Raw genomic sequence first — 227,071 nt, 5'->3', positions numbered from 1 at the left:
GCGACGTGCTCATGGCGTTCCCGGGCCTGCTGCTCGCGATCGTGTTCGGCGCGATCTTCGGCGGCGGCACCGTCACGGCGATGATCGCCCTCGGCATCGGCTCGGCGCCGGCGTTCGCCCGCGTGGCCCGCGCCGGAACGATGCAGGTGATGTCGATGGACTACGTGTTCGCGGCGAAGGCCGCCAACCGCCCCGAGGTCGCCATCGCGGTGCGGCACGTGCTGCCGAACATCGGCGGGATGCTGATCGTGCAGTGCTCGGTCAACTTCGCCATCGCGGTGCTCGCCGAGGCGGGACTGTCGTTCCTGGGCCTCGGGACCATGCCGCCCACCCCGTCGTGGGGCCGCATGCTCCTGGATTCGCAGCAGTTCCTGGGCACGAGCGACTACCTCATCATCTTCCCGGGCCTGGCCATCGCCATCGCCGTGCTCGGGTTCAACCTCTTCGGCGACGGTCTGCGCGACCGGCTCGATCCCAAACTCAGGAGTCGATGATGTCCTCTCTTCTGCAGACCGGCCCCGTGGCCACCCCGCCCGTCCAGGGTCGCGCCGTCGAGGTGACCGACCTCACCATCCGCTCCGGCGACCGCACGCTCGTGTCGGAGCTGTCGTTCCACATCGAGCGCGGCGAACGCGTCGGCCTGATCGGCGAGTCCGGTTCGGGCAAGTCGCTCACCTCCCTCGCCGTGATGGGGCTGCTCCCCGCCAACCTCCGCGCGGAGGGCACCGTCCACGTCGGCAGCGACGAGCGCAACCTCGTCGACCTCGGGGAGCGCGAGCTCGCCGGCATCCGGGGCACGCGTTCGGCGATGGTGTTCCAGGAGCCGATGACCGCGCTCAACCCGCTCATGCAGGTGGGGCCGCAGATCGCCGAGGCGATGATCGTGCACGGCACCCAGCGCGACCGCCGCGCCGCGAACGCCCGTGCGCTGCAGCTGCTGCAGGACGTCGGCATCCCCTCTCCCGCTGAAGCGGCGCAGGCCTACCCGCACCAGCTTTCGGGTGGTCAGCGTCAGCGCGTGGTGCTCGCCATTGCGCTGGCGAACGACCCCGAGCTGCTCGTGTGCGACGAGCCCACGACTGCGCTCGACGTCACCGTGCAGAAGCAGGTGCTCGACCTCGTGCTCGCGACCGTGAAGCGCCGCGACACGGGGCTGCTCTTCATCACCCATGACCTCGCCGTCGTCGGCGAGACGTGCGAGCGGGTGCTCGTGATGAACAAGGGCGAGGTCGTCGAGCGCGGATCGATCGAGCAGATCTTCACCCGCCCGCAGCACCCGTACACGCGGGGGCTGCTCGCGGCATCCGATCTCTCCGCCACCGACGACCAGGGCAAGCTCTTCACGGTCGCGACCGCGGCGAACTACCGTCCCGGGCACGCGGTGTCGCGCATGACCGCCGCCGCGCCCGAGGTGTCGGGCGACGTGGTCCGGGTCGAGAATCTCACCCGCGTCTACAAGTCGCCCCGCACGTCGCTGTTCACCGCGCCGCGGGAGGTGAAGGCGCTCAACGGCGTCTCGTTCTCGATCGCCGCGGGCGACCGGTTCGGCATCGTCGGCGAGTCGGGTTCGGGCAAGTCGACGCTGCTGCGCCTGCTGTCGGGCCTCGATCAGCCCACCTCGGGCGAGCTCGAGGTCGTGGGCCGGAGCCTGGTGAAGGCCGGGGCGAAAGACCTCGCCGAGCTGCGCCGCAACCTGCAGATCGTGTTCCAAGACCCGATGGCCTCGCTCGACCCGCGCATGCGCATCCGCGACATCGTCGCCGAGCCCCTCCTGAACGCCGCGAACCTCGAGAACGGCACCGCGATGAGCGCCAAGGAGCGAGCGGATGCCGTGGCCGAGATGATCGAGGCGGTGGGCCTGCCGCGCGACGCGGTGGACCGCTTCCCGCACCAGTTCTCGGGCGGGCAGCGTCAGCGCATCTCGATCGCCCGCGCGCTCGTGTGCCGCCCGCGCATCCTCGTCGCCGACGAGCCGGTCAGCGCGCTCGACGTGTCGGTGCGCGCGCAGGTGCTCAACCTGCTCGCCGACCTCGTGGACGAGTACCGCCTCACCCTGATCTTCGTCTCGCACGACCTCCACGTCGTGCGGTACCTGTGCGATCGCGTCGCGGTCATGCGCAAGGGCGAGATCGTCGAGCAGGGTCCGACGGAGTCGGTCTACGCCTCCCCCCAGCAGGAGTACACGCGCGTGCTCATCGACGCGACTCCGACCATCAGCCACGTGCAGGAGACGCGATGACCGCGCAGCCCACCATCACCGCCCCGATCGAGATGACCGGCGCCGTCCTCACCGCCGGGTACGCGTCGGGGGACTTCACCCCGGTGGATGCCGCCGAGTCGGTGCTCGCCGACATCGCCGCCCGCAACCCCGAGATCAACGCCTTCACCGACCTCGACCCCGCTCAGGTGCTCCAGGATGCCGCGGACTCGGCCGCCCGGTGGGAGCGCGGCGAACAGCGGGGACCGCTCGACGGCGTGCCGGTCACGGTGAAGGAGAACTTCGTGCGTGCCGGCATCCCGGCGCACGCGGGTGTCGCCGGTACCGCCGGCGTGATTCCCGAGCGCGACTCGCCCGTCGTGGAGCGCCTGCTCGAGCAGGGCGCAGTCATCGTCGGCTCGACGACCATGCCCGACTGGGGCATGCTCTCGTCGGGCGTGTCGAGCCTGTCGGGCATCACCCGCAGTCCGTGGAACCCGGAGTGGACCGTCGGCGGGTCGAGCGCCGGAGCGGGAGCGGCCGCCGCGGCCGGCTTCGGTGCCGTCCACATGGGAACCGATATCGGCGGCTCGGTGCGCCTGCCCGCCGCGTGGACGGGGGTGGCGACCCTCAAGCCCAGCAACGGCCGCATCCCGCTCGACAACCCGTACTTCGGTCGCTCGGCGGGCCCGCTGGCCCGCACGGTCGCCGACGTGGCGCTCGGCATGCACGCCGTCGCCCGCCCCGACGAGCGCGACTACACCTCGCTTCCGGATGCCGACATCGACTGGTTCGACCTCGACACCGACGTGCGGGGTCGCCGCATCGCCGTGCACATCGACCCGGGCGCGGGCATGCCCGTCGATCCGGAGGTTCGCGCGGCCGTGCTGCGCGCCGCGGATCTCTTCTCGGATGCCGGAGCCGAGGTCGTGGAATTGCCGGCGTTCATCGACGACGGCATCCTGCGCGACATCGACGACTTCTGGCGCATCCGCTTCTGGCGCACCTACCTGGGCCTGTCGCACGAGGCGAAGATCGCCGTGCTGCCGTACATCGCCGACTGGGTGCACCCCGGTTCCGACATGACGGGTCGCCGCGCCCTCGAGGCGTACGAGACGTTCGGCGAGCTGCAGAAGCGCACGGTCGCGGCGACGTCGGCGTTCGACGGCGTGCTCGCGCCTGTCGCTCCGGTGGCGGCATTCCCGGCGGAGTGGCCGATGCCGTGGGGCTTCGACGCGAGCGAGGCCATGTCGCACATCGCGTTCACGCTGCCGTACAACATGTCGGGGCAGCCGGCGTCGTCGGTGAACTGCGGGTTCACCGCGGATGGGCGGCCGATCGGGTTGCAGATCTCGGGGCGGCGGTTCGCGGACCTTGAGACGCTGCAGCTGACGGCTTGGTACGAGGGGGCGCGGCCGGTGGATGCGAGGCCGGTGTTTCCGAGCTGAGCATTGGGGGCGGATGCCATGGGGGGCGCGTGGCCGGCGCGTCCGTGATTCTCGGGAGAATCTCACCTCGTCTCACCGCCTCGGGCTGAGGTGAGGAGGAGTGGGCCCTGAGCTGCTCGCCATTGAGCAGACTGGATGCCATGGCCAGGCACTTACGGCTGCTGCGGGCGGTCGCTTTGCTCGCAATAGGTCTCCTCTCGACCGCCTGCTCGTCTTCGAGCGACGATCCCGCCGCTGCCGGGCAGGCGGGAGCTCCGCAGACCGTGCGCCTGCCCGATGCGTCCGGCGGCTTCGACTACCAGCTCGGCGGCCCCTATCCGCCGCCGTCCGGGGTCACGATTGTGGAGCGCGATCGAACCGCCGATCCTTCCGGCGCGGGGTACGACATCTGTTACGTCAACGGCTTCCAGACCCAGCCCGACGAGTCGGGGGCCTTCGCCGCGGCCCACCCCGAGCTGGTCGTGCAGACCGGGGCCGGCCCGCTCGTCGACGAGGGGTGGCCCGACGAGTACCTCTTCGACACCTCGACCGCCGATAAGCGTGGCGCGCTCGCCGAGCTGGTGGGGGAGTGGATCGACGGATGCGCTACCGACGGCTTCGCCGCGGTGGAGATCGACAACCTCGACTCGTACACGCGGTCGGGGGAAGCCCTCACGGCCGACGACAACCTCGCACTCGCCGCGATCTATGCCGAGCGCGCTCACGCCGCCGGTCTCGCGATCGCGCAGAAGAACACGGCCGACCAGGTATCCGCGCTTCGCGCTCTGGGGTACGACTTCGCCGTGACCGAGTCGTGCTTCGAGTTCGAGGAGTGCGAGGCGTACACCGCGGAGTACCCCGTGGTGCTCGACATCGAGTACACCGACGAGCTCGGGGAAGACGGCTTCGCCCAAGCGTGCAGCGACCCGGATCGCCCGGCCGTCATGATCCTCCGCGATCACAGCCTGGTGACGCCCGACGACGCGGAGTACGTGTATCGGAGCTGCGAGTGACGTTCGCGGTGCACGTCGACGACACCTCCGAGGCCGGCGCTATAGGGTCTGCCGCATGACCGATCGCGCCGTTCCCAACCTGCCGTCCCGCGACTTCGGCGCCACCATCTTTTTCTACGGCCGGTTGGGCTTCACGCAGGAGTACCGCGACGAGGGCTGGCTGATCCTTCGGCGCGGCGACCTCACGCTGGAGTTCTTCCCCTTCGCCGACCTCGACCCCGCGAGGAGCTCATTCATGTGCAGCATCCGCGTGGACGACGTCGATGCGTTGTACCGGCGCATCACTTCTGCGGGCGTCGCTGAAGCGACGGTCGGATTCCCGCGCGTTCATCCGGTGGCGACGCAGCCATCGGGATTACGAATCGGGAACCTGATCGACCTCGACGGCACGCAGCTGAACCTGATCGAGAATCCCGCCCCGGCAGGCGCCGTGTGACGTTCCTCGGCTTTCGGGACGGTCGTGACGTATGCCGCGATCAGCGCGCGCGCCGGTGCGATGTGGGCTCGGTGACCGGCGATGCCGGCCTCACGGCTAGGTGGAGCCGCAGCGCTCAGGGCTGCCAGAACCCCAGCGTGCAGAGCAATCGCGTCTCGTCGTCGGCATCGGCCGGCGCCTCGATGGCCGGCGGGAAGACGCCCCACTGCCGCCACTCATCGGCGTGCGGGACGACGTGCTCGTTAAATCCGGCGACCAGCTCGGGGGAGAGGTGGAACGGGATGCCGAAGTGCTTCGCGATCGAGTACGCCTGGAACGCGCGATAGGTCGCCATGTGCGCGAAGCCCTCGCCCGCCGGGTAGTCGCCGTACGTGAAGCGGAACGTGTCGGCGATGTCGCCTGATCGCACGGCTGTCGTCGCCTTGTCGTTGAGCGCGTCGTAGGAGGCGACCGGATCGTCGCCGAGCAGATCGACGCTGGCGTAGGGATCGCCGTCCGCGGCCGCGCGGCCGGCGAGCACGTCGGGGATCCAGGCCTCGTCGTACGCGTGGCGCCCGAGGATGCCGAGCAGCGTGGGCGACTCGAGCTGACTCCACTCCTTCGGCACGGGGGCGGCGAAGTCGGCGGGATCGAGTTGGTCGATGATCTCGCGCAGCGCGGCGTCGGCTTGGAGGAAGAGGGTGGCAGGGGTCATGGCGGCGACGGTACTCCCGGGGTCGGACAGTGGCTAGACCCGGGTGGCTCATCAGGTCGCCGCGGACCACGCTTGCCGGCGCGTTTCCTTCACCCGGCACGCTTTCTGGACTCCCGAATCGCCGACGGTGATCTCGCACGGCATGATCGATTGCGAATGACCTTCGCCTCTGGGCGTACCGAAGTGGGGAAAGCATGGGTTGGTTCAGCCGATTTTTTGGTAGCGGCGCAGAGCGAGCAGTGGACGAGTCTTCTGCGACAAGGACACTCGCGACGTTTCCTCAGTTCGTTGTCATGGACGTCGAGACCACGGGGCTTTCTCCGAAAAAGGACAGAGTTCTGGAACTCGCACTGGTGCGCGTGGACCAGCAGGGCGAGGTCATTGATGAGTGGAGCACGAGGTTCAATCCCGAGGGACCCGTTGGCGCAACTCATATTCATGGGATCACACAGAGGGACGTAGAGCGAGCGCCACTATTTCGTGACCTTGCCACGATGATCGTGCCGCAGATTGCAGGGCTGCCGATTGCGGCCCACAATGCTCGATTCGATCTTTCTTTCCTCCGGGCAGAGTTCCGGCGAGCCGGATGGGATGTTCCTTGGTTGCCCGCGTATTGCACGCTCGAGGGCAGCCGCCATTACATGCCCCACCTTGATCGTCGTCGGTTGGTTGACTGCTGCTGGGATGCTCGTATACCCCTGAACGACGCTCATTCCGCGCTGGGCGATGCGCGTGCCACGGCTGGGCTGTTGCGGCATTATCTGAGGTCGCACCGACGGACCATTCCGCATGACGCGCTGATCTCCACGCAGCGTCAGGCGGCCACGGTTGTGTGGCCTTCCGCTGCAAGCCGGCCACCGCTGGAGGTGTTGCCGGAGGAGGCGCAGCCCATGAGGTCGTCCGCGCTGAGAAGACGGCCGGCGAAGCCGGCGCAGCCCGCTTTGATCACGCAACTCGCGGGGCTCAGCCTCGAGGATGTTCTGGATGAAGGAGCTCCTGAGGGTTCCCTCACCTACCTCGAAACCCTCCTGAACGCTTTGGAGGACGGCGCTATATCCGAGGCGGAGGCTGCGGCACTCGAAGACCTCATCGATGTCTTCGAGTTAACTGGAGCTGACGTCGCGACTGCTCATCGGAGTCTTGCGCTCGCCATTGCACATAAGGCTCTCGATGATGGTCACGTGTCGCGCGAGGAGCGAACCGAGCTCGAAGCTCTCGCCCTCTCTCTGGGACTCACGAGTGAGGTAGTTGCAGCCCTCATTGCCGAGGCCGACGCGGCGCGCGCAGCCCGCATCACCGAGAAATTGGAGCAATTGCCTGCGGGGTGGTCCCACGGGGAGCCGCTGCGCGTAGGAGACAAAGTGGCCTTCACCGGCTTCGACGGGCGAGAGCGCGAACGACTTGGTCTGGAGACAAGATCTCATCAGCTGGGCGTTCGGGTCATGGGCAACGTGTCGGGACGCACCTCTATGGTCGTCACCGATGGATCCTTCGCGGGTACCAAGCTCGCGCGGGCACACGAGTTAGGGACGCGAGTCGTCGACCCGGAACTCTATGCCCTGCTGCTGAAGCATCTCCAGCCCGCTCAGTCACCTGTGCCCCAAAAATCGCAGCGGGCGATGCCGATCTCGGCTGCTGGGACGCCTACAGCGGTTCGCAGCGCTGCGTCTCCCAGTGACATTCGAGCGTGGGGGGTGGCGAACGGCTTCGCGGTGAGCGTTCGCGGCAGGCTCTCGGCAGATCTCATCGGTGCCTACGAGCTCGCGTCTCGCGATCAACACGGGAGTGACACTAGCGGCTGAGTACGTTGTGGATAGCGTGTGAAAGCGAAGCCACTCAAAGTGACTCATCGCCCGCGGAACCGCCTACGACACCTGGCTTCACTATGACAACCACCGCCACCCTCACGCCGGCGTCGACGGTCAGGACCAGTCAGAACGCGTTCGCCACCTCTCGGGGAACTACAGCTAGGCCGCGCCGCCGTCCACCACGGAGGCGATGTATTCGCGCAGATGCGGGTCACAGACGTAGATAAAGGTGCCCAACACTCCGCGCGTGAGAAGGACGCCATAGATGTTCTGAATCAGCGCTAGGAGTTCCTCGTCGGTCGTCGTCTTCCCGAGCTTCGACAGATTCTCCTTGCCCTTCCTATCTCGGTAGGAAGGGCGGTCGAAGACGACCCGATGGGAAGCAGGGTCGTAGCGCAAGTCCGGTCCGATGATCACTCCCGCATAGTTCAGGTCGTAGCCTTGGACGGTGTGAATTGATCCGACCTCGTCGATCGAGCCGGGGGAGTTGATCCAGTCCTTGTCGGTGCGGTTCCAGGTGAACTCGGCGCCTTCTAACTCGAAGTCGAAGCCAGGCTGGTTATTACGGGTTCTCCAGTCCCAGGCGAAACCCGCCACCAAGCGTGACAGGCCCGTCACGAGCTCTCGGTCTCGGATCGCATCGCGCATCTCGAGAACGCTCGAGAAGAACCGCAGGTCGTACTTGCCGAGATCCGGCATACTCCCTGGAACGACCTCGCCGCGCAGCAACTCTCGGATGAACCCGACGTAGTCTGCATCGGCGCGAACGCGCATCTGTAGAGCGAGAGGAAAATGTCGATGGTTTCGCTCCGCACCTGAAATCTCTGAGAGCAGAACCTCTCGAGGGAGGTCTGCGGGTCGGACGGCCTGACGCTCGTCGATGAGCAAAACCTGATGAGTGCTCTGCGCGCGGATCCAGTCGAGCTGCGTCTTGCTGTAGTCGTCTGCCCCAAAGAGCGTGCGGTTGATTTCGGTGAAGTCGCGGTTGCGCATACCTGAAGACTGATTGGCGCGCTGATTAAGTCGGTGGGTTTCGTCCACAATAAGCAGGTCGAAGGGGGTCGAAGACTTGCCGACGTCGAAAGGGTTCAGCACCTGATCCGCGCTCACCCGCGGGGTCTTCTTGAACACCCGCTTTATCGACTCTCGAAGCGACTGCTGGGGTACGACGAGACCTATGCGCGCCGTCTTCAACAGTTCGCGATTCTCCGGAACGAAGAACTCTGAGAAGAGCGAATCTTGCTCGATCTCGTCGGTGTCTTGGTAGTCGCGGATGTCAGCCAGCAGCTTCACGAGGTAGATCGCGACAATGGTCTTGCCGGTGCCGGGATTCCCTTGGATGACACTGGTTGACGTGTTTCCCGTAGCCAGATCTTGCAGGAGCGACTCCACGATGTGCTCGACGGCAATTGCTTGCTCCCGCGTGAGCACCTTAAAGGGAGACAGCTTGAAGAGATCGCTGTTCTCGATCTCCGGAATGCTGCGCTGAAAGATACCTTCGGACCGAAGCTCCTCAAAGATCTCCCTGAAGTTCTTGCGGTACTGCTCGCGCGCGTAGTACCGAGCGTCGATGATGCCCTCGTTACCGTTCAAGACGATGAAATGGCCGTCGCCAGCGAGCCAGCGAATGAGATGGGACTCCAGGTCCAGGCACGCGGACTTGTTGAAGGTCTCGTCGATGACGACACGTACACGGCGGAAGCCGGACTTTGACGGGCTCTGGAGGTGCTGGCGCATCCGAGAGGCTGCGCTGACCGTCTCTCCGACATAAACCGAGGGCTGCCGCGAAGACCCTGCGCTATCGAGTACGTAGACGACCGGCCAATTTACTCGGCGTTCATCGCCTGCGGCCCATTGCGCGACTGCGTGCGTGCTGAAATCCAGTCGTTCGATCTCAAAGGGCGTCATATTTGGTGCTCCGCCCTCTCGCGACGTCGGCTGGGTACTTCGTGCGGGTCACGGCGAGCTTCTCGAGGACAATTTCATCGAGATCGAGCCGCAATCTCTCCGAGAGAAGAATGCAATAGGTGACGATGTCCGCGAGCTCCTCTCGGACGCGCGCTTCATCGGCCTTGTCGTTCCACTGGAAGCACTCAAGCAACTCGGCGGCCTCGATCGAGATGCTCTTCGCCAGGTTCTCCGGCGTGTGGAACTGCGCCCAATTCCGCTCGCGAACGAACTCGGACAACGCTTCTCGCACTCGTTCACTCGTCACCGTGCGACCGTAACGCACGATGCTCATTCGGGGCATATCACGCACCGCGCCCCGTTCCCGTCGGTGCTGGTTCCCCGATTCAGTCACCCCGTCGATCTGCGCGCGTCGGATGCGGTTGTGATCGGGGGCGCCGCAAGATTCACGATGCCGCTTTAGGCCGGGCTCCGATTCCGCCCAGAGCCCGGCCAACTGCCGACACTCGCTGAGGCGTTTAATCTTTGACGTTCAGCGCGGCGGGGCCCCGCGCGCAGTGGTGGCGCGAGGCCCTGATATCCCGGACTCAGGGCCGCAGGACTCGGCAGTGCGTCCCAATGACTTGCCTACCCGGGTTACTCCGCCGCGACCGAAACGCTCCACGTCACCCCGAACCGATCGGTGAGCATCCCGAACCCCGCGCTCCACGCGGACGCGGCAAGCGGCTCGACGATCGTGGCATCCACCGCCAGGGCATCCCAGTAGCCCTGCAGCTCATCGAGGGTGGGCGAATTGATCGAGACGAACAGCGCTTGGTCGGTGACCGTCGTGTTGTTCGCGCGGTGGGTGGAGCCGCCGCCGGCGATGCCGCCCTCGGTGCGGCCGGGGATGTCGTAGCCCATGATGCGGAAGCCGTTCTCGGCGGCGACGAGGCCGAAGACGACCTTGTCGGAGCCGGGGATCTCGGCCGGCATGCCGAAGTCGGCGTAGGTGTTGACGACGAGGTGGCCGCCGAAGACGGACTGGTAGAACTTGAGCGCCTGACGGGCATCGCCGCGGAAGTTCAGGTGGGTGGTGGTCTGCACGGGCATGTCTGCTCCTCGATGGATGGGCCGGGGTTGGCTTCGTCCATCACGGTGACAGCCGTATAGGTCGGTTTCTGTCCTAGACCGCGACTACGGTCGGATGCATGGCCACGACGTCGCGACTGCTGACGCTGCTGTCGCTTCTGCAGGCCCGGCGCGATTGGCCCGGGTCGGTGCTGGCATCGCGACTCGACGTCAGCGATCGCACCGTTCGGCGCGACATCGATCGTCTGCGCGAGATGGGGTATCGCATCGAGACGACGATGGGTCCCGATGGGGGATACCGCCTCGACGCGGGTGCGGAGATGCCGCCGCTGCTGTTCGACGATGACCAAGCGCTGGCGGTGGCGATCGCTCTGCGCGCGGCTCCGGCGCTGGGCGCCGACATCGGCGAGGCAGCGGTGCGGGCTCTCGCCACGATGCGGCAGGTGCTGCCATCACGGCTGCGGCATCGCTTCGATGCTGTGGAGGTGACGACCGTCCGCGCCGCCGGAGAGGCGTCGGCCGCGGCGGTGCCGCTCGACGTGCTGCTGACGCTCGCGCAGGCGGTGCGCGACCGGGTGACGGTGCGCTTCGACTATCTGCCGCGGAGCGAGGGCGACCTCCAGCCTCGGCGGGTCGAGCCGCATCACCTCGTGACCTCGCACGGTCGGTGGTACCTGCTGGGGTGGGATCTCGACCGGGACGACTGGCGGCTCTTCGCCGCTGACCGGGTGCGTCCTCGCGTGCCGCACGGTGCGCCCTTCGTGCCGCGGGTGGTGCCGGGCGGCGACGTCGACGCGTTCGTCTCGGCGCGGTTCAAGGGGTCGGACACGAACGAGTGGCCCTGCCGGGGCACCGTGCTGCTGCACGCGCCCGCCCGGGAGGTGCTGCCCTTCGTGGGTGACGGCACCGTCACCGCCGTCGACGAAGAACGGTGCACTCTCGAGGTCGGGTCGTGGTCGTGGGGCGCGCTCGCCGCGTCGTTCGGGCGGTTTGAGGTGGCGATGGAGGTCGTCGAGCCGCCGGAGCTGGCCGAGGCGTTTGCGGTTCAGGCGGCGCGGTTCGCGGCGGCGGGCCCTTCCGCGGAGGAGCCCCGGCGAGGAAGCTAGCGGCATGACCCAGCCCCTCCGCTACGCCATCAACGTCACCCTCGACGGCTGCTGCTCGCACGAGGCGGGCCTGCCGCCGGATGCCGAGTCCATGGCGTTCTGGACCGACGAGCTGCGCCGCTCCGACACGCTCCTCTACGGGCGCGTCACGTACGAGCTGATGGAGGGCGCGTGGCGCCGACCGGAGTCGGGGGAGTGGCCGGACTGCATGGATGCCAGTGAGGTCGCGTTCGCGGAGGTGATGGATCCGATGCGGAAGGTGGTGGCATCCGGAACCCTCGACGCAGTTGACTGGAACGCCGAACTCGTCCGGGGCGATGTCGTAGAGGCGGTTCGGCGGCTCAAGGAGCAACGGGGGAGAGGTATCTCGCTCGGTGGGGTGAAGCTTCCGGCGACGCTCGCGGCGCAGGGGCTCATCGATGAGTACACGTTCGTCGTGCACCCCGTGATCGCGGGGCGGGGGCCGCGGCTGCTCGACGGCGTCGACCTGAAGCTCGAGTTGATCGAGCGGCGGGAGTTCCGCTCGGGTGCCTTCGTGCAGCGCTACCGGTCCGCCGCATAGCGAAGGGCCCCGCGCGAACGAATCGCGCGAGGCCCTGGCATCCGGGATCTCAGTCCTGGAGGAACGGGTAGTCCGTGTATCCGCGCTCGTCGGGGCCGTAGACCGAGGCCTGGTCGACCACGTTCTCGTCGGCACCATGCTCCCAGCGAGCCATCAGGTCGTGGTTGGCGATCGCGAGGTGCCCGACAGCAAATGGGCCGCTGATTGCATGCGGGGAGAGGAACGCGCCCAGCAGGTAGCCGTTGGCGAAGTGCTACGGATGTCCGAGCCAGAAAGTCGAGGGGCGTTGGTGTCAGAAACATTGCACGCCATCGCGACCTCAACGTTACTGTCGACGGATGAAGAGTGGCATTCGCCGGCATCCGGTGATCTTATGGCTAGGGGGTATCGCTGCGGGGGTGACCGTGGCGGTGCTGGGCGTTGCGCTGACGCCTATTGGGGAGTGGGGTGCCTCACTTCTTTCGAAAGCGACGGGTCAGCGAAGTTTAGTTAGTTGGTCGGAAGCGCCGGTGCTCATGTGCTACCAGCCATTTTTCATACCCAACGACTCACCCGCGACGCACGTTCCGCCCATCGATCCGGACACGTTTCAGGCCGCTTATTCAGATGATTGTCGACAGCTTCTGGCTGAAGTTGGAGGCATAAGCTCCAGCATCTGGGTGGACGTTTCAATTGCTGCCGAAAGTGAAAAACCAATCACGTTGACCCAAGTCGAGGTTACGGACGTCAAGCAGTCACCGGTACCAAGCGGGACGTTTTACACGCCTGCGGAGATTGGGGGTGACTATCCCGCGAAGTACGTCGCGGTGGACCTTGACCAAACCCCAGTGAGGCCTGTGGATGTGGGTGACATGGCAGTCGGCGGAAGTGTGCTTGATAGATCTCCCGACGGCTTGAGGAGCGCCCCGCTGACAGAGGACCAGATGAGACTCCCATGGCTCGTGACACGGGACGAGCCTCTTCAACTCGCAATTCTGGGCTACGGGAGTAGCCATGACACCACGTTCTCTGTGCGGCTCACGTGGCAAGCCGGTGAAGACACCGGAACGATTGTGTTGGATAACAACGGTGAAGGCTATAGGGCGGTCGGCTATAAGTACGACCCGACCGCGCCCAACACGATGCACGGAGCTTGGGATGGGTCAAACACCTGGAAACGCTACGTTGACGAGCCGCCGCAATAGCGAGCACGTGTCCTAGACCGGAGCGCCGGGTTGCGGGGGGGGGGGGGGCTTCGCCAACGCGTGAACGAAAATGCGGTAACAGCGAGGGGGCCAAAGCTCGCGCTGCGACAGGCATCCCCCTCCGGGCGATTGCATCGCGGGCCAACCCCGCCGCGCTCGGTGGGCGGAGTCATCTCTCTTGAGCGTCATCAAGAGACGTACCGAAGGCAGGCTGCATCTCAGAATACGGTCGTGAAATGTCCCCACCACAGCACCTGCGATTAGTCAGGGAAAGGGCCCCGCGCGAGCGAATCGCGCGAGGCCCTGGCATCCGAAATTTCAGTCCTGGAGGAACGGGTAGTCCGTGTATCCGCGCTCGTCGGGGCCGTAGACCGAGGCCTGGTCGACCTCGTTCTCGTCGGCGCCCTTCTCCCAGCGGGTGACGAGGTCGGGGTTGGCGATGGCGGGGCGGCCGACAGCGATCAGGTCGGCGATTCCCTCGTCGACGGCCGTGACGGCCTCTTCGCGCGTGGTCATCTTCGAGAAGCCGGAGTTGACGATGAAGGTTCCGCCGAAGGCGCGGCGCAGGTCCTGGATGAGGTCGCTGGCGGGGTCGGCGTGCAGCACGCTGAGGTAGGCGAGGCCCAGCGGGGCAAGGCCGGCGATGAGGGCCTCGTAGGTGGCGCGGGTTTCGGCGTCGTCCTTCTCCCACACGTCCTGGATGTTGTGGGCGGGGGAGATGCGGATGCCGACGCGGTCGGCGCCGACCTCGGCGACGACGGCCTGGGCGACCTCGATGACGAAGCGGGCGCGGGCCTCGGGCGATCCGCCGTAGCCGTCGGTGCGCTGATTGGAGGCGGGGGAGAGGAACTCGTGCAGCAGGTAGCCGTTGGCGGAGTGCAGCTCGACGCCGTCGATGCCGGCATCCACTGCCCGACGGGCGGCCTTGACGAACTCGTCGCGGACGGTGGCGAGCTCCTCGGTCTCGAGGGCGTGGGGCACGGGGTAGGCGACCTTCGAGCCGTCGGCGAGGCGGGTGTCGCCCTCGATCGCGATCGCGGAGGGGGCGACGATGCGGTCGGTGCCGGTGATGTCGGTGTGGGTGACGCGTCCGCCGTTCATGAGCTGCATGAACACCACTCCGCCTTCGGCGTGCACGGCATCCGCGACCTTCGCCCAGCCGGCGGCCTGCTCGTCGGTGACGATTCCGGGCTGGCCGGGGTACGCCTTCGACTCGGCGCTCGGGAACACGCCCTCGGTGACGAGCAGGCCGATGCCGGCGCGCTGCTCGTAGTACTTCGCGACGATCGGTCCGGGAACGCCGTCGGCGCTCGCGCGCAGGCGGGTCATGGGGGCGAGCGACACGCGGTTGCGCACGCCGATGCTGCCGACGGTGGTGGGGCTGAACAGGCTCACGGGAGTCCTTTCGTGGGGGTCACAGGGCCACGCGAACGTAACGGAGCGCGGCGACGACCTATTCCACGTGGTGCACATGTGTGCGGCGGTGGGTTGACGCGGGCTGCCGCCAGGTGCTGGCATCCACCCGTGGGGCTGGATAGCGTGGCCTTTCGTCCATAGAGCAGCGCAGCGCGGGGGGAACGGATGCCGATGTTTATCGCGGTCGCACGGGTCGGAGTCGAACGGTGATGGCGCGCGCGCCGTGGAACCGTCCGGGGAAATCCGCCCAGATCCGCCGGCTGCGCATCGCCTGGTTCTGGACCACGGTCGTGCTCGTGGTGGTCTTCGTGGCGACCCTTGTGTACTTCTTCGAGCGGTCGGCCGAGATCGCCGGGCTCTGATCCCGACGGCCTCACACGGCCGCCTTTCGCGGAACGACTTGCGCAGGCGTCTGTACGCGAATCGTCCCGCGCGGCAGTCGGGCCGCAGCCGGATGCGGCGCGCATACGATGGTGCCCCCAGCGACGCTTCGGAGGACCGCGCGATGACCGAGAACCCCCTCGCCCACCGCCTCGACTACACGCTCGACGAGCTCGACGACGCCGCGCTGTCGGCATCCCCCCTCGATCTCTTCCAACGGTGGCTGACGGATGCCGCCGACCTACCCGAACCGAACGCGATGGTGGTGTCGACGGTGGATGCCGAGGCACGGCTGACCTCGCGAACGGTGCTGCTGCGCGGAGTCGACGACGACGGTGCGCTGTGGTTCTTCACGAACCGGGACTCGCGGAAGGGGCAGGCGCTGGCGGCGAATCCGGCGGTGTCGATCCTGTTCCCCTGGTACGTGCTGCAGCGGCAGGTGATCGTGCTCGGCACGGCCACGCCGCTTCCCGCAGAACGCGATGACGCCTACTTCGCGTCGCGTCCGCGCGGTTCACAGCTGTCGGCCTGGGCGAGCCATCAGTCGGAGCCCGTGGCATCCCGTGCCGCCCTCGAGGAGCAGATGGCGGAGGTGTCGGCCCGCTTCGGCGACGACCAGCCGGTGCCGCGTCCGCCGCACTGGGGCGGGTATCGGGTGGAGCCGCGCGAGATCGAGTTCTGGCAGGGGCGTCCCTCGCGGTTGCACGATCGGATCGTGTTCGTGCGGGATGGGGACACATGGGTGGGGATGCGGCGACAGCCGTGACGCGTTGTGCGCGCTCGCGCAAGGGTCACCGTCAGACGGCGCGCGAGCGAGCCTGAGCCGTAGATTCGACACAACCTCATCCGCGCCCTGCGTCGCGGCATCCTGAGGCCGACGTGCGGGGGAGGCGAGACCATGGCGAAGAAGAACACCGACGCGCGGCAGCTCGACGAGAAGGCCTTCGTCGAGGCGACGTCGGAGGCGAAGTCGCGCTACGGGCGGTTCAACCTCGCGATCGTCGGCGCCTCGGGCGTGGGGAAGTCGTCGCTCGTCAACGCCGTGTTCGGGCGCGACTGGGCGAAGGTCGGGCGCGGGCTGCCGGTCACGCGCGGCGTGCACTTCTACAGCGACGACTCGCTCGGCATCTGGGACGTCGAGGGGTTCGAGATCGGCTCGCCCGTTCCGCCCGATCAGCAGCTGCGCAACCACCTGGATGCCATCGCCGCCCACCCCGGCGATCACCAGATCTCGGTCGTCTGGTACTGCGTGCGGGCCGCTGACGACCGGCTCACTCCGGCCGACATCGCCATGATCCGCGAGCTCGACGCGCGGGGGCTGCCGGTGATCCTCGTGTTGACGAAGGTCGACTGGATCAAGAATCCGATCACGGGGCACCAGGGCGTCGCGAAAGACCTGGAGGCGTTCGTCGAGTGGCTCAACGACCCGGTCGATCCGAACACCGGGGAGCGGCTGCGCATCCCGTACCGGCAGGTCATCCTCACCTCGACCCGCGACAAGAACGGGAAGGGCAAGGGGCACGGCCTCGGTGACCTTGTCACGGAGACGCTGGAGCTCGCGCCCGAGCGCGACAAGGACGCCTTTCGCATCGCACAGCGCCTCAACCTCCCGTGGAAGCGCGAGATGGCGCGGCCGATCATCGCCGCGGCGTCTGCAGCGGCCGCGGGAGCGGCGACCGTTCCGCTTCCTGTCTCGGATGCTGTCACGCTGGCGCCGATCCAGCTGACGATGATGGGGCGCATCGCCGCCATCTACGACCTCGAAGTCAAGACGATGCTGTCGGCGGGAGCGCTCGCGCAGTTCGGCGTACAGGTCGCCGGCCGCGCGCTCGCGACGAGCTTCCTGAAGCTGATCCCTGGCGCGGGCATCGTCGTGAACGCGGCAGTCGCGGGTGCTCTCACGGCGGCGACGGGCGAGAGCTGGCTCAAGATCTGCGAGCTCCTGCACACCGGCAAGATCGACGTGCGCAAGCTCGACCAGGAGTGGGCGAAGTACGCGCCGAGCTTCATGGACGTGGCGCGGAAGCTGGTGGAGCGGCGGGTGGGGCGGAAGTAGGGCCCACGGAAGGCGGCGGCCCGCGGAGCAAGCGGCGGATGGATGCCGGTCGCGCGCCGTTCCGCACCTCCCGGCCGGTCTCGGCATCCGCCAAGTCGGCCCCCGCCGTCGCCCGGCGTGAAACCCTGGAACCACGATGACCGACACCCCCGCCTCCCGTCTGCGCGCCGCCCTCGCGCACTCCGACGCCTCCGCGCGGCTGCAGGCCGCGCTCGCCGCGGGAACCCGCCCCGACGACAGCTACATCGCCGAGCTCGTGGCCCGATGCGCCGTCGAGCCCGACTTCTTCGTGCGCGACATGCTCACGTGGGCGCTCACGCGGCACGACCCGGCGCGGGCGGTCGCGGAACTGCTGCCCGAGGTGGCCTCCGAGGTGCCCCAGGCGCGAAGCCAGGCCCTGCACACGCTGTCGAAGATCGGCGATCCCGCCGCGTTCGCCGTGATCACGCCGGCGGTGCTGCGCGATCGGCACCCCGAGGTGGCGCGGGCGGCGTGGCGCACGGCATCCGGACTCGTTCCCGACGACGCGCACGAGGCGCTCGCCGAAGAGCTCGCCACCCAGTTCGGCCGCGGCGACCACGACACCCAGCGCAGCCTGAGCCGGGCGTTCGCGGCGATCGGGTTCCGTGCCGAAGCGACTGTCGAGCGGGCGGCGGCCTCGCCCTACGACGTCGTGAGCGCGCACGCGCGGGCGACGGCGATCGTCATGGACGACCCCGACACCGAGTTCGCCGAAGCGGTGGTCCAAGCGCGGCGCGTGGTCGCGCAGCGGGCGCTGCCCCGGGAGGACTGACGCCGGGTCAGGCCCCGTGCATCTCGAGGGCCCCTCGCAGGGTGCAGACGGCCGGGAGGCCGGGCTCTGCACGACCCCGATCGAGGCGACCGGGTGAACTATCGGGCGCTGCATGCGGCCGCTCTCACGGAGGGAAATCGCCCCTCCTGCCGCGTCATTCCGCGGAAGATCGGTGCGCGCGACCTCGTCAAGCCCCCACCCCTCCCAGGGTTTTCCTCAACCAGTTCCCGTACCGTCTCTCCCGGTCTGCGCGACTCCACGTGCTCAGGTCGGCCCAACGACGTCGCCGACGAGCGCCCGCCTCGCGCGCCAGGCGAACGACGACGGGACGGAAGGCGACGGCATGACCACGATGACGACCTCTCGTGTCGACGCCCGGCCGGTGGCATCCGCCCGGCCCGTGGCAACCGCCCGACCGACGGCGGCGCGCCACCTGCCCTCGCTCACCGGCCTGCGCTGGGCGACCGCGATGCTCATCTTCGGCCACCACCTCATGGCGGTCGAGTACTTCGGCGGCACCGCCGGCGACGTGTGGGCGTTCGTCTTCGAGGCCGGGAAGACCGGCGTCACGCTCTTCTTCATCCTGTCGGGGTTCGTGCTGGCCTGGGGCTACAAGCCGCAGCAGAGTGCCGGATCGTTCTGGTGGCACCGCTTCGCCCGCATCTACCCCCTGCACCTCGTGGGCGTGGGGCTCGCCCTGGTCGCGGCTGCGACCCTCGTGCCTGAGATCCGCACCGACGGCGCGGTTCCGCTGGCCGCCAACGTGCTCCTCGTCAACGGGTGGGTACCCGACTGGTGGCAGGCGGGAAACCCCGCCAGCTGGTCGCTCGTGTGCGAGGCGTTCTTCTACCTCGGCTTCCCCTTCCTCATCCGCCCGCTCGTGCGCCTGTCGGCCCGGGCGCAGACGATCGTCGTCGGCATCTCGCTCGCGCTCGTCGCGCTGGCCCCGCAGATCGCCGCGCTCTCGCCCGTGCCGATGTCGGCGGCATCCACTCCCCTCCTGCGACTGCCGGAGTTCGTCGTCGGCGTGACCCTGGCGCTCCTGGTGAAGCGGGGAGCGTGGATGCCGCCGCGCCTGCGCTTCGTGCTCCCGCTCGCGGTCGTCGGCTACGCGCTGTCGGAGGCGCCGACCCTTCCCGGAACCGACGTGCACCCCGGTCTCGCCGTGACCGTCGGGGCGTTCGCGCTGCTCGTCTCGTCGCTGGCCTCGGCCGATGCGCATCGGTCGTCGACCTTCCTCGCGCGCCCGCTCTGGCAGGAGCTCGGGCGCGTGTCGTTCGCGTTCTACCTCGTGCACCTGCTGGTGATCGCGTCGGTGTCGTCGGCGTGGCCCGACGGGCATCCGCAGCTCCCGTGGCGCCGGGCCGTGCTGCTCGCGCTCGCCGCATTCGGGATCGCGCTCGCTCTGGCGTTCGTGATGCACAAGGTCGTCGAGGTTCCGGCCCAGCGCTGGCTGCTGCGGTACGACCGGGCACGGACGCAACGCGCAGCGACCGTGGCCGGGGTCGAGGCCGCTCGCTAGGCTCGCGGGATGTACGGTGCCCACTCCCTGATCCTTCTTCTCGTGTGGGGCGTCGGCCTCGCGGTCATCGGGGCGGCCCTGTACGTCGTGGTGCGCCTCGCCGTGCTGCACGCGTTGAAGGCGCACACGCGGTGGGTCGACGGCGGGAAGCAGTAGGCGCGGCCGGCCGCTGAGCCGCAGCGCGCTCGGCCGCGACACGCCCGGGCCCACCGGTCGTCCAGCAAGGCCTCGGTACACTGCCCCGTGCCCGAAACACTGCTGAGCCCCGACCGCGATGCCGCGCGGTCGACCACCATCGACCCGTCCGAGCTCGAGATCGCGCTGCGCGTCATCGACGCCGCCTCCTCGCTCGACCACGACGACCCCGCCTACATCGCCCTGCGCCGCCAGACCGGCAAGCTCTACAAGGACGTCAAGCGGCAGTCGCGCAAGGAGAAGCGCCAGCGCATCGCCGACGCCGACCGCGCGGTCGTCGCCGCCACCGCCACCGGCGCTCCCGACCGCATCGACGACGAGACCCGTGGCATCCCGCTGCAGGCGCGTACCGCCATGCCGTTCGCGGGCGAGCTGATCAAGGCCCGCGCCTGCTACATCTGCAAGCAGGACTACACCCTCGTCGACGCGTTCTATCACCAGCTCTGCCCCGACTGCGCGTCGATGAGCCACGAGAAGCGCGACGCCCGCACCGACCTCACCGGCCGACGCGCCCTGCTCACCGGCGGCCGCGCCAAGATCGGCATGTACATCGCCCTGCGACTGCTGCGCGACGGCGCGCACACCACGATCACCACGCGCTTCCCCCGCGACGCCGTGCGCCGTTTCTCGTCGCTCCCCGACAGCGCCGACTGGCTGCACCGCCTCAAGGTCGTGGGCATCGACCTGCGCGACCCGGCGCAGGTGATCGGTCTCGCCGAGTCGGTGGCATCCGATGGGCCCCTCGACATCCTCATCAACAACGCCGCCCAGACCGTGCGGCGGTCTCCTGGGGCCTACAAACCCCTGGTGGATGCCGAACTGGCACCGCTGCCCGACGGCCCGTTGCCCGAGCTCGTCACCTTCGGCCACACCAATGACGCGCACCCGCTCGCGCTCGCGCAGTCGGTGTCGGCGCACCCGATCCTCGCCTCGGCCGCCCGCACGGCCGACGAGCTGACCGCGGAGGCGATGGCGGCAGGATCCTCATCGCTCGAGCGACTGATGACAGGAACGGCGATCGACGCGGGCGGCCTCATCCCCGACGAGGACCGCATCAACAGCTGGACGCAGCACGTCGACCAGGTCGAGCCGCTCGAGATGCTCGAGGTGCAGCTGGCGAACATGACCGCGCCGTTCCTGCTCGTCAGTCGCCTGCGGCCCGCGATGGCGGCATCCACGTTCGACCGCAAGTACATCGTCAACGTCTCGGCGATGGAGGGCGTGTTCGGTCGCGGATACAAGGGACCCGGCCACCCGCACACCAACATGGCCAAGGCGGCGCTGAACATGCTCACGCGCACGAGCGCCCGCGAGATGTTCGAGGCGGACGGCATCCTCATGACCGCCGTCGACACCGGCTGGATCACCGACGAACGCCCGCACTTCACCAAGGTGCGCCTGGCCGAGGAGGGCTTCCACGCCCCGCTCGACCTCGTCGACGGAGCCGCGCGCGTGTACGACCCGATCGTGCGCGGCGAGGCCGGCGAAGACCTGTTCGGCATCTTCCTGAAGGACTACCGCAAGAGCTCGTGGTGAGTCGGCGCCTGATCCCCGCGGCGTGAGGTCGGCGAGTGGGGCGTGAGGTCCCTGAGCTTGTCGAAGGGGCCGGCGCGACCGCCGCGTCAGGCCGGCAGGAAGTATTCCCGCGCGAGCGGGGCGATCTCGATACCGGATGCCGTCGCGGCGGTGACCCAGCGGAGCTCGGCGATCTCGGCATCCGGGGTCGGCTGCTGCTCGCCGATGTCGACGCGGAACACGTCGGCGACCACCTCGAAGCCGGGCTCGTTGGCCGCGGAGGCGGTGAACTCTCCGAGGGGCTCCAGGGCGCCGGGGTCGACGTGCACGCCGATCTCCTCCGCGAGCTCGCGCGCGAGGGTCTCGGCCGGGTTCTCGCCCGCTTCGGGCTTGCCGCCGGGCTGCATGAACGCCGTGGTCCCGGCTTTGCGCACGACGAGCAGGCGCCCGTCGGCGTCGGTGATGACGGCGGCCGAGACGTGGATTCGGCGGGGGGTCGTGGCATCCGGAAGCACTCCCGCACGGTAGCAGCCGCGCCCCGGCCCTCTGTCCCCCGCGAAGCACCAACATCCCCGTTGAGTGTCCAGAACACGCCGTCGGCGACGTCGCCCGAACGGCATGTCTTGGACACTCGACGGAGCGGCGGGCGCGGAGCGCCGTGCGCAAGGCGCCGGGCGCCGGGCGGGGCGCGCGGCCCCGGGTCAGTGCGTCGTGCGGGGGACCGCCATCGACCGGATCTCGCCGTCGTCGGGGATGCCGTACGACGCGATCACTCGCTCGAGGTAGCGGGTGATGACCTCCTGCTCCTCGTCGCTGAACTCGTCGAGCACGGCGTCGACGCTCGCGATCATCGGCATGAGGTGCCCCATCGCGCGGGCCATCGACGTGTCGGTGGGCACCACGAGCACGCTGCGGCGGTCGGTGGGATGCGGGGTGCGCGTGACGTGTCCGAGGTCGACGAGGCGGTCGATCGCGGCGGTCGTGGCGGCGGTCGTGAGGTCGAGGCGGCGCGAGAGCTCACCCGGCGACAGGGGACCCGACATGACGAGGTGGCCCATGGCATCCAGCCCCGTCGGGTTGACGGCGAGTTCGCGCTGCAGGGCCTTCTCGAACACCGATCCGGCGGTGAAGAGGTCGCGCACGAGCGCGGTCGGACGCCGCGTGGGCGGCACGGCGACGCCGCCGACGACGGGGGGTGGGGAGGAAGGATTCGGCTCTTCCATGACTGGCACTCTACGCGTGATTGGGCTACCTTTCTCGTATCTCGATTATCGAGATACTCCAAAATCTAGCGAAGGCTCCCCATGACCGGCTTCCTCCGTTTCCTCACCTCGGCCCGCACGTCGTGGATCGTGCTCGTCGTGGCGTTCGCGGGCGTCGCGGCGCTGTTCGCTCTCGGCTCGGGCGCGACGAGCGACACGGCACCGGCCACCGGGCTGCCCGACAGCGCCGAGTCCGTGCAGGTGCAGAAGGTGCTCGACACCTTCCCCGACGCCGACACCACCTCGGCGCTGGTCGTCTTCGCCTCCGACGACGGAGCGGCGCTGTCCGCCGAGACGGTCGCCGCCATTCAGCAGAAGTCCTTCGGCGATCTCGTCGATCTCACCCCCGACGGGTTCATCCCGCCGGCGCAGGTCTCCGAAGACGGAACCGTCGCGCTGCTGATCGTGCCCCTCGCCCCCGAAGCGAACGTCGAAGTCCAAGCCGAGCGCGCCGCGGAGATCCGCACCCTCGCGGCCGACGGCCTCGACGGGGTGCGCACGTACCTCACCGGTCCCGAGGGCTTCGAGGTCGACATCGCCGCGGTCTTCGACGGCGCCGACTTCACCCTCCTGCTGACCACCGTCATCGTCGTCGCCGTGCTGCTGCTCATCACCTATCGCAGTCCGTGGCTCTGGCTCGTGCCGCTCATCGTCATCGGCACCGCCGATGCCTCGGCCGGTATCGTCGCGCGCCGCGTGGCCGCTGCGGTGGGAGTGCAGCTCGACGCGTCGATCACCGGCATCCTGTCGGTGCTCGTGTTCGGCGCGGGCACCAACTACGCCCTGCTGCTCATCGCGCGCTACCGCGACGAACTGCGCCTCGCCGAAGATCGTCGCGAGGCCATGCGCCGCGCCGTCCGCGGCGCCGGTCCCGCGATCATCGCCAGCGGTTCCACCGTGGCCCTGGCCCTGGCGACCCTGCTGCTCGGCGAGCTGTCGGGCAACCGTGCGCTCGGACTCGCCTGCGCGGTGGGCGTCGTCGTGGCGATGGCGTTCGCGCTGATCGTGCTCCCGGCCGCTCTCGTGCTGTTCGGCCGCTGGCTGTTCTGGCCCTACATCCCGCGCTTCGGGTCGCCCGATGCCATCTCGCGCAGCCCGTGGGGCAAGCTCGGCCGCGGGGTCTCGCGTCGTCCGGTCGTGGTCGCGCTGACCGGGGCGGTCGTGCTCGGAGCGCTCGCGAGCGGCCTGTTCTTCGTGCAGACGGGTCTGTCGCAGAACGATCGCTTCCTGCAGAAGCCCGACGCCGTGACGGGGCAGGAGGTGCTCGCAGAGGCCTTCTCGGCCGGCGCCACCTCCCCGTCGACGGTGGTCGCCCCGGTGGCCGACGCCGACGCGGTCGTCGCGGCCGCGAGCGGGATCGAGGGCGTCGACTCCGCCCGCCTGGTCGAGGAGAACGGCGACTGGGCCCGCGTTGACGTCACGCTGTCGTCTGCGGCCGAGACGCCCGAGGCCTTCGCGACGATCGAGCGGCTGCGCGCCGACCTCGACACCGTCGGCTCCGGCGACGCGCTCGTCGGCGGACTCGACGCCCAGGCCCTCGACGTCGCGGGCGCCCAGGAGCGCGATCAGTCGCTGATCATCCCGCTGATCCTCGTGCTGGTCTTCCTCGTGCTGGTGATCCTGCTGCGAGCCCTGTTGGCGCCGATCCTGCTGCTGCTGGCCGTCGTCGCGAGCTTCTTCTCGGCGGTGGGCGCCGCGTGGTGGCTGTTCCAGACGCCGCTGTTCGGCTTCCCCGCGATCGACACGAACGTGCTGCTGTTCAGCTTCCTGTTCCTGGTCGCGCTCGGCGTGGATTACAGCATCTTCCTCGTCACCCGCGCCCAGGAGGAGAGCCGCACGCTCGGCACCACGCAGGGCATGATCCGCGCGCTCGCCGCGACCGGCGCGGTGATCACGAGTGCCGGCATCCTGCTCGCCGCGGTGTTCGCGGTGCTGGGCGTGCTGCCGCTCATCACGCTCACGCAGATCGGCATCATCGTCTGCATCGGCGTGCTGATCGACACGCTGCTCGTGCGCACGGTCATCGTGCCGGCCATGGCGTTCATCGCCGGAGACCGGTTCTGGTGGCCCCGCAAGCCGAAGGTGACGGATGCCGATGCCGCAGAGGCGTCCGAGCAGGTCGAGGCACCGGCGACTCGCGCCGAACGCCGCAAGGGCGTCGGCGTCTGATGAGATCCGCGGGCCGGGAGGAGCCCCCAATAACCCTCCCGGTCCGCGGCCCCGCTCGCGTTCGCGGCGGGCGGGGGTCCACGGGCTCAGATCGTCTCGCGGCGGATGCCGTCGACGATCGGCCGAGTCGACGCCAGCGCCGCCCGCACCAGGGCGAAGCCGCCGACGAAGGTCGCGACGATGGTGAGCACCGACAGGGGCGCGACGACGAGGCTGATCCCCACGATCGGGAACGCCATCACCGCCCCCAGCGCGGCACCGCCTCCCGCCGCCCACCGCAACGGCACCATGACCGTGAGTCGACGTGCGCGCCGCAGTTCGGCATCCGGGATGCCGAGACGGTCGAGTCCGATGAGAAGCTCGCGATCCTCGAGCACCGACGCCGCCTGCGTCACCCCCACGGCGCAGGCGAGCAGGAGGAACGCGATACCGAGCGTCACGAGGACGCCCGTGCGGATGTCGCGCATCAGGAACGTCGGACCCGCGTCGCCGGCCGCGTCGACGATCGACAGTCCGCACCCGGCCACCACCGCGATGAAGGCGACGATCGCCATGCCCGACACGCGCCGCCAGGCGGGGCCCGCGTGCGCGGCGAGCTCGCGTCCCGCGATGAGCTCGGATGCCGTGCGCGCGCGGCGCGCCAGAGACCGGCCCCGCGCGGCGACGATCGGCGCCCCGATGAGGTTGAGCAGGGCGAGCGCGCCCGCGAACACGCCGAGCAGCAGGGCGATCCCCACTGCCGGGCCGAGCAGCTGCGCGACGACGGAGAAGTTCGACACTACCAGCACGACGACCACGATCAGCACCCCTCCGATCACGAGCGCGGCGGTGCGCGACGGGGGAGCGGCACTGCGGGTGCGCACCCCGAGCGGGGTGACGGCGACCCGCCGCAGGCTCGCGGCCGCGCTCGCCGCACCGATCACGACGACGCCGGCGAGCACGCCGAGTCCGAGCAGCGGGTCGATCGCGACGGCGGCGACGCCGACGGTCGCGCCGAAGAACGGCAGAAGCCCCACGAGCGGCAGGAGCGCCGCGTAGATCGCGACTCCCCCGACGGCGCCGACGGCGGCCACGGCCGTCGCCTCGAGCACGGTGAGCGCCCACAGTTCGCGCGTGCTCGCGCCCAGCAGCCGCAGGGTCGCGAGCCGGTCGTTGCGTCGTCGACTCGTGAGGCGCGCGGCGGCGGCGCCGAGCGTGACGAGCGGGACGGCGAGCAGCAGCAGTGCGAGCACCGCGAGGATGCCGTACAGGCCGCCGCCGTCGGCCGTGCGCGGGTCGACGAGGAACATCCGCGCCCCGCCGGCGACCACGAGCAGCAGCGCGGTGGTGACGGCGAACGCGACGATCGGCAGCACGACAGCGGCACGCCCCTGCCGCGCGGGTCGGCTCAACTGCCGCGCCAGGGGGAGGACGACACTCATCGCGCACCCCCGGTCGAGGCGGCCGCACCGGTGTCGCTCACCACGCGGCCGTCGCTCACCCGCACCGTGCGCGAGCACCGGCGGGCGACATCGGCGTCGTGGGTGACCACGACGAGCGTGCGCCCCTGGCCCGTCGTGGCGTGCAGCAGGGCGTCGAGCACCTCGGCCGAGGTCGCCGAGTCGAGAGCCCCGGTCGGCTCGTCGGCGAAGACCACCGGGGCGCCGGTCACCTGGGCGCGCGCGATCGCCACGCGCTGCGCCTGCCCGCCCGACAGCTGACCGATCCGACGCTCCTCGAGCCCGGCCAATCCGAGCGCCGCCAGCCACACGGCCGCGTGCCGCTCGGCATCCTGTCGTTTCGCCCCCGTCAGCAGTAGGGGCAGTGCCGCGTTCTCGACGGCCGTCAGCTCGGGCAGCAGCAGGTGCTGCTGGAACACGAAGCCCAGGGCCTCGCGGCGCGCGCGGGCGCGCTCGCTCTCCGAGAGCCCGACCAGCTCCCGCGGAGCGGCGCCGGGGGCCGACAGCACGATCGAGCCGGCATCGGGGGCGATGACCGCCGCGAGGCAGTGCAGCAGCGTGGTCTTGCCCGATCCCGAGGGCCCCATCACGGCGACCGACTCGCCGGCGCGGATGGTCAGCGAGACGTCGTCGAGGGCGCGCAGGTCTCCGTAGCTCTTGACGAGCCCGTGGGCGGTGAGCACAGCAGAAGAAGTCATGCCTCCATCCCAGCCGGAATGCCCTTCGAGGTCGTCCGCCACCGGATGTATCCGCGTCCCCCTCGGGACCGATCCGAGGGGGATCCGGCCGGCCGGGCGCCCCCCCTCGATCGCACCCGGCCGGCGCCGGTGTCAGGCCCGTTGCGCGGCGGCGGTCGCCGCTCGCGGCCGGGGGACCAGACGCTCCAGCTGCGTGACGTGGTCGGGGGTCAGCTCGGCGAGCGAGGTCACCTGCAGCAGCTGCATCGTGCGCACGACCTGGTCGGCGAGGATCTCGATCGCCCGGTCGACGCCCTGGCGCCCGCCGGCCATGAGGCCGTAGAGATACGCCCGCCCGATGAGCGTGAACTTCGCGCCGAGGGCGAGGGATGCCACGATGTCGGCGCCGTTCATGATCCCGGTGTCGATCGCGATCTCGGTGTCGGCGCCGACCTCGCGGACGACCTCGGGCAGCAGGTGGAACGGCACGGGTGCACGGTCGAGCTGGCGCCCACCGTGGTTGGACAGGACGATGCCGTCGACGCCGAGGTCGGCCAGTCGCCGGGAGTCCTCGACGTTCTGCACGCCCTTGATGACGAGCTTGCCGGGCCACAGGGCGCGGATCTCGGCGAGGTCGTCGAACGAGATCGACGGGTCCATCGCGGCGTTCAGCAGTTCGCCCACCGTGCCGCCGGTGGCGCTGAGCGAGGCGAACTCGAGCTTGGGCGTGGTGAGGAAGTCCCACCACCACCACGGACGCGGCAGGGCGTCGACGATCGTCGACACGCTGAGCTGCGGCGGAATCGAGAAGCCGTTGCGCTTGTCGCGCAGGCGAGCACCGGCGACCGGGGTGTCGACGGTGAAGAACAGCGTGTCGAAGCCCGCGGCGGCCGCGCGCTCGACGAGCGCGTAGGAGATCTCGCGCTGCTTCATCACGTACAGCTGGAACCAGTTGCGCCCGTTCGGATTGGCCTGCTGCACCGATTCGATCGAGCTCGTACCCAGGGTCGAGAGCGTGAACGGGATGCCGGCCGCCCCCGCGGCACCGGCTCCGGCGATCTCGCCCTCGGTCTGCATCAGGCGCGTGAAGCCCGTGGGCGCGATGCCGAAGGGCAGGGCCGACGGGCCGCCGAAGATCTCGCACGACGTGTCGACGTGCGAGACGTCGCGCAGGATCGACGGGCGGAACTCGACGTCGGCGAACGCCTGCCGGGCGCGGGCGAGGCCCTCTTCGCTGTCCGCAGCGCCGTCGGTGTAGTCGAAGGCGGCGGCCGGGGTGCGGCGCTTGGCGATGTCGCGCAGGTCGGCGATCGTCAGGGCGGCGTTCAGGCGCCGGCGACGGCCGTTGAAGTCGGGCCGCTTGAACTGCATGAGCTCGAGCAGTTCGACGGGGTTGGGGAACTGACGTGTCACAGCGGACATGGCGTGCCTTTCAGGGGGGAGAGGGTTACGGGAGCATCCAGGACAGGACCGACGACTGCAGTCCCACGAGCAGGCACATCACGACGAGCATGCCGAGGCTCCACCAGATGACCTTGCGGAGGATCGTCGCCTCCTGACCGACCAGACCCACCGCGGTGGCGGCGATCGCGAGGTTCTGGGGGCTGATCATCTTGCCGATGACCCCGCCCGAGGTGTTCGCGGCCACGAGCAGGGTCGGGTCGATACCGGCTTGCACGGCCGCACTCTGCTGGAGGGTCGCGAACAGGGCGTTCGCGCTGGTGTCGGAGCCGGTGACAGCCGTGCCGAACCAGCCCAGGATGGGCGAGAGGAAGGCGAACAGCGCGCCCGTCCCGGCGATCCACGCCCCGATGGTGAGGGTCATGCCCGACATGTTCATCACATAGGCGAGGGCCAGGACCGACCCCACCGTGAGCAGCGAGAAACGCAGCTTGAACAGGGTCTGTCCCCAGGTGCGCGCGGCTTCGCGCAACGGGAGCCGGTACACCAGAGCGACGACGATGCCGCAGATGACGAGCAGGCTTCCGGCCGACGAGAGCCAACCGAGCGTGTAGACGGTCGACCCGGCCGCCTTGCCGCTCGCGGTGAGGATGTTGCCGTCGAGGCCCGGCCACGGGATCTTCACGTCGGTGCCCGCCAGGAAGGTCTTCAGCGGCGGCCACAGCTTCGCCAACGAGAACACCACGATGACGAGCAGGTAGGGGAACAGGGCGAAGAACACCGTCCGCGGGGTCAGGTGCGGGCGAGCGGCCGAGACGTCGGCATCCGCCGAACCGGCGCCTCCACCCGAAGCGACCGTGCCGGCTCCGACGAGACTGACCGCGCGCTCCTTCAGCAGACGCTCACGGGCGGCGGCGGTGCCACGGGGCTGCCAGAAGCGCAGCAGGACGACCGCGGCGGCGATTCCGGCGAGGGATGCCACGATGTCGGTCAGCTCGACCGAGATCCAGGTGGCGCTGACCCACTGCGCGATCGAGAACACCACGCCGAAGGTGAGGGCGGCGGGCCAGGTCTCCTTCAGTCCGCGCCAGCCGTCGGCCAGCAGGACCAGGATGAAGGGCACGAACAGGGCGACCAGGGGCGTCTGGTGCCCGACGTAGGCGCCGATCTCGTGGTAGTCGATGCCGGTGAGGCTGCCCGCGGTGACGATGGGCGTGCCGACGGCGCCGAAGGCGACGGGGGCGGTGTTCGCGAGCAGCACGATGACGGCGGCGCGCATCGGCGTGAAGCCGACCGCCATCAGCATGACCCCCGTGATGGCGACCGGGGCGCCGAAGCCGGCGAGGGCCTCGAGCAGACCGCCGAAGCCGAACGCGATGATGATCGCCTGGATGCGGGGGTCGTCGCTGAGCGCGTTGATGACCAGGCGCAGATCCTCGAAGCGGCCGCTGCGCACGGTGAGCTCGTACAGCCAGATCGCGTTCAGCACGATCCACATGATCGGGAACAGGCCGAAGACGAAGCCCTGGGTCGCCGACAGGGCGGCGAGATCGACCGGCATGCGGTAGCCGAACACGGCGACGAGGAGCGCGACCCCGAGTCCGGAGAGACCGGCCCAGTGCGCCTTCCAGCGCAGGACGCCGAGGGCGAGGAACACGGTGAGGAACGGCAGGCTCGCCACGAGCGCCGAGATAACGATGCTGGCGCCGATCGGCGCGAGTTCGGGGGTGTACATCAGGCCTTCCTTCGAACGTCGTTGTTGCGAAGCGCCGACCATTGAGAGGTCAGACCGCTAACGCACGGTAACGGCCGGACCGATACGCTGTCAACACTCTCTTCCAAAGGCGGTCGACTCATGGCACCCCTCTCCTCGTCTGACGAGACCGACGGCGGCCTGTGGCTCCCCGTCAAACGCGCTCGAGCGCATGAGCTGGTGATCGAGGTCATCGAGGACCGCATCCTCTCGGGCGCCCTCCAGGTCGGCGACGCCCTCCCGCCCGAGCGCGAGCTCGCGTCGAGCCTCGAGGTGAGCCGCGCGGGCGTGCGCGAAGCGGTTCGCGTGCTCGAGAGCCAGGGGGTGCTCCGGTCGCAGCCCGGCGCCGGTGCGGCCGCCGGGACGTTCGTCGCGGCTCTGCCGCGTGAGGCCCTCAGCCGCTTCCTGCGTCTGCACGTCGCCCTGTCGAACTTCACGATCGAAGACGTCACCGAAGCCCGCATCGTGCTCGAGCGCGCGAGCGCGTCGTCGGCGGCGCGCGGCCTCGACGGCGCCGCGCGCGCCCGCGTCGCGGAGGCCTTGGCCGCGGGCGATGCGGCGCTCGGCGATCGTCACGCCTTCAACGAGGCCGACACGCGTTTCCACCTCGCCATCGCCGACGCGTCGGGGAGCAGCCTCTCCGCCGCCCTCACCGGCGCGATCCGCGAGGCCGTGCGCCTTCCGCTCCTGCACGCCATCGAGCGCAAAGCGGAATGGGGCGACCAGTCCGAGCTCCTGCAGAAGGAGCATCACGCGATCTTCGAGGCCATCACGGCGGGCGACGTCGACCGCGCGGCCGACGCGACCGAGGCGCACATCCGCCGCGCGTCAGCGGTGCTCTTCGCCGAGTAGCCGCCGCCCTCGGCGCGCGACCCGGCGGGGCCGACACGGGCCGGGACGCCCCCACGCGCCCCGGCCCGCCGCCGTCACAACCCCGACAGGTGCGCCCGCGCCAGGATCTCGGCCTTGGGCCGCTCGTCCGCCGCGAGGGCGAGCCAGGTCTCCACGACCGTGTCGGGGTTCAGCGACAGCGACTGGATGCCACGAGCCACGAGCCACTGCGCGAAGTCGGGGTGGTCGCTCGGTCCCTGTCCGCAGATGCCGACGTACTTGCCCTGTCGCCGGCACGCGTCGATCGCCATGCCGAGCAGGTGCAGCACCGCGGGATCGCGCTCGTCGAAGGCGGATGCCATGAGCGCGGAGTCGCGGTCGAGGCCCAGGGTCAGCTGAGTCATGTCGTTCGAGCCGATCGAGAAGCCGTCGAAGTGCTCGAGGAAGCGCTCCGCGAGGATCGCGTTGGCCGGCAGCTCGCACATCATGACGACCTTGAGTCCGTTCTCGCCGCGGCGCAGGCCGTTCTGCGCGAGCAGGTCGACGACGGCCTTCGCCTCGCCGACCGTGCGCACGAACGGCACCATGATCTGCACGTTCGTGAGCCCCATCTCGTCGCGGACGCGCCGCAGCGCTTCGCACTCCATGTCGAAGCACGCGCGGAACTCCGGCGAGACGTAGCGCGCCGCCCCGCGGTACCCGAGCATCGGGTTCTCCTCGTCGGGCTCGTACAGCGTGCCGCCGATGAGGTTCGCGTACTCGTTGGACTTGAAGTCCGACAGGCGCACGATCACGGGCTCCGGCGCGAACGCCGCCGCGATCATCGAGACGCCCTCGGCGACCCGCTGGATGAAGTACTCCTCGGGCGAGGGGTAGGCCGCGATGCGCGCGCGGATGTCGTCGGCCAGCGCCCCGTCGAGGCGGTCGAGCTCGAGCAGCGCCCGCGGGTGGATGCCGATCTGCCGGTTGATGATGAACTCCAGGCGAGCCAGCCCCACGCCCGCGTGCGGCAGCCGCGAGAACGCGAAGGCCTGGTCGGGCGTGCCGACGTTCATCATCATCTTCACGGGGGCGGCCGGCATCCGGTCGAGTTCGGTCTGCTCCTCGGCGAAGCTCAGGATGCCGTCGTACACGAGGCCGTCGTCGCCCTCGGCGCACGAGACGGTGACCTCCTGGCCGTCGGTCAGCGCGTGCGTGGCGACGCCGGTGCCGACGACCGCCGGGATGCCGAGCTCGCGCGCGATGATCGCCGCGTGGCAGGTGCGTCCGCCGCGGTCGGTGACGATCGCCGAGGCGCGCTTCATGATCGGCTCCCAGTCGGGATCGGTCATGTCGGCCACGAGCACGTCGCCGTGCGCGAAGTCGGCCATCTGGTCGATCGAGCGGAGCACGCGCACGCGCCCCGCGCCGATGCGCTGACCGATCGCGCGGCCCTCGACGAGCACCGCGCTGCGCTCGGCCAGGACGAAACGGCTCAGGACGTTCGCCGACCGCCGCGACACCACGGTCTCCGGTCGCGCCTGGAGCACGTACAGCTGTCCGTCGACGCCGTCCTTGCCCCACTCGATGTCCATCGGGCGGCCGTAGTGGCCCTCGATGACGAGCGCGATGCGGCCGAGCTCCTCGACCTCCGCGTCGGTGATCGAGAAGCGCGTGCGGTCGTCGGCATCCACTTCGACGAAGGCCGTGCTGCCGTCGACGTGCTGCCCGTCGGCGTACCGCATCGCGATGGCCTTCTCGCCCACGCTGCGCTTGAGGATCGCGGGACGGCCGGCGGCGAGGCCAGGCTTGTAGACGTAGAACTCGTCGGGGTTGACCGCACCCTGCACGACCGCTTCGCCGAGCCCGTACGAGCTGGTGACGAAGACCGCGTCGTCGAAGCCCGACTCGGTGTCGAGGGTGAACATCACTCCCGAGGCCCCGACGTCGGAGCGCACCATGCGCTGCACCCCGGCCGAGAGCGCGACCTCGTGGTGGTCGAAGCCGTGGTGCGCGCGGTACGCGATCGCGCGGTCGTTGTAGAGCGAGGCGAACACCCGACGGATCGCCTGCAGGATGTTGCCGATCCCGCCGATGTTGAGGAACGTCTCCTGCTGCCCCGCGAACGAGGCGTCGGGGAGATCCTCCGCGGTCGCGCTGGAGCGCACCGCCCAGGTCACGGCATCCGGATCCTGCTCGCCCGCGACGAGGGCTGCGTACGCGGTGCGGATGTCGGCGTCGAGGTCGTGGGGGAACGGCTGCTCCTCGATCCACGCGCGCACGCGGCCCCCGAGCTGGCTGAGGGCCGCGACGTCGTCGACGTCGATGCCTTCGACCGCGTCGCGGATGCGCGCGTCGAGGCCGTCGTGCGCGAGGAACCGCCCGAACGCGTCGGAGGTCGTCGCGAATCCCGGAGGGACGCGGATGCCGGCGGATGCCAGGTGCGACACCATCTCGCCGAGCGAGGCGTTCTTGCCGCCGACGCGGGCGAGGTCGCCCATGCCGATCTCGTCGAAGCGCAGGATGTTGGTCATGGGGTGGGCCTTTCTCGGGGTTGGTCCCGCAGGTTCATGGACTGCAGGATCACGGCGGACATCTCCTCGACGCTCCGGGTCGCGGAGCTGAGGAACGGGATGCGGGTGCGGCGGTAGAGGTCTTCGGCCCGGCGGATCTCGAGGGTGCACTGGGCGAGGCTGGCGTAGGTCGACTGCGGCCTGCGCTCGTGCCGCACCTGGCTGAGGCGCAGGGCGGTCGTGGTCAGTCCGAAGCAGCGGTCGGCGTGCGGCGCGACGATGCGCGGCAGGCCGTCGGTGGGGAAGTCGTCGTCGGTGAGCGGGTAGTTCGCCACCAGCAGCCCGTAGTGCAGGGCGAGGTACATCGTGGTGGGCGTCTTGCCGCATCGAGAGGGAGCGACGATGATCACGTCGGCACTGGCGAGATCGCGCCCGCTCTGACCGTCGTCGTGCTCGATCGCGAACTCCACCGCGCGCATGCGGCGGAAGTACTGCTCGAGGTCGCCCAGGCCGTGATACTGCCCCGCGCGGGTCTCGGCGGTCGCGCCGAGCTCCGCCTCGAGCTCGGTGAGGTGCCCGGCCAGCAGGTCGATGACCACCGCGCCCGCGTCGGCGAGACGACCCCGGATGCCGGCATCCTTCACCGTCGCGAAGACGATCGGCGCATCGCCGTCGGTCGCGGACCGCCGGAGGCGCGCGACGACCGCGTCGACGGAGGTGACGCTGCCGAGGAACGGGATGGTGTGCCTCTCGAAGCGGGCGCCCGGGAAGTTCGCGAGCAGGGCGCTGCCGAGCGTCTCGGCGGTGATGCCCGTGCTGTCCGACACGAAGAACACCGCGCGCATCTCGACGCCGAGGTCGGTCGCCGCGCGGTCGGCGGGTGAAGCCGGGAACGGCGCGAACGCGGCGGCGCGTGAAGCCGGGAGCGGTACGGCCGCGGCGGCGGGTGAAGCCGGCAACGGCGCGGACGCGGCGGCGGGCGCGACCGTCGGGTCGAAAGGTGGGGCCATGCGACGACGCTAGGGGCGAGTTCGTCGATCTTCGCGACCGTTATGAACGAAAGAAGACGCGTTCTTACTGATCCGCTAAGGGACCGGTTGTGGTCTGACCACTTTCCCGCTCGACTCCCTCTTCGCTCGGCGGTCCCCGGCCGGTCGGTCGGGAAGCCCGCGGCGGCCATGTCGCGACGCTACGGTGACGGACGGAAAGGACCCCATCATGGCCGTGACGTTCGCGATCGCGCTGGCCCTCGCGGCCGCCGGCGCTCCCACCCCCGACCCCGCCCCCTGGAAAGGGCTGCCGTCGGACTCCCAGGTCATCGTCGTCGAGGTCCCCGACGTCGAGGTCCCCGACGGCGTCCACCCGTCGCCGCCCGGCGGGTCGACCGCCGCGCCGGTCTCGCCGTCTCCCGTAACTCCCTCGACCGCAGCGACGCCCGCCGCGACGCCGGCCGCGACGCCCGCAGCGACGCCCGACGGGTCGCTCCCCGCGACCGGATGGGATGCCGCGGGTCTCGCGGCCGTCGCCGCTCTCGGCTCCGGGGCGCTCGCCGCCGGCATCGTGATCTCCCGCGCTCGTCGCCGCACCCGCTGAGGGCGGCGGTCTCGCCGTCGCGCGGGTCGACGCCCCCTCGCGACCCCGTTCCGCGCCGGCTCACCCCCTGCGTGCCCTTGGCGCGGGCGCGCCGTCACTGCATCCAGAGCACGATGCCGCGCTGGCCGGTGAGCACCGACGCCACCCCGGCGCGCACCGCCGCGGCCGCCCGCGCCGGGGTGAACGACGCCGGATCGTACGCCGCCGCCGCGCCCAGGCCCTCGCCGCGGTAGGCGGCGCCCGTCCAATCGACCGCCGTGACGTTCTCGGTGGGCTCGGCGAGTTCCGCGCCGACGATGAGGAACTGCCGGTCGAGGTGGTTCGCGGTCACGGTGGCCAGGGGGTCGACCAGGGCGTCGCCCGCGCTGATGATGAGGTCGGGATTCATCCGCATGGCGGCCACGGCCCCGTCGATCATGTCGTCGTCGGCGTGCACGACCTCCAGGTCGGCCCGGGTCTCGCCCGCCCACTCCTGCACCGCATCGACGAGCACGCCGGTGGGCGCGTCGTCGCCCACGGTCAGCAGCACTACGCGGTAGCCCTCCGGCGCGTGCACTCCGTCCCACGAACCGGGTGCGGGGGTGTGCGTGGACTCCGGCGCGGGAGGCGTGGGGGGCGAGAACCCCTCCGCGGGGGTGCCGATCGGGGCGGGGTGCGCCCGCATCTCGTTCCACCCGGGCTCCGAGCTGCAGCCGGTCAGCATCGCCAGCGTCACGAGCGCCGCCGCGACCGTCGTCCTTCGCTTCACGGTGTCACCCTGCGCGACGCGGGTGACCCGCGGGCGAACACCGGGCGCACGTTCCGTTTCCGTTCGCCCCGTCGCGTCCGACCGTTCACGACGGCGGACCACCCTGAGCGACGGAAAGGACCCCATGTCACACCTGTCTCGCCGCGCGCTTCGCCCCCTGTTCCGCTCCCTGTTCGTCGCAGTGGCCGCCGTCGCCCTCCTCGCCGTCGCCGCTCCCGCGTCGGCCCATGGCATCCGGTCGGTGGTCTACGCCGACCTCTCCAGCGGGGGACCGGGCGTCGTGCACGCGCAGCTGCAGCTCGAGTACGACCTCCTCGTCGTCTCCGCGGCCGACGCGGCGAAGGACGATGCGCTCTTCCGCGACGGGACGGAGGCCTTCGAGGTCCGAGACGCCGACGAACAGGCCGCCGCCCTCCGGGCGCATCGCGACGACGTGTCGGCGTACGTGGCCGAGAGGTTCCGTATCTCCGGGGCGGGGTCGTGCACCCCGACGCCGGCCGACGACATCACGATGACGCAGCAGGAGGGCGTGCCCTACGCCGTGCTCGATCTCGACTACGCGTGCCCGCCGTCGGAGAACGGTCATGAGGTCGTCTCGTCGCTCTTCCCCGACGATGAGGGCTACGTCACCGACACCAAGACGATCCTCACCTACGCGATCGACCTGCACGAGGGCAGCACGGTGCTGGATGCCGAGCACCCGTCGTTCACGACGGCGCAGTCGCCGCTCGAGCGCTTCTGGGAGTTCTTCCGCCTCGGCGCCGAGCACCTGCTCACCGGGATCGACCACATCCTGTTCCTGCTCGCGCTCATCGTCGGCTCGCGACGCCTGCGCGAGGTGGTCATCGCCGCGACCACCTTCACCGTGGCCCACTCGGTCACCTTCATCCTGGCCGCCACGGGCGTGGTGGCCGCCCCGCCCGAGATCGTCGAGCCGACCATCGCCCTGTCGATCGCCGTCGTCGGCGCCTGGTACCTCTGGCGTCTCTGGCGCGGGGGCAAGGTCGACCAGGACCTGTCGCACGCCCACGGCTTCCTGCGCCTCGATCGCGCGGGGTGGCTGCGCGTGGGGGTGGTGTTCCTGTTCGGGCTCGTGCACGGGCTCGGCTTCGCCTCGGCGCTCGGGATCGACGAGCCGTGGTCGTGGACGCTGCTGTGGTCGCTGCTGGTGTTCAACGTCGGCATCGAGGCCGTGCAGATCGGACTCATCATCATCGCCTTCCCGCTGCTCGTGCTGCTGCGGCGGAGGTTCCCCCGTATCGGAACGTGGGCGAGCGCGCTGCTCGCGGTGATCGTCACCGCGGCCGGGCTCGTGTGGTTCGTCCAACGCGTCCTCGGCGTCGAGTGATGGGCGTTGCGCGACTCGATGCCCGTGCTGCGTCCGCCATTCACTCACTCGTCACCGACCGGGCGGAGCGTGGGAGGACCCGCCCGATCGCGGGTCCCCACAGAGAGAAACGGATCATCATGCTCCTTTCCGCATCGACGTCGCACGGGACGCGCACGCGCCGCCGTGCCGCGTGGATCGCAACGGCCGCGCTCGGCGTCTCGCTCGTGCTCTCGGGCGCAGCGACCGCACCGGCCGCCTTGGCCGACACCTCGGCGACGCTCTCCGGCGTCATCCTCGGTGTCGGCGCCGACGAAGCCCAGCGCATCGTCACCTGGTACTCCTCGGCCGACACCACGCAGTCGGTGCAGGTCGCCCCGACCTCGGCACTGGTGAACGGCGAGTTCCCCGCGTCGGCCACCACCTTCTCGGCATCCGGCACGGCCAACATCGCCAGCAGCGGCGGCTACAACCGCCACGCGACGATCACGGGTCTCGCCGAGAACACCGCCTACTCGTACCGCGTCGGCTCGGACGGCAACTGGTCGCAGACCTCCGCGTTCTCGACGCAGTCGTTCGACGGCGACTACGACTTCCTGTTCTTCGGCGACCCGCAGATCGGTTCGTCGGGCGACGTCGCGAAGGACCAGGCCGGGTGGCAGGACACGATGAACGTCGCCGTGAACACCACCCCGAAGGCCGAGCTGCTCGTCTCGGGTGGCGACCAGGTCGACTCCGCCAACAAAGAGGACCAGTGGAGCGCGTTCCTCGCCCCCGACGCCCTGCGTCAGATCCCGTGGGTCGCGACGATCGGAAACCACGACGTGGGCGGCAAGGCCTACGAGCAGCACCTCTACACGCCCAACACCGACCGCACGGGTGCCTACTACCGCAAGGGCGACTCCAGCATCGGCACCGAGTCCGGCGGCGACTACTGGTTCATCTACAAGGACACGCTGTTCATCGACCTCAACAGCAACAGCTACGCCACCTCTCAGGGCGGCGGCGGTGACGACGCGCACGTGGCCTACGTCACCGACGTCGTGAACAAGCACGGCGCCGAGGCGAAGTACACCGTGCTCGTGTACCACCACGCGATCTACTCGCCGGCCGATCACGCCAAAGACGCCGACAACAAGGTGCGCCGCGTGGACTTCCCGACGACCTTCTCGAAGCTCGGCGTCGACCTCGTGCTCCAGGGCCACGACCACAGCTACTCGCGCTCGTACGAGATCAAGAACGGCGCCAAGGCCAACCCCGACGAGAAGCCCGGTCAGGACGAGGTGTTCGAGGGCCCCGGTGGCGTCGTGTACGTCACCGCCAACTCGGCATCCGGATCCAAGTACTACGACATCACCGCTCCCGACAACAGCGGCACGAGCGGAGCCGGGAACGGCGCCGACCCGCTGAACCCGGCGAACTACTGGTACAACTCCGTGCAGAACCAGGAGCACGTCCGCACGTACGTCAAGGTCCAGGTGAAGAAGGACCAGCTCGTCGTGCAGAACATCCGCTCCGGCGACTGCTCGGCCCCGAACGCCGCCGTGGAGCTCAACCGCGTCGTGTGGTGCGGTCCCGACAACGGTGCGAAGCCGGCCGAGGCCGTCGGGTCGATCCAGGACGAGGTGACCATCCACCCCAACCACGGTGACGGCCAGGACATCCAGGTCGACGTGCCCTCGGGCGCCCCCGGCGAGTTCGGCTGGACGATCAACGGGCACAACGGACTGGTCGACCTCGGCACCGCCGAGGAGAAGAACCTGCAGTACTTCGAGGCCACCGGTCAGATCAACCCGATCTCCGTGACCGACACCCGCGCGAGCAAGGCCGCCTGGTCGGTCTCGGCATCCGTGGGCGACTTCGTCGACGGCGACAAGACGTTCGAGGGCAAGTACCTCGGATGGACGCCGAAGGTCGTCACCCCGGGTGCCGGTGCGGTCGCGGGCGCGGCCGTCGGCTCGGGCTACGACGGAGGCGCCGGTCTGTCGACCTCGCAGTCGCTCAGCTCCGCGCCGATGGGCCACGACCGCGGCGCCGGCGTCGTGGGCGCCGACCTCGACCTGAAGATCCCCAACACCATCGACAAGGGAAGCTACCGCGCGACCCTGACCCTCACCGCGCTGGCCGGCTGACCAGCGATCCGGGCCGGCGGGGAGCACCCCTCCCCGCCGGCCTCTCCCGAAGGACCCCCATGAACCTCTCCCCCCGTCTCGTCGCCCTGACCCTCGCGCCGCTGGTGACCGCGGCTGCGCTCCTGGGCGCGTCCCCCGCCGCGGCCGCGACCGACGACGTCAGCTGGACCGTGCGCACCGCCTCGAACGCGCTGGGCGCCGACCGCACGAACTTCTCCTACGCCCTCAACCCCGGCGCTCACCTCGACGACGGGCTCGTCGTGGCGAACCGCGGCACCGAGGCGATCGAACTCGACGTCTACGCCGCCGACGGCTACACCACCTCGACGGGCGCGGTGGATCTGCGGCTCGCCGCGGAGCAGCCCACCGGCGTGGGCAAGTGGATCGCCGTGCCGCAGCGGCACGTCTCGGTGCCCGCCGGGCAGACCGTCGAGGTCCCGTTCACCGTCGACGTGCCGGCCGACGCGACACCCGGCGACTACGCCGGCGGCGTCGTGACCTCGCTCACCGTCGCCGACCAGTCCGCGAACGTCAACGTCGATCGACGTCTCGGCATCCGGGCCGGCATCCGGGTGGGCGGTGACCTCGTGCCCGCCCTCTCGGTCGACGACGTGCGGGTGGACTGGGACGGCGGCGTCGTCCCCTTCCTGTTCGGCGATGCCACGGTGCACTACGGCCTCCACAACACCGGCAACGTCTCGCTCACCGCCGACGACACCGACGCCGTCGCGGGACCCTTCGGTCTGGGCCGCGCCGAGGCGGCACCGGATGCCGCATCCCCGGTGCTGCTGCCCGGGGAGACGTGGCCGCGCGACGTGCGCGTGTCCGGCGTGGCGGCGATGGGCCTGCTGTGGGCGTCGGTCACGGCGACCCCGACGGTCACCGACGCGTCGGGCTCGATCACCGCCCTCGACCCCGTCGAGGCGTCCGCGGTGGGCGCGGCCGTGCCGTGGCCGCTGCTCGCCGTGCTGGTGCTCGCCGTGCTCGCGGCCGTCTTCGGACCGCGGTGGCTGCGCGCGCGTCGCCGCCGCCGCCAGGAGGCCGAGGACGCCCGTGTCGCCGAGGCCGTCGCGCGGTCGCTGGCCGAGAAGGACGACGCCCTGTCGCACGCGGGGTGAGCGGGGGATATCTCGACGTCGGCGCACACGGAGGCCGCTCAGCCCCCGAGGAATAGACTGGATACCAACGTCATTCGCCCGTCGGGAACCCTCCGTGACCACTCCTCCTGCTGAACGCGCCTTCGATCTGCGCCATCTGCAGCTCGCGCGCGCCCTCTTCGCCGCCCTCGCGGCCGCGATGATCACGTTCTCGCCGGACCACTCCGCCGTCCTCGGTCTGATCGTCTTCAGCGGCTTCGCGCTGGCGACCGGCCTCGCGTGGGCGGCGTCGGCGTGGATCGTGTTCTCCCGTGGTGAGCGCGCCGTCCCGGCGCTGATGGCGGCCGTGTCGCTCCTGGCGGGATTGATCGCCAGCGTCGGCCCGTGGCGCACCACCGGCATGTTCTTCGGGCTGGTCATCACGTGGGCCGTCGTCTCGGGCGTGATCGAGCTCGTCGGAGCGCTCCGCGACCGCAAGGCCGGCCGCACCGCGGGCGTGCGCGACGGCGTGCTCATCGGCATCCTGGGCATCGTCCTCGGGGTCGTCCTCCTGCTCACCCCGATGCAGTACGCGCTCGACTACAGCATCACCGGCGCGGGGTCGTTCACCCTCACCGGGATCACCATCGCCGTGGGCCTCTTCGGCGGATACGCGGCGGTCATCGCCGTGTTCCTCGCGATCGCGGGCTTCTCGCCCCGCCGCACCGAGCCCGTTCCGGCCGTACCCTCCGAGGAGGCCGCGTCATGACCGACAAGCCCACCACCCGCAAAGACCTCATGAAGCCCGTCCAGCTGCTCGGGCTGGCGTTCGTCGCCGCCCTCTTCGCCGGCTTCGTGACCCTCATGTCGATGGGGTTCTTCCAGACGCGCCCCGCCGACCAGATCCAGCGCGCCCTCATCGTCGCCCTCGTGGCGGCCGGGGCGACGTTCATCATCGTGCTCGTGAGCGTCGCGCTCATGCTGCTCGCCGTCGACCCCTCGAAGGTCACGGCCACGGTGGACCGTCCGCTGCTCCTCCCCAAGGACGCCCCGGACGCCACCCCCACCGCCTCGGCACAGCCCGAGGCCCCGCGCGCCGAGGCCCCGCGCACCGGGGGCACCGCGCCGGATGCCGCGCCGCGGTCGGAGGGTTCGGTCCCCCCGCGTTCCGGCGACGACGGCGCCGCTCCCCGCGCCTGACCCTCGCGCCTGACCTTCCCGCGCCTGGCGCCTGGCGCCTTGCCCGGCGCCTTGCTCTGCGCCCGGCGCCTGGCCCTGCGCCTAGCGCCTTGCCCGGCTCCTGGCTCTGGGCCCGGCGCCTGGCCCCGGCCTTGCCGGTGGCGCCTGGCGTCCGGCTCCTTCCCCTTCGCCTGGCCCCGCACCTGAGACTTCAGCGCCTGGCCACCACGCCGCGTCGCCGCGTTCGCTGGGCGTGCTCGGGCGGGCGTCGCTGCTGAGCGCTGTCGAGGCGGCATCCGTCCATCGCTTCGCTGCTTCGTCGATGCTCAGTCGCTGCTGCGCGGCACCGGCGCCGCGGCGGTACGCCCCTCCACCCTTGTCCCACTTCTGGCGGTGTGTGTCCCACTTCTGGTGGGTGTGAGGGGCGTTGACCGGCCATAAGTGGGACATGGATGCGAGGGTCTGGGTCTCGCGCGGTGCCGCCATTGCGTTCGCTCAGCGCCTCGTCGGTACAACTGGGCAGCCCTGTCCCACTTCTGGCGGTGTGTGTCCCACTTGTGGTGGGTGTGAGGGGCGTTGACCGGCCATAAGTGGGACATGGATGCGAGGGTCTGGGTCTCGCGCGGTGCCGCCATTGCGTTTGATCAGCGTGCACCGGTGCAGCTGGGCAGCCTTGTCCCACTTCTGGTGGTTTGTGTCCCACTTGTGGTGGGTGTGAGGGGCGTTGACCGGCCATAAGTGGGACATGGATGCCAGGGCGCCGCACCGCCCCGCGCGCGCCCGCCGCGCCGCGCTCGCCCGCACCGCCGCGTTCGCCCGCCGCGCCGCGCTCGCCTGCCGCGCCACCCGCGCGCTGCGCCGCGCGCTGCGCTCAGGCGCGCCGCGGGTCGATCATCGTCATGCCGGCCGGGGAGGCGGCATCCATCGCCGGAAGCAGGGTCGCGGCCTCGCCGAGACCGATCACGCGCTCGATGAGTTCCTGGGGGCGCAGGGCGCCGCTGTCGATGAGCGAGAGCATCTCGGGGTAGTCGACAGCGGCCATGCCGTGGCTGCCGAGCAGGTCGAGCTCCCAGGCGATCACGCGTGCCATCGGCATGGCGGTCAGGCCGTCGTCGGTGGGGAGCAGGCCGATCTGCACGTGCCGGCCGCGGCGGCGCAGGCTCAGCACCGCGTCGCGAGCGGTCTGGGCGCTTCCGACGGCGTCGACCGACACGTGGCTTCCACCGCCGGTGATCTCGTGCACCGCCGCGGCGATGTCGGTCTCGCCGGCGACGAGCGTGTGCTCCGCCCCGAGCCGGCGGGCCGCGTCGAGAGCCGCGGGGGTGCGATCGACGACGATCACCCGCGCGCCGAGGGCGACGCCGATCATCACGGCGCTCAAGCCCACCCCGCCGGCCCCGACGACCGTGACCCACTCGCCGGCCTGCACGCGGGCGCGGCCGGTGAGGGCGCGGTAGGCCGTGGCGAAGCGGCATCCGAGGGCCGCCGCCGCCTCGAACGAGACGCCGTCGGGGATGCGCACGACGTTCGTGTCGGCCGCACGCAGCACCACCCGCTCGGCGAAGCTGCCCCACTGGGTGAAGCCCGGCTGCTGCTGGTCGGGGCACACCTGCGCGTTTCCGCCCCGGCACCACTCGCACGCGCCGCAGCCCATGACGAAGGGCACGGTTACGCGGTCGCCCACGCTCCAGCGCTGCACACCCTCGCCGACCTCGACGATGATGCCGGCCAGCTCGTGACCGGGCACGTGGGGGAGGGCGACGTCGTCGTGACCGACCCACGCGTGCCAGTCGCTCTTGCAGAGTCCCGTCGCGTGCACCTCGACCACCACGCCTCCGGCCGGCGCCGACGGCGCGGGGACCTCGCGCACCGCGAGGGGCTCGGCCAGGGCGTCCATGATCATCGCGCGCATGGCATCCATCCTCTCAAGCGGTCGGGCGCCGCCCGCGGCGACTCCCGGACACGCGATCGCCCCGGACACGCGATCGCCCCGGGCACGCGGTCGCCCTGGACGCCCGGTCGTACCGGATGCCCGCTCGCCCCGGCGCCCGGCGCCCGGCGCCCGGCGCCCGGCGCCCGGTCGCCCTGGACGCCCGGTCGCTCCGGATGCCCGATCGCCCCGGACACGCGATCGCCCCTCACACGCGGTCGCCCCGGACACACGATCGCCCCGGAACCGTCGCAACGGTCCCGTGGCGATCGAGGGGCGTCAGGCGCGGCGGCGGCGGACGAGCACCAGCGCGGCACCCGCGATCACCGCGCCGAGGGCGATCACGGTGAGGGCGAGGGGCGGCTCGGTCCCGGTGAGTGCGAGGCCGCCGGGGGCGGAACCGGATGCCGCGCGGTCGCCGGCCGGTGCAGACCCCGCCCCGTTCCCGCCGGGCGTCGTGCCCGCGCCGTTCCCACCGGGCGTCGTGCCCGCCCCGCTTCCGCCGGGCGTCGTGCCGGGGTCGGTGCCGCCGGGCGTGGGTCCCGGGTCGGTGCCGCCCTGGGCCGTGACCGTCACCTCGGCGGTGCGGACCTGCTCGACGTTGCCCGCGACATCCGTCGATCGGAACGACACCTGGTACGTCCCCACCGTCGTGAGGGCGATCTCTGTCCCGGTCGTCCACGTCGAACCCGCGTCGAGCGAGTACTCCGTGGAGGCCACACCGGAGGTGGCATCCGTCGCCTCGAGCGTGACGACCTGACCGCGGGCGATGACCGGAGCCGCGACGTCGGGGAGGACCAGGGTGCGGGTCGCCGCGGCGGCATCCGCGACGCTCGCTCCGGTCACCGGTGCGGTCGCGTCGATGCGCACGGTCAGCGACCCCGAGACGCCCTCCTGCTCGACGTCGTCGAGCAGAGCGCGGTAGTCGACGAGGTGTGCGCCGTCTCCGGTGACCTCGAACGTCGTGCCGTCGACCCAGTCGCCGCCGTCGGTGCGGTGCTGCACGATGACCTGGTCGTTACCGTCGTGCGAGAGCTGCACCGCGACCGGTCCGCGGTACCAGCCGGTGGCCGGCGCTTCGGGGGAGAGCATCGGGGTGATCGCCGCGATCCCTCCGGCTTCGGGGACGACGATCTCCGGGATCTTCAGGTACGACCCGGGGGTCGCGAAGGTCAGGCGCAGGCCCGTGGCGAGCACCTTCGTGAACGACAGGGTCGTCTCGGTGCCGTTCACGACCACGGGAGCGTCGCCGGTCGGAGCGACCGGGGTCCACTCGCCTCCCGGAGTCCGATACTCGGCCGAGACGCCGGTGATCGAGCCCTCGATGTTGGTGAACGAGACGTGGTCGAGGCGGTGGATCTCCATCGTCTCGAGCGTGAAGGCCGCGGCATCCTGGAATCCCGCATCGGTCCAGGTCGACCACTGCGTGTTCTGCTTGCCGTCGCACGCGTTGGCGGCGGGCATCGTGGCCCACTTCGTCTGGTGGAAGGATGCCGAGACCGTGGCGTCGCCGCCGCGGCACACGTTCGGGATCGAGGCGTTGCCCCAGACGTCGACCTCCGCGATCGACTGCCAGGTGTTCGCCTCGCTCGTCAGCCGCAGACGCAGGGCGCTCGCCGCGGGCAGGGCGCGGGCGTCGATCACGGCCACGGGCGCCGCCTGCGTGGCATCCTGAGCCAGAGTCGCCCCCACCTCGGTGTCGACCCAGGCGCCCGAGGAGTCGCGGTACTGCGCCTGGATGCGCGAGGGCCACGTCGCCGTGGAGCCGTCCTTGTAGGTGTGCACGACGATCGAGTCGAACGTGCGGGTCACGCCCCAGTCGAACTGCAGCCAGCTGTCGCGCGGATAGCCGTTGCCGGTCCAGTCGTCCCAGCCCTTGCCGGTGGGGTTGCCGTCGACGATCGTGCCGACGAGGTCGTTGCGGCTGGATGCCGACACCGTCGCCTCGGAGGCGATGTCGGCGATGCCGGGCTCGGTGACGGTGATCGTGCGCTGGAAGCTGCGCCCCACGGTGAAGTCCGCGTCGGCGGCGAGCGTGCCGGTCACCGTCTGCGGGCCGAGAACGCTGGTGTCCACCTCCGACCACGTCACGGCGACGGCCGACACCGTTCCGTTCGAATCGACGTTCACCGTCGCGGGCAGGTTCGCGGTGGTTCCACGGCGCACGGTCTCGGGCACCGCGTTCGGGGTGAGCGACCAGGTGCCGTGGCCGAAGCCCTTGTCATCCCAGTACGAGGCGTCCCAGCCGTCGCCGTAGCGCGCGGGGTCTTCGGCGGCGGGGTTGTGCATCTCGAGGCGGCCGTTCTCGCCGACCGTGAGCGGCAGCCAGACGTAGGTCGAGTCCGACTGTCCCTCGTTCCAGCGGTCGCCCATGTAGACGAACTTGCCCGGCTCGAGCTCGAAGACATTGGTCGACTGCGAGCCGAACGTCGAACGGTTCGTGTCGCCGACCGAGAGAAGGCCGTCCGAACCGTCGGGCATGCTGGCGTACCAGGTGTTCTCGTTGGCATCGCCCGCCTGGACGCCGCGGATCCACGTGCCCATGAGGCTCTGAGCGGTGTAGTAGGTCTGCGGGTTCGGGGCCCACCCGGTCGCGCCGGAGGCGATCGCGGTGTAGGTCCCGTCGCGCTCGAAGATGGCGGGTGCCTCGAGGTAACCGCACTCCTTCACGATCTGGAAGTCCTCGCCGCGCACCGGAGCGTCGGCCGTGCCGTCGGCGAAGACGTAGGGGTAGCGGCCGTCCTCCGAGTACTGGTGCACGTCGAGGGTGTCCGAGTCGGTCGTCTTCACGACGTTGGTGTAGCTGTCGTCGAGCTCGGCGATGTAGAGCGAGGAGTTCTCCTCGGACGAGTACGAGATGTAGGCCTTGCCGTCGTCATCCTGGAAGACGGTCATGTCGCGCGCCTGGCCGGGAACGGCGTACTGCGAGCAGCCCTTGTAGTCGGTGCGGTTCGGCATGCGGTAGGCGCCCACCATGCGGAAGGGGCCGGTCGGCGAATCCGACACGGCGACCGCGGCCATCGAGCGGGCGTAGGTGCTGCCACCGGGCTCGGTGCGTCCGTCGGCGTGCCACCACATGACCCACTGACCGGTGGCGTCGTTGTGCAGCACCTTGGGGCGCTCGAAGATGGCGGTGTAGTCCGCCGAGCGCTGCGAATTCAGGTGGTAGGCGAGCGCGTCGATCTTCTCGTTTCGCGGCTGCCCGTTCTCGTCGACGGTGTCGTAGAGGTTCTCGAAGTACGGGGTGAGCAGGTCGTCGCGCGTCGTGATGCTGCGCAGGGCGTCGCCGAGGTTGGTCCAGTTCATGGCATCCGTCGAGCGGTAGACCGCGACGCCGGGGCTGTTCCAGTACCCGTTCGTGCGGTCTTCGCCGTACCAGTAGTAGACGGTCTGCCCGTTCTCCTGGGTCGTGACGACCTGCCCGCCGTGCGCCTGGATGTGCCGGCCGTCGGTGTCGTACCACTTCGGCTGGAAGTAGTCGCCGGAACCGCGGCCGGGATCGGCGAGCGGCTCGAACTTCGCGTACGTGACCGGCGGGTCGACGCGCGGCACACCGTCGTTCGGATCGGTGGGCACGCCCGTCGCCGCGGCGGCAGCGAGGGGGGATGCCAGCGCCCCGGCGAGAACGGCAGCGGTGGCGGCCGCGAGCAGGCGTCGGAGGGGGAGGGGGTGTCGATGCGTCATCGCGTCTGTTCCGTTCCGTGCCGCGACGATGCGACACACGTCGGCCGAAGCCAGGGGATGTTGACGTCAACACTACGGCCCGGCCGCGCGTGAAGTCCAGAACAGTTACGCGCCGAGGTGTCGGGCCGTCATGACCCGCGGAGGAGCGTGCACGACGGCGGGCCCGACGCCCGACACGCCGTGCGGCCGGCGCTGGACGCGGCGTGTCGGTGGCATCGCCTGCCGCTGTGTACGCCCCTTGACGGTTACAGCGAGTCGACCACCCGCGACGCGAGGCCCGCGTACGCCGCGGGGGTGAGCGCGAGAAGGCGGTCCTTCGCGGCGTCGCCGATGTCGAGTCCGCGCACGAAGTCCGCGAGCTCGGGGCCGCCGACGCGGCGTCCGCGCGTGAGGTCCTTCAGCAGGGCGTAGGGGTCGGTGATCTGCGAGCGCCCCGCGGCGATCTCGGCGCGCACGACGGTCTGGATCGCCTCGGCGAGGACTTCCCAGTTGGTGTCGAGATCGGCGAGCAGCACGTCTTCGGCGAGCGAGATCTCGGTGAGACCGCGCTGCAGGTTGTCGAGCGCGAGGAGCGAGTGACCGAAGGCGACGCCGATGTTGCGCTGCGTGGTGGAGTCGGTGAGATCGCGCTGCATGCGGCTCGTGACGAGCGTGGATGCCAGGGTGGCGAAGAGCCCCGCGGCGATCTCGAGGTTGGCCTCGGCGTTCTCGAAGCGGATCGGGTTGATCTTGTGCGGCATCGTCGACGACCCGGTCGCTCCCGCGACGGGGATCTGCGTGAAGTAGCCGAGCGAGATGTACGTCCAGATGTCGGTCGCGAGGTTGTGCAGGATGCCGCCGGCGTGACGCGCGCGGTCGTATAGCTCGACCTGCCAGTCGTGCGACTCGATCTGGGTGGTCACGGGGTTGAAGCCGAGCCCCAGCGACTCGATGAACGAGCGGGTCAGCTCGGGCCAGTCGACGTCGGGCTCGGCCGCGACGTGCGCCGACCACGTGCCGGTGGCGCCGGAGAACTTCGCGAGGTACTCCCCGGCATCCAGCTGACGGATGACGCGCTCGAGGCGCCACGCGAAGACGGCGATCTCCTTGCCCATCGTGGTGGGCGTCGCGGGCTGGCCGTGCGTGCGCGAGAGCATCGCGGCGTCGCGGTGCTGGACCGCGAGCTCGGTGAGGGCAGCGGTGACCGAGCGCAGCTTCGGCAGCCACACGCGCTCGACGGCCCGCTGCACGGTGAGGGCGTAGGCGGTGGAGTTGATGTCCTCGCTGGTGCACGCGAAGTGCGTGAGCTCGGCGAGGGCGGAGAGGCCGAGGCTGTCGAGGCGATCGCGCACGAGGTACTCGACGGCCTTCACGTCGTGGCGGGTGACCGCTTCCTTGTCCTTCAGCCACGCGATCTCGTCGGCGCCGAACTCCTCGTAGAGCGCGCGCAGCTTCGCGCGGTCGGCGTCGGACACCGGCGAGGTGCCGAAGAGCGACCGGTCGGTCAGGGCGAGCAGCCACTCGACCTCGACCTCGACGCGGGCGCGGTTCAGGCCCGCCTCCGACAGGTAATCGCCGAGTTCGGACACGGCACCGAAGTAACGGCCGTCGAGCGGGCTGAGGGGCTGCGGAGGCAGAGCGGACACGGGTCTCCCGGGGGTCGCGCGAAAAGGTCAGCCCGCGGAACGGATGGCGGGCTCGAGCTGCCGGAACAGGGCGCGGCTGGCGCGTTCGATCATACCGAGCACCTCGTCGAACATCGGCGGGCCCGCGTAGTACGGGTCGGGAACGTCGAGGGTCTCGGCATCCGGCAGGAACGACTGCAGCAGGGCGATCTTGTCGGCGTCGTCGTCGCTGCGCGCCCAGCCGCGCAGCACGCGCTCGTGGCTGCGGTCGAGGGCGACGACCAGGTCGTTGCGGTCGAAGTCGGCGAACTGGAACTGCCGCGCGCGGTGCGCGGACCCGTTGTATCCGAGGCGCTCGAGCGCGTGGAGCGTGCGGTGGTCGGCGCGTTCGCCGACGTGCCAGTCGCCCGTGCCGGCCGAACTCGACGAGATCCGGGCGCTGAGCCCCGACGTCTCGGCGATGCGCCGGAAGACCACATCGGCCATCGGCGACCGGCAGATGTTGCCGCTGCAGACGAACACGACGCGGAAGGGCGCGTCGGCACTCGCGGTCATCCCTCCATCATGGCGGGGAAGCGCTCCGCGCGCATCAGTGGGCTGCGCGCGGCGGCCGTCAGCGTCGCGCCCGGTCGTCGCGCCGCGGACGCAGGATGCCGCCGAGCACGGCGTTGATGATGCCGATGAGCAATGCGGCGACGACCGTCAGCCAGAACTCGCCCGTGCGCAGACCCCAGTCCCCGTTCTCGGTGATGACGCCCGTCAGCCACAGCAGGAAGCCGTTGATGACGAGCGAGATGAGCCCGAGGGTGAGGATGTACAGCGGGATCGCGACGATCTTCACGACCGTGCCGACGAGGGTGTTGACCAGGGCGAAGATGAGGCCGACGACCAGCACGGTGAGCGCCACCTGCAGCCCCTCCCCGGGGGCGAACGGGATCAGCGTCACCTGCAGCGCGGGCAGCAGGGTGACGATCCAGATGGCGAAGGCGTTGACGGCGACGCGGACGACGAAGCGCATGCCCTCATCGTGGCACGCGCAGTCCCTTCGCGGCAGGAATCCCTCCACCTGGGGAGGAGGGGGGTCTGACGCGCGGCGACGTCTCGCGGTTAGGCTCGCGATGTGAGCGAAGACCCGGTCCTGCCCCGCATCCGTCCCGAGATCGCTGCGCTGCCCGCGTATCGGCAGGGCAAGCAGGCGAGCCCCGACGCCTTCAAGCTGTCGAGCAACGAGAACCCCTTCGAACCCCTACCCGGGGTCCTCGACGCTGTCCGGGCCGCGGGGGCGTTCAACCGCTATCCGGATGCCACGGCCGCGCGCCTGCGCGAACGCCTCGCCGCGCGCTACGGCGTCTCGGCCGACGAGGTGCACGTCGCCGCCGGGAGCGTCTCGATCCTCGCCCAGCTGCTGTTGGCCACGTCGGGTCCGGGAGACGAGGTCGTGTACGCGTGGCGCTCGTTCGAGGCGTACCCGTCGCTGGTCGCCGTCGCGGGCGCGACGAGCGTGCAGGTGCCGCTGACCGCCGACTTCCGTCACGACCTGCCCGCGATGGCGGATGCCGTCACCGAGCGCACGCGCCTGGTGATCGTGTGCAGCCCCAACAACCCCACCGGCCCCACGGTCGGCTACGACGAGTTCGTCTCCTTCGTCGATCGGGTGCCGCGCGACGTGCTCATCGTGCTCGACGAGGCCTACGCCGAATTCGTCACCGACACCACCTCGGTCGAGGGCGGTCGCGTGCGCGCCGTGCTGGCGCGTCCGAACGTCGTCGTCCTCCGCACGTTCTCGAAGGCGTACGGCCTCGCGGGTCTGCGCGTCGGCTACGCCATCGGTCACACCGGCGTGCTCGACGCCGCGCGCAGCACCGCGATCCCGCTGTCGGTGACGGCGGCGGGCGAGGCGGCCGCGCTGGCGAGCCTCGACGCCGAGAGCGAGCTGCTCCATCGCGTCGCGGTCATCGCCGAGCGTCGCGACCGTCTCGTCGAGCGCCTGCGCGAGACCGGGTGGAACGTCCCCGACGCCCAGGGCAACTTCGTGTGGTTCGCGGCCGGAGACCGCACCGCCGAGGTCGCGGCCGCCTTCGAGGAGGCCGGGCTCATCGTGCGCCCGTTCCCCGGCGACGGCATCCGCGTGTCGATCGGCGAAGAGGAGTCGCTCGATCGCGTCGTCGAGGTCGCAGTGGCCACCTCCCCGACCGCTCGGGCATGACCGTGGAGCGTGGCGGCGGGCGCGACGCCGCCACGACCCCGATCATCCCGGGGTTCTCCCCCGACCCCTCGGTGTGCCGGGTGGGCGCGGACTACTACCTCGCCAACTCGTCGTTCGAGTACGCCCCCGGCATCCCGATCTGGCACAGCCGCGACCTGCGCACGTGGACGCAGCTGGGCAACGCCCTCGACCGGGAGAGCCAGTTCCCCGCGGGGGCCTCGGCCGCGAGTCGCGGGATCTACGCCCCGACGCTCCGCCACCGCGACGGCACCTTCTACCTGGTCACGACGAACGTCGACGCGCCGGGCGAGCAGATCGTGGTCACGGCGACCGATCCGGCGGGGCCGTGGTCGGATCCGATCGTGCTCACCGGTCTCGGCGGGATCGACCCCGACCTCGCGTGGGACGACGACGGCACGTGCGTGCTGACGTACTGCGGTCTCGACCCCGCCCTGCGCCCCCACGGCGGCGATCTGCCGGTCATCGCGCAGGCGCGCGTCGACCTCGCGCGCGGCGAGGTCCGGGAACGCCCGCGGGTCGTGTGGGGAGGGACGGGGCTCGCGCACCCGGAGGGGCCGCACCTCTTCCAGCGCGACGGGTGGTGGTACCTGCTGATCGCGGAAGGCGGCACCGAGCGCGGGCACGCGGTCTCGGTCGCCCGCTCGCGCGCGATCGACGGACCCTTCGAAGCGGCCCCCGCCAACCCGATCCTCAGCCGCCGCAGCACCTCGTCCCCGGTGCAGAACACCGGCCACGCCGACCTGGTCGAGCGCCCCGACGGCACCTGGGCGATGGTGTACCTGGGTGTGCGCCCGCGGGGCTTCAGCCCCGCGTTCCACGTCAACGGTCGCGAGACCTTCCTCGCCCGCGTCGAATGGGTCGACGGATGGCCGGTCGTCCATATCGACGATGTGCTCCCCGCTCCGGCCGACACGGCCTTCATCGACGACTTCACCGGCCCCCTCCACCCCCGCTGGGTGTCGCCCGGCGCCGCGTTGACGGCATTCGTCGAGCGGGCGGCCGGCGGTGGACTGCTCCTGCGGCGCATGGATGCCGCCACCGGCGCGCCCGCCGCTCTCTCCGCGCGCACGCGCGACCTCCGGTGGCGCTACGAGGCTCGGGTCGATGCCTCCGCGGGCGCGGTGGCGCTGCGGGTGCGTCTCGACGAGCGTCACTGGTACGAGGTCCGTCTCGACGCCGGCGCGCTCACGTTCGCCGCCCGGATCGGCCCGCTCAGCGTTTCCGACGACGTGGGCCGGGTCGACGGCGGGGCCGTGACCCTCGTCGTCGAGGCGGTGGATGCCACCGCCGACGGCCCCGACGACCTCCGCTTCGGCGTCATCGGCGCAGACGGCGAGCGGTGGCTCGCGCAAGAAGACGGACGCTACCTCTCCACGGAGGTCGCCGGTGGATTCACCGGCCGCACCCTCGGGCTGCACGCTCTGGGCGCTGAGCCGGCACGGATCCTGTCCGCGCGGTACTCTCCGGTGGCCGGGTAGGGCGATTTGTCGCATATCGACCCCGGTTCCCGGCATCCGTTGTGCACCTCATGCGGTCTCGCGCATGAGCCGGGCGTTAGCGTGGGTTCATGACCCCGCTCGACGACCCCGCTCTCGTGCGCGTTCTGGCAGCCGACGGCACGCTGGCCCCCACGCCCGCGGCCGAGCGCTACCTGCCGCTCATCGACGCCCTGACCGACGCCGAACTCGAGACCTTCTACCGCGACATGGTCTCGATCCGCGCGTTCGACGTGCAGGCCACCAACCTGCAGCGCCAGGGGCAGTTGGCCCTCTGGCCGCCGTCGTTCGGGCAGGAGGCCGCCCAGGTCGGCTCGGCTCGCGCCGCCCGCGCGCAGGACCACATCTTCCCCTCGTACCGCGAGCACGTGGTCACGCGCATCCGTGGCGTCGACCCGATCGACATCATCCGGCTCATGCGCGGGCTCACGCACGGCGGGTGGGATCCGACCGACCCCAAGAACGGCAACACGCACATCTACACGCTCGTGCTCGGCGCGCAGACGCTGCACGCCACCGGCCTGGCGATGGGCCTGGTATTCGACGGCAAGAGCGGCTCCGGCGACCCCGAGCGCGACGAAGCGGTGATCGTCTACTACGGCGACGGCGCCTCCAGCCAGGGGGACGTGCACGAGGCGATGGTCTTCGCCGCCAGCTTCCAGACCCCAGAGGTCTTCTTCCTGCAGAACAACCAGTGGGCCATCTCCGTCCCCGTCGCGACCCAGTCGCGCTCGCCGCTGTACAAGCGCGGCGAGGGGTACGGCATCCCGAGCCTGCAGGTCGACGGCAACGACGTGCTCGCCAGCTACGCCGTGTCGAAGACCGCGCTCGACGAGGCGCGTGCCGGCGGCGGCCCCCGCGCGATCGAGGCGATGACCTACCGCATGGGCGCCCACACGACCAGCGACGACCCCACGAAGTACCGCACCTCCGACGAAGAGAAGGCGTGGGCCGGGCGCGACCCGATCGCCCGCATGCGCGCGTTCCTCGAGGGCCGCGGCGCCTCGCAGCAGTTCTTCGACGACGCGGATGCCGAGGGCGCAGCTCTCGCCGACGACGTGCGCGTGCGCACGAACGAGCTCGGCACGATCCCGCGCGCCCACATGTTCGAGAGCGTGTACTCCGAGGCGCACGCGCTGATCCAGGAGGAGCAGCGCTGGCTCGACGACTACGAGGCGTCGATGGAAGGGGGAGCGCAGTGAGCGAGAACCTCCCGATCAGCCGCGCGCTGAACGCCGGCCTCCGCCGCGCGCTCGAGGCGAACGACCGCGTCCTGCTCATGGGCGAGGACATCGGCCCGCTCGGCGGCGTCTTCCGCGTGACCGAGGGCCTGCAGAAGGACTTCGGGCCGCGCCGCGTCATCGACTCGCCGCTCGCGGAGTCGGGGATCGTCGGCACCGCGATCGGTCTCGCGATGGGCGGGTTCCGCCCGGTGCTCGAGATCCAGTTCGACGGCTTCGTGTTCCCCGCGTTCGACCAGATCACCTCGCAGCTGGCGAAGATCACGAACCGCCACGAGGGCGCGGTGCGCATGCCCGTCGTCATCCGCATCCCCTACGGCGGACACATCGGCGCGGTCGAGCACCACCAGGAGAGCCCCGAGGCGTACTTCACCCACACCGCGGGACTGCGCGTGGTCAGCCCCTCGAACGCGAACGATGCGTACTGGATGATCCAGCAGGCGATCGACTCGCCCGACCCCGTCGTGTTCCTCGAGCCCAAGGCCAAGTACTGGCAGAAGGGCGAGGTCGACCTCGAGGCCCCCGCCCTGCCGCTGCACGCGAGCCGCATCGTCCGTCGCGGCACCGACGTCACACTCGTCGGCCACGGCGCCATGGTCACGACCCTCCTGCAGGCTGCCGCGCTCGCCGAGAGCGAGGGCACGAGCTGCGAGGTCATCGATCTGCGCTCGCTGTCGCCGGTCGACTACGGCCCGCTGCTCGATTCCGTGCGCCGCACCGGCCGCATGGTCTACGCGCAGGAGGCCCCGGGCTTCACCTCCCTCGGCTCCGAGGTCGCCGCGACCGTCATGGAGAAGGCGTTCTTCGCGCTCGAGGCCCCGGTGCTGCGCGTGTCGGGCTTCGACGTCCCGTTCCCGCCCGCGAAGCTCGAGGGCACCTACCTGCCCGACGCCGACCGCATCCTCGAGGCCGTCGACCGGTCTCTCGCGTACTGACCCCCTCTTCCCGCATTCCGTTGCGGCGACGCCGGTGCAATGCTGGCTCCTGAGCAAAGGACACACCGTGACCGAGCAGACCTTCGTCCTCCCCGACGTCGGGGAAGGCCTCACCGAGGCCGAGATCGTGCAGTGGCGCGTCGCGCCGGGTGACACCGTCGCCGTCAACGACGTGATCGTCGAGATCGAGACGGCCAAGTCGCTCGTCGAGCTGCCGTCGCCGTACTCCGGCACGGTCGGCGAGCTGCTGGCATCCGAAGGGTCCACCGTGGAGGTCGGCGCCCCGATCATCACGATCGGAGCAGCGGATGCCGGCACCCCGATGCCCGCGGCGCCCGCCACGGTTCCCGAGCCCAGCGACCCCGGCGGAGCGGTGCTCGTCGGCTACGGCACGGGCGGCGCGGTGTCGTCGCGTCGTCGCACCCTTCGACAGGCTCAGGGACCGTCTGCGGAGCGCCCCGTGAAGGCCTCGGTCGGCGTGGTCGCCAAGCCCCCGATCCGCAAGCTCGCGCGCGATCTCGGCGTCGACCTCTCGGCCGTGACGCCGAGCGGCCCCGCCGGCGAGGTCACCCGCGACGACGTCGTGAAGCACGCCGAGCAGGCGAGCGTCTTCCGCAACATCGAGACGCCCGCGTGGGGCGAGGTGCGAGAGGAAACGATCCCGGTCGCCGCTCCCGTTGCGACCGCGCCGTCGGCATCCGCCCCCGTCGACGACGCTCGCGAGGAGTCGATCCCCGTCCGCGGCGTGCGCAAGGCCACGGCCAACGCGATGACCTCGAGCGCCTACTCTGCCCCGCACGTGTCGGTGTGGGTCGATGTCGACGCGTCGCGCACGATGGAGCTCGTGAAGCGCCTGAAGGCTTCGCCCGACTTCGCCGACGTGAAGATCTCTCCGCTGCTGATCATGGCGCGCGCCGTCATCTGGGCCCTGCGCCGCACGCCGATGATCAACGCCGCGTGGGTCGACACCGAAGACGGCGCGCAGATCTCGGTGCGCCATTACGTCAACCTCGGCATCGCCGCGGCGACGCCCCGCGGGCTCCTCGTGCCGAACATCAAGGACGCGCAGGCGATGAAGACCCGCGAGCTCGCCAAGGCCCTCGAGACCCTCACGCTGACCGCGCGCGAGGGCAAGACGAGCCCGGCCGATCAGACCGGCGGCACCTTCACGATCACCAACATCGGCGTGTTCGGAGTGGATGCCGGGACCCCGATCATCAACCCCGGCGAGGCCGGCATCATCGCGCTCGGTGCGATCCGCCAGAAGCCGTGGGTCGTCGACGGCGAGGTGCGCCCCCGCTGGGTGACCACCGTGTCGGGTTCGTTCGATCACCGCGTGGTCGACGGCGACGGGATCTCGCGGTTCATCGCCGATGTGGCATCCGTGCTGGAGGAGCCGGCGCTGCTGCTGGACTGAGGGCCGACGCGTAGCGTGGATGCCATGGACCGTGAGGCGGAGAGCCAGGAGGAACGGGCGCTGCGCTCGTTGCGCGCGATCGACGGCGGCGCCGACGTCGGCGCCGAGGCCCTTGCTCTGGCGAACGAGTTCACCGATCGTCAGACCGGGCGGGTGACGGCGTGGATGCGGCGGACGTTCGGCTCGCGCGGTCGGTCGACGGGGGCGTCGGACGAGGGCTGAGCCTCACTCGGGAAGAGACGCGCGCGCCCCGCTCGGGTTCTCCCGCGTCGGAATGAGCAGCGCCAGCACCAGAGCGATCGCCGCCGCCCCGATGCCGAGCACGAACGACACCTGGAACGCCTGCGACGTCGGCACGCGGGTCTCGCCGTCGCCGGTCGACAGCGTCGCGAGCACGACGCCGACGATCGCCGCGGCGGTACTCGTGCCGAGGGAGCGGGCGAGGGCGTTGAGTCCGTTCGAGGCGCCGGTCTCGCTCGGCGGCACGGCGCGCATGATGAGCATCGGCATCGCGGCGTACCCGAACCCGATGCCGAAGCCGATCAGGATGTTGGCGACGACGAAGTGCCAGACCTCGGTCGAGAAGATCAGGCTGAAGCCGTACGCGAGGATGAGCGAGATCGACCCGGCGACCAGCAGCACGCGCGGCCCGATCGTTCGAGCGAGGGTCCCGGAGATGGGGGAGAGCACCATCATCACCAGGCCCGACGGCATGACGACGAGGCTCGCGGCCAGCAGCGACAGGCCCAGTCCGACGCCCGTCGCCACCGGCAGTTCGAGCATCTGCGGGTAGGCGACGTTCGAGGTGAACAGCGCGAAACCCATGGCGATGGATGCCAGGTTCGTCAGCAGCACCGGGCGGCGGGCGGCGACCCGCAGGTCGAGCAGCGGGTTCTCGACGCGCAGCTCGAACCAGCCCCACAGCAGCAGCACGGCCACCCCGCCGATCGCGAGCGACAGTGTGAGCGGAGAGGTCCAGCCCCACGTGTTGCCGCGCGACACGGCGAGCAGGACGCCGATGAGGCCGACGGCCAGGCCTACCGCGCCGAGGTAGTCGAAGCGTCCGGCGGTGCGGAGCACGCTGACCGGGACGATCCAGAGGATCAGCGCGAAGACGACGGCGCCGAGGGCTCCGGCGATCCAGAACAGCCAGTGCCAGTCGGTGTTCTCGGAGACCAGTGCGCTGATCGGCAGTCCGAGTGCGCCGCCGACGCCGAGCGTCGCGCTCATCAGCGCGATGGCGCTGTCGACGCGGTTCTCGTGCAGCACGTCGCGCATGATCGAGATGCCCAGCGGCACGACGCCCACGATCGCGCCCTGCAGGGTGCGGCCCACGATCATGCCGACGATGCCGGTCGACAGGGCGGCGACCACCGACCCGAGGATCATCACGACCAGCAGCACGAGCACGATGCGCCGTTTGCCGTACATGTCGCCGAGCCGGCCGGCGATGGGGGTGATCACGGCCGCGGCGAGCAGGGTGGACGTCACGACCCACGCCGTGTCGTCGCGGGAGGCGTTCAGCAGCTGCGGGAGCTGCGACTGGATGGGCACCACCAGGGTGAACATGAACGACGAGCACAGTCCCGCCAGCGCCAGCACCAGCACGACGAGCCCCTGAGGGCTGTTCCGGGAGAGTCTTCTTCGCGCGTTCTCATCCCGTGACATCGCCTTCCAGGCTATCCGCCTCGGGGGAGGAGTCGGGCCGGCCCGAGGAGGGTGGTCCTTCAGGACTCCGTGCGTCGGACCGCGGGAGCGGACCCACTGGTCGCGCGCACACGGAGCGCGGGGGAGAATACCCGCCGCTGCGCGTCCTGCCGTCCGCCGATGCGCTCGAGCAGCAGTTGCGCCGCGGTGGCGCCCATCTCCTGCCCGTGCTGGTCGACGGTGGAGAGCCCGATGAGCGGATGGCTGGCGATCGGCACGTCGTCGTAGCCGACGACCGCGAATTCCGCGGCATCCACTCCGCGCTCGGCGGACACCTCGAGAGCCGACAGCGCCAGGGAGTCGTGGCCCGCGAACAGCGCCGTCGGAGGCGTCGCGCGATCGAGCAGGTCGTTGACGGTGTGCCGGGTGTCGTGATCGGACGAATCGATGCGGATGACGTCGGGTTCGAGCCCCCGTTCGCGCATCATGCTCTCGTACACCCTCAGCCGCCGCGGATGCGGATCGGTGCGGGGCTCGACGAGGATCCGCTCGTCGTTGGTCACGTGCACGATGCGGGTGTGACCCGAGTCGAAGAGATGCTCCATCACCAGGCGCGCTCCGGCATCGTCGTCGCCGACCACGACGTCGTAGTGCTGCGGGTGGTCGTGCTGGCCGACCTGCACGAGCGGAACGCGCCGCGCGAGACCCTCGAGCCAGGCCTGGGGGACGGCCGGGGCGACCGCGATGATGCCGTCGACCTGCCGGTCGTACAGGCTCTCGAGCGCGGCCGTGCCGCTGACCGGGTCGGCCATCGGCGCGATGATCAACTGGTAGGCCGAGGCGTTGAGCTCTTGCACGATGCCGGTGAGGATGCGCGTGAAGAACTCGTTGTCGACCTGGGGCAGCTGCACGCCGATGGTCGCCGTCGAGCCGCGCATCGCCCGGGCCGCCACTCGCGGACGGTAATCGAGCGCCGCGATGGATGCCGTCACCCGCTCGCGCATCTGATCGCTCACGCCGTAGGCGTCGCGGATCACCTTCGAGACGGCGGCCTTGGACACGCCGGCGTGCTGTGCGACGTCTTCGATCGTCGCGGCGCGGGTCGGTGGGCCCGGGGGTGATGCGTTGTCCAGCATCGAGCTCCTTCAGTCGGTCCCTTCAATGTAGATCGGTTGACGAAATCGCGCCAGTCGGTTTATTCTCACTTCGTCGCCCTGTGTAGATCGGTTTACACTCGATCTCGCACCGAGTCCCGAGGCGTCGCATCGGCCGGAGTCCCCAGCATCCGGCCCCTTACAAGGAGGTAAGCAGTGTCCTCATTCATCACCCCGCGCCGGGCGACGACCGTCGTCGCCGGCGTCGGACTCGCCGCCCTCGCCCTCGCCGGGTGCTCCGGCGCAACGGGAGGTGGCTCCGCCGACGGCAAGGTCGAGATCACCTATCTCACCACCAACGGCGACGACTCGATCGCCACCGGGAACGCGCTCATCTCGGCGTTCGAGAAGGCCAACCCCGACATCACGGTCACGCTCAACACCCGTCCCGGCGGCACCGAGGGCGACAACCTCGTCAAGACCCAGCTGTCGACCGGCGAGATGGACGACGTCTTCTTCTACAACACCGGCTCGCTCTTCCAGGCACTCAACCCCGACCAGACGTTGGCGAACCTCGCCGACGAGTCGTGGGTGTCCGAGGTCACCGACAACTTCAAGACCGTCGCATCCACCGACAACGGCACCTACGGCGCCCCTCTCGGCACGTCGATGGCGGGCGGTATCGCCTACAACACGAAGGTCTTCTCCGACCTGGGCATCAGCGTGCCGACCGACTGGTCGTCGCTGGTCGCGGCCGCCGAGAAGATCAAGGCGGCGGGGATCACTCCGATCGAGCAGACCTACGGCGACACCTGGACCTCGCAGCTGTTCCTGCTCGCCGACTTCGGCAACGTCCGGACGCAGGACGAGAACTGGGCCGACGACTTCACGAACAACAAGGCCACGTTCGCCCAGGAGCCCGCCCTCGCCGGCTTCACGCACCTCCAGGACGCCTTCGACAGGGGCCTCTTCAACGCCGACTTCGCCACCGCGACGGCCGCCGAGGGCTCCGCAGCCCTCGCCACGGGCAAGGCGGCGATGTACCCCATGCTCTCGAGCGCCGTCCTGAGCAACATCACGCAGTCGAACCCGGATGCGGTCGCCGACATCGGCTTCTTCGCGATGCCGGCCGACAAGGCCGCGAACACCACGCTCACCGTGTGGGAGCCCAGCGCGGTCTACATCCCCAAGACCACCGAGGGTGCGAAGCTGGATGCCGCGAAGAAGTTCGTCGCCTTCGTCAACTCCCCCGAGGGCTGCGACATCCAGAACGCCAACTACGTGGCGGGCGGCCCGTTCTCGATCAGCTCGTGCTCCGTGCCGTCGGACGCCGCCCCCATGGTCGCGGAGATCCAGAAGTACATCGAGGACGGCAAGAGCGCTCCCGCTCTCGAGTTCCTCTCGCCCGTCAAGGGACCCAACCTCGAGAACATCGCCATCAGCGTCGGCTCCGGCATCTCCAGCGCCCAGGACGGTGCGGCCGCTTACGACGACGACGTGAAGAAGCAGGCCCAGCAGCTCGGCCTCGCCGGCTGGTGAGAACGCGCTGAGTCCAGCGCCCCCGTGCGGTCGTCGCCCCCAGGCTGCCGCGCATCGCGGGGCCGGAGACCCCCTCTCCGGCCCCGCTCTTCCCCACGAAGGAGTGACCGATGGCCCAGACGTTCGCCAATGTGGTGCCGCCCCAGGTGCGCAACCGGCGTCGAGGCGCGCCCCCCGCGACGAGTGCGGGTCGCAAGACGCGCAGCATGTACCCGTCGTGGTTCTACATCCCCGCGGCCGCGCTCTACGTGGTGCTCTTCGCCGTCCCGACTTTCGCCTCCTTCTACTTCAGCCTCACGCGCTGGTCGCTCTTCGATGTGCAGTTCATCGGACTCGACAACTTCGTGCAGTTCTTCTCCGACCCGCAGCTGTCGCTGGCGTTCGTGAACACGGTCGTCTACGCCGTCGTCACGAGCGGACTCAAGGTCGTGCTGGGGCTCGCGCTCGCGGTGCTCCTGACGTCGGAGATCATCGGGCGCGGATACCTGCGAGCCGTCACGTTCTTCCCCGTGCTCGTGTCCACCATCGGGGTGGGCCTGACGTTCAAGGTGCTGCTCGACCCGTTCGACGGTCTGGTCAACGGCGCCCTGTCGGTCTTCGGCATCGAGGGCCCGGGGTGGCTGACCGATCCGAACCTCGCCCTCATCAGCGTGGCCCTGGTCGACGTGTGGAAGGGCCTCGGCATCGCGACGCTCATCTACATCGCCGGCATCGTCGCGATCCCGCAGGAGTACTTCGAGGCCGCCCGCGTCGACGGGGCGAGCGCGTGGAAGGTGTTCCGCAACATCACCTTCCCGCTGTCGTGGCCGGCGACCGGGACGGTCGTCATCCTCTCGCTCATCGGCGGTCTGCGCTCGTTCGATCTGATCTGGGCCATGACCAAGGGCGGTCCCGGCTTCAGCTCCGACGTCATCGCCTCGGTGATCTACAAGCAGTACCAGGCGGGGTTCTACGGTCTGTCGACCGCGGGCAACGTCGTGCTCTTCGTCGTCGTGACGGCGGTCATGATCCCCATCTCGATCCTCATCAACAAAAGGAGCGTGGACGCGTGAGCCGCCTCGCCGTGCGACGGTGGACCGTCGGCACGATCGCCATCGCCGTGTCGGTCGTCGTCTTCCTCGTGCCGTTCGCCTTCATCCTCGTCACCGCGGCTAAGACCGCGCCCGAGGCCTCGATGCTCGCCTTCAGCTGGCCCAGCGAGTGGAAGCTGTGGGACAACATCGCCGCGGTCCTCGCCGATCGCAACGGCATCCTGATCCGCGCCTTCGTCAACAGCATCGTGCTGACGGTCGCGAGCGTGATCGTCATGGTCGTGCTCGCGGCGATGGTCGGCTACGTGCTGCAGCGCAAGAGGTCGCGGTGGAACGGGGTCGTCAACTTCTTCGTGCTCGCCGGGCTCATCGTGCCGCCGGCGGTCGTGCCGACCATCTGGGTTCTCCAGGGTCTCGGACTGTTCAAGACCCTCGGCGGGCTCGTCCTCATCGAGGCGACCTTCGGCCTGTCGTTCTGCATCCTGCTGTTCCGGGCCTTCGTCTCCACGATCCCCCGGGAGCTCGATGAGGCCGCCCTCATCGACGGTGCGGGACCGATCCGGTTGTTCTTCCAGGTGGTGCTGCCGCTGCTGAAGCCGGTCATCGTCACGGTCATCGTCGTGCAGTCGGTGGCGGTGTTCAACGACTTCGCCAACCCGCTGTACTTCCTCCCCGGTGACGCCAACGCGACCGTGCAGCTGACGCTCTACGCCTACGCATCGAGCTCGACCAGCGCGGGGCAGTTCAACCTGCTGTTCGCCGACATCCTCCTCATCACCATCCCGCCGCTCGTCATGTACGTCTTCTTCAACCGCCAGATCGTGGCGGGCATGACCAGCGGGGCGATCAAGGGCTGATCATGTTCACGACCGCTCGACTCATCTCGCCTGCCACCCCCGTGGACGGCGCCCCCACCCTGGTGGGCCGTTTCGCCCTCGACCCCGGTCACGGCGCGCTCGTCCGGGCCACCCTGCGGTACTCCGCACTCGGCATCGTGGAGGCCGCCCTCAACGGCGCCCGCGTCTCCGACGACCTGCTGACCCCCGGCTGGTCGAGCTATGAATGGCGCGTGCGGGTCGCCGAGACCGACGTCACCGCGCTCGTCGAGGCCGAATCGACGCTCGAACTCACGCTCGGCAACGGGTGGTACCGCGGGAGCCTGACCTGGATGGGGGCGACCGGCGTCTACGGCGACCGCCTCGCGGCGATCGCCGAGGTCGACCTCGTCTTCACCGATGGCCACAAGCAGGTCTGGGCGAGCGACGCATCGTGGTCGGTGCACGCCGCCGACACCGTGAAGGACGATCTGTATCACGGCCAGACCATCGACGCTCGCCGCCGCGGCGCTGCGCCCGTCGCGGCGGAGGTCGAGGTGATCGACGCCCCTTCCGTCCACTTCGAGCCGTACATCGGGCCCTCCGTCGCGCCCGTCGAGACCCTCCCGGTCCGAGACGCGTGGCTCTCGCCCGCGGGCCGGGTGATCGTCGACTTCGGCGAGAACCTCGTCGGGTGGGTCCGCGCCGAGGTCGCCGGTCCGGCGGGGAGCACGGTGACCCTGCGTCACGCCGAGGTTCTCGAGCGGGGCGAGATCGGCATCCGCCCGCTGCGCTCGGCGCGTGCGACCGATCGGTTCGTCCTCTCCGGGAGCGCGGACGTCTTCGAACCCCGCTTCACCTTCCACGGCTTCCGCTACGTCGAGGTCGACGGGTGGCCCGGAGGGCTGGATGCCGTGCGTCGGGGCGGGCTCGAAGCGGTGCGGATCAGTTCGCGCCTGCGGCGCACCGGCACGTTCTCGAGTTCCGACCCGCTGCTGAACCAGCTGCACGAGAACGTCGTCAACAGCACGCTGGGCAACTTCGTCGACCTCCCCACCGACTGCCCCCAGCGCGACGAACGTCTCGGGTGGACCGGTGACATCGCGGTCTTCGCGCCCACCAGTGCGTACCTGTTCGACGTCGACGACTTCCTGCGGGACTGGCTGCGCGACGTGTCCGTCGAGCAGCAGCACCAGGGGGGAGTGGTGCCGTACGTCGTGCCCGACGTGCTGAAGTACGTGGGGGTGCCGCAGGACATCACCCCGGTCGACTCGACGGCGGTGTGGAGCGACGCGATCGTCTGGGTCCCGTGGGCCGTGTGGATGGCATCCGGTGACGTCCGCGTGCTCTCCGAGAACGTCGAGGGGATGCTGTCGCACCTCCGCCACGTCTCGTCGCTGGTGTCGGAGAGCGGTCTGTGGGACCGCGGGTTCCAGTTCGGAGACTGGCTCGACCCCGATGCGCCGCCCGAGGACCCCGCCGCGGCCAAGGCCGACCGGGGACTGGTGGCCACCGCGTGCCTGTACCGCTCCGCCGACCTCGCCGTGCGCGTCGTGGAGGTGCTGGGCCGGTGGGACGTCCGCAGCGAGCTCGAGCACCTCCGCGACGCCACGCGACGCGCCTTCCGCGAGGCCTACGTCGACCCCGGCGAGCAGCGGCTGCGCAACCACTGCGAGACCTCGTACGCGCTCGCCATCGCCTTCGGGCTGCTCGACGACGAGGAGCGCTCGTGGGCCGGAGACCGTCTCGCGGAGCTCGTCGAGGCGTCGGGGCACCGCATCTCCACCGGTTTCGCGGGCACGCCCTACGTCCTCGACGCGCTGAGCGGCACCGGCCACCTCGACACCGCCGGACGACTGCTGCTCCAGCGCGAATGCCCGTCGTGGCTCTACCCCGTGACCATGGGCGCGACCACCATCTGGGAGCGCTGGGACTCGATGCTGCCGAACGGAACGATCAACCCCGGCGAGATGACGTCGTTCAATCACTACGCCCTGGGGGCGGTGGCCGACTGGATGCACCGGGAGCTGGCGGGGCTGGCTCCGCTGGAGCCGGGGTACTCCCGCGTGCGCGTCGCGCCGCGGCCCATCGACGGCATCGACGACGCATCGACGTCGTACGACAGCGTTCACGGCCGCATCGCCGTCGCCTGGCGTCGCGAGGGTGCCACCGTGCATCTCGAGGTGACGGTGCCCCCGGGCGTCGTGGCCGAGGTGCGGCTGGGCGAGGTCGACGCCGAAATCGGAGCCGGTGTGCACCGGCTCTCCGCAGAGTTCGCACCGACCGTCGCGGTGTGATCACCGTGGCAGGTCGACCGTGACGGCGGTCGACCTGCCACGACCCCGGCGGCGACGACGCCGCCGGTCTCTCGATGAAGAGGAGAAATCCGTGTCCATCAGAAGAAACGCGGCCGTCGGGGTCGTGATCGGTGCCCTGGTGCTGGCCGGGGGGTCCGCGCCGCCGGCGGTGGCGGCCAGCTCCGTCACGTTCAGCGCGACGTACGGCACCGATGCGGGGCAGCAGCTCGACGATGCACGACTGCTCAACGGTTCTCAGGGCGGCTACGCCGTCACGAAGAACCTCCATCTGCTGCCCGAGACGCTCGGGCAGGTCAACTCCACCGGCCTGCGGTCGGTTCGCATCGACCACATCTTCGACGACGATTTCTACGGGCTCGTCTCGCGCAACGCGGCGGGAGCGTTGACCTTCGACTTCACCAAGTTGGACTCCGTGGTCCTGCCGCTGTTCGATCAGGGCATGGTGCCCTGGTTCACCCTCAGCTACATGCCCGGGGCGCTGGCGAAGGACAAGTTCACCGCTCCCTCCAGCCTCACCGACTGGTCGACGGTCGTCTCGACGACCGTGAAGCACTACGCCGACCTGGGCCACACCGGGCTCAACTGGGAGGTGTGGAACGAGCCGGACTTCTCGTTCTGGAAGTCGGGGGCGTCGGCCTTCAACGACCTGTACGCGGCCTCGGCGAAGGCCGTGAAAGACACCGACTCCACCGCGCAGATCGGCGGTCCCGCGGTATATGACATCAACGCGTCGATCATGGGGTCGTTCCTGGACTACATCGCGGCCAACCCCAGCGTGCCCTTCGACTTCGTCAGCTGGCACGACTACGGCGGCACCGACTTCTCGGAGTCGGCGACGGTGGCCTCGATGCTCTCCTCGCGCAAGATCCCCGCGAAGAAGCAGTACATCACCGAGTGGCACACCACGGCCGCCTTCGGCTCGACGCCCGGTGGCGACGCGGACACGAACGTGCTCGCGTCCTACACGGCGCGCCGCCTCACGTCGGCGTTGCTGCAGCCGACCCTGAACGGGGTGTTCTTCTTCAGTCCGGTCGAGGGGTGGAACCCCACGGCGGACTTCTCCACCGACCTCGGCCTGCTCACCGTGGAAGGGCACCGCAAGGCCGTCGGCAACGTGTTCGAGATGGTCGACCTCATGCCCTCGACGGTGCTGACCTCGACCACCTCGGGAGCGCCCACCGACCGTTCCGTGGGCGCGATCGCCACTGGTGACACCGCGAGCAAGACGACCGCGTTCCTCGCGTGGAACGACGGGTCCGACGCCTCCACCGTGTCGCTCTCGGCAAGCTCGCTGCCCTTCGGGTCGTCGACCTTCTCGGTCACCCGCTACGACGTCACCGCCACGTCAGGCAACTACTACGCAGACTGGTCCGCGGGAACGCGCAACCGCACGACGGGCCCCAACGAGCTGCTGCGCCCCTCCAGCGTGAACGTCTCGGCCCCGGCATCCACCTGGTCGTCGCAGGTGAGCATGCCCGCGAAGTCCGTGTCGCTGTTCGTGCTCGCTCCCTCGACGAAGGCCGCGGGTGCGGTCTCGCTGAGCACGCCGTCGTCGTCGACCAACGTCGCGCGGGCGAGCACCGTGACCAGCTCGACCAGCTACACCGGCGGCGGCTGGGGCGGGGCGAAGCTCGTCGACGGGCGTCGTCACACCTACAACGCCTCCGACACCGGCGGGATCTCGCAGGGCTTCACCTCGGACGCCACCTCGACGGCGCAGGCGACGCAGTGGGTGCAGCTGGACCTCGGAAGCGCCAAGGCGTTCGACACCGCGACCCTCTGGCCGCGAGACGATCAGGATGCCGACGGCTCGAGCTTCCCGGTGGACTTCACGCTCGCGGGCTCCAACGACGGCACGACGTGGACGTCGCTGGTGAGCAAGACCGGGTACAAGGCCGGCCAGAAGGTGGCGGGACCCCAGGTGTTCTCCACCGGCAAGGCGTCCTACCGCTACGTACGCCTGACCGCCACGAAGCAGGGCCAGCCCGTGACCGAGGGCACGTCGCAGGTGTACCGCCTGCAGCTCGCGGAGCTGGAACTCACGAACGCCAGCGTCCTGAACCCGGGTTTCGAAAGCGGCGACCTGAGCTCCTGGTCGATCGAGGGTGCGGCATCCGTGACCGCGACGAACGTCTACGACGGCCGCTACGCCGCGACCTTCACCGGTGCGGGCAAGGGCGTGTACCAGGTCGTCTCGGGGCTGACGCCGAACACGACCTACACCTTCAGCGGCTTCGCGAAGTCGGCGGCCGGTGAGCCGGTGTACCTCGGGGCGAAGAACTTCGGAGGCGCCGAGGTCTCGTCGCCGGTGACCACGAGTCGCTGGAAGCAGGCCTCGGTCACCTTCACCACGGGGGCGTCGTCGACGTCTGCGCTGCTGTACTTCTACAAGAACAGCGGCGCGGCTCAGGCGTGGGTGGACGGGGCGGTCCTCACCGGCCCGTGATCGGTCGCGTCAGCCCCTCCGCTTCCCACGCGGGGCGGAGGGGCTGACGCGCATACGCGCCCACCCCGGGATGCCATCGAGCGGGCGATCCGTCGAATCGATGACGCCGTATGACGACCGGTTACCGGCCGTAACGGCCCGGTTTGAGCCTCGCGCGCGCGCATGTTGACGTGGTGTCATGACTTCGCACCGCACCCCGCGCCTGGCCACGATCCTCGGCGCCTCCACCGCAGCCCTCCTCCTCGCCCTCACCGGGTGCGCCGGGGGAGCGGCATCCTCCGACGACTCCTCGCGCATCGTCCTCGGCGCCGACGACGGCAACGAGGCGCACTGGACGGTGCTGAAGCAGAAGCTGGCCGACGAGGGCATCGATCTCGAGGTGCGCACGATCAACGACGGCGTCCAGCTCAACCAGGGCGTGCAGGACGGCGAGCTCGACGTGAACCTCTTCCAGCACCTCATCTACCTCTCGCAGTTCAACGTCGAGAACAACGGCTCGCTCGTGCCGGTCGGCGCGACCGCGGTCTACCCGCTCGCCCTCTACTCCGAGCAGTACACCGACGTGAAGGACCTGCCCGAGGGCGCGAAGATCGCGATCCCCAACAACCCGACCAACCTCGCTCGCGGCCTGCTCAACCTCCAGAAGGCGGGTCTGCTCACGCTCAAGGACGGCGGTACCGCCCTGTCGACCCCCGCCGACATCGAGACCTCGAAGGTCGAGCTGCTCCCGGTCGACACCAACCAGACGGTCACCGCGCTCAAGGACGGCAGCGCCCAGGCCGCGATCGTCAACAACACGCAGGCGCAGAAGGGCGGGCTCGGCGACGAGCTCATCATCTTCAAGGAAGACCTGAACAACCCGCAGCTCGCGCCCTACATCAACGCCTTCGTCACCCGCGACGACAAGAAGGACGACCCGCGCTGGGAGAAGCTCGTGGCCGCCTATCACTCGCCCGAGGTCGAAGCCGCGGTCACCGAGCTCAACCAGGGCAACCTGCAGTTCAAGACCGAGTGGACCGGCGCGCAGCTGCAGGACGAGCTGACGAGCCTCGAAGACGCCCTCAAGGCCCAGAACGGATGACCGCGGTCATCGAGCTGCGGGGCGTCACCAAGGACTTCCGCACCGATCGTCGCTCCTCCACGACCGCCGTCGACGACGTCACGGTGAGCGTGGAGGAGGGCTCGATCGTGGGGGTCATCGGGTACTCGGGCGCCGGCAAGTCGACGCTGGTGCGCCTGCTGAACGGCCTCGAGAAGCCGACCTCGGGCACCGTCGAGGTGCTCGGCGTGAACGTGGGGGATGCCAGCGAGTCGGCGCTGCGCGATCTCCGCCGCCGCGTGGGCATGATCTTCCAGCAGTTCAACCTGTTCACCTCGCGCACGGTCGCGGCCAACGTCGCGTACCCGCTCAAGGTCGCGGGGTGGAAGAAGGCCGACCGCGACAAGCGCGTCGCGGAGCTGCTCGACTTCGTCGGCATCGGCGACAAGGCGAAGCAGTACCCCCGGCGCCTCTCGGGAGGCCAGAAGCAGCGCGTCGGGATCGCGCGCGCGATCGCGACCGACCCCCGCATCCTGCTCGCCGACGAGGCCACGAGCGCCCTCGACCCGCAGACCACGGCCGAGGTGCTCGACCTGCTCCGCGAGATCAACCGGCGCCTGGGCATCACGATCGTCGTCATCACGCACCAGATCTCGATCGTGCACGAGCTGTGCGACCAGGTCATCGTGATGGACGGCGGCCGCGTGGTCGACAGCGGCGACACGTACCGCGTGTTCGCTCACCCGCGCGCCGAGCTCACCAAGCGCTTCGTCGCCGCGGTGACGCAGGGCGTGCCCTCGGGCGAGGCGCTGTCGGCGCTCGCCGCGGGCGGTGGCGACCTCGTCAGCGTCGAGGTCAACGAGTTCTCGAGCGAAGACGTCTCGGCGGTGTTCCACCGCCACGGGGCGCGGCACTCCGTGGTCTACGGCGGGGTGACCGACGTGCTCGGCAAGCAGCTCGGCACCCTCACCTATCGTGTGCACGCCGAGGATCTAGCCCCGATCGTCGCCGAGCTGCGCGCGCACACCGACGTCGTCGTTCCCGCGGCGAAGGTGCGCTCGTGAACAAGTGGGACACCCTCACCCCGGTGCTGCTGCAGTCCATCGGCGAGACCGTCTACATGGTGGCGGTGTCGCTGCTCATCGCGGGCGTCGCGGGACTCGCCATCGGCGCGCTGCTGTACGCCACCCGGCCCGGCAACCTCTTCGAGAACCGCGTCGTCTTCTTCGTCGCGAACCTCGTGATCAACGTCATCCGGCCGATCCCGTTCATCATCTTCCTCACCGCCGTGGCCCCGGTCACCCGCGCGGTGACGGGGACGACCCTGGGGACGGATGCCGCGATCGTGCCGATCACGATCATGGCCACCGTCGTGATCGCCCGCGTCGTCGAGCAGAACCTCGTCGCCGTCGACCCCGGCACCGTCGAGGCGGCCCGCGCCGTGGGGGCGCGTCGCATCGGCGTGCTGTTCGGGGTCGTCATCCCCGAGGCGCTCGCGCCGCTCATCCTCGGCTACACGTTCATGTTCATCGCGGTCGTCGACATGTCGGCGATGGCGGGGTACATCGGTGGCGGCGGCCTCGGTAACTTCGCGATCATCTACGGCTATCAGCAGTTCAACCAGCAGGCGACGTGGGTGACCGTGGCGATCATCGTCGTGATCGTGCAGGCCGGCCAGCTGCTCGGCAACACCCTCGCCCAGCGCATCCTGCGGCGCTGACCCGTTCCCGGGTCGCCCTCCCTGTTGAGTGTCCGAGACGCGCCGTCGCCGCCGGTGTGCACACGGCGTTTCTTGGACACTCGACGGAGGGGGCGACCCGCCTATCCTCGGAGGATGAGCCTCCCGCGCACCCTCGCCCGCTGGCTGCTCGGGGCCGCGCTCGTGTTCACCGGTACCGCGCACCTCACGTTCGCGCGCGACGACTTCGTCGCTCAGGTGCCGTCGTGGCTGCCGCTCCCGGTCGACGTCACGGTCGTGGCATCCGGGGTCGTGGAGATCCTGCTGGGACTCGCGCTGCTCGTCCTCGGTCGCTGGCGCGTCGCCGTCGGCTGGATCGTCGCGGCCTTCTTCGTCGCGATCTTCCCGGGCAACATCGAGCAGTTCGTCCGGGGCACCGACGCGTTCGGCCTCGACACCGACCTCGCCCGCGGCATCCGTCTGCTCTTCCAGCCCCTGCTCGTGCTCTGGGCGCTCTGGTCGACCGGTGCGTGGAAGGCCTGGCGCGGCCGACGACGGGCAGCGGTCGGGGGCTGACCCCGACCTCGTCCGGCGACCGTTCGATGAGCGGATGCCGGGGTGTTCGGCTTTCCGGTGCCTGGACGCGCCTCGTAGTGCCCGGCTCGAGCGTCGGCTCGCGGGAGGGTCCGCGCGGCGGTTCTGATTTTGAGAACGATTATCAGCAGCGATACGATGTCCGCATGACCCGTCGCCTTCTCGCCCCCGTCGTCCTCGGGGCCGCCTCCGTCCTCGCCCTCGCCGGTTGCGCCGGCACCACGACCTCGACCGGCTCGACCGCCGACTCCGGCGGCAAGGTCACCGTCGTGGCATCCACCGATGTCTACGGCTCGATCGCCGAGGCCGTCGGCGGCGACTTCGTCGACGTGCAGTCGATCATCACCTCGCCCTCGCAGGACCCCCACGAGTACGAGGCCAGCGCCCAGGATCAGCTGATCCTCAAGAACGCGGGGCTCGTGATCGAGAACGGCGCGGGCTACGACGCCTTCATGGAGTCGCTCATCGAGGCCAGCGGCACGACCGCCCCCGTGCTCACCGCGGTCGAGTACAACCACGACTACCCCGGTGCCGAGGGGCACGACGACGGCGCGACCCCCGAGCCGAGCGAGAGCGCCGACGACCACGCGCACGACGAGGGCGACGGCCACGACCACATCGAGGGCTTCAACGAGCACGTCTGGTACGACCCGCACACGATCGAAGACCTCACCGCGGCGATCGCGGAGGAGCTCGGTCAGCTCGCCCCCGACCACGCCGCGGACTTCACGGCCAACGCCGACGCGTTCACGCAGCAGATCGCCGGCCTCGAGGACTCCCTCGCCCAGATCGAGGCGAAGGACGCCGGGGCGAAGGTGTTCGTGACCGAGCCGGTGCCCGTGTACCTCATCGAGGCCGCGGGTCTGGACAACGCGACCCCGAACGAGTTCAGCGAGGCCGTCGAGGAAGGCCAGGACGTCCCGCCCGCGACCCTGCTCGAGTCCCTCCAGCTCGTCGACTCCGGCCAGATCTCGGTCATGATCGTCAACCCGCAGACCGGCGGAGCCGAGACCACCCAGGTCGAGGACGAGGCCAAGGCGAAGAACATCCCCGTGATCGAGTTCACGGAAACGCTTCCGGAGGGTCAGACTTACATCTCGTGGATGCAGAGCAACATCTCGGCGCTGTCCGACGCGCTGGCGGCGTGAGCGCGGCCGCGCCCCTGCGCATTCACGGAGCCGCCCTCGAACGCGGCGGCCGTGAGCTGTGGGCCGGGCTCGACCTCGAGGTCGAGCCCGGCGAGCTCGTCGCGGTCCTCGGGCCCAGCGGCTCGGGCAAGACGACGCTGCTGCGGGCCATCCTCGGGCTCGAGCGCCTCAGCGCCGGTTCGATCGAGGCGCTCGGCGCCCCCGTGCGCCGGGCCGGCAACCGTCGCATCGGCTACATCCCCCAGCAGCGCCCCCTCCCGCGCGAGACGCCGCTGCGCGGGCGCGACATCGTCGGCCTCGGCGTCGACGGACACCGCCTCGGCCTCCCGCTCTCGCGCAAGAAGGACCGGGCACGCATCGACGAGCTGCTCGAGGCCGTCGGCGCGACGGCGTTCGCCGATCGCCCCGTGGGACTCCTCTCGGGCGGCGAGCAGCAGCGGCTGCGCGTAGGCCAGGCCCTCGCCGACGACCCCGCCCTGCTGCTGTGCGACGAACCGCTGACGAGTCTCGACCTCGCCAACCAGCAGGCCGTCGTGCGCCTCATCGACCGCCACCGCCGCGAGCGCGACGCCGCGGTGCTGCTGGTCACCCATGACATCAACCCGGTGCTCTCGCGCGTCGATCGCATCCTGTACATCGCCCACGGGCGCTTCACCCTCGGAACCCCCGACGAGGTGCTCACGACCGAGACGCTGAGTGCGCTCTACGGCGCCCCGGTCTACGTGGTGCGGGCGGGCGACCAGCTCATCGTCGTCGGAGCCCCGGATGCCGACGAGGCCCACCACCATCACCACGACGAGGACGACGCATGACCTGGTCCGACGTCGGTGACGCCCTCTTCGGCGGGGTGAGCCAGTACGGCGCGATCCTCGAGCTCGTGCAGAACTCCGTCTACGCCGGTGCCGTGCTGGGCCTCGTGGGCGGGCTGATCGGCGTGTTCGTCATGCAGCGCGACATGGCCTTCGCCGTGCACGGCATCAGCGAGCTGTCGTTCGCGGGTGCGGCGGTGGCGCTCCTCATCGGCGTCGACGTCGTCTCGGGCTCGATCGTCGGGTCGCTCATCGCGGCGGCCCTCATCGGCCTGCTCGGCGCCCGCGCGCGCGACCGCAACTCGATCATCGGCGTGCTCATGCCGTTCGGCCTGGGTGTCGGCATCCTGTGCCTGTCGCTCTACAACGGGCGCAGCGCCACCCGTTTCAGCCTGCTGACCGGCCAGATCGTGTCGGTGCAGAGCGGGCAGCTCGGGTGGCTGGTCGTCATCGGCGTCGCGGTGCTCGTGGCCCTGCTGCTGATCTGGCGCCCGCTGCGCTTCGACTCGCTCGACCCGCAGTCGGCCGCCGCGCGCGGCGTGCCCACCACGGCGGTCTCGCTCGCGTTCATGCTGCTGCTGGGGCTGATCGTGGCGGTCGCGGTGCACATCATCGGCGCCCTGCTCGTGATGGCGCTGCTGGTCACCCCTGCCGCGGCGGCCATGCGGGTGGCATCCGGGCCCCTGTCGGTGCCGCTGCTCGCGGCGCTGTTCGGGTTCGTCTCCGCGGTCGGCGGCGTGCTGCTCGCCGTCGCGGGCACGCTGCCGGTGAGCCCGTACATCACCACCATCTCGTTCGCGATCTACCTGATGTGCCGCGTGATCGGCGCCCGCCGCGACCGCACCACCCGCGCGCTGTAACGCCCAGCCGATTCACCGGACCCCTCGCTAGACTCGCCGGCATGGTCCAGCGCAACACGTGGCAGCGCGAACGCGTGCGCGAAGCCCTCTCCGGCGCCGGCGGCTTCGTCAGTGCGCAGTCGCTGCACGCGACGCTGCGCGACGAGAACACCGGCATCGGCCTGGCCACGGTCTACCGCACGCTCGCGGGCCTGGCCGCCCGCGGTGACGCAGACTCGCTGCAGAGCCCCGACGGCGAGAATCTCTTCCGCGCGTGCGAGACCCGCGGTCACCACCACCACCTCATCTGCCGCTCCTGCGGGAAGGCCGTCGAGATCGCGGCGACCGACGTCGAGGACTGGGCGCAGCGCACCGCCGCCCAGCACGGCTTCAGCGAGGCCGAGCACGTCGTCGACATCTTCGGCATCTGCACCGACTGCGCCCGCGCCCGGGCTCGTGAGCGTGGCGACGAGTAGCCGCACCGCGCCGCCCACGCGCCGGCGTTCCGACACCCCTCGCTCGGGCGCCTCCCGCACCCTCGTCGCGCTCGGCCTGGGTGTCGTCGTGGTCACCGCGCTGTTCCTCGTCGATGCGCTCGCGCCCACCTTCTTCTCGCAGCCCCTGCCCACCCGCGCGCAGGACGGCCTGACCCTCGCGCTCAGCGTGCTGATCGAGTCTCTGCCGTTCGTCATCCTCGGCGTGGTGCTCTCGATCATCGTGCAGGTGTGGGTGCCGCCGGGTGCGATCGAGAGATGGATGCCGCGGGCTCCCTGGGCGCGCCGGGCGGTGCTGTCGCTGCTGGGCATGTTCATCCCGGTCTGCGAGTGCGGAAACGTGCCCTTCGCGCGCGGGCTGCTCATGCGCGGGTTCGGCGTGAGCGACACCCTCACCTTCCTCGTCGCGGCGCCGATCGTGAACCCGATCGTGATCATCTCCACGCACGCCGCGTTCGGGTTCAGCGACGGCATCCTCGTGGCCCGTCTCATCGGCGGCTACCTCGTCGCCAACCTCATCGGGTGGCTCTACAGCCGGCATCCGGATCAGGACAAGCTGCTCACGGAGCGGTTCCTCGAGACGTGCGAGATCGTCGTGCAGGAGCGCGGCAACCGCGGTCGCCGCACGCTCGCGCAGTTCGTCGTGGAGCTGCGCTCGGTCATGCCGGCGCTCATCATCGGCTCGCTCCTCGCGGGCGCGGTGCAGGTGCTCGTCCCGCGCAGCGCCTTGCTGGCGATCGGCTCCGACCCAGCCCTGTCGATCGCGGCGATGATGGTGCTCGCGATCGTGGTGTCGCTGTGCTCGAACGTCGACGCGTTCTTCGCGCTCTCCTTCGCCTCCACCTTCACGCCCGGATCGATCGTGGCCTTCCTGGTGGTCGGCCCGATCATCGACCTGAAGATGATGGCCCTGCTGCGCACGACCTTCACCACCCGCGTGCTCGCGGGGATGACGGTGGTGGTCGTGCTCTTCGCCTTCGCGCTGGGAACGGTGGTGAACCTCCTTGTCTAGAACCGGTGCGCTCGCGACCCGTTGGCTCGGCGTCGGGCTGACGGTCTGCCTCTCGATCACCACGATCACGCTGTGGGCGACCGGGCGGATGTCGCTGTACATCAACCCGGATTCGGCGTGGTTCGCCGTCGGGATGTCGATCGTGGCTCTCGTGGGCGCGATCGCCTCGTTCGCTCTGCCGCTGGGCGCCGAGGCCGATCACGGCCACGACCACGAGCACGGGCACGCCCCGGCCGCCGCGACCGCGCGGCGGGAGGCCTTCGCCCACGCCGACCACGAGCACAGCGACCCGCTCGACGAGCACGATCACGCGGCCCACGACCACCTCGCCGCGCGTCCCCGGCTGACCCCCGGCGGCATCGCCGCCTTCACCGGCGGGGTGCTCGCCTCGGGCGCCGTCATCGCGGTGCTGCTGACGCCGGCGGCGTCGCTGTCGACCGAGCTCGCCGTCTCGCGCGACGTGGGAGCCCCGCCTCTGTTCGCCGGTTCCGACGTGGTGACCCTCGCCGCCTCGGGCGACACCTCGAAATTCGGCATCGGCGACTGGTCGGCCGTGTTCGCGCACGCGACGAACCCCGAGACCTTCGACGGCAAGCCGGTGACCCTCACCGGCTTCATCACCCCGGGCAGCGACGGCGCGAGCTTCGACCTCACGCGTCTCGTGATCACGCACTGCGTCATCGACGCGCAGACGGCTCGCCTGCCCATCGCGGCCTCCGCCGACGCGCCGTCGACGGGTCAGTGGGTCACCGTGTCCGGCACGGTGCGCTCCAGTGGAGACGGCAAGCTCGAGGTGCACGCCGACGAGGTGTCGGCGATCGACGAGCCGGCGGACCCGTATGAGTACTGACTCCCGACGCGCGGGGGAGTCCCGCCGCTCGCGCGCCCGCAAGCGCCGTGGGCGTGGTTTCGCCGTCGCCTTCGCGGCGGTGCTCGTCGGCCTCGTCGTCATCGGTGGCGTGGGCGGGATCGTCGCCGTCGCGCAGGGTCCGCGCGTCACCGACGTGCAGGTGGACCCGGCGGCCGCGGTCGCCGCCTCGGGCTCGCGCGTCATCCTCACCACGACCCAGTCGCTCGAGACGGTCGACCCCTCGCAGGTCGAGGTCGAGCCGGCTACACCTTTCACCGTCGACACCTCGGGTCGCAGCGTCGGCGTGCGCTTCACGCTTCCGCTGCGCGACGACACCGACTACCGCATCACCGTCAGCGGGGTGAACGGCCTGGGCGCGGGGCCCTCGTCGACCCTCACCGAGACCTTCCGCACGCCGCCGTTGCAGGCCTACCTCATGCAGCGCGGCACGCCCGAGGGCGACACGATCTTCCGCACCGACCTCCAGGGCGAGGCCGGGCTGCCCGTCTTCGTCCACCCGCACATCGAGGATTTCCGCGCCACCGCGAACCACCTCGTGATCTCGGTGCGAGACGGCGACACCGCTCGCGTGATCGTGACCGATCCGGACGGGAAGAACGAGCGCGACATCGCCCTTCCGGGGCCGGGGTTCGTCACGAATCTGCAGTCGGCCGACCGGGGGGAGCGCATCGGCTTCACCTTCTCGGATGCCGACCTGGGGGCCGCCGGCGGACGCGAGAGCCGCCTGTTCACGGCGTCGGCCGCCGATGACTCTCCGCCCACCGAGGTGGGCCTGAACGGCGGCGACGTGCGCATCGCCGACTACCGGTTCGTGCCCGACACCGACAGCATGCTCGTGCTCACCTTCGACTCGCGGCTCCTGCTCACCGATGCGCAGGGTGGCAACGCGGCCCCTCTGGGCAGCGCCGTGTCGATCGACGGCATCGCGCGCGGATCGTCGGTCGCGGTCGTCGAACGCCTCGAGGGCATTCGCGAGATCAACCTCACCGACGGGTCGGAACAGGGCCTGGTCGAGCCGGTCGATCCGCCGGGTCTCGCGGGGCGGGCCACGCCCGTTCCGGGGACGGGTGCCGGGACCATCCGCTCCTTCGCCGACATCAGCTCCGACGGGGTCTCGCGCTCGACGATCGTCGCGCACGTCGACACCGACGGAGCTGTCCGGCAGCTGCTGAACGTGCCGGGGACCGACACGGTGCTGCAGACGTGCGTCTCGCCGAGCGGGCGTTACGCCGCAGTCCTCATCGCGCCCCGGGCAGTCGACAACCCCTTCGACCGCTACCAGCTGCCGCTCCCGCAGCGCCTTCTCACGCACCTGGTCGAGGTCGACACCGGCCAGGAGGTCGTGGCGCTGCAGGGCTTCGATCTCTCGTGGTGCCAGGTCCCGCCGCAGTGACGCGGGCTGCGACCCGCGCCGACCTCGCCGGTCTCCCGGCCGAGGTCGCGCCCCGGCTGCTCGGCGCCCGACTGGAGACCGTCGTCGCGGGCGAGCGGGTCGTCGTGCGTCTCACCGAGGTGGAGGCCTACCACGGCCTCGGGACGGGCGACCGACCCGATCCGGGCTCTCACGCGCGGATGGGGCCCACCGCGCGCAACGCCACGATGTGGGGCGAGCCCGGTCACCTGTACGTCTACCTGAGTCACGGCATCCATTCGTGCGTCAACGTGGTGTGCGGGCCCGACGGTGTGGCCGGGGGAGTGCTGCTGCGCGGCGGCGAGATCGTCGAGGGCGCCGACATCGCCGAGCGACGCCGCCTCGAACGCCGCGGTGCGGTGCGGGTGGCCCGCGATCTCGCGCGCGGCCCCGGGCGCCTCGGCGACGCCGTGGGCCTGCGGCATCCCGTCCACGACGGCATCGACGCGGTCACGGGCGAGGAGCGCGCGGGGGCGAGGGCGCGGCTGTACCTGCCGGAGAGTCCGCCCGCGGTCGTGGCGACCGGGCCACGCGTGGGCGTGGCCGGCATCGCCGGCACCGCCGCCTTCCCCTGGCGCTTCTGGATCGAGGGGGATGCCACGGTCTCGCCGTTCCGGTGGGGACGCGGCGCGGCCGACGCGGCCGCGGGAGGTGGCTGAGCCTGTCGAAGCCAGCGGTTGTCGTGGGGTCCGGTCCCTTCGACAGGCTCAGGGACCTGGGTCCGGGGCCTCGGTCGGCTCGCGGGCGGAAGGGTCAAGCCGACACGCCGTGCTAGACTGACTCCTTGTCTGCGCGCACTCCAGCACGCAGTTCGCATCCCTCCTCCTGATCCCGGCCTTCCGCCGTGTTCGGACGGGGTGCAGACAAGGGATCTTGGGTGGCACCGTCCGGTGTCACGGTACAGAAGGAGACATCACCATGGCAGCAGTGTGCCAGGTGACTGGAGCGGTTCCCGGCTTCGGTCACAACATCTCGCACTCGCACCGCCGGACGAAGCGCCGCTTCGACCCGAACGTGCAGAAGAAGACCTACTTCGTTCCGTCGCTGGGTCGCAACATCAAGCTCAACGTTTCGGCGAAGGGCATCAAGGTCATCGACGCTCGCGGCATCGAGTCCGTCGTCCGTGACCTGCAGGCGAAGGGCGTGAAGCTGTAATGGCGAAGAAGGCTCAGGACGTTCGTCCGATCATCAAGCTGCGTTCGACCGCCGGCACGGGGTACACCTACGTGACGCGCAAGAACCGCCGCAACAACCCCGACCGCATCGTGCTCAAGAAGTACGACCCCGTGGTCCGCAAGCACGTCGACTTCCGAGAGGAGCGCTAAGCACATGGCTAAGAAGAGCAAGATCGCGCGCAACGAGCAGCGCAAGGTCGTCGTCGAGCGCTACGCCGCGAAGCGCGCCGAGCTGAAGAAGACCCTGGTCGACCCCAACGCGACCGACGAGGCCCGCGAGGCCGCCCGCGTGGGCCTGCAGAAGCTGCCCCGCAACGCGTCGCCCGCGCGCGTGCGCAGCCGCGACGTCATCGACGGCCGCCCCCGTGGTGTCCTCACGAAGTTCGGCGTCTCGCGCGTCCGCTTCCGTGACATGGCCCACCGTGGCGAGCTGCCCGGTGTGACCAAGTCGTCCTGGTAAGCACCAGACGGACAGACGAAGGGCGGGATCCCGAAAGGGGTCCCGCCCTTCGGCGTTCCTCGGAACTCCCCGTCACAGACCGACGTCGCGCAGGCGCTCGACCGCCTCGGCGCGATTGCCGACGCCGAGCTTGCGGTAGATCGAGCGCAACTGGCTCTTCACGGTGTTGACCGACACCCCGCGCTCCCGAGCGATGTCAGCGTGACGCAGCGGGGTCGCCAGCAGCGCCGCGAGGGCTCGCTCCGAGGGGGTGAACGACGCGGCGCGCGAGCGCCGGCTGGAGGGGGCATCGGGCGTCGTGACGCGTGCGAGCATCTCGCGGAATCGCGGCGCCGCGCTCGCGAGATCGGCGTTCTGCGCGATCACGGCGTCGACGATCCCTCTCGACTCGTCGTGCGGGAGCATGAGGAAGGGCGTGGCCGAGAAGCCCGTCCGTGCGATGAGCAGGAGCGCGGATTCCATCGCGTTGCGGGCGCGCCGGGGTGAGCCCAGCCGACTCCACGCGAGGGAGCGACGGACCAGCACGGGGGTCAGGGTGCGAAGGCAGTGGTCCGGCTCCGCCACGCACGCCGCGGTCTCGGACAGCAGCTCCTCCTCGCGTCCGAGGGCCAGGAGGGCCGCGGACCTCTGCATCGAGAAGCACACGCCGTGCCCCGGGGGGCTCTCGTGCGGATGCAGCGCGGCCAGCGCCGCCTGATGCTCGCCCTGCGCGACCAGGATGTCGGAGCTCATGCACACCAGCAGATCGTGGGTCACCCGGTTGCTGCGGTGGCGTCGACGACCATTGAGCAGGAGCCGGCAGTCCGCGAGGGCGGCGGCGTAGTCGCGGCGGAACATCTGCGCCATCACCTCGGCGGCTCGGGCGGAGAACTGCCAGTACGCGTCGTCGGGCTGAGCGCATCGCATCCGATGCGCCGCGCGGAGAAGGCGCTCCTCATCGAGCCACGCGGACGCGACGAGAACGTGCGCCAACAGCACGAGCTGCGCCGTCTCGGCCTCGGGCCAGCCGAGGCGGTCGAAGATCTCCTCCGCCTCGATCAGATCGGCCTCCGCGGAGAGATACTCGCCGTTGAGCGCGTGCCCGAGCGCCGCGACGGAGAGGGCGCGATAGCGCAGCCGGTCCGAGTCGGCGAAGAGCAGGGCCTGCTGGCCGAAGCTCGCCGCGATCCGCGGCTGTCCGACGGCGATACCGTATTCGCCCGCCGCGGCGTACAACTGCGAGCGGATGCCGGAGCTCAGCGTTCCGGGACGGCCGAGGTGGACACCGTCGAAGTAGCGGGTGAGGAGACTGCTCTCCTCCAGGAGGGCATCGCGCCGCACGCGCGCGGCGTAGACGGCGGTCAAGACGGCGGCGTCGCTGTCGGTCCAGACCGCGGGCGGCGCGGGAGGCGGCGCCTCGGCGACGAGGCTGAGGATCCGCGGATCCGGCACGCCCCGACCCGGCGCGAGCCGCAGGACGATCTCGGCGGCGCGGCGATCGACATCCTCCTCCGGAACCGGAGGCAGAGGCGAGGTCGCGGGGGCCTCGCCCGTCGGCGCGTCCCGCGTCATGACTGTGCCCGTCCGAGGGCGCTCAGGGGGGCTTCCTCCCCGAGGCTCGCGGAGGGTCCGCGACGAGCCGAACCATCGTCGACGGGTCTCGCCCCCGCGCCGGAGTCGACGGCGACCACGAAGAGGGCCGCGAGGACCCGCGTGACCGCCGCCTCGAGCTCCGGGCGTCGCGCCGCGACCGCCTGCACGAGGGAACGCACCTCATCGCAGGGGAGCAGGAGGAAGGGCATGGCGAAGTCTCCGGTGCGGTCGATGACGAGCAGCGCCGCCTCCATCCCGCGAAACGCCTCCCGCGCGTTTCCGAGGCGCGCGAAGGCGAGGGCACGTCGGACGAGCACGAAGACGAGCGTGCGCAGACCGTGCCCGGCTTCGTCCGCGACGCACGCGTCGGTCGCGGAGAGGACCTCGTTCTCCCGTCCCAGACTCAGCAGGGCTGTCGCCCTGTGGCCGGGGACGCAGACGGCGTGTCCCTCGGGGCTCGCCGAGATGTCGAGGAGGGAAAGGGCCTCCTCGGCCTCTGCGCGCGCCACGAGCACGTCGGAGCGACGGCAGAGGAGGGTCAGGCGGTTGAGGCGATGGCCGGCCTGGCTCTGCGCCCCGTGGAGCAGTGCGGAGCTCTCCGCCAGGGCGCCGGCGTGATCGTGCTCCAGCATCCGCGCGGTCACGTCGCAGACCCCGAGGGCGAAGGTCCAGGAGGCGTCTCGGGCTTCGCACGCCCTCATCTGCGAGATCAGGTCCCGCATCGCGGCGGTCTCGAGCTGCGCGCAGAGGACGATGAACTCGGCGAGGAAGTGCGCGAACGCGTACTCGCTCAGCGGCCAGTGCTCGGCGCGGAAGATGGCGGACGCCGCCCGCACGTCGTCCGCCGCGGCGCGGAGCTCTCCGTTCATCGCTGCCGCGGCTGCGCTCGTCGACAGCGCGTGATAGGTCTGCGCGGGGGTCTGGGCGAACAGTGCCGCCTCCTCCGCGAAGTCGGCGGCGGAGGCGACGTCCCCCCGCGCGCACGAGTACTCGGCGGCGACGGCGTACAGCGTCGAGCGCATTCCGGGGGAGAGTGAGGCCGGCCGACGCAGCCGGGTGCCATCGAAGTACGAGTCGAGCCCTCCCCGCCCGGCCGGGACGTTCTGTCGACTACGCGCGGCGATCTGCGCCGCCAAGACCCCGATGGACGCGTCGGTCCACTGCGCGGGGGCCGGTATCAGCTCGGACTCCGCGAGGAGCGCGAGGTGGTGGGCCTGCGGAACCCCGTGTCCCGGGGCGATGCGTCGGACCGTCACCGCGGCGGCAGCGCGCAGGGCGCCGCGCGCGGCGATGGACGACGGACTGCCCGGCATGAGACTCCCCCGGAGGCGACGCGAGACGTGCCCCCGCGACCCGCAAACGATGAAGGGATGCTAGCCGATAGAACGATCCAGTCCGGTTGCGGCACCTCCGGCACGGGGTGAGAGCGACGGTGCGCGCGCGACAATCATCCTTGAAGGTCAGCGGATTCACCCGATGTCCATCGGCGCCTCCTCGGCGGGGGGAGTCCGGCGCCGCACGTGAACCTCGGTCGCCCCGCTCGGGCGCGACCCACCGAGGGGCCCCTCGTGGCGACACGCCGCGCAGAAAGAGGCGAAATCCATCAGAATCCGCGTAATTCCGCGGTTCGGTTGATACTGTCGAGGCGGTCTCCCGACCACCGAGGAGGATTCCTCCTCGTCCGCGTAACGAGAGGCGACATCCGTCGTCGCCTGGAGGACAAACCACATGGCCGACAAGTCCATCACCAAGACCGAGCTCGTCGCGAGCATCGCCAGCGCGACCGGGCAGAGCCAGTCCGCCGTGTCGGGCGTGCTCGACTCCCTCTTCTCCACCGTCTCCGAGGCGGTCGCCAAGGGCAGCAAGGTCTCGATCCCCGGCTGGATCGCCTTCGAGCAGGTCGCCACGTCGGCTCGCACGGGCCGCAACCCGCAGACGGGCGAGGAGATCTCCATCCCCGCCGGCAAGCGCGTCAAGGTCACCGCGGGCTCGAAGCTCAAGGCCGCCGTCAAGTAAGACGACACCGAACCATCGAGGGGGGATGCCCAGCGGCATCCCCCCTTCGTCGTCCCCGCGCGACGTAGGCTGGCAGGGTGAATCCCCGACTGCTGCGCGTGGCGGGACCCGTCATCCTGATCGTGGTCTCGCTGATCGCCGTCGTCGTGGGCCTCGCCTACGGCGGGGGAGCGGCGGCGCCGCAGCTGGCCGACCCCGGACCGGTGGTGCGGTGGGGGCTCCCGATCGCCACGGTCGCGGTCAACCTTGCGGCGGCGACCATGGTCGGCTCCCTCGTGCTGGCGCTGTTCGCCCTGAAGGCGGGCGAGCGTCCGTTCGAGATCGCCCTCGACACCGCCTCGATCGGCGCCGCGGTGTTCACGGTCGCCGCGGCCGCGACCGGGTATCTGACGTTCCTCAACGTCCTGAACGCCAAGCCCACGCTCGACGCCGTGTTCGGTCAGCAGCTCGGACGATTCCTCGTCGAGAGCCCCGTGGGGCAGGCGTGGCTCATCACCACCATCGCCGGTGCGGTGCTGACGGTGCTGACCTTCGCCGTCCGCTCCTGGATCCCGACGATGCTCGTGGCGATCGCCGCGCTCGCCTCACTCGTCCCGATGGGCACGCAGGGTCACACCGGCGCCGAGACGAGCCACGACGCCGCGGTCACCTCCCTCGTTCTGCACATCATCGCCGCGGCCGTCTGGCTCGGCGGTCTCGTGCTCCTCGTGGTCCTGCGCCCCGCGATGACGCGCCCGCAGCTGCAGACGACGCTCCTGCGCTATTCGTCGCTCGCCCTCGTCGCGTTCATCGTGGTCGCGATCTCGGGAACCGTGCGCGCCTCGATCGGTCTGCAGGGCCTGCAGAACCTGTGGTCGGCCTACGGCGTCCTGGTGCTGGTGAAGGTCGGCACCCTGATCGCGATGGGCGTGCTGGGCGCGTGGTACCGCCGGCGCCTCATCTCGCGCATGGGCGATGAGCCCGGCTCGCGGCGTTTCTGGGGCGTCATCTCGCTCGAGCTGGTGTTCATGGGGGTCGCGAGCGGTGTCGCCGCCGCCCTCGCCCGAACCCCTCCTCCCGGTGAGGCGTCGCTGGTGGGCACCTCGCCCGCCGAGGTGCTGACCGGGAGCCCTCTGCCGCCCGACCTGACCCTCGAGCGCTGGTTCACCGCGTACAACGTCGATCTGCTGTGGACGCTCGTCGTGGTGGGTGGGTTGTTCTTCTACCTCGCGGGCGTGTGGCGGCTGCTGCGTCGCGGCGACTCGTGGCCCGTCTCCCGCACAGTGCTGTGGTGCCTCGGCATGCTCGGGGTGTTCTGGGTGACGTCCGGACCGGTGAACGTCTACCAGGACTACCTCTTCAGCATGCACATGATCGGGCACATGCTGCTGTCGATGGCGATCCCGCTCATGCTGGTCGCCGGGGCGCCGGTGTCGCTCGCGGCCCGCGCCATCCGCAAGCGCGACGACGGCACCCGCGGCGGCCGCGAGTGGATCCTGTGGGCCGTGCACAATCCGGTCGCGACGGTGCTGACCAACCCCTACGTCGCAGCGGGCCTGTTCATCGGGTCGCTGTGGGCGTTCTACTACACCGACCTCTTCCGGTGGTCGCTGTACGACCACGTCGGGCACATCTGGATGGTCGCGCACTTCCTCGTCGTGGGCTACCTGTTCGTCCTCAGCCTCATCGGCATCGATCCCGTCCCGTATCGACTGCCCCACCCGATGCGCCTGCTCGTGCTCATCGCCGTCATGGCCATGCACGCCTTCTTCGGCATCGCGATCATGATGAACTCCGGCCTCATGGTGGCCGAGTGGTTCGGCGCGATGGGGCGCACGTGGGGGGCGACCCCGCTGCAGGATCAGTACGTCGGCGGAGGTGTCGCCTGGTCGGTGGGCGAGATCCCGACGCTCATCCTCGCCATCGCGGTGGCGATCCAGTGGAGCCGTAGCGACGAGCGTCAGCAGCGGCGCCGCGATCGTCACGTCGATCGCGTGGGCGATCTGGAGCTCGACGCCTACAACGAAGAACTCGCCCGCCTCGCCGATCGCGACGCGCGGGTGGCCGCGCGCGGCGGCACCTGAGCCGCCTCAGTCGGCGGAGCCGCCCACGAGGATCGACGCGGTTCCGTCGGGGAGCACCGTGATCTGCCCGTCGACGCGGAACGGCACATCCTCCTCCACCGTGCGGACGCTGCCGTCGAAGATCGAGCGGATCTCGACGTCGATGTGCGCGACGGCCTTGGCCGAGGGGATCCGCCATCCGGCGCCATCGGGGACCACGGTCACGACGGGCTGCTCGACGATCGACCAGGTCGGAGCGCCGTCGATGCGATTGCGCACGGTGAAGCCGAAGGGGCACCCGGTGGGCTGGAGCACCTTCTGCTCGGCGCAGGCGGTGAGGAATCCCTCCACGCGGTCCTGGACGACGCCGATGAACTCCTCGGTCGGCTCGGCTTGCACGTCCACCGGGATGCCGACGAGCGGCGCGTCGGCGAGCACGGCGACTCCGGGGGTCGCCGAGATCGCGGTGTCGACCGCCACGGAGTAGAGACCGGGCGAGAACACCAGCAGGGGCACGTCGGCCGAGGGATCGGCATCCGCCCCGTCGATCGACACCTGCCGCTTGTCGAGCTCGAAGCCGTTCACCGAGAAGCGCATCGACCCCCTGACGTTCAGTTCCATGACCGACAGCGGACTGCGGGCGAACCGCCAGCGGGGGAGCACGCCCTCGCCCGGGTCGTGCTCGATCGCGAACGTGGTCGTGCCGGAGTACCCGCCGGCCGTGTAGCTCACCGTGACCCGCGTCTGGTCGCCGTCGACCGTCTCGTCGGTCACGGTGGCATCCGTGACGGTTGCCAGGGCCTCGGGGCGCAGCAGCGCCTCGGACGCGGTGGCGGGGAGTCCCCGCGCCTCGAGCTCGGCGGAGTCCACGGCCACTCCCGGCACCGTCAGCGCCTCAGCCGTACGATGCTCCTCCAGCAGCTCGAGGTAGTGCAGCACGAAGGCGCGCGGGCTGTAGAACTCGCGGTACAGCGAGGCGGCTCCGGCGCCGAGGGCGGCGACCAGGAGCACGGCGATGAGGATCATCGCGGAGATCTCGCGGCGCAGGCGCGAGCGCGCACCGGTGACGCCCTTGGGCGTCGCGGGGCCCCCGCCGGCGTTGTCCACACCCCCAGTGTAGGAAGCGCGCCTGGACAGGTGCCGCGCGCGTCACCGCGCGACGAGCGATTGCACCACGGCGACCGCCGCGAGCTGTCCCCCGGCGATCGCGGCGGCGAGCGAGAACAGGGGTCCCGGCAGATGGTCGGGCTGCGCGATGTCGCCCACGGCGTAGACGCCCTCGACGCTCGTGCGCCCGAACGGGTCGGTGCGCACGGCACCGGAGTCCTGCCGTTGCACGCCGATCCGCTCGAGCAGGTCGCCGCGGGGTCGCCAGGTCGGGGCGACGAACGCTCCCGCGACCTCGAGCGCCGAGCCGTCGTCGAGCAGCAGGCGCAGGCCTCCCGACACCCCGGCGACCTCGCGCACGGTGGCGGGGTCGACGACGTGGACCTCGGATGCCACGGGCTCGAGCATGCGCGCGAGAGCCGTCGCGTGGTCGGACCCGTTCACGACGGCGACCGGGCGGCCGGCGAACTCGTGGCCGTGGCAGAACGGACAGTTGGCGACGGTGTCGCCCCAGTGCTCGGCGAGGCCGGGGATCGGGGGGAGCTCGTCGGACACTCCCGTGGCGATGATCACCGCGTGCGCAGAGTGCTCTTCGCCGTCGACGACGACCCGCAGGCCTCCGTCTCCCGGCGCGATGTCGGTGGCCACGGCATCCCTCGACTCGACCGTGTCGTACGCGGCGATCTCGGCGCGGGCGATGCGTCGCAGCTCGGCGGGATCGCGGCCGTCGTTGGTGAGCAGGTTGTGCGCGTGGCGCACGGTGGAGTTGCGGTACTCGCCCGAGTCCAGCAGCAGCGTCCGCCGGTGCATGCGTCCGAGGGTCAGGGCCGCCTGCAGGCCGGCGGGGCCGCCTCCGATGATGATCGCGTCGTACACGATGAGCTCCTTCCGCTTGCGTTCGGGTCCATCGTGTGACTTCATGTCGACATGAAGTCAAGCGGTGAGCCCATCGGTGATGCGGCGGCGCGTTTCGGGCTCGACACCCACGTGCTCCGCCACTGGGAGGACGAGGGCCTGCTCCACCCGGCGAGGGACGCGGCGGGGCGCCGCCGCTTCGGCGAGGACGACATCGTGCGCATCGCGGTGATCCTGCGGAACAAGGCCGCGGGGATGTCGCTCGAGCAGATCCGGGTGCTGCTCGACGAAGAGGCGCCCGACCGGCACCGCGTGCTCGAGGAGCACATCGCCGAGCTCGATCGGCGCGCGGCCGACATCGCCGAAGCGCGGGCGATGACCGAGCACGCCCTGCGGTGCCGCTCGCACGACATCACGCAGTGCCCGCGCTTCCGCCGTCACGTGGGAGACGTGCTGTCGGGCGAGGCGCGCTGGCTGCTCGACCGCACCGAGCCGAGGGGCGGCCCGGTCGTGGCGGCATCCGGATCCGCACCGTCCCGATCGCGGAGGACGCCTGCCGCGGTCGAACCCGCGATCCACACCGCGCCTGCCTCCGCGCGCGGCGCGAACTAGCATGAACCGGTGACCACGCCCCCTCTCTCCGCCGAGCAGCAGGCGCTGTTCCGGCTGATCGAGGACACGCGCGAGCACGTGTTCGTCACCGGCCGTGCGGGCACGGGCAAATCGACGCTGCTGCAGCACCTGGCGTGGAACACCAAGAAGCAGATCGCGGTGTGCGCGCCGACGGGGGTCGCGGCGCTCAACGTCGAGGGTCAGACGATCCACTCCCTCTTCCGTCTGCCGATCGGTCTCATCGCGAACGGCGACATCGACCAGAACGACGCGACCCGCAAGATCCTCAACGCCATCGACACGCTCGTGATCGACGAGATCTCGATGGTCAACGCCGACCTCATGGATGCCATCGACCGCTCGCTCCGCCAGGCTCGCGGTCGGCGCTCCGAGCCGTTCGGCGGCACGCAGATCGTGATGTTCGGCGATCCGTACCAGCTGGCCCCGGTGCCCCCGCGGGGGGACGAGGCGCGCTACATCAGCGACCACTACCGCTCGTTCTGGTTCTTCGACGCCAAGGTGTGGTCGGGCGAGGCCGCGAGCGACGGGCTGATCGACATCGGGCGGCACGGGGCGGATCTGCACGTCAACGAGCTGGTCGAGATCCACCGGCAGTCCGACCCCGGGTTCAAGCAGCTGCTGAATGCGGTGCGCTACGGCCGCGTCACGGCCGAGATGGCCGGCATCCTGAACACCGCCGGAGCCCGCACGCCCCCGCACCCGGCCGACGGCGAGCACCCGATCATCACGCTCGCCACCCGCAACGACCGCGTCAACACCATCAACCGCAAGCACCTCGACGAACTCATCGGGCGCACGCAGACCGCGAACGCCGAGATCTCGGGCGACTTCGGCCGCGGTGAGGCCAATTACCCCGCCGAGATGGAGCTCACGCTCAAAGTCGGCGCCCAGGTGATGTTCCTGCGCAACGACGGCGCGCAGTTCGGCGAGGCGCCCCGGTGGGTCAACGGCACGATCGGAACCGTCACCCGCATCGCCGGCGACAGCGTGCGGGTCGAGGTCGACGGCGTCGAGCACGACGTCGAGCCCGCCGTGTGGGAGAGGTACCGCTACGCGTACGACCCGGGCACCAAGAACCTCTCGCGCGAGATCGTCGCCGAGTTCACCCAGTTCCCGCTGCGGCTGGCCTGGGCCGTCACGATCCACAAGTCGCAGGGCAAGACCTACGACCGCGCCGTCGTCGATCTGGGTGCCGGTGCCTTCGCCCCCGGCCAGACCTACGTCGCGCTCAGCCGGCTCACCTCCCTCGACGGGCTCTACCTGTCGCGGCCGCTGCGCCCGAGCGACATCCGGGTCGACGAAGACGTGCGTCGGTTCATGAAGCAGGCGTGGCTCGCCCGCCAGGACGCGGCCGCGCAGAAGGCGTAGCCGCTGCGCGCGCCGTGTCGGCGCCCCCGGTGCGCGTCAGGCGACCCGGTGGGCCTTCGCCCGGGTGAGGTCGGCGAACAACTCCGTCGTGAAGCGGTAGGCGACGAGCACCTCGGCGATCACGCGCTCCTTCTCGTCGTCGTCCCACGGGGCGGCGTCGAGCTGGTCGCGGTAGACGGTCTTGAACGCCTTCGGGTCGGCGATGTCGCCGAACAGCAGGAACCCGATGCCGTTGGTCTCGAAGCCGAAACGGCGCTGCATGAGGCGGCCGATCGACGGTCCGCCCGAGAGGTCGCCCAGCAGGCGCGTGTAGTGGTGCGCCACGAAACCGCCCGGCCAGGTCGCGGCGACGCGGCGGATGCGCGACACGTACGCCTGCGTCGTCGGCAGGGGGCGGATGCTCTCGCGCCACTGCGGACCGATGAGGAACGCCAGGTCCGCTTCGAGCGCGGGCAGGCGCGACGTGCGGTCGCGGAGGAAGACGGATGCCACGGGGTCGACGCGCATGCGGACCGCGGCCTCTTCGAGGGCCGCGTAGATGAACCAGTGCTGCGCGATGAGGGCGATGTAGTCGTCTCGGGTGCCGGCGCCGGTCAGCAGGTCGGTCATGAATCCGTCGCACTCGCTCGACGAGTGCGCGCTGCTGGAGCGTTCGCGCAGGGCGAGGGAGAACGGGACGACGGCGTTCATGCGGCCATCATACGCACTGACTTAGGTTGGCCTAACCCCCAAGGCGCCCCGAGTCGCCACGAAACGTCCACGGTCGTGATGCAGACGTGACGAGCGGGCGGTGCAAGGGGCGATTGCGCTCAGGTGCCGTGTGTTTGAATCGAAGCTGCGCGCGCGTGTCCACGCGCGGAACTGCTGGGGGTAACCACATGGCGAGATGGCGTCGTTCCGCGGCCATCGCGATCGCGGGCGCGGGAGCACTGGTGCTCGCGATGAGCGGCTGCACGGCGCAGCAGACGGTGTCGATCGACGTCCCGGCTCAGGTCGACGCGCCGCTGCCCGAGGCCACGGTCGCAGAACTGCAGGACGCCGTCACCTCCGCGATGACCGCGACCGGTTCGAGCGGGGCGATCGTCGGGGTGTGGGCGCCGTGGAGCGGCACCTGGGTCTCGGGTCTGGGAACGCAGGGCCCCGGTGGGGCGGAGGTCACCAGCGACCTCGCGTTCCGCGCCGCTGAGGTGACGGGTGCGATGACGTGCGACATCCTCTACGGTCTCGCGGCGGACGGGACGCTCGCGATGAGCGATCCCATCAACACGTGGGTCAGCAACCTCCCCGGCTACGACGACATCACGCTGCGTCAGGCGTGCGACGGAACCTCGGGCATCGCCTCGTACACCTCGACCCTCGAGGCGACGGTGCTCGCCAACCCCGACCGCGTCTGGAACGCACGCGAGCTCCTGGCCTACGGGATCGCGCGCCCGCGCCTGAATGCGCCCGGGGGTGCGTACGGAACGTCGGCGACGAACTACCTCATCGCCGGTCTCGCCGCGGAGCGGGCGACGAACGAGACGCTCTCCACCCTCATCGCCGAACGCGTCGCGCAGCCGCTCGGACTCTCGTCGACGTCTCTGCCGGCACCCGCCCCGGCGACCCCCGGGCCGTCGTCGCTGCCGGGATACTGGTCGCAGCCGAACGCCGAGGGCGCGTGGAACTGCACCGATCCGGCCGAGTTCACCGAGATGTCGTCGAGCTACGGCGGCGCGGCCTCGGGTGCCGTCACCTCGATCACCGACCTCGGTCGGTACGCCCAGGCGCTGGCCACGGACGCACTCCTCCCCGCCGACAACGACCGCTTCGCCAACCCCGTGCCGGTGGGCCCTGACCAGCCGACGTGGTTCACCGCCGCGGGCGGCACGTTCCAGGCCGGCTCGCTCATCGGGCAGTTCGGATGGACGCCGGGCTACATGACCGCGGCCTTCGCCGACCCCCAGACCGGCATGTCGGTCGCGGTGGTGCTGAACAACTCGGGCGGAAACAAGCTCACGAGCGCCTGGCTGGCGTGGGAGCTCGCGGCGATCGCCTCGAAGGCGCCCGCCGCCGAGGGGCAGACGCTGCCCGAGGCGGGCCTGCCGTGGACGGCCGAGCAGATGCGCGACCTCGTCTCGGCGAACGCGATCTGCGCCGCCCCCGCCTCGTGATCCGGTCGTGAGCGCGCGCGGCGGGCAGGGCTCGGCCGCCGCTCTCGTGTTCGTCGGCCTGGCCTGCCAGGAGGTGGGCGCGTCGTTCGCGGTGATGCTCTTCCCCCAGACCGGACCGCTCGGCATCGTCATGCTGCGTCTGGTGTTCTCAGCGCTGCTGCTCCTCGCGATCGCGCGGCCGCGCCTGCGGGGGCACACCGGCTCCGCCTGGCGGTCGGTGGTCGTGTTCGGTGTGGTCCTGGCATCCATGAACGGGCTCTTCTACCTGGCGTTGGAGAGGCTTCCGCTGGGCGTCACCGTGACGATCGAGGTGCTCGGGCCGCTCACCCTCTCGATCCTGACCGCGACGGGGGCTGCACGGTGGCTGTGGGCGGGGCTCGCCCTGACGGGGGTCATCGCGCTCGGCGCCGGCGGGTGGGACCGCCTCGACGCCCTCGGAGTGCTCTTCGCCCTGGGGGCGGCGGTCAGCTGGGCGCTGTACATCCTGTCGTCGGCGCGCGTGGGGCGGCAGTTCCCGCGCCTGGACGGCCTCGCGCTGGCGATGGCGGTCGGCGCGTCCCTCGCCCTGCCCTTCGGCCTCTGGCAGGCGGGGCCCATGCTGCTGCGCGTGGACATCCTCGCGCTCGGGGCCGCGGTCGCGCTGCTGTCGTCGACCATCCCCTACGCGCTCGAACTCGTCGCCCTGCGGCGCCTGCCGGCCTCGGCGTTCGCGATCATGATGAGTCTCGGCCCCGCGACGGCGTCGATCGCCGGCTTCCTGCTGCTCGGTCAGCGCTTGTCGTGGCTCGAGGTCGCGGGCATCGCCCTGGTGATCGCCGCCAGCATCGGCGCCGTCCTGGCCGCCGCCCGCCGCAGCGCGGGGGCGCGGCATCCGGGACCGGACGCCGAGGAGCCGCTCAGCGAACCCGTCGGCTGATCAGCGGACCGGATGCCATGGCCCCGCCGTCGGCGCAAGGGGGCCGCTCCGCTCTCGCGTGCTGGCCAGGATGACGGCATGAGCGACGACGACGACCAGACCCGCAAGGAGTTCGACGACGCGGTCAACATGACCGCGAGCGAGCTGAAGAAGTGGCTCGACACCGACCACTCGAAGTCCGTGGGGCAGAAGAAGGGCGGCGGCGAATCGACCGGCCATGAGAGCGGTCGGCACATCGTGCGGATCCTCGAGAAGAAGAAGGCCGATCTCACCGATGACGACCTCGCCCACATGCGCAAGGTCGTCGGCTACGTCAAGCGGCACGGCGCACAGAAGCCGAAGGGCGACGTGACCGACACCGACTGGCGGTACTCCCTGATGAACTGGGGCCACGACCCGAAGAAGTGACTGGCGGCGGCGTCCCGCAGCCGGCCACCGGAGGGTGCGCGCGACGCTAGCGCACCGTCGGTGTCGAGGGCAGTGGCATCCGTCGTCCACCTGGGAGGGGTACAACGGTAAGCATGCCCATCATCGACAGCGCGGTCTACGTCGACGGTCGCCGCATCGAGAACCCCTCGAGCCTCGACCAGACCTTCGAGTACATGGAGGCCCACGGCGGGATGGCGTGGATCGGCCTGTTGCGCCCCTCGACCGACGAAGTGGAGCGCGTGGCCGCGGAGTTCTCGCTCCACCCCCTCGCGGTCGAGGATGCCCTCGCGGGTCACCAGCGCGCCAAGCTCGAGCGCTACGGCGACAACCTCTTCGCGGTGCTGCGACCGGCGCGCTACATCGACGAGACCGAGACGGTGGAGTTCGGCGAGCTGCACGTGTTCATCGGCGCCGACTACGTCGTCACGGTGCGGCACGCGGAGGTCCCCGATCTCGCGCGCGTGCGGCACCGCCTCGAGGAGAACCCCGAGCTTCTCGCACGGGGACCCGAGGCCGTGCTGTACGCGATCCTCGACGAGGTGGTCGACCAGTACGACCCGGTCGCGCGCGGCCTGCAGAACGACGTCGACGAGATCGAGGACCAGCTCTTCGGCGCCGACGGGGCCGAACTGTCGCAGCGCATCTACCAGTTGGCCCGCGAGGTCATCCATTTCCAGCGCGCGGTGGAGCCCCTGCGTGACATGCTGGAGGCTTTGCTGCGCGGAGCCGACAAGTACGGCGTCGACATCGAGCTGCAGCGGTCGTTGCGCGACGTGCTCGACCACGCCCTGCGCCAGAGCGAGAAGCTCACGGCGCTGCGGGCGATCCTCGACAACGCCCTCACCGTCAACGCCACGCTCGTCACGCGCCGCCAGACCGAGACCTCGCTCGAACAGAACGAACAGGTCAAGAAGATCTCGGGGTGGGCCGCGATCCTCTTCGGGCCCTCGCTGATCGGGGCGATCTACGGCATGAACTTCCGCAACATGCCCGAGCTGGACTGGACATTGGGCTACCCCATGGCGCTGGGTCTCATGGCCGCGACCTCGCTCGGACTCTGGCTGACGTTCAAGCGCAAGCACTGGCTCTGATCCCGGGGGCGCGGTCCGCGACGGATGCCGCGCTTCGCGGCGCGCTTCCTGGACAGTCGCTGCGCGAATCGCACGATGGGTAGGTGAACGACACCACCCCGGTCTCCGGCGGCGCCGCCGAGCCGACCCACACCTCGACCGTTCAGCTCGAGGACAGCGGCTACCACAAGCGACTGACCTCACGTCAGGTGCAGATGATCGCCATCGGCGGCGCCATCGGCACCGGACTCTTCCTCGGCGCCGGCGGGCGTCTCGCCCAGGCGGGTCCCGCGATCGTGCTGTCATACGCGGTCTGCGGCCTGTTCGCGTTCTTCATCCTCCGCGCGCTCGGCGAGCTCGTGCTCCACCGGCCGACCTCGGGCTCGTTCGTGTCGTACGCGCGCGAGTTCTTCGGTGAGAAGGCCGCCTTCGTGTCGGGCTGGTTCTACTGGATCAACTGGGCCACGACCACGATGGTCGACATCACCGCGGCCGCGCTGTACATGAACTTCTTCGGCAAGTACGTGCCGTGGATCGCCGCGGTCCCGCAGTGGGTGTGGGCGCTCGCCGCGCTGGTCACAGTGCTGGCCGTCAATCTCGTGTCGGTGAAGGTCTTCGGCGAGCTGGAGTTCTGGTTCGCCCTCATCAAGGTCGCCGCCCTCGTGGCGTTCCTGCTCGTCGGCATCTACTTCGTGGTGTTCGGCACTCCCACGGGCGCCCCCACCGGGTTCTCGCTCATCGCCGACAACGGCGGATTCTTCCCCAACGGCATCCTCCCCGCGATCATCCTCATGCAGGGCGTCGTGTTCGCGTACGCCTCGATCGAGCTCATCGGCACCGCCGCCGGCGAGACCAAGAACCCCGAGAAGGTCATGCCGCGCGCGATCAACTCGGTCATCTTCCGCGTGGCGGTGTTCTACGTCGGCTCGGTGCTGCTGCTGTCGCTCCTGCTGCCGTTCACCGCGTACTCGAAGGACGAGAGCCCGTTCGTGACGTTCTTCGCCTCCATCGGCGTGCCGGGGGTCGACGTCATCATGAACCTCGTCGTGCTGACCGCGGCGCTGTCGTCGTTGAACGCGGGCCTTTACTCCACCGGTCGCATCCTGCGCTCGATGGCGGTCGCCGGATCGGCGCCGAAGTTCGCCGCGCGCATGAACAAGGCGGGCGTGCCCTACGGCGGGATCGCGATCACGGCTTTCGTCGCCCTGTTCGGCGTCGTGATCAACTACGTCAATCCCAGCGACGCGTTCGAGACGGTGCTGAACGTGGCAGCCGTCGGCATCCTGGTGACCTGGGCGACCATCATCGTGTGCCAGATGCGGCTGAAGCAGCTCGCCGATCGCGGAGAACTGGTGCGCCCGTCGTTCCGCCTGTTCTGGGCGCCGTACACCGGGTATCTGACGCTGGCGTTCCTGGCCGTGGTGCTCGTGCTGGTGTTCATCGACTCGCCCGCGACGCTCGTCGTCGCGGTGGTCGCGAGCCTGCTGATCACGGCGGGCTGGTTCGCCTGCCGCAAGCGGATCGCCGAGCTCGCCGCCGAGCGCGAGGGCTACACCGGAACGGTGCCGGTGGTGCCGAGCCCGTTCCCGCAGTCGCGCGACACGAAGGACTGAGCCCGCGGGCTCTCGGCGGCGCTCGGGCTCCGGCTCGGGCGCCGCTGTCGTGTGCGGCGGTGCTGTCCGGGTCAGGCGTCGAAGGGCCAGCCCGTGTAGGCCTCGGCGAGGTAAGCGCGGCCGTGCGCCGACTCCACCACGGAGCGCAGCTCGCCGACCTGTCGGCGGCGAGGCTGAGCTCTCGACGCTTGACGGCCCGGCCCTCGGCACTCGCGGTGGCCGCGGCGAGGTCGCCTCCCCCGTTTCGTCACGGCGGGCCCTGGCCAGCTGAGTTGATCTCGTCGTGATCGTGGGTGGCTCATGTGGAGTCCAGATCGCCGGTGCTCAGTAGATGAACTCCACGGCGCCGTCCGGCGCTGTCCACGGGCCCGTCGCCCGCTACCCGTGGGGCATTCCATCAGTCATCACTTGCTGGCGGATCGGTCTTCACCCTGCATGTGCACTCGGTCGGAACGATCCAGCCAGGCGCGAGCCCTGCGCCGGATAGCCCGGAGGCGGCCGTGAAGGTAAGCGACATCCGTCATCCGCCGGGCTGTACCGCGGGTGAACTCTGCATCCGCGAAGCGCATGTTCGCGAGCGTGCCGGGGTAGGGGATCCGATCGGATGGAAGAAAGGAGTCAGCAGCGTGTGGGCGGTGGCCCCGCGATTCCGTGACGGATGAGGAGAAGAGCATGGCTGAGAAGACGTTGGCACTTGGTGAGTCTGCGACGGACGGGCCGTCGCGTCGCACCGTGGTGGCAGCTACGGCATGGGGCGTACCCGCGGTGGTGGTGGCCTCGGCGACGCCCGCCTTTGCCGCGACGTCCGACCAGCGAGTGGTGTCGGTTTCGGCGGAGGGGGGCACAAACCTTCCCGCAGCCGGAGCGGTGACCCTGACGGTGTCGGTGAAGACGCCGCTGGGTGTACCGATGGCTGGTGAGGCGGTATCGCTAGCCGGGCCGCAGCGATCGGTGTTCGTCGCTGTGGACGGCCTGACGGACACGTCTGGGAAGTTCTCGACTACGTGCGATTTGCAGACGCCGTGGGCAAAGCCCGGATCTTCCGCCGTCGTCACCGCAGTCTCGGGAACCCAGACCGTCACGCAGTCGTTCGTGGTGTTGGGTGCGAATGCGTTGGGGGTTGGGTATAACTCGTGGGCTGAGATGGGGGATGGGGGTCCTGCGGGTGGTGATAACCCGGGGACGGGTGTGAGGCGGACGACGCCGTCGCAGTTGTTGCGGGCGTTCCCGTCGCCGGTGGTGCAGGTGGCTGCTGCAGGTGAGGGGACCGATGGCGGTTCTTCTCAGGCCACTTTCGTGTTGCTGAAGGATGGCACGGTCTGGTCGGTGGGGGGTAATGGTTTCGGGCAGTTGGGGACGTCGGCGAATTCGCGGACGACGTGGGCGCAGATTCAGGGATTGTCTGGTGTGACGCAGATTGCTGCGTCGAAGGCGACTTTGTGTGCTTTGTTGTCGGATGGAACTTTGCGGACGTGGGGCGATAACTATTACGGGCAGCTGGGTGACGGCTCGTCGGTGAGTGCGTCATCTTCTCCGGTGCAGGTTCGGGGTCTGCCGAAGGCTGTGACGCAGATCGCGGCGCAATGGGCGACCTTTTATGCCCTGTTGTCGGATGGGTCGGTGTGGGCGTGGGGTGCCGGGAATTTCGGTCAGCGCGGTGATGGTTCGTCGGTGCTGGTGGCTAACACACCGGTTCAGGCGTCGGGGTTGAGTTCAGGGGTGGCGGCTGTTTCTTCTTCGATGGCGTTGATGTCGGATGGATCGGTGAAGGCGTGGGGTGGTTTTGCGGGGAACTCGCTCACTCCGGTGTCGGTGTCGGGTCTGACGAGTGTGGTGGCGCTTGCTGGGGGAGCGAGCACGGGGTATGCGTTGCGTTCGGACGGGTCGGTGTGGGCGTGGGGTCGTAACAACCTCGGCCAGGTGGGGAACAACTCCACGACGAACCAGCCGACCCCGGTTCAGGTGTCTGGTCTGGCGTCTGGGGTGACTCGGATCGCCGCGAGTGGCTCTGCGGGGTATGCGTTGTTGTCCGATGGGACGGTGAAAGCGTGGGGCGGTAACTCGGGCGGGCAGCTGGGTGATGGCACGACCACGAATCGGCTGACGCCGGTCACCGTGGGCGGTCTCTCCGGTCTCAGCGTGAAGGACTTCGCTCAGAACTCCCCGATTCCCGACCGCATGTACTTCATCACCGCCGTTGGCTGAGCTGTCGAGGCGGTCGTCGCAGAATGTCGGTTCTTCTCTTCCTCTTCGAGTGAACGCTCGGGTGAAGGGAGGAAATCCGATGATGGGACGCATTGGAACGCTGCCGGTGGTGCCGAGCCCGTTCCCGCAGTCGCGCGACACGAAGGACTGAGCCCGCGGGCTCTCGGCGGCGCTCGGGCTCCGGCTCGGGCGCCGCTGTCGTGTGCGGCGGTGCTGTCCGGGTCAGGCGTCGAAGGGCCAGCCCGTGTAGGCCTCGGCGAGGTAAGCGCGGCCGTGCGCCGACTCCACCACGGAGCGCAGCTCGCCGACCTGTCGGCGGCGGTCGAAGGCGGTGGCATCCGGGGCCACGTGCAGCAGGCTCGTCATCCACCACGAGAAGTGCTGGGCCTTCCAGATGCGGCGCAGCGCCGTCTCGGGATACGCGTCGAGGCCGCGCTCGTCGCCCTCGAGCAGCGACCTGCGCAGGGCCTCGGCGAGAAGGCGCACGTCGGCGATCGCGAGGTTCATGCCCTTCGCCCCGGTCGGCGGGACGGTGTGGGCCGCGTCGCCGACGAGCGCGACACGGCCGCGACGCAGCTCGTGGGCGACGAAGCTGCGGAAGCGCAGGACGTCGCGTTGGAAGATCGGGCCCTGCTTCAGCGTCGTGCCGGGCACGCGCTTCTGCAGCTCGTGCCACAGCTGCTCCTCGGTGAACGCCGCGGTGTCGGTATCGGGATCGCACTGGAAGTACATCCGCTGCACGGTGGCGGAGCGCTGGCTCACCAGGGCGAAACCGTCGGGGGAGTTGCTGTAGATCAGCTCGTCTGCACTCGGCGGCGCTTCGCACAGGATGCCGAACCATGCGAACGGGTACTCGCGGAAGTATCCGCCCTGGCTCGATCCGGTCACGGTGGCGCGCGCCACGCTGCGCGAGCCGTCGGAGCCCACGACGAACTCGGCCTCGATCTCGAGCGCACGGCCCTCGGCGTCGCGCGCGAGGACGCGGGGGCTGTCGGTCTCGGCATCCGCGATGCCCTCGGCGGTGACGCCGAAGCGCAGGTCCTGCCCCGCGGCCAGGCGCGCCGCGACGAGGTCTCTGAGCACCTCGTGCTGGGGGTAGAGCCATACCGCGCGGCCCACGCTCTCGGCGAAGTCGATGCGGTGCCCCTCGCCCTCGAAGCGCAGCTCGATGCCGTCGTGGCGGTGACCGACGGTGCGGGCTCGGGAGTGGGCGCCGAGCCCGTCGAGCAGCTCGACGGTGCCCTGTTCGAGGATGCCGGCGCGGATGGTGCTCTCGATCTCGTCGCGCGAGCGCTGGTCGATGACGATCGAGGCGATGCCCGCCTGGTCGAGCAGGTGCGACAGCAGCAGCCCCGCGGGGCCGGCGCCGACGATGGCGACGCGGGTGCGGACGGTGGGGGTCATGGCGTCTCCTTCGACGGTGCCTGCGTCGATGGTGCGCGCTGCAGGGGGCACCGCACGCCGCCGCTCCCATTCATCGGGACGCAAAGCCGGGTGTTCTCGAGGAGTCGAGTGTCCAGGAAACGCCGCTCCGGGCCGCCCGGTTGCGGCGTGTCGTGGACACTCCACGGGGAGTCAGCGGCGGAAGCCGAGGGCGCGTTCGGTGTCGCGGGCGGCGCGGTGGAGCTCGACGAGCGCGAACTGCGTCTCGGCGTCGCGCGGGAGCACCGCCGACAGCGCCGCGATGACCGCGCCGGTCTCGTCGCGCACGGGCACGGCGACACCCGTGGACACCTCGTCGACGTAGCCGGGGGCGATCACCCGGCCCAGGGTGCGGATCTCGGCGAGGGTGCGACGCAGGGCGACGGGATCCACAATCGTCGAGGGCGTCACGGCGCGGAGGGGGCCGGCGAGCACGCGCTCCTGCAGGTCGTGCGGCGCGAAGGCGAGCAGCACGAGCCCCGACGAGGAGGCATGCAGAGGGAGGCGTCCCGCGACCCGCGTGATGTTCGCGCCCGAGTCGGGGGCGCTGAGCCTCTCCAGGAAGAGCGCCTCGTCGTGCTCCAGGATCGCCAGCTGCGTGTGCTCGCGCACGCGCTGCTGCACGCGCTCCATGTACGGCAGGGCCGCCTGGCGCAGGCGCAGGGCGTGCGATGACCGCGTCGCCAGCTCCCACAACCGCATGCCCACGCGCACGCGCCGCTCCTCGTCGCGCTCGAGGAGTCCGGCATCCACCAGCTCGTTGACGATCCGATGCGCGGATGAGCTCGGCAGCCCGGCCCGGCGGCCGATGTCGGCCGTGGTCTGCGCGGTGCGCGTGGGGGTGAAGGTCTCGAGGATGCGCACCAGGCGGTCGGTCACCGAGTCGCCCGAGGGGGAGTTGGCCACACCCCAGGATGCCATGACTCCCATTCAGCGGGAACGTTCTGGCGCGCGTGGCGTCGCTGCCCGACGATGGAGACGTCGAAGGAGACCCCATGACGAACGCCCCCGCCGCAGCCCCCGAGTCGCTGCTCGCGGCTCCGGATCAGGCCACGCAGGACGAGATCGTCCGCGAGATCCGCGCCCGCCACGACGAGCTCTCCCGAGCCGAGGCCGCCGGCGAGCACGTCGCGGCCACGGCCCATGACTTCCCGGCGTACCGATCGAGCGTGCTGCGCCACCCGACCAAGAACCCGAAGCTCGTCGACCCCGAGACGATCGAGCTGTTCTCACCGGCGTTCGGGCAGCGCGACGTCGCCGCGATCGAGTCCGACCTCACGCTGCAGCACGCCGGGGAGCCGCTGGGCGAGCGCATGAGCGTGCAGGGGCGGCTGCTGGATTCGTGGGGGCGCCCGGTGGCGAACCAGCTCATCGAGATCTGGCAGGCGAACGCCGCGGGCCGCTACATCCATCAGCGCGACCAGCACCCCGCCCCGCTCGACCCGAACTTCACCGGCGCCGGCCGGGCGATCACGAACGAGAACGGCGAGTACCGCTTCACCACGATCAAGCCCGGCCCCTACCCCTGGAAGAACCACCGCAACGCCTGGCGCCCCGCCCACATCCACTTCTCGGTATTCGGGTCCTCGTTCACGCAGCGCCTCGTGACGCAGATGTACTTCCCCGGCGACCCGCTGTTCGCGCTCGACCCGATCTACAACAGCATCCCCCGGCAGAGAGACCGCGACGCCCTCGTCGGCGTCTACGACCACGACCTCACCTCGCCCGAGTGGGCCACGGGGTACCGCTTCGACATCGTGGTCGACGGGCCGGATGCCACCTACTTCGAGCCGGAGGACGAGGCATGACCCCCGCCAAGAGCCACCGCGCCACCCCCGGGCAGACGGTCGGGCCGTTCTTCGCGTACGGCCTGGAGTACCCGCGCCAGCACGAGGTCGCCTTCCCCCACTCGCCCGGGGCGATCGTGCTCTCGGGCACCGTCTTCGACGGCGCCGGCGCGCCCATCCCCGACGCGCTGGTGGAGATCTTCGGGGCGGATGCCGACGGCTCGGTGCCCCGCGCGCGCGGGGCGTTCCGTCGCGACGGGCACACCTTCACCGGCTTCGGCCGCGCCTTCACCGACGACGAGGGGCATTACGAGTTCTGGACGCGCGAGCCCGGCGGCATCCACGGTCGCCCCGGCTTCTTCGCCGCGATCGTGTTCGCGCGCGGCCTCCCCGACAAGCTGCACACGCGTATCTACGTGCCGGGGGACGCTGACGCGCTCGCCGCGGATCCGCTGCTGTCGTCGCTCGACGAGGCGGAGCGCGCTAGCCTCGTCGCGACCCGGACGCCCGACGGGTACCTGTCGCACGACATCCGGTTGCAGGGCGAGAACGAGACGGTCTTCCTTGCCTTCTGACGCCCTCCCCCCGATCGACGTCGGTCTGCTCGCGCCGGTGAGCGTCGGGCACGACGCGCTGCTGTCGGACGGGGTCGTGCTGTCGACGATGATCCGCGTCGAGCGCGCCCTGGTCGCGGCGTACGTCGAGGTGGGGGCGGCCCCGCGCGAGGCGCGGGTCGAGATCGACCACGTCTTCGGGATCGACGAGAAGTACGGATCCCCCGAGCGGGGCGTCGACGTCGACCGACTCGTGCGCGAGGGCGTGGCGGGGGGCAACCCCGTGATCCCGCTCGTGGGGATGCTGAAGGCGCAGGTTCCGGAGGAGCACCGCGCGTGGATCCACCGCGGCGCGACGAGCCAGGACATCCTCGACACCGCCCTCATGGTCGTCGCGCGCCGGGCCGTCGAGCAGACGCGCCGCTCGACCGCGAACGCCGCCGTCTGGGCCCGGCAGCTCGCCGAGCGTCACGCCGACGACGTCGCCGCCGCGCGCACCCTGACCCAGCACGCCGTGCCCACCACGATCGGCGCCCGCGCCGCGACCTGGGCCCGTGGGCTGGAGCGCGCCGCGCAGAGCCTGGGGGAGCTGACCTTCCCCGCTCAGCTCGCCGGGGCGGGCGGAACGCTCGCCTCGTTCGTCGAGATCACCGGATCCCAGGATGCCGCGAACGCCCTGCCCGCGGCCCTCGCCCGCGCTCTGGAGCTCGATGCCCCCGAGGCCCCGTGGCACACCTCCCGCTGGCCCGTCACCGAGATCGGCGACGCCCTCGTGCAGGCGATCGACGCGCTCGGCAAGGTCGCCGCCGACATCGCGACCCTCGGCCGCACCGAGATCGGCGAGGTCTCCGAGGGCGTCGGCGGCGGGTCGTCGGCGATGCCGCAGAAGCAGAACCCGGCCGAGGCGGTGCTCATCCGTTCCGCCGCGCTGCGCGCGCCCCACCTCGCGGCGACGTTGCACGTGGCATCCGCCCTCGCCGTCGACGAGCGCCCCGACGGCGCGTGGCACGCCGAGTGGCCGACCCTGCGCGAGCTGCTGCGCCTCGCGGTCGGGGCGGCGGCGCACGGCTCGTCGCTGCTCGCGCACCTGCGGGTCGACGTCGACGCCGCGGCGAGCAACGCCGGGCGGACGGGCGGGCGCATCGTGAGCGAGAGGCTGCGCGGCGTGCTCGTCCCGCTCATCGGCGCGGAACGGTTCGCGGCCCTGCTGGCGGGCGACGACGACCTCGCGCCGCGGCTGCGGGCGATCCCCGAACTGCAGGGCACCGGTATCGACATCGCCGCGCTCGTCGACCCCGCCGCCTACCTCGGCCTCGCCCCCCGCCTCGCGCGCGGCACGCACCACCCGGGAGGCGGCACCGCCCGCGAGCACCTCGGAGGCACCGCATGACGAACGCCCTCATCGCCCTCACAGTCCCCGTCGGACCGGAGGGCGCCCCTCTCGTCGTGCTCGGGCCGTCGCTGGGGACCTCGACGATCCTGTGGGACGACGTCGTGCCGCTCCTCGCGGACGACTACCGGGTCGCCGCGTGGGATCTTCCCGGCCACGGTGCCGGTCCCGTCGCGCGCGAGGCGCTCACGGTCGCCGATCTGGCGGATGCCGTGGCCGCGGCCGTGCCCGACGAGACGTTCCTGTACGCGGGGGTGTCGCTCGGCGGGGCGACGGGACTCGAGCTCGCCCTGCGGCACGGTTCCCGGCTGCGGGGCGCCGCCATCGTGGCATCCGGAGCCGTCCTCGGCGATCCCGCGTCGTGGGCCGAGCGTGCCGCCCAGGCGCGCGCGCAGAGCACGTCGAGCCTCATCGTCGGCTCGGCCCAGCGGTGGTTCGCGCCCGACTCGATGGCGCGCCGCCCCGAGATCAGCGGGCGGCTGCTGCACGTGCTGCAGGACGCCGACGACGACAGCTACGCGCGCTGCTGCGAGGCGCTCGCCGCGTACGACGTGCGCTCCCGGCTCGGGGAGGTCTCGGTGCCCGTGCTCGCCGCGTGGGGGGAGTTCGACCAGGTGGCGCCCGAGGCCAAGGCCGTCGAGATCGCCGAGGGGGTCGCGGACGGGCGCGTCGTGCGCATCGACGACGCCGGTCACCTGCCCCCCGCCGAGCAGCCCGAGGCCGTCGCCTCGCAGTTGCGCTCGTTCTTCGCATCCGTCTCGAGAGGGGACGCCTGATGGCCACCGACCAGGAACGCCACGACCAGGGGATGGCCGTGCGCCGCGCCGTCCTGTCCGACGCCCACGTCGACCGGGCGACGGCGGCGGCCACCGACCTCACCGCCGACTGGCAGGACTTCATCACGCGCGTGGCCTGGGGGGACGTGTGGTCGCGCCCGGGGCTGGACCGCCGGTCGCGCTCGATCGCCGTGCTGTCGTCGCTCATCGCGCACGGCCATCACGAGGAGCTGGCGATGCACCTGCGCGCGGCGATCCGCAACGGCCTGACCATCGACGAGATCCGCGAGGTGATCCTGCAGTCCGCGATCTACTCCGGCGTGCCGGCCGCGAACACGGCGTTCCGCATCGCCTCAGAGGTGTTCGCCGAGGGAGCGTGAGTCGCCAGCAATTGTCGCTTCGGGCTCTGTGAAAGCGACAGAATTTGGCGACTCACGCGCGTGGATACCGCGCATCAGAACCCCTTATGTCGAAATAAGGCATAAGGGGGTAGCGTCGAAGCGAACCCCAGAGAGAGTGAGCGACGATGCTTCTCGAAAGAGACCTCATCCAGTCCGTCGGCTTCCGCAACGTCCGCGAGGGCGGAGACAGCGGCGAGATAACCGGCTTCCAATTCCGCGTCCGGATGCCGTCGTACCGCGGCATGGCGGCCTCGCTCATCGACGGGATCGGGGTCAGCATCCCCGGGCTCGTCGACGTCGCCCCCGACGTGCCGCTGTGGACGCTCCAGGGCACGCAGTACACGCTCGCCGAGCTGTGGGACGGCGACGGCGTGCGCTGGCCCCTCGAGGACGCCGCGATCGTCACGGTCCCGCTGCCCGGGGGTCTCCCCGACGGCGTGCACGAGCTGTCGATCGAGCTGCGTCTGCGGATGTCGTACATTCCCCAGGAGCACCAGCCGAGCACCTACCGGGTCACCAAGCACGTCACGCTCGCCCCCGAGGCATCCGGTGCCCCCTTCCGCTACGGCGTCTCGCTCTACAGCTACATGACCGACTTCGGCACCGTCATGGACCTCGAGACCGCGATGGCCTCGATCGCCGACCTCGGCGCGACGGGGATCGAGATCCTCGGCGAGGCGCACATCCCGAACTACCCGAACCCCTCCGACGAGTGGGTCGAGCAGTGGTTCGCGCTGCTGTCGAGGTACGGCCTCGAGCCGACGAACTACGGCTCGTGGATCGACACGCGCCTGCACTCGAGCGGCCCGAACGGCCGCGACATGACCGTCGACGAGGGGGCTGCGGCTCTGCAGCGCGACCTGCGTCTCGCGAAGCGGCTCGGCTTCCGCTTCGTGCGGCCCAAGATCGGCGTCGTCTCGAGCGACCTCATCCCGCACCCGATCTGGACCGAGGTCGTCGAGGCGTCCCTGCCGCTCGCCGAGGAGCTCGACGTCATCATCTGCCCCGAGATCCACTCGCCGACCCCGATCAAGCACGAGGTCGTCGACGACTACATCGCGCTGATCCGCCGCACCGGCACGAAGCACTTCGGGCTGCTGCTCGACACCGGCATCTTCCAGGACCGCCCCATCCCGCTGAAGCCGGGCGAGCTGCCGGGTCAGCGTCCGGCGTTCCTCGACGGCATCCACGTCGACCCGAACGACGTGTTCGACGTGATCGAGAACGTGGTCTTCATCCAGGCGAAGTTCCACGACATCGACGAGAACCTCGACGACAAGCAGATCCCGTGGGAGCCGGTCCTCCGGGCGCTCAAGGACGCCGGCTACACCGGGTACCTCTCGAGCGAGTACGAGGGCGAGCGCGAACCGTGGCGCTCGATCGAGCAGGTGCGCCGCCAGCACACGCTCATCCGCCGGATCGCCGACGGGCTCTGAGGAGATCACCATGCCCAACGGACTCATCCACGACGACAGCCTGCGCGCGCACCCCGACGGGCTCGCGCTGCGCCTCACGATCCCCTGGTACCGCAGCCTCTGGCTGTCGTCGGTCACGACCCTCGCCCTCACCGTCGACGGGGAGCAGGTCGACGCCGCTGACCTCCGCGTGGAGTTCGGCGACGCCTCATACGCCCTCGACGAGCTGCCCGCGCAGAGCGAGCGCCTGTGGTTCCTGCAGGAGCACCCGCTGCTCATCGCCCGCCGTGACGTCCCCGTCGCCCGGGGCGAGACCCACGACGTCGTGCTGCACGGCGAACTGCGTCTGCCCTACATGCAGATCGCGCCCGGGCAGGACGGCGGGCCCGGCATGTACGTGCCCAACGTCGTGCACGACGTCCGCACGCTCACGGTCGTCGACGCGGATGCCGGCATCCCGGCCCTGGTGTCGGACGTCACGCCCCCGCCGCCGGCGGCCGAGGACGACCCCTTCCAGCTCGGCCTGACGCTGTACTCGGCCAGCGCCGAGTTCCGCGCGGGGTACTTCGACGTCGACGGCCTGCTCGACCGCGTCGCGGAGCTCGGCATCGGCCCGGGCATCGAGATCGTGGCATCCCAGATGGTCCCGACCTACCCCGTCGTCGGCGACGGCTTCGTGCGCACGTGGCGCGCGGCATTCGACCGGCACGGGTTCGTGGGGAGCTCGTTCGGGGCGAACCTCGACATGGGACGCCGACGCGATCGCGACATGACGCCCGACGAGGAGTTCGCGTTCTCGAAGCTCATGTTCGAGGGGGCGAAGAAGCTCGGCTTCCCGCTCGTGCGCATCCAGAGCGCCAAGCCCGAGCTGCTGCGCCGCCTGCTGCCGATCGCCGAAGACCTCGAGCTGAAACTCGCGTACGAGATCCACGCGCCCATGGGCCCGAACGCCGAACCGATCCTGCGCGTGCGCGAGACCTACGCCGAGCTCGACTCGCCCCTGCTCGGCTTCGTCGCCGACTTCTCCTCGACCATGCACGCGATGTCGCCGACCCTGCTGCGGGCCGTGCGCCGCGCGGGCCTCGACGACGAAGCGGTCCAGACGCTGCAGAGCATCTGGGCGACGGATGCCACGATGCAGGCGCGCCAGCAGGAGTTCATCGCGTACCTCCGCGGGCGGGACTTCGACCCTGGCCGGCTGGGCGCCTTCGCGCACCTGGCTTTCAACATGCACGGGCACGTCGACCCCTGGGAGTGGGCCGACATCATGCCGCAGATCCTGCACGTGCACGCGAAGTTCTACGACATCGACGACGCCGGTCAGGAGCCCGCGATCGACTACCCCGAGCTCGTGCGCGTGTTCGTCGAGGGCGGGTACCGCGGCTCCTGGTCGAGCGAGTGGGAGGGCCACGCGTTCGCCGAGCTCGGCGAGGTCGACCCGCTGCTGCTCGTGCGGCGCCAGCACGACCTCATCCGGTCGGCGATGCGGGCGGTGCCCGTGGGCTGACCCTCCGCTCGAGAGGATCGGGGGCGTTTCCATCCGGGGCGACCGGATGCGGACGCCCCCGGCCCGTCGGGCGGTCGAGCGTCAGCCGACCGCCAGCGTCACGAACACCGTGCGCGTCAGCCGCTCGAGCAGCTCCGACCAGCGGTAGGCGTCGTGCGGCGTCGCGGTCGCCGTCACACCGAGGCCGAGATACCGCACGCACAGGCTGTAGAAGACCTCGAACGCCCAGACGGCGTCGTCGTCCGTCAGCGTGACGCCGTGCGCGGAGGCCGCGGTCAGGAGGGCACGGACGAACACGGCCTGCCCGGCGTCGCCGGAGCGTCGACCGCGCGCGAGGATCTCGGCGTCGTCCACCCCCATCACGAAGAAGGGGGAGAGCAGGTCGCGGTTCTCGCGCAGGATGCCGGCGTAGACCGCGACGATCTCGGCCGTCGCCGTCTCGAAGTCCGCCGCGCCGATGCCGGCGGCCGCGACGCGTTCGGCGGTCTCGACGTCGAGGCGGTCGAACTCCTGCGCCTGGATCACGCGCAGCAGTTCGGCCTTGCCCGAGACCCGACCGTAGATCGAGCCGATCGACACCTCGGCGCGCCCACTGACCTCGGCGAGCGAGAACTGGCCGGTGCCTCGCTCGTGCAGCAGCGCGAGGACGGCGGCCCGCACCTTCGCGAACGAGTCGCGACTGCGCTGCTGCTTGGGCTCGGACACCCCGCCCGCTCCCTCTCTCGTGGCCATCGCTCTCCCCGGTTCCGGGCTCAGGCCGTCAGCTCCACGAGGAACACCGACTGCGGCTCCAGGGCGAGATCCATCTGCAGGCTCCCCTCCGCCGACACTGCGACGGGCGAGGGCCCCTCGACCGCGCCCGACAACGACGTGACGGTGGCGTGCACGGTGGCATCCGCCCAGGGGAGGTTGCGCAGGTCGAGGCGCACCCGTTCCACCCCCGCGGATGCCAGGTCGGGGCGCTGTGGCGGGAGGGTGAGCCCCAGTTCGATGCGCTGCTCGCCGATGGGGATGCGGAACGTGAAACGGTCCTCCGCGCGCGGGGCGAGGGCGCTGTCGGGGGCGACGTAGTTCGTCACGAGGACGCGGACGGTGCCGCCGTCGCGCCCGGCGGCGACCGCCAGCCCCGACTCGTCGCCCCCGGTGGCCTCCAGTCGCCGCCCGGTCAGCGCCCGACCCGCGAGGACGAGGGCGCGCGAGCGCTCGTCAGGCCGCCCGTCGACGTCGCCGACCCCGCCCGGGTCGACGAACCCGTAGTGCGGATCGCGACCGGTGTCGGCGCGGAAGAAGAACGCGTGGTCGATGACCGTGTCCTGCAGGGCGATCGCCGTGGCCGCCATGAACGCGCCCTTCTCGAGCGCCGGTGCGGTGCTGCTGGGCACCGCGAGATAGTTCCAGTAGCTGAGCGTCAGATCGGTGTCGGTGAACCCGTGACCATCGAGCACCGCGCGCAGCTCGCGCGCGACGTAGCGGTAGTCCATCGGATCGCGGCTGCCGTCGGTGAACCACAGGAACGAGAAGAAGTGCAGCGGCAGGTCGTTCTCGCGCACGAACCGCAGGAAGCCCTCGCGGTAGGGCGAGTCGGCCTCGAGCGAGAAGGCCACCGAGGGCCCCCCGACGGTGAGGGTCGCGTCGACGCGATGCACCGCCTCGCAGAAGGCGCGGTACATCGCGTAGAACTCCTCCGGTCGCCCGGCGAAGTGCAGCGGCCCGAAGTCGGGCTGATCGCCGAACTCGTAGCGGCGCACGGGCGTCGCCGGCCCGCCCGCCCACCCCTGGGAGTAGTGCCGGACGATGTGCTCGACCACCCGGCCGTACACCTCGACGTCGTCGGCGGGCAGCTTGTTCTTCGGGATCGAGCTGGCCACGGTGAACAGCACCTCGGCGCCGATGGAGTGGACCGCGTCGACCCACGCGTCGGTCGCGGCGAAGTTGTAGCTGGCCGGGTCGTCGGGGTCGGCGCTCCAGTCGGGGAACAGGCTCGTGGGATTGTCACGCGTGTCGAGGCGCGAGACCCAGTCGAAGGAGCGCACGAGGGTCACCCCCGCCTCGCGCCACAGCGGGGTCATGTCGGGGAAGTCGGGATAGTCCCCGACGGGGCCGGGGACGCCGCCGACGCCGTTCAGCGCGCGGAAGGCGCTCTCGCGGGCGGCGTCCACGACGAGGGTGCGGGTGGGGGTGTGCGACACGGGTGTCTCCTCGGGTCTCAGTAGGGCATCCGCAGGAGGCGGTTCGCGTACTCGTTCGCGATCGGCTCGTCGTGCCGGAGGTGGTCGATGCGCGCGCGGTAGGTCTCGTCGGTGACCGAGTCGAACTCCTCGAGCATCGACTCGATCGAACGCTCGTGCACCGCGCGCACCCGGGGCAGGCGGCGCTTCATGAACTCGAGCTGGGCGTCGAGCAGCGACTGGTCCTTCGCGAGCTCCTGGGCGAGAACGACGCCGTCTTCGATGCTCATCGCCGCTCCCGATCCGAGGTAGGGCGTCATCGTGTGGGCGGCGTCGCCCAGGATCATGATGCGTCCGCGGAACCACGGGTAGGGCACCCACACCGTCGAGTACGGGGTGTAGGCGACGTTCTCGGCGTGACGGACGTCGTCGAGGGCGTCGGCGAGGAAGGACGAGCCGCGCGTGAGAGAGGCGGCACGGTCGTGCATGATCTCGGCCATCTTGCTCGCGTCGTAGCGCGGGCGCCCCTCTTCGGCCACGGTGAGCACCATGTACATGGTGTCTTCCGACAGGGGCGTGAGCATGATCTTGCCGCCGTAGCCCTGGCAGATGATCGGCTGCATGATCTTGCGGCGGTTGGGCAGCCCCGCGCGCCAGGCGACTCCGCCCACGGGGCGCGGAGCGTACTTCTCACCGAAGTACTCGCGGCGGATCTGGGAGTTCAGCCCGTCGAAGCCGAGCACGAGGTCGTAGTCGGCACTGTCGCCGGTGTTGAAGGTCACGGTCGCCCTGTCGGCATCCTGGGCGATGCCGGCGACGGTCGTGCTCATGTGGAACGTGGCGCCGTTGGCGAGGGCGTGGCGCGCGGCCATCTCGAGGAACGCCATGCGCGACATCGTCACGCACCCCGGCAGGCCCTCGTCGCGGGTGCCGTAGCTCATGGTGCTCAGCAGGGTGCCGTCGGCGTCGTAGTTGTCGATGCCCGGAGCGGGATGGCCGATCTCGAGGACGTCGTCGAGCAGTCCGATCTCGCGCACCGCGCGCAGGCCGTTGATGCGGAGGCCGAATCCGACGCCGGCGACGCTGATCTCGGGCTTGTCGTCGATGACGTCGACGTGCGCACCGATCCGGGCGAGGGCGGATGCCGTGGTGAGGCCGCCGATGCCGGCGCCGACGATCAGGATTCTCAACGGGGTCGACATGGGTGCTCCTCCTCGAGCGGACGGCCGGGCCCGCGGGGGTGCGCGCCGACCGAATCAGAACGTTGATTCTGATTTCAGGCTAGGGACCGGCCGGGCGCGCGCACAACGACCGCACCCCGACCGCCGTGGATGCCGTCCATCACGATCCGTGATGCGGGCGGCATCCGCCCGTCTCAGTGCGGGGCGTGCCCCGCGGCGATCACGCGACCGGCCTCGGCGAAGAGGCCGCGCATCCACTCGTGCTCGGGATCGCGATTGTGCGAGGGGTGCCACCACAGGGCGCTGACGATCGGCGTCGCCGCGAACGGCAGGGGCACCACGCGGATGCCGCCTATGCGCAGCAGGTGGGGGGCGAGGGCGGACTGCACGAGTCCCACGCGCCGCGTCCCGCTGACGAAGTGCCCCACCGAGAGGAAGCTCTCCAGCACCACCTCGATGTGCGGTTCGACGCCGAGCTGCTGGATCTGGCGGGCGGCGGAGGTGAAGGCCGAACGCGACTGGAAGGTGAGCACCCACGGCAGGTCGGCGAGGTTCTGCATCATGAGCGACTCGCCCACCTCGTCGTTGTCGTCGGCCACGACCGCCAGCCAGTCGTCCTGCCAGAGGTCGAGGTAGGGCAGCTCCGACACGGGGCCGTGCGGGATGACCATCGCGTCGGCCGAGCGCAGGCGGTTCGCGGCGTCTTCGACGATGCCGGGGTTGTGCAGCATGTAGCGGAACCGAACGCCGGGCGCCTGCTCGGCCGCCAGCTGCGAGACGACCGTGCCGACGGTGACGAAACCGTAGTCGGAGCCGTAGATCGAGAACTCCCGCGTCGACTCGGCGGGCGACCACGACGCCTGGCTGTCGAACACGCGCCGGGCCGCTTCGAGAGCGGTGCTCGTGTGATCGGTCAAGCGGACGGCGAACGGCGTGAGCTCGTAGGTGTTGCCGCGACGCGCGAGGATCTGGTCGTTGAAGTGCGTGCGCAGGCGCGCGAGGGAGGCGCTGAGGGCGGGCTGGCTGAGGTGCAGACTCTCGGCGGCGCGCGTGACGCTGCGCTCGGTGAGCAACGCGTCGAGTGCCACCAGGAGGTTGAGGTCGAGGCGCGAGAGCGCCGAATGATCGGTCACCACGGCGTGATCCTTCGCTCGGGAAAGCTGTCCGGGCATCGTATCAATGCGGTCTATGTCGGGGCTAGGGCGCATCTCCCGGGGCGATGCAGCCATCTCCGCAACGCCTTATGCGCTACATCGCGAAGACTTATGTGCTTTTTCTACTGATCGCACGGATACTGAGTCACACAGCACAGGCGCTCCACCGAAGGGGCCGCCGACAACGTCGTCAGAAAGGCTGGCCCATGGCTCCGCAACGCGTCACGCGCATCGCAGGTCTTCTCGCTCTTCCCGTCACCGCCGCTCTCGTCCTCGCCGGATGCTCCGGCTCGGGTTCGGGGGACTCCGGGGGCGACGCCGAATCGTTCACCTTCACGTTCGCCACCTCCAACAACCTCGAGAGCCCGTACGAGACGCTCGCCAAGGAGTACATGGCGGCGAACCCCGGCGTCACCATCACCTCGAACCCGACCCCCAACGACAAGTACGGGGAGACCATCCGCACGCAGCTGCAGGCCGGGAACGCCTCCGACGTGATCATCACCGCGCCCGGCGCCGGTGACGCGCGCGGTCTTATCCCCCTCGCCCAGGCCGGGTTCTTCGAGCCGCTCGGTGACACGGCGACGTCGCTCGTGCCGACCGGCAGCGACACGCTCTTCGAGATCGACGGCAAGACCTACGGGCAGCCGCTGGACTTCACCATCGGCGCGGTCGTCGCCAGCATGGGCACCGCGGGCATGAACGGGATCACGAGCTGGCCCACCACCATGGACGACTTCTACGCCGAATGCGGCAAGCTCGCGGGCGACGGCAAGTCGATGCTCGCGCTCGCCGGCGCCGCCGCCCCGAACGCCGGTCTCACCGCGCAGGGCATCGCGGCGACCCGCGTCTACGCATCGGACCCGAACTTCAACACCGAGCGGGCCGAGGGCAAGACCACCTTCGCGCAGAGCAAGGGCTGGGCCGACACGCTGCAGACCATCATCGACCTCAAGGACAAGGGCTGCTTCCAGGCCGGCGCCGAGGGCGGCGGCTTCGACGCCATCACCAACGGACTCGCGCAGGGCACCTCGGTCGGCAGCTTCATCCCCTCGGGCTCGGCGGTCGAGATCGCCGCGGCGGCTCCCGCGGAGGCCGACTTCAAGGTGCAGCCCTTCCCGCCCGCGGCCGGCGGCAAGCCCTTCGTGCTCGCCAGCTCGAACTACGCCGCGTCGATCAACGCGAAGTCCCAGAAGAAGGATGCCGCGAAGAAGTTCCTCGACTGGCTCGCCACCCCCGACGCGCAGGAGAAGTTCTACGAGGCCTCGGGCCTGCTGCCCATCTCGGAGTACAAGAACCTCGACCTGAGCAACACGATCTACTCCGAGGTCGTCGACGACATCTCGAACGGCTCGTACACCACGCTGCCCTCGAACGTCTGGCCCAACCCGGCCGTGTATGACGCGCTCTCGACGGGCGTCCAAGGTCTGCTGACCGGCCAGAGCAGCATCGACCAGGTGCTCCAGAACATGGATGCGGCCTGGGGCAACTGAGTGAATCCGCCGCCCGGGCCCCTGGACCCGGGCGGCGGAGCCGCACCCCATCGAGGATGACGAGGACGCCATGAGCACCACCTTCCGAGCCGGCGAGGTCGCCGCCACCGAGACCGAGCGCGTGGTCCTGCCGCGCCGCGGCGGACGCCGCCGACAGGCTCCCGCCCCGCGGCGCAAGGGCCTGCTGAAGTTCGGCTACTGGTGGTGGGCGCTGCCCGGCATCCTCTTCGTCATCGGCATCCACTACGTCGCCACGAGCGTCGGCGGCTTCTTCGCCTTCACGAACTGGACCGGCATCGGGGCCTTCGAGCTGATCGGGCTCGACAACTTCACGCGGATCTTCCAGGACCCGACGAAGATCGGGGCCCTGTGGAACACGCTGTTCCTCGCCTTCGGATCGGTGATCCTCAGCAACATCCTGGGCCTGGGCATCGCCCTCGGGCTCAACCGGGGGCTGAAGAGCCGCTACATCCTGCGCACGCTCTTCTTCATGCCGGTCGTGCTGAGCCCGCTGGCGACCTCGTACATCTGGAAGTTCATCTTCGACTTCAACGGACCTCTCAACCTCGTGCTGCGCGGGATCGGCCTGGACTCGATGGCCCGCGCCTGGATCGCCGACCCCACGTGGGCGATCTGGACCATCCTCGTCGTGCTGGTCTGGCAGAACATCGGCTTCTCGATGGTGATCTACATGGCCGGCCTCGCCGCCGTCCCGGTCGAGATCGAGGAGGCCGCGGCCATCGACGGCGCCAACCTGTGGCAGCGCTTCTGGCACGTCACGCTCCCCTCCATCCGCCCGGCCGTCGCGATCGCGACCACCCTCGGGCTGGTGAACGGACTGCGCGTCTTCGACCAGATCATGGCGCTCACCGGCGGCGGCCCCGCCGCGGCGACCGAGACGCTCGCGACGCAGGTCTACAAGCAGTCCTTCGCGCTCGGCAACTTCGGCTATGGCGCCGCCCTCGCGCTGCTGCTGACCCTCATCATCCTCGTCTTCGCCGTCATCCAGCAGCGCGTCACCGCCGACCGTTCGGAGGAGAACTGACATGTTCCGCTACACCAAGCTCACGGGGCTGCGCGAGTTCCTGTTCTGGATCGCCGCGCTCGTCTTCCTGCTGCCGTTCTACTTCCTGGTCACGACCTCGCTGAAGTCGGACCGCGAGGTCATCACCTCGTCGACGCTGGCACCGCCGACGGCGCCCGACTTCGGCAACTTCCTCAAGGTGCTCACCGCCACCGGCAACTCGAACGTCGTGATGGGGCTCGTCAACAGCATCATCATCACGGCCGGCAGCATCGTGCTGCTGGTGCTCCTGGGCTCGCTCACCGGCTACGTGATCGCCCGCAGCACGCGCCGGTGGAGCCGCGTCGTCTACTACCTGTTCCTCGTGGCGATCGTGCTCCCCACGCAGCTCGGCACCGTGCCGCTGTACATCGGGGCGCGCGCGCTCGGACTCACCGGCTCGGCCTGGGGCATGATCATCCTCTACACCGGGATGCTCCTGCCGCTCGCGATCTTCCTCTACGCGGGGTTCTTCCGCGGGCTCGGCACCGAGTACGAGGAGGCGGCGACCATCGACGGCGCCAGCCGCACGCAGATCTTCTTCCGCATCGTGCTCCCGCTGATGTCGCCCGCGACCGGGACCGTGGCGATCCTCGCCGGCCTCATCGTGTGGAACGACTTCTTCACGTCGCTCATCTTCCTCGGCGGCTCCGCGAACCAGACCCTCCCGGTCGCCATGTACTACTACATCGGCTCTCTGGTCTCGGCCTGGAACCAGATCTTCGCGATCGTCATCGTCTCGATGATCCCGATCCTCGCGTTCTACCTCTTCGCCCAGAAGCGCTTCATCCAGGGCTTCGCCGGCGGTTTGAAGGGCTGACCCCACTTCTCACGGGCTGAGCCTGCCCAGATGGATGCCGCGGAGCGTGGCATCCGTCGATCGTCGCGCCCCGCAGTCGAAAGGACACACCCCATGTACCGACTCGCCCCCAACATCGAACTCCTCTTCACCGAGGCAGGCGACTACCACGACCGCGTGCGCGCGGCGGCGGCGGCCGGGTTCGACGCCGTCGAGATGTGGGGTCCCACCGGAGTGGACGCCCCGGCGACGCCCAAGGACCTGCCGGCGCTGAAGGCCGCGCTCGAGGAGACCGGCGTGCAGCTCACCGCGCAGCTCAGCGAGCCCCGCACGCAGTTCATGATCCCGCCGTGGGATCACTCCGAGTTCTTCCGCAAGCTCGACGAGGGCGTCGCGATCGCGCAGGACCTCGGTTGCCCCCGCATCGTGGTGGGAAGCGGCACGGGCTTCGGCGGGTGGAAGCGCCAGATGCAGCTCGACAAGCTGATCGAGATCTACCGCACGGCGATCGCCCAGATCGAGGGATCGGGCGTCGGTCTCGTGCTCGAGCCGGTCAACGTGCGCGTCGACCACCCCGGCTCGCTGCTGGACCGCACCGCCGAGGGGGTCTACGTCGCCCGCGGCGTCGACTCGCCGCACTTCGGAGTGCTCTACGACATCTACCACTCAGCGGTCGAGGGCGAGGACATGGAGGCCGAGCTCGCGAACGCGGGCGACCTGATCCATTACGTGCAGCTCGCCGACGCTCCCGGTCGGGGGGAGCCCGGAACGGGCTCGCTCGACTGGGCCGAGCGCTTCCGCCTGCTCCGCGACAGCGGCTACGACGGGCCCGTGGGCCTGGAGTACTACCCCACCACCGCGTCGGAGGCCTCGGTCGCCCGCGTCGTCGAGATCGCGCGCGCGGCATGAGCGCCCGGGAGTATCCGGCCTCGGTCGACGTCGTCATCGTCGGCAGCGGGCCCACGGGTTCGGCGTACGCGCGGATCCTCTCGGAGCGGGTGCCCGGGGCGAGCATCGCGATGTTCGAGGTGGGGCCGACGGTGTCGAACCCGCCCGGCGCGCACGTGAAGAACATCTCCGACACCGCCGCACGCGCTCGCGCGCAGGTGGCGTCGGAGGGCCCGGGGGAGCGCGGCGAGAAGGTCGCCAGCCCCGGTGCCGCCCGTGCCGGGGTGCGGGGGGCGCGCCCCGGCACCTTCCTCCTCGACGAGGGCTACGCCTTCGAGGGCGAGGACGGCATGCCCGTCGCGGCGATGTCGAGCAATGTCGGCGGCATGGCGGCGCACTGGACGGGCGCGTGCCCGCGGCCCAACGACAGCGAGCGCATCGCCTTCCTCGGCGACCTCGACGAGCTCCTCGACGAGGGCGACCGCCTGTTGGGGGTGACGCGGGACGCGTTCGACTCGGCGCCCTTCGGCGAGATCGTGCGCGAGCGCCTGTCGGCCGCCGTGGACGAAGGGCGCGTCGACGCCACGAAGGTGCAGCGGATGCCGCTCGCCGTGCATCGCCGCGACGACGGCCGGCTCGTGTGGTCGGGCTCGGACATCGTCCTCGGCGACGTCACGCGCGAGAACCCCGGCTTCGCGCTGTTCGACGAGTCGCTCGTCGTGCGCGTCGTCGTCGAGGGTGGTCGCGCGGCCGGCGTCGTGGTCCGTGATCTGCGCTCCGGCGAGGAGCACCGCGTCGCGGCCCGCTTCGTCGTCGTCGCGGCCGACGCGCTGCGCACGCCGCAGCTGCTGTGGGCGTCGGGGGTGCGGCCCGAGGCCCTCGGGCGGTACCTGAACGATCAGGCGCAGGTCGTCTTCGCTTCGCGCCTGCGCGACATGCCGCCGCTCGCCGAGGACGCTCCGACGACGGGTCTCGCGGAGTACAGCGGAGTGAGCTGGGTGCCCTTCACCGACGACATGCCCTTCCACGGGCAGATCATGCAGCTCGACGCGTCGCCCATCGCCCTGGCCGAGGACGACCCCGTCGTGCCGGGCTCGATCGTCGGGCTCGGCCTGTTCTGCGCGAAAGACCTGCGCGCCGACGACCGCGTCGTCTTCGACGACGAGCACGTCGACGGATACGGGATGCCGGCCCCTCGCATCCACTACCGCCTCACGGAGCACGATCACGAGGTCGTGGAGCGCGCGCGGCGGGAGATCGTGCGCCTGGCGGAGGCGATCGGCGACCCGGTCGGTGATCGACCGTTCACCCTGCCGCTCGGTTCGTCTCTGCACTACCAGGGCTCGACGCGGATGGGCACGACGGACGACGGCACGAGCGTGTGCGACGTCGACAGCGAGGTGTGGGGCGTTCCGGATCTGTTCGTCGCCGGCAACGGCGTCATCCCGACCGCGACGGCCTGCAACCCCACGGTGACCTCGGTCGCCCTGGCCGTACGCGGTGCGCGCAAGATCGCGTCGGTGCTGTCGCAGGAGCGAGCCGTGACCGTCTCGGCATCCGCCTGATCCTTGCTTATGCAGGAATCAGACATTAGAGTGTAGGAATCAAGACAAAGAGGTCTGCGGCTCCGGCCGCGCCGACGAGGAGGTCATCGTGATCCCGGATCGCATCATCGAGCAGGGCACGCTCACCGCCGCGGGTGGTCGGGCGTCGGTGGAGGTGCGCCTGCCCTGGTACCGGGCGCTGCCGGCATCCTGCATCTCGGGCGCGAAGCTGGCCGTCGACGGGGTCGAGGCGCCGGCCGCCTCGCTGCGGTGGCAGATGAACGGCGAGGAGTTCACCTTCGCCGAGATGAAGACCGACACCGCGCAGTGGTGGTTCCCCACCGACTCGGCCGTGCTCTCGGGAGATCTGGAGATGGATGCCGGGGAGCACGAGGTGCGCGTCGACCTCGAGCTCTACATCCCGTACATCATCATGTCCGACGAGAACTCCGCCGACAGCGTGCTGCACATCGAGGAGCACGACACCAAGACGATGACTGCACGCCAGGTCGAGGAGGCCCGCGCATGACCCTTCGACAGGCTCAGGGACCCCATCGACAGGCTCAGGGGCCCGAGCTCGGCACGCCCATCCAGGGCGTCACGCTCTACAGCTTCACCCGCGCGTTCCACGGGCGCGAGTACGACCTCGACCAGCTGATCCGCAAGACGGCGGCCGAGGGCTTCGGTCCGGGCCTGGAGATCATCGGGTTCTCGAGCTTCCGCGGCTTCCCCGAGATCGACGACCACTTCGCGGGTCGCTTCTCCGACCTCGTCGACGAGGTCGGTCTGGTGCGCACTTCGCTCGCCGTCAACGCCGACATCGGTCTGCGCCCGGACAGGCTCATGAACCAGGACGAACTCCTCGCCTACATGCGCACGCAGATCGCGGCGGCGGCGAAGCTCGGCTTCCCGATCGCCCGCGTGCAGATCTCCATCACCCCCGACTCGATGGAGGCGCTCGCCCCCATCGCCGAGGAATACGGCGTCACGCTCGCGCTCGAGGTGCACGCCGACCAGTACGCCTCGCATCCGCGCATCCTCGCGCTGCGCGACCGTTACGAGAAGGTCGGCTCGCCCTTCCTCGGCTTCACGATGGACTGGGGCGCGACCGTGACCGGCTTCGCCCCCTCGCTCATCGAGGCCTACCGCCGCCGCGGAGCATCGGAGGAGTTGCTCACGGCCGTCGTCGCCCTGTGGGACGAGTACTACGAACAGGGTCCGCCCGCCGACCAGGCCGATCACGGTCAGCGCTTCGGCCGCTTCATCGATCTCGCGCACCAGCACGGTCGCCCCGACCTCGGCATCGACTTCGGCATCAACGGCACCGGACTGTTCGGTCCCGCGCGCGTCGACGACTGGCTCGAGATCATGCCGTGGGTGAAGCACGTGCACGGCAAATTCTTCGGCATCGACGAGAACGGGGACGAGCCGTCGGTGCCGGTCGCCGACCTCATCACGCTGCTCGTGGACAACGGCTACAGCGGCGCCGTGTCGAGCGAGTACGAGGGCTGGCACTGGAACCACTGGCAGAGCCCCTTCGAGATCATCCGCGGCGAGCAGGCGATCCAGCGCACCGCCGCCGAAGCCGCCGGTTCCCGGATGATCACGGATGCCGCCGAGGCGCGCCGCGCCCTCGACGCCCACCTCGCGCACGCCGTGCGCGCCTGACCCTTCGACAGGCTCAGGGACCACCCTTCGACAGGCTCAGGGACCCCGGCAGAGGTGGCTGAGCTCGTCGAAGCCACCGGAACCACCTCCCGCACACGACCCAAGGACCGAAATGACGGACACCACCGGCATCGCTGGAACGGGCATCAAGCTCGGCACGACGCTCTACTCGATGACGAGCGAATTCGCCGCGGGCCTCTACACCCCCGAGACGCTCATCAAAGAGGTGCACGACCAGGGCATCGGCCCCGGGGTCGAGTTCAACTTCGCGCAGCTCCTGCGCTCGTACCCCGACGTCGACGCGGAGTTCACGAAGCTCTGGTTCGACTCGCTCGAGAGGTACGGCCTCGAGGCGAGCGCCGTCGGCACCAACCTCGACATGGGGCGTCGCAACGACCGCGACATGACCCCCGACGAGGAGCACGACTTCTTCGCCCGTCAGCTGAAGTCGGCGCACACCCTCGGCTTCACGACCGTCGTCATCCGCTCGGCCGGCAAAGAGCTGCTGCGTCGCCTGCTGCCCCTCGCCGAGAAGTACGACCAGCGACTCGCGTACGAGATCCACGCGCCCTCGGGACCGAACGATGCGAAGGTGCTCGAGATCCGGGAGGTCTACGACGAACTCGACAGCGACCGTCTCGGCTTCACGGCTGATTTCTCGTCGACCATGCACTCCCTCTCGCCGACGCTGCTGCGCACGCTCGGCCAGATGGGGATGGATGAGAAGCACTTCCCGGTCATGGACGAGATCTGGCACGAGCCCACGCCAATGCACGTGCGCAATCAGAAGTTCGAGGACTACCTCGCGGGCGAGGGCGTCGATCCCCTGCGTTTCGGGCCCTTCACGCGCCTGGCCTTCAATATGCACGGTCTCGTGCCGCCGGAGGAGTGGCTCGACATCATGCCGCAGATCTTCCACGTGCACGCGAAGTTCTACGACATCGGTGCGGACGGGCAGGAGCCCGCCATGGACATCCCCCGCATCGTGAAGCAGTTCGTCATCGGCGGATACGAGGGCTACCTCTCCAGCGAGTGGGAGGGCCACGCCTTCAGCGACCTCGGCGAGAGCGACCCGATCGACCTCGTCAAGAAGCAGCACGCGCTCATGCGCACCGCCATCGAAGAAACCCTCGCGGCGCCCCAGCCCGCGTGATCCACCACCACATCGAAGGAATGACCATGTCGAACACCACCACCGAGGCATCCGTCTCCGACCTCATCGCCGAGGTCACCCGCCTGCGCGAGCAGGTCGAGGCCGCCCACGCCCTCGCGCAGCGCGCCGAGGACCGCGGGCAGGTCGAGAACCTCTTCAACCGCTACATGTACCTGCACAACGCGTTCGAGGACGAGCAGATCATCCCCCTGTGGGTGAAGGAGGGCACCGAGGGGATCCGCGCGCGCTACACCAACGCCGGTCAGTACACGACCTGGCAGAGCGTCACCGACTACCACCGCGGGCGCCCCCACCCGGAGGGCAAGCTCATCCTGCACGCCACCAACACCCCCGTGATCGAGGTCGCCGGCGACGGCAAGACCGCCACGGGCGTGTGGATGATGGCGGGCACCGAGTCGGGTCTGACCGACCCGAAGGTCGCCGAGGAGTTCCCCGACATGTACTCGCCCGAGGAGGTGCTGGGCAAGAAGGTCTGGGCCCACTGGGTGTGGTGCAAGTACGCGATCGACTTCCTCAAGCAGGACGGCGAGTGGAAGTTCTGGAAGTTCCGCTGCTACGAGCTCGCCCGCGCTCCCTTCGAGGAGAACTGGGTCGCGTTCGGCCTGAAGAACCAGGGCGCGTTCGACCTCGACCTCATGTACTTCGGCGACGACGGCAAGCCCGTCTTCATGCCGAAGGCCGACGAGCCGGTCCCCTCCACGAACCACCCGTACAGCCCCGAGACCACGCAGAAGCTCGAGCCCGCGCCGCCGGTCGCGCACCAGACCTTCTTCGACAACTACGCCTGAGAGACAGCCCCCATGGCCACCCACAACTCGCTCTTCGCCGAGAAGGACGTCCGTCGCACCGACGACGGCCTCGCCGTCTCGGTGCAGCTGCCCTGGTACCGCAGCCTCTGGCTGTCGGCCGTCGATGACGTCGCCGCGACGGTGAACGGCGTCGCCGTGCCGAAGGACGACCTGCGGTTCTCGCTCGAGGGCCGCGAGTACCGCGTCGAGGAGCTGCCCGAGCAGTCCGAGACGCTGTGGTTCGTCGCCGATCGCCCCGACGTGCTGATCCGCCTCGACACCCCGCCCGCCCCCGGCGAGACGGTGACCGTCGAGGTCGTGCTCACCATGCGTCTGCTCTACATGCAGATCATGCCGGGGATCGACGGCGGTCCCGGGCGGTACGTCACCAACCGGGTTCCGGTCGAGCGCGAGCTGGTGCTGTCATGACCCTTCGACGGGCTCAGGGTCCCGCGCTGCGCGTGGCGATGATCGGCTACGGCTTCATGGGGGCCGCGCATTCGGTGGGGTGGCGCCAGGCGCCGCGCATGTTCGACCTGCCGCGCGCGGTCGAGATGACCGTCGTGGTGGGCCGGAACGCGGATGCCGTGGCATCCGCCGCCGAGAAGTGGGGGTGGGCCGAGTCGGCCACCGACTGGCGCGAGGTGATCGAACGCTCCGACATCGATATCGTCGACATCGTCACCCCCGGCGACTCGCACGCCGAGATCGCGATCGCCGCCCTCGAGGCCGGCAAGCACGTGCTGTGCGAGAAGCCGTTGGCCAACACGGTGGCCGAGGCCGAGGCGATGGCCGAGGCGGCCGAGCGGGCTCGGGCCCGCGGCATCCGGTCGATGGTGGGATTCACGTACCGCCGCGTCCCGGCCGTCACGCTCCTGCGCGACATGATCGCCGAGGGCGCGGTCGGCACGGTGCAGCAGGTGCGCGCGGCGTATCGGCAGGACTGGCTCGTCGATCCCGGGATGCCGCTTGCCTGGCGTCTGCAGAAGGAGCACGCGGGGTCGGGGGCGCTCGGTGACATCGGCGCGCACATCATCGACATGACCCAGTTCGTGACCGGTCTCGCCGTCGAGAGGGTCACCGGGACGCTCGAGACGATCGTGAAGCAGCGTCCGCTGCAGGCCGCCGGCTCGGGTCTGTCGGGGTCGGCGGGAGAGGGTGTCGGCGACGTCACGGTCGACGACGCGGCGATCTTCACCGGGCGTCTCGCCAATGGTGCGCTGGCGTCGTTCGAGGCGACGCGCTTCGCCACGGGACGCAAGAACGCCCTCACCATCGAGGTGTCGGGCGACCGCGGGGCCCTGGCCTTCGACCTCGAAGACCTCAACAGCGTGCGCTTCTACGATCGCACCGCGCCCGAGGGGCGTCAGGGCTTCACGCAGGTGCTGGTGACCGAGCCGCAGCATCCCTACGTCTCGGCGTGGTGGCCCGCCGGCCACATGCTCGGCTACGAGCACGGCTTCAGCCACCAGGTCGTCGATCTCGTCACCGCGATCGACGCCGGCACCGACCCGCACCCCTCGTTCGACGAGGGGCTGAGCGTGCAGCGCGTGCTCGACGCGGTCGAGCGCAGCAGTGAGAATGATTCGGCCTGGACCGGCGTCGCCGCCGGGGTCCCGGTCGCCCTGAGCGAAGGAGCATGATGGCGCGCCCGATCACCCTGTTCACCGGCCAGTGGGCCGACCTGCCCTTCGAAGAGGTCGCGCGCCTCGCCGGGGAGTGGGGCTACGACGGCCTCGAGATCGCCTGCTGGGGCGACCACATCGACGTCTCGCGCTGGGACGACGCCGACTACGTGCAGTCGCGCCTGGATATCCTCGAGCGCAACGGTCTGAAGGTCTGGACCATCTCCAACCACCTCGTCGGCCAGGCCGTGTGCGACGACCCGATCGACGAGCGCCACCACGACATCGTGCCGCCCCGGGTGTGGGGAGACGGGGATGCCGAGGGCGTGCGGCAGCGCGCGGCCGAAGACCTCAAGAACACGGCGCGCTTCGCCGCGAAGCTCGGGGTGAAGACCGTCACCGGGTTCACCGGGTCGAGCATCTGGAAGTACGTCGCGATGTTCCCGCCGGCCTCCGACGCCATGATCGAGCGAGGGTACGCGGACTTCGCCGCCCGGTGGCATCCGATCCTCGACGTGTTCGAGGAGGTCGGCGTGCGCTTCGCCCTCGAGGTGCATCCCTCCGAGATCGCGTACGACTACTGGACGGCGAAGAAGACGCTCGAGGCCATCGGGCATCGCAAGAGCTTCGGGTTCAACTTCGACCCCTCGCACTTCGTCTGGCAGCAGCTGGACTCGGTGGCGTTCGTGCTCGACTTCGCCGAACACATCCTCCACGTGCACTGCAAGGAATCGACGACGAACCTCGACGGCCGCAACGGCGTGCTCGGCTCGCACCTGTCGTGGGACAACCCCCGCCGCGGGTGGACCTTCGTCTCCACCGGACACGGCGACGTGCCGTGGGAGCCGCTGTTCCGCGCGCTGAACGCGATCGGCTACGACGGGCCCACGAGCGTGGAGTGGGAGGACGCCGGCATGGACCGCCTCGTCGGCGGCCCCGAGGCCCTCGCCTTCGTGCGCAAGCTCGGCGAGATCACCCCGCCGCACCAGCTCTTCGACGCCGCGTTCTCGAACAAGGGCTGATCCGGTGATCGACGTCCTGATCCTTTCGGGGCACATGACCATCGAGCACGACAACGCCCACCGCAGCTTCCGCCTGCACAACCAGTGGATCACGACGCTGCTGGAGGACACCGGGCGCTTCACGGTCCGCGTCGTCGAGGATCCGCGCGGGCTCCCGGCGAGCGTCATCGACAGGTACGACGTGCTCATCGTCATCTTCGAGGGTCGCGACGGCTACCACGACATGGCGACCGGATTCGGGGCCGAGACGGATGCCGCGATCCTCCGCTTCGTCCACGACGAGGGCAAGGGCATCGTCTGGTTCCACGGCTCCGCGGCGCAAGAGGACCGCTGGGGCTACCCCGAGGAGTACAACGTCATGCGCGGAGCCAAGCTCAGCGCGTGGGAGACGGGCCTGCGCCCCCGCCCGTGGGGCGAGGCGCAGCTGCACACGGCCGAGCCGCGGCATCCGATCACCGAGGGCATCAACCCCACCTGGACCGTCACCGGCGACGACATCCTCGTCGGGGTGCAGATGTACGACGGCGCGCAGGTGCTGCTCACGACGTTCGACGACCTCGAGGCGTACGAGAAGGCGCCGGTGTGGCCCATGTCGCACTACCCGGTCGATATTCCTGAGGGCGGCATCGCCGAGCTGCCGGGCATCAACACCGAGCAGCCTCTGGCGTGGATCAACGAGTACGGCGACGGCCGGTCGTTCACCATCACGATCGGTCACGACATCGACACGTTCCGCCGCATCGAGTTCATCCGCATGTTCCCCCGCGGGGTGGAGTGGGCGGCGACCGGCGAGGTCTCGCTGACCGGTCCCGACCGCCGCGGCGACCGCCGCATCAACCCCTGGCCGTACTACAACGGCGAGGGGTGACGCGCGCTGCCTGCGCCGCATCGCGCGGCCGGGCACCGACGTCTCACGAGAACAGGGGATGTCACCGCAACAGGCCGCTGTGGCGCGGATCGCCCTGTTCTCGTGGCATCCCCTGTTCTGGTGACACGTGCCTGAGTGAAGGAGAGGTGAGCATGATCGGGATCGGCATCCTCGGGGCGGGCTCCATCGCGGAGCGCGCGATGGTCGAACCGGCTCGGACGGTCGACGGCGTCGAGGTCGTGGCGATCGGGGCGCGCGACCCGGAGCGGGCGCGCGCGTTCGCCGAACGCCTCGACCTGCCCGCGTGGGGCGATTACGACGCGGTGCTGTCGAATCCGCGGGTCGACCTCGTGTACCTGGCGCTGCCGCCAATCGTGCACGCCGAGTGGGCGGAGCGGGCGCTCGCGGCGGGCAAGCACGTGCTGTGCGAGAAGCCCCTGTCAGCGAACGGCACGACCGCCGAGCAGATCGCCGATGCCGCGGATGCCGCGGGCCGGCGCGCCTTCGTCGGGTTCCACTTCCGTCTGCACGGCTTCATCCGCGAGCTCCTCGACACGATCGGCTCGGGCGTGCTCGGCGACGTGAAGCTCGTCGAGATCGACTTCAGCATCCCCCACTTCGTCGTGCAGCCCGGCAACATCCGCCTCGACGGCGACCTCGCGGGCGGCGCGGTGATGGACGTCGGCTGCTACGCCGTCGACCTGCTGCGCGCGGCCTTCGGCGAGCCCGAGGTCGTGTCGGCGACGGCGCAGACGTATGAGGCCGACCCCCGGATCGACCTGCAGGCCGACGCGGAGTTGCGTCTGCCCGGTGGTTTCCCGGCCCTCCTGCGGGCTTCGTTCCTCGGTGACGACCAGGGCGCGATGTGGGTGCGCGTCGACGGCGGCGATGCGTCGTTGCTGGCGACCAGTGTGATCGTTCCGCAGTGGGGAGCGACGCTCACCGTGACGTCGTCCGACGGCGAGGTGCTCCGCTCCGTCGCGGCGGAGCCGGGGGAGAACAGCTTCGCGCGACAGCTCGAGCACCTGCGCGATGTGCTCTCCGACGGCTCGCCGAGCGTCCTCGACGCCCGCCGCGGCGCGGGGACGATGCGGGTGGTCGACGCGATCTACCGCGCGGCGAGACTTCAGCCGCGCTGAGTCGCGGCATCCGGTCTCCCCAGAACAGGGAACCGTGCGAGAACAGGACGGCACGCCCGCGGCTCGTCCTGTCACCGAACGATCGCCTGTCGTCGCGTGCGCCCGCAGACGGAGAAGGGGCGGCAGCCGCGCGGCCACCGCCCCTCGTCGTGTGCGTCAGGCCGAGACCCGGGCCCGCTCCAGGATCGGCCGCAGCACCTTCTGCACGTACCAGCCGGCGACCATCGTGCTCTCCGCGGGGTGCGGGCTCTGGTCGGACTCGACGACGATCCAGCCGCGGTAGCCGTGCTCGGCGAGGGCCTCCACGAAGGCCTCGAAATCGACGAGCGCGCGCTCGTCGCTCGGCTCGAAGAACCAGCGCAGGATCTTGCGCGACCCGCCCTCGGTGCGGATGAACTGCTCGGCGTGCGGCGTCGACGCCTCCGCGTCGTCGACCGTCTCGCGCGCGTCCTTCAGCTGCACGTGCACGACCCGGTCCGGGTACCGCCGGTACAGCGCGACGGGGTCGATCCCCGCGATCGCGAGCTCGGCGGTGTCGATCGCGAGGCCCACGGTGTCGGCATCCGTCGCCGCCAGCAGACGGTGGATGCCATCACCCAGGCGCAGCGCCGAGAGGAAGTCGACGTGCAGGCCCAGGGCGATGCCTTCCTCGGCGATGGCGGAGCCGACGGCGTTCCACAGCGTCGCCAGCACCCCGATCTGCTCGTCGGAGAGCGCGCCGGTCTGCCACGCCGACGGCGCCGCGCGCACGACCAGCACGCTCCCGCCGAGGCGGCGCAGGGCATCGGCGAACCACCGCGCGGTGCGCACGATCTGCTCGACCGACGCGGGGTCGAGGGGATCGGGCCCGCGGCCCATCTCGACCTCGAAGCCGACGGACGGGTCGTAGACGTAGCTGCTCACGGCCTCGATCGCGCACGAGGAGAGGAACTCCCCGAACTTCTCGACCGAGCCGTACAGGTCGGCGAGCTGCTGCGGGGTGCCGAGCGGCTCCCATGCGCCGAAGCTCTCGGCGGTCAGCTCGACGCCCGAGAACCCGCTGATGGATGCCGTCTTGAACGCCCGCTCGTGCTCGCGCTTGCGCACGAACGAGTCGATGTTGGTGTCCCACTGGTTGATGGCGTAGGCCCAGCGCACGTCGCTCATCGCGCGACCTCCTCGGAGTAGATGCCGTCCAGCACGTTCTTGGCGTACCAGCGTGAGATCGCGGTGCTCTCGGCGTAGTCGCCGCCGAGCTTGTCGGCCTTGTCGTGCTCGACGCTGATCCAGCCGGTGTAGCCGTGGTCGCGCACCGAGCGCATCATCGCCTCGAAGTCGACGAGGCCCTCGTCGGTGCCCATCTCGTAGAACCACTTCTCCGTCGTCTTCGCCGAGACCTCGGCATCCGGGAACATCCGGTAGTCGTCGTTGACGTCTTTGTGGCGGGTGTCCTTGAAGTGGAAGCCCGTCACGCGCTCGTGGTGGGCCGCGTACACGTCGACCGGGTCGACGTCGGCGATGCAGTGCTGCGCGGTGTCGACGAAGAACTTCACGTAGCGCGGGTCGGAGTAGGAGTAGAAGCGGTCGATCTGGTCGCGCGTGCGGATGCCGGCGTAGAACTCGTGGTGGCAGGTGAGGTTGACGCCGTACTGCTGCGTGAGCTCGCCGACCTTGCCCCAGATGTCGGCGGCGTGCTTGAGCCCGTCGTCGGGGACGCCGGCCTCGTCGAAGTAGCGCGACCCGGGCATGACGATGATGTTGTCGAGCTGGATGCCCGACCACATGTCGAGCGTGCGCTGGAAGTCCTCGAGGATCGTGCCGTGGGTCGCGGGCACCTCGGGCGCGTAGCGGTCGGGGGAGTAGTAGACGCCGTGGAACGTGTTGACGATGCGCTCGAGGCCCTGCTCCTGCACGAACTCCTGGTAGTTCGCGACCGAGCCGTACTGCTCGAAGATCTGCCAGATGCGGAAGTCGAAGGTGTCGATCGCGTCGAAGCCGACGGCGGCGACCTGCTGCAGGAAGCGCTTCATCGCCAGCTTGGACTGCCACTGGTCGTGAGGCCCTGCGGGGCCGTTGGCCCGCCAGTGGTCCATGTAGCTCCATTTGATGGGCCGGTCGGTCATCACGTGCTCCTTCTTTCGACGTGCGAGCGCGTGAGGTACCAGGTCGTGTCGCTTCGAGCGTGCGCGAAGCGACACGACCTGGCACCTCACGCGGGAGGGTTCGAGCGGTCGGAGAGGGCGACGGCGGCCAACGACAGATGACGCGAGGTCATCTCCCACGGGTCGTCGTCGAGCCACTCCTGGCCGCCCCACTCGCTGCAGAGCGTGCCGGTGAAGCCCGTCGCGGCGAGGGCTGCGCCCACATCGCGAAGGGGGTCGGAAAGTCGGTGGTCGGCGTCGTCGAGGTCCCAGAACTTCAGGTGCACCGCACCGAGGAGGGGGAGGACGGATGCCAGGTCGGCGAGCTGCGCGCGCCCGAAGCGCACGAGCAGGTTCATGTACAGGGTGTGCACGGGTCCGGGGACGCCTCCGCTGTGCAGGAGATCGAGCACCGCGCCGTGGGTCGCCGGGTCGCGCCACTCGTCGCGCAGACGGCGCACGAGGTCGGCCGGGATGCCGCCCCCCTCGAGCCGCTCCAGGTACGTGACCGGGAGCGCCGGCATGAGCATGCTGATGTCGAGCAGCAGGCGCACGTGCGGGGTGTCGAGGGCCGCGATGCGCGCGTACGCGTCGGGGCGGAGGGCGGGCGTCTCGTGTCCCTGGGCCTCCTCGAACAGCACGAGGTCGAGCTCCTCGAGCAGGGGGACGAGATCGTCGAGCAGGGCCCCGGCCTGGCCGATCGGCAGGCGCACGCCCGCGGCGCCGACGGCGGCGGCCGCGCGCAGTTGCGGTTCGAGGAAGGCCCGGCGTTCGGCATCCGTCCGCCGTCGGGCGCGATCGAACTCGTCGATGCTGACGCCGACGATGCTCACGCGTCCCCCGGCCGCGGCGAGCCGATCGCGGAAGGCCTCGGCGTCGGTGAGGTCGGGGGCGGGGAAGCCGCGCCACATCTGCCCCAGCTCGATCTCGATCGCCCGCGCGATGCGGCGCTCGACGAGCGTGAGGGCGAGGTCGGGGGCGGTGCGCTCGGCGCGGATGACCTCGGGGGTGAGGTTGAAGGCGCTGGCCGAGAGGGTCCAGGTGGCGGGGAGGGTCATGCGGCGCTCCCCACGTCGAGCGAGACGCTCGCGGCGGCGGCATCCGCGACCAGGTCACGGGTGAACGAGAACGGCAGGCGCAGCGGTTCCGCGGGTCCGCCGGGCAGGTAGGGGATCTCGAGGCGGAACGACACCGTCACCTCGTGGATGCCGGGGGACACGGCATCCGGGATCTCCAGCACCACGCGATCCTGGAGGTGCCACCACGCGTCCTCGGCGGACAGCTCGGCCGGGGAGATCCGGCGGGCGCCGAGCGCGACCGCGGGGTCGCACGGCGCGCCGTCGATGCGGAGGGCGACGTCGAGCAGGCTCGCCAGCGGCAGCGAGCGGATCCACGGCAGCGACACCCGCACCTCGGTGCGCTCGGCGCGCACCCGCAGGGCGTCGTCGCGTAGGGCGGAAAGGGTCATGGCGGGCACGTCCTCGTGTCACGCACGCCGACGGCGTGCTTCCGCACATAATCTAACGACTAACGTCGAAAAAAGCCAGAAGTTAGCCGTGGGCTCCGTGCACGGCTGCCACCGTGGGGCGACCCTCCGCGAACCACCGGGGCAGGCTCAGCTCGAACAGCTGCTCCTTCGCGAGGTCCACGCCCCCGCGCAGCGGCTCGCGGGAGTCGTTCTCGCTCGTCTTGATCGCGAGGTCGCGCGTCGCGAGCGGGAGCGACAGCTCGTAGACGCGCTGCCGCACCTCGGCGAGGAAGAGTTCACCCGTCGACGCGACGGCCCCGCCCACCACGATCACCCCGGGGTTGAACATGTTCACCAGGGCGGCCACGGCCTCGCCGACCTGACGGGCCGAGGCCTGCACGAGAGAGATGGCCAGGGCGTCGCCGCGACCCGCCGCACGGGTGATCTTCTCCAGCGTCAGGGTGTCACCGGATGCCACGGCCTCGGCGAGCGGCCCCGTGGCGCCGTCCGCGATCGCGGCGCCCGCGTCGCGCACGAGGGCCCACCCGCCAGCGACGGCTTCGAGGCACCCGACCTTGCCGCAGCGGCACACCTGCTCGGCGCCCGGGACGCGGACGTGGCCCATGTCACCCGCCGCACCGTTCGCGCCGCGGTGCAGGCGCCCGTGCGAGACCAGGCCCGCGCCGATGCCGGTCCCGACCTTGCAGTAGATGAGGTCGACGGCCTCGTCGCGGCGGCGCGAACGCTCAGCGGCGGCGAGGAGGTTGACGTCGTTGTCGACCCAGACGGGGGCGTCGTAGCGCTGCTCGAAGACCGTGCGCACGTCGTAATCGTTCCAGCCGGGCATGATCGGCGGCGCGACGGGCCGGCCGGTCTCGAAGTCGACGGGGCCGGGCAGGCCGACCACCAGGGCCCACACCGGGATGCCGTCGCCCCGCGCGAGCAGATCGTCGACCATCGACGTCGCCGTGCGGAGGGTCTCGTCGGGTCCGCGGGAGATGTCCCACGCCTGGTGCGCCTCGTCGAGGATCGCGCCGTCGAGGTCGGTCACGCCGACATGGATGTGCAGGCCCCCGAGGGCGCACACGACGATGCGGCCGCGCTCGGCGCGGAAGCGCAGGGTGCGCGGCGCCCGCCCTCCCGAGGAGGGGGCGTACTCGGCATCCTCGAGGAAGCCCATCTCGACGGCGCGATCGACGCGCTGGGCGACGACGCCGCGCCCGAGTCCGGTGATGCGGCCGATCTCGGGGCGCGTGACGGCGTCGCCGACGCGGACCATGTTGACGATGCGCAGCAGGCTCGTGACCTCGTCGGTCTGTGCGCCGAAGCGGAGGGTAGACACGTTCGCCATGCGTTGATCCTCACACAGGACGGGCCCGACCCTGCCGGATTTCGCGCATCTATGGTTCATTAGTCTCCGACTTCAGTATTTTTCAGGCTGAAGTGGCGAAGGGGCCGACATGACGTGGGGCGTGGGGATCATCGGTTCGGGTCCGGGCGTCGCGGCGCTGCACGCGCCGACCCTCGCCCGTGTGAGCGAGGACTTCCGGCTGGTGCACGTCAGCGACGCGGGGAGCGGCCGCGCGGCCGTCATCGCCGATCGGTTCGGGGCGCGCGCGTCGACGGGGGTGGACGCCCTCCTCGCCGACCCCGAGGTCGACGTCGTGGCGATCTGCAGTCCGCCCGCGCGGCACGCGGAGCACGTGCGCGCCGCCCTGGCTGCGGGCCGCCGCGCGATCTTCGTCGAGAAGCCCCTGGCCGACACCGCCGACGACGCCGACCGTCTGGTCGAGGAGTGCGCCGCGGTGGGGGCGCTGCTCGTCGTCGGGACGAACCACCTCTTCGATCCGGCCTGGGCCAAGGCGACCCACCACCTGCACGCCATCGACGGGCGTATCTCGTCGGTGACGGTGACGCTCTGCCTCTCGCCGAACGACCGGTATCACGCCCTCACGATGGGAGAGCCCCTGCCGGCCGGGCCTGCGGCGCCGCGCCCGCCGCTCGACCTCGACGATCCCGAGCGCAGCGCCGCGATCGTGCGTCGGCTCATCGCGGGCTTGGGCGTGCACGACCTGCCCCTGGTCCGCGATCTCGTTCCCGCGACGCCCGAGCTGGTGTGGGCGCGACCCGTGGCGCCGATCGGCTTCGACCTCGCCCTCCGCGCCGACGGGGCCCTCGTACGGTTCACGGCCGTCATGCTGCCGGAGGGCGCCGACTCGCTGTGGACGGTGAGCGTGGCCACCGCGGGGGCCCGCGTCGACGTGGAGTTCCCCCCGCCGTTCGTGCACGTCGGGGGAGCGCGCACCACCGTGCGCGACGCGCAGGGCGTGCAGACGGCGTACCCGGTGGACCGGCGGGACGGATACGAGGTGGAGTGGCGCGCGCTCGCCGCGCTGCTGCGGGGGGAGGCGGCCATGGAGTACGACGAGCTGCGCGCCGACGCGGCGTTCGTGATGGCGATCGCCGACCAGGCGGCCGTGGCGGTGCGGGCGGGAGGCACGCGGTGAGCGCCGTGCGCACCGGCCTCGCCGCCTATCGCGCGGCCGTGGCCGAGCTCGCCCCGCGCGTGCGGCCGGGTGGCGGGGCTGACGCGATCCGGGTGGTCGAGGGGTGGGGCGCCTGGTGGGAGCGGCTCGAGGGGGCGGCGGCGTTCATCGTCGACGAGCCCGAACCCGCGCCGACGGAGGTGCACGAGGGTCTTATCGCGCTTCGCATGCCGGTCGTGGTCGTGCGCCGGCGCCTGCGCCCCGACGTCGTCGCCGACGCGATCGGCGCCGTCGAGACGACGCGGCACGTGGTCGTGGATGCGTGGAGCGGACGGACGGATGCCGCGACGGTGCTGCGTGACGCGGTCGGCTGGGCGCGCGTGCTGGCCGGCGGCCCCGTGCGCGCCCTCTCGAGAGCCGACACCGAACGCGCGACGACCCTCGCCGTGCGGAGCGAGGCCGGGGTGGGGGCGAGCATCACCCGCGCGATCGGGGGCGGCGTGGGCGGGGCCCTCACCGCGACCGCGCTCGGGCCGCGGCGCGTCGAGGTGCGCGTCGATAGCGCGTCGCCGCTGCACGAGGTCGCGTTCGACGACGAGGAGGGCCGCCGTACGTCCCGCGCGCGCCGCGAGTCGCCCGAGCGTCTCGCCCTCCGCCGCATCCTGGACGCCGGGGAGGGGACGGTACTCAGCGACCTGTCCGATCTCGCCGCGGATGACGCCGCCGCCGCTCTCTCCTGACGCTGCCCCGGCGATGCAATGTCCCACTTTTGGTGGGTTGGATGCCGCCCAAGTGACCACTTCTGGGACATGCACCGCCAGAAAGGGGACGAGGTCCCCCGCCGAGCCGGGCACAGCGGCGAAGTATCAGGCACACCGATGCGCGGCATCCACGGGATCGGCTTCCCTGATACGTACTTCGGTCGGATAGTGGAAGAAGAGCCGGAACGACCCGTCTCACCCGAAAGGATCGAAGATGATCAAGCTTCTCTCTCATCTGTCGTTCGTCGCGATCACGACTCCGGATGTCGAGGCGTCGGTGGACTTCTACGTCAACCAGGTCGGTCTGACCGAGGTCGCTCGCGAGGACGGCCGCGTCTACCTCCGCTGCTGGGGCGACTATTACGCCTACTCCGTCGTCGTCGCGCACGGCGACGAGCCCTCGCTCGAGACCATGGCCTGGCGCACCTCGTCGGCCGAGGCGCTGGAGGAAGCCGCGAAGCGCGTGCAGGCCGCCGGCATCGAGGGCGAGTGGTTCGAGGGCCGCGGCATCGGCCGGGCGTTCCGCTTCACCGGCCCGTTCGGCCACAACATGACCCTGCACTGGGACGTCGAGCGCCATCGCGCCGAGCCGCACACCGCGTCGATCTTCCCCGACCGTCCCGAGAAGCGCAGCCCCGTCGCGGGCGCCCCGCGCCAGCTCGACCACGTCACGGTCGCCACGCAGGACGTCGACGCGTTCGTGCAGTGGTACGTCGACACGCTCGGCTTCCGCTTCATGGCGCGCACCGTGCTCGACGAGGCGCCGATCTCGGTGTTCTCCGTGCTCACGACGAACGAGAAGTCGCACGACCTCGGCGTCGTGCTCGACGGCTCGAGCCGCGCCGGCCGCATCAACCACTACGCCTTCTGGGTCGACACCCGCGAAGAGCTCCTCATCGCCGCCGACACCCTCATGGAGAACGGCGTCCCGATCGAGTACGGCCCCAACATCCACGGCATCGGCGAGCAGACGTTCCTCTATTACCGCGAGCCCTCGACGCTGCGCATCGAGCTCAACACCGGCGGGTACCGCAACTACGTGCCCGACTGGGAGGCCAACACCTGGAAGCCCTCGCAGGGATCGAACAACTTCTACCGCAACGGCCGCATGCCGATGTCGATGACCGAGTCGTTCCCGCCCGCCGACGGCCCCAGCGCCACCGAAGAGGGCGTGCCCGACGAGATCAAGGACGCCCTGCTGAACCCCTACGCCGTCGAGGGCCGGGGCTGAGCGAAGATCCCGGTCGGGGAAAGTGAGCACCACCATGACGACTGCACCCTTCGCGCTCGCGCGCTTCCGTGAGGCGGATGCCGTGCGCATCGGTCTCGTCGCCGGAGACCGCATCCGCGCGCTCACCGCCGACGAACTGGGTGGGGGTCTGAACGCCTTCCTCGCCGACCCCGACTGGGATCGCCTCGACGCCCTGGCCTCGGCTCGGGACGAGGCGCCGGGGGAGTGGCATCCGCTCTCGGATGTCACCCTCACGGCGCCCGTCGAGCCCCGCCAGGTGCTGCAGACCGGCGCCAACTACCGCGAGCACGTCATCCAGCTCGTGGCGGCGGGACTGACGCAGAACACCGATCGCACGCCTGGGGAGGCGCACGCCTTCGCCGCCGAGATGATGGACGAGCGCGCGCGCAGCGGTGAGCCGTACTTCTTCATCGGGCTCCCCGCGTGCGTCGTCGGCGACGACGTGCCGCTCGTGCTCCCCGCCTCCAGCGAGGTGCACGACTGGGAGCTCGAGCTCGCCGTCGTGATCGGCAAGGAGGCCTTCCGGGTCTCGCGCGAAGACGCCCTCGACCACGTCGCCGGATACACGATCGTCAACGACATCACGACGCGCGACCTCGTCTTCCGCAAGGACATGAAGGAGATCGGCACCGACTGGTACCGGGCCAAGAACGCCCCCGGGTTCCTGCCGACCGGACCCCTCCTCGTCCCCGCGCGCTTCGTCGACCCCGCCGACACCGCGGTGCGTCTCGAGCTGAACGGGCAGGTGATGCAGGATGCCAACACCTCCGACCTCCTCTTCGACGTTCCCGCCCTCGTCTCGGCGGCGTCGCAGACCCACCCCCTGCTGCCCGGCGACCTGCTGCTGACCGGCAGCCCCGCCGGCAACGGGCAGCACTGGAAGAGGTTCCTGCGCGACGGCGACGTCATGACCGGGACCATCGGCGCGCTCGGCACGCAGGTCGTGCGGTGCGTGGGGGAGGCGGGGTCGTGACCCTTCGACAGGCTCAGGGTCCCGACGCTGCGGTTCAGGGTCCCGACGCTGCGGTTCAGGGGCTCGACGCTCCGGCGCAGCTCCCGTCGGAGAATCCGGCCGACCTCGACCGGCAGAACCCCGAGGCCGAGATCGCGCTGCGCGCCGAGGCCTACCGCAATTGGGGGCGGTGGGGCGACGACGACGTGCTCGGCACGCTCAACTTCATCGACGACGACATCCGCCGGGCGGCCGCGGCCCTCGTGCGGGAGGGGCGCTCGATCTCGCTCTCGCAGCCGTTCGACACCGACGGCCCGCAGAAGGGTTGGCGCCGCCGCACCAACCCCGTGCACACGATGACCGACACGGGCACCGACGCCGAGCGCGGCAACCAGGGCTTCCCGCACGGCATCGGCGGTGCCGACGACGTCATCGCGATGCCCCTGCAGTGCTCGACGCAGTGGGACGGCCTCGGTCACATCTTCGACCACGGCTTCGCGTGGAACGGCCGCCGGGCGGGTGACGTCGTCACTAGCGACGGCGACCTGGTCACGGGCATCGAGCACGCGGCATCCGTCATCGTCTCGCGCGGGGTGCTTCTCGACGTGGGCCGGCACCTCTCGCCCGAGACGGGAGAGCTCGCCGACGGCCACGCGATCACCGTCGCCGACCTCGAGGCGTGCGCCGCCGCCGAGGGCGTCGAGGTGCGCCGCGGCGACATCGTGCTCGTGCGCACCGGCCACTACACCCGTACCCGTCGCGAGGGCTGGGGCGACTACGCCGGGGGCCCCGCGCCCGGCCTCTCGCTCACGACCGCCGGGTGGCTGCACCGCACCGAGATCGCGGCGATCGCCACCGACACGTGGGGATTCGAGGTGCGGCCGAACGAGTTCGACGTGCCGGCGTTCCAGCCCCTGCACCAGGTCGTCATCCCGAACCTGGGACTGACGATCGGCGAGATGTGGAACCTCGACGAGCTCGCGTCGGCGTGCGCCGAGGCGTCACGCTGGGAGTTCCTGCTGGCAGCTCCCCCGCTGCCGATCACCGGGGCCGTCGGGTCGCCGGTGAACCCGCTGGCCCTCCTCTAACACCCCCGTCCCAGAACAGAGAGGTTCTGATATGACCGCCGTTCAGAAAGTCGCGATCGCCGGAGCCGGCGTCGCGGGCCTGGCCACCGCCATCTTCCTCGCGAGGGCCGGGGTCGAGGTCGACCTCTACGACGCGCAGCCCGCCCTGACCACACGCGGCTCGGGCATCACGCTGCAGGGCAACGCCCTGCGCGTCTTCGACGACCTGGGCGTGTGGGACGAGGTCGCCGCCGCCGGCAAGGCGTTCGAGGGACTGAATCTGCGCGCCCCCGGACCCGGCGCCCCTGTCGTCGCGGCGCTGCCCGACCTGAAGACCGGCGGGCCCGACTACCCCTCGACGATGGGGATGTCGCGCCCCGACCTGGCCCGCATCCTGCTGGCCGCGGCCGAGCGGCACGGTGCGCGCGTGCACTTCGGCACGCGCGTGACCGGGGTGACCCAGACCGACGACGCGGTCGCCGTGGAGGTCGACGGCGAACCCGCGGGAACGTTCGACCTGCTCGTCGGCGCCGACGGCCTGCACTCCGCGGTGCGCGAGCTGGTCGGCATCCATGTCTCCCCCGAGCAGACGGGCATGGGCATCTGGCGCACCTTCGTGTCGCTGCCGCCCGACGTCGACCGCAGCGAGCTCTACTACGGCGGCCCGATGTACATCGCCGGCTACACGCCCACCGGCGACGACACGATGTACGCCTTCCTCGTCGAGGCGGCGCAGGACCGCTCGCAGGCCACGCCCGAAGAGGCACGGCGCATCATGGTGGAGCAGTCCCGCGCGTACGACGGGCCGTGGAACCACATCCGCGCCGACATCGAGGCCGGGGCCGACGCCAACTACACGTGGTTCACCCGCCACCTCATCGACGCGCCGTGGAACCGCGGGCGCGTCGTGATCATCGGCGACGCCGCCCACAGCTGCCCGCCGACGATCGCCCAGGGCGCGGCCCAGGGTCTGGAGGACGCCGCCGTGCTCAGCGAGCTCCTCGTGCAGCGGGATGCCGTCGACCAGGCGCTCTGGGACGCCTTCCACGAGCGCCGCGTGGCGCGGGCGAAGGCGATCGTCGAGGCCTCGGTGCAGCTCGGCCAGTGGCAGCTCGACGGCGTCCGCGACGCCGACATGGGCGGTCTGTTGTTCGGTGTCGCGCAGCTGACGGCGGCCCGCGCATGAGCGCGGTCGAGGGGCGGGGCGTCACCGACGTCCATGCGCACCTGCTCATGCCGGGGCTGCACGCCGAGGTCGAACGCCGCGTGCCCGACGAGGTGCAGGCCGCGGCCGACCTCGAGCTGCGCCGCAACGGCCTGTCGAGCATCCAGGCCTCGGGGCGCATGATCGGCGAGCGCTTCCCGCGCCTGACCTCGGTCGACGCGCGCCTGGCCGCGATGGACGCGCAGGGGGTCGAGCGGCAGTGGGTGAGCCCCTCGCCGAACCACTTCTACCCGTGGGCGAACGAGGGGCTGGCGACCTGGACGACGGGGGAGGCCAACCGCCTCATCGCCGAGCACGTCGCGCAGGCGCCCGACCGGCTCGTGGGCCTGGGCACCGTACCGCTGCAGCACCCGCACCTCGTCGTCGACGCGCTCGACGACGCCGTGCTCGGTCGGGGGCTCGCGGGTGTGGAGATCTCGTCGTTCGCGGGAGACGTCGAGCTCAGCGACGACCGCCTCGAGGCGTTCTGGGCGCGCGCCGCCGAGCTCCGCGCGGTCGTCTTCCTCCACCCCTTCGGTTGCTCGCTCGACGAGCGCCTCGACCGGTTCTACCTCTCGAACACGGTCGGCCAGCCCACCGAGAACGCCGTGGCGCTGTCGCACCTCATCTTCGCGGGCGTGCTGGATCGGCATCCGGGACTCCGTCTCGTCGCCGCGCACGGCGGGGGATACCTCCCCACCGCAATCGGCCGCTCCGACCGCGCGTGGAAGGTGCGCCCCGAGGCGCACGGCTGCGCGCACGCCCCCTCGACGTACCTGTCGAAGTTGTGGTTCGACACCGTCGTGCACGACGAGCGGGCGCTGCGCTGGCTCGTCGAGGCGGCCGGGGCCGACCGGGTGCTGCTGGGCAGCGACTTCCCGTTCGACATGGGGCTCGACGATCCCGTCGGCTTCGTGCGGGGCGCGGGATTGGCCGCGGCGGAGGTCGACGGCATCCTGGGCCGCAACGCCGACGAGCTGCTGCGCACGCGGGTTCACGCATGAGGATCGCGCGGTGGGCCGACGGCGCCGACGTCGGTGAGGGCTTCGTCGACGGTGACGCGGTCGTGCCGTTCCCCGACGGGCTGCGGGTGGCCGAGGTGCTCGCGCAGGGTTTCGCGGCGGCGCAGGCGCTGTTCGCGCGTCGTGACACCGCGCTCGCGCGGCCCCTGGCCGAGGTGCGTCTGCTCGCTCCGCTCGTGCCCGCGTCGATCCGCGACTTCGTCGCCTTCGAGGAGCACGTCGAGGGCGTGAGCGCCTCGGTCGACGGCAAGAGCGAGGTCGTGCCCGAGTGGTACGAGGCGCCGACGTTCTACTTCACCAACGCGCACACCGTGCGGGCGACGGGCGAGGTCGTCGCGATCCCCGAGACGCAGCGCCTCGACGTCGAGCTCGAGCTCGCGGCGGTCATCGGCGCCGTGCCCGGCTCGGACGGAGAGAACGTGGATGCCGCGACCGCGGCGCAGCACATCTTCGGCTACACCGTGATGAACGACTGGTCGGCCCGCGACCTGCAGTCGCGCGAGATGAAGGTGCGGCTGGGTCCGGCCAAGGGCAAGGACTTCGCGATGACCCTCGGCCCGTGGATCGTCACGGCCGACGAGCTCGAGCCGTTCCTGGACGACGAGGGATTCCTCGCCGTGCGGGCCGAGCTGTTCGTCAACGGGGAGCTGATCGGCCACGACCTCGTGTCGAACATGGGCTGGCCGTTCGCCGAACTCGTGGCCTATGCGGCGCGCAACTCCGTCGTCGTCCCGGGCGATGTGCTCGGGTCGGGGACGGTCGGCAACGGCGGCTGCCTCGGCGAACTGTGGGGCCGTCGCGGTGGTCTCGACCCGCGCCCGCTCGAGCCGGGCGACGAGGTGCGCATGGTGATCGAGGGCGTCGGCGAGATCGTGAACGTCGTGGGTGAGCGGGTGGCGGCACCGCCCGTGCAGCGGGCGCGGCAGCGGTCGAGGGCTCGGACCAGATGAGCACCCCCGGTCTCACCGGGAACCTCTTCGTCGTCACCGGCGCCGCCGCCGGACAGGGGGCCGAGGAGGCGCTCACCCTCGCCCGGGCGGGCGCCGAGGTGATCGCCCTCGACCTCGCCGACGACGCCCCCGCGCTCTCCGACACGGCCGCGATCGCCTACCGTCGCCTCGACGTCTCCCGCGAGGCGGACTGGGCGGCGCTCGCCGCGTCGCTCGCGGGGCGGCGCGTGCGCGGTCTCGTGAACAACGCCGGCATCACCCAGCGGGCGCGCATCGGCGAGCTCGACCGCGCCGACTGGGATCGCGTGTTCGCCGTCAACGTCACGGGCGCGATGCTCGGCATCCAGGCCCTCCTGCCCCTGATGGATGCCGGATCCTCGATCGTCAACATCGGGTCGGTCGCCGCGCTCACCGGGCATTACACGGCTGCGTACACCGCGAGCAAGTGGGCGCTGCGCGGCCTCACGCACGCGTGCGTGACGGAACTCGGGCCCCGCGGCATCCGGGTGAATCTCGTGCACCCGGGCTTCATCCGCACGCCGATGACGGCGTCGGCGCCGACGGCGTTCGCGGAGGCGAACACGGCGATCATCCCGTTGGGCCGCGTCGGGGAATCGGCCGAGGTCGCGGGGATCGTCGCCTTCCTGCTCTCGGATGCCGCGGCGTTCCTCACGGGCGCCGAGATCGGCGTCGACGGGGGCCAGGCGCTCTCGGGGGCGGCGACGCTGCTCTCGCGAGCCCGCCACTAATGTTGAATTCCGACATAAGTGGGGTATGATGAGGGGGACGTCGGGGCCCTCGGGTCCGTTCGCCCGGTGAGGGAGCCGGAGCGGCACACACGGTCGCGTCGATCGCCCGGTCTTACGGGCGCCCCACGCATGACTCTCTCTCCCGCGCGCGTACGCATCCTCGTCGCCGCCCTCCTCTCGGTGTCGTTCCTCGGCGCCCTCGACCACACCGTGGTCTCGACCTCCCTCGCCACGATCGCCGGCGACCTCGGCGCCCTCGAGCACATGAGCTGGATCATGGTCGGCTACACCCTCGCCGCGACCGTGATGCTGCCCGTGCTCGGCAAGCTCGGCGACGTCGTCGGGCCGCGCCTGGTCTTCGTCGTCTCGCTCGTGCTGTTCCTCGTGGCGTCGCTCGCGTGCGGGTTCGCGCCCGACCTCGGCTGGCTCATCGCCGCGCGCGTCGTTCAGGGCCTCGGCTCGGCCGGCCTGCAGCTGATGTCGCAGACGATCGTGGCTCGGGTCACCAGCCCCCGCCAGCGTCCGCGCTACATGGCCGTGATCGGGGCGGCGTTCCCGATCGCCATCGTGGTGGGTCCCGTTGTCGGCGGGCTCATCACCGACTACTGGAGTTGGCCGTGGGTGTTCTGGATCAACCTCCCGGTCGGGCTCGTCGCCCTCGTGCTCGTGCTCGCGGCCGTCCCCCGGCTGCCGGGTGGCGCGCACCCGCGCTTCGACGTGCCGGGCTCGATCGTGTTCACCGTCTCGCTCGTCGGCCTCATCCTCGCGGTGACGTGGATCGGCGACGACGCCCTGCGTCCCGCGGCGATCGTGTGCGCGGTCGTCGCCGTCATCGGCATCCTCGCTCTGGTCGCCATCGAGCGCCGCGCCGCGGCACCCATCCTGCCGCCGAGGATCCTGCGCGACCGCACGATCCTCGTCTGCCTCGGCCTCTCGCTCGTCGTCGGAGCGGGCCTGTTCTCGGTCGTCGCCTACGTCCCGACCTACGTGCAGATGGCGTACCGCACGACCGCGACCGTCTCGGGGCTCGTGCCCATCGCGACCGTGCTCGGCATGCTCGTGAGCAGCTTGCTCACCGGATGGCTCGTCAGCCGATCGGGGCGCTACCGGCTCTACCCGGTGGCGGGCACCGCGCTCGCCGCGCTCGGACTCACCGCGATGGCGCTCCTGCCCGCGGGGATGCCGTTGTGGGTGCCGATGGTCGTGATGGCGGCGGTCGGGATCGGGACCGGGGCCTTCACCAACCTCATCTTCGCCGTCGTGCAGAGTGCCGCGTCGCGCGACGACCTCGGTGCGGTCACCGCGACGACGAACCTCGTGCGGCAGATCGGCGCGGCCGTCGGCACCGCGGTGGTGGGCGGCGTCGTCGGCTTCGCGGTGGCGGCGGGTCTTCCCGCGGGGCTGGATGCCGCGACCCTCACGCCCGCGGCAGCCCGCTCGCTGCCCGAGACGGTGCAGGAGGGGATCGGGCAGGTCTATCACGACGTCTTCGCGCCCGTCTTCCTCGGGCTCGCCCTCGTCTACGCGTGCGGAGTCGGGATCGCGCTGCTCCTGCCGTCGGCGCGGTTGTCGGACGAGATGCCGGCGTCCTCGCCCCCCGTTCCCGACCGTCAGCCCGCCTGAACGACCTCGAAGGAGAGATCATGACCGCCACCCCCACCATCGCCGTCGTCGGCAGCGGGCCCATCGGATCGACCTATGCCCGCCTGCTCCTGGAGGCGCTCCCCGACGCGCGCGTGATCATGTTCGAGGCGGGTCCCCAGGTGACTCCGCGCCCGGGCGAGAGCGTGCGCAACCTCACCGACCCCGACGAGAAGGCGCGCGCCCGCGAGATGTCGCAGGGCCCGCAGGCGGGGCAGTACCGGGACGCGCTCGGCATCCTCGCGGGGGCGGTCGTGGAGGGGATGTTCACCGCGCGTCAAGGGACGCACCTTCTCGATTTCGGCGGCGAGGGGTCCGCGCACGCTTCGGCGTTCCCCGCCGCGGCCGCCGCGACCAACGTCGGCGGGCAGGGCGCGCATTGGACCTGCGCCATCCCGCGCCCGGCCTTCAGCGAGAAGCTCGACTTCATCGCCGACGACGAGTGGGAGGATCTCATCTCCACCGCGGAAGACCTGCTGCACAAGCAGAGCGCGGCGTTCTCGGACTCACCCGTGGGCGCCGCCATCCGCACCCTCCTCGACCGCGAGTTCGCCGCCGAACTACCCGAGGGGTACGGCGTGAGCACCCTGCCGGTCGCGGGCGACCCGCAGCCCGACGGCACGATGCGCTGGGCGGGAGCCGACACCGTGCTCGGCCCGCTCATCGAGCCGGGCACCGACACGGCGGCGCGTTTCGAGCTGCGCGATCTCACGCTCGTGCGGCGCATCGAGCACGACGGCGCCCACGTCCGTGGCGTGGTCGTCGAAGACCTCCGCACGCGCGAGGAGTCGTTCGTCGAGGCGGATGCCGTGGTGGTGGCCGCCGACGCCTTCCGCTCCCCGCAGCTGCTCTGGGCCTCGGGCATCCGTCCCGCGCCCCTCGGCCGCTACCTGACCGAGCACCACGTCGTGATCAGCACCGTCGCCCTCGACGCGGAGCGCATGAGCGCGCTGGTCTCCGACGCGGAGCTCGAGACGGAGCTCGCCCGGCGGGCGACGAACCCCGCCGACCCCGTGGCCGCGGTCAACCGCATCCCGTTCTCGGAGCCCGACCACCCGTACTCGGCGCAGATCATGTACGCCGAGACCCCGCCGTTCCCGCTCCCCGTCGACCACCCCGCGGCCCGCAACCGGTGGGGGTACGTCAACATGGGCTTCGGGACGCGCAAATTCCCCCGTGTCGAGGACGGCGCGACCTTCAGCGACGACGAGCTCGACTACCGCGGCATGCCGAACTTCACGATCGAGTACGCCCTCACCGAGCGCGAGAACGCCGAGATCGCCGAGGCCACCGCGCGTCTGCGCCGGGCCGGGCAGGCCCTCGGCACGTTCATCGCCGAGCCGCGGCTGCTGCCGAACGGCTCGAGCCTGCACTTCATGGGCACGATGCGGGCGGGAACCGACCCCGCGACCTCCGTCGCCGACCCGTTCTCGCGCGTGTGGGGCTTCGACAACCTCGTCGTCGGCGGCAACGCCCTCATCCCCACGGCGAACACGATGAACCCGACGCTCACGAGCGTCGCCATCGCGGTGCGCGGCGCCCGCCGTCTGGCCGACGCGCTTCGTGCCCCCGCCCCAGGCGCGTGACTCGCCGGCATCCGTCGCTGCACAGCCCGCCGAAGCGACGAGACCCGGCGACTCGCGCGCGGCACGGGGGTGTCACGCGCTGGCGATAATGGACCGATGGAGCCGTGGGAGATGCGGGAGTGGTTCGCCGAATTCCTCGAGGCGCTGAACCGGCACGACGTCGATCGGGTCCGTGAGTTCCTGCACCCGTCGGTGCGTCGCGCGCACCTGCCCGCGGGCGCCGACGCCTGGATCGCCGACTACGCGAACCTGCTGCACGGCTTCCCCGACTGGCAGTGGAAGCGCATCCAGCTCCTCGTCGAAGACGACCGCCTGGCCGTGCACCTGCGGGGCGGGGGCGGTCACACCGGCCCGTACGCCTTCGTCGCTCCGACGCGCACGCGCGTGAGCATCGCGTCGTTCGCGATGTACCGGGTGGAGCGCGGGCTCATCGTCGAGGCCACCGGCACCGACGACGCCGCGCAGATCCGCTCCGCGATCGCCTGAGCGCGGCCCCCGGGGTTTCGCTTACTGCGACAGCTCGCGGTCGAGGCGGTCGAGGAGCGATTCGAGCGAGACCTCGAACTCCTCCTCGGCGTGATCCTCGCTGAGCAGCGCCCGCAGGTGGCGCACGGTGGGGGCGTCGTCGAGCGACGCGGTGCCGTCGTCCGCGGGGATGTCGGCGTCGCCCTCATCGAGCGGCTCTTCCACGGGTCCGGTCTGTGCGCCGCGGACTGCGGACTCGAGCAGCAGCTGTCCGAGCAGGAAGCTGCTGAACGCGCGGTAGGCGCTCGCGGCCTGAGCGTCGCTGAAGCCCTGCTCGAGGAGCGTCGACAGGAAGATCTCCACGACCTCGACGCTGCGCAGCGGCGGCCGCAGCCACGGAGCGGCCGGGTGCCGCGTCGCGACGAGCGGGAAGGCCCGCGGGTGCTCCACGGCGATGCGCCGCACCTCGTGGGCGGTGATCTGCAGGAAGCTCTGCCACTGCTGCGTCGACGCGTCCTGGAGGGCGGCCAGCAGGTCGTGCATCAGCAGCCGGACGATCGCCTCGAGCAGGTCTTCCTTGCCGTTGACGTAGCGGTAGAGCGACATCGCCTCGACGTCGAGCTCCTGCGCCAGGGTGCGCATCGACAAGCCCGACGCGCCCCGGCTGTCGATCTGCGCGAGGGCGGTGCTGACGATGAGGTCGCGACTCAGTCTGCGCGCGCTCGAACGCGGCGCATTCTGCGTTTCCTGGGACATCGCATCCACCTCCGGGGGCTTCAGTCTGACACCCCATGACGGCCTCGACGGCCTCGCGAGCGGCGGCGGTCGACGGATGCCGTCGACTTACGGTGTAAGAATTTTCCCCCGATCGGCGGCGTTTTCTCCGTCCAGCCAGGCCCTGAGCGGTGATCGCCGTCGTCGCGAGAGGGCACGGTCTCGGCCGCGGGGAGCAGCGATCCGCATTCTGTCAAGGGCGGATGGGTGTCGGAGGCCCCCGGTACGGTCTCTCGTGCCCGGCGCTTCATCCCGGGCGGAAGGAGCGGTGAGCATGGTGTCTCCCGACCGCCCCGGCGCCGGCGTCATCTGGGCCCGTGTCGAAGAGGGGTTCCACGTCGGCAGCCGCAAGGGCATGTTCCTCGGCTACATCGACCGACAGGCCGACGGGGGCTACCTCGCGTTCGACGGCTCGTCGCGGGTCGTCGGCAGTTTCCGCACCCTCACCGCCGCGATGGCGGCCGTCACGAACGGTCAGCCGCCGCACGACGAGGTCATCACCCTCGAGCAGGTGCGCGTGCCGGCGCCGCGCGCCATCGGGGAGGGCAGCGCATGAGCGCTCCGCTGACCGCCGTGTCGTACGTCAGTCGCGCCGTCGAGACCTTCGACGACGAGCGCCTCGCCGAGCTCCTCGCGCAGAGTCGACGTTCCAACCACGAGCACGGCCTTTCCGGCATGCTGCTGTACCGCCGCGGTCGGTTCTTCCAGGTGCTCGAGGGGCCCGAGGATGCCGTCGACGAGCTCATGGCGAAGATCCGCCGCGACCCACGCCACACCGACGTCCGCGTGCTGCTGACCGAGCAGCTCGCTCAGCGGCGCTTCGACGAGTGGACGATGGGCTACGAACCGATCACCGCGCCCGCGACACCGGCGCCCGAGGGGTTCCGCGACACCTTCGACGACCTCGAGTCCGACGACGACGAGGCGAGCATCCGCGCGGTCCGCGAGCTGACCGTGTGGTTCCGCGCCCGCACGGCCGCCCCCGCCTGAAGCCTCGGCGAGGGGGAGGGCGTTCCGCGGGTTCCGGTGCGCCGACGACCTCCCGGGGTGCATTCCGGCGTTAGGGGCGGGGATCCCGCGCCCCGACCCCGAGGGTCAGAGCGGCGGATCGAGGGCGCGAAGCGCGGCATCCATCCTCTCCGCCATGACGGCGTAGCCGATGTCGTTCGGGTGCAGCCCGTCGCCCGCCATCCAGCTCACCTGCGCCGTCGCGTAGTGCCCGTCGAGCCAGTGGCTCGCGCCGCTGATGTGGTCGGCACCGATGCGGTCCGCGGCGTCTTCGACCCACCCGGCGATGATGTCGACCGAGGCGGGCCTGTGGTCGGTGTACCAGAACGGTTCGACGACGATGATGCGCGTGTCGGGCAGCCCCTCGCGCAGGCGCGTGAGATCGCTGTCGATCGTCGCGTGGATGTCGTCGGCGCGGGTGTCGTAGCTGAAGTTGTCGTTGAGGCCCATCGTCACGAACACGATGTCGGGGTGGTCGGCGATCACGAGGGCGGGGATGTCGTCGAGTCCGTCGCGCATCGAGGCGCGACGGTTCACGAAGCCGAGGCCGTTCTCGCTGCGGTTGATCTCCTGCCACCCGCGCTCGGCCGAGACGATCGTCGACCACCGGTTCTCCGGCGAGCTCGCACCGGTACCGCGCGTGTAGGAGTCGCCGTAGAACGACACCACCGGTCCATCGGCCGGAACGGCGGTGGATGGCGCGGTCGGGGCCGGGCCCGGATCCGCGCAGGCGGCGAGGCCGAGAGCGAGGGATGCCGCGACCACCACACCGAGGGACCGTCGCGCGCGCATGAGGTCATTGTCTCCCGGCCTCGGCGGGCCAGGGCGGCTCAGGTCGTCCGCTCGGCCCCCAGGGCCGCGACATGACGCGCGATCCGCGCCGCGCGCACGGCGTCGGTGGCGGCCGTGACGATCGGATGCAGCACCGAGTAGCGCTCCGCCTTGGTCAGGGCGGCGAACCGGCGTGCGGCCGTCGGCGCGGCATCCAGGGCCGCCTGCAGGTCACCGGGCACCTCGATGGTCGCCGATCCGGCGTAGGCGCGTTCCCAGCGTCCGTCCGCCTTTGCACGAGCGATCTCGTCGGCGCCGCGGGGACGCATGCGCCCCTCCTCGATCAGGCGCGCGACGATGTCGACGTTGCGCGCCGACCACATCGACCGCGCGCGGCGGGGGGTGAAGTGCTGGCGGAAGGTCGCGGCATCGCGGGATTGCTTGCGCCCGTCGATCCACCCGCTGCACAGCGCCTCGTCGAGGGCCTGGGCATAGGTGAGGGTCGTGGGCGAGGTCGTGCCCTTCTTCGCGAGCACGAGCCACACCCCGTCGCTCTCGCTCTCGTGGGCGTCGAGCCAGTGGCGCCAGGCGGTGACGTCGTCGACGGTCAGCTCGGGTGCGTCGGCCATGGGTCGGCTCCTTCCGCGATGCTTCGGACACTAGCGCGGGCCTCCGACACGGCGCCCCTATCGGATACCGCAGCCCGAGGGCAACCTGCCCCCGGGCGGTCGAGGCGCCCCCCACGATGAGGACATGCGATGTGTGACCTACGCCGGTGAGACCGTGACCACGACAGATGACGTGGCGGAGGCGCTCGTGCAGCTCACCGCGTCGATCGCCGCCGACGGACAGGCGGAGGCGGTCAGCATCCCGATCGTGACCGAGGCGGGCGACACCGAAGAGGCCGAGCTCGTCATCGGCGTCGGCAACGACGTCCTGAGCGCCCCCGCCGACGACTTCGCCGGCGAGGAGCCCGACTTCTCCTGGGCCGCCGAGGAGCTGCGTCAGCACAAGCGCTTCCCGAAGGCCCCGGCCGTCGCGCACGAGCAGACCATCGACACCGACAACCCCGACGCGTTCTGGGATCCCGATCTCGACGGTTTCACCCGCGCCTGACCAGCCCACCCGCCGCACCACGGGCGGCTGCACGTCGTCCTCCGGTGGCGCCGCGGCCCCCGCACCCCCGGGGGGAGCTCGTCAACCCCACCTCCGCCCTCCACGACCGACGTAGCGTGGGCCCTCCACACCGGATGCGACCGGTCATCGTCCCGGTGTGCGAGCCCCGGACCGTCCGGGCGGCACCGCCGTTTCGCGCGTGGCGCCCGGACACTCGGCATCCCGCAGGATGGATGCATGCAGCACTCCCTCGTCACCGGCGCGTCGCGCGGAATCGGACGGGCCATCGCCGTGGCCCTGAGCGCGAGGGGCGATCGCGTCGCCGTGCACTACGGCTCCGATCGGGATGCCGCGGAGCACACGCTCACCCTCCTGCACGGTGACGGGCACCTCGTCGTCGGCGGTGACCTCTCCGACCCCGCGATCGCTCAGCGCACCGTCGACGACGTTCTCGCCGCGTTCGGACGCATCGACGTGCTCGTCAACAACGCGGCGATCGCGCCGAGTCCCGAGACCCTGCACCCGATCGACACCGTCGACTACGCCGACTGGAACCGCACGTGGGACCGCATGCTCGACGTCGACCTGCGCGCCCCCGCCAACACGACCTTCCTCGTCGCCCGGTCGATGATCGATCGAGGCCTGCCCGGCGCGATCGTGAACGTCGGCTCGCGCGGGGCCTTCCGCGGCGAGCCCGAGTTCCCCGCCTACGGCGCCGCGAAGGCGGGCCTTCACGCGATGGGCCAGTCGCTCGCGGTCGCCCTCGCCCCGCACGGCATCGCCGTGACCAGCGTCGCCCCCGGGTTCGTGGGCACCGACCGGCAGCAGCAGAAGCTCGACGGGCCCGCCGGAGACGGCATCCGGGATCAGAGTCCGTTCGGCCGCGTCGCGACCCCGGAAGAGGTGGCGGATGCCGTGGTCTACCTCAGCTCGCCGGGTTCGCAGTGGGCGTCGGGAGCCATCCTCGACCTGAACGGGGCGTCGCACCTGCGCAGCTGAGCCGCCCGGCGACGCGGCGCGGTGCGTCGCGTGCGGGGATCGGGCAACCCCTCGCCGCCCGGGCCCGCGCGGGTCAGACTCGAGGCATGCACCCCGTTCTCGTGATCATCGACATCCAGCGCGACTACTTCCCCGGCGGCCGTCATCCCCTGGTCGACCCGGATGCCGCGGCCGACGCCGCCGCACGCGTGCTCGCGCGTCAGCGGGGCCTGTCCGCTCCCGTCATCCACGTGCGACACGAGAGCCCGGCCGGCGGGGGTTTCCTCGAGATCGGCACGGACGGAGCGGAGATCGATCCGCGCGTCGCACCAGCCTCAGACGAGACGGTGATCGTCAAGCACGCACCGAACTCGTTCGTCGGCACCGACCTGAACGAGCGTCTGCGCGCGTTGGGCGCGAGCGAGCTGCTCGTGGTCGGCATGATGACGAGCATGTGCGTGGATGCCACCGTCCGCGCCGCCGTCGATCTCGGCTACGCCGTGACGGTCGTCGGCGACGCCTGCGCCGCTCCCGGTCTCGCCTACGGCGGGGTCGAGGTGCCCGGCGAGGCGGTGCACGCGGCCTTCCTCGCGGCGCTCGGGGGCGCGGGGGCGCGGGTGGTGACGAGCGCGGAGCTGGGCTGACGCGGTCCCCGCGCGACCGTCAGGTCCGGTCGCGCAGCGCGTAGAGGCTGATGCTCTCGGACAGCCGATCCACCTCGAACCGGCTGAGGAGGAGATTGTTCATCTTCGCCGTGGACGGTTCGCCGATGACGACCCAGGTGTCCGGGTCGACCTGGGCGGTGACATCGGTGGAACCGCATTGGGCGTCGGCGCCGTCGGCAACGCTCGAGAACACGACCACGAGGCACACCTCGCCGGGCACGTCGGGCTGGCGCCCGACGTAGACGAGACCGTTCTCCGTGCTGGCGACGAAACGCACGGACGCGGGGTCGAGGATTCCCGCCATCTCGGGGAACGGCAGCCTGTCCTCGGCGGTCGCGGCGTAGGTCAGTTCCGGGATGTCGCCGCCGGCGCGCGGCGGGCTGAAGGTCGCGCCGACGACCACGCCGGCGACGAGGCCGGCGACTGCGGCGAGGAGCGGGATGAGGGCTTCGCGGCGTTTCACCTCGACGGCGAAGCGACGACAGGGCGACGAGATCGGCCCGGACGTGTCGCCGGGCTGCGCCTCGGCTCGGCGGTCCGGCGCCGGGCCGCCGGCCTCCTCGGGCGTTCCCGCGGTCCCGTCCCACACCGCGGGGTCGGCCTCGGGCTCCGCCGGAGCCATCCGCGCCCGCTCATCCAGCTCGTGCAGGCGGGTCACGAGGGCCTGGTCCACGGTCGCGCCCCTGGCGTACACGCGCGCGTAGAGTCGCGCCCGTTCCTCCTGCTCGGCGTCGCTCAACATGCTCCCACCCTGCCCCATGGGCCGTGGACCGGTTCGCGGGAGGAAGATCGTCGCTTATGTGGCGCCGCCTCCGGTGGCAGAGGCCCGGCCGGGGATGCGGTTCGCGACGACACGGATGCCCTCCCGGTACCGCCCATGAGGGCAGGGGAGGGGCTGACCGGAATCGTCCCCACGCGCCGCTGCACAGCGCGCGGAGCCTCCGGCGGCGTGAGCCACCCGAGGGTTCGCATCATGGCAACACGAATGCCCTCCCGCGCGGCCGGTGGCCGCCCGTGAGGGCATCGGAGGGGCTGACGGGAATCGAACCCGCGCTGTCTGCTTGGGAAGCAGAAGTTCTGCCATTGAACTACAGCCCCGTGCGCCTCGCGGCGACCCGGCCAGCATAACAGCGTCCGCCCGGCATCCGTCCGCCGTCGAGGGCCTCCGCGCGTCCGAGGTGTCGCCGCGATGACCGTCGCGTGCCCAGATGACCCGCCCGAGACGGTCGAGTCGGGTCTTCTCGGTCGTCGCGTGTCATCTCGGCGGGGGTCGGGAGCGGCGCCCCTAGGCTGAACCCGTGCTGCTCTCCGATCGCGACATCCGGGCCCACCTCGAGGACGGCCGTCTCGGCCTCGATCCCTACGATCCCGCCATGGTGCAGCCGTCCAGTGTCGACGTGCGTCTCGACCGGTACTTCCGACTGTTCGACAACCACAAGTACCCCTTCATCGATCCCGCCGAGGACCAGCCCGAGCTCACGCGTCTCATCGAGGTCGAGCCCGACGAGCCGTTCATTCTTCACCCGGGTGAATTCGCGCTCGGGTCGACCTTCGAGCGGGTCACCCTCCCCGACGACGTCGCCGCGCGCCTCGAGGGCAAGTCCTCGCTCGGACGCCTGGGTTTGCTCACGCACTCCACGGCCGGCTTCATCGACCCCGGCTTCTCGGGGCACGTGACCCTCGAGCTGTCGAACGTCGCGACGCTGCCGATCAAGCTGTGGCCGGGTATGAAGATCGGTCAGGTCTGCTACTTCCGCCTGACCTCGCCCGCCGAGAACCCCTACGGCTCCGGCCCCTACGGCAACCGCTACCAGGGTCAGCGGGGCCCGACGGCTTCGCGCTCGGCGCTCAACTTCCACCGCACCGACGTCGGCACGACCGATGCGGGGTCGGCCGGCCGCTGACGCCCCCGCGGACCCGCCCGCGAACGAGGACAGCCCCGTCGAGTCGACCTCGACGGGGCTGTCCGTTCGTGCGCTCGGGAGCGGCGCGGGGTCCAGCGATAAACGCGATTCCTGCGGAGAAACACGATGCGCGCGTGATTCTCGCCACGGAGAGCGTTTATCGATGATCAGGCGGATGCCGGCGCGTCACCGGATGCCGAGGCCTCGCGGCCGCGGCTGAAACCGGCGTCGAACCCGCGCTCGTAGGCGCGCTGCGACGATCGGCGGTCGTCGTGACGGTGACCGCGGTGGTGACTGCGCCCGTGTCCGGAGTCGCCACGGCGCGGATCGCACCCGCGGCCGTGGCCGGCGCGGTGGTGCTCAGCGCGGTCGTGGGCACCGGGGCGCCCGTGATCCGCCTCGCCGTAGCCCTCCTCGCCGTGCGCGAAGGTCCGCTCGCCGTGCGCGGAGTCATGCGCGAAGCCGTGCCCGCCGTGCTCGTAGCTGCGCCCGCCGTGCGCGAAGCCGCGCTCGCCGCCGTGCCCGCGGGGCCCGAAGGGCTGCGCGTCCGGACCGAAGCGGGGGCCGAAGCCGCGCGTCCCCGGTCCGAAGCCGCGCCCGAAGGGCCCGAAGCCGCGACCGGCGCCGGATGCGGGCCCGAAGCCGCGACGGTTCTCGCCGTCGCTGTCGCCCCCGTCGAGGCCCAAGGCGGTCGACACCGCGTCGAGGGCGGTCATCAGGCGCTCGAGCTCCTCGGCCGGAAACTCAGCGAGCAGCGCCGTGCGGGTGGCATCCACGCGATCGAGGATCGCGCGGCCCTCGTCGGTGAGCGCCCAGCCCGCGTCTCCGCGGGCGATCCAGCCCTGTTCCACGAGGGCGTCGAGGCGCTTCCCGCCGCGTGCGAGGCGCGCGGTGATCCACGGTGCGTCGACGCGACCGTCGACGGCGCTGAGCAGGAGCACGGTCTTGGGAGGGATGCCGCTGTCGCGCAGCTGCGCGAAGAGGCGGTGGTGCAGCGCGTGACCGACCGTCGTGAGGCGGTGGGCGAGGCTGCGGGGGTCGAGAGGTGTGGAGGTGGTCATGAGAAGTCCTTTCGTCGGCGGAGGTTCCGCCATTACATGTCATGTGACAACGGATGTACTGTGACATGTATTCCCGATGCTTGTCAAGAGACATGTAAAGTCGGGGCATGGCCTTCGACCCCGCCGACGAGATCGCTGCGGCCCTGGCTCGCCTGCGCGGTCGGCGCCCCCGTCCGCCGTTTCCCCCCGACGCGCACCACCACCCGCACGGAGCCCACGGAGGACATGGCGGCCCGTGGGGCCGCGGCGCGCCGCCGTGGGCCGATCCGGCGCGCGGACGCTTCGGGGGTCCCGCGCGCCTGCGCCTGCTCGACGCGCTCGTCGCGGCATCCGGCCCGCTGTCGGTGAGCGAGATCGCCGAGGCGATCGGCGTGGATCAGCCGCGAGCGTCGCGCCTCGTGCAGCAGGCCGAGCAGATGGGATTGGTCGCGCGCGAGCCCGACCCCGACGACGCGCGCCGCACGCGCGTGCGACTCACTCCCGAGGGGGAGGGGCTCGTCTCCGGCTTCCGCGGTCAGCGGCGGGATGCCGTGCGCTCCGCCCTCGAGGGATTCACCGACGCCGAGCGCGCCGAGTTCGCCCGTCTGCTGGCGAAGTTCGCCGACGCCTGGCCGCGCGACTGATCGCCGGCGCCGGCGCCGACGCTTCCGCGTGGCGCGGTCGCTCGTGCACAACTCCGGAGATTCGTTTCGCGTGGGTCTGCACACCCGCGGGATTCCGCGGCTGCGGCTCGTGCCGCCGTCGGATTTTCCTGAGTTGTGCGCGTCAGACGTGCGGGAGGGGCCGCGGCCGACGGCTCGGGATCTCGCCGCATCCGTGCATCGGGCGGCGTGGTCGCTCGTGCACAACTCCGGAGATTCGGACTGCGCCGGGGCGACATCCGCGTGATTCCGGGGTCGCCAATCGTCGGTCCGACGAATCTTCAGGAGTTGTGCACGCCGACGATGCGGCCAGGGCCCAGCGGGCGGGTGGCGCGGGCTCAGGCGATGGCGGCCGCCTTCGTCTTCACCGGCAGCATCAACAGCAGGCCGGCCCCGAGGATCAGCACGATGCCGAGGATCCCCAGGCGCGTGTCGCCCGTGATCCCGACGAACAGCGCGAACAGGCCCGGAGCCAGGAACGACACCGCGCGACCGGTGGTGGCGTAGAGCCCGAAGATCTCGCCCTCGCGTCCCTCGGGCGCCACGCGCGCGAGGAACGACCGGCTCGCCGACTGCACCGGCCCCACGAACGCGCACAGGCCCAGGCCCACGATCCAGAAGCCCGCCTGCGACGTGCCGATGAAGAGCATCGTCGTGCCGAGCACGATCAGGCAGATCAGGGAGGCCAGGATCACGCGCTTCGGGCCGAACCGGTCGTCGAAGCGCCCGGCGACGAACGTGCTGATGCCCGCGACGACGTTCGCCGCGACGGCGAAGTAGAGCACTTCTGTCGAGCTGAACCCGAACACCTGGGCCGCGATGATCGCCCCGAACGTGAACACCCCGGTGAGACCGTCGCGGAAGACGGCGCTCGCGACGAGGAACAGCAGCACCTGTCGGCTGTCGCGCCAGAGCGAGCGCAGCGTGCCCCACAGCACGACGTACGAGCGGAAGAAGCCGACCCGCACCTGTCGCCTCTGCGCCGGGATCTCGGGCACGCGCACCAGGACCGGGATCGCGAACACCGCGTACCAGAGAGCGGATGCCAGGATCGCGATCCGGATGTTCAGACCGCCCTCCTTGCTCACGGCGAGCAGGCCCCCGGCATCCGGGTTCGAGAAGCTCTGGATGAAGAGCACGAGCAGGAGCAGCAGCAGCACGATGCCGCCCACGTAGCCCATGCCCCAGCCGAAGCCCGAGACGCGGCCGATGTTCTCGCGGGTGGAGACCTGCGTGAGCATCGCGTAGTAGTTGACGCTCGCGAACTCGAAGAACACGTTGCCCACGGCCAGCAGCGTCGCGCCGAGGATCAGGTACGCCGGGGTCCCCTCGACGAAGAACATCGCCGCCATGGCGAGCACGACGACCCCCGTGTTGATGCCGAGCCAGAGCTTCCTCCGGCCGGTGCCGTCGGAGCGCTGACCGAGCACGGGGGCCACGAGGGCGACGACGATGCCCGCGATCATGAGGGCGACCCCGACGAGGCTCGCGTTGTCGGCGAGGGCGCGCACGAGCGCCGGGTCTTTGTCGTCGCCCCCGGCGGCCGCGACCACGGCCGGATCGACGAAGAGCGAACTCGCGAGATACGTGCTGAACACGAACGTCGTGACGACGGCGTTGAACGCCGCCGAACCCCAGTCCCACAGGGCCCACGCCAGTACGGGACGTCGGCCGACGGCGGGAGCGGGAGCGGTGCCGGGCGCGGACATGTCGGTCACGGTAGGGCCCTTCGATGAACGCCGGGTGCCCCGGCGCGACGCGGCGCCGGCATCGGCGCGCGGGTTCAGGCTAGACCCGAGCCCGCGATCGGGCGCGCAGGAGACTACCGTGGAGTCATGGCATCCGAAACCCCCGTCGACTCCGCTGAGGCTGAGACCACCCCCGAGAAGCTCACCTTCGCCGACCTGGGACTGGATGCCGCTGTGCTCAAGGCCCTCAAGGACGTCGGCTACGAGACCCCCTCCGCCATCCAGGCGGCCACCATCCCCGTGCTGCTGCAGGGCCGCGACGTCGTGGGCCTGGCCCAGACCGGAACCGGCAAGACCGCCGCGTTCGCGCTGCCGGTGCTGTCGCAGATGGAGACCGGCCACAAGAACCCGCAGGCACTCGTGCTCGCCCCCACCCGCGAGCTCGCGCTGCAGGTGTGCGAGGCGTTCGAGAAGTACGCCGCCCACATCAAGGGCGTCTCGGTGCTGCCCGTCTACGGCGGGCAGGGCTACGGCCAGCAGCTGTCGGCCCTCCGCCGCGGCGTCGACGTGATCGTCGGCACCCCCGGCCGCATCATGGACCACCTCGACAAGGGCACCCTCGACCTGAGCGAGCTGAAGTTCCTCGTGCTCGACGAGGCCGACGAGATGCTCAAGATGGGCTTCGCGGAAGACGTCGAGACGATCCTCGCCGACACGCCGTCGACGAAGCAGGTCGCGCTGTTCTCGGCGACCATGCCGGCGCAGATCCGCCGCATCTCGGCTCAGTACCTCAACGACCCCGAAGAGATCACGGTCAAGACCAAGACCACGACCTCGGCGAACATCACCCAGCGCTACCTGATCGTGTCGTACCAGCAGAAGATCGACGCCCTCACGCGCATCCTCGAGGTCGAGAACTTCGAGGGCATGATCGTCTTCACCCGCACGAAGAACGAGACCGAGACGGTCGCCGAAAAGCTTCGCGCCCGCGGCTACACCGCGGCGGCGATCAACGGCGACATCGCCCAGGTGCAGCGCGAGCGCACGGTCAACCAGCTGAAGTCGGGCAAGCTCGACATCCTCGTCGCCACCGACGTCGCCGCGCGCGGCCTCGACGTCGACCGCATCAGCCACGTCGTCAACTACGACCTGCCGATCGACACCGAGTCGTACGTGCACCGCATCGGCCGCACCGGCCGCGCCGGGCGCACGGGAGACGCGATCAGCTTCGTCACCCCGCGCGAGCGCCGCATGCTCACCGCGATCGAGAAGGCCACGCGCCAGCCGCTGACCGAGATGTCGCTGCCGAGCGTCGACGACGTCAACGCCACGCGTCTGACCCGCTTCGACGACGCGATCACCGCGGCCCTCGAGGACACCGCCGCGATCGCGACCTTCCGCGACGTCGTGGCCCACTACGTCGAGCACCACGACGTGCCCGAGGCCGACGTCGCCGCGGCCCTCGCCGTGGTCGCCCAGGGCGACACCCCGCTGCTGCTCGAGGAGGAGACCCTTCGTCAGCAGCGCTTCGACAACGACCGTCCGTCGCGCGACGGCGGATCCCGCGACGCCGGCTCGCGCGACGGCGGTCCGCGCCGCGACAGCTCCGGGCGCTTCGCGACGTATCGCATCGCCGTCGGTCGTCGTCAGCGCGTCGAACCCCGCCAGATCGTCGGCGCCCTGGCGAACGAGGGCGGTCTGCGTCGCAACGACTTCGGTGCGATCCAGATCCGTCAGGACTTCTCGCTCGTCGAGCTCCCCGCCGACCTCTCGCGCGACACGATCGACCGCCTCGCCGACACGCGCATCTCGGGGCAGCTCATCGACCTGCGCCTCGACCAGGGCGGCCGATCCGCCAAGCGCAGCGACCGGCCCCAGCGCCGCGACCGCGACCGCGACTGAGCCGTCACCCGGCCGCCGCGCCGGGTTCGCAGCATCCGTTCGACGCCCCCGTGCCCCCTCGAGGGTGCGGGGGCGTCGTCGTTTCCGGCGGGGAACGAAGCGGGCGGGCGGGGTTTGGGGCGTGCTCCTGCGTTTGGGGCGCTGATCTTCCGCCCCGAACGTCGAGGTGCGCCCCAAACCGTCTGGGTCGGTGTGGCGGGGCAGTCCGGGCGGGGCAGGGGGCGGGGTGTCGTCGTTGGGGCCGGGCGGGCGGGGTTTGGGGCGTGTTCCTGCGTTTGGGGCGCTGATCTTCCGCCCCGAACGTCGAGGTGCGCCCCAAACGCCGGGGCGTGGCCCGGGGTTCGGCCTGAGGTCGCCGGGGATTCCGGCATCCGGAAGTTGAGCCAATTCATATCAAGTCGCCTTGACCTCCCGGCGGGGGTTCGATAACCTTGAGTCATCGCGGCTCAACCCGCGCAGAGACTTTCACCAGAACCCCGAGCGCGGCAAGGGCCGTGCTCACAAGCAAGGAGACACATATGCCCCGTGCAGTGGGAATCGACCTCGGTACGACCAACTCCGTCGTGAGCGTGCTCGAGGGCGGCGAGCCCAAGGTCATCGCCAACGCCGAGGGTTTCCGCACGACCCCCTCGGTCGTCGCGTACACCAAGGACGGCGAGGTGCTCGTCGGCGAGACCGCCAAGCGCCAGGCCGTCACCAACGTCGACCGCACCATCTCGAGCGTCAAGCGCCACATGGGCACGACCTGGTCGTTCGACGTCGACGGCAAGAAGTGGACGCCGCAGGAGATCTCGGCCCGCATCCTCCAGAAGCTCAAGCGCGACGCCGAGGAGTACCTGGGCGACAGCGTGACGGATGCCGTCATCACGGTGCCCGCGTACTTCAACGACGCCGAGCGTCAGGCCACCAAGGAGGCCGGTGAGATCGCGGGCCTCAACGTGCTCCGCATCATCAACGAGCCCACCGCCGCGGCCCTCGCGTACGGCCTCGACAAGGGCAAGGAAGACGAGCTCATCCTCGTCTTCGACCTCGGTGGCGGAACGTTCGACGTGTCGCTGCTCGAGGTGGGCAAGGACGACGACTTCTCGACCATCCAGGTGCGCGCCACCTCCGGTGACAACCGTCTCGGTGGAGACGACTGGGACCAGCGCGTCGTCGACTACCTCATCAAGCAGTTCAAGGACACCACCGGCGTCGACGTCTCGGGCGACAAGATCGCCCTCCAGCGTCTGAAGGAAGCCGCCGAGCAGGCCAAGAAGGAGCTGTCGAGCTCGACCTCGACCTCCATCAACCTGCCCTACCTGTCGCTCACCGACTCGGGCCCCGTCTCGCTCAGCGAGACCCTGACGCGCGCCAAGTTCGAGGACCTCACCAAGGACCTCCTCGACCGCACCCGCAAGCCGTTCTCCGACGTCATCCGCGAGGCCGGCGTCAAGGTCGACGACATCGCCCACGTGGTGCTCGTCGGCGGCTCGACCCGCATGCCCGCGGTCGCCGAGCTCGTCAAGAAGGAGACGGGCAAGGACGCCAACAAGGGCGTGAACCCCGACGAGGTCGTGGCCGTGGGTGCAGCCCTCCAGGCCGGTGTCCTCAAGGGCGAGCGCAAGGACGTCCTCCTCATCGACGTCACCCCCCTGAGCCTCGGCATCGAGACCAAGGGCGGCATCATGACCAAGCTCATCGAGCGCAACACGGCCATCCCGACCAAGCGCAGCGAGACCTTCACCACCGCCGACGACAACCAGCCGTCGGTCGCGATCCAGGTCTTCCAGGGCGAGCGCGAGTTCACCCGCGACAACAAGCCGCTCGGCACCTTCGAGCTGACCGGCATCGCTCCGGCTCCCCGCGGCATCCCGCAGGTCGAGGTCACCTTCGACATCGACGCCAACGGCATCGTGCACGTGTCCGCGAAGGACAAGGGCACCGGCAAGGAGCAGTCGATGACCATCACGGGCGGCTCGTCGCTGCCCAAGGAGGACATCGAGCGCATGGTGCGCGAGGCCGAGGAGAACGCGGCGGAGGACAAGAAGCGTCGCGAGTCCGCCGAGACCCGCAACCAGGCCGAGACCCTGTCGTACTCGATCGAGAAGCTGATCAAGGAGAACGAGGACAAGCTCCCCGCCGAGGTCAAGACCGAGGTCCAGGGCGACGTCGACGCGCTCAAGACGGCTCTCGCCGGTGACGACGACGACGCGGTCAAGACCGCGTTCGACAAGCTGAACGCCAGCCAGGGCAAGCTCGGCGAGGCCATCTACGCCTCGTCGCAGGCCGCCGGTGAGCCCGCCGACCCCAACGTGGGTCAGCCGGGCAACGGTGAGACGCCGAACCCCGAGGAAGACGTCATCGACGCCGAGGTCGTCGACGACGAGCCGACCGACGAGAACAAGAAGTAAGCGACAGACACATGGCACACAAGGACGACGAACAGCCCACGGGCTCGGGCGCCGGTCCTGACGAGACGGGGCCGGAGGAGAACACCTCCGGCCCCGCGCCGTCGGGCGAGCGGGCCGAGACGGCCGACGCGGATGCCGAGGGCCTGACCATCGACGACATCCTCGGCGCCGAGCAGACCCCCGAGGCCGCGGCCGAGGGGGCGGGCTCCGACAAGGAGGCCTCCCTGCTGATCGACCTCAAGCGCCTGCAGGCGGAGTACGCCAACTACCGCAGGCGCACCGAGGAGCAGCGCGAGCGCGAGATCGAGCGGGCCAAGGGCGAGGCCGTGAAGGGCCTGCTGCCCGTCATGGACGACCTCGACCGCGCGGCCAAGCACGGCGACCTCGTCGAGGGCAGCCCCCTCGCCGCGATCGGCGACAAGGTGCGCGCCGTGGCCGAGCGCCTCGGCGTGGTGTCGTACGGCGCCGTCGGCGACGTGTTCGACCCGCAGCAGCACGAGGCGATCTTCCAGGCCCCGACTCCGGGCGTGACCGAGACGACGATCCTCGAGGTCGTCGAGGTCGGCTACCGCCTCGGCTCGGTCGAACTGCGACCGGCCAAGGTCGTCGTCGCCGTACCGGCCTAGGAGGAGGACGCATGGCGAGTCAGGACTGGTTCGACAAGGACTTCTATAAGGTCCTCGGTGTCGACAAGAGCGTCAGCGCAGCCGATCTGAAGAAGACGTACCGCAAGCTCGCGCGCCAGTACCACCCCGACTCGAACCCGGGAGACGCGAAAGCGGAGGCGAAGTTCAAGGAGATCAGCGAGGCCTACTCGGTGCTCAACGATCCGGAGCAGCGCGAGGAGTACGACCAGATCCGGGCCATGGGCTCGGGGGCGCGCTTCTCGGCTCCGGGGGCGAGCGGCGGCGGCGGCTTCGACGACGTCTTCAGCCGGTTCGGTCAGGGGCGCGGTGGCGCGCAGGCTCCGGGCGGCTTCGACGACTTCTTCTCGATGTTCGACCAGCAGGGCGGTGGGGGCTTCGGCTCCGGTCGCTTCGGTCAGACGACGGGCGGATTCCGCGGCTTCGGAGGTCCCCAGCGGGGAGCCGACGTCACGGCGCGCACGACGATCGACTTCGTGACCGCGGCCAAGGGCGAGACCATCACCCTCCAGGGCGAGGACAACGTCCCGTTCAAGGTGAAGATCCCGGCCGGCGTCTCCGACGGTCAGAAGATCCGCTTGCGCGGTCGCGGCCGACCCTCGCCCGACGGCGGCGAGACGGGCGACATCGTGGTGACCGTGGCCGTGCGTCCGCACCCCGTCTTCTCGCGCGACGGCCTCAACCTGCGGGTGACGGTCCCCGTCACCTTCACCGAGGCGGCGCTCGGTGCGACCATCGAGGTGCCGACCCTGGGCGGCGATCCGGTACGGCTGCGCGTCGCTCCGGGCACGCCGTCGGGTCGCGTTCTGCGCGTCAAGGGGCGCGGGATCGCGACGACCAAGGGCGCCGGCGACCTCCTCGCCGAGGTGCAGGTCGCCGTCCCCACGCACCTGGACGACGCCGCGCGCGAAGCCCTCGAGCGGTTCCAGGCGCTCGAACCGAAAGAGAACCCCCGCGCCGACCTCATGGCCAAGGCGCGGTAAACATACGCGCGTCGCCGCGGTTCTCGGCATCCGATGAGACAGGATGCCGAGAACCCGGTGTCGCAACCGCCACGACGGAAGAAGGTGAGACGTGGCCGAGAGAGAGATCGACGAAGACGCCCCGATCTTCGCCATCGCCGCCGCGGCGGAACTGTCGAACATGCACCCGCAGACCCTGCGCCAGTACGACCGCCTCGGCCTCGTCGTGCCCGCGCGCACGCAGGGCGGGTCGCGGCGGTACTCCAGCCGTCACGTGCAGCAGCTGCGCGAGGTGGCCCGGCTCTCGGGCGAGGGCATGAGTCTTCCCGCCATCGCCCGTCTGCTCGCGCTCGAGGAGCGCGTGCACGAGCTCGCCCGTCGCGTGAACGATCTCGAGCGACAGCTCAACGCCGAGCGGCAGTCGCGTCCCGGTGCACGCGTCTTCGCGGCGGGCGCGACGGGTTCGGTCGTGACGCTTCGCCACGGTGCGCGCGTGCGACGCGCGACCGACGTGGTGCTCTGGCGCCCGCACGGTCTCCACGACGACTGAGACGCGTCAGGCGGGATCCAGGCGCAGCACCTTCCGGGACTCGCCCACCTGCAGGTCGTCGACGACGCGGATCGTGCGCGCGACGGCATCCACCTGGTCGATGATCGTGCCGAAGCGCTGCCGGTCCGAGCAGACAGCGGTGACCGTCACGAAGTGCGAGCCGGTGTCCCACGTGTAGGTGGCGAACGGCGGTGTCTTCGGATCGCTCGGCAGGGGCATCGCCAGCTTCTCGCCGACGCCGAGGTGAGGGTTGCGGAACGACTCCGTGTCGTCGTACTCCATGGGCATCATGGCGCGCGCGGTGCGCAGCTGCGGCGTGGCCTCCTGCAGCTGCGCCATCACGACCAGCAGCTCGGGATCGCTCTTCCAGACCCACACGAGCACGCGCCCGGCGGCGCGGCGCATGAGCAGCGGGGCCGCCTGGCTGAGGATCCACGCGAACGCGCCGCCGCCCGCGCGCGGCGTGGCGCCGGTGGCCTGGTTCGCCTGGCTCAGCAGCATGCCGATCGCCGCCTTGCGGTGGCGGCGGCCACGGAATCCGAGGGAGCCGGTCACCGGCACCCAGAGGTCGGCGGGGGCGTCGGCCTGCAGTCGGGACATGCCCCACAGCCTACGAGTCGCGTCCTGGGAGAGGGATGCCGAGGGTCGGCGTTCGCGAGTAGAGAACGCTCCCATGCGCGAAAGTGTCGCCGATGTCGGAGGTCAGTGACAGGCTGATATCCGCGGTCATCGCGACCGCCCCCACACACCCGGAGGGTCCCGTGCTCGGCAAACTCCTCATGCGCTACCTGTCGCGGTATCGCTGGCTCCTGGCCGCCATCCTGGTCTTCCAGGCCGCGTCCGCCCTGGCGACGCTCTACCTACCGCGTTTGAACGCCGACATCATCAACCTCGGCGTCGCGCAGGGCGACACGGGATTCATCTGGTCGCGCGGCGCCCTCATGCTCGTCATCTCGCTCGGCCAGATCGTGGCATCCGTCATCGCCACGTACTTCGCCGCGCGCGCCGCCATGGCCGCCGGCCGCGACATCCGGCGCGATGTGTTCGAGCGCGTGAGCGGATTCTCCGAGCGCGAGCTGTCGCAGTTCGGCGCGGGCTCCTTGATCACTCGCAACACCAACGACGTGCAGCAGGTGCAGATGCTGGCGATGATGGGCGCCACCATGCTCGTCAGTGCCCCGCTCCTCGCGGTCGGCGGCGTCATCATGGCGCTGCAGCAAGACGTCGGTCTCAGCTGGCTGATCGCCGTCGCGGTGCCCGTCCTGCTCGTCGCGGCGGGGCTGATCATCGCGCGCATGGTGCCTTTGTTCCGCAGCTACCAGTCCAAGCTCGACGGCGTGAACCGGGTCATGCGCGAGCAGCTGACCGGGGTGCGCGTCGTGCGGGCCTTCGTGCGCGAGCGCATCGAAGAAGAGCGTTTCCGCCGGGCGAACACCGACATCCTCGTGGTGGGCCGCAAGGTGGGCTCCCTCTTCGTGCTGCTGTTCCCGCTGGCGATGCTCGTGCTCAACGTCACCGTCGTCGGGGTGATCTGGTTCGGCGGCATCCAGGTCGACGCCGGCGGGGTCGAGATCGGTACGCTCTTCGCCTTCATCCAGTACGTCGCGCAGATCCTCGGCGGCGTGCTCATGGCCAGCTTCATGACCGTGATGATCCCGCGCGCGGCCGTGTCGGCCGAGCGCATCGGCGAGGTGCTCGACAGCACGTCGACGCTGCACCGTCCCGACCATCCCGTGCGCGCGTTCCCCGAGGCCGGCGCGGTCGAGTTCGACGACGTGTCGTTCGCGTACCCGGGCGCGGAAGCGCCGGTGGTGGCGGGCGTCACCTTCCGCGCGGCCCCGGGCGAGACCGTCGCCATCGTCGGATCGACGGGTGCGGGGAAGACCACTCTCGTCTCCCTCATCCCGCGCCTCTTCGACGTCACGGGCGGCGCGGTGCGCGTCGGCGGGGTCGACGTGCGCGAGGCCGACCTCGACGAGCTGTGGAAGGGCATCGGTCTCGTTCCGCAGCGCCCCTTCCTCTTCAGCGGCACCGTGGCATCCAATCTGCGGTTCGGCCGCGAAGACGCCACCGACGACGAGTTGTGGCACGCCCTCGAGATCGCGCAGGGACGCGACTTCGTCGAGGCCATGGACGGCAAGCTCGAGGGGCGCATCGCCCAGGGCGGCACCAATGTCTCTGGCGGTCAGCGGCAGCGCCTCGCGATCGCGCGGGCGATCGTGCACCGGCCCCGCGTGCTGGTCTTCGACGACTCGTTCTCCGCGCTCGACCTCACCACCGACGCGCGCCTGCGGGCGGCGCTCTGGGCGGAGTTGCCCGAGGTGACGAAGATCGTGGTCGCGCAGCGCGTGTCGACCATCACCGGGGCCGACCGCATCGTGGTCCTCGAAGACGGACGCATGGCCGGACTCGGCACGCATGACGAGCTGTTGCGCACGAGTCCCACGTATCGAGAGATCGTCGAATCGCAGCTGGGGGTGGAAGCATGAGCGCGCCCGACGCCCTCACCGATGAAGACCGCGCCGAGCTCGAGCTCGCCGAGCAGGCGCGACAGAACTCGGGAGACTGGAACAGCGTCGCCCCCGGCAAGGCCGCTGCCTTCGGCCCCAGCTTCCGACGCCTGATCGGGCTGCTTCGTCCTTACGCGTGGGCGTTCGCCCTCGTCTCCGCCCTCGGCGCCCTCGGAGTGGTGCTGGCGGTGCTCGCTCCACGCGTCCTGGGGGATGCGACCAACATCATCTTCGAGGGCGTGGTGTCGCGCGGGTTGGGCGAGGCCTTCCCCGCGGGCACCTCGAAGGAGGTCGTCGTCGAGGCGCTGCGCGCATCGGGTCAGACCGACATCGCCAACATCGTCTCCGCGATGAACAGCTTCCAGGTCGGCGCGGGCGTCGACTTCGACGCTCTGCGCGTCGTGATCGTCACGGTGCTCGCGATCTACGTCGGCTCGTCGCTGCTGTCGTGGATCCAGGGCTACGTCATCAACATCATCATGGTGCGCACGATGTGGCGCCTGCGTGAAGACGTCGAGGCCAAGATCAACCGGCTGCCTCTTTCGTACTTCGACAAGGTGCAGCGCGGCGAGCTGATCTCGCGCGTGACGAACGACATCGACAACATCACGCAGACCATGCAGCAGTCGCTCTCGAGCGCGTTGACCTCGGTGCTGACCGTCGTCGGCGTGCTCATCATGATGTTCACGATCTCGTGGCAGCTCGCGCTCGTCGCCCTGGTCTCGCTGCCGCTCATGGCGGTCATCTTCGGCGTCATCGGCCCGAAGTCGCAGAAGGCGTTCGGTGAGCAGTGGAAGAAGGTCGGCCGCCTCAACGCCCGCGTCGAGGAGTCGTTCTCCGGTCATGCGCTGGTCAAGGTCTACGGGCGCGAGAAGGACGCCCGCGAGAAGTTCGAGCTCGAGAACGAGGAGCTCTACCAGGCCAGCTTCCGAGCGCAGTTCCTGTCCGGCATGATCATGCCCGGCATGATGTTCGTCGGGAACCTCACCTACGTCGGCATCGCCGTGCTCGGCGGGCTCATGGTCGCGGCCGGGCAGATCCGCCTCGGCGACGTGCAGGCCTTCATCCAGTACTCGCAGCAGTTCACGCAGCCGCTGTCGCAGCTGGGCGGAATGGCGGCCGTCGTGCAGTCCGGGACCGCCTCGGCGGAACGCGTCTTCGCCCTCCTCGACGCCGACGAGCAAGAGGCCGACGCCGTCGACGCGCCGGCCGCTCCCGAGGGGCGAGGCGTCATCGAGTTCCAGAACGTCCGCTTCTCGTACACGCCCGAGCGGCCCCTCATCACCGACCTGTCGTTCCGCGTCGAGCCCGGGCAGACCGTCGCCATCGTCGGACCCACCGGAGCGGGCAAGACCACCCTGGTCAACCTCATCATGCGCTTCTACGAGCTCGACGGAGGGCGCATCCTGCTCGACGGTCAGGACATCGCCGAGCTGCGTCGCGACGACGTCCGCTCGCGCACCGGCATGGTGCTGCAGGACCCGTGGCTGTTCGCGGGGTCCATCCGCGACAACATCCGCTACGGCCGCGAGAGCGCGACCGACGACGAGATCGTCGAGGCGGCGGTGGCCACGCGCGTCGACCAGTTCGTGCACTCCCTGCCCGAGGGGTACGACACCGTCCTCGATGAGGATGCCGCCAACGTCTCGGCGGGCGAGAAACAGCTGATCACGATCGCCCGGGCATTCGTCGCCCGCCCGTCGGTGCTCATCCTCGACGAGGCGACCTCCTCCGTCGACACGCGCACCGAGCTGCTGCTGCAGCAGGCGATGGCGGCGCTGCGCGAGGGCCGCACCTCGTTCGTCATCGCTCACCGTCTCTCCACGATCCGCGACGCCGACCTCATCCTCGTGATGGAGCACGGCGACATCGTCGAGAAGGGCACGCACGACGAACTCATCGCCGCGCAGGGTGCGTACTACCGGCTCTACCGGTCGCAGTTCGAACAGGCCGCGGCCGACCTCGATGCGTCCGAGTCGATGTCGGAGGAGTCCGGCGAACGGCCCGCGCGGGTGACGGGCGACAGCGAGGTGGTCTCGGCGATGGCTGCTGCGGCCTCCGAGGTGGTCGTCCCGGCGGGTGTCGACGGGCCGCCGCGTCCGGCGAACGGTTCCCCGTCGGCGGAGGGTCGCTGACAGGGGCGTGTCACGCGCTCCGGACCTCGCCGGTCGACTTGCGATACGCCGCGGCTCGTCGGCTCGTCGGCTCGTCGGCTCGTCGGCTCGTCTGTGCGGATCCCGTCCGCGCGACGTCCACCTGTGAGCGGCGCCCGGGCGGGGAAAACCCTCCCGGGTACAGTGGACGGACGCATGCACCGCACTGCACCGACCCCGCGCACCGCCCGCCGCACAGATAGGCCTCACCACACGTGACCACTCCTGCGACGCCCGCCGACGATCCCGCGCCCGCCGCCGTGTCCCCCGACCCGTCCGCGTCCGCCGACCGCCCGCTGAAGATCCTCATCGGCGCCGACACCTTCCTGCCCCACGTGAACGGCGCCGCCCGCTTCGCCGAACGCCTCGCGGCGGGCCTGGTCGCTCGCGGTCACGACGTCCACGTCGCCGCCCCCAGCGTCGGCCACAGCAACGCGGGCACCGCGATCGAGACGATCGAGGGTCAGCCGATGATGATGCACCGGCTCCCGGCCTACCGATTCCTCCCGCACGACTGGATCACCTACGTGCTGCCGTGGCGCTCGAAGCACTACGCCCGCATCGTGCTCGACGAGGTCAAGCCCGATGTCGTGCACATCCAGTCGCACATCGTGATCGGCCGCGGTCTCGCCCGCGAGGCGCGCAAGCGCGGCATCCCGGTCGTGGCGACCAACCACGTGATGGCCGAGAACATCCTCGACTTCACCACGCTCCCCGACTGGCTCGACCGCGTCTTCGTCAAGCTCGCGTGGGCCGACGCGGAGCGCACGTTCAAGATGACGCGCGCGGTGACCACGCCCACGCGCAAGGCGGCCGACTTCCTCGAGTCGACGATCGACATCGACGGCGTCATCCCGATCTCGTGCGGGATCGACCGCTCGAACTATCGCCCCGACCTCACCCCGCGCGACGCCAACCGCATCCTGTTCGTCGGCCGGCTGACCACCGAGAAGCACATCGACGTCGTGCTGAAGGCCCTCTCCCAGCTCGACCCCGCGCTCGACGCCACCTTCGACATCGTCGGCGGCGGCGACCAGCGCGCCAAGCTCGAAGCCCTCGCGCAGCAGCTCGGCGTGGCGAAGCGCGTCACGTTCCACGGTCACACGTCCGACGACGAGCTCCGCGATCTGTACTCGCGTGCGAGCGTCTTCGCGATCGCCTCGATCGCCGAGCTCCAGTCGATCGCGACGATGGAGGCCATGGCATCCGGTCTGCCGATCGTGGCGGCGAACGCGGTCGCCCTGCCGCACCTCGTGCACGAGGGCGAGAACGGGTACCTCTTCACCCCCGGCGACGCCGACGAGCTCGCGGCGCGCCTGACCGTCGTGCTCACCGCGTCGCCCGAGGATCGTCGGCGCATGCAGCAGGCATCGCTCGACGCCGTCGCCGTGCACGACATCACCCGCACCCTCGACACCTTCGAAGCGCTGTATCGCGGTCGCCCGCTGCCGGAGTGACCGCGTGCACGTGGTGATGTTCGCCGATCAGCACCTCGAGTCGCTCGGCGGCGCGCAGGTGTCGATGCGGCTGCAGAAGCGGTTCCTCGAGCGCGCCGGCCACGTCGTCACGGTCGTCGCTCCGCGCCTGCACCGTCCGGCATCCGACGATCCGGCCTACCTCGACCTGCCGTCGATCGCGATCACGCCCGACCGTGAGTACGCGCTCACGTGGCCCGGTGCGCGGACGGACCGATTCCTGGATGCCGAGATGGGCGCGCGACTGCCCGCCGACGTCGTGCACGTGCAGGCCGATTTCTGGGGCGCGTTCATCGGTCACCGATTCGCCGCGCGGCACGGGCTGCCGGTGGTGCACACGATGCACAACCGCGTCGACGTCGGGATCGAGGCGACGGCGCCGTTCCCGTCGCTCGTGCTGCGCGTGCTGAACGCGTGGGCTCGCCGTGCGCTGCCCTCCCCGGCGGTGCGGCGCGCCGTCCGTCATGGCGGGGGTCCGTCGAGGGACGCGCACGACGATCCGCGGGCAGCGCGCGATTCCGCGACCTCCGAGGCGACGGTGGCGGATGGCCCCTCCGTAGCGACTCCCCGCGCGGCCCGCAGGAGCGGGGTTCCCGCGCAGGATGCCGGCGAAGCGCCGCGGGATCCGCGCGATTCCACGAGCTCCGACGGGTCGACACCGCTGGTTCCGGCATCCCGCGTCGACGGGTGGGCCTTCCTGCATCGACTCGCCCGCCTGTCGCGCGCGGTGACGGCGCCGTCCGCCCACTTCGCTCGCCGTCTGGAACGGCACGGGGTGGCGCCGTCGGTCGACGTCATCTGGAACGGCATCGACGACGACGTGCTCGACGCCGCCCTCGCCTTCGGGTCCTCCGCGCGCCGACCCGGACTTGCGCGATTCGTCTGGCTCGGCCGCATGAGCCCCGAGAAGCGTCTGCTGCCCTTCCTCGAGGCCGTCGTGGCATCCGGGATCGACGCCGAGGTCGAGGTCATCGGCGGGGGCGCCCAGCTGACGGCGGCCCAGCGTCTCGTCGAGCGTGAACGCCCCACGGCCGCCGTGGTCTTCTCGGGGCGACTGCCCCACGCCGAGACCCTCGCCCGGCTCGCCGACGCCGACGCCGTGGTGCAGACCTCGATCGGCTTCGAGACGCAGGGGATGACGGTCTTCGAGGCCGCCTCCCTCGGCACCCCTGCCGTCGTGACCGACCCCGACATCGCGGCCGAGCTCGGCGGGGGGACCTGGAGCGTCGCGGATGCCACGGTCCCGGCGCTCGCGGAGGCCCTGCGCCGTGCGGCCGCCGACATCGCCGCGGGTTCGCCCGTGCGCGCGGAGCCGTCGATCGCCGAGCGGTTCCGCCAGTCGTCCCGCACCGCGGCGATGGTCGCCGTCTACGAACGGGTCATCCGCTCCGGCCGGTGACCCTCGCCGGCCGGCCGTGCACGACGGCGGGGCGGGTCGGCTGATGCGCCGGGGGTGAACGGCTCATCCGGTCCGGGCGCCGACCCGCCTGTCCGGCTGTGCACAGCGGCGGGTCGATCGGCCGGCGCGCCGGGGTTCGGCATCCCGGGGGAGGCGTGTCGGGTGTGGGGACTGCCGTTGTGTCCGGGTGGGGTGTCGGGTGCGGGGGCGCCGTCATGCCAGGCGGCCGCTGGGCTGCACCACGGCGACCGGCGACGTCGCGGGCACGGTCGACGTCGAAGTCGCAGGCGCCGCGGCGGGTTCGACCGCCGCCTCGGGGGCGGTGTCACGCTCGCGCGGCAGCGCCCGCGAGGGGTCGGTGGGGATGCGCCCGTAGCCGTCGGTGTGGACGAGCCACGCCGTGCCGACGATTCCGGCGAGGGACAGGATGCCGAGAGCGATGAAGTAAGCCATGGCAGAGAAGCTACGGGTAGAGGAATCATGCCGACGAGTGGCATGATGGTCGTACATCGTAAGATTTCTGCCACACACCGGAGGTGCGCATGCGCTCGGTCGCCGTCGTCGTCCAGCCGGGGTTCGCCCCGTTCGAATTCGGGCTCGCCTGCGAGGCCTTCGGTCTCGATCGCAGCGATGACGGCATCCCGAACTTCGACTTCCGCATCGTCGCCCCCGACCCGGGCGTCGTGCCCGCGAACATCGCCTTCTCGCTCAACGTCGAGCACGGTCTCGAGGCGGCGGCCGACGTCGACATCCTCGTGCTGGCGCCCATCCCGCGTGAGCAGTGGGGTGCCGTCGACGAGCGCGTCCTCGAGGTCGTGCGTTCCGCGAACGCCCGCGGCGCCTGGCTGCTGAGCGTGTGCAGCGGGTCGTTCGTGATCGCGGCATCCGGGGTTCTCGACGGCAAACGGGCGACCACGCACTGGCGCTACGCCGACGTGATGGCACGGATGTACCCCTCGATCGACGTCGATCCCGACGTGCTGTACGTGCAGTCGGACAACATCATCACCAGCGCCGGCACCGCCGCGGGACTCGACGCGTGCCTGCACCTGCTGCGTCAGGAGCTCGGGTCGGAGCTCACCAATCGCATCGCGCGGCGGATGGTCGTCGCCCCGCAGCGCGACGGCGGTCAGGCGCAGTTCATCGCCTCGCCCATCCCCGTCGACACCTCGCTCTCGCTCGCTCCGGTGACCGAGTGGATGCTGCAGAACCTGGATGCCGAGCTCTCGGTCGATCGACTCGCCGCCCGCGCGCATATGTCGCCGCGCACCTTCGCCCGTCGCTTCAAGGCCGATCTGGGCGCGACCCCGGCCGCGTGGCTCGCGCGCCAGCGGCTGCTGCACGCGCAGCGCCTGCTGGAGGAGACCGACCTCGGCCTCGACCGCATCGCCGCCGAGTGCGGATTCGGTTCCGCGGCGGTGCTGCGGCAGAACTTCGCGCGCACGATGGGGCTCACGCCGACGGCGTACCGCGCCCGGTTCTCGTGCGCGGAGACGGTGACATCCGCCCGCGCCTCGGAGCCGATCCCCGCGTGAGAACGTCGAAACGGCCCCACCCCGGGAGGGTGGGGCCGTTCCGGAACAGCGTCAGGACGCGGGGGTGAAGAACGGGTTCGACGGCGCGGTGCGCGCGGCGAGCACGTCCTCGGTGGCGGGCAGCGAATGGGCTCCGTTGCGGATCGCCTCGCGGGCGGCCTGGCGATTGTTGCGGTAGATCAGCTCCGCATCGGTGGCGGCGGGGTTGACCCACACCGCGGCGATCACCGCGTGCGTGTCGGCCCAGTCGGCGGGGATCTCGCCGTCGGCGACGGCATCGGCGATCCCGGATGCCACCCCCGCCTGCGCCGGGCCCCAGATCAGCAGCCCGTGGGCGTCGCTCTCGGGCGCCGACTTGGTGACGAACAGGGTGAGCGGCTTGACGGGCAGGGACGGACGGAGCACCGCGACGAAGGGGACGTGCCCCGCGCTCGGCGTCGCCAGGGCGGTGGCCCACGCCGTGCCGGCGGGACCGTCGCGGTGGCCGAGCACCGTGTTGATGTGCGCGGCGTGCGCCCCCTCGCCGACGAAGCTCTCGCCGATCTGCACGGCGAGGCTCATCCGACGAGTCCCTGTTCCTTGAGCCAGTCGGTGGCGACGTCCTCGGGGTCCTCGCCGTCGACGTCGACCAGGGCGTTGAGCTTCTGCATCTCCTCGGTGGTCAGCAGCGGCGAGATCTCGGCGATCACGTCGGCGATCGCCGGGTACTGGTCGAGCGTCGACTGCTTGAGGGTGAAGGCGCCCTGGTAGACGGGGAAGAACTCCTTGTCGTCCTGCATCACCACGAGGTCGAGGGCGGGGATGCGGCCGTCGGTCTGGAAGACCTCGCCGAAGTTGCAGTCGTCGCCCTTCTGCGTCGCGGTGTAGATGACGCCGGTATCGAGCAGAGCGACCTGGGAGTCGGGGACGTTCAAGCCGTACGCCTTCTTGAGTCCCGGCCAGCCGTCGTCGCGGGTGGAGAACTCGCTCTCGATGCAGAACGTCTGCTCGCTCGCGGGCAGCTTCGCGACGTCGGAGAGCGTCTTCACACCGAGCTCCTCGGCCTTGTCGGCGCGGATCGCGAAGGCATACGTGTTGTTCAGCGGTGCGGGGTCGAGCCAGGCGATGCCCTTGGCGGAATCGGCATCTTTCGTCGCGGCGAACTGCGCCTCGGCCCCGGCGACGGGAGCGGTGTTGCCGTTGTACGTGATCCACGACGTGCCGGTGTACTCCCAGTACCCGAGGAACTCGTCGCTCTCGAGGGCCTGGCGGACGTTCGCCGAACCGACGAGCTTGGTGTTGGCCTCGACGTCGGCGCCGCGCGCGTTGAGCAGCTGCGTGGTGATGTGGGCCAGGATGTACTGCTCCGAGAAGTCCTTCGAGCCGATCTGTCCGGTGAGCCCGGCGAGTTCGTCGCTGCCGCCGGCGGCGGAGCCGGAGCCGGAGGAGCCGCCCGAGCAGGCGGTGAGGGCGAGGACGCCGAGGGCCGCGACGGCGGTCAGCGAGAGAAGCGGACGACGCTTCATTGTGTCTCCTAAGGGTGGTGGTGCGGGTGGGTGATGCAGGGACGGTGGGGGCTCAGATGCCTTTGGGGGTCAGCAGGTCTTCGGCGACGCCGGCGATCCAGTCGATCAGCAGCGCGATGCAGGCGACGAGCACGGCACCGGTGACGAGCACGGGGTAGCGCTGGAGCTTCAGGCCGTTGACGATCATGTCGCCGAGGCCGCCGGCGTTGATGAAGGTCGCAATGGTCGCGACGCCGACGCAGAACACCAGGGCGGTGCGCAGTCCCGCGAGGACCACGGGGACGGCGAGCGGCAGCTCGATGCGGGCGAGCACCTGCACGGGCGTCATACCCATGCCGCGGGCCGACTCGCGGATCGCGCCGTCGACCTGCTCGATGCCGATCATCGTGTTGCGCAGCACGGGCAGGAACGCGTAGATCACGAGGGCCACGAGCGCCGTCGTGTACCCGGTCTGCCAGATGATGGCGAGGAGGATCACGACACCGACCGCGGGGGTGGCCTGTCCGATGTTGGCCAGAGCCAGCACGATCGCCTTGACCGTACGCGAGGGCGTCTTCGCCAGCAGGATGCCGACCGGGATGGCGAGCACGGCGACCAACGCGGACGCCGCCACCGTGAGGCTGAGGTGCTCGCCGACCCGCAGGAAGAGGTAGTCGGCGTTCAGGGTGCGCTGCTCGATGGAGTCGAGCTCCAGGGACGACACCCATAGGTACAGCGCCGCGAGGATCACGATCACCACCGCGGGGGTGACGAAGCGCTTCCAGATGCGACGTCCGCCGCGCTGACGGCGCGTGGCCGCCAGGCGTGCGGCGCCGATGCTCTGGGTCTCGGTGGTGACGGTGGTCATCGCACGCCGCCCGGGCGGGAGATGTCGGCGACCTCGACGCCGAGGGCGGCCGAGATGCGCTCCATCGTCAGGGAGCCCACGGCCCGACCCTCGCGATCGACCACGGCGATCGACGGGGAACCGTTGACCACGAGCAGGTCCAGGGCGTCGCGCAGGTTGTCGGCGACCGAGACGCGGGCGGCGCCGGCATCCGTCACCGGACCCAGGGGGGCCTCGCCGACGGGGATGAGCGCGAGGCGCTTGAGGGCCGCGCCGTGCCCGATGAACGAGCGCACGTAGTCGTTGGCCGGAGCGGCCAGGATCGCGGCGGGGGTGTCGAACTGCTCGATGCGACTGCGCTCGGACAGCACGGCGATGCGATCGCCCAGGCGGATGGCCTCATCGAAGTCGTGGGTGACGAAGATGATCGTCTTGCCGATCGACTCCTGAAGGCGCAGGAACTCGGCCTGCAGACGCTCGCGGGTGATGGGATCGGTCGCGCCGAAGGGCTCGTCCATCAGCATGACGGGCGGGTCGGCGGCGAGGGCGCGTGCGACGCCGACGCGCTGTTGCTGGCCGCCCGAGAGCTGCCGCGGATAGCGCTGGGCGAAGTCGCCGCTCAGCTGAACGGTCTCGAGCAGCTCTTCGACGCGATCGGCGGTTCGCTTCTTCGACCAGCCGAGCAGCTTGGGAACGACGGCGATGTTCTCGCCGATCGTCATGTGTGGGAAGAGGCCGATCTGCTGGATGACGTAGCCGATGTGTCGTCGCAGCTCGTTGGGATCGAGCGAGAGCACGTCGCGACCGTCGATCGAGATGGTGCCCGAGGTGGGCTCGATGATGCGGTTGATCATCTTCATCGTCGTGGTCTTGCCGCAGCCCGATGGGCCGACGAACATGATGAGCTCGCCGGGCTCGACGCTCATCGAGAACGCGTCAACGGCGGGGGTGGGTTGACCGGGGTAGACCTTCGTCACCCCGTCGAGGCGGATGCCGACTCCCGAGGAGTCGCTCGCGGTGGCCGGTCGGGAAGTGGTGGTGGTGTCAGACACGGAGCCCCCTTGAGGTGGTGACGCGGGTGATGAAGACGAAGGCGGCATCCAGGAGCAGGGCCAGCACGATGACGCCGAGGGTTCCTGTGAGCGCGAAGTTGAGGGCGTTGCGCGAACCGAGCGACGACAGGCCCATGAAGATGAACTGGCCGAGACCGGGGCCGGCGACGTAGGCCGCGATCGCGGCGATGCCGACGGTGAGTTGCGCGGCGACGCGGACCCCCGTGAGGATGATGGGCCAGGCGATCGGCAGCTGCACCGAGAGCAGGATGCGCGCGGGCGACATGCCCATGCCCTTGGCTGATTCCATGATCGCGGGTGGGACCTCGCGCAGCCCCACGACGGTGTTCCGCACGATCGGCAGCAGCGAGTAGAACACGAGCGAGAACACCGTGGGTGTCCAGCCGAGTCCGAGCACCGGGGTCAGCAACGCCAGCAGGGCCAGCGAGGGAATGGTCAGGGCGACGCCCGCGGCGGCGATCGTGACCGATCGCGAAACCGGGCGGTTCCAGACGGCGATGCCGATCGCGATGCCGATGACGGCGGCGATGGCGATGCTCAGCACGACGACGGCGACGTGCTGGAGCACGAGTTCGGCGATGTCGTCACTGCGGCGGCCCCAGAAGGTGAAGAGTCCGCCGAGGTCGAAGTCGGACATGCGTCGCACTCCTCTCCTCATCGAGATGGGCCGCGGTTCACGGCTGCGGCTGACTGTACGGCCGGGGGGTTCTTATCCTCAACCAGTGTTGTTCATATGGCAATCATCGTGATCCGGACATGATCGCGTCGAAGCCCACGGCCCGCGAGAGGTCCTTCGCGCTGGATGCCACGAATCTGGCGAGAGCGTCGAGACGGTCGCCGATACGGGTCTTGGGGGCGCTGACGTTCAGCGCCGCGACGATGCGGCCGGTGAAATCGCGTACCGGGGCGCTCGCACCGACGACGCCGAGCTCGAGCTCCTCGTCGAGCAGGGCGTACCCGTTTGCTCGGATGCGGGCGAGCTCGGCGCGCAGGCTCGCGAGGTCGGAGACCACCTGTCGGTCGGCGGGCGGGCTCGGCAGCACCGAGAACCCCGCCGCGTGCGGGGGTACCGGCCCGACGATCGCCTGGTCCTGGCCGTGCTCGGCGTACCAGCGGGTGAGGGAGTCGTCGTCCCAGTCGCTCAGGAGTACGCGACCCGAGGGCGTGCGCCACGCGGCGGTCGTGATGCCCTCCCACCCGGTCGTGCGGAACTCGTGCGGGCTCAGTTCGCTGGCGATGGTGAGCACGTTGCCGCCGCGCAGCACGCACAGGTGCGTCGTCTCGCGGGCGCGCTGAGCGACCCGGCGCAGAATCGGCTGGGACTCGCGGGTGAGGGTGCTCTCGACGGTGAGGGCGGCGAGGGCGTACAGGCGCGCCCCCAGCCGGTACGCGAGGGTGTTGTCGTCGCGATCGACGAGGCCGGCGTCGGCGAGGGTGGCGAGGGTTCGCGAGACGACGGCCTTGTCGCGACCGGTGATCTGCGCGACCCTCGATACGCCCAGTCCGCCGGCGGCGACCGCTTCGGCGGAGCCGAGAATCTCGAGGATTTCGACGTCACGGGCCAGGCCCGAGGAGTTGCGACGCGGGGTCGCCGAGGGATCTGTCATGAACCGGAACCCTACCCAGTTGCCATATTCACATCAAGGGATGCTCACAAGGCATCCTGGCTCTATCGTGGCCGTGCGGTCGCCACTGGCGGGCTCGAAGACGAGAGCCGCAGGAGCGCACCGCCCCCGATCCACGATCTCAAGGACTGGTCCCGTGACGAAGCGCACACTCACCGTCGGATTCATCGGCCTGGGCAGCATGGGCAGCGGAATGACCCGCAACCTGCAGGCCTCCGGCTTCCCCCTGGTCGTCACCGACGTCCGCCCCGAGGCCGCGGCCGACGCCGTCTCGCGCGGCGCCGTCTGGGTCGACACCGCCGCCGAGGTGGCATCCCGCTCCGACCTGGTCATTACGATGCTGCCCACCCCGCGGCACGTCGACCAGGTGCTGCGCGGGCCCGACGGCCTGCTGGACGCGCTCCCGCAGGGCGGCACGTGGGTCGACATGTCGACCTCGGTGCCGGAGGTGGCCGAGCGCGCCCGCGCCGACCGGCCCGACCTGCGCGTGCTCGACGCCCCGGTCAGTGGCATGTCGGTCGGTGCCGCGAACGGCACGCTGCAGATCTTCATCGGCGGTGACGCCGACGACGTCGAGCGCCTCCGCGAGGTGTTCGAGGCGATGGGCGAGCCCGAGCGCATCCTGCACGTCGGCGGTCACGGCGCCGGCTACGCGGTCAAGCTCATGATCAACCAGCTGTGGTTCTCGCACCTCATCGCCACGGCCGAGGTGCTCTCGGTGGGCGTCAAGGCCGGCGTCGACCTCGAGGTGCTGCGCCGCGCCCTGGTCGCCAGCCCCGCCAACAGCAACTTCGTCGAGCACGACGTGCTGTCGATCCTCGATCACGGCGACTACGACGAGGGCTTCGCCCTGGCCCTCGCCTGCAAGGACCTCGGGCTCTCGAGCGACCTGGCCCGCTCGGTGGGGATGCCGTACGAACTGTCGGGCCTCGTCGACCAGCAGTTCCGTCGCGCCAAGGCCATGTACGGCGAGCGCGCGGGCGAGATGGCGCCCTTCCGCCTGTACGAGGATCTGCTCGGCGAGCCGCTGCGCCGCGCCCAGGCCACCGCGGGGGTCGCACGATGACCGACGAGCGCGCCTTCGTCGCCTCCCTGCCGACCGACCTCTTCATCGACGGCGCCTGGCGCCCGGCATCCACGGGGGACCGCTTCGACGTGATCGACCCCTCGACCGGCGACGTGCTCGCCACGGTCGCCGACGCGAGCGTCGCCGACGGCGATGCGGCGCTGGCTGCCGCCCACCGCGCGCAGGAATCGTGGGGGCGCACCGCCCCGCGCGAGCGCGCCGAGATCCTGCGCCGGGCGTTCGAGATGGTCACCGCGCGTGCCGAGGACTTCGCCCTCGCGATGACGCTCGAAATGGGCAAGCCGCTCGCCGAGGCGCGCGGCGAGGTCGCCTACGGCGCCGAGTTCCTCCGCTGGTTCAGCGAGGAGGCTCCTCGTATCTCCGGCCGGTACTCCGTCGCCCCCGACGGACGCAACCGCCTGCTCGTCGTGCAGCGCCCGGTGGGACCGTGCCTGTTCATCACGCCGTGGAACTTCCCCCTCGCGATGGCCACCCGCAAGATCGCCCCCGCGATCGCCGCCGGCTGCACGATGGTGCTCAAGCCCGCCGCCCTCACACCCCTCACGGCGCTGCTTCTCACCGAGGTGCTGCGCGAGGCGGGGCTGCCCGACGGCGTGCTCAACGTCATCCCCACGACGCACGCCGGAGCCGTCACCGGTCCGCTCGTGCAGGACCCGCGTCTGCGGAAGCTCTCCTTCACCGGCTCGACCGGTGTCGGGCAGCGCCTCATCGCCGACTCGGCCGCCCAGGTGCTGCGCGTGTCGATGGAGCTCGGTGGCAACGCGCCCTTCCTGGTCTTCGAGGATGCCGACCTGGATGCCGCCGTCGACGGCGCCGTGCTCGCGAAGATGCGCAACGGCGGCGAGGCGTGCGTCGCCGCGAACCGCTTCCTCGTGCACGAGGCGGTGGCACAGGAGTTCACCGAGCGTTTCGCCGCACGCATCGGCGCCTTCGTCCCCGCACGCGGCACCGATCCGTCGTCGACGGTCGGCCCGCTCGTCGACGCCGCGACCCGCGACAAGGTCGCCTCGCTCGTCGACGGGGCCGTCGCGCAGGGCGCGCGCGTCGCGGTCGGCGGGAGCGCCATCCCCGGGCCCGGGTACTTCTACCAGCCGACCGTGCTGGTCGACGTGCCGGCGGATGCCGACATCCTCCGCGAGGAGATCTTCGGTCCCGTCGCGCCCATCCTCACCTTCCGTGACGAAGAGGAGGCCATCCGCCTCGCCAACGACACGGAATTCGGCCTGGTGTGCTTCGCCTACACGCGCGACCTCGACCGCGGTCTGCGCCTGGCCGAGCGCCTCGAGACCGGGATGCTCGGCCTGAACGCCGGAGTCGTCTCCAACCCCGCGGCTCCCTTCGGCGGCGTCAAGCAATCGGGCCTCGGCCGCGAGGGCGGAGCCGAGGGCATCCACGAATACCTCGAGACCGTCTACGTCGGCATCGCCGACCCCTTCGCCTCCCGGAGCGCCTGACCGCATGGACATCACTGACTTCTCCACCGACTTCTTCTCGCTCGCGGGACGCACGGCGATCGTCACCGGCGGCAACGGCGGCCTGGGACGCGCGTTCTCGGTCGCGCTCGCCGCAGCCGGTGCGAACGTCTTCGTCCCCTCCCTCGCCGACGACGACGGTGAGACCGCCCGGCTCGTCGAGGCGCACGGACGCGATTACGCCTTCGTGGCGTCCGACATCACGGCCGTCGGGGAGCCCGAACGAGTCGTGAAGGCCTGCGTCGACCGCTTCGGCGGCGTCGACGTGCTCGTCAACTCCGCCGGCATCAATCTGCTCAGCGAGGACGTCGTCGCCTTCGACCGTGCCAAGTGGGACCCGATGATCGCGGTCAACCTCACGGCGGCCTTCGAATTCGCCCGTGCCTCGGCCGAGGTCATGATCCCGAACCGCCGCGGCAAGATCATCAACATCGCCTCCCTCTTCTCGTTCCTCGGCGGGCGCCAGTCGCCCGCGTACGCGGCATCCAAGGCGGGCATCGTCGGGTTCACGAAGGCCTACGCCGACGAACTGGGCGAGTTCGGCATCCAGGTCAACGCGGTCGCGCCCGGGTACTTCGCGACGGCCCTCACCGAGAAGACCCGATCGGATGCCGCGGCCAACAGCCGCATCGTCGACCACGTCCCCGCCGGCCGGTGGGGCGACCCGGCCGACCTCATGGGCGCGGTCGTGTTCCTCGCCAGCCGCGCCAGCGACTACGTCACCGGGCACACGCTCGTCGTCGACGGCGGCTACCTGCTGCGCTGACCCGATCCCCAAACCGATCCAGGAAGACCGACATGGCCGATTCCCGTTCCCTGCTCACCCGATCCGAGCTCACCCGTTCCGACATCGCCGCGCGTCTGACCGACCTGCTCGGCGCCGACGCCGTCGACACCCGCGAGTCCGAGCTGCGTGAAGCCAGCGTCGACCGCTTCAAGAAATACTCCGCGGTCCACGGCATCTTCGACGGACCGTTCCCCGCCGCGATCGCGTATCCGCGCTCGACCGAGGAGGTCGCGGCGGTGCTGCGCTTCGCCGACGAGAACGGCATCGCGATCGTCCCGCGCACCGGCCGCACCGCGACCGAGGGCGGGCTGGAGACCGTCGTCGCCGACACGATCGTGCTCGACGGGTCGCGGATGGACGGCATCCTGACCATCAACACCGTCGACATGATGGTCACCGTCCAGTGCGGCGCGGGCCTGCAGCGCGTCGAAGACGAGCTGCGCGCCCAGGGGTACACCACCGGCCACTCGCCGCAGTCCAAGCCTCTCGCGCAGTACGGCGGCCTGGTCGCCACGCGATCGATCGGGCAGTTCTCGACCCTGTACGGCGGGATCGAGGACATGGTCGTCGGGCTCGAGGCCGTACTCGCCGACGGCACCGTCACGCGCATCAAGAACGTGCCGCGCCGCGCGGCGGGTCCCGACATCCGTCATCTCATCATCGGCAACGAGGGTGCGATGGCGTTCGTGACCGAGGTCACGGTGAAGATCTGGCCCTACGTGCCCGAGAACAACCGGTTCTTCGGCTTCCTCACCGATGACTTCGGCGCGGGAATCGAGCTGCTGCGCGAGCTCGTCACGCAGGGCTACCGCCCCTCGGTCGCGCGCGTGTACTCCCCGGAGGACGCCCGTCAGCACTTCGCACACTTCCACGACGGCAAGTGCGTGGTCGTGCTCGTCGCCGAGGGTCCGCGCCGTCTCGCCGAGGCGACCGCCGAGGCCATCGCGGAGGCCGCGGAGGGCAAGCCGCTCGAGCGCGTCGATGACGCACTGATCGAGTCGTGGTTCGACAACCTCAACTGGGGTCAGGACAAGATCAACCGCGAGAAGCGCGAGATGCTCGAGAAGGCCCACCTCGGCTACACGACCGAGGTGTCGGTCGACTGGTCGCGCGTGGTCGAGCTCTACGAGTCGGTCATGGGGCGCGTGCGTCGGGAGTTCCCGCGCGCGGCCGACCTGACCATGCTCGGCGCCCACTCGTCGCACAGCTACCAGACGGGCACGAACCTGTACTTCGTGTACGACTACGACATCCGGTGCGAGCCTCGCGAGGAGATCACCGCGTACCACGAGCCGCTCAACGCGATCGTGGTGGAGGAGGCGCTGCGTCTGGGCGGATCCATGGTGCACCACCACGGCATCGGCAAATACCGCACCGCGTGGACGGACGAGGAGCACGGCAGCGCCGTGGTGCTGCTGGAGCGAATGAAAGCCGCGCTCGACCCGAATGGCATCATGAATCCCGGCACGATCTTCGCCCTGGGGCGCTGATGGCAGTCGTCGTCGCGATCGACAACGGCTCGCAGTCGACGAAGGTCCTGGTCGTCGACGAGACGGGCCGCGTGCGGGCACAGGCTCGCGTGGGGCTCCGGCCCTATGCGACGCCCGCGTCCGGGCGCAGCGTGCATCCCGACGACGACGTGTGGGACTCGATCGTGCGGGCCTGCCGCCTGGCGATGGACCGCTTCGACGGCGATCTCTCCGAGGTGGTCGGGGTCGGGCTGTGCACGATCCGCTTCTGCCGCGCCCTGATGCGGGCCGACGGCACGCTCGCCGAGCCGCTGCTGAGCTGGATGGATGAACGCGTGTCGCGCCCGCACCTCGATTCGCCCGAGGTCTCGCACGTCACGACCTCGTCGGGGTACATCGCGCACCGTCTCACGGGCGAGTTCCGCGACGCCGCCGGCAACTACCAGGGCGTCTGGCCGATCGACCAACTCACGTGGCGGTGGTCTTCGGCCCCGGATGCCGCGGCGGCCACCGGCATGCACCCCTCGCTGCTCAGCGAGCTCGTGGATCCCGGAGCCGAGCTCGGCTGCGTGAGCGCGGAGGCGTCGGAGGCGACCGGCCTGCCCGCGGGCGTCCCGGTGTTCGCGACGTCGAACGACAAGGCGGTCGAGGCGCTCGGGGCGGGTCTGACGTCGTCCGAAGACGTGCTGCTGTCGTTCGGCACCTACATCGCGGCGATGACCGTGGCCGACGTCCCCGGTGGGGGAGAAGCGCACTGGGTGAACTTCGGCTCCCGCCCGGGCCAGTACCTCGCGGAGTCCACCGGCATCCGTCGCGGGATGTGGACCGTGAGCTGGCTCCGCGACCTGCTGCACCCCGTCGCGCCCGATGACGACATCTACGCCTTCGACCGCAGCCTGGGCGCTGAGGCGGAGGCCGTCGCTCCCGGATGCGACGGAGTGGCCGCTGTGCTGGACTGGCTCGCGCCGGGCGATGAGCCGAACCGCCGCGGGGCCTTCGTCGGTTTCTCGGGTGCGCAGGGGCGTGGGCATCTCTACCGTGCCGTGCTGGAGGCCATCGCGTTCACGATGGCGGACCACATCGAGGAGATGGAGCGCGAACGCGGGAGCGTCGCGAGCGGCATCATCGTGACCGGCGGCGGGGCGCAGTCGGCGTTGCTCGTGCAGATCGTCGCCGACGTGCTCGGGCGCCCGGTGCGCCGCGCGCTCGTCGACGACGCTGCGGGCATCGGCGCAGCGATCTGCGCGGCCGTGGGCGCTGGGCTGCACCCAGACTGGGATGCTGCGGTCGCGGCGATGTCCGGAACGGGGGCACCCGTGCTCCCTGGTGAGCGCGCCGACGCGTATCGCGCGCTCCGGCCCTGGCACCGCGGCGTCCGCTCCCGCGTCGCGAAGTTGTCGGACTGGATGGTCGAGGCCCGCGGCTGACCCCGGGGTCGGGGGTCGGGCCTGTCGATCCGATCCGGGAGATCGATCAGTGCGCCGCGACGAACGCGGCGTGATCCTCGCGCGCGACGTCGGCGTACGCGAAGGCCCACGGCACGAGCGCTGCGCTGAGCGCCCGGCCCGAACCGGCGTACCCGGCGATCTCGGGGGCCTCCGGCGACTGCGCGTGGGCGCGCGCGAGGGTGATCGCACAGGCCTGGGCGTAGCGGCGGAACGGCTTGTCGGCGAGATCGACCATCTCGATGCCGCCCTTCATGTCGTGGAACTGGCGCACGTAGAAATCCGCGTCGACCCCGCGGACGTGACCCAGGAACGGATCGGACACGCTCTGCAGGATGCGCTGCAGCGCGACCACGCGCGCGCCCTCGCCGTCGGCCGTGACGAGCGAGACGAGCGCGTCGGGCTGGCGGATGCCGCCGAACTGCTGCAGCACGCTCGCCCCGGCCTGCTTGCCCTGCAGCACGAAGGCGTGCCCGTCACCGTCCTGCAGCAAGAGGAGGTAGCACCGCGTCCCGACGCTGCCGACCCCCACCACGCGCCGCGCGACGTCACTGAGGTCGTACTGCTCGAGTGTCATCCGCACGTCCACGTTCGCGGACGTCCGGTAGGCGCCGTCCAGAGCGAGGACGCGGGCCGCGACCTCCGCGTCGACGGGGGTCATCGTGGGTGGTCGGTGGGTGAACGTGAGGCGACCCGAGCCCGCGTCGGCGGTCAGGCGGCGCACCGCCCGTGCCCCGGTGCGTCGTTCGGCGTCGGCGATGGCCTGGGCGAGCACCTCGCGGGAGGCCCGGTCGTACGCGGTCATCGCCTCGCGGGCTCCGAAGTGCTCGAAATAGCGGTCGATCGGGTCGCGCTCGACGAGTCCCGCGATCGCCCGGGCATAGGCCCGCACGGTCGAGGCGACCGCGTCGCGGACGACGGCCGGGTCGCGGTCGTTCTCGGCTCCCGCCAGGACGACGCTGACCAGCAGGCGTTTCAGGTCCCACTCCCAGGGCGCCCAGGCGGCCTCGTCGAAGTCGTTGAGGTCGAACACCAGCGTGCGCTGGGGCGAGGCGTAGAAGCCGAAGTTCGCGACGTGGGCGTCTCCGCACGAGGCGACGTGGATGGGGGTGGAGGGATCGCGCGCGAGGTCCGCCGCCATGACCGCGGCGGACCCGCGGTAGAAGGCGAACGGTGAGGCGGACATCCGCTCGATCCGCAGGGGGACGAGTTCGGGCACGCGGACCGCGTTCTGCGCGTTCAGGATGCCGAGCGGGTCGCGCCCCTCGACCGTGAGCGTTCCGAGATCGCGACGCGCGACGCGCTGGCGCATCTCCTTCCCCCGGGCGCGACGCTCGGCGGCGGAGGGCGGAGGGTTCCACGGGATGTCCGGTCGCGGTTCGGCGGGCTGCGGGGTCGTCACGCGCTCACCATAGACCCGCCGTTGCGGGCCTGTCGCGGGCTCGTGGCATCCATTGCCGGGAGATCGTCCGACTGCTAAACTTGAGTCAACGCAACTCAAGTTTGCGACCAGACTTTCAGGAGACCACATGAACGCCACGCAACAGCCGGGACAGGAGGACGCGCGCAGCGCCCTCGAGCAATTCGGCATCAACCTCACCGACCGGGCCCGCCAGGGCAAGCTCGACCCGGTGATCGGACGCGACGGAGAGATCCGGCGCGTCAGCCAGGTGCTCACCCGGCGCACCAAGAACAACCCCGTGCTCATCGGTGAACCCGGCGTCGGCAAGACCGCCGTCGTCGAGGGCCTCGCCCAGCGCATCGTCGCGGGCGACGTCGCCGAGAGCCTCAAAGACAAGGAGCTCGTCTCGCTCGACATCTCGGCGCTCGTCGCCGGGGCCATGTACCGCGGACAGTTCGAGGAGCGGCTCAAGAGCGTCCTCAAGGAGATCACCGAGTCCGACGGGCGCGTCATCACCTTCATCGACGAACTGCACGTGCTCATGGGCGCGGGCGGCGGCGAGGGCTCGGTCGCGGCCAGCAACATGCTCAAGCCCATGCTCGCGCGCGGCGAGCTGCGGCTGATCGGCGCCACGACGCTCGACGAGTACCGCGAGTTCATCGAGAAGGACGCCGCTCTCGAGCGCCGCTTCCAGCAGGTCTACGTCGGCGAGCCCACCGTCGAAGACACCGTCGCGATCCTCCGCGGCCTCAAGGAGCGCTACGAGGCGCACCACAAGGTCGCGATCGCGGATGCCGCGCTGGTCGCCGCCGCCGCGCTGTCGAACCGGTACATCCCGTCGCGACAGCTGCCCGACAAGGCGATCGACCTGATCGACGAAGCGGCATCCCGCCTGCGCATGGAGATCGACTCCGCTCCGCTGGAGATCGACGAACTGCGTCGGCACGTCGACCGGCTCAAGCTCGAAGAGCTCGCGCTGAAGAAGGAGAAGGACGACGCGTCCAAGGAGCGCCTCGCGACTCTGCGCGAGACGCTGGCCGCCGAGCAGGCCAAGCTCGACGAGCTGCAGACCCGGTGGGAGCGCGAGCGCGCCTCGCTCAACCGCGTCGGCGACCTCAAGACCCGATTGGATGCCGCCCGCGTCGACGCCGAGCGCGCCCAGCGCGAGGGCAACCTCGAGCGCGCGTCGCGGTTGCTGTACGCCGAGATCCCGGCCCTGGAGCGCGAGCTCATGACCGCGGAGCGCGAAGAGCCCGCGGGAGACCGCATGGTCAACGAGCAGGTGACCGACGAAGACATCGCGGCGGTCATCGCGGCGTGGACCGGCATCCCCGTCGGGCGGCTGCTGCAGGGCGAGACCGAGAAGCTGCTGCACCTCGAGCGCGAGCTCGGCCGCCGTCTGATCGGGCAGAAGGATGCCGTCAAGGCGGTCTCGGACGCCGTCCGTCGCTCGCGCGCGGGCATCAGCGACCCGAACCGGCCGGTCGGCTCGTTCCTCTTCCTCGGCCCCACGGGCGTCGGGAAGACGGAGCTGGCGAAGTCGCTCGCCGACTTCCTCTTCGACGACGAGCACGCCATGGTGCGCATCGACATGTCGGAGTACGGCGAGAAGCACTCCGTCTCGCGCCTGGTCGGCGCCCCTCCGGGATACGTCGGGTACGAGGCCGGCGGCCAGCTCACCGAGGCCGTGCGCCGACGCCCCTACAGCGTCGTGCTGCTCGACGAGGTCGAGAAGGCCCACCCCGAGGTGTTCGACGTGCTGCTGCAGGTCATGGACGACGGTCGGCTGACCGATGGACAGGGTCGCACGGTCGATTTCACCAATGTCATCCTGATTCTCACCAGCAACCTCGGCTCGCCGATCCTCATCGACCCGACGATGTCGATGGATGCCAAGCGCGAGCAGGTGCAGGCGCTGGTGCGCCAGGCGTTCAAGCCCGAGTTCGTGAACCGTCTCGACGACATCGTGATCTTCCAGGCCCTGAGCCAGGACGACCTCGCGCAGATCGTCGAACTGGCGGTGGACGCCCTGCACAAGCGCCTCCGCGAACGTCGGCTGACGCTGGCGGTCACGCCCGACGCCCGCTCGTGGCTCGCCGAGCGCGGCTACGACCCGGTGTACGGGGCCCGGCCGCTGCGGCGACTGATCCAGACCGAGATCCAGAACCGCCTCGCCATGGCGATCCTCGCCGGGTCGGTGCACGACGGAGACGTCGTGCGTGTCGACGTGGCCAGCGACGGCGACTCGCTCATGCTGGCCAGCACCGGCCCCGCGGCCGACGATGTCGACGACGACGTGATCGACGCCGAGATCGTCGAGTAATCGCGAACGACGAGAGGGGATGCCACGCGGAGTGCGTGTCATCCCCTCTCGGTGCGCGCCGCCCAGGTCAGGGGCAGGGGGTGAGCCAGGCTTTGACGAACCCCGCGGTCTGATACGCGTACTGGAACACCCAGTCGAAGAACGTCATGTCGGTGTCGACGCCCACGACGGTGACATCGTTCGCGGAGCATTTCGCGAAGATGTACCGGGTGCGGGCGACGTGCGGCGTGAACGTGATCACGACCGTCTTGCCGACCTCGCGCTTCGCCGCATAGGCGGTGAGCATCTTCGCTTCGCCGGCCGTCGTGAACGGCTCGGGCGACCGGCAGCTCACCCCGTGCTGACGGCAGATGTCGAGGTGTGCCGCGTCGAAGACGGGGTCGCCGCGACCCTGCCGGCTCTGGGAGACCGAGACCAGCAGAGGTGCCCGACCATCCGTGTCGCGCAGCGCCGTGGCGAGCGCGAGCCGCTCGGGCTGCGGCGGACCGATGACGTAGACGAGGTCGGCATCCGTCGGATCGCCCTGCGGCGGAAAGACGTAGACCGGCAACCCCGCGACCGCCAGGACGACGGCGGCGATCGCGAGCCCCAGGGCGAGGCGTCGCAGGGTCCGCCGCGCGCGTGCTCCGGTCCGCGTTCCGCGTCCTGCATGGGTCGGCGCTGTGTGCCGCGGTCGCCCGGCGTCCGTGGCGATGGGGGAGGGGGTCGTCACATCGCCGATGGTAGGCGGCGATGCGCACGTCGCGGTCACCGGCGTCCGCGCCGGACGCTGCGGGTGAGCGCACCGCCTCCGCCCTCGTTCCGAGGCTGCGCGCGTCGGGCAGGTCGCCGCCGGAACGCGTTCGCCCCCGCGCCACGATCACGGGCGCAGGGGCGAACGGTGGAGGCGAGGCGCCGGGTGTCGTACGGCGACGATGCCCGGCCGGATGCCGTCGGGCGTCAGGCGTCGAGCAGCAGCGACTCGGCGAGCGGACGACGCACCCGGGGCGCGGACTCGCGCGAGCGGACGGCCTCGTCTGCGGCATCCACGTCGCCGAAGGCACCCACGGCGATCACGGTCACGGGCGTGAAGCGCTCGTCGATGTCGAACGCGGTGCGCAGCTCGTCGGGGGAGAAGCCGCCCATGGTGTGGGTGGCGAGGCTGCGGGCGTGGGCCTCGACGGTGAAGAACGCTGCCGCCTGACCGGCGTCGTAGGTCGCCCAGGGGCGGGCGTTGCCCTCGTCGTCGGTGGTCTCGGCGAGGACGACCAGGAGCGCACCGGCGGCGGGGGCCCAGCCCTGGTTGAAGCCGACGAGCGAGCCCACGATGCGCGTGTGCGCCTCGGTGCCGCGGCGCGCGAGGAGGAAGCGCCAGGGCTGGGTGTTGCTGGCCGACGGCGACCACCGGGCGGCCTCGAGGGCGGCGCGCAGGGCCTCTTCGTCGATCGGGGCCTCCGCGTCGAAGACCCGGGTGCTCCATCGCTCGGCGAGGACGTCGAGGATCGGCACGTCGGTCTGGGCGGTGCGGTCGAGAACGTGGGACATGGGTTTACTCCTGAGGGTGAGAACGATGCCGGGACGCCGTTGACCCTCAGCATCCAACGCGAAGACCACCCGGCCTGTTCCCGTGTGACGTCATGCGTCTTCGGGGCGGGTGGCGGCGGACGCCGTGGGGCACGGCCGGAGGCCGACGGAACACGGGGACGGACGCGGACCGATGGCCGCGGTCACGCGGACGGGCGCGCGTGCGCGCTCAGGCGCTCCACGACGCCGGACCCGCCGTCCCGGCCGGGTATTCGTCGAGCGGCACCTCGTCCTTGCGCCACGCGTCGATCACCGGCTGCACGATCCGCCAGCACTGCTCGGCCGCGTCGCCGCGCACGGCGAGCATGGCGTCTCCGTCCAGGATGCCGGAGAGCACTTCGCCGTAGGCCTTGAGCGCGCCCTCGCCGAGGTGGGCGGCGAGGGTCACGCGCTCGAGCTCGAGGGGGTCGTCGGCGCCGTTCACGTTGAGGGCGAGGCTCATCGTGTCGGGGCCGAGCGAGAACACGAGCTGAGACGGTTCGCTCTCGCCGACGAAGCCCCCGGGCAGGTGCCGAACGGGCTTGAACGTGACGGTCACCGCGGGGTCGCCCTCACCGAGCGCCTTGCCGGAACGCAGCAGGATCGGCACGCCCTGCCAGCGGGAGGTGCGCACCTCGACGGTCATCTCCGCGAGCGTCTCGGTGCCCCGCGCCGCGTCGACCCCCGGCTCCTCGACGTACGACGGGAAGTGACGCTCGCCGACGTCGCCGGCCGTGTAGCGGGCGCGGCGCGAGTTCGCGACGGGATCGTCGTCGAGCACGTGCGTCGCACGCAGCACCGCCGAAGTGGCGTCGCGCAGATCGAGCTGGTCGAGCGAGGCCGGCGGCTCCATGGTGACGAACGCCATGACCTGCAGCAGGTGGCTCTGGATCATGTCGACGAGGGCGCCGGCGGCGTCGTAGTACCCCGCACGACCCTCGAGCCCGAGGGCCTCGGGGAAGTCGATGCGGATCGACGCGATGTCGTCGGCCGACCACACGCTCTCGATGAGCCGGTTCGCGAAACGGACGCCGAGGAGGTTGAGCACCGTCGAGCGCCCCAGGAAGTGGTCGATGCGGAACACCTGGTCCTCGGGCACGAGGGTCGCCAGCTGCTGGTTGAGCTTGTGCGCGCTCGCCTCGTCGGTTCCGAAGGGCTTCTCGAGGGCCAGGATCGTCCCCTCGGGGATCGTCACGTCGCTCAGGGCGAGGCAGGACTTCTCGGTCACCGCGGGCGGCACGGCGAAATAGAGGGCGGGCCGCCCTTCGGCGTCGTCGAGCAGCTTCTGCAGGTCGTCGGCCTTCGTGATGTCGGCCTGCGAGTAGGTCGTCTCGGCGACCGCGTCGAAGGCGGCTTCGGCACCGATCGTCTGGAAGGCCGTGCGCACCACCTCGCGCCAGTGCTCGTCGGTCCAGTCGTCCATGCCCGCGCCGTGCAGGCGCACGGAGCGGCCCGGTTCGCGCACCAGCAGCTGGCCCAGGGCCGGCAGGAGGAGTCGGGAGGTGAGGTCGCCCGAAGCGCCCAGGATGATCAGGGTGGTGTCCGCGGCCATGCGGCCACCGTATCGCCCCGCACGCGCACGTGCGCAGTGCTTGCAGCCGGTACAGGGATGCCGCTATCGAGATGCCCTGCCGCGATGCCGGTGTCACCTGTCATGATCACGAGGGTGACGACTCCGATCGAGGATTACGCCGTCCTCAGCAACTGCCGCTCCGCCGCCCTGGTCTCCCGCGAGGGGAGCGTCGACTGGCTGTGTCTGCCCCGGTACGACAGCGGGTCGATGTTCGGCGCCCTGCTGGGCGACGAGTCGCACGGGTGCTGGTCGCTGCGTCCGACCGATCCGGATGCCACCGCCACGCGCCACTACGACGGCGACACGTTCGTGCTCGTGACCCGCTGGCAGACGGCGACCGGCGTCGCCGAGGTGCACGACGCGATGCCCATCGACGAGGGTGTGGAGGCGCTCGTGCGCCGCGTCGTAGGGATCTCGGGAGAGATCGACTTCGTGAGCGAGCTGCGCCTGCGCTTCGACTACGCCCGCGCGGTGCCGTGGGTGCGGCAGATCGGCAAAGGGCACGAGCACGCGATCCTCGCGGTGGCGGGGCCGGATGCCGTGGTCGTGCGCGGTCCGCGTCTGATCGCGGTCGACACCGCCCACCGCGCGCTGTGGACGACCGTCGCGGGGGAGAGCGTCGATTCGACGCTGTCGTGGGGGCCGTCGTGGCAGGACGCGCCGGCACCCATCGACGTGGACGCCACCCTCAAGCGCACGAACGAGTGGTGGACGTCTTGGGCGGCGCGCGTGGCGGCATCCGGAGAGCACGCCGAACTCGTCACGCGCTCGTTGCTCGTGCTGCGGGCGCTGACCCACGCGGAGACCGGCGGCATCGTGGCCGCCGCGACGACGTCGCTGCCCGAGGCATTCGGCGGCGGACGCAACTGGGACTACCGCTACGTGTGGCTGCGCGATGCCGCCCTCACGCTCACCGCGTACATCGAGCACGGCTTCCTGGGGGCCGCGCACCGGTGGCGCACCTGGCTGCTGCGCGCGATCGCGGGCGATCCCGCCGACGTGCAGATCATGTACGGCATCGCGGGCGAACGCGATCTGCCCGAGCGCGAGCTGACGAGCCTGCCCGGCTACGGCGGCGCGAGCCCCGTGCGCATCGGCAACGGCGCGGTCGATCAGTACCAGGCCGACGTGATCGGCGAGGTGATGGTGGCCCTCGACGCCGCGCGTCGCGCGGGGGTCTCCGAGACATCGTTCTCGTGGGGCCTGCAGCGCGCTCTCCTCACGCAGTCGGCGCAGTGGTTCGACCGTGCCGACAACGGCATCTGGGAGATGCGCGGCGATCCGCATTTCTTCACCCACTCGCGCGCGATGGTGTGGGCGGCGTTCGACCGTGGCATCCGGGCGGTCGAGGAGAACGGCCTCGACGGCGACGTCGACACCTGGCGCACCCTGCGCGATCGGGTCCGCGCCGACATCGACGCGCACGGGGTGCACGCCGGCGGATGGTTCACGCAGCACTTCGACACCGACGAGGTCGACGCGTCGCTGCTGATCCTGCCGCAGGTGGGCTTCTGCGCGTACGACGATCCCCGCATGCTCGCCACGGTCGCCCGCATGGAGCAGACGCTCATGCCCGACGGCTGGCTGCTGCGCTACCGCACGACCGGCGTCGACGGTCTCGCGGGTGACGAGCATCCGTTCCTGGCGTGCTCGTTCTGGCTCGTCGGGCAGTACGCCCGCACCGGTCGTCGCGACGACTCGGTCGCCCTCATGCGACGCCTCACGGCGGTCGCGAACGACATCGGTCTGCTGTCGGAGGAGTACGACCCCCGTGACGGACGGCAGGCGGGCAACACTCCCCAGGCGCTCTCGCACCTCGCGCTCGTCCTCGCCTCCGACGCGCTCGAGGCCACGGCCCCCTGAGATGGGCCGGGGCCGTCGGCGTCGATCGCTCAGTCGCTTGCGCGCAGCTCGCGCAGCACCCGCGCGATGATCGCGTCGGTGGAGAGTCCGTAGCGGTCGTGCAGGGTGGGGAGGGCCCCGGCGTCGAGGAAGGCGTCGGGCAGTCCGATCGGCACCACGCGGCGCGAGACGCCCCGACGCACGAGGGCGCCGGCGACGGTCTCGAAGAGCCCGCCGACGACGGTGTGGTTCTCCAGCGTCACGGCCAACCGCGGGGTGTCGAGTTCGCGCAGCACGGTCTCCTCGTCGAACGGCTTGAGCGTGGGGGCGTGCACGACCGCGACGTCGACGCGTTCGGCGGCGAGGCGCTCCGCGGCCTGCAACGCCCGCATCGTCATCAGGCCGCTGCTGACGAACACGACGTCGGCGCCGGGGCGCACGACCTTCGCCTTTCCGAGCTCGAACGTGTAGTCGTACTCGTCGAGCACCGTGGGCACCTGACCACGCAGCAGACGCAGATACGTCGGGCCGGCGTGATCGGCGAGCTGCGGGACGGCGGCGGCGATGTCGACCGAGTCGCACGGGTCGACGATCGTGAGGTTCGGCATCCCGCGGAAGATCGCGACGTCCTCGGTCGCCTGGTGGCTCGGCCCGTACCCGGTCGTGAGTCCGGGAAGCCCCCCGACGATGTTGACGTTGAGGTTCGGCTCGGCGATGTCGAGGCAGATGAAGTCGTACGCGCGCCGCGCGGCGAACACGGAGTACGTCGAGGCGAAGGGCACGAGCCCGACCTCGGCCATGCCGGCGGCCGCCCCGAACAGCAGCTGCTCGGCCATGCCCATCTGGAAGAACCGCTCCGGATGCCGGTCGCGGAAGATGTGCATGTCGGTGTACTTCGCGAGGTCGGCGCTGAGGCCGACGACCCGCTGGTCGCGCTCCGCGAGTTCCGCGAGCGCGTGCCCGAAGGGGGCGGCGGCGGTCTTCTGCCCGGGGTCGGCGAACGAGGCGATCATCGCCGAGGTCTTCAGCTTCGGGGCGGCCGTGGCGTTGCTCATCGGCTGGTCTCCTCGTATCCCGCGATGAGCTGTGCGCGGCACACGGCCCATTCGTCCTCGTCGATGCGCATGAAGTGGTTCTTCTCGCGCTGCTCCAGCAGGGGCACGCCCTTGCCGACGGTGACGTCGCACAGGATCACCTGCGGAGCGCCCACCGGGTCGCGGTCGGCGATGGCGTCGAACGCCGCGAGCACGGCATCCGGATCGTTCCCGTCGACGCGCTGGGTGTTCCACCCGAAGGCCGCCCACTTCTCCTCAGCGGGTTCGATCGCGAGCACGCCCGCGGTCGGTCCGTCGGCCTGGAGGGCGTTCATGTCGACGATCGCGGTGAGGTTGCCGAGGCGATGGGATGCCGCGCTCATGGCCGCCTCCCACGTCGAGCCCTCGTTGAGCTCGCCGTCGGAGAGGAAGTTGAACACGCGCGAATCGCTGCCGCGGTGCCGCAGGCCCAGGGCCATGCCGACGGCCACGGTCAGCCCGTGCCCGAGCGACCCGCCCGAGATCTCCATGCCGGGGGTGTAGCTGGCCATCCCCGACATCGGCAGCCGCGAATCGTCGGACCCGTAGGTGTCGAGCTCTTCGCGCGAGATCACTCCGGCCTCGGCGAGGGCGGCGTAGAGGGCGATGGCGTAGTGCCCGGTGGAGAGGAGGAAGCGGTCGCGGTCCTCCCAGTGCGGGTCGTCGGCGCGATAGCGCAGCTGGTCGAGGTACACCGCGGCCAGCACGTCGGCCGCGCCGAGGGCCTGGCCGACGTAGCCCTGGCCCTGCACCTCGCCCATGTGCAGCGCATTCAGGCGGATCCGCTGCGCGCCCGCGCGGATCGTGGCGGCGCGCTCGGCGACGGATGCGGTCGTGGTCGTGATCGTCATGGAGAACCTCATCGGGTGGGGGTGAGAGCGGGAGCCGTGGCCTCGGCGGTGTCGCCGACGCGTACGGGCGCGGTCTCGCGGGTCACGGCGGCGACAGCGGTCGAGATGACGCCGAGGGCGACGAAGAGCAGCGCGGGGCCGATCCAGCCGACGCCGGCGTAGAGCGCGGTGGCGAGGAAGGGCAGCAAGCCCGCGATGATCGAGGCGCCGTTGTAGCCGAGCGAGATGCCCGACGAGCGGACGTCGCGCGAGAACAGTTCGCTGAACCAGCTCGACTCGACGGCGAAGATGGGGTCGTGGCTCAGCAGCAGGCTGAGGGCGACGGCGACGACCACCATGATGACGGCGCCGGTGTTGATGAGCAGGAACATCGGGATGCCGAAGGCGATCGTGAAGATCGCACCCAGCAGGAACACGGGCTTGCGGCCGATGCGGTCGCTCCAGGCGCCGTAGAGCAGGTGCGAAACGAGTCCGAGGGCGGAGCCGGCCATCGTGCCCCAGAGCACGTACTGCTTGTCGGTGATGGCGGCCAGGCCCACGTACGACAGGACGAAGCTCGTGGTGACGTAGTAGCCGCCGGTCTCGGCCAGACGCAGGCCGATGATGCGCAGCACCAGTCGCCAGTCGCGCTTGAACATCGCGATCACGGGCTGCTTGTGGATCTCGCCCTGGCTCTTCATCTTCTCGAACTCGGGCGACTCCTTGACTCCGAGGCGGATCCACAGGCCGATCGCGACCATCACGATCGAGAGCAGGAAGGGCACGCGCCACACCCAGTCGCCCTCGAACAGCGCGTTCGAGAGGAGGAAGGTGCCGTTGGCCAGCAGCAGACCCGCCGGGATGCCGATCTGCGGCACGGCCCCGAAGAACCCGCGGCGCTTCGCGGGAGAGTGCTCGACGGCCATCAGCACCGCTCCGCCCCACTCGGCGCCGAACCCGATGCCCTGGACGGCGCGGAGGACGATCAGCAGGACCGGGGCGAGCACGCCGACCATGGCGTAAGTGGGGAGGAGCCCGACGGCGAAGGTCGCCGCGCCCATGACGATCAGCGAGGCCAGCAGCACGGTCTTGCGGCCGATCCGGTCGCCGAAGTGCCCGGCGAGGTAGCCGCCGAGGGGGCGGAAGAAGAAGCCGACCGCGAGCACGGCGAACGACTGCAGTACGCCGACGACCGGGTCCTCGGCGTGGAAGAAGACCGAGCCGAAGTAGGCGGCCGAGGCGGTGCCGTAGATGAAGAAGTCGTAGGACTCCACGGCGGTGCCGATCATCGAGGCGATCGAGACCTTGACGGGGTTGTCGCCGAGCGGTTTCTGGCGCGGCGTGCGGGTGGGGGCGGTCATGTCGTTGTTCCTCCTTGAACAGACGGGTGGAGTCAGGGGTGGGGGTAGGTTTCGATGACCCGCGAGTCGTCGCGGGTGCCCAGGCCCACGGCCTGGGCGGCGAGGTAGCGCTCGCGCGCGGAATCCAGCAGAGGGGTCTCGGCGCCCGCGGCGCGGGCCGCGTCGAAGACGAGCCCGGAGTCCTTGACGAAGATGTTGATCTGGCTGGTGACCTCGACGTCGGTGCCCTCGAGCATGCGCGGGCCGCGGTCGGAGAGCATCCACGACCCGGCGGCGCCGGACTCGAGCAGGGGCAGCACCTCGGCGGGGTCGAGGCCCAGCCGAGCGGCGAGCGAGAGTGCTTCGGCCGCGGCGACGATGTGCACCGAGCACAGGTGCTGGTTGACGACCTTGATGCTCTGCCCGCGGCCGAGCTCGTCGCCGACCGTCCGCACGGTCCCGAACTGCGACAGCACCGGCTCGACGGCCGCGATGTCGGCGGCGGGGCCCGAGGCGAAGATCGTCAGCGAACCGGTGGTGGCCCGGGCGACACCGCCGGTGACGGGGGCGTCCACGACGCGCGCTCCGCCGCCGAGCAGCCGCTCCGACGCCGAGCGCACCGCATCCGGTCCGACGGTGCTCATGACGACCCAGGTGCGGCCGGCGACCGCGTCGGCCGCGAAGGCCTGGTCGACCAGCGCGTCGAGGTGCTCGGGGGTGGCGACCATGACCACGACGATCGGGTCGTCGCCCGCGTCCGCGATGGATTCGACCGCGCGGATGCCGTCGGCCTCGGCGCGCTCGCGGGCGGGCGCGAAGGGGTCGACGCCGGTGACCGCGAGGTCGGCCTGCGTGAGTCTGCGGGCCATCGGGAGTCCGATCGCGCCGAGCCCCACGAACGTCACTCGATCCGCGCTGAGCGTCATCGCCGTCTACCTCCATCGGTGTGTGCGGAACGCGAATGGTTAACCAATCGCGGACCCAGTAAAGCGCGGCATGAGCCGCCTGTCAAGATTGGTTAGCCAATCGGCGTCAGCGGTCGGAGACGAGCCCGAGGTTCTGCCAGTTGCGGAAGTGCTCGCGCATCGCGGCGCGTGCCGCCGCGGGGTCGCCGGCCTCGATGGCATCCACGATCGGGTAGTGCACGCTGTCGGTGCGGAGGGTTCCGTCGGCGTCGGGGACCTCCACCGCCACCGCCTCGAGGCGTCGGACGCGGATCGTCTCGCTCAGCACGTGGCTGAGGCCCTCGTGCAGCAGGTGCATGACGGGATTCTCGACGGCGAGCTGCAGGCGGCGGTGGAAGGCGATGTCGGCGGCGAGTGCCTCGTCGTGCTCGCCCGCGCGGGTCGCGGCGATCATGCGGTCGACGAGCTCGCGCAGCTCGGTCACCACGTCCGCCGACGCCCGCTCGGCCGCGGCGCCCGCCGCGGTCTCTTCGAGCATCATCCGGGATTCGGCGAACTGCTCGTCGGTGAGGTGTCCGAACTCCCGCGAGATCGTGAAGTAGCTGCGGACGAAGTCGTCACGGGGCGTGTCGAGGTAGGTGCCGCGACCCTGGACGCGCGTGAGGAAGCCGAGGCGTTCCAGCACCAGCAGATGCTCGCGCAGGGCTCCGCGACTGATCCCGAGCGCCTCGACCAGGTCGCGCTCGGGCGGCAGGCGGCGGGCGGTGGTCCCGTCTTCGGCGACGGCGAGCGCGACGATGTCGGCGACGAAGCCCTCGAGCGCTCCCGGCACGGTTCCTCCTGTCCCGATCGTTCCAGCCTATCCAGCCCGTTCCGCGACCGGAGCCGGGCCGGGGCGGATGCCGCGGTCGTAGAGTCGGGGCATGAGCGCCGACGACGTCGAGCTGCGCCGCCTGCGCGAGCGCGTGTACGGCGGCACCGGCGATCCGCCGACGCCCGACGAGATCGCCCGCCTGGGTGCCCTGGAAGACGTCCTCCGGCGCGACGCGGTGCGGGCACCGCACGCGCCCGCACCGAAAGCGCCGTCACCCGCCGTGCCCGCGCCCGCCGGAACCGCGCCCGCTGCGACCGACGAGGGCGACCGGCCGGAGGAGAGGGATGCCGATCTCCACCGACCGCGCGTCTTCTCCCTGATCGTCGGTGTCGTGGCCGCGCTCGCGCTGCTCGGTGCGGGATACGCCGCGGGCGTCGCCTCGCCGGCCTTCGTCGCCGCATCCGCGACCCCCTCGCCGTCGGCGAGCCCGCGGTTCCCCGAGCTGACGTTCCCGCAGACCGATGACGACGTCATCACGGCGCAGCTCATCGACGACAGCGGCATCGACCCGGCCACCACGCGTTACATCGCGGTCGTGCGCGGGTTCCGCGTGTACCTCGCGAAGCGCGAGCGCGGAGAGGGATCGTGCGTGGTCACCTTCGTCGACGCCGACGACGAGCCATGGGCCGCGGGATGCACCACGGGCGGGCCCTTCGACGACGCGGCGGTGTTCGGCATCGACCAGCATCTGAGCATCGCGATCGGCGACACGTCGCGCATGACGATCACCGGGACGCCGGTGCGGCTGTCGGAGTCGGTGACCGCCTACATCACCGAGTGAGGCAGGCGCCGTCGCGGCTCGCCCCGCTCCACGCCGCCCATGCGCGGGAGGCCCGGGCCCGCCCGCGCGGTCGTAGAGTCATCGCATGGACGAGGACGTCGAGCTGGAGGGTCTGCGCGAGCGCATCTACGGCCCCGACGGCGCGAGCGCGACGCCCGAGATGATCGCCCGGCTCGCGGAGCTCGAAGAAGGGCGCCGCGCCGACCCCACCCCCTCCTCCGACGACCTGCGGGATGCCCGAGCCAGGGATGCCACGGCCCCCGACGCCGCCCGCCCGGATCCGGAACATATGGATGCCGAGCCCGCGGCCGCCATGCCCGGCGGCAGGCGTGCCCGCCGGGTGCTGCGGTGGGCGCTCGCCGCGGCCGGGGCGGTGGCGCTCGTCGGGCTGGGCATCGCGATCGGCGCCGGTCTCGCCGCACCCGCGGCCTCCGCGGATCCGGCGTCGGCCGCCTACCCGGAATTGACGTTCCCGCAGACGGTCGAAGACGTGATCTCCGCCGACATCCTCCGCGACAGCGGAATCGATCCCTCCAGCACCCGCTACATCGCGACGGTCAGCGACTTCCGCGTCTACCTCGCCCAGCCCGACGACGGCGACGGCGTCTGCATCGCGACGTTTACGTCTTCCGACAACCGGCCGTGGTCGGTGGGCTGCGCCTCCGGCAGCGCCGGTCCGTCGGCCGCGTTCGGAGTCGACGGCGACCTGACCGTCGCGGTCGGCGAGACCGACCCGTCGGCCGTCGACGGCATCCCCATCCGTCTGTCCGACAGCGTCACGGCGTACGTGGCGCGCTGATGAGAGGAGAACCCATGTTCCACCCCGATGGCGCCTTCGCCGGCTTCGCGGTCGACGACCTCGACGCCGCGCACCGCTTCTACGCCGACACCCTCGGTCTGCGCGTGGAGGTGCTCGAGGGATCCGGCTTCCTCCGCCTGCACTTGGCATCCGGGGGGAGCATCCTCGTCTACGGCAAGCCCCATCACGAGCCGGCGTCGTTCACGGTGCTGAACTTCCCCGTGGCCGATGTCGAGGCGGCCGTCGACGACCTGCGGGCGCGGGGCGTCGAGACCAAGATCTACGACGACGCCGACTTCCCCACCGACTCGCGCGGCATCATGCGCGAGGGGGGACCGCTCATCGCGTGGTTCCGCGACCCCGCCGGCAACGTGCTCGCGGTCTTGGAGGAGTGAAACGCCCCGCCACCGCGGCGACGGGCGGATGGATGCCGCGAGTCACGGCATCCATCCGCCCGGTGATCCGAGCAGGATCGTTCAGCCCTTCAGGGCCTCCGCCAGCTTGACGCGCGCCCCCATGCGCAGCAGAGAGTTGCGGTAGATGCGCGACGCGAGCCCGATCGCCGCGACGCACGAGGCGACGAGGATCAGCAGCGACAGCACGGGCTCCCACCACTGGGCGTCGCCGAGGTACATGCGCAGCGGCATGCCCACGGGGGCCGAGAAGGGCACGTACGACATCACGGTGAGCACGACGGGGTTGTCGTTGAAGAAGATCACCAGGAAGTACGGCGCCATGATCAGCATCGTGATCGGCGTCGTGGTCGCCCCGATGTCCTCCTGCCGCGACACCATCGCGGCGGCCGCGGCGAAGAGCGCCGCCAGCAGCACGAAGCCGAAGAGGAAGAAGATCGCGAACGATGCGATGGGGGCGCCGAGGGCGTCGAGCACCCCCGCCTGATCGGTCACCGCGAGGCCGATGACCGCGACCGCCGCCAGCAGCACGATCTGCGCCATCGCGAGGATCGTGTTGCCCAGCACCTTGCCCGCCAGCAGGGCTCGGACGGGGATCGCCGAGATGAGGATCTCGACCACGCGCGTCTGCTTCTCCTCCACGACGCTCTGCGCGATCGTTCCGCCGAAGGTCGAGGCGGCGATGAGGAACACGATGCCGAAGGCGAGGGCGATGAAGTACCGCAGGACGTCGGCGGCGTTCGATCCCGGGTCGATGCGATCGACGGGTGGGGTCTCGCTGAGCATCTGCAGCAGGGTGGAGGGGACGCTGTCCTTCACCACGACGGTGAAGTCGAACGACGACTCCGACGAGCCCGAGACCAGGGCGGCATCCACCGTTCCGTCGGCGACGAGGGCACGGGCGTCGTCGTCGCTGTCGGCGACGGTCACCTCGAGGCCGTCGAGGCTCGACACGGCGCTCTGGGTCTGCGAAGTGACGGCGACCGGGATGCCGCTGGACGCGGCGTTGCCGGCCGTGAACCCGCCCCACAGCACCGAGGCGAGGGCCGCGAGGATCAGCACCGCGGTCGAGATCACGAACGGCTTGCTCCGCAGCTTCGAGCCGATCTCCCGCTCGGCGACGAGCCAGATGCTCAGTGCCTCGCCGGGCGAGCGGCGGGCGGGGGTGTTGGTGCTCACTGGATGACCTCCTTGAAGATCTCGGCCAGGGTCGGACGCTGGGGGGCGAAGCTCGCGACGTCGCCGCGCGAGACGGCGCCCTGCAGCACGCGCTGCGCGGTAGCGTCATCGGCCGCGTCGAACAGGGCGTACCCGCCGTCGAAGTCGATGACCGTCACCCCCGGTTCCTCGCGCAGCCAGCCGGCGTCGCTGCCCGAGACCAGCTCGTAGCGGTGCGTGGCGTGCTGGGCGCGCAGCTCGTCGCGGGTCCCGGCAGCGCGGATCGTGCCGGCCGCGATGATCACGAGGTCGTCGCACAAGCGCTCGACGACGTCGAGCTGGTGCGACGAGAACAGCACGGCGGTGCCGGCCGCGGCTTTCTCCTGGAGCACCCCCGCCACCACGTCGACCGCGAGCGGGTCGAGACCCGAGAAGGGCTCGTCGAGGATGAGCACCTCGGGCTCGTGGACGAGGGATGCCGCGATCTGCGCGCGCTGCTGGTTGCCCAGCGAGAGGGTCTCGACGGCATCGCCGAGGCGCTCGCCGAGTCCGAGTCGTTCGAGCAGCGCCGTCGCCTTCCGCGTCGCCTCGGTCTTGGAGAAGCCGTGCAGACGGGCCAGGTACGCGATGTGCTCGGCGACCTTCATCTTGGGGTACAGCCCGCGTTCCTCGGGCATGTACCCGAAGCGGCGGCGGTCGGCCGTCGTCACGGGGGAGCCGTTCAGGGCGACCGATCCGGCGTCCTTCCCGAGCACGCCGAGGGCGATGCGCATGGTGGTCGTCTTGCCGGCGCCGTTCCCGCCGACGAAGCCCGTCAGCCGCCCGGGAGCGACGGTGAAGCCCACGTCGTCGAGCACGCGGCGGCCGCCGTAGCTCTTGGTGATGCCGTCCAGTTCCAACACGGTGCACCCCTTCTTCTCGTTGCTTCCACGCTAGGGATGTCGCTGCGGATGCGCCTCCACCGGGCGAGGGTGATCCGGCTCCGCCGCGCGGGGGAGGGTCCCCGCCGCCCCGTGGCCGGGCTTCGTTCACGAGGTCCCTGAGCCTGTCGAAGGGACCGGGCCGGCCGCACCGGCTCCGCCCCGCGTCAGGCCGAGCCGTGCCGGTGCGCGAGCACCACGGCCTGCACGCGGTCGCGCGCGCCGAGCTTCTGCAGCACGTTCGACACGTGCGTCTTCACCGTCGCCTCGCCGATGAACAGTCGTGCGGCGATCTCGGCATTGCTCAGCGCGTGGGACATGAGGCGCAGCACCTCGGCCTCGCGCTCCGTGAGCGGTTCGGTCAGGGGGAGGGGCGGAGGTATGGATGCCGGTGGCGAGGGTGCGCGAGTCGCGAACCGCTCGATGACCCGCCGCGTGACCTCGGGAGCCAGCAGCGCGTCGCCCGCACCCACGATGCGCACCGCCGAGACGAGCTCCTCGGGACCTGCGTTCTTGAGCAGGAAGCCGCTGGCCCCGGCATCCAGCGCCGCGAAGAGGTAGTCGTCGCGGTCGAAGGTCGTCACGATGAGGATCGCCGCCTCCGACCTCGGGTCGGCGGTCAGCAGGCGGGTGGCCTCCAGGCCGTCCATGTCGGGCATCTGCACGTCCATGCAGATCACGTCGGGATGCAGCCGACCCGCCGCCGACACCGCCTCGGCGCCGGTCGCCGCCTCGCCCACGACAGTGATGTCGGGCTCGAGCGAGAGGATCGTGCGGAAGCCCGCGCGCATCATGGCGTGGTCGTCGACGAGGAGCACGCGCAGCTCAGGCATGCGAGACCTCCGCCGTGGCGAGGGGGACGCGCGCGCGCACGAGCCACCCGCCGCGCGATCGGGGGCCGATCTCGATGCTGCCGCCCGATACGGCCGCCCGCTCGCGCATCCCGAGCTGACCGAGGCCCGGGGTCGTCGACCCGGGGCGGCCGGTGTTCGAGACTTCGAGCTCGACGGCCTCCCGGGAGAAGCGCAGGCGCACGTCCGCCGTCGCGCCGGGCCCGGCATGACGCCGGGCGTTCGTCAGGGCCTCCTGCGCGATGCGGTAGAGATTGACCTGCACGAGCGGCGGCGGGTCGATGACGGGCTCGCCGACCACGGTGAAGGTGGTGCGGAGCACCGCCGCCTCGGCCTCGTCGACGAGGGCGCGGATCGACGTGAGCCCGTGCGTGGTGGGGGCGGTGTCGGGGGAGGCGTCGGAGTCCGGCGATCGCAGCGTCTCGAGCAGCTGGCGCAGCTCGTGCAACGACGCGCGCGCCGACCCCTCGATGCTCGCGAGCGTCTCGCGAGCGGCATCCGGATCCCGAGAGAGCAGCGAGCGCGCCACGCCCGCCTGCACGCCCATGAGCGAGACGTGGTGGGCGACGACGTCGTGCAGCTCGCGGGCGATGCGTACGCGGTCGAGGGCTACCGCTTGAGCGGCGGTCACCTCGCGCTCCGATTCGAGCTCGGCGGTGCGCTCCTCGAGGGCTGCGCGCTCGCGCATCTGCTGGTGGGAGCGATCGCCGAAGTAGTAGGCGCCCCCGAAGAACAGCGCGTTCACCCCGATCATGAGCAGCTGGTAGGCCACGAAGGGCGAGAAGGCGCCGACGCGCGAGAAGGCCCCCTCGACGTCGGGGTCGACGGGCTGCGTGGCGTCTTGGAACATCACCACGAACAGCCACGCGAACATCCCGACGATGATCGCGACGCGCACGATCGTCGCGCGTCGGCGGTTCGGCTCCCACGCGCCCACGGTGTAGAGCGCGATGAACATCGCGATGTTGCCGGCGTACAGCTCGGGGATGCGGAAGGTCACCGCCAGGAAGTAGGCCACCGACACGATCACCGCGGTGACCGATGGCCATTTCCGACGTACCGCGATCGGCGCTGCGAGCACCGCCACGTAGACGAGGGCGATCGCCAACGACCCCTGCTCGTCGCCGTAGATGCCGGAGACGGACGACAGCACCGCGCTCAGCATGCCGCCGAGGAACAGCACGACCGCGAGCACGAGATCGTTGCGCCGCTGCGTGCGGGTCAGTCGTGCCATCCCTCCACGCTAGGGGGGACCACCGACACCCGCATCCCCCATGGGGCGGAGTCAAGAGGGGGCGGAATACAGGTTGGCGGGAGACGCTTGCACGTGAATGAAACCGGGCGCTCGACGCCCCCGTCTTCTCCGAGAGGATCACCGTGACCGACTACACGATCGGCTACATCGTCGGCAGCATCTCCAGCACCTCCATCAACCGCCGCCTGGCCAAGGCGCTCGAGAAGGTCGCCCCCGAGGGCGTCACGCTGAAGGAGATCCCGATCAAGGACCTCCCCTTCTACTCGCCCGACTACGACGGCGACTTCCCCCAGGTCGCGAAGGACTTCAAGAAGGCGATCGAGGATGCCGACGGCGTCTTCGTCGTGACCCCCGAGTACAGCCGCTCGATCCCCGGCGTGCTCAAGAACGCCCTCGACTGGTCGGCCCGCCCCTACGGCGAGGCGTCGTTCAACGACAAGCCCACCGCAGTCATCGGCACCTCGCAGAGCGGCATCGCCACCGCGGCCGCCCAGCAGCACCTCCGCGCGGTGCTCCTGCACTACAACGCCCTCGTGATGGGGCAGCCCGAGGGCTACATCCAGTCGACCCCCGGCCTGTTCGAGGAGGACGGCACCGTCACGAACGAGGGGACGGCCGAATTCCTGCGCTCGGTGATCGAGGCGCTCGTGACGCTCATCTCGCGTACGGCGCCCGCCAAGGTCCCCGCGGCCTGATCTCCACGCGACGGCGGGGTCGGGCTGCGCTTCGGCCCCGCCGTCGTCCCCGGTGGCGTCGACAGGCTCAGCCACCTAAGTCGCCGCCCAGCCCCCCGTGTCGCGGCCCAGGTCCCTGAGCCTGTCGGAGGGCCCGGTACCCCTGCGGGGTGGCTTCGACAGGCTCAGCCATCTGCGTCGCCCCCCCGCGCGTGTTGCAGCCCCTCGTCTTGCCGCTCAGCCCTCCGAGTCGCGGCCCAGGTCCCTGAGCCTGTCGAAGGGGCCGGGACCCGTGTGCGCGTCACAGCCCCAGCGCGGCGGCCTTCCGCCGCAGCAGCTCGGCCTCTCGCTCGTTGCGGGTCAGCCCCGCCGCCGCGAGCAGCTCGTCCCGCGCCGCGCGTGTGCGACACAGCCGCGACAGCAGCTCGCCGCGCACCGACGGGATCAGGTGCGAGCCTCGCAGCACCCCGGTTGCGGCGAGATCGTCGACGAGCGCGAGTCCCTCCAAAGGCCCGGATGCCATCGACACGGCCACGGCGTGATTGAGCTCGACGACAGGGCTCGGGGCCACCCGACCGAGCACCTCGTACAGCACGACGATGCGATCCCAGTCCGTCGCGTCGACGCTCATCGCCTCCGCGTGACAGAGCGCGATCGCGGCCTGGAGCTGGTACGGCCCGCGGCCCTTCCCCCGCGCATCGGCCCGCTCGAGGAGCAACCGGCCGCGGGCGATCGCCGAGCGGTCCCACCGCCGACGGTCCTGGTCGGCGAGGAGCACGGCATCCCCGTTCGCATCCACGCGGGCCGCGAAGCGCGACGCCTGCACCTCCATGAGGGCGCCGAGCCCCAGCACCTCGGGCTCGCGGGGGAGCAGTCGCGCGAGGACGCGCCCCAGCCGGATCGCCTCGTGCGCCAGCTCGGTGCGCAGCACGGCGTCGCCGGAGGTGGCGGCGTAGCCCTCGGTGAAGACGAGGTAGATCACGCTCAGCACCGCGCTGAGCCGCGTCGGCCACTGCGCCGGATCCGGCACCTCGAACGGGACCCGGGCCGCGCTCAGCGCCCTCTTCGCGCGGACGATCCGCTGCTGCATCGTCGTCACCGGCACGAGGAACAGGCGCGCGATCGCGTCCGTGTCGAGCCCGCCCACCACCTTCAGCGTCAGCGCGACCTGCGCCTCCCGCGCGAGCACCGGGTGGCAGGCCGCGAACACCAGCCGCAGCACGTCGTCGTCGATCGGCTGCCACTCGGCATCCCTGATCTCGTCCACGTCCGCGCCGATCAGCCGGTACTTCTCGCCGAGGTTCTGCTCGCGACGCCAGCCGTCGATCGCCCGCCGCTTCGCGACCGCGGTCAGCCAGGCGCCGGGATTCGCGGGCACGCCCTCGCGCGGCCACTGCGCGAGGGCCTCGGCGACGGCATCCTGAGCCAGGTCCTCCGCCGTGGGGAGGTCTCCGACCACGCGCGCGAGCGTCGCGACGACGCGGGCGCCCTCGATGCGCCAGATCGCCGCGACGCGCCGCGAGACGTCGGAGTCGGGGCTCACCGCGAGGACTGCTCCTCGCGCCAACCCTCCTCCTTCTGGATGTACTCGTTGTCGGCGAACGCGGCGAAGTCGGTCTCGTCGGTCACGCGGCGCACCTCGAGCGTGTTGCCCGCGATGAGCGGCGCTCGGCGCGCCCACTCGACGGCTTCTTCCTTCGTCGACACCTCGATGATCCAGAAGCCGTTGAACAGCTCGTGCGTCTCGCCGTAGGGGCCGTCCGTGACGACGGGTTCGTCGCCGTCGAAGGTCACGACGAAGTTCTGGCTCATGTCCTCGGCCAGACCATCGCCCGCGACGAGCACTCCCGCGCTCATCATCGACTCGTTGTAGGCGCCCATCTCGTTGATGATCTGCTCGAACGGGATCTGCTTGTACGCCGCGTACGCCTCGTCGGTACCGCGCATGATCAGCATGAACTTCATCGTGGACTCTTCTCGTCGGTGCTCTCTCGAGCGATCTGAGGGGAGCGAATGCCTGCCCCTACTATCGCGTCGAACGGCGCGCGACGGAATCGACAGGGTCCGGAGAATTCTTTTGACGCACCACCGGGCGGTGTCGCAGATCCGGCGATCGGCCGCGGATCCGGACGGATTCGAGCGATGCGTCCGGATCCGTCGCCCGTTTCCGAATCTGTTCACCGGATGCCAGGCGGTAACGCCCGGCCGACACGAGCTGCACCCGCCGACCGGATGCCAGGCGGCAACGCCCGGCCGACCGCGGGCTGCATCCGCTGACCGGATGCCGCCGCCCGGCGCTCAGCCGAAGATCATCGGCAGGTCGTCATCGTCGTCGGCGCCCGACAGGTCGAGGTCGGCGACGACGGGGACGTGGTCGCTGGGGACCTCGCCCTTGCGCTCGTTGCGGTGGATCTCCGCGCCGTGGACGGCGTCGGCGAACGCCTGCGAGCCCAGGATGAAGTCGATGCGCAGACCCTCGTTGCGGGGGAAACGCAGCTGCTTGTAGTCCCAGTAGGTGTAGCCGGTGGGAACGAGCGGCCGCACGACGTCGGTCAGCCCCGCGGTCTCGAACGCGGCGAACGCCGCGCGCTCGGGAGGGGAGACGTGCGTGGTCGCGCCCTCCACGACGGTGGGGTCGCCGTTGTCGTCATCGGTGGGGGCGATGTTGAAGTCGCCGGTCAGGGCGAGCGGCAGATCGGGGTGGGCCGCGAGCGTGTCGGCGGTGTACTGGCGGAGCTTGTCGAGCCAGTCGAGCTTGTAGACGTAGTGCGGGTCGTCGAGCCCGCGGCCGTTGGGCACGTAAAGGCTCCACACGCGCACGCCGTTCACGGTGGCGCCGATCGCGCGCGCCTCCTGCGGCAGGTCGGGCCCCTCTTTGCCCTTCTCGAAGCCCGGCATCCCCGGGAAGCCGATCTCGACGTCTTCGAGGGGCTCACGGCTCGCGATCGCGACGCCGTTCCACTGGTTCAGGCCGTGCGCGGCGACGTGGTACCCGGCCTCTTCGAAGGCGGCGTACGGGAACTGCTCCGTCTTGCACTTGATCTCCTGCATCGCCAGCACGTCGATGTGCTCGCGCACGCAGAACTCGACGGTGCGGGTCACACGAGCGCGGATGGAGTTGACGTTCCAGGTGGCCAGACGCATGCCATCCAGCCTACTTTCGGGGGAGGACATCGACGGTCGCGCGGCGCGGCCGGGCGGTCTCGTGCGAGCAGCGCGCGTGAGCCGTCGTGCGGACATCGTCGTCGACACGCCGTCGCCCGTCGGGCGCTCGCGGCGTGGCGCCCGTGGACTCCGCGGGACGGATGCCGGGACGCTGCGCCGTGACATCCCGCGGCTGCGGCGTGGCGGCGCAATAGACTCGACGCCGTGACCACCGCCTCCACTGCCGAGCTCGAAGCCGACCGCCAGGCCCTCATCGGCCTCATCAACGCCGAGGCGGTGTTCCACGGCGATTTCACCCTCTCGAGCGGCAAGAAGGCGACGTACTACGTCGACATGCGCAAGCTCACGCTCGACCACCGCGCCGCCCCGGCGATCGGGCGTCTCGTGCTCGACCTCGTGAAAGACCTCGATGGTGTCGTCGCGGTCGGCGGACTCACGCTGGGCGCCGACCCGATCGCGAACGCCGTCATGCACGAGTCGGTGCACGCCGGCCGCCCGCTCGACGCGTTCGTCGTGCGCAAGGAGCCGAAGGACCACGGCCGCGGCCGCCAGATCGAGGGCGCCGATGTCGCGGGCAAGCGCGTCGTCGTCGTCGAAGACACCTCCACCACGGGTCAGTCGGCGCTCAAGGCGGTCGAGGCCCTGCGCCGCGAGGGCGCGGAGGTCGTCGCCGTCGCCGTCATCGTCGACCGCAAGACCGGCGCGCAGGCCGCGATCGAGGCCGAGGGGCTGCAGTGGCTGGCATCCATCGATCTCGACGACCTGGGGCTCGCTCCGCAGTAAGCCCGGTGGCCGCCTGATCCCTGGGGTCGTCCAGCGAGGGGCAGGTCGACTCAGCCCGGGCGCCCGTCGAGGTCGCCGAAGGCCACCGAGAACAGGTCATCGCTCCACCACAGGTTGTCCGGCAGCGAGTGCGTCCTGTCCTCGCGCTATCCCCTGGTGTCGAGGGTCATCCCGGGATGCCGTGCGGTCCTCCACCCGGCAGGCGCGTGCGGTCAGCGCGCCTCGTCGTCGGGTCCCGGTCCGTCGAAGGGGTCGCGGCCGCGGCCCCCGCGGCGCGAACGCCGCCACTGCACGATGAACGCGACGAGGGTTCCCGCGGTGATGAAGAAGGCGGTGATCAGCCACAGCGTGCGGTCGTCCATGCGTCGTCCTCTCGATGGCCGGATCAGATCCCGGCCGCGAGCCCCTCTTCGCCATCGGCGAGATCGGACTCGAGTGGTTCGCCGCGCACGAGCTCGGCGACCGAGCCGAGGATCTCGTCGGGGCGGAAGGGATAGCGCTCGATCTCGCGCTGGTCGCTGATGCCCGTCATCACGAGCACGGTGTGCAGGCCCGCCTCGATCCCGGCGACGATGTCGGTGTCCATGCGGTCGCCGATCATGCCGGTGTTCTCGCTGTGGGCGCCGATGCGGTTCAGGGCCGAGCGGAACATCATCGGGTTGGGCTTGCCCACGATGTAGGGCTCTTTGCCGGTGGCCTTCGTGATGAGCGCCGCGATCGCGCCGGTCGCGGGCAGCACGCCCTCGGTCGAGGGGCCGGTGGCATCCGGGTTGGTGGCGATGAACCGCGCGCCGCCGCGGATGAAGCGGATGGCCTTGGTGATGGCCTCGAAGGAGTAGTTGCGGGTCTCGCCCACCACGACGTAGTCGGGAGTGGTCTCGGTCATGATGAACCCGGCCTCGTGCAGGGCCGTCGTGAGCCCGGCCTCACCGATGACGAAGGCGGATCCCCCCGGCATCTGCGACTTCAGGAAGTCGGCGGTGGCCAGAGCCGAGGTCCAGATCGACGACTCCGGGACGACGAGTCCCGAAGCCCGCAGCCGCGCACTCAGATCGCGCGGCGTGAAGATGGAGTTGTTCGTCAGAACGAGGAACGGCGTGCCCTCGGAGCGCCACTGGGCGAGCAGCTCGGACGCGCCCGCGATCGGCGTGTTCTCGTGGACGAGGACCCCGTCCATGTCGGTGAGCCAGCATTCGATGTCACCCCGGGTGCGCATGGGGCCAGCCTAGCCCCGGCCCCCGACACCGCCCGAGAGGGTTGCATTCTCACGACGCCCCGGCGGGAAACGAGCGCGGGCGGGCCCGGCCGTGAGGTCGTGACCCGCCCGTCCGCCGTGCGGGCGCCTTACTTGAAGGTGTCCTTCACGTTCTCGCCGGCCTTCTTGGCGTCGGCCTGCACCTGGTCGGCCTTGCCCTCGGCGGCGAGCTTGTCGTTGTCGGTCGCGTTGCCGATCGCTTCCTTCGCCTTGCCCACGATGTCCTGAGCGGCGTTCTTGATCTTGTCGTCCAGACCCATGATCTGACTCCTTCTCGATGTGTCGGCGTCGTCGGCGGGGGTGTTCGTCGCGACGGAGCGGGATGCTCATGGTGTGGACGATGCGGGCGGGCCATTCGTCACGCCGTTCGGGAAAAAAGTTCGCGGATGCCGATATGCCCGGAACGGAATGGACCCGTGACGTAGGCACCCGATCTCGTTAGGGTCGAAGGGTGACGCGCGACGAGTGGGACCCCGAGAACCTCCCCGACCTGTCGGGGCGCTCCTACCTCGTCACCGGCGCCACCCGCGGTCTGGGGTATTTCGCGTGCGAGCAGCTCGCCGCGGCGGGAGCCCACGTGCTGCTGACCGGCCGCAATCCTCACAGTCTCGCCGCCGCGAAGGCGGCCGTGAAGCGCTCGACTCCGGATGCCGACATCGAGACGCTCCTGCTCGACACCAGCAACATGGGCTCGGTGCGTGCCGCCGCGGCGACGGCGCGTGCACGTGGACGCCTCGACGGGCTCCTGTTGAACGCCGGCGTCGTGCACCCGCCGAAGCAGCGCGAGACGGTCGGCGGCCACGAGCTCGTGTTCGCGACCAACGTTCTCGGTCACTTCGCCCTCGCCGGCGAGCTGCTCAAGCCGCTCGCGACCGCGCGCGGCCGCATGGTGTGGGTGGGGAGCATGTCGACCTCGCTGTGGAGGCACCTGCCCACCGACCCCGAGCTGCGCGAGGGCTACACGCCGTGGAAGGCGTACGTGCAGTCGAAGGCCGCGACCACCGCGCTCGCCCTCGAGGCCGACAAGATGCTGCGTGCCCATGGAGTCCCGGTCGAGAGCCTCGTGGCGCATCCGGGGTACTCCACGAGCGGGCGGACGCGCGGGGTGCGCGGCGTGAACGAGCCCAGTCGTCTCACGCGGTTCGTCGACAACCTCCAGGCGCCCATCACGCAGTCCAAGGAGCAGGGCGCGTGGGCACTCGTCCGCGCTCTCGTCGACCCCTCCGCCGAGGGCGGCTCGATGTACGCCCCTTCCCTCGTCGCCCGCGGAGCGCCGCGACGGGCGACTCCCGCCCGCGGTACGCGGCGCGCCGGGCTCGGCACCGAGCTGTGGCGCGCCTGCGAGACCGCCACGCACGTGAAGTGGCCCTTCGAGCGTGCGCGGCGCGCGGCATCCTGAGACTCCTCCCGCGATGTCGGCGGCTGGCTCTACAGTGAGCGCATGGAGCAGGCGACAGGTGGCGACCGCACTGCCCTCGACGTCGTCGGTCTGAGCTCGGCCGAGGTCGCCGAACGCGTGTCGGCGGGGCAGACCAACGCCTTCACGGCCGACACCAGTCGAAGCGCGTGGAACATCGTGCGGGCGAACGTCTTCACGCTCTTCAACGGGATCGTGGGGGCCTGCTTCATCGTGCTCCTGCTGCTGGGGCGGTGGCAGGACGCGTTGTTCGGCGTGGCCGCGTTGTCGAACGCGGTGATCGGGTGCGTCCAGGAGTTCCGCGCGAAAGCGGCTCTCGACCGCCTCGCCCTGCTCAACGCGCCCCGGGCGCGCGTGCGGCGCGACGGGGCGGATGCCGAGATCGCGCCACCCGAGGTGGTGCGCGACGACGTACTCGTGCTGCGCGCGGGCGATCAGATCGCCGCCGACGCGGTCGTGGTGTCCACGCAGGCCCTGCAGGTCGACGAGTCGATGCTCACCGGAGAATCGGATGCCGTCGACAAACGGATCGACGACGAGGTGCTGTCGGGGTCGATCGTGGTGGCCGGCGAGGGAGCGGCGCGCGTCGCCCGCGTGGGCGCGGAATCGTACGCGAACACCTTCGCCGCCGAGGCGAAGCGCTTCCAGCTCGTGTCGAGCGAACTTCGCACCTCCATCGACCGCGTCCTGCGGTGGGTCGGGTGGGGGATCGGGCCGATCGGCCTGCTCGTGCTCAACGCCCAGATGATGGTGGCCGGCGGCTGGGTGCAGGCCTGGCAGCAGGGCACGTGGTCGCAGGCGGTCGTGAACACCATCGCCGCCCTCACCGCCATGATCCCGCTCGGGCTCGTGCTCATGACCTCGATCGCCTTCGCGGTCGGCGCGGCGCGGCTCGCGGGGCAGAAGGTGCTCGTCAACGAGTTGCCCGCGGTGGAGGGACTCGCGCGGGTCGACGTCATCTGCCTCGACAAGACCGGAACGCTCACCGCGGGTGAGATCCGCTTCGACGACGCGCTCGCCCTGTCCGAGGCGTCCGGATGGACCGACGTGCTCGCCTGGTACGGGGCCGCTCCCGACGCCAACGCCACCGCGCAGTGCCTGCGCGATCCGTTCCCCGTCGGCATCCCCCTCTCGGTGGCGCGTCGCATCCCGTTCTCGTCGGCCCGCAAGTGGAGCGCGGTCTCGTTCGACGGCGGCGCCGAGGGCACCTGGGTGCTCGGCGCCCCGGAGATGGTCTTCGGCGACGCCGCGACCGATCCGAACGGAGAGTTGGGGGCCGCCGTCACCCGGTTGGCGTCGTCGGGTCGGCGGACCCTCGTGCTCGGGCACGCGGACGTGCCGCTGTCGGACTCCGAGGTCGACGCGGAGCGACTGCCCGCCGGTGTCTCGGCGGTGGCCGTGCTGACCTTCGTGGAGGCGGTGCGTCCGGATGCCGCCGAGGCGCTGGCGTACTTCCGAGACCAGGGCGTCGGCGTGCGGGTCATCTCGGGCGACAACCCCCGCACGGTCGCGGCGATCGCGCGCGAGGTCGGTCTCGATGTCGACGAGGGATACGACGCGCGCCGCCTCCCCGACGACGATGGTGAGCTGGGCGCCGTGCTCGAGCAGCACACCGTGTTCGGTCGTGTCACGCCCGACCAGAAGAAGCGCATGGTCACCGCGCTCCAGGCGCGCGGGCACGTCGTGGCGATGACAGGCGACGGGGTCAACGACGCCCTGGCCATCAAGACCGCCGACATCGGTATCGCGATGAACTCCGGGGCGGCGGCCACCAAGGCCGTGGCCCGCCTCGTGCTGCTCGACGGACGCTTCTCGCACCTGCCGTCGGTGGTCGCGGAGGGCCGTCAGGTGATCGCCAACATCGAGCGCGTGTCGATGCTGTTCCTCACCAAGACCGTCTACGCGACAGGGCTGGCGGTGCTGTTCGGCATCCTCGTGATGGAGTTCCCGTTCCTGCCGCGGCAACTGTCGATCACCGACGGGCTGACCATCGGCATCCCGGCGTTCTTCCTGGCGCTGCTGCCGAACGCCCAGCGCTACGTGCCGGGGTTCCTGCGCCGCTCGCTCAGTTTCGCCATCCCCGCCGGTCTCGTGATCGCCGTCTCCCTCACCGTCTACACGCGGGTCGCGATGCAGCTCGGTCTGGAGACCGCGCAGCTGCGCACGGGCGCGACGATCATCCTGGCGATCGTCGCGCTGTGGGTGCTCACGGTGCTGTCGCGTCCGGTCACGCGCGTGAAGGTGGTGGTGATCGGGGCGATGTTCATCGCGCTCACCGCGATCTTCACCGTGCCGCCGCTCGGGGATTTCTTCCAGCTGCAGGACCCGGGCGACGACGGTGCGACCCTCGTGACCCTGGTGGTCGTGCTCGCGCTCGGAGCGATCGAAGCGGTGCGGTTCGCGCACCGACGGTTCGTGCGGCGTTCGCTCGCCGGGGTGTCCGGCGGGGTGGGCGGGATCGCCGGCGAGGCGCCCCGACGACCCGCCGTGGTCACGGCGGCCATCGTGCTCGTCTATCTCGGCGGTCTGCTCAACACCGCTCTGGGCATCGTCGTCCTGTTGGCGCGCTACTCCGTGACGCCCGACCTCGTGCTGCCGGTGTCGCTCGTGGGCGCGGCGACGGTGCTGCTCGGGCTCCTCACGATCGCCGGCGGGTCGGCGCTGTCGCGGGGCAGCTCCCTCGCGCGCACCCTGCTGACGGTGTACCTCGCCGTGCTGGTCGCTCTGCAGGCCGCGGCGATGGTCCTGACCGAACTCGACCCCGTCCTCGTCGTCGCCCTCGTCGCCGCCGTGGCGGTGATCGCGGCGATGTGGGTTCCCGCTCGGGCCCGCCGATGGTTCCGCGGTGACGCGTCGCCGGCGCGCGCGGCCGATCGCGTCAGCGCGTGAGCGGAAGCGATCGACGCGCCGGCGCGCGCGGCCGACCACGTCAGCGCGCGAGCCGCCTCGATACGCCGGTTCCGTCGCCGGCCCCCGCGGCCGATCGCGTCAGCGCGTGAGCCAGACCGATCCGCCCGCACCCGCCGGCAGCGACATCTCCACGCCGTCGGCGCGGACGACGTCGTCGGAGACGACCTCGAGCTCGTGCCCGACGTCGATCCCCCGCTCGACCAGGGCGCGCAGCAGTTCGGGGTCGCGATCGCTCACCCGCAGCACGCGGCCCGCGTGCCCGGCCGGAGCCTCCGCGAGCAGGACGAAGGGTTCGCGGTGCACCGCACCGTCGGCATCCGGGATGGCATCTCCGTGCGGGTCGAAGCGGGGGCGGCCCAGACGCTCGTCGATGCCCTCGAGGAGCCGGTCGCTGAGGGCGTGCTCGAGCACCTCGGCTTCGTCGTGCACCTCGTCCCACGCGTAGGCGTACTCGCGCACGAGCCAGGTCTCGATGAGGCGGTGACGGCGGATCACTCCCGCGGCACGCCGTCGCCCGGCTTCGGTCAGGGACACGGGGCCGTAGGGGCGATGCGTCACCAGGCCCTGCGCGGCGAGCTTCTTCACCATCTCGGTGACGCTCGAGGGGGCGAGGCTCAGCACGCCGGCGAGCTGCGAGGGCGTGATCGGGGAGTCCTGCCACTCGGTGTGGTGGTAGATCGCCTTGAGATAGTCGTCGGCCACGGGCGATTCCACGCCGTCAGCCTATCCGCCGGTGAACACCAGCCACAGGAGCACGACATTGAGGGTGATCAAGAACGCGGATGCCAGCACCCCGGCGATCGTGGTCGCGCGGCTGTTGCGGTGTCGGCCGAGCACGTCGGCGCGGGCGGTCAGCGCGACGAGCGGGATGAGGGCGAACGGGATGCCGAATGACAGGACGACCTGGCTCAGGACCAGCGCGAGGGTGGGGTCGACGCCGAGTCCCAGGATCCCCAGCGCGGGCACGAGAGTGACGAGGCGGCGGACGACCAGCGGGATGCGGGCGCGCAGCAGTCCGTGCATGATCTCGGCGCCGGCGTAGGCGCCGACCGACGTCGAGGCGAGGCCGCTGGCGAGAAGCCCGACGGCGAAGAGCGTCGCGACCAGCGGCCCGAGCCCGTCGCGGAGCGCCGCGTAGGCACCCTCGAGGCTGTCGGTGCCGTCGACGCCGGCGAGGTTGGCGGCGGCGAGGAGCAGGATCGCGAGGTTGACCGTGCCCGCGACGGCGAGGGCGATGGTGACGTCCCACCGGGTCGCGCGCAGCAGCCTCGCGGTGGAGATCCCCCGGGCCTGCTCGAGCGCGGTGCGCGCGGCGGGCGTTCCTGCTCCGGGCGCGTCTGCGCCGGGCCCGTCCTCGCTGAGAGCGTCCCCACCGGGCGCGCCTCTCCCGGGGGCGTCTTCCCCGGGCGCGCCTCTCCCGGGGGCGTCTTCCCCGGACGCGAGGGCTCCCCCCGCGCGGACGGGTGTCGGAGTCGCACCCGTCGTCATGCCCGTGGCATCCGGAGCGAAGCGATCGCGGGCGAGCGCCGAGTGCGCGTAGATGGCGTGCGGCATGATCGTGGCGCCGAGGATCGAGGCGGCCAGCAGCACCGAGGTGGACCCCTCGAAGCGCGGCACGAGGCCCGCGGCCACGCCTGCCGGGTCGGGAGGGGCGATCAGCAGCCCGAACGAGAAGCCCACGGCGATGATCACGAGCATCCCGATGAGCACCGTTTCGAAGGCACGCGCCCCGCGGCGCGTCTGGATGAGCAGCAGGCCCATCGACACCACGCCGGTGATCGTCCCTCCCCACACCAGGGGGACGCCGAAGAGCAGATGCAGCGCGACGGCCCCGCCGATGACCTCGGCGACGTCGGTGGCCATCGCGACCGCCTCGGCCTGGAGCCAGTAGAGGCGCCGAGCGGCGGGGCGCCGCATCCGCCGACCGAGGATCTGCGGGAGGCTCTCACCGGTGACGATGCCGAGCTTCGCGGAGAGGTACTGGATCAACCAGGCTATGACGTTGCCGAGCACCACCACCCAGACCAGCAGATACCCGAAGGTCGCACCGGCGGTCATGTTGCTGGCGACGTTGCCGGGGTCGAGGTACGCCACTCCCGCGACCATCGCCGGCCCCAGCAGCCAGAGAGCACGCCCGGGAGCGTGGCGACGGTCCACGGCATCCAGGGTTTTCGGCATGCCGAAATAGTACATATTTTTCGGGTACCCGAAAACGGTCGAGATGGACGTGAGGCCACCCGATCCGTCCCACCGCACACGTTGCGCGGCTGCACGAGCATGTGCTCTCGTGCCGGCCGTGTGCTCTCGCCCGCCCGCCCGCCCGTCCGCCTCGCGTCCGCCGGTGCCGCGCCGGTCCGCACCGCGCTCTCGCCGACCCGCGCGGTGTCCGCCGTGCCGCGTCGACCGCGCCGTGCTCTCGCCCGCTCGCGCCGCGTCCGCCTGCGGCGCGTCCGCCTGCGCCGCGTCGGCCCGCGCCGTGCTCTCGCCGGCCCGCACCGCGCCCTCACCGGCCCAGCCAGGCCTTCGCCGGCCCGCGCCGTGCGGCGGCGCGGCGTCGCACGCGGATAGCCTGGATCGGTGACGGATGCCGACGACCCGACGCCGGCGCGCGACGCCCGGTCTTCGTTCAGCGACGCGCCGTCCGCGGCGCAGGACGCGCAGACACCGACGCACGGGGTCGGACCGTGGCCCGGGGGCCCCGAGGAGTGGCCCGACGACCCGCGATACGACCCCGAGCTGCTCGCCGAGGGCGATCGCCGCAACGTCGTCGACGGCTACCGCTACTGGAGCATGGACGCGATCGTCGCGGATCTGGATGCCAGGCGGCATCCGTTCCATGTCGCGATCGAGAACTGGCAGCACGACCTCAACATCGGCACGATCGTGCGCAGTGCCAACGCGTTCCTCGCGGCCGAGGTGCACATCGTCGGCAAGCGGCGGTGGAATCGGCGTGGGGCCATGGTGACCGACCGCTATCAGCACGTGCGCCATCACGAGGACGTCGCGGCGTTCGCCGCGTGGGCGCGCGAAGCTGGGCTGCCGGTGATCGCCGTCGACAACGTCGCCGGCTCGGTTCCGATCGACCGGGCCGACCTTCCCGAGTCCTGCGTGCTGCTGTTCGGCCAGGAGGGGCCGGGGCTCTCGCCCGAGGCGATCGCGGTGGCCACCGGCGTCGTGGAGATCACGCAGTACGGCTCGACCCGCTCCATCAACGCCGCGTCCGCCGCCGCGGTGATCATGTACGAGTGGTGCCGCCGCTGGGCCTAGCGGCGTGCGAGGGTGGACGGATGCCGAAGGCCGTCACCCTCATCCGTTCGGCGTCGCTGTCGAGCGTCGCCGAGTACGCCTACGCCGCGACCGCTCCCGCCGACGCCCGTCTCATCTTCCTGGCCGGTTCGTGCCCGCTGGACGCCGACGGCGCGACCGTCGCGGTGGGCGACGTGCGCGCGCAGGCGGCTCGATGCGTCGAGAATCTCCGGACCGCGCTCGCCGACGCCGGGGCGCAGCTCACCGACGTGATCAGCACGCGCGTGCTCGTGGCATCCGCCCGCCAGGCCGACCTCGTGGCGGCCTGGGAGGTCGTGCGCGACGCGTTCGGCGAGCACGACGTGCCGAGCACGCTGATGGGTGTCACCGTGCTGGGCTACGACGACCAGCTCGTCGAGCTCGAGGCGGTCGCCGCAGTGCTCGACGACTCGCGAACTTAGGAGCGGTCAGGCGCATCGAGGACGTGCTGCGGAGGACACACTCGCGGCGCTGCTCGGATTGTCAATGCCAAAACGTTCGACTTCGAGATACCCGCGCGACGCTCAACTGAAGGTGCTCGCCAGATGGCGTCGCAGTTCCGCGGGATCGGCGAGGACGCGGTCCCAGATCGCGAGCAGTTGGAGCGCATTGCCCTCATCGATCGTCTGCGCGATCAAGGCATCTCCTTCTGAGTCAAAGGTGAATGTCAGCGCAGGATGATCCGGCTGCTCGACGATCGCACTTTCGAGAGCGGCCTCGAGTTCGAAGCTGGAGGGCGGTTCCTGTTCGTCATCACCGATGATGTCGGCGAGCCATTCCCAGTCCGTGAAATGAATCTCGACCGGGCCGGCGTCGCTGACGATGAGATCGAAGTGACTCTGCGAGGCATTCTTGGCGGGCGTGACGGTCCAGTCCCTGCGCTTTGCCGCTGCGGCGAAGTTCGCGTCGAACGCGGCGCCGTATCCCAAGAAGCTGTCGACACGCAGGTCGAGGAGCTTGTGGAGTCCGGTCATTTTGGACGTGCCGTCGATTGTGAGGCGACGGAGCGCTGGCAGGCCCCTCAGGGCCTCCGCGTGCTCGATGGAACGGACGCTCACGAGATCCAGTTCTTCAAGCGCGCGGAGGTGGTGGATCGGCGACAGGTCGATCTGGCGGCAGTCGACGAGTGAGAGGAACTTCACGTTGGTGAGGTGTCGAGCGACGTGTTCGAAATCCACTCTCGGAGCGATCAGGACCGCTGAGCGGATTGAGGGAGACAGCGGAGTGGCCGACGTCAATGAGGGGACCTCGGCGCGTGCGCACTCCACGTTGGGCGCTCCGAGGGCGCTGAGAAGCCTTGGACTGTGAATGTTGACGTGTCGCAGATTGGGGAGTCGGGAGAGATCGACCTCGGGCATGGATGCGGCTTCGTAGAGCGGATTATGGAGAAATCGCAGCGCCGTCATCCGCATCAAGACGTCCGCTCCCCGCACGTCCGGACCTGCGGGAAGGTAGAGGACCTCCAGCCGCGAAGCACTCTCGCCGAGCAGGTCCAGATCGAAGACCCCCTGGATCTGCAGCCCGAACCCCTCCGACACGAGGCTTCGGATGTGAGGAACCGTCGGCCCCACCTCCGGCCATCGGTCGGGAATGCGCACGACCGGACAATCAGCCGTGCCGTCCCATTCGACGAAGTCCCGCGCCACCTCGGGGACGATCCACTCACGCCGTCCCTCTGTGTTCGAATCACACACCACGCCACCCCACGCTGTATTTCATCGCATTCGGGCCCAGGCTGTCGAAACGGTAGCCGCCTCCGCCACCACCGCAGACGCCTTCCGCTCCTCAGCTTCCTTCTTGAGACCTCTGTGAGCGCCATACGGGAGCATCGGGCCGAACCACGTCAGACCCTCCGCCGTGAACGGGATTTATTCTGTTGACGCTTCGACCCCACTCACTGACTCTCCTTTTTTCGCCAAGGCCGCCAGGGAAGCTTGTTCCTTTCTAGAGATGGCGGATCTCGTTCCCTGCACTGACATGTAGGTAATGCATTGCGCAACATATTCGATACTGGGCAAGCGTGCTTTATATCAATGCTTCAGGCATGTGCCAGTATCATTGCTCCGATCCCCGCATGATTTGTGCCATCCGTGAAATACGTAATGTCAATACTGGATGTGTCAGCCGGAATCGATGGATTAATAAGGAACTTGACTCCGCCGCCTGGATCGGCCTTGCCGATCGGGTCGGTGGGCCAGACGTATGCGTTGTCCACTCCCCATTGACGGGATCGACCTGCAGAAACCGGCCAATGGCCGGCACGTACAGACGACCGCCCATCTCAATCACTAAGCCAGTGCACGGCGCCCGCCGCGAAGAGCGACCGCCGCGGGTCCCGCCCGGGCCCATCGGCCCGAGCGAGGGGCGACGGCGCCCGGGGCGGAGGACTCAGCCGCCCGCGGTCATCCACGCCCGGCCGCGGACCCGCAGGCCGAGGGTGACCGCGCGAGCGAGCATGTAGACGCCGAAGAACGCGGCGGCGAGCCACGCGAGCCCGGCCGGACCTCCGCCGGCGAACAGTGCCACGAGCGCGAGGGCCGGCGCGTACGGAACGAGGTTGAGCACGCCCGCGAGCGCGAGGTACTGCGCGTCGCCCGCGCCGATCAGCACCCCGTCGAGCACGAAGACGAAGCCGGCGAGCGGCTGCGCCACGGCCAGGACGAGGAGTGCGGGCTGCACGAGCGCGGCGATCTCGGCGTCGCCGGTGAAGACGAGCCCGATCACGCCCGAGGACGCCGCGAGCACGGCGCCGACGCCGACGCCGAACCAGATGCCCCAGGCGCTCGTGCGTCCGAGCACCCGCTGCACCGTCTCGGTCTCGTTCGCGCCCAGGGCGTGGCCGATCAGGGCCTGCGCGGCGATGGCCAGGGCGTCGAGGGCGAAGGCCGCCGTGGAGAAGATCGTGAACGCGATCTGCCACCCCGCCAGCTCGGCCGAGCCGAGTCCGGTGGCGACGGCGACCGTGGCGAGGAAGGCCACGCGCAGACTCAGGGTGCGCAGGAACAGCCATCCGCCCGAGCGCGCCGTGCCGCTCCACCCCTCGCGTTGCGGTCTGATCGAGGCGTCGTGCCGACGGGCCAGGGCGCGCACGACGACGACGTACGCACCGACCATGCCCCACTGTGCCGCGACGGTGCCGATCGCGGAGCCCGCGATGCCCCACCCGAGGCCGTAGATGAACAGGGCGTTGAGAGCGGCGTTCGCGGCGAAACCGACGCCGGCGATCCAGAGCGGGGTGACGGTGTCTTGCAGGCCGCGCAGGAGCCCGGTGGCCGCGAACACCACCAGCATCGCGGGCAGGCCCCACATCGAGATCGAAAGGTAGACGCGGGCGTTCTCGGCGACGTCGGGGGCGGCGCCGAAGACGTCGACGACGAGGGGGGTGACGATGGATCCGACGGCGGCGAGCACGGCGCCCAGCGCGAGAGCGAGCCACATGCCGTCGATGCCGACGGACACCGCACGGCCGGGCTGGCCGGCCCCGTACCGCCTCGCGACCGCGGGCGTCGTCGAGTACGCGAGGAACACCATGAGACCGACGATCGTCTGCAGGACGGCGCTCGCGATCCCCAGGCCCGCCAGGGGAGCGACGCCCAGGTGCCCCACCATCGCGGCATCCACGATGAGGAAGAGCGGCTCTGCGATGAGGGCACCCAGCGCCGGAACCGCGAGCCGCAGGATCGAGCGGTTCAGCGTCACGGGCGGGGTGGTCACGATCCGAGCCTAGGCCGGGCCTCCGACATCGCCGGATGCGCGCCCACCTGTGGCTCGCGTCGGGGCGGCGCGCGCCCTCGGCGATGTGCCCAACCTCCGTTGGAGATGGGCGGATGCCGCGGAGGTTGTGCGCATTGCGGAGGTTGTGAGCATCGAGGCATCGGCGCCGGGTGGTGCAGCCGGGGCCCCAACCGGAACGGGTCACGGCGGATGCGCGGAACGGGGAGCTGCTGCGTTCCGCGTCCAGGGGGTGCCGCGGGGGTGTTCCGAGCCTGTACGGATGTGGGGCACTTATCCTGTCTGCATGACCGACACCCCCCGCTCCGGTCTCGCGCTCGACGAGCTCAGCGACGAGATCCGCCCGCAGGACGACCTGTTCCGTTACGTGAACGGCCGCTGGCTGGAGCGCACCGAGATCCCCGACGACAAGGCTCGCTGGGGCTCCTTCCACCTCATCGCCGAGCAGGCCGAGGCGGACGTGCGCACCATCGTCCAGGAGTCGCAGGACGCCGAGCCGGGCAGCGAAGCCCGCAAGATCGGCGACCTGTTCGCGAGCTTCATGGACACCGACCGCATCAACGCCCTCGGCGGCGAGCCGCTGGCTCCGCAGCTCGCGGCCGTCGACGCCGTCACCGACATCCCCTCCCTGCTCCGGCTCATCGGCGAGCTCGAGCGCGACGGGATCAGCGGACTGCTGACGCTGTTCGTCGAGCCCGATCCGGGCGACCCCACCCGCTACGTCCCGGTGGTCTACCAGGGCGGCATCTCGCTGCCCGACGAGAGCTACTACCGGCTCGAGAACTTCGACGAGACGCGCACCGCCTACCGCGCGCACATCGAGCGCGTGCTCGAACTCGCCGGAGTCGCCGAGCCCGCGGCATCCGCCGATCGCGTGTTCGCGCTCGAGACCGACCTCGCCGCGCACCACTGGTCGCGCGAAGACAGTCGCGACGCGGTCAAGACCTACAACCTGAAGACCTGGGACGACACGCTCGCCCTGGCGGGAGTCGACCTCGAGCCGTGGCGCGCGGGGGTCGCCCCGGGTCACGAGGACGCGCTCGCCGAGGTCGTCGTCTACCAGCCGAGCTTCATCGAGTCGCTCGGCGCCCTGTTGGTGCCCGAGCGCCTCGACGACTGGAAGGCGTGGCTGCGCTTCAAGATCGTGCACGCGGCGGCGGCCTTCCTCTCCGACGAGTTCGTCGCCGAGAACTTCGCCTTCTACGGCACCCAGCTCACGGGCGTGCCCGTGAACCGCGAGCGCTGGAAGCGCGGCGTGAGCCTCGTCGAAGCGGCGCTGGGCGAGGCCATCGGCAAGGTCTACGTCGAGCGGCACTTCCCGCCCGCGGCGAAGGATGCCATGGACGGCCTCGTCGCCCACCTGATCGAGGCCTACCGGCGCTCGATCCGCACGCTCGAGTGGATGACCGAGGAGACGCGCGAGAGGGCCCTGGCCAAGCTCGACGCCTTCACGCCGAAGATCGGCTACCCCGTGCGGTGGAAGGACTACTCCGACCTCGAGATCGACGCCGACGACCTGGTCGGCAACGTGCGCCGCGCCCACGTGTGGGAGCACGACCGCCAGCTCGCCAAGGTGGGCCAGCCGATCGACCGCGACGAGTGGTACATGACCCCGCAGACGGTCAACGCCTACTACAACCCGTTGATGAACGAGATCGTGTTCCCCGCGGCGATCCTGCAGTACCCGTTCTTCGACGCCGAGCGCGACGCGGCGGCGAACTATGGCGGGATCGGCGCGGTCATCGGTCACGAGATCGGCCACGGTTTCGACGACCAGGGCAGCCGCTTCGACGGCGACGGGTCGCTGCGCGACTGGTGGACGGATGCCGACCGTGCGGCGTTCGAGGAGCGCACGAAGGCCCTCATCGCCCAGTACGAGGAGCTCGTGCCGCAGGGCCTGAGCGCGGAGCACCACGTCAACGGCGCCCTCACCATCGGCGAGAACATCGGCGACCTGGGCGGGCTCGGCATCGCGATCGCGGCGTACCGCCTGTTCCTCGAGGAGCAGGGTGAGGCCGAGGGCGAGGGGCCCGTCGTCGACGGGTTCACCGGCATCCAGCGCCTGCTTCTGAGCTGGGCGCAGATCTGGCAGCAGAAGGGCCGGGATGCCGAGACCATCCGCCTTCTCACGATCGATCCGCACTCGCCGAACGAGTTCCGCTGCAACCAGATCGTGCGTAACATCGACGCGTTCTACGAGGCGTTCGAGGTGGGTGAGGGCGACGCCCTCTGGCTCGACGCCGACCAGCGCGTCACCATTTGGTGAGACGGCGTTTGTTGTCCTGCTGACCCGGAAGGAGCCACGCTCGTGGGCATGCCCCCGCTTCCCGAGCCCGCTTCGCCCGAGCCCGCCGGAGGGCCGGTGGAGTCGTCGAGACGCGACGCCCCGGCCCTTCGCGGCGCGGGACGCAAGGGTCCGAAGCGACTGCCCCGGCGGGCGGCGGCCGGACGCCGCTCTTTCACCGCGACGTTGCGATCACTCGACGAGCTCGCTGCCTCGGGGGCGAAGGTCTCGGTGCGCATCGACGACCTCGACGGCGGAACGGCCGTGCTCTCGGGCGACGATTTCGTCACGCTGCCGGTCGGCGGCCTCGGAGTGGTGCCCCTGCTCGTCGAGACGGCCGCGTCGTTCGAGTCGGGTCGCCTGGATGCGCTGGAGATCATCGACCGCTCAGCGGTGGCCGGTGCCGCGCAGGGGGGCACGTGGCAGCATCTCAAGGCGCCCGCGCTGCCGCTGACCGACCTCGCGATGCTCGCCGCGTCGACGGGCGACGCCCTCGCCGCGAACGCTCTGCTGCACCGCGTCGGGCTGCAGTCGGTACGCGCGCGGATCGAGCAGCTCGGCCTCCGGCGGACGGCGCTGCTCGATCGGTTCCGCGACGATCGCGGCCCCGACGACGCCCCGCACGTGGCGCTGTCGACGGCGCGCGAGATGGCGCAGCTGTTCGCGGGTCTGGTGAACTCGAGCATCGTCTCGCCCGGGGTCAGCGCCCAGGTGGCGGAGTGGCTGAGCCTCAACCACGACCTCTCGCTCGTGGCATCCGCCACCGGCCTCGACCCGTTCGCCCACGAGAACGATCAGCACGGCCTGCTGTTCGTGAACAAGACGGGTCGTGCGCCCGGCGTGCGCGCGGAGGCGGGGGTGCTCGGCGGGCCACGAGCGGGCGTCTCGTACGCGCTCGTCGTGAACTTCGACGACCTGTCGATCGCCCACCGGCTGCGCGCCCACGACGCCTTCCGCGTGCTCGGGGTCGAGCTCATGGAGTACGTGTACTGAGTCTCGCGCGGAGCGGATGCTCCACACGGGGTCGGGAAATGGTGCCCCAACCGGCGCCGCAGCGCAATCCCTCCTCACGCGACCCGAGGCGCTGGGACGCTTGTGGCCTCGAAAAGAAAGGAAGGACCGAAGCCATGTCCGACTCTCCTGCCTCCACCGACCCGTTCGCCGACTCCGCCGGCCCCGAAGGCCACTCGATCACCGACTGGACCGACCTCGGCCGCGAGATGTGGTCGTACCTGACCGGCCGCGGCGCCGCCGTGAACTACTCCTTCGTCGACATGACCGTCGAGGTGCCGCGCGACATCGGCCCCGACGCGCCGCGCGCGACGTGGAAGCTCAACGGCACCCTCCGCGTCACCACGAGCGACGACACCGCGGCCGGGTCCGACCCGTACCGCGGCAACTGAGGGGCGGCGCCGTCATGGTGCGCCTCGACATCGACCTCGCCTTCTCGGAACACGAGGGGGCGGATGCCGACACCCCGCCGTTCGAGGGGACGATCACGGCCGCGGGCACCGAGGTGCGCATCGTCGTGAACGACCCCTCGCGGTTGCCCGGGAACGGCCGACGGACGCTCACCGAGCTGTCCACGGTCGCCGACGCCCTGGCATCCCGAGGTGTCTCCGTGCGTCTCGAGGGCCCGGACGGGCCGATCCTGCAGCTCGGCGACATCAAGAGCAACGCCCTGCAGCGGGTGGTGACGGGGTCGTCGCACATCCGCCTCGGCTCGGTGGCCGCGGTCGCGCCGCTGCTCACCCGCCGCAACAAGGGCAGCGCACTCACCTTCCCCATCCCGCCCGAGACGCCGCTCCCGCTCGTCCCGACCATCAACCGCACGGTGCGCCGGCGCGTCACGACGACGCACTACACGCCCGGATCGGGCCGCCCGCGCCTGATCTTCGCGGTGGGCGACTCGTCGTGGGACGGCTCGCGGCCCCGCGAGTTCGACCTGCTGCCGACCAAGACGGTCATCGGATCCGGCGACGAAGCCGATCTGCGTCTGCCGGGGCTCGCCCCGGTGCACGCCGAGATCCGTCACGAGGGCGACGACGAGTACGTGCTCTACGGCTTCGACCAGGTCGGAGGCGGGGGAGCGCGAGAGCAGGGACCGGGACGCGACGGCGGAGGTCGCATCCTGCGCACCGGCGCCCGGATCGAACTCGGCGACTGGCGACTGGCGTACTTCCGCGCCGAGTTCGCCGATCACGGGCGTCCGTACGGCGGCCGCCAGGGCGGCGAGTTCGCGCGCCAGCGCAAGCAGCCCCCGCGCGGCGGCACGGGTCCGCTCAGCCGCGCAAGCGACCCCGAGTGACAGCGTCGCACCGGGTCCGCCCCCTGCGGGGCGGCCCGGTGCGACGGCCGGTGCATCCGCCGAGCTGACATGATCGTGTCGAGATCACCGGATCGTGCCGAGGTGACGCGTCTCGCCGGCCCGCCGGTCTGCGATCTCGGCGCGTTCGTGTGATCTCGGCGCGGGGTGCGCCCCGCGCCGGCGGAACCCGCAGGCGGTCAGAAGACGATCGTGTGGTTCCCGTGGCGGATGACGCGGTCTTCGGCGTGCCACAGCACGGCGCGCGAGAGCACCTGGCGCTCGACGTCGGCACCGCGGCGGGCGAGCTCGGCCGCGGAGTCGGCGTGCGTCACGCGCACGGTGTCCTGCTCGATGATCGGGCCCTCATCGAGGTCGCTCGTGACGTAGTGCGAGGTCGCGCCGATGAGCTTGACGCCGCGCTGCTTGGCCTTCTTGTAGGGCTCGGCGCCGATGAAGGCCGGCAGGAACGAGTGGTGGATGTTGATCACGGGCACGCCGATCTTCTCGAGGAAGTCGGGCGAGAGGATCTGCATGTAACGCGCGAGCACGACGAAGTCGACGTTGCCCACGAGCAGCTCGAGGATGCGGGCCTCGGATGCCGATTTGTCGGGTCCGGGCGTCGAAGGAACGTGGAAGAAGGGGACGCCGAACGAGCGCACGTCCTCGGCGGCCGTGGTGTGGTTCGACACCACCATGGGGATGCTCACGGGCAGATCGCCGCGACGGTGGCGCCAGAGCAGGTCGAGCAGGCAGTGATCCTGCTTCGAGGCGAGGATGGCCATGCGCTTCGGGGTGGACAGGTCGGTGAGCGTCCACTCCAGCTCGAAGCCGTCGCCGAGGGTCGTGGCGATGTCGGCCTCGATCTCGGGCAGCGCGACGGCCAGGTCGGGGCGGTGGAACACGACGCGCTGGAAGTAGGCGCCCCCGCGCGGGTCGTCGGAGTACTGATCGAAGGCGACGATGTTCCCGCCCTGACGCGCGATGAGGGCCGAGACCGCGGCGATGATGCCGGGGGTGTCGCTGCCGTGCATGATGAGGCACGCGTGATCGGGCTGCAGGTGGGGGCTCGCGGAGACCATCGGACCATTCTGCCGTGCGCGCGTGGCGTCGCCGACCACGGTTGCGGTGCGCGTCGGGTGGCGGTCGGGGCGTCGCCGCCGCCGCGCCCTGCGCGTCAGAGGCGCACGACCACCTTCTGCGCCGAGACCCCGGCCCGCTGACGGTCGAGACCGCCCTGCACCGCGCCCAGGCCCTCGCCGACGACGAGCGGTGCGGGCGCGGGTCGCAGCGAGCCGTCGGCGAGCATCTGCGGCACGACCTCGCCCCACAGGCGTGGGCCCATCTCGTCGTCGCGGAGACTGCTGCCCCACACGAACCCCGTGCGGATGCCGCGGCGGCGGGCGCGCAGGGTCGAGCGCACCGTCGCGAGCCCGATGCGGGCGAAGACCGGCAGCATCGCCGGGAAGAGGTGGCGGCGTCCGACCAGTGAGGCCAGCGACACGGGGGTGCTCGCCATCGCCAGGCGGGTCCCGCCCGTCTGCGACAGCACGTCGAGGCAGGCGTCGGTGGAGCCGGCGGCGAGAGCGACCGCGCCCGCGATGGGGCGCCCGTCGACGGCGGCGACGAGATCGGCCACCGCCGACGCCGACCGGTGGTCGACCACGGCTTCGGCCCCGAGGGCGCGCACCGCCTCGGCGTTCTCCTCCGATGCCGTGCTCACCACGGTGTAGCCGGCGGCGCGGGCCAGCTGGACGGCGTTCATACCCACGCTCGTCGATCCGCCCCAGACCACCACGACCTCGGGCGGGACGACGGATGCCGGGCCGCCCGGCATCCGGAGGCCGAGGTGCTGCGGCTGGAAGAGCGCGCAGGCGGCCGTGGAGAGCCCGAGCGGGAAGACGGCGGCCTGCTCGTCGGTGAGGTCGTCGGGGGTCGGGGCCGTGAGGCGCTCCAGCAGGGTCGAGTACTCCTGGAAGGCGCCCTCGCGGAGGGGGTCTCGTGCGCGATCCGTGCCGGTGGCCAGGCCGAACACGCGCTGGCCCACGCGGAAGCGCGTGACGGCCTCGCCGACGGCGACGACCTCTCCGGCCACGTCGGAGCCGAGGACGGCAGGCGTCCGCAGCCATCGGTAGATGATGCGGCTCGCGCCCTGGATGATCCAGTCGACGGGATTGATCGCCACGGCACGCACGCGCACGAGCACCTCGTCGGCGGCGGGCGCGGGCGTCTCGACGGTGGTGAGGGTGAGCGGCGCGCGGGGGGTGGCGAGCGTTGCGGCGACGTGCGTGGACATGGGGGCCTCTTCTCGTGATGGCACGGAGTGTCTTCACTGTAGACCTGATGACACCCCGTGTCGTCACGTAGGATCCCGATATGGCCAGATGGGCACCCGACACGCGGGAACGGCTGCGCTCCGCGGCGTCGGAGCTGTTCGCCGAGCGCGGGTTCGAGGCGACGACGGTGCCCGACATCGTCGAGCGCGCCGGGGTGACGCGGCGCACGTTCTTCCGCCACTTCGCCGACAAGCGCGAGGTCTTCTTCTCGGGCGACGAGATCCCGCGGCTCGCCGCGGACATGCTCGCCGACGCCCCCGCCGACGCGCCGCCTTTCGCCCTCGCGTGGGCCGGCTTCCACGCACTCGCCGCCGAGCGGTTCGAACCCCGTCGGGCCGAGATCGTCGCCGCTCGACGCGTCATCGAGGCCGAACCCGCCCTGCGCGAGCGGGATCTGCAGAAGCAGGCCGACCTGCGCGCGGTCCTGACCGCGGGATACCGCGCGCGCGGGGTCGACGCCCTTCGCGCGCGGATCGTCGCGGGAGTGGCGGTCGAGCTGCTCCAGGCGGCGCTCGAGCAGTGGGCGGACGACGACACCGGAACCCCCCTCGCCGCCCACCTCGAGCGCGTCCGCGCAGAGATGGCATCCGTCCTCGATGTCGGCGGGCGAGGCTAGCCTGGAACATGTGACCAGCACCCTCCGCCTCGACCGGCCGGGCTGGCGCACCTGGACGCTGTGGATCGTCGGCGTGCTCGCGTACGTCGTGTCCATCGTCAACCGCACCTCGCTGTCGGCGGTGGGAGTGGATGCCGCCGTGCGCTTCGGCGCCGATGCGTCGGCGCTGTCGATGTTCGCCGTCATCCAGCTGTTCGTCTACGGCGCGATGCAGATCCCCGTCGGCCTCCTCCTCGACCGTTTCGGCGCGCGCCCGATGATCGCGATCGGCATGGTGCTGATGGCCCTCGGCCAGCTCGTCATGGCGTTCGCGGATGCCGTGGGGATCGGCATCCTGGCCCGGGTGCTGATCGGCGCGGGCGACGCGATGATCTTCCCGAGCGTCCTGCGCGTGATCGCGACCTGGTTCCCGGCCCAGCGTGCCCCCGTCCTCGTCCAGCTGACGGGCATCATCGGCCAGCTCGGACAGATCGTCGCGGTGGTCCCGCTCGCGGCTCTCCTGCACGCCACGAGCTGGAGCGTCGCCTTCGGCAGCGTCGCGGGGCTCGGCGTGCTCTTCGCGGTGCTGACGTACGCGATCATCCGCAACCGTCCGCCCGAGCGTCGCGACGATCCCGTCGACACCTCGGTCGACACGCAGACCGGTGCCATCCGCGTCGTTCGCTCGGCTCCCGATCTGCGCCAGGGGTTCCGCGAATCGTGGGCGCATCCCGGCACGCGGCTCGGCTTCTGGTCGCACTTCGCCACGCCCTTCGCGGGCACGGCGTTCATGTTGCTGTGGGGCTTCCCCTTCCTCACCGCGGGCGAGGGGCTGGAGCCGGCGACCGCGTCGGGCATCATGACCCTCTTCGTGCTCTTCGGCATCGTCAGCGGGCCGGTGATCGGTGCGCTCTCGAGCCGGCACCCGCGCCGCCGTTCGCGCTGGCTGGTGCTGCCGACGGTCGTGTTCCAGGCCTTCGTGTGGATCGTCGTCGTCGTGTGGCCCGGGCCCGCGCCGCTGTGGCTGCTCATCGTGCTCATGTTCGCCCTGGCCACCGGGGGCCCGGCGTCGATGATCGCCTTCGACCACGCGCGCACGTTCACCCCCAGCCACCGCCTCAGCACCGCGACGGGCATCGTCAACGGCGGCGGCTTCCTCGCGGCGCTGCTGGCCATCCTGTTCATCGGCATCGCGATGGACGTGCAGGGCGCGGGCAGCCCCGAGACCTACTCGCTCGACGCCTTCCGCCTGGCCTTCCTCACCCAGGTTCCGCTGTGGGTGATCGGGGGCATCGCGATCGTCATCGAGCGCGGGCGCACCATCCGCCACGTCGGGGGCGTGCTGCCGCGCTGACGCGGTGCTCCCGCTGGCGCGCTGTGCCGCTGCCGCGCAGTGCCGCTGGCGCGGTGTGCCGCCGGCGCACTGTCCCGCTGGCGCACTGTCGCCCTGACACGCTGTGCCGGGGGCGCGGTGTGCCGCTGGCGCGCTGTGCCGCTGGCGGGCTGTCCCGCTGGCGCACTGTCGCCCTGACACGCTGTGCCGCGGGCGCGCTGTGCGCTCCCCGCTGCCCGCGCCGCGCCGCGGGCGCAGGCCCCTCGCCGGCCCCGCCCTCGCCTCACCGGTGGCCGTCGGCATCCCCGCATGTCCCACATATGGTCGGTGCCGGCGATCAGGAGCGGCCATAAGTGGGACATGCACCGCCACAAGTGGGACAGGGGCGCGCGGTGCGAGGATCGAGGGCATGAGCACCATCGACATCCGCCCGCTCGAGACCGTCGACTCCGTGCACGAGGCCTCCCGCGTGCTCGATCGGGTGTGGGGCGATCGCGGCACGATGCCGGCGAACATCCTGCGCGCCCTCGAGCACGCCGGCAACTACGTCGTCGGGCTCTACGACGGGGAAGCGATGATCGGAGCGTCGGCGGCGTTCTTCGGCCCGCCCGCCGCACGGTCGATGCACTCGCACATCACCGGGATCGTCGACGGCTATCAGGGTCGGGGCCTCGGCCGGCAGCTCAAGAACCACCAGCGGGACTGGGCGCTCGAGCGCGGGGTCGGGCACATCACCTGGACGTTCGACCCGCTCATTCCGCGCAACGCGCACTTCAACCTCGCGGTGCTGGGCACGCGCGTCACCGACTACCTGGTCAACCAGTACGGCGAGATGGATGACGACGTCAACCGCGGCGACGAGTCCGACCGGCTCCTGGTGTCGTGGGCGCTCGCCGAGCCGCCCGCGCCCACCCCGACGGATGCCGAGATCGCGGCCGTGGTGCCCGTGCCCGACGACATCGAGCATCTGCGCCGCAGCGACCCGGCGGCCGCCGCCGACTGGCGCGTGCGCGTGCGCGACGGACTGCGGGGGCACCTGGCATCCGGGGGTCGGATCGGCGGGTTCGACCGGCGCGGATACCTTCTGACGCCCTGACGGTGGGGGTGGTGGGGAGTAGAATAAGAAAATGGACACCCCTCTGGCGGACGTGACGACCCCAGAGGTTGCCCGCGCGCTGGGGGTATCCCTCCCCGCCGCGCACCAGGCGCTCGACGAGCTGGGCGTCCCGCGAACAGGCCGCGGCACGGTGCGAAGAGTGGACGCGAACACGGCGGCGCAGCTGATCGCCCGCCGCGGCTCGACCCCGCGTTCCTCTCGTACGTCCTCCGAACTGCGCGTCCTCGCCGCACTGTCCTTCTCGCCGCTGGGGCTGACGAGCTTCCGAGCAATCGCGGAGAAAGCCGGGCTGAGCCCGACGACCACGTCGCGCCTCACCCCCCGGCTCGCTGAGGAAAGATACGTCGAGCAACGCGAGGTGAAGACGGCGAGCGGCCGCGCTCACCGAGGTATCCGTTGGTTCGCGAATTCCCGTGTCTGGCCGGCCGACGTCCGCGAAGCCGTCCGGGCTACACGGCTCCCGAGGCGCCAGGTGAAGCAGACGGCGGCTCTCCCGCCCGAGCTTCACCATCTGTTCTGGAACGCCGATGTCGCAACCCTCGACCCGCTCGCGAGCGGCAGCTACCTGGCCGGACGGCTATTGGACGCTCCCGACCTGCGCGCATGGCAGTGGGCCTTGTCGAACCTCCCGCGGGAGGCCGTCGAAACGGCCGTGGAGCGACGAGGTGTGTCAGCGCAGACCCGCGCCCTCGTGCGAAATTGGTGGCGTGATGAGTCCTGAGGGGGACGAGTCGCCGGG

The 227,071-nt window shown here is 70.6% G+C and carries 211 protein-coding genes and 1 tRNA gene (1 of these 212 running past the window's edge); 135 read left to right on the top strand and 77 right to left on the bottom strand.

Annotation, left to right across the window (positions count from 1 at the left end; translation table 11 throughout):
• The 5 genes from Q0818_RS15695 to Q0818_RS15675 form a co-directional block, all read left to right on the top strand.
• Positions 1–494: the 3' portion of an ABC transporter permease gene (locus Q0818_RS15695; protein ID WP_298877026.1), read on the top strand. Its footprint begins 406 nt before the window's first position; 494 of the gene's 900 nt are visible here — the last part of the coding sequence; its start codon lies off the left edge, out of view; it ends in the stop codon at positions 492–494.
• Positions 491–2,239 carry an ABC transporter ATP-binding protein gene (locus Q0818_RS15690; protein WP_298877023.1) on the top strand — a complete coding sequence of 583 codons (1,749 nt, stop codon included), beginning with the start codon at positions 491–493 and terminating at the stop codon, positions 2,237–2,239. The genes Q0818_RS15695 and Q0818_RS15690 overlap by 4 nt, the downstream gene beginning before the upstream one ends.
• Positions 2,236–3,645, top strand: a complete 1,410-nt coding sequence (locus Q0818_RS15685) for an amidase (protein ID WP_298877021.1) — start codon at positions 2,236–2,238, stop codon at positions 3,643–3,645. Before Q0818_RS15690 ends, Q0818_RS15685 begins: the two co-directional genes overlap by 4 nt.
• 140 nt (positions 3,646–3,785) lie before the next feature.
• A complete protein-coding gene (locus tag Q0818_RS15680) occupies positions 3,786–4,637 on the top strand; it encodes an endo alpha-1,4 polygalactosaminidase (RefSeq protein ID WP_298877018.1) in 852 nt (283 codons plus the stop codon).
• 55 nt (positions 4,638–4,692) lie between these two features.
• Entirely contained in the window at positions 4,693–5,073 is a 381-nt protein-coding gene (locus Q0818_RS15675; RefSeq protein ID WP_298877015.1) for a bleomycin resistance protein, read from the top strand.
• Positions 5,074–5,188: 115 nt separating this feature from the next.
• Here the strand turns inward: Q0818_RS15675 and Q0818_RS15670 are convergent, their stop codons facing one another.
• Positions 5,189–5,767, bottom strand: coding sequence for a hypothetical protein (locus tag Q0818_RS15670; RefSeq protein WP_298877012.1), 579 nt, complete (start codon positions 5,765–5,767; stop codon positions 5,189–5,191).
• A gap of 194 nt (positions 5,768–5,961) precedes the next feature.
• Here Q0818_RS15670 and Q0818_RS15665 point away from each other — a divergent pair, with 194 nt between their 5' ends.
• Positions 5,962–7,569 (top strand): exonuclease domain-containing protein, encoded by a 1,608-nt coding sequence (locus tag Q0818_RS15665; RefSeq protein WP_298877010.1) that lies wholly within the window; start codon positions 5,962–5,964, stop codon positions 7,567–7,569.
• 165 nt (positions 7,570–7,734) lie between these two features.
• Here Q0818_RS15665 and Q0818_RS15660 read toward each other — a convergent pair whose 3' ends face one another.
• The 3 genes from Q0818_RS15660 to Q0818_RS15650 all read right to left on the bottom strand — a co-directional run bounded on the left by Q0818_RS15660 (position 7,735) and on the right by Q0818_RS15650 (position 10,575).
• Entirely contained in the window at positions 7,735–9,483 is a 1,749-nt protein-coding gene (locus Q0818_RS15660) for a DUF2075 domain-containing protein (protein WP_298877007.1), read from the bottom strand.
• On the bottom strand, positions 9,470–9,817 hold the full coding sequence (locus tag Q0818_RS15655) for a nucleotide pyrophosphohydrolase (protein ID WP_298877004.1): 348 nt from the start codon (positions 9,815–9,817) through the stop codon (positions 9,470–9,472). The genes Q0818_RS15660 and Q0818_RS15655 overlap by 14 nt, the downstream gene beginning before the upstream one ends.
• A 302-nt stretch (positions 9,818–10,119) precedes the next feature.
• Positions 10,120–10,575, bottom strand: a complete 456-nt coding sequence (locus Q0818_RS15650) for a VOC family protein (protein WP_298877001.1) — start codon at positions 10,573–10,575, stop codon at positions 10,120–10,122.
• 98 nt (positions 10,576–10,673) lie between these two features.
• On the opposite strand from Q0818_RS15650, the gene Q0818_RS15645 reads away from it, so the two are divergent.
• The 3 genes from Q0818_RS15645 to Q0818_RS15635 all read left to right on the top strand — a co-directional run bounded on the left by Q0818_RS15645 (position 10,674) and on the right by Q0818_RS15635 (position 13,406).
• A complete protein-coding gene (locus Q0818_RS15645; RefSeq protein ID WP_298876998.1) occupies positions 10,674–11,660 on the top strand; it encodes a WYL domain-containing protein in 987 nt (328 codons plus the stop codon).
• A gap of 4 nt (positions 11,661–11,664) precedes the next feature.
• Complete coding sequence (locus tag Q0818_RS15640) at positions 11,665–12,222, top strand: dihydrofolate reductase family protein (RefSeq protein WP_298876994.1); 558 nt, start codon at positions 11,665–11,667, stop codon at positions 12,220–12,222.
• 509 nt (positions 12,223–12,731) lie between these two features.
• The gene (locus tag Q0818_RS15635) at positions 12,732–13,406 is read left to right on the top strand and encodes a hypothetical protein (RefSeq protein ID WP_298876991.1); all 675 of its coding nucleotides are present in this window, start codon (positions 12,732–12,734) and stop codon (positions 13,404–13,406) included.
• A gap of 318 nt (positions 13,407–13,724) precedes the next feature.
• Here Q0818_RS15635 and Q0818_RS15630 read toward each other — a convergent pair whose 3' ends face one another.
• The gene (locus tag Q0818_RS15630) at positions 13,725–14,801 is read right to left on the bottom strand and encodes an alkene reductase (RefSeq protein ID WP_298876988.1); all 1,077 of its coding nucleotides are present in this window, start codon (positions 14,799–14,801) and stop codon (positions 13,725–13,727) included.
• 230 nt (positions 14,802–15,031) lie between these two features.
• On the opposite strand from Q0818_RS15630, the gene Q0818_RS15625 reads away from it, so the two are divergent.
• The 7 genes from Q0818_RS15625 (at position 15,032) to Q0818_RS15595 (ending at position 21,305) form a co-directional block, all read left to right on the top strand.
• Positions 15,032–15,184, top strand: a complete 153-nt coding sequence (locus tag Q0818_RS15625; protein ID WP_298876985.1) for a hypothetical protein — start codon at positions 15,032–15,034, stop codon at positions 15,182–15,184.
• A gap of 143 nt (positions 15,185–15,327) precedes the next feature.
• Entirely contained in the window at positions 15,328–15,969 is a 642-nt protein-coding gene (gene pdxH, locus Q0818_RS15620) for a pyridoxamine 5'-phosphate oxidase (RefSeq protein ID WP_298876982.1), read from the top strand.
• 132 nt (positions 15,970–16,101) lie between these two features.
• A complete protein-coding gene (locus Q0818_RS15615; RefSeq protein WP_298876979.1) occupies positions 16,102–17,259 on the top strand; it encodes a GTPase in 1,158 nt (385 codons plus the stop codon).
• Between the two features lie 136 nt (positions 17,260–17,395).
• Positions 17,396–18,052: a HEAT repeat domain-containing protein gene (locus Q0818_RS15610; RefSeq protein WP_298876976.1), complete on the top strand. Its 657-nt coding sequence runs from the start codon at positions 17,396–17,398 to the stop codon at positions 18,050–18,052.
• A 343-nt stretch (positions 18,053–18,395) separates the two neighbouring features.
• Complete coding sequence (locus tag Q0818_RS15605; RefSeq protein WP_298876973.1) at positions 18,396–19,574, top strand: acyltransferase; 1,179 nt, start codon at positions 18,396–18,398, stop codon at positions 19,572–19,574.
• 9 nt (positions 19,575–19,583) lie between these two features.
• Entirely contained in the window at positions 19,584–19,730 is a 147-nt protein-coding gene (locus Q0818_RS15600) for a hypothetical protein (protein WP_298876970.1), read from the top strand.
• An 87-nt stretch (positions 19,731–19,817) separates the two neighbouring features.
• Positions 19,818–21,305: an SDR family oxidoreductase gene (locus Q0818_RS15595; RefSeq protein ID WP_298876967.1), complete on the top strand. Its 1,488-nt coding sequence runs from the start codon at positions 19,818–19,820 to the stop codon at positions 21,303–21,305.
• An 86-nt stretch (positions 21,306–21,391) separates the two neighbouring features.
• Here the strand turns inward: Q0818_RS15595 and Q0818_RS15590 are convergent, their stop codons facing one another.
• A complete protein-coding gene (locus Q0818_RS15590) occupies positions 21,392–21,799 on the bottom strand; it encodes an NUDIX domain-containing protein (protein ID WP_298876964.1) in 408 nt (135 codons plus the stop codon).
• A 186-nt stretch (positions 21,800–21,985) separates the two neighbouring features.
• Entirely contained in the window at positions 21,986–22,507 is a 522-nt protein-coding gene (locus Q0818_RS15585) for a MarR family transcriptional regulator (RefSeq protein WP_298876961.1), read from the bottom strand.
• An 81-nt stretch (positions 22,508–22,588) separates the two neighbouring features.
• On the opposite strand from Q0818_RS15585, the gene Q0818_RS15580 reads away from it, so the two are divergent.
• A complete protein-coding gene (locus tag Q0818_RS15580; protein ID WP_298876958.1) occupies positions 22,589–24,715 on the top strand; it encodes an MMPL family transporter in 2,127 nt (708 codons plus the stop codon).
• An 86-nt stretch (positions 24,716–24,801) separates the two neighbouring features.
• Here the strand turns inward: Q0818_RS15580 and Q0818_RS15575 are convergent, their stop codons facing one another.
• The 4 genes from Q0818_RS15575 to Q0818_RS15560 form a co-directional block, all read right to left on the bottom strand.
• Positions 24,802–26,136, bottom strand: a complete 1,335-nt coding sequence (locus Q0818_RS15575; protein WP_298876955.1) for an FtsX-like permease family protein — start codon at positions 26,134–26,136, stop codon at positions 24,802–24,804.
• Complete coding sequence (locus tag Q0818_RS15570; protein WP_298876952.1) at positions 26,133–26,852, bottom strand: ABC transporter ATP-binding protein; 720 nt, start codon at positions 26,850–26,852, stop codon at positions 26,133–26,135. The genes Q0818_RS15575 and Q0818_RS15570 overlap by 4 nt, the downstream gene beginning before the upstream one ends.
• 132 nt (positions 26,853–26,984) lie before the next feature.
• Complete coding sequence (locus Q0818_RS15565) at positions 26,985–28,253, bottom strand: alpha-hydroxy acid oxidase (RefSeq protein WP_298876949.1); 1,269 nt, start codon at positions 28,251–28,253, stop codon at positions 26,985–26,987.
• Between the two features lie 25 nt (positions 28,254–28,278).
• A complete protein-coding gene (locus tag Q0818_RS15560) occupies positions 28,279–29,967 on the bottom strand; it encodes an L-lactate permease (protein ID WP_298876946.1) in 1,689 nt (562 codons plus the stop codon).
• A gap of 120 nt (positions 29,968–30,087) precedes the next feature.
• Between Q0818_RS15560 and Q0818_RS15555 the strand changes: the two genes are divergently transcribed.
• On the top strand, positions 30,088–30,837 hold the full coding sequence (locus Q0818_RS15555; RefSeq protein ID WP_298876943.1) for an FCD domain-containing protein: 750 nt from the start codon (positions 30,088–30,090) through the stop codon (positions 30,835–30,837).
• Positions 30,838–30,911: 74 nt separating this feature from the next.
• On the opposite strand, the gene ppsA is transcribed toward Q0818_RS15555, so the two are convergent.
• Positions 30,912–33,329, bottom strand: a complete 2,418-nt coding sequence (gene ppsA, locus Q0818_RS15550) for a phosphoenolpyruvate synthase (RefSeq protein ID WP_298876940.1) — start codon at positions 33,327–33,329, stop codon at positions 30,912–30,914.
• Entirely contained in the window at positions 33,326–34,318 is a 993-nt protein-coding gene (locus Q0818_RS15545; RefSeq protein ID WP_366943184.1) for a pyruvate, water dikinase regulatory protein, read from the bottom strand. Before Q0818_RS15545 ends, ppsA begins: the two co-directional genes overlap by 4 nt.
• Before the next feature lie 208 nt (positions 34,319–34,526).
• Here Q0818_RS15545 and Q0818_RS15540 point away from each other — a divergent pair, with 208 nt between their 5' ends.
• The gene (locus Q0818_RS15540; protein WP_298876937.1) at positions 34,527–34,901 is read left to right on the top strand and encodes a hypothetical protein; all 375 of its coding nucleotides are present in this window, start codon (positions 34,527–34,529) and stop codon (positions 34,899–34,901) included.
• Between the two features lie 94 nt (positions 34,902–34,995).
• Here the strand turns inward: Q0818_RS15540 and Q0818_RS15535 are convergent, their stop codons facing one another.
• A complete protein-coding gene (locus tag Q0818_RS15535) occupies positions 34,996–35,649 on the bottom strand; it encodes a hypothetical protein (protein ID WP_298876934.1) in 654 nt (217 codons plus the stop codon).
• 124 nt (positions 35,650–35,773) lie between these two features.
• Here Q0818_RS15535 and Q0818_RS15530 point away from each other — a divergent pair, with 124 nt between their 5' ends.
• From Q0818_RS15530 to Q0818_RS15510, 5 genes are all read left to right on the top strand, one after another.
• The gene (locus Q0818_RS15530; protein WP_298876931.1) at positions 35,774–36,997 is read left to right on the top strand and encodes a HupE/UreJ family protein; all 1,224 of its coding nucleotides are present in this window, start codon (positions 35,774–35,776) and stop codon (positions 36,995–36,997) included.
• 119 nt (positions 36,998–37,116) lie between these two features.
• Positions 37,117–39,108, top strand: a complete 1,992-nt coding sequence (locus tag Q0818_RS15525; RefSeq protein ID WP_298876928.1) for a metallophosphoesterase family protein — start codon at positions 37,117–37,119, stop codon at positions 39,106–39,108.
• A 59-nt stretch (positions 39,109–39,167) separates the two neighbouring features.
• The gene (locus tag Q0818_RS15520; RefSeq protein WP_298876924.1) at positions 39,168–40,226 is read left to right on the top strand and encodes a DUF916 domain-containing protein; all 1,059 of its coding nucleotides are present in this window, start codon (positions 39,168–39,170) and stop codon (positions 40,224–40,226) included.
• 94 nt (positions 40,227–40,320) lie between these two features.
• The gene (locus Q0818_RS15515; protein WP_298876921.1) at positions 40,321–40,953 is read left to right on the top strand and encodes an acyl-CoA synthetase; all 633 of its coding nucleotides are present in this window, start codon (positions 40,321–40,323) and stop codon (positions 40,951–40,953) included.
• A complete protein-coding gene (locus tag Q0818_RS15510) occupies positions 40,950–41,384 on the top strand; it encodes an amino acid transporter (RefSeq protein ID WP_298876918.1) in 435 nt (144 codons plus the stop codon). Before Q0818_RS15515 ends, Q0818_RS15510 begins: the two co-directional genes overlap by 4 nt.
• 850 nt (positions 41,385–42,234) lie before the next feature.
• On the opposite strand, the gene Q0818_RS15505 is transcribed toward Q0818_RS15510, so the two are convergent.
• The 5 genes from Q0818_RS15505 to Q0818_RS15485 form a co-directional block, all read right to left on the bottom strand.
• A complete protein-coding gene (locus tag Q0818_RS15505) occupies positions 42,235–43,275 on the bottom strand; it encodes a zinc-dependent alcohol dehydrogenase family protein (protein WP_298876915.1) in 1,041 nt (346 codons plus the stop codon).
• Positions 43,276–43,572: 297 nt separating this feature from the next.
• Positions 43,573–46,977, bottom strand: coding sequence for a discoidin domain-containing protein (locus Q0818_RS15500; protein ID WP_298876912.1), 3,405 nt, complete (start codon positions 46,975–46,977; stop codon positions 43,573–43,575).
• Between the two features lie 245 nt (positions 46,978–47,222).
• Entirely contained in the window at positions 47,223–48,602 is a 1,380-nt protein-coding gene (gene purB, locus Q0818_RS15495; protein ID WP_298876909.1) for an adenylosuccinate lyase, read from the bottom strand.
• A gap of 27 nt (positions 48,603–48,629) precedes the next feature.
• Positions 48,630–49,136 carry a low molecular weight protein-tyrosine-phosphatase gene (locus Q0818_RS15490; RefSeq protein ID WP_298876906.1) on the bottom strand — a complete coding sequence of 169 codons (507 nt, stop codon included), beginning with the start codon at positions 49,134–49,136 and terminating at the stop codon, positions 48,630–48,632.
• Positions 49,137–49,194: 58 nt separating this feature from the next.
• The gene (locus Q0818_RS15485) at positions 49,195–49,599 is read right to left on the bottom strand and encodes a phage holin family protein (RefSeq protein WP_298876903.1); all 405 of its coding nucleotides are present in this window, start codon (positions 49,597–49,599) and stop codon (positions 49,195–49,197) included.
• 102 nt (positions 49,600–49,701) lie between these two features.
• On the opposite strand from Q0818_RS15485, the gene Q0818_RS15480 reads away from it, so the two are divergent.
• From Q0818_RS15480 to Q0818_RS15455, 6 genes are all read left to right on the top strand, one after another.
• Positions 49,702–50,787 (top strand): histidinol-phosphate transaminase, encoded by a 1,086-nt coding sequence (locus tag Q0818_RS15480; RefSeq protein WP_298876900.1) that lies wholly within the window; start codon positions 49,702–49,704, stop codon positions 50,785–50,787.
• A complete protein-coding gene (locus Q0818_RS15475; RefSeq protein ID WP_298876898.1) occupies positions 50,784–52,286 on the top strand; it encodes a glycoside hydrolase family 43 protein in 1,503 nt (500 codons plus the stop codon). The genes Q0818_RS15480 and Q0818_RS15475 overlap by 4 nt, the downstream gene beginning before the upstream one ends.
• An 89-nt stretch (positions 52,287–52,375) precedes the next feature.
• The gene (locus tag Q0818_RS15470) at positions 52,376–53,506 is read left to right on the top strand and encodes a thiamine pyrophosphate-dependent dehydrogenase E1 component subunit alpha (protein ID WP_298876895.1); all 1,131 of its coding nucleotides are present in this window, start codon (positions 52,376–52,378) and stop codon (positions 53,504–53,506) included.
• The gene (locus Q0818_RS15465; RefSeq protein ID WP_298876893.1) at positions 53,503–54,480 is read left to right on the top strand and encodes an alpha-ketoacid dehydrogenase subunit beta; all 978 of its coding nucleotides are present in this window, start codon (positions 53,503–53,505) and stop codon (positions 54,478–54,480) included. The genes Q0818_RS15470 and Q0818_RS15465 overlap by 4 nt, the downstream gene beginning before the upstream one ends.
• A 67-nt stretch (positions 54,481–54,547) precedes the next feature.
• Positions 54,548–55,897, top strand: coding sequence for a dihydrolipoamide acetyltransferase family protein (locus tag Q0818_RS15460; protein ID WP_298876890.1), 1,350 nt, complete (start codon positions 54,548–54,550; stop codon positions 55,895–55,897).
• 24 nt (positions 55,898–55,921) lie between these two features.
• Entirely contained in the window at positions 55,922–56,119 is a 198-nt protein-coding gene (locus tag Q0818_RS15455) for a hypothetical protein (protein ID WP_298876887.1), read from the top strand.
• 3 nt (positions 56,120–56,122) lie between these two features.
• On the opposite strand, the gene Q0818_RS15450 is transcribed toward Q0818_RS15455, so the two are convergent.
• A complete protein-coding gene (locus tag Q0818_RS15450; protein ID WP_298876884.1) occupies positions 56,123–57,565 on the bottom strand; it encodes an MFS transporter in 1,443 nt (480 codons plus the stop codon).
• A gap of 59 nt (positions 57,566–57,624) precedes the next feature.
• A complete protein-coding gene (locus Q0818_RS15445) occupies positions 57,625–58,680 on the bottom strand; it encodes a LacI family DNA-binding transcriptional regulator (protein ID WP_298876880.1) in 1,056 nt (351 codons plus the stop codon).
• Positions 58,681–58,854: 174 nt separating this feature from the next.
• Between Q0818_RS15445 and Q0818_RS15440 the strand changes: the two genes are divergently transcribed.
• From Q0818_RS15440 to rpsN, 20 genes are all read left to right on the top strand, one after another.
• Positions 58,855–60,177 carry an ABC transporter substrate-binding protein gene (locus Q0818_RS15440; protein ID WP_298876877.1) on the top strand — a complete coding sequence of 441 codons (1,323 nt, stop codon included), beginning with the start codon at positions 58,855–58,857 and terminating at the stop codon, positions 60,175–60,177.
• Positions 60,178–60,287: 110 nt separating this feature from the next.
• On the top strand, positions 60,288–61,229 hold the full coding sequence (locus Q0818_RS15435) for a carbohydrate ABC transporter permease (RefSeq protein WP_298876875.1): 942 nt from the start codon (positions 60,288–60,290) through the stop codon (positions 61,227–61,229).
• Complete coding sequence (locus tag Q0818_RS15430) at positions 61,226–62,065, top strand: carbohydrate ABC transporter permease (protein WP_298876872.1); 840 nt, start codon at positions 61,226–61,228, stop codon at positions 62,063–62,065. The genes Q0818_RS15435 and Q0818_RS15430 overlap by 4 nt, the downstream gene beginning before the upstream one ends.
• A gap of 2 nt (positions 62,066–62,067) precedes the next feature.
• On the top strand, positions 62,068–64,320 hold the full coding sequence (locus Q0818_RS15425; RefSeq protein ID WP_298876869.1) for an alpha-L-rhamnosidase: 2,253 nt from the start codon (positions 62,068–62,070) through the stop codon (positions 64,318–64,320).
• A 91-nt stretch (positions 64,321–64,411) separates the two neighbouring features.
• A complete protein-coding gene (locus Q0818_RS15420; protein ID WP_298876864.1) occupies positions 64,412–66,787 on the top strand; it encodes a carbohydrate binding domain-containing protein in 2,376 nt (791 codons plus the stop codon).
• A gap of 178 nt (positions 66,788–66,965) precedes the next feature.
• On the top strand, positions 66,966–67,868 hold the full coding sequence (locus Q0818_RS15415; protein ID WP_298876860.1) for a MetQ/NlpA family ABC transporter substrate-binding protein: 903 nt from the start codon (positions 66,966–66,968) through the stop codon (positions 67,866–67,868).
• On the top strand, positions 67,865–68,890 hold the full coding sequence (locus Q0818_RS15410) for a methionine ABC transporter ATP-binding protein (RefSeq protein WP_298876857.1): 1,026 nt from the start codon (positions 67,865–67,867) through the stop codon (positions 68,888–68,890). Before Q0818_RS15415 ends, Q0818_RS15410 begins: the two co-directional genes overlap by 4 nt.
• Positions 68,887–69,546 (top strand): methionine ABC transporter permease, encoded by a 660-nt coding sequence (locus Q0818_RS15405; protein ID WP_298876854.1) that lies wholly within the window; start codon positions 68,887–68,889, stop codon positions 69,544–69,546. Before Q0818_RS15410 ends, Q0818_RS15405 begins: the two co-directional genes overlap by 4 nt.
• Before the next feature lie 114 nt (positions 69,547–69,660).
• Positions 69,661–70,080 (top strand): hypothetical protein, encoded by a 420-nt coding sequence (locus Q0818_RS15400; RefSeq protein WP_298876851.1) that lies wholly within the window; start codon positions 69,661–69,663, stop codon positions 70,078–70,080.
• A gap of 164 nt (positions 70,081–70,244) precedes the next feature.
• Positions 70,245–71,246 carry a zinc ABC transporter substrate-binding protein gene (locus Q0818_RS15395; protein ID WP_298876848.1) on the top strand — a complete coding sequence of 334 codons (1,002 nt, stop codon included), beginning with the start codon at positions 70,245–70,247 and terminating at the stop codon, positions 71,244–71,246.
• Positions 71,243–72,058, top strand: a complete 816-nt coding sequence (locus Q0818_RS15390; RefSeq protein ID WP_298876844.1) for a metal ABC transporter ATP-binding protein — start codon at positions 71,243–71,245, stop codon at positions 72,056–72,058. Before Q0818_RS15395 ends, Q0818_RS15390 begins: the two co-directional genes overlap by 4 nt.
• Complete coding sequence (locus Q0818_RS15385) at positions 72,055–72,915, top strand: metal ABC transporter permease (RefSeq protein WP_298876841.1); 861 nt, start codon at positions 72,055–72,057, stop codon at positions 72,913–72,915. Before Q0818_RS15390 ends, Q0818_RS15385 begins: the two co-directional genes overlap by 4 nt.
• 41 nt (positions 72,916–72,956) lie before the next feature.
• Positions 72,957–73,370, top strand: coding sequence for a Fur family transcriptional regulator (locus Q0818_RS15380; RefSeq protein ID WP_298876838.1), 414 nt, complete (start codon positions 72,957–72,959; stop codon positions 73,368–73,370).
• Positions 73,351–74,400 carry a permease gene (locus tag Q0818_RS15375; RefSeq protein ID WP_298876836.1) on the top strand — a complete coding sequence of 350 codons (1,050 nt, stop codon included), beginning with the start codon at positions 73,351–73,353 and terminating at the stop codon, positions 74,398–74,400. Before Q0818_RS15380 ends, Q0818_RS15375 begins: the two co-directional genes overlap by 20 nt.
• Complete coding sequence (locus Q0818_RS15370; RefSeq protein WP_298876834.1) at positions 74,393–75,250, top strand: DUF1980 domain-containing protein; 858 nt, start codon at positions 74,393–74,395, stop codon at positions 75,248–75,250. Before Q0818_RS15375 ends, Q0818_RS15370 begins: the two co-directional genes overlap by 8 nt.
• Entirely contained in the window at positions 75,240–76,664 is a 1,425-nt protein-coding gene (locus tag Q0818_RS15365) for a hypothetical protein (protein ID WP_298876831.1), read from the top strand. The genes Q0818_RS15370 and Q0818_RS15365 overlap by 11 nt, the downstream gene beginning before the upstream one ends.
• Entirely contained in the window at positions 76,661–77,341 is a 681-nt protein-coding gene (locus tag Q0818_RS15360) for a DNA-3-methyladenine glycosylase (protein WP_298876826.1), read from the top strand. The genes Q0818_RS15365 and Q0818_RS15360 overlap by 4 nt, the downstream gene beginning before the upstream one ends.
• Before the next feature lie 259 nt (positions 77,342–77,600).
• Positions 77,601–77,837 carry a 50S ribosomal protein L28 gene (rpmB, locus tag Q0818_RS15355; RefSeq protein ID WP_055832508.1) on the top strand — a complete coding sequence of 79 codons (237 nt, stop codon included), beginning with the start codon at positions 77,601–77,603 and terminating at the stop codon, positions 77,835–77,837.
• Positions 77,837–78,007 carry a 50S ribosomal protein L33 gene (gene rpmG, locus Q0818_RS15350; RefSeq protein ID WP_013584775.1) on the top strand — a complete coding sequence of 57 codons (171 nt, stop codon included), beginning with the start codon at positions 77,837–77,839 and terminating at the stop codon, positions 78,005–78,007. Before rpmB ends, rpmG begins: the two co-directional genes overlap by 1 nt.
• Before the next feature lie 4 nt (positions 78,008–78,011).
• The gene (rpsN, locus tag Q0818_RS15345; RefSeq protein ID WP_022878196.1) at positions 78,012–78,317 is read left to right on the top strand and encodes a 30S ribosomal protein S14; all 306 of its coding nucleotides are present in this window, start codon (positions 78,012–78,014) and stop codon (positions 78,315–78,317) included.
• A gap of 72 nt (positions 78,318–78,389) precedes the next feature.
• Here rpsN and Q0818_RS15340 read toward each other — a convergent pair whose 3' ends face one another.
• On the bottom strand, positions 78,390–79,748 hold the full coding sequence (locus tag Q0818_RS15340) for a LuxR family transcriptional regulator (protein ID WP_298876823.1): 1,359 nt from the start codon (positions 79,746–79,748) through the stop codon (positions 78,390–78,392).
• A gap of 116 nt (positions 79,749–79,864) precedes the next feature.
• Positions 79,865–81,202, bottom strand: coding sequence for a hypothetical protein (locus tag Q0818_RS15335; RefSeq protein ID WP_298876820.1), 1,338 nt, complete (start codon positions 81,200–81,202; stop codon positions 79,865–79,867).
• 415 nt (positions 81,203–81,617) lie between these two features.
• On the opposite strand from Q0818_RS15335, the gene Q0818_RS15330 reads away from it, so the two are divergent.
• A complete protein-coding gene (locus Q0818_RS15330; RefSeq protein ID WP_013584778.1) occupies positions 81,618–81,905 on the top strand; it encodes an HU family DNA-binding protein in 288 nt (95 codons plus the stop codon).
• Between the two features lie 77 nt (positions 81,906–81,982).
• A complete protein-coding gene (locus tag Q0818_RS15325; protein ID WP_298876817.1) occupies positions 81,983–83,968 on the top strand; it encodes a cytochrome c oxidase assembly protein in 1,986 nt (661 codons plus the stop codon).
• Positions 83,969–83,974: 6 nt separating this feature from the next.
• On the opposite strand, the gene Q0818_RS15320 is transcribed toward Q0818_RS15325, so the two are convergent.
• Together Q0818_RS15320 and Q0818_RS15315 are read right to left on the bottom strand one after the other, a co-directional pair.
• Positions 83,975–85,054 (bottom strand): hypothetical protein, encoded by a 1,080-nt coding sequence (locus Q0818_RS15320; RefSeq protein WP_298876815.1) that lies wholly within the window; start codon positions 85,052–85,054, stop codon positions 83,975–83,977.
• 42 nt (positions 85,055–85,096) lie between these two features.
• Positions 85,097–85,975, bottom strand: coding sequence for an NAD(P)/FAD-dependent oxidoreductase (locus Q0818_RS15315; protein ID WP_298876812.1), 879 nt, complete (start codon positions 85,973–85,975; stop codon positions 85,097–85,099).
• Between the two features lie 6 nt (positions 85,976–85,981).
• On the opposite strand from Q0818_RS15315, the gene Q0818_RS15310 reads away from it, so the two are divergent.
• Positions 85,982–86,521, top strand: a complete 540-nt coding sequence (locus Q0818_RS15310; RefSeq protein WP_298876809.1) for a MerR family transcriptional regulator — start codon at positions 85,982–85,984, stop codon at positions 86,519–86,521.
• Positions 86,522–86,530: 9 nt separating this feature from the next.
• Entirely contained in the window at positions 86,531–87,910 is a 1,380-nt protein-coding gene (locus Q0818_RS15305; protein WP_298876807.1) for an AAA family ATPase, read from the top strand.
• 36 nt (positions 87,911–87,946) lie between these two features.
• On the opposite strand, the gene Q0818_RS15300 is transcribed toward Q0818_RS15305, so the two are convergent.
• Entirely contained in the window at positions 87,947–88,600 is a 654-nt protein-coding gene (locus Q0818_RS15300) for a heme oxygenase (biliverdin-producing) (protein ID WP_298876804.1), read from the bottom strand.
• Positions 88,601–88,788: 188 nt separating this feature from the next.
• Here Q0818_RS15300 and Q0818_RS15295 point away from each other — a divergent pair, with 188 nt between their 5' ends.
• From Q0818_RS15295 to Q0818_RS15270, 6 genes are all read left to right on the top strand, one after another.
• Complete coding sequence (locus Q0818_RS15295; protein ID WP_298876801.1) at positions 88,789–90,060, top strand: serine hydrolase; 1,272 nt, start codon at positions 88,789–88,791, stop codon at positions 90,058–90,060.
• A 7-nt stretch (positions 90,061–90,067) separates the two neighbouring features.
• Positions 90,068–90,976 carry an EamA family transporter gene (locus Q0818_RS15290; RefSeq protein WP_298876754.1) on the top strand — a complete coding sequence of 303 codons (909 nt, stop codon included), beginning with the start codon at positions 90,068–90,070 and terminating at the stop codon, positions 90,974–90,976.
• A gap of 78 nt (positions 90,977–91,054) precedes the next feature.
• Positions 91,055–91,384 (top strand): DUF3140 domain-containing protein, encoded by a 330-nt coding sequence (locus tag Q0818_RS15285; protein ID WP_298876751.1) that lies wholly within the window; start codon positions 91,055–91,057, stop codon positions 91,382–91,384.
• Positions 91,385–91,497: 113 nt separating this feature from the next.
• The gene (gene corA / locus Q0818_RS15280; protein WP_298876749.1) at positions 91,498–92,496 is read left to right on the top strand and encodes a magnesium/cobalt transporter CorA; all 999 of its coding nucleotides are present in this window, start codon (positions 91,498–91,500) and stop codon (positions 92,494–92,496) included.
• A gap of 83 nt (positions 92,497–92,579) precedes the next feature.
• Positions 92,580–94,088 carry an amino acid permease gene (locus tag Q0818_RS15275; RefSeq protein ID WP_298876747.1) on the top strand — a complete coding sequence of 503 codons (1,509 nt, stop codon included), beginning with the start codon at positions 92,580–92,582 and terminating at the stop codon, positions 94,086–94,088.
• A gap of 672 nt (positions 94,089–94,760) precedes the next feature.
• Complete coding sequence (locus tag Q0818_RS15270) at positions 94,761–96,293, top strand: hypothetical protein (protein WP_298876745.1); 1,533 nt, start codon at positions 94,761–94,763, stop codon at positions 96,291–96,293.
• A 222-nt stretch (positions 96,294–96,515) separates the two neighbouring features.
• Here the strand turns inward: Q0818_RS15270 and Q0818_RS15265 are convergent, their stop codons facing one another.
• Together Q0818_RS15265 and Q0818_RS15260 are read right to left on the bottom strand one after the other, a co-directional pair.
• Entirely contained in the window at positions 96,516–97,697 is a 1,182-nt protein-coding gene (locus tag Q0818_RS15265) for a 4-hydroxybenzoate 3-monooxygenase (RefSeq protein WP_298876743.1), read from the bottom strand.
• A 171-nt stretch (positions 97,698–97,868) separates the two neighbouring features.
• Complete coding sequence (locus Q0818_RS15260; protein ID WP_298876741.1) at positions 97,869–98,636, bottom strand: IclR family transcriptional regulator; 768 nt, start codon at positions 98,634–98,636, stop codon at positions 97,869–97,871.
• 74 nt (positions 98,637–98,710) lie between these two features.
• Between Q0818_RS15260 and pcaH the strand changes: the two genes are divergently transcribed.
• The 7 genes from pcaH (at position 98,711) to Q0818_RS15225 (ending at position 105,545) form a co-directional block, all read left to right on the top strand.
• Positions 98,711–99,523, top strand: coding sequence for a protocatechuate 3,4-dioxygenase subunit beta (gene pcaH / locus Q0818_RS15255; protein ID WP_298876739.1), 813 nt, complete (start codon positions 98,711–98,713; stop codon positions 99,521–99,523).
• Entirely contained in the window at positions 99,520–100,077 is a 558-nt protein-coding gene (pcaG, locus tag Q0818_RS15250; protein WP_298876737.1) for a protocatechuate 3,4-dioxygenase subunit alpha, read from the top strand. Before pcaH ends, pcaG begins: the two co-directional genes overlap by 4 nt.
• Positions 100,067–101,446, top strand: a complete 1,380-nt coding sequence (locus Q0818_RS15245; RefSeq protein ID WP_298876734.1) for a lyase family protein — start codon at positions 100,067–100,069, stop codon at positions 101,444–101,446. The genes pcaG and Q0818_RS15245 overlap by 11 nt, the downstream gene beginning before the upstream one ends.
• Positions 101,443–102,222 (top strand): alpha/beta fold hydrolase, encoded by a 780-nt coding sequence (locus tag Q0818_RS15240; protein WP_298876731.1) that lies wholly within the window; start codon positions 101,443–101,445, stop codon positions 102,220–102,222. The genes Q0818_RS15245 and Q0818_RS15240 overlap by 4 nt, the downstream gene beginning before the upstream one ends.
• Positions 102,222–102,602: a 4-carboxymuconolactone decarboxylase gene (gene pcaC, locus Q0818_RS15235; RefSeq protein ID WP_136588274.1), complete on the top strand. Its 381-nt coding sequence runs from the start codon at positions 102,222–102,224 to the stop codon at positions 102,600–102,602. Before Q0818_RS15240 ends, pcaC begins: the two co-directional genes overlap by 1 nt.
• Positions 102,603–102,748: 146 nt before the next feature.
• Positions 102,749–104,059, top strand: a complete 1,311-nt coding sequence (locus tag Q0818_RS15230) for a DUF6379 domain-containing protein (RefSeq protein WP_298876726.1) — start codon at positions 102,749–102,751, stop codon at positions 104,057–104,059.
• Positions 104,060–104,069: 10 nt separating this feature from the next.
• Positions 104,070–105,545 carry a DUF6379 domain-containing protein gene (locus Q0818_RS15225; protein ID WP_298876723.1) on the top strand — a complete coding sequence of 492 codons (1,476 nt, stop codon included), beginning with the start codon at positions 104,070–104,072 and terminating at the stop codon, positions 105,543–105,545.
• An 81-nt stretch (positions 105,546–105,626) separates the two neighbouring features.
• Here Q0818_RS15225 and Q0818_RS15220 read toward each other — a convergent pair whose 3' ends face one another.
• The 4 genes from Q0818_RS15220 to Q0818_RS15205 form a co-directional block, all read right to left on the bottom strand.
• Complete coding sequence (locus Q0818_RS15220; protein ID WP_298876720.1) at positions 105,627–106,277, bottom strand: TetR/AcrR family transcriptional regulator; 651 nt, start codon at positions 106,275–106,277, stop codon at positions 105,627–105,629.
• Between the two features lie 20 nt (positions 106,278–106,297).
• Positions 106,298–107,734 (bottom strand): hypothetical protein, encoded by a 1,437-nt coding sequence (locus Q0818_RS15215; RefSeq protein WP_298876717.1) that lies wholly within the window; start codon positions 107,732–107,734, stop codon positions 106,298–106,300.
• Between the two features lie 17 nt (positions 107,735–107,751).
• Positions 107,752–108,915, bottom strand: a complete 1,164-nt coding sequence (locus tag Q0818_RS15210) for an FAD-dependent monooxygenase (protein ID WP_298876714.1) — start codon at positions 108,913–108,915, stop codon at positions 107,752–107,754.
• A gap of 173 nt (positions 108,916–109,088) precedes the next feature.
• Positions 109,089–110,027 carry a LysR family transcriptional regulator gene (locus Q0818_RS15205; RefSeq protein ID WP_298877118.1) on the bottom strand — a complete coding sequence of 313 codons (939 nt, stop codon included), beginning with the start codon at positions 110,025–110,027 and terminating at the stop codon, positions 109,089–109,091.
• A gap of 227 nt (positions 110,028–110,254) precedes the next feature.
• Here Q0818_RS15205 and Q0818_RS15200 point away from each other — a divergent pair, with 227 nt between their 5' ends.
• The 14 genes from Q0818_RS15200 to Q0818_RS15135 all read left to right on the top strand — a co-directional run bounded on the left by Q0818_RS15200 (position 110,255) and on the right by Q0818_RS15135 (position 124,119).
• A complete protein-coding gene (locus Q0818_RS15200; protein WP_298876711.1) occupies positions 110,255–111,541 on the top strand; it encodes an extracellular solute-binding protein in 1,287 nt (428 codons plus the stop codon).
• Positions 111,542–111,611: 70 nt separating this feature from the next.
• Positions 111,612–112,586 (top strand): carbohydrate ABC transporter permease, encoded by a 975-nt coding sequence (locus Q0818_RS15195; protein ID WP_136588281.1) that lies wholly within the window; start codon positions 111,612–111,614, stop codon positions 112,584–112,586.
• 1 nt (position 112,587) lies between these two features.
• Positions 112,588–113,424 carry a carbohydrate ABC transporter permease gene (locus Q0818_RS15190; protein WP_136588282.1) on the top strand — a complete coding sequence of 279 codons (837 nt, stop codon included), beginning with the start codon at positions 112,588–112,590 and terminating at the stop codon, positions 113,422–113,424.
• A 93-nt stretch (positions 113,425–113,517) separates the two neighbouring features.
• Positions 113,518–114,312 (top strand): TIM barrel protein, encoded by a 795-nt coding sequence (locus Q0818_RS15185; protein WP_298876707.1) that lies wholly within the window; start codon positions 113,518–113,520, stop codon positions 114,310–114,312.
• Complete coding sequence (locus Q0818_RS15180) at positions 114,309–115,856, top strand: GMC oxidoreductase (RefSeq protein ID WP_298876704.1); 1,548 nt, start codon at positions 114,309–114,311, stop codon at positions 115,854–115,856. The genes Q0818_RS15185 and Q0818_RS15180 overlap by 4 nt, the downstream gene beginning before the upstream one ends.
• Positions 115,857–115,944: 88 nt before the next feature.
• A complete protein-coding gene (locus tag Q0818_RS15175; RefSeq protein WP_298876702.1) occupies positions 115,945–116,364 on the top strand; it encodes a DUF6379 domain-containing protein in 420 nt (139 codons plus the stop codon).
• Positions 116,361–117,503, top strand: coding sequence for a TIM barrel protein (locus Q0818_RS15170; protein WP_298876700.1), 1,143 nt, complete (start codon positions 116,361–116,363; stop codon positions 117,501–117,503). Before Q0818_RS15175 ends, Q0818_RS15170 begins: the two co-directional genes overlap by 4 nt.
• A gap of 112 nt (positions 117,504–117,615) precedes the next feature.
• Positions 117,616–118,656: a TIM barrel protein gene (locus Q0818_RS15165; protein WP_298876697.1), complete on the top strand. Its 1,041-nt coding sequence runs from the start codon at positions 117,616–117,618 to the stop codon at positions 118,654–118,656.
• Between the two features lie 26 nt (positions 118,657–118,682).
• Positions 118,683–119,465: a nuclear transport factor 2 family protein gene (locus Q0818_RS15160; RefSeq protein ID WP_298876695.1), complete on the top strand. Its 783-nt coding sequence runs from the start codon at positions 118,683–118,685 to the stop codon at positions 119,463–119,465.
• Between the two features lie 12 nt (positions 119,466–119,477).
• Positions 119,478–119,894 (top strand): DUF6379 domain-containing protein, encoded by a 417-nt coding sequence (locus Q0818_RS15155; protein WP_298876693.1) that lies wholly within the window; start codon positions 119,478–119,480, stop codon positions 119,892–119,894.
• Positions 119,891–121,108: a Gfo/Idh/MocA family oxidoreductase gene (locus Q0818_RS15150; RefSeq protein WP_298876690.1), complete on the top strand. Its 1,218-nt coding sequence runs from the start codon at positions 119,891–119,893 to the stop codon at positions 121,106–121,108. Before Q0818_RS15155 ends, Q0818_RS15150 begins: the two co-directional genes overlap by 4 nt.
• Entirely contained in the window at positions 121,108–122,112 is a 1,005-nt protein-coding gene (locus Q0818_RS15145; protein WP_298876687.1) for a sugar phosphate isomerase/epimerase, read from the top strand. Before Q0818_RS15150 ends, Q0818_RS15145 begins: the two co-directional genes overlap by 1 nt.
• A gap of 4 nt (positions 122,113–122,116) precedes the next feature.
• A complete protein-coding gene (locus tag Q0818_RS15140) occupies positions 122,117–122,980 on the top strand; it encodes a ThuA domain-containing protein (RefSeq protein ID WP_298876683.1) in 864 nt (287 codons plus the stop codon).
• Positions 122,981–123,132: 152 nt separating this feature from the next.
• Positions 123,133–124,119, top strand: a complete 987-nt coding sequence (locus Q0818_RS15135; RefSeq protein WP_298877113.1) for a Gfo/Idh/MocA family oxidoreductase — start codon at positions 123,133–123,135, stop codon at positions 124,117–124,119.
• 156 nt (positions 124,120–124,275) lie between these two features.
• On the opposite strand, the gene Q0818_RS15130 is transcribed toward Q0818_RS15135, so the two are convergent.
• The 5 genes from Q0818_RS15130 to Q0818_RS15110 all read right to left on the bottom strand — a co-directional run bounded on the left by Q0818_RS15130 (position 124,276) and on the right by Q0818_RS15110 (position 129,058).
• Entirely contained in the window at positions 124,276–125,265 is a 990-nt protein-coding gene (locus tag Q0818_RS15130; protein WP_298876680.1) for a sugar phosphate isomerase/epimerase, read from the bottom strand.
• On the bottom strand, positions 125,262–126,221 hold the full coding sequence (locus Q0818_RS15125; protein WP_298876677.1) for a sugar phosphate isomerase/epimerase: 960 nt from the start codon (positions 126,219–126,221) through the stop codon (positions 125,262–125,264). Before Q0818_RS15125 ends, Q0818_RS15130 begins: the two co-directional genes overlap by 4 nt.
• A gap of 86 nt (positions 126,222–126,307) precedes the next feature.
• Positions 126,308–127,297 (bottom strand): restriction endonuclease subunit R, encoded by a 990-nt coding sequence (locus Q0818_RS15120; protein ID WP_298876674.1) that lies wholly within the window; start codon positions 127,295–127,297, stop codon positions 126,308–126,310.
• Positions 127,294–127,707 carry a hypothetical protein gene (locus Q0818_RS15115; RefSeq protein ID WP_298876671.1) on the bottom strand — a complete coding sequence of 138 codons (414 nt, stop codon included), beginning with the start codon at positions 127,705–127,707 and terminating at the stop codon, positions 127,294–127,296. Before Q0818_RS15115 ends, Q0818_RS15120 begins: the two co-directional genes overlap by 4 nt.
• Before the next feature lie 82 nt (positions 127,708–127,789).
• Entirely contained in the window at positions 127,790–129,058 is a 1,269-nt protein-coding gene (locus Q0818_RS15110; RefSeq protein ID WP_298876668.1) for an ROK family protein, read from the bottom strand.
• A 109-nt stretch (positions 129,059–129,167) separates the two neighbouring features.
• Between Q0818_RS15110 and Q0818_RS15105 the strand changes: the two genes are divergently transcribed.
• The 12 genes from Q0818_RS15105 (at position 129,168) to Q0818_RS15050 (ending at position 141,863) form a co-directional block, all read left to right on the top strand.
• Positions 129,168–130,214 carry a Gfo/Idh/MocA family oxidoreductase gene (locus Q0818_RS15105; protein ID WP_298876665.1) on the top strand — a complete coding sequence of 349 codons (1,047 nt, stop codon included), beginning with the start codon at positions 129,168–129,170 and terminating at the stop codon, positions 130,212–130,214.
• Positions 130,211–130,933, top strand: a complete 723-nt coding sequence (locus Q0818_RS15100) for a hypothetical protein (RefSeq protein WP_298876660.1) — start codon at positions 130,211–130,213, stop codon at positions 130,931–130,933. The genes Q0818_RS15105 and Q0818_RS15100 overlap by 4 nt, the downstream gene beginning before the upstream one ends.
• Positions 130,934–131,168: 235 nt before the next feature.
• Positions 131,169–132,185 (top strand): VOC family protein, encoded by a 1,017-nt coding sequence (locus Q0818_RS15095; RefSeq protein WP_136587978.1) that lies wholly within the window; start codon positions 131,169–131,171, stop codon positions 132,183–132,185.
• A 34-nt stretch (positions 132,186–132,219) separates the two neighbouring features.
• Positions 132,220–133,179, top strand: a complete 960-nt coding sequence (locus tag Q0818_RS15090; protein ID WP_298876657.1) for a fumarylacetoacetate hydrolase family protein — start codon at positions 132,220–132,222, stop codon at positions 133,177–133,179.
• A 131-nt stretch (positions 133,180–133,310) separates the two neighbouring features.
• Positions 133,311–134,246 carry a cyclase family protein gene (locus tag Q0818_RS15085; protein ID WP_298877109.1) on the top strand — a complete coding sequence of 312 codons (936 nt, stop codon included), beginning with the start codon at positions 133,311–133,313 and terminating at the stop codon, positions 134,244–134,246.
• A 31-nt stretch (positions 134,247–134,277) separates the two neighbouring features.
• Entirely contained in the window at positions 134,278–135,411 is a 1,134-nt protein-coding gene (locus Q0818_RS15080) for an FAD-dependent monooxygenase (protein ID WP_298876654.1), read from the top strand.
• Positions 135,408–136,433: an amidohydrolase family protein gene (locus tag Q0818_RS15075; RefSeq protein WP_136587981.1), complete on the top strand. Its 1,026-nt coding sequence runs from the start codon at positions 135,408–135,410 to the stop codon at positions 136,431–136,433. The genes Q0818_RS15080 and Q0818_RS15075 overlap by 4 nt, the downstream gene beginning before the upstream one ends.
• Positions 136,430–137,401, top strand: a complete 972-nt coding sequence (locus tag Q0818_RS15070; RefSeq protein WP_298876651.1) for a fumarylacetoacetate hydrolase family protein — start codon at positions 136,430–136,432, stop codon at positions 137,399–137,401. The genes Q0818_RS15075 and Q0818_RS15070 overlap by 4 nt, the downstream gene beginning before the upstream one ends.
• A complete protein-coding gene (locus tag Q0818_RS15065) occupies positions 137,398–138,150 on the top strand; it encodes an SDR family NAD(P)-dependent oxidoreductase (protein WP_298876649.1) in 753 nt (250 codons plus the stop codon). The genes Q0818_RS15070 and Q0818_RS15065 overlap by 4 nt, the downstream gene beginning before the upstream one ends.
• A gap of 129 nt (positions 138,151–138,279) precedes the next feature.
• Entirely contained in the window at positions 138,280–139,773 is a 1,494-nt protein-coding gene (locus tag Q0818_RS15060) for an MFS transporter (protein WP_298876646.1), read from the top strand.
• A 20-nt stretch (positions 139,774–139,793) separates the two neighbouring features.
• Complete coding sequence (locus tag Q0818_RS15055) at positions 139,794–141,377, top strand: GMC oxidoreductase (protein ID WP_298876642.1); 1,584 nt, start codon at positions 139,794–139,796, stop codon at positions 141,375–141,377.
• 96 nt (positions 141,378–141,473) lie between these two features.
• A complete protein-coding gene (locus Q0818_RS15050; protein ID WP_298876639.1) occupies positions 141,474–141,863 on the top strand; it encodes an ester cyclase in 390 nt (129 codons plus the stop codon).
• 21 nt (positions 141,864–141,884) lie between these two features.
• On the opposite strand, the gene Q0818_RS15045 is transcribed toward Q0818_RS15050, so the two are convergent.
• Complete coding sequence (locus Q0818_RS15045) at positions 141,885–142,598, bottom strand: TetR/AcrR family transcriptional regulator C-terminal domain-containing protein (protein WP_298876635.1); 714 nt, start codon at positions 142,596–142,598, stop codon at positions 141,885–141,887.
• A gap of 292 nt (positions 142,599–142,890) precedes the next feature.
• Between Q0818_RS15045 and Q0818_RS15040 the strand changes: the two genes are divergently transcribed.
• Positions 142,891–143,172, top strand: a complete 282-nt coding sequence (locus Q0818_RS15040; RefSeq protein WP_298876634.1) for a hypothetical protein — start codon at positions 142,891–142,893, stop codon at positions 143,170–143,172.
• On the top strand, positions 143,169–143,606 hold the full coding sequence (locus Q0818_RS15035; protein ID WP_298876631.1) for a BLUF domain-containing protein: 438 nt from the start codon (positions 143,169–143,171) through the stop codon (positions 143,604–143,606). Before Q0818_RS15040 ends, Q0818_RS15035 begins: the two co-directional genes overlap by 4 nt.
• 105 nt (positions 143,607–143,711) lie before the next feature.
• Here the strand turns inward: Q0818_RS15035 and Q0818_RS15030 are convergent, their stop codons facing one another.
• Together Q0818_RS15030 and Q0818_RS15025 are read right to left on the bottom strand one after the other, a co-directional pair.
• Positions 143,712–144,416 carry an SGNH/GDSL hydrolase family protein gene (locus Q0818_RS15030; RefSeq protein ID WP_298876628.1) on the bottom strand — a complete coding sequence of 235 codons (705 nt, stop codon included), beginning with the start codon at positions 144,414–144,416 and terminating at the stop codon, positions 143,712–143,714.
• A gap of 38 nt (positions 144,417–144,454) precedes the next feature.
• Positions 144,455–145,024, bottom strand: coding sequence for a YdeI family protein (locus tag Q0818_RS15025; protein WP_298876625.1), 570 nt, complete (start codon positions 145,022–145,024; stop codon positions 144,455–144,457).
• A gap of 154 nt (positions 145,025–145,178) precedes the next feature.
• Here Q0818_RS15025 and Q0818_RS15020 point away from each other — a divergent pair, with 154 nt between their 5' ends.
• From Q0818_RS15020 to Q0818_RS15010, 3 genes are all read left to right on the top strand, one after another.
• Positions 145,179–145,511 carry a hypothetical protein gene (locus Q0818_RS15020; RefSeq protein WP_298876622.1) on the top strand — a complete coding sequence of 111 codons (333 nt, stop codon included), beginning with the start codon at positions 145,179–145,181 and terminating at the stop codon, positions 145,509–145,511.
• A 237-nt stretch (positions 145,512–145,748) separates the two neighbouring features.
• Positions 145,749–146,510 (top strand): SDR family oxidoreductase, encoded by a 762-nt coding sequence (locus Q0818_RS15015; RefSeq protein ID WP_298876619.1) that lies wholly within the window; start codon positions 145,749–145,751, stop codon positions 146,508–146,510.
• Positions 146,511–146,596: 86 nt separating this feature from the next.
• A complete protein-coding gene (locus Q0818_RS15010; RefSeq protein ID WP_298876616.1) occupies positions 146,597–147,133 on the top strand; it encodes a cysteine hydrolase family protein in 537 nt (178 codons plus the stop codon).
• Positions 147,134–147,152: 19 nt separating this feature from the next.
• On the opposite strand, the gene Q0818_RS15005 is transcribed toward Q0818_RS15010, so the two are convergent.
• On the bottom strand, positions 147,153–147,896 hold the full coding sequence (locus Q0818_RS15005; RefSeq protein WP_298876613.1) for a hypothetical protein: 744 nt from the start codon (positions 147,894–147,896) through the stop codon (positions 147,153–147,155).
• A gap of 285 nt (positions 147,897–148,181) precedes the next feature.
• A tRNA-Gly gene (locus Q0818_RS15000) sits at positions 148,182–148,252 on the bottom strand.
• A 200-nt stretch (positions 148,253–148,452) separates the two neighbouring features.
• Here Q0818_RS15000 and dcd point away from each other — a divergent pair.
• Complete coding sequence (gene dcd / locus Q0818_RS14995) at positions 148,453–149,058, top strand: dCTP deaminase (RefSeq protein ID WP_298876610.1); 606 nt, start codon at positions 148,453–148,455, stop codon at positions 149,056–149,058.
• A 167-nt stretch (positions 149,059–149,225) separates the two neighbouring features.
• On the opposite strand, the gene Q0818_RS14990 is transcribed toward dcd, so the two are convergent.
• Positions 149,226–150,119 (bottom strand): hypothetical protein, encoded by an 894-nt coding sequence (locus tag Q0818_RS14990; protein ID WP_298876607.1) that lies wholly within the window; start codon positions 150,117–150,119, stop codon positions 149,226–149,228.
• 107 nt (positions 150,120–150,226) lie between these two features.
• Here Q0818_RS14990 and Q0818_RS14985 point away from each other — a divergent pair, with 107 nt between their 5' ends.
• A complete protein-coding gene (locus Q0818_RS14985) occupies positions 150,227–150,742 on the top strand; it encodes a MarR family transcriptional regulator (RefSeq protein ID WP_298876604.1) in 516 nt (171 codons plus the stop codon).
• A gap of 356 nt (positions 150,743–151,098) precedes the next feature.
• Here Q0818_RS14985 and Q0818_RS14980 read toward each other — a convergent pair whose 3' ends face one another.
• Positions 151,099–152,469 carry an MFS transporter gene (locus Q0818_RS14980; protein ID WP_298877106.1) on the bottom strand — a complete coding sequence of 457 codons (1,371 nt, stop codon included), beginning with the start codon at positions 152,467–152,469 and terminating at the stop codon, positions 151,099–151,101.
• Between the two features lie 126 nt (positions 152,470–152,595).
• On the opposite strand from Q0818_RS14980, the gene Q0818_RS14975 reads away from it, so the two are divergent.
• From Q0818_RS14975 to Q0818_RS14955, 5 genes are all read left to right on the top strand, one after another.
• Complete coding sequence (locus Q0818_RS14975; protein ID WP_298876602.1) at positions 152,596–154,350, top strand: DEAD/DEAH box helicase; 1,755 nt, start codon at positions 152,596–152,598, stop codon at positions 154,348–154,350.
• Positions 154,351–154,868: 518 nt separating this feature from the next.
• Entirely contained in the window at positions 154,869–156,743 is a 1,875-nt protein-coding gene (gene dnaK, locus Q0818_RS14970) for a molecular chaperone DnaK (protein ID WP_298876599.1), read from the top strand.
• Positions 156,744–156,754: 11 nt separating this feature from the next.
• A complete protein-coding gene (locus Q0818_RS14965; protein ID WP_298876596.1) occupies positions 156,755–157,369 on the top strand; it encodes a nucleotide exchange factor GrpE in 615 nt (204 codons plus the stop codon).
• Positions 157,370–157,380: 11 nt separating this feature from the next.
• Entirely contained in the window at positions 157,381–158,370 is a 990-nt protein-coding gene (locus Q0818_RS14960) for a DnaJ C-terminal domain-containing protein (protein WP_298876594.1), read from the top strand.
• Between the two features lie 91 nt (positions 158,371–158,461).
• Positions 158,462–158,899: a MerR family transcriptional regulator gene (locus Q0818_RS14955; protein ID WP_298876592.1), complete on the top strand. Its 438-nt coding sequence runs from the start codon at positions 158,462–158,464 to the stop codon at positions 158,897–158,899.
• A 6-nt stretch (positions 158,900–158,905) separates the two neighbouring features.
• Here Q0818_RS14955 and Q0818_RS14950 read toward each other — a convergent pair whose 3' ends face one another.
• Positions 158,906–159,499 (bottom strand): hypothetical protein, encoded by a 594-nt coding sequence (locus Q0818_RS14950; protein ID WP_298876590.1) that lies wholly within the window; start codon positions 159,497–159,499, stop codon positions 158,906–158,908.
• A 161-nt stretch (positions 159,500–159,660) separates the two neighbouring features.
• Between Q0818_RS14950 and Q0818_RS14945 the strand changes: the two genes are divergently transcribed.
• From Q0818_RS14945 to Q0818_RS14930, 4 genes are all read left to right on the top strand, one after another.
• A complete protein-coding gene (locus tag Q0818_RS14945) occupies positions 159,661–161,388 on the top strand; it encodes an ABC transporter ATP-binding protein (protein ID WP_298876588.1) in 1,728 nt (575 codons plus the stop codon).
• Complete coding sequence (locus Q0818_RS14940; RefSeq protein ID WP_298876585.1) at positions 161,385–163,544, top strand: ABC transporter ATP-binding protein; 2,160 nt, start codon at positions 161,385–161,387, stop codon at positions 163,542–163,544. Before Q0818_RS14945 ends, Q0818_RS14940 begins: the two co-directional genes overlap by 4 nt.
• A gap of 278 nt (positions 163,545–163,822) precedes the next feature.
• Complete coding sequence (locus Q0818_RS14935) at positions 163,823–165,019, top strand: glycosyltransferase (RefSeq protein ID WP_298877103.1); 1,197 nt, start codon at positions 163,823–163,825, stop codon at positions 165,017–165,019.
• Between the two features lie 4 nt (positions 165,020–165,023).
• Positions 165,024–166,436 (top strand): glycosyltransferase, encoded by a 1,413-nt coding sequence (locus Q0818_RS14930; protein WP_298876583.1) that lies wholly within the window; start codon positions 165,024–165,026, stop codon positions 166,434–166,436.
• 213 nt (positions 166,437–166,649) lie between these two features.
• Here the strand turns inward: Q0818_RS14930 and Q0818_RS14925 are convergent, their stop codons facing one another.
• Positions 166,650–166,889: a hypothetical protein gene (locus Q0818_RS14925; protein ID WP_298876581.1), complete on the bottom strand. Its 240-nt coding sequence runs from the start codon at positions 166,887–166,889 to the stop codon at positions 166,650–166,652.
• Positions 166,890–166,978: 89 nt separating this feature from the next.
• On the opposite strand from Q0818_RS14925, the gene Q0818_RS14920 reads away from it, so the two are divergent.
• A complete protein-coding gene (locus Q0818_RS14920) occupies positions 166,979–167,971 on the top strand; it encodes a helix-turn-helix domain-containing protein (RefSeq protein WP_298877101.1) in 993 nt (330 codons plus the stop codon).
• Between the two features lie 51 nt (positions 167,972–168,022).
• On the opposite strand, the gene fae is transcribed toward Q0818_RS14920, so the two are convergent.
• The 6 genes from fae to Q0818_RS14890 form a co-directional block, all read right to left on the bottom strand.
• The gene (fae, locus tag Q0818_RS14915; RefSeq protein ID WP_298876578.1) at positions 168,023–168,532 is read right to left on the bottom strand and encodes a formaldehyde-activating enzyme; all 510 of its coding nucleotides are present in this window, start codon (positions 168,530–168,532) and stop codon (positions 168,023–168,025) included.
• Entirely contained in the window at positions 168,529–169,476 is a 948-nt protein-coding gene (locus tag Q0818_RS14910; RefSeq protein ID WP_298876576.1) for a glycine betaine ABC transporter substrate-binding protein, read from the bottom strand. The genes fae and Q0818_RS14910 overlap by 4 nt, the downstream gene beginning before the upstream one ends.
• A gap of 52 nt (positions 169,477–169,528) precedes the next feature.
• Positions 169,529–170,323 carry an ABC transporter permease gene (locus Q0818_RS14905; protein WP_298876573.1) on the bottom strand — a complete coding sequence of 265 codons (795 nt, stop codon included), beginning with the start codon at positions 170,321–170,323 and terminating at the stop codon, positions 169,529–169,531.
• Complete coding sequence (locus Q0818_RS14900) at positions 170,320–171,354, bottom strand: ABC transporter ATP-binding protein (RefSeq protein ID WP_298876571.1); 1,035 nt, start codon at positions 171,352–171,354, stop codon at positions 170,320–170,322. Before Q0818_RS14900 ends, Q0818_RS14905 begins: the two co-directional genes overlap by 4 nt.
• Positions 171,347–172,012, bottom strand: a complete 666-nt coding sequence (locus tag Q0818_RS14895; protein ID WP_136588013.1) for an ABC transporter permease — start codon at positions 172,010–172,012, stop codon at positions 171,347–171,349. The genes Q0818_RS14900 and Q0818_RS14895 overlap by 8 nt, the downstream gene beginning before the upstream one ends.
• Before the next feature lie 103 nt (positions 172,013–172,115).
• Positions 172,116–172,982 (bottom strand): IclR family transcriptional regulator, encoded by an 867-nt coding sequence (locus Q0818_RS14890; protein ID WP_298876568.1) that lies wholly within the window; start codon positions 172,980–172,982, stop codon positions 172,116–172,118.
• Positions 172,983–173,136: 154 nt separating this feature from the next.
• Here Q0818_RS14890 and Q0818_RS14885 point away from each other — a divergent pair, with 154 nt between their 5' ends.
• Genes Q0818_RS14885 through Q0818_RS14865 form a run of 5 tightly spaced genes read left to right on the top strand, consistent with a single transcriptional unit; the run spans position 173,137 to position 179,242 of the window.
• Positions 173,137–174,066, top strand: a complete 930-nt coding sequence (locus Q0818_RS14885) for an NAD(P)-dependent oxidoreductase (protein ID WP_298876565.1) — start codon at positions 173,137–173,139, stop codon at positions 174,064–174,066.
• A complete protein-coding gene (locus tag Q0818_RS14880; RefSeq protein WP_298876562.1) occupies positions 174,063–175,541 on the top strand; it encodes an NAD-dependent succinate-semialdehyde dehydrogenase in 1,479 nt (492 codons plus the stop codon). The genes Q0818_RS14885 and Q0818_RS14880 overlap by 4 nt, the downstream gene beginning before the upstream one ends.
• A gap of 4 nt (positions 175,542–175,545) precedes the next feature.
• Positions 175,546–176,325, top strand: coding sequence for an SDR family oxidoreductase (locus tag Q0818_RS14875; RefSeq protein ID WP_298876559.1), 780 nt, complete (start codon positions 175,546–175,548; stop codon positions 176,323–176,325).
• Positions 176,326–176,357: 32 nt separating this feature from the next.
• Positions 176,358–177,836, top strand: a complete 1,479-nt coding sequence (locus tag Q0818_RS14870) for an FAD-binding oxidoreductase (protein WP_298876556.1) — start codon at positions 176,358–176,360, stop codon at positions 177,834–177,836.
• The gene (locus tag Q0818_RS14865; RefSeq protein ID WP_298876553.1) at positions 177,836–179,242 is read left to right on the top strand and encodes an FGGY-family carbohydrate kinase; all 1,407 of its coding nucleotides are present in this window, start codon (positions 177,836–177,838) and stop codon (positions 179,240–179,242) included. The genes Q0818_RS14870 and Q0818_RS14865 overlap by 1 nt, the downstream gene beginning before the upstream one ends.
• 46 nt (positions 179,243–179,288) lie before the next feature.
• Here the strand turns inward: Q0818_RS14865 and Q0818_RS14860 are convergent, their stop codons facing one another.
• On the bottom strand, positions 179,289–180,662 hold the full coding sequence (locus tag Q0818_RS14860; RefSeq protein WP_298876550.1) for a DUF2252 domain-containing protein: 1,374 nt from the start codon (positions 180,660–180,662) through the stop codon (positions 179,289–179,291).
• 127 nt (positions 180,663–180,789) lie between these two features.
• Between Q0818_RS14860 and Q0818_RS14855 the strand changes: the two genes are divergently transcribed.
• Positions 180,790–182,985, top strand: a complete 2,196-nt coding sequence (locus tag Q0818_RS14855) for an AAA family ATPase (protein WP_298876547.1) — start codon at positions 180,790–180,792, stop codon at positions 182,983–182,985.
• Between the two features lie 67 nt (positions 182,986–183,052).
• On the opposite strand, the gene Q0818_RS14850 is transcribed toward Q0818_RS14855, so the two are convergent.
• From Q0818_RS14850 to Q0818_RS14840, 3 genes are all read right to left on the bottom strand, one after another.
• Positions 183,053–183,697 (bottom strand): YdcF family protein, encoded by a 645-nt coding sequence (locus Q0818_RS14850; RefSeq protein WP_298876544.1) that lies wholly within the window; start codon positions 183,695–183,697, stop codon positions 183,053–183,055.
• A 227-nt stretch (positions 183,698–183,924) separates the two neighbouring features.
• Positions 183,925–184,509, bottom strand: a complete 585-nt coding sequence (locus Q0818_RS14845) for a nitroreductase family protein (protein WP_298876541.1) — start codon at positions 184,507–184,509, stop codon at positions 183,925–183,927.
• Between the two features lie 208 nt (positions 184,510–184,717).
• A complete protein-coding gene (locus Q0818_RS14840; protein ID WP_298876538.1) occupies positions 184,718–186,079 on the bottom strand; it encodes a glucose-6-phosphate dehydrogenase in 1,362 nt (453 codons plus the stop codon).
• A 114-nt stretch (positions 186,080–186,193) separates the two neighbouring features.
• On the opposite strand from Q0818_RS14840, the gene Q0818_RS14835 reads away from it, so the two are divergent.
• The gene (locus Q0818_RS14835; RefSeq protein WP_298876535.1) at positions 186,194–187,963 is read left to right on the top strand and encodes a glycoside hydrolase family 15 protein; all 1,770 of its coding nucleotides are present in this window, start codon (positions 186,194–186,196) and stop codon (positions 187,961–187,963) included.
• A 29-nt stretch (positions 187,964–187,992) separates the two neighbouring features.
• Here the strand turns inward: Q0818_RS14835 and Q0818_RS14830 are convergent, their stop codons facing one another.
• From Q0818_RS14830 to Q0818_RS14810, 5 genes are all read right to left on the bottom strand, one after another.
• Positions 187,993–188,997 carry a transketolase C-terminal domain-containing protein gene (locus Q0818_RS14830; protein WP_298876530.1) on the bottom strand — a complete coding sequence of 335 codons (1,005 nt, stop codon included), beginning with the start codon at positions 188,995–188,997 and terminating at the stop codon, positions 187,993–187,995.
• A complete protein-coding gene (locus Q0818_RS14825) occupies positions 188,994–189,866 on the bottom strand; it encodes a transketolase (protein ID WP_298876525.1) in 873 nt (290 codons plus the stop codon). Before Q0818_RS14825 ends, Q0818_RS14830 begins: the two co-directional genes overlap by 4 nt.
• An 8-nt stretch (positions 189,867–189,874) precedes the next feature.
• Complete coding sequence (locus tag Q0818_RS14820; RefSeq protein WP_298876522.1) at positions 189,875–191,206, bottom strand: MFS transporter; 1,332 nt, start codon at positions 191,204–191,206, stop codon at positions 189,875–189,877.
• Positions 191,207–191,238: 32 nt separating this feature from the next.
• A complete protein-coding gene (locus Q0818_RS14815) occupies positions 191,239–192,111 on the bottom strand; it encodes an NAD(P)-dependent oxidoreductase (RefSeq protein WP_298876519.1) in 873 nt (290 codons plus the stop codon).
• 106 nt (positions 192,112–192,217) lie between these two features.
• Positions 192,218–192,922, bottom strand: a complete 705-nt coding sequence (locus Q0818_RS14810) for an FCD domain-containing protein (RefSeq protein WP_298876516.1) — start codon at positions 192,920–192,922, stop codon at positions 192,218–192,220.
• Between the two features lie 91 nt (positions 192,923–193,013).
• Here Q0818_RS14810 and Q0818_RS14805 point away from each other — a divergent pair, with 91 nt between their 5' ends.
• From Q0818_RS14805 to Q0818_RS14795, 3 genes are all read left to right on the top strand, one after another.
• Complete coding sequence (locus Q0818_RS14805) at positions 193,014–193,745, top strand: hypothetical protein (protein WP_298876514.1); 732 nt, start codon at positions 193,014–193,016, stop codon at positions 193,743–193,745.
• A gap of 85 nt (positions 193,746–193,830) precedes the next feature.
• A complete protein-coding gene (locus Q0818_RS14800) occupies positions 193,831–194,544 on the top strand; it encodes a hypothetical protein (protein ID WP_298876512.1) in 714 nt (237 codons plus the stop codon).
• Between the two features lie 14 nt (positions 194,545–194,558).
• Positions 194,559–194,939, top strand: a complete 381-nt coding sequence (locus tag Q0818_RS14795) for a VOC family protein (protein WP_298876509.1) — start codon at positions 194,559–194,561, stop codon at positions 194,937–194,939.
• An 81-nt stretch (positions 194,940–195,020) separates the two neighbouring features.
• On the opposite strand, the gene Q0818_RS14790 is transcribed toward Q0818_RS14795, so the two are convergent.
• From Q0818_RS14790 to Q0818_RS14775, 4 genes are all read right to left on the bottom strand, one after another.
• Entirely contained in the window at positions 195,021–196,136 is a 1,116-nt protein-coding gene (locus tag Q0818_RS14790) for an ABC transporter permease (RefSeq protein ID WP_298876507.1), read from the bottom strand.
• The gene (locus tag Q0818_RS14785; RefSeq protein ID WP_298876504.1) at positions 196,133–197,017 is read right to left on the bottom strand and encodes an ATP-binding cassette domain-containing protein; all 885 of its coding nucleotides are present in this window, start codon (positions 197,015–197,017) and stop codon (positions 196,133–196,135) included. Before Q0818_RS14785 ends, Q0818_RS14790 begins: the two co-directional genes overlap by 4 nt.
• Positions 197,018–197,202: 185 nt before the next feature.
• On the bottom strand, positions 197,203–197,868 hold the full coding sequence (locus Q0818_RS14780) for a response regulator transcription factor (protein ID WP_298876500.1): 666 nt from the start codon (positions 197,866–197,868) through the stop codon (positions 197,203–197,205).
• The gene (locus tag Q0818_RS14775) at positions 197,861–199,120 is read right to left on the bottom strand and encodes a sensor histidine kinase (RefSeq protein ID WP_298876497.1); all 1,260 of its coding nucleotides are present in this window, start codon (positions 199,118–199,120) and stop codon (positions 197,861–197,863) included. Before Q0818_RS14775 ends, Q0818_RS14780 begins: the two co-directional genes overlap by 8 nt.
• Positions 199,121–199,263: 143 nt before the next feature.
• On the opposite strand from Q0818_RS14775, the gene Q0818_RS14770 reads away from it, so the two are divergent.
• Positions 199,264–199,836: an NADPH-dependent FMN reductase gene (locus Q0818_RS14770; RefSeq protein ID WP_298876495.1), complete on the top strand. Its 573-nt coding sequence runs from the start codon at positions 199,264–199,266 to the stop codon at positions 199,834–199,836.
• Positions 199,837–200,116: 280 nt separating this feature from the next.
• On the opposite strand, the gene Q0818_RS14765 is transcribed toward Q0818_RS14770, so the two are convergent.
• The 3 genes from Q0818_RS14765 to Q0818_RS14755 form a co-directional block, all read right to left on the bottom strand.
• A complete protein-coding gene (locus Q0818_RS14765; protein ID WP_298876492.1) occupies positions 200,117–201,382 on the bottom strand; it encodes an RNA polymerase sigma factor in 1,266 nt (421 codons plus the stop codon).
• Entirely contained in the window at positions 201,355–201,780 is a 426-nt protein-coding gene (locus Q0818_RS14760) for a YciI family protein (RefSeq protein ID WP_298876488.1), read from the bottom strand. The genes Q0818_RS14765 and Q0818_RS14760 overlap by 28 nt, the downstream gene beginning before the upstream one ends.
• A 333-nt stretch (positions 201,781–202,113) precedes the next feature.
• Positions 202,114–202,959: an exodeoxyribonuclease III gene (locus Q0818_RS14755; RefSeq protein WP_298876485.1), complete on the bottom strand. Its 846-nt coding sequence runs from the start codon at positions 202,957–202,959 to the stop codon at positions 202,114–202,116.
• 76 nt (positions 202,960–203,035) lie between these two features.
• Between Q0818_RS14755 and Q0818_RS14750 the strand changes: the two genes are divergently transcribed.
• Both Q0818_RS14750 and pyrE read left to right on the top strand, forming a co-directional pair.
• Positions 203,036–203,188 carry a hypothetical protein gene (locus Q0818_RS14750; RefSeq protein ID WP_298876483.1) on the top strand — a complete coding sequence of 51 codons (153 nt, stop codon included), beginning with the start codon at positions 203,036–203,038 and terminating at the stop codon, positions 203,186–203,188.
• Positions 203,185–203,763, top strand: coding sequence for an orotate phosphoribosyltransferase (gene pyrE / locus Q0818_RS14745; RefSeq protein WP_298876480.1), 579 nt, complete (start codon positions 203,185–203,187; stop codon positions 203,761–203,763). The genes Q0818_RS14750 and pyrE overlap by 4 nt, the downstream gene beginning before the upstream one ends.
• 212 nt (positions 203,764–203,975) lie before the next feature.
• Here the strand turns inward: pyrE and Q0818_RS14740 are convergent, their stop codons facing one another.
• The 3 genes from Q0818_RS14740 to Q0818_RS14730 all read right to left on the bottom strand — a co-directional run bounded on the left by Q0818_RS14740 (position 203,976) and on the right by Q0818_RS14730 (position 205,278).
• Entirely contained in the window at positions 203,976–204,125 is a 150-nt protein-coding gene (locus Q0818_RS14740; protein WP_298876477.1) for a hypothetical protein, read from the bottom strand.
• Positions 204,126–204,148: 23 nt separating this feature from the next.
• Entirely contained in the window at positions 204,149–204,979 is an 831-nt protein-coding gene (locus Q0818_RS14735; protein WP_298876475.1) for an HAD-IIA family hydrolase, read from the bottom strand.
• A 128-nt stretch (positions 204,980–205,107) separates the two neighbouring features.
• On the bottom strand, positions 205,108–205,278 hold the full coding sequence (locus Q0818_RS14730; protein WP_298876471.1) for a CsbD family protein: 171 nt from the start codon (positions 205,276–205,278) through the stop codon (positions 205,108–205,110).
• Between the two features lie 191 nt (positions 205,279–205,469).
• Between Q0818_RS14730 and Q0818_RS14725 the strand changes: the two genes are divergently transcribed.
• Both Q0818_RS14725 and Q0818_RS14720 read left to right on the top strand, forming a co-directional pair.
• Positions 205,470–206,417, top strand: coding sequence for an SDR family NAD(P)-dependent oxidoreductase (locus Q0818_RS14725; RefSeq protein ID WP_298876468.1), 948 nt, complete (start codon positions 205,470–205,472; stop codon positions 206,415–206,417).
• A gap of 42 nt (positions 206,418–206,459) precedes the next feature.
• Positions 206,460–209,324 carry an HAD-IC family P-type ATPase gene (locus Q0818_RS14720; RefSeq protein ID WP_298876465.1) on the top strand — a complete coding sequence of 955 codons (2,865 nt, stop codon included), beginning with the start codon at positions 206,460–206,462 and terminating at the stop codon, positions 209,322–209,324.
• Positions 209,325–209,423: 99 nt separating this feature from the next.
• On the opposite strand, the gene Q0818_RS14715 is transcribed toward Q0818_RS14720, so the two are convergent.
• Both Q0818_RS14715 and Q0818_RS14710 read right to left on the bottom strand, forming a co-directional pair.
• Positions 209,424–210,059, bottom strand: a complete 636-nt coding sequence (locus Q0818_RS14715) for a metal-dependent transcriptional regulator (RefSeq protein WP_298876462.1) — start codon at positions 210,057–210,059, stop codon at positions 209,424–209,426.
• 9 nt (positions 210,060–210,068) lie between these two features.
• Positions 210,069–211,523 carry an Nramp family divalent metal transporter gene (locus Q0818_RS14710; protein WP_298876460.1) on the bottom strand — a complete coding sequence of 485 codons (1,455 nt, stop codon included), beginning with the start codon at positions 211,521–211,523 and terminating at the stop codon, positions 210,069–210,071.
• Positions 211,524–211,922: 399 nt separating this feature from the next.
• Between Q0818_RS14710 and Q0818_RS14705 the strand changes: the two genes are divergently transcribed.
• Together Q0818_RS14705 and Q0818_RS14700 are read left to right on the top strand one after the other, a co-directional pair.
• Positions 211,923–212,612, top strand: a complete 690-nt coding sequence (locus Q0818_RS14705) for an RNA methyltransferase (RefSeq protein ID WP_298876457.1) — start codon at positions 211,923–211,925, stop codon at positions 212,610–212,612.
• A gap of 20 nt (positions 212,613–212,632) precedes the next feature.
• The gene (locus Q0818_RS14700) at positions 212,633–213,052 is read left to right on the top strand and encodes a Rid family hydrolase (RefSeq protein WP_298876454.1); all 420 of its coding nucleotides are present in this window, start codon (positions 212,633–212,635) and stop codon (positions 213,050–213,052) included.
• Between the two features lie 102 nt (positions 213,053–213,154).
• Here Q0818_RS14700 and Q0818_RS14695 read toward each other — a convergent pair whose 3' ends face one another.
• Together Q0818_RS14695 and Q0818_RS14690 are read right to left on the bottom strand one after the other, a co-directional pair.
• Positions 213,155–214,276, bottom strand: coding sequence for a hypothetical protein (locus Q0818_RS14695; protein WP_298876452.1), 1,122 nt, complete (start codon positions 214,274–214,276; stop codon positions 213,155–213,157).
• Positions 214,277–215,018: 742 nt separating this feature from the next.
• Positions 215,019–216,347 carry an MATE family efflux transporter gene (locus Q0818_RS14690; RefSeq protein WP_298877098.1) on the bottom strand — a complete coding sequence of 443 codons (1,329 nt, stop codon included), beginning with the start codon at positions 216,345–216,347 and terminating at the stop codon, positions 215,019–215,021.
• 301 nt (positions 216,348–216,648) lie between these two features.
• Here Q0818_RS14690 and Q0818_RS14685 point away from each other — a divergent pair, with 301 nt between their 5' ends.
• The 4 genes from Q0818_RS14685 (at position 216,649) to Q0818_RS14670 (ending at position 220,954) form a co-directional block, all read left to right on the top strand.
• The gene (locus Q0818_RS14685; RefSeq protein ID WP_298876449.1) at positions 216,649–218,628 is read left to right on the top strand and encodes a M13-type metalloendopeptidase; all 1,980 of its coding nucleotides are present in this window, start codon (positions 216,649–216,651) and stop codon (positions 218,626–218,628) included.
• Between the two features lie 48 nt (positions 218,629–218,676).
• Positions 218,677–219,639 carry a serine hydrolase gene (locus Q0818_RS14680; RefSeq protein WP_298876446.1) on the top strand — a complete coding sequence of 321 codons (963 nt, stop codon included), beginning with the start codon at positions 218,677–218,679 and terminating at the stop codon, positions 219,637–219,639.
• Positions 219,640–219,773: 134 nt separating this feature from the next.
• Positions 219,774–220,049 carry a hypothetical protein gene (locus tag Q0818_RS14675; RefSeq protein ID WP_298876443.1) on the top strand — a complete coding sequence of 92 codons (276 nt, stop codon included), beginning with the start codon at positions 219,774–219,776 and terminating at the stop codon, positions 220,047–220,049.
• 14 nt (positions 220,050–220,063) lie between these two features.
• Complete coding sequence (locus Q0818_RS14670; protein ID WP_298876440.1) at positions 220,064–220,954, top strand: FHA domain-containing protein; 891 nt, start codon at positions 220,064–220,066, stop codon at positions 220,952–220,954.
• A gap of 197 nt (positions 220,955–221,151) precedes the next feature.
• Here Q0818_RS14670 and purU read toward each other — a convergent pair whose 3' ends face one another.
• Together purU and Q0818_RS14660 are read right to left on the bottom strand one after the other, a co-directional pair.
• The gene (gene purU / locus Q0818_RS14665) at positions 221,152–222,033 is read right to left on the bottom strand and encodes a formyltetrahydrofolate deformylase (RefSeq protein ID WP_298876437.1); all 882 of its coding nucleotides are present in this window, start codon (positions 222,031–222,033) and stop codon (positions 221,152–221,154) included.
• A 95-nt stretch (positions 222,034–222,128) separates the two neighbouring features.
• Entirely contained in the window at positions 222,129–223,247 is a 1,119-nt protein-coding gene (locus Q0818_RS14660) for a zinc-binding alcohol dehydrogenase family protein (RefSeq protein WP_298876434.1), read from the bottom strand.
• A gap of 80 nt (positions 223,248–223,327) precedes the next feature.
• On the opposite strand from Q0818_RS14660, the gene Q0818_RS14655 reads away from it, so the two are divergent.
• From Q0818_RS14655 to Q0818_RS14640, 4 genes are all read left to right on the top strand, one after another.
• A complete protein-coding gene (locus Q0818_RS14655) occupies positions 223,328–223,903 on the top strand; it encodes a TetR family transcriptional regulator (RefSeq protein ID WP_298876431.1) in 576 nt (191 codons plus the stop codon).
• Positions 223,904–223,913: 10 nt separating this feature from the next.
• Positions 223,914–225,236 (top strand): nitrate/nitrite transporter, encoded by a 1,323-nt coding sequence (locus Q0818_RS14650; RefSeq protein ID WP_298876428.1) that lies wholly within the window; start codon positions 223,914–223,916, stop codon positions 225,234–225,236.
• A gap of 388 nt (positions 225,237–225,624) precedes the next feature.
• The gene (locus tag Q0818_RS14645; protein WP_298876426.1) at positions 225,625–226,311 is read left to right on the top strand and encodes a GNAT family N-acetyltransferase; all 687 of its coding nucleotides are present in this window, start codon (positions 225,625–225,627) and stop codon (positions 226,309–226,311) included.
• 31 nt (positions 226,312–226,342) lie between these two features.
• The gene (locus Q0818_RS14640; RefSeq protein WP_298876423.1) at positions 226,343–227,053 is read left to right on the top strand and encodes a helix-turn-helix domain-containing protein; all 711 of its coding nucleotides are present in this window, start codon (positions 226,343–226,345) and stop codon (positions 227,051–227,053) included.
• The last annotated feature ends 18 nt before the right edge of the window (positions 227,054–227,071 follow it).

The sequence above is a fragment of the uncultured Microbacterium sp. genome (genome assembly GCF_947489255.1).
Lineage (GTDB): Bacteria > Actinomycetota > Actinomycetes > Actinomycetales > Microbacteriaceae > Microbacterium > Microbacterium phycohabitans.
This window is presented reverse-complemented; position numbering and strand designations above follow the sequence as displayed.

Coding starts and splice junctions, on each gene's coding strand:
- Q0818_RS15540 (WP_298876937.1), top strand. CDS start 34,527: ATGGCCGTGACGTTCGCGATCGCGCTGGCCCTCGCGGCCGCCGGCGCT.
- Q0818_RS15690 (WP_298877023.1), top strand. CDS start 491: ATGATGTCCTCTCTTCTGCAGACCGGCCCCGTGGCCACCCCGCCCGTC.
- rpsN (WP_022878196.1), top strand. CDS start 78,012: ATGGCTAAGAAGAGCAAGATCGCGCGCAACGAGCAGCGCAAGGTCGTC.
- Q0818_RS15625 (WP_298876985.1), top strand. CDS start 15,032: ATGGCGCGCGCGCCGTGGAACCGTCCGGGGAAATCCGCCCAGATCCGC.
- Q0818_RS15505 (WP_298876915.1), bottom strand. CDS start 43,275: ATGCGCGCGATGATCATGGACGCCCTGGCCGAGCCCCTCGCGGTGCGC.
- Q0818_RS14825 (WP_298876525.1), bottom strand. CDS start 189,866: ATGACGATCACGACCACGACCGCATCCGTCGCCGAGCGCGCCGCCACG.
- Q0818_RS14795 (WP_298876509.1), top strand. CDS start 194,559: ATGTTCCACCCCGATGGCGCCTTCGCCGGCTTCGCGGTCGACGACCTC.
- pcaH (WP_298876739.1), top strand. CDS start 98,711: ATGACGAACGCCCCCGCCGCAGCCCCCGAGTCGCTGCTCGCGGCTCCG.
- Q0818_RS15135 (WP_298877113.1), top strand. CDS start 123,133: ATGATCGGGATCGGCATCCTCGGGGCGGGCTCCATCGCGGAGCGCGCG.
- Q0818_RS15685 (WP_298877021.1), top strand. CDS start 2,236: ATGACCGCGCAGCCCACCATCACCGCCCCGATCGAGATGACCGGCGCC.
- Q0818_RS14800 (WP_298876512.1), top strand. CDS start 193,831: ATGGACGAGGACGTCGAGCTGGAGGGTCTGCGCGAGCGCATCTACGGC.
- Q0818_RS15230 (WP_298876726.1), top strand. CDS start 102,749: ATGCTTCTCGAAAGAGACCTCATCCAGTCCGTCGGCTTCCGCAACGTC.
- Q0818_RS15300 (WP_298876804.1), bottom strand. CDS start 88,600: ATGAACGCCGTCGTCCCGTTCTCCCTCGCCCTGCGCGAACGCTCCAGC.
- Q0818_RS15170 (WP_298876700.1), top strand. CDS start 116,361: ATGACCCTTCGACAGGCTCAGGGACCCCATCGACAGGCTCAGGGGCCC.
- Q0818_RS15425 (WP_298876869.1), top strand. CDS start 62,068: ATGTTCACGACCGCTCGACTCATCTCGCCTGCCACCCCCGTGGACGGC.
- Q0818_RS15105 (WP_298876665.1), top strand. CDS start 129,168: ATGACGTGGGGCGTGGGGATCATCGGTTCGGGTCCGGGCGTCGCGGCG.
- Q0818_RS14940 (WP_298876585.1), top strand. CDS start 161,385: ATGAGCGCGCCCGACGCCCTCACCGATGAAGACCGCGCCGAGCTCGAG.
- Q0818_RS15455 (WP_298876887.1), top strand. CDS start 55,922: ATGGACCGTGAGGCGGAGAGCCAGGAGGAACGGGCGCTGCGCTCGTTG.
- Q0818_RS14855 (WP_298876547.1), top strand. CDS start 180,790: ATGAACGCCACGCAACAGCCGGGACAGGAGGACGCGCGCAGCGCCCTC.
- Q0818_RS14685 (WP_298876449.1), top strand. CDS start 216,649: ATGACCGACACCCCCCGCTCCGGTCTCGCGCTCGACGAGCTCAGCGAC.
- Q0818_RS15190 (WP_136588282.1), top strand. CDS start 112,588: ATGTTCCGCTACACCAAGCTCACGGGGCTGCGCGAGTTCCTGTTCTGG.
- Q0818_RS15470 (WP_298876895.1), top strand. CDS start 52,376: ATGACCCCGCTCGACGACCCCGCTCTCGTGCGCGTTCTGGCAGCCGAC.
- Q0818_RS14895 (WP_136588013.1), bottom strand. CDS start 172,012: ATGTCCGACTTCGACCTCGGCGGACTCTTCACCTTCTGGGGCCGCCGC.
- Q0818_RS14830 (WP_298876530.1), bottom strand. CDS start 188,997: ATGAGCAACGCCACGGCCGCCCCGAAGCTGAAGACCTCGGCGATGATC.
- Q0818_RS15570 (WP_298876952.1), bottom strand. CDS start 26,852: ATGACTTCTTCTGCTGTGCTCACCGCCCACGGGCTCGTCAAGAGCTAC.
- Q0818_RS15110 (WP_298876668.1), bottom strand. CDS start 129,058: ATGGCGAACGTGTCTACCCTCCGCTTCGGCGCACAGACCGACGAGGTC.
- Q0818_RS15220 (WP_298876720.1), bottom strand. CDS start 106,277: ATGGCCACGAGAGAGGGAGCGGGCGGGGTGTCCGAGCCCAAGCAGCAG.
- Q0818_RS14950 (WP_298876590.1), bottom strand. CDS start 159,499: ATGTCCCGACTGCAGGCCGACGCCCCCGCCGACCTCTGGGTGCCGGTG.
- Q0818_RS15035 (WP_298876631.1), top strand. CDS start 143,169: ATGAGCGCTCCGCTGACCGCCGTGTCGTACGTCAGTCGCGCCGTCGAG.
- Q0818_RS15125 (WP_298876677.1), bottom strand. CDS start 126,221: ATGACCGACCGGCCCATCAAATGGAGCTACATGGACCACTGGCGGGCC.
- Q0818_RS15050 (WP_298876639.1), top strand. CDS start 141,474: ATGGAGCCGTGGGAGATGCGGGAGTGGTTCGCCGAATTCCTCGAGGCG.
- Q0818_RS15525 (WP_298876928.1), top strand. CDS start 37,117: ATGCTCCTTTCCGCATCGACGTCGCACGGGACGCGCACGCGCCGCCGT.
- Q0818_RS15335 (WP_298876820.1), bottom strand. CDS start 81,202: ATGCCGGGCAGTCCGTCGTCCATCGCCGCGCGCGGCGCCCTGCGCGCT.
- Q0818_RS15395 (WP_298876848.1), top strand. CDS start 70,245: ATGACCCGTCGCCTTCTCGCCCCCGTCGTCCTCGGGGCCGCCTCCGTC.
- Q0818_RS14875 (WP_298876559.1), top strand. CDS start 175,546: ATGGACATCACTGACTTCTCCACCGACTTCTTCTCGCTCGCGGGACGC.
- Q0818_RS15380 (WP_298876838.1), top strand. CDS start 72,957: ATGGTCCAGCGCAACACGTGGCAGCGCGAACGCGTGCGCGAAGCCCTC.
- Q0818_RS15030 (WP_298876628.1), bottom strand. CDS start 144,416: ATGCGCGCGCGACGGTCCCTCGGTGTGGTGGTCGCGGCATCCCTCGCT.
- Q0818_RS14870 (WP_298876556.1), top strand. CDS start 176,358: ATGGCCGATTCCCGTTCCCTGCTCACCCGATCCGAGCTCACCCGTTCC.
- Q0818_RS15330 (WP_013584778.1), top strand. CDS start 81,618: ATGGCCGACAAGTCCATCACCAAGACCGAGCTCGTCGCGAGCATCGCC.
- Q0818_RS15200 (WP_298876711.1), top strand. CDS start 110,255: ATGGCTCCGCAACGCGTCACGCGCATCGCAGGTCTTCTCGCTCTTCCC.
- Q0818_RS14990 (WP_298876607.1), bottom strand. CDS start 150,119: ATGACCACCTCCACACCTCTCGACCCCCGCAGCCTCGCCCACCGCCTC.
- Q0818_RS15415 (WP_298876860.1), top strand. CDS start 66,966: ATGACTTCGCACCGCACCCCGCGCCTGGCCACGATCCTCGGCGCCTCC.
- Q0818_RS15015 (WP_298876619.1), top strand. CDS start 145,749: ATGCAGCACTCCCTCGTCACCGGCGCGTCGCGCGGAATCGGACGGGCC.
- Q0818_RS15195 (WP_136588281.1), top strand. CDS start 111,612: ATGAGCACCACCTTCCGAGCCGGCGAGGTCGCCGCCACCGAGACCGAG.
- Q0818_RS14920 (WP_298877101.1), top strand. CDS start 166,979: ATGCGCTCGGTCGCCGTCGTCGTCCAGCCGGGGTTCGCCCCGTTCGAA.
- Q0818_RS15090 (WP_298876657.1), top strand. CDS start 132,220: ATGACGACTGCACCCTTCGCGCTCGCGCGCTTCCGTGAGGCGGATGCC.
- Q0818_RS15510 (WP_298876918.1), top strand. CDS start 40,950: ATGACCGACAAGCCCACCACCCGCAAAGACCTCATGAAGCCCGTCCAG.
- Q0818_RS14660 (WP_298876434.1), bottom strand. CDS start 223,247: ATGTCCACGCACGTCGCCGCAACGCTCGCCACCCCCCGCGCGCCGCTC.
- Q0818_RS15285 (WP_298876751.1), top strand. CDS start 91,055: ATGAGCGACGACGACGACCAGACCCGCAAGGAGTTCGACGACGCGGTC.
- Q0818_RS15555 (WP_298876943.1), top strand. CDS start 30,088: ATGGCACCCCTCTCCTCGTCTGACGAGACCGACGGCGGCCTGTGGCTC.
- Q0818_RS14640 (WP_298876423.1), top strand. CDS start 226,343: ATGGACACCCCTCTGGCGGACGTGACGACCCCAGAGGTTGCCCGCGCG.
- rpmG (WP_013584775.1), top strand. CDS start 77,837: ATGGCGAAGAAGGCTCAGGACGTTCGTCCGATCATCAAGCTGCGTTCG.
- Q0818_RS15155 (WP_298876693.1), top strand. CDS start 119,478: ATGGCCACCCACAACTCGCTCTTCGCCGAGAAGGACGTCCGTCGCACC.
- Q0818_RS14815 (WP_298876519.1), bottom strand. CDS start 192,111: ATGACGCTCAGCGCGGATCGAGTGACGTTCGTGGGGCTCGGCGCGATC.
- Q0818_RS15665 (WP_298877010.1), top strand. CDS start 5,962: ATGGGTTGGTTCAGCCGATTTTTTGGTAGCGGCGCAGAGCGAGCAGTG.
- Q0818_RS14820 (WP_298876522.1), bottom strand. CDS start 191,206: ATGACCGCCCCCACCCGCACGCCGCGCCAGAAACCGCTCGGCGACAAC.
- Q0818_RS15500 (WP_298876912.1), bottom strand. CDS start 46,977: ATGACGCATCGACACCCCCTCCCCCTCCGACGCCTGCTCGCGGCCGCC.
- Q0818_RS14760 (WP_298876488.1), bottom strand. CDS start 201,780: ATGAAGTTCATGCTGATCATGCGCGGTACCGACGAGGCGTACGCGGCG.
- Q0818_RS15675 (WP_298877015.1), top strand. CDS start 4,693: ATGACCGATCGCGCCGTTCCCAACCTGCCGTCCCGCGACTTCGGCGCC.
- Q0818_RS14975 (WP_298876602.1), top strand. CDS start 152,596: ATGGCATCCGAAACCCCCGTCGACTCCGCTGAGGCTGAGACCACCCCC.
- pcaC (WP_136588274.1), top strand. CDS start 102,222: ATGGCCACCGACCAGGAACGCCACGACCAGGGGATGGCCGTGCGCCGC.
- Q0818_RS15045 (WP_298876635.1), bottom strand. CDS start 142,598: ATGTCCCAGGAAACGCAGAATGCGCCGCGTTCGAGCGCGCGCAGACTG.
- Q0818_RS15120 (WP_298876674.1), bottom strand. CDS start 127,297: ATGACCCTCCCCGCCACCTGGACCCTCTCGGCCAGCGCCTTCAACCTC.
- Q0818_RS15365 (WP_298876831.1), top strand. CDS start 75,240: ATGAGTACTGACTCCCGACGCGCGGGGGAGTCCCGCCGCTCGCGCGCC.
- Q0818_RS15445 (WP_298876880.1), bottom strand. CDS start 58,680: ATGCTGGACAACGCATCACCCCCGGGCCCACCGACCCGCGCCGCGACG.
- Q0818_RS15385 (WP_298876841.1), top strand. CDS start 72,055: ATGACCTGGTCCGACGTCGGTGACGCCCTCTTCGGCGGGGTGAGCCAG.
- Q0818_RS15095 (WP_136587978.1), top strand. CDS start 131,169: ATGATCAAGCTTCTCTCTCATCTGTCGTTCGTCGCGATCACGACTCCG.
- Q0818_RS15260 (WP_298876741.1), bottom strand. CDS start 98,636: ATGGCATCCTGGGGTGTGGCCAACTCCCCCTCGGGCGACTCGGTGACC.
- dnaK (WP_298876599.1), top strand. CDS start 154,869: ATGCCCCGTGCAGTGGGAATCGACCTCGGTACGACCAACTCCGTCGTG.
- Q0818_RS15080 (WP_298876654.1), top strand. CDS start 134,278: ATGACCGCCGTTCAGAAAGTCGCGATCGCCGGAGCCGGCGTCGCGGGC.
- Q0818_RS15615 (WP_298876979.1), top strand. CDS start 16,102: ATGGCGAAGAAGAACACCGACGCGCGGCAGCTCGACGAGAAGGCCTTC.
- Q0818_RS15270 (WP_298876745.1), top strand. CDS start 94,761: ATGGCTGAGAAGACGTTGGCACTTGGTGAGTCTGCGACGGACGGGCCG.
- Q0818_RS15490 (WP_298876906.1), bottom strand. CDS start 49,136: ATGACCGCGAGTGCCGACGCGCCCTTCCGCGTCGTGTTCGTCTGCAGC.
- Q0818_RS15650 (WP_298877001.1), bottom strand. CDS start 10,575: ATGCCCGTGCAGACCACCACCCACCTGAACTTCCGCGGCGATGCCCGT.
- Q0818_RS14645 (WP_298876426.1), top strand. CDS start 225,625: ATGAGCACCATCGACATCCGCCCGCTCGAGACCGTCGACTCCGTGCAC.
- Q0818_RS14880 (WP_298876562.1), top strand. CDS start 174,063: ATGACCGACGAGCGCGCCTTCGTCGCCTCCCTGCCGACCGACCTCTTC.
- Q0818_RS14845 (WP_298876541.1), bottom strand. CDS start 184,509: ATGTCCCACGTTCTCGACCGCACCGCCCAGACCGACGTGCCGATCCTC.
- purU (WP_298876437.1), bottom strand. CDS start 222,033: ATGGTCTCCGCGAGCCCCCACCTGCAGCCCGATCACGCGTGCCTCATC.
- Q0818_RS15160 (WP_298876695.1), top strand. CDS start 118,683: ATGTCGAACACCACCACCGAGGCATCCGTCTCCGACCTCATCGCCGAG.
- Q0818_RS14960 (WP_298876594.1), top strand. CDS start 157,381: ATGGCGAGTCAGGACTGGTTCGACAAGGACTTCTATAAGGTCCTCGGT.
- Q0818_RS15145 (WP_298876687.1), top strand. CDS start 121,108: ATGGCGCGCCCGATCACCCTGTTCACCGGCCAGTGGGCCGACCTGCCC.
- Q0818_RS15315 (WP_298876812.1), bottom strand. CDS start 85,975: ATGAAGTCACACGATGGACCCGAACGCAAGCGGAAGGAGCTCATCGTG.
- Q0818_RS15450 (WP_298876884.1), bottom strand. CDS start 57,565: ATGTCACGGGATGAGAACGCGCGAAGAAGACTCTCCCGGAACAGCCCT.
- Q0818_RS15295 (WP_298876801.1), top strand. CDS start 88,789: ATGGCGAGATGGCGTCGTTCCGCGGCCATCGCGATCGCGGGCGCGGGA.
- Q0818_RS15180 (WP_298876704.1), top strand. CDS start 114,309: ATGAGCGCCCGGGAGTATCCGGCCTCGGTCGACGTCGTCATCGTCGGC.
- Q0818_RS15655 (WP_298877004.1), bottom strand. CDS start 9,817: ATGAGCATCGTGCGTTACGGTCGCACGGTGACGAGTGAACGAGTGCGA.
- Q0818_RS15410 (WP_298876857.1), top strand. CDS start 67,865: ATGACCGCGGTCATCGAGCTGCGGGGCGTCACCAAGGACTTCCGCACC.
- Q0818_RS14965 (WP_298876596.1), top strand. CDS start 156,755: ATGGCACACAAGGACGACGAACAGCCCACGGGCTCGGGCGCCGGTCCT.
- Q0818_RS15640 (WP_298876994.1), top strand. CDS start 11,665: ATGACCCAGCCCCTCCGCTACGCCATCAACGTCACCCTCGACGGCTGC.
- Q0818_RS14925 (WP_298876581.1), bottom strand. CDS start 166,889: ATGGCTTACTTCATCGCTCTCGGCATCCTGTCCCTCGCCGGAATCGTC.
- Q0818_RS15150 (WP_298876690.1), top strand. CDS start 119,891: ATGACCCTTCGACGGGCTCAGGGTCCCGCGCTGCGCGTGGCGATGATC.
- Q0818_RS14775 (WP_298876497.1), bottom strand. CDS start 199,120: ATGGCACGACTGACCCGCACGCAGCGGCGCAACGATCTCGTGCTCGCG.
- Q0818_RS15475 (WP_298876898.1), top strand. CDS start 50,784: ATGACCGTGGAGCGTGGCGGCGGGCGCGACGCCGCCACGACCCCGATC.
- Q0818_RS15025 (WP_298876625.1), bottom strand. CDS start 145,024: ATGGCCGACGCACCCGAGCTGACCGTCGACGACGTCACCGCCTGGCGC.
- Q0818_RS14670 (WP_298876440.1), top strand. CDS start 220,064: ATGGTGCGCCTCGACATCGACCTCGCCTTCTCGGAACACGAGGGGGCG.
- Q0818_RS15040 (WP_298876634.1), top strand. CDS start 142,891: ATGGTGTCTCCCGACCGCCCCGGCGCCGGCGTCATCTGGGCCCGTGTC.
- pcaG (WP_298876737.1), top strand. CDS start 99,520: ATGACCCCCGCCAAGAGCCACCGCGCCACCCCCGGGCAGACGGTCGGG.
- Q0818_RS15210 (WP_298876714.1), bottom strand. CDS start 108,915: ATGTCGACCCCGTTGAGAATCCTGATCGTCGGCGCCGGCATCGGCGGC.
- Q0818_RS14675 (WP_298876443.1), top strand. CDS start 219,774: ATGTCCGACTCTCCTGCCTCCACCGACCCGTTCGCCGACTCCGCCGGC.
- Q0818_RS14755 (WP_298876485.1), bottom strand. CDS start 202,959: ATGCGTCTGGCCACCTGGAACGTCAACTCCATCCGCGCTCGTGTGACC.
- Q0818_RS15530 (WP_298876931.1), top strand. CDS start 35,774: ATGTCACACCTGTCTCGCCGCGCGCTTCGCCCCCTGTTCCGCTCCCTG.
- Q0818_RS15070 (WP_298876651.1), top strand. CDS start 136,430: ATGAGGATCGCGCGGTGGGCCGACGGCGCCGACGTCGGTGAGGGCTTC.
- Q0818_RS15545 (WP_366943184.1), bottom strand. CDS start 34,318: ATGGCCCCACCTTTCGACCCGACGGTCGCGCCCGCCGCCGCGTCCGCG.
- Q0818_RS14735 (WP_298876475.1), bottom strand. CDS start 204,979: ATGCGCACCCGGGGTGACATCGAATGCTGGCTCACCGACATGGACGGG.
- Q0818_RS14905 (WP_298876573.1), bottom strand. CDS start 170,323: ATGACCACCGTCACCACCGAGACCCAGAGCATCGGCGCCGCACGCCTG.
- Q0818_RS15600 (WP_298876970.1), top strand. CDS start 19,584: ATGTACGGTGCCCACTCCCTGATCCTTCTTCTCGTGTGGGGCGTCGGC.
- Q0818_RS15310 (WP_298876809.1), top strand. CDS start 85,982: ATGAAGTCAAGCGGTGAGCCCATCGGTGATGCGGCGGCGCGTTTCGGG.
- Q0818_RS14865 (WP_298876553.1), top strand. CDS start 177,836: ATGGCAGTCGTCGTCGCGATCGACAACGGCTCGCAGTCGACGAAGGTC.
- Q0818_RS15115 (WP_298876671.1), bottom strand. CDS start 127,707: ATGACCCTTTCCGCCCTACGCGACGACGCCCTGCGGGTGCGCGCCGAG.
- Q0818_RS15165 (WP_298876697.1), top strand. CDS start 117,616: ATGACGGACACCACCGGCATCGCTGGAACGGGCATCAAGCTCGGCACG.
- pdxH (WP_298876982.1), top strand. CDS start 15,328: ATGACCGAGAACCCCCTCGCCCACCGCCTCGACTACACGCTCGACGAG.
- Q0818_RS14710 (WP_298876460.1), bottom strand. CDS start 211,523: ATGCCGAAAACCCTGGATGCCGTGGACCGTCGCCACGCTCCCGGGCGT.
- Q0818_RS14720 (WP_298876465.1), top strand. CDS start 206,460: ATGGAGCAGGCGACAGGTGGCGACCGCACTGCCCTCGACGTCGTCGGT.
- Q0818_RS15060 (WP_298876646.1), top strand. CDS start 138,280: ATGACTCTCTCTCCCGCGCGCGTACGCATCCTCGTCGCCGCCCTCCTC.
- Q0818_RS15435 (WP_298876875.1), top strand. CDS start 60,288: ATGGCCCAGACGTTCGCCAATGTGGTGCCGCCCCAGGTGCGCAACCGG.
- Q0818_RS15605 (WP_298876973.1), top strand. CDS start 18,396: ATGACCACGATGACGACCTCTCGTGTCGACGCCCGGCCGGTGGCATCC.
- Q0818_RS14730 (WP_298876471.1), bottom strand. CDS start 205,278: ATGGGTCTGGACGACAAGATCAAGAACGCCGCTCAGGACATCGTGGGC.
- Q0818_RS15580 (WP_298876958.1), top strand. CDS start 22,589: ATGACCGGCTTCCTCCGTTTCCTCACCTCGGCCCGCACGTCGTGGATC.
- Q0818_RS15680 (WP_298877018.1), top strand. CDS start 3,786: ATGGCCAGGCACTTACGGCTGCTGCGGGCGGTCGCTTTGCTCGCAATA.
- Q0818_RS15065 (WP_298876649.1), top strand. CDS start 137,398: ATGAGCACCCCCGGTCTCACCGGGAACCTCTTCGTCGTCACCGGCGCC.
- Q0818_RS15055 (WP_298876642.1), top strand. CDS start 139,794: ATGACCGCCACCCCCACCATCGCCGTCGTCGGCAGCGGGCCCATCGGA.
- Q0818_RS14700 (WP_298876454.1), top strand. CDS start 212,633: ATGCCGAAGGCCGTCACCCTCATCCGTTCGGCGTCGCTGTCGAGCGTC.
- Q0818_RS14910 (WP_298876576.1), bottom strand. CDS start 169,476: ATGAAGCGTCGTCCGCTTCTCTCGCTGACCGCCGTCGCGGCCCTCGGC.
- Q0818_RS15225 (WP_298876723.1), top strand. CDS start 104,070: ATGCCCAACGGACTCATCCACGACGACAGCCTGCGCGCGCACCCCGAC.
- Q0818_RS14985 (WP_298876604.1), top strand. CDS start 150,227: ATGGCCTTCGACCCCGCCGACGAGATCGCTGCGGCCCTGGCTCGCCTG.
- Q0818_RS15130 (WP_298876680.1), bottom strand. CDS start 125,265: ATGAGCGACGTGCGCTGGGCCTACGCCATCAACCAGTGGGACACCAAC.
- Q0818_RS15010 (WP_298876616.1), top strand. CDS start 146,597: ATGCACCCCGTTCTCGTGATCATCGACATCCAGCGCGACTACTTCCCC.
- fae (WP_298876578.1), bottom strand. CDS start 168,532: ATGAGCCTCGCCGTGCAGATCGGCGAGAGCTTCGTCGGCGAGGGGGCG.
- Q0818_RS14780 (WP_298876500.1), bottom strand. CDS start 197,868: ATGCCTGAGCTGCGCGTGCTCCTCGTCGACGACCACGCCATGATGCGC.
- Q0818_RS14840 (WP_298876538.1), bottom strand. CDS start 186,079: ATGGCCGCGGACACCACCCTGATCATCCTGGGCGCTTCGGGCGACCTC.
- Q0818_RS15485 (WP_298876903.1), bottom strand. CDS start 49,599: ATGCGCTTCGTCGTCCGCGTCGCCGTCAACGCCTTCGCCATCTGGATC.
- Q0818_RS14680 (WP_298876446.1), top strand. CDS start 218,677: ATGCCCCCGCTTCCCGAGCCCGCTTCGCCCGAGCCCGCCGGAGGGCCG.
- Q0818_RS14890 (WP_298876568.1), bottom strand. CDS start 172,982: ATGACAGATCCCTCGGCGACCCCGCGTCGCAACTCCTCGGGCCTGGCC.
- Q0818_RS15400 (WP_298876851.1), top strand. CDS start 69,661: ATGAGCCTCCCGCGCACCCTCGCCCGCTGGCTGCTCGGGGCCGCGCTC.
- Q0818_RS15575 (WP_298876955.1), bottom strand. CDS start 26,136: ATGAGTGTCGTCCTCCCCCTGGCGCGGCAGTTGAGCCGACCCGCGCGG.
- Q0818_RS15660 (WP_298877007.1), bottom strand. CDS start 9,483: ATGACGCCCTTTGAGATCGAACGACTGGATTTCAGCACGCACGCAGTC.
- Q0818_RS14655 (WP_298876431.1), top strand. CDS start 223,328: ATGGCCAGATGGGCACCCGACACGCGGGAACGGCTGCGCTCCGCGGCG.
- Q0818_RS14805 (WP_298876514.1), top strand. CDS start 193,014: ATGAGCGCCGACGACGTCGAGCTGCGCCGCCTGCGCGAGCGCGTGTAC.
- Q0818_RS15670 (WP_298877012.1), bottom strand. CDS start 5,767: ATGACCCCTGCCACCCTCTTCCTCCAAGCCGACGCCGCGCTGCGCGAG.
- ppsA (WP_298876940.1), bottom strand. CDS start 33,329: ATGACCAACATCCTGCGCTTCGACGAGATCGGCATGGGCGACCTCGCC.
- Q0818_RS14980 (WP_298877106.1), bottom strand. CDS start 152,469: ATGTCCGCGCCCGGCACCGCTCCCGCTCCCGCCGTCGGCCGACGTCCC.
- corA (WP_298876749.1), top strand. CDS start 91,498: ATGCCCATCATCGACAGCGCGGTCTACGTCGACGGTCGCCGCATCGAG.
- Q0818_RS15560 (WP_298876946.1), bottom strand. CDS start 29,967: ATGTACACCCCCGAACTCGCGCCGATCGGCGCCAGCATCGTTATCTCG.
- Q0818_RS15240 (WP_298876731.1), top strand. CDS start 101,443: ATGACGAACGCCCTCATCGCCCTCACAGTCCCCGTCGGACCGGAGGGC.
- Q0818_RS15075 (WP_136587981.1), top strand. CDS start 135,408: ATGAGCGCGGTCGAGGGGCGGGGCGTCACCGACGTCCATGCGCACCTG.
- Q0818_RS15585 (WP_298876961.1), bottom strand. CDS start 22,507: ATGGAAGAGCCGAATCCTTCCTCCCCACCCCCCGTCGTCGGCGGCGTC.
- Q0818_RS15645 (WP_298876998.1), top strand. CDS start 10,674: ATGGCCACGACGTCGCGACTGCTGACGCTGCTGTCGCTTCTGCAGGCC.
- Q0818_RS15520 (WP_298876924.1), top strand. CDS start 39,168: ATGAACCTCTCCCCCCGTCTCGTCGCCCTGACCCTCGCGCCGCTGGTG.
- rpmB (WP_055832508.1), top strand. CDS start 77,601: ATGGCAGCAGTGTGCCAGGTGACTGGAGCGGTTCCCGGCTTCGGTCAC.
- Q0818_RS15610 (WP_298876976.1), top strand. CDS start 17,396: ATGACCGACACCCCCGCCTCCCGTCTGCGCGCCGCCCTCGCGCACTCC.
- Q0818_RS14740 (WP_298876477.1), bottom strand. CDS start 204,125: ATGGACGACCGCACGCTGTGGCTGATCACCGCCTTCTTCATCACCGCG.
- Q0818_RS15565 (WP_298876949.1), bottom strand. CDS start 28,253: ATGTCCGCTGTGACACGTCAGTTCCCCAACCCCGTCGAACTGCTCGAG.
- Q0818_RS15005 (WP_298876613.1), bottom strand. CDS start 147,896: ATGTTGAGCGACGCCGAGCAGGAGGAACGGGCGCGACTCTACGCGCGC.
- Q0818_RS15185 (WP_298876707.1), top strand. CDS start 113,518: ATGTACCGACTCGCCCCCAACATCGAACTCCTCTTCACCGAGGCAGGC.
- Q0818_RS15265 (WP_298876743.1), bottom strand. CDS start 97,697: ATGACCCCCACCGTCCGCACCCGCGTCGCCATCGTCGGCGCCGGCCCC.